The organism is Cupriavidus pauculus, assembly GCF_008693385.1.
Classification (GTDB): Bacteria; Pseudomonadota; Gammaproteobacteria; order Burkholderiales; family Burkholderiaceae; genus Cupriavidus; species Cupriavidus pauculus_D.
In genome coordinates this window covers 1,412,210-1,638,963 of the sequence record NZ_CP044067.1, presented here as the reverse complement: position 1 = coordinate 1,638,963, position 226,754 = coordinate 1,412,210, and the positions used below count along the sequence as shown (strand labels likewise).

Genomic DNA, 226,754 nt, shown 5'->3' with positions numbered 1-226,754 from the left:
ATCTCCCACCACGCCCGGCCGCTGCTCGGCGCCGGTATCCTGTGTCTGTCCATGCTGTTGAGCGCCTGCGGAGGCGATGACAACAACGCGCCGGCAAACGGTGGCAACGGCAACAATGGCGGCAATCCCGGCGGCGGCACACAGCCGCCCGCGGCCTGCGCGACCGCCCATTGCGCGCCCGCTCCCTGATGTCGAGCCTGCATCCACGAAAAAACGAACAGACACCGAACCGGCATGACCTTCAATCCTTCCAAGCGCAAGTTCCTGCGTAACACCCTGGGCTCCGCCGCTGCCGCGGCCACGCTCGCATCGTTCCCGCCCAGCATTCGCCGCGCACTGGCCATCGAGGCCAACAACGCCACCGGCACGATCCAGGACGTACAGCACGTGGTGCTGCTGATGCTCGAGAACCGCGCGTTCGACAGCTACTTCGGCACGTTCCGCGGCGTGCGCGGCTACGGCGACCGCTTCGGCATTCCGCTCGCCAACGGCAAGAACATCCTCTACCAGACCGACAACACGGGCACGATCATCACGCCGTATCGCCTCGACGCGACACAGGGCAATGCCCAGCGCGCGGGCGGCACCCCGCATACGTGGCCCGATGCGCAGGCCGCATGGGACCATGGCCGCATGAACCGCTGGCCGGTGGCGAAGAACCGCCTGTCGATGTCCTACTACGAGACCGCCGAGATTCCGTTCCAGCGCGCGCTGGCCGATGCGTTCACGCTGTGCGACGCGTATCACTGCTCGATGCACACGGGGACGATCCCGAACCGTCTGTTCTACTGGACCGGCACCAATGGCCCGAGCGGCGACAATGTCGCGGCCATGGTCAACGAGTTCAATGGCGGCAACGACGTGGGTCCATCGACGCAGGGCTGGACGTGGAAGACGTACGCCGATCGCCTCGTCGATGCGGGCGTGAGCTGGAAGGTCTACCAGAGCCTTGCCGACAACTACGGCTGCAACGAGATGATGAGCTTCCGCCATTGGCGCGCGGCCATGGAATCGATGCCCGCGGCGCGCCGTCCAGTGGCGCTGCCCGCCGTGTCCCCGGCCTACGACCCCGCGATCGACGACGCGCTGAGCCCGCTCGCGCGCGGCTTTGGCAACACGATGCCCGACGGCTTTCTGCAGGCCCTGCGCGACGATGTGCAGAACGGCTCGCTACCCTCGGTGTCCTGGATCATCGCGCCCTCCACGTACAGCGAGCACCCGGGTCCGTCGAGCCCCGCGCAAGGCGGCTGGTACGTGCAGCAGGTGCTCGACGCGCTGACGGCGAACCCCGAGGTGTGGAGCAAGACCGTGCTGCTCATCAACTATGACGAGAACGACGGCTTCTTCGATCATTTGCCGCCGCCTTCCGCGCCGTCGCGCAATGCCGACGGCACGCTTGCGGGCGGCAGCACGTTGTCCGACGCGGACATGGCGTTCGAGTACTTCAACTACACGCCGGCCACGGCCAACCAGCTGACGATGGACGGCAAGCCGTTCGGCCCGGGCCCGCGCGTGCCGATGTGGGTCGTGTCGCCATGGAGCCGCGGAGGCTGGGTCAACTCCCAGACGTTCGACCATACCTCCACGCTGCTTTTCCTGGAGAAGCGCTTCGGCGTGAAGGAACCGCAGATCGGTGCATACCGCCGCGCCGTGTGCGGAGACCTGACGTCGGCGTTCAACTTCGTGAACCCGAACAGCGAGAAGCTGCCAACGCTATCCGGCCGCACGACGAAGGTCGCCGTGGACAACCTCGCGCTGTCGCAAAAAGCATTGCCAGCCATTCCGGTGCCGACGGCGGGCGTCGCCCCGACGCAGGAAAAGGGCACGCGACCCTCGCGCGCGCTGCCGTACGAACTGCACACGACGTCGCGCGTGGATGCGGCCGGCACCGTGACGCTGATGTTCGCAAACAGCAGCACGGGCAACGCGGCCGCGGTCTTCCACGTCTATGACAAGCTGCACCTCGACGCGATTCCGCGCCGTTATGTCGTGGAAGCCGGCAAGACCTTCGAAGGCGTTTGGAACGTGGGCGCCGACGGTGGCCGGTACGACCTGTGGGTGCTAGGCCCGAACGGCTATCACCGCGAGTTCGTCGGCAACACCGCCGAGCAGGCCGCGGCAGGCGGCACCGAGATCCAGGTGTGCTACGAGTTGTGCGATCCGCCCGCGCTGCAGGTCAAGCTGTATAACCGCGGCACGCAGCCGGCCACGTTCACGGCGACGGCGCAGGCGTATCGCACCGACGGACCGTCGGCCCAGACAGTGCTCCCGGGCCGCGTGGGCGAACTGCGCTGGACACTGGGCGACACGGGCAACTGGTACGACTTTGCGATCGTCTGCGACGCATTGCCGTCGTTCCGCCGCCGTATCGCCGGCCGCATCGAAAACGGCAAGGATTCGGTGAGCGATCCGGCCATGGGTCAGATGTAAGTTCCACATGCGGTGTCGCGCCCCGATCATGGCGAGCAAAGCTATCGTGGCAGCGGCCGGCTGGCGGCCCGCAAGGCGCTCATCACAGGCGGCGACTCCGGCCTCGGCCGCGCCACGGCGATCGCGTTCGCGCGCGAGGGCGCCGATGTCGCCATCAATTACCTTCCGGCCGAAGAGGCCGACGCCCGGGAAGTCGCGCAGTACATCCAGCAGGCCGGCCGCAAGGCCGTGCTGCTCCCCGGCGATATTCGCGACGAGCAGTTCTGCCGCCAATTGGTAGCGAACGCGGTGCGCGAGCTCGGCGGACTCGATGTCCTCGTCAACAACGCCGGGCGGCAGCAGACTCACGACTCGATTCTCGATATCACGACGGAGCAGTTCGACTGGACGTTCAAGACGAACGTCTATGCGATGTTCTGGATTACAAAGGCGGCCATCCCGCATATGCCCGCGGGCGCCGCGATCATCAACACGAGTTCCGTGAACGCGACCGATCCCTCGGAGAATCTGCTCGATTACGCCGCGACAAAGGCGACCATCACCAACTTCACCAAGGGGTTGGCCAAGCAGATGGCGAGCAAGGGCATTCGCGTCAATGCCGTGGCACCGGGACCGTTCTGGACACCCCTTCAGGTGTCGGGCGGACAGACCATGGAAAAGCTGAAGGCGTTCGGTAGCGATACGCCCATGCAACGTCCGGGCCAGCCCGCCGAAATCGCGCCGCTGTTCGTCACGCTTGCCGCGCCGGAGGCAAGTTACGTGACGGGGCAGGTGTTTGGCGCATCGGGCGGCAAGGGCAATCCGTGACACTTTCATCGTACGGCGGCATGGGCACGGACGTTGCAGCAGTACCGTCTCCACCCGCTTGATCACCCCCAAGGAGACTGCAATGGACGCGAATCAGACACTCACCTCGAACCAGGGCGCCAATATCGTCGGCTCCGGCGTTGGCGAGGGGCCAGGCCCGGAAGTGATGGCCGCATCGAGCCTCGAGGACACCAAGGTGTACGCCTCCGACGGCGAACATGTCGGCGAGATCAAGGAAATCATGATCGACGTGCCGCGTGGCCGCGTGGCGTACGCCGTGCTGACCACGGGCGGGTTTCTCGGCATCGGCGATACGCTGCACGCCATTCCGTGGTCGGCGCTCGTGATGGACACGGACGCCAAGTGCTTCCGGCTCGGGCTGACCGCAGCGCGCATCAAGGATGCGCCGGGCTTCAACAAGGACAGCTGGCCCAGCATGGCCGACCCGCAATGGGCCACGACGGTCCATCAGTACTACGAGCGCGATCCGTACTGGATCTCCGGCGCGGCGGGGGGACTGCCCCCGGTGTGAACGCCGTGACGAAGAACGAGGGCCGCGTGCAATTTGTACATCGGATGCCGGCCTCGGATGCAATGGCTGTCGCGACAGCGAGGAGCAGATCATGCGGAAGGGATGGATCGCCAGACACATCGCGGCGAGGGTAGCGATGACGGTAGCCATGACGGCAGCGGTGACGGCGGCGATGGCGACGCTGTCGGTGCTGCCGCCCATCGCATCGACCGCCAACGCGGCGCCGCTGACCAACGTCCCCGGTACCGCGTCAGCCAGCGATACCGACGCCCTGTTCCTGCGCCGCGCGGGAACGGCCGGCGCGATGGAGATTGAGGCCAGCCGCATCGCCGAGGTCAGGGCGTCGAGTCCCGAGGTCAAGGCGTTCGCGAAGAAGATGATCGAGGACCATCAGGCCGTCGACGCGCAACTGAAGCATATCGCGGGCAAGCTCGGCATCCAGGTGCCCGAGTCACCGCTGGAAGCGCAGGAGCGCGACGTGCGCGCGCTGGAACAGCTGAACGGGGCCGCGTTCGACGCCGCGTATATCCGCAAGATTGGCGTCGATGCGCATCAGGATGCCGTGAAACTGTTCAGGGATGCCGCGGACAAGGCCAACCACTCGGAGGTCAAGGCCATGGCGCTCCGGACGTTGCCGTCGCTACGGCACCATCTGGAGATGGCCAACGCGTTGAACGACAAGCTCGGCAAGTAGCCCGCTAGCGCGGACCTTACTTTGCATCCATCTCCGCGAACAGCAGCTTGGCCACGCGCGTGGCCTCGCTGCCCGCGGGAATGCCGCAGTACATCGCGGACTGCAGGAACACTTCCCCGATCTCTTCACGCGTGAGGCCGTTGTTCAGTGCCGCGCGAATATGCGTCTTGAGTTCGCCCGTGCGACCCTGCGCCGCGAGGATGGACAACACGCCGATGCTGCGCGAGCGACGGTCCAGGCCCGGGCGGCTCCAGATGTCGCCCCACAGGTTCTTGATGGCGAACTCGCGAATGGGTTCGCTGAAGGCATCCGTGTTGCGCGTGGAGTTGACGACGTACTCCTCGCCCAGCACTTCGCGGCGAACCTGCTCGCCCTTGTCAAACAGTTCCTTGCTCATGGTGGCTCCTGTGCGTTGGGGATGCGCAGAGTCTGCGGCCCGAGGGGCGAGAAGCAAAGATGCCTGCATAGTTCTCACGATCACGGTTTGTGATCGGGCGGCAACGTCCTGCAGTCGCGCCGACGTCCTGCCCGCCGTGAGAACTTATCGTGATCGCGAGAACAGAATTAGCATCTTTCGCTAACGGTCATCCCAACCCTAGACTTGCCTCACTCGCAGTTCTCGCAAGGTCAGGGGCATGGCTCATTCTTCGTCGGACTTTCATGCGCTCGTCGCGTCGCTCGTGGGCTCGCCCGCCGAGATCGGCTCGTATATCGGGGGCGACATGGTCACGGGCAGCGGCACCACGCTGACGCTCGTCGATCCCGCCAGCGAGCAGGCGCTGCTGCAGTTCGCCGATACCGACGCCTCGATCGTGGACGCCGCGCTGCGCAGCTGCCAGACCGGCCAGAAGCAGTGGGCGTCATTCTCCGCGCAACGGCGCGGTGAAGTGCTCGCGCAACTCGGCCAGCTCGTGCGTCGCGACGCCGAGCCGCTCGCGCGCCTCGAAGCGATCACGAGCGGCAAGACCATCAAGGCGGCCCGTGCACAAGTGGCCGCCGTCGCGGAAATCTTCCGCTACTACGCGGGCTGGACCGACAAGTTCCTCGGCAATGTCATTCCCGTGCCCGGCGGCCAGCTCAACTACACGCTGCGCGAGCCGATCGGCGTGGTGCTGGCCATCACGCCGTGGAACTCGCCGATCTATCTCGCCGCATGGAACGTGGCGCCCGCGCTGGCCATGGGCAATGCCGTGCTGCTCAAGCCATCCGAACTCACACCGCTGACCGCACTCGCCCTGGCGCGTCTGGCCCGCGAGGCCGGCCTGCCCGCGGGCACCCTCAATGTGGCCAACGGTCTGGGCAAGACCATCGGTGACGCGGCCATCGGCAATCCGATCACGAAAAAGGTCGTGTTCGTCGGCTCCACGCAGACCGGGCGCGCCGTGAATGCGGCCGCCGCGCAGCGGCCGATCTCGTGCCTGCTGGAGCTCGGCGGCAAGTCGGCCAATATCGTGTTCGACGACGCGGATCTCGATGCGGCGTGCCGCGCGGCCGTGACGGCCGCCTGTGCGAATACCGGGCAGAACTGCGCGGCCGGCTCGCGGCTGCTCGTGCATCGTGCCGTCTACGATCGCTTTGTCGAAGCGGTGGGGCGCGCCGTTGCCGAATACCGGATCGGCCATCCGCTCGACGAGGCGGCCGATGGCGGGCCGATCAACAACCGCGCACAGTTCGAACGGATCCAGCGCATGGTGGCCATGGGCCTCGACGAAGGCGCGCGACTCGTCACCGGTGGCGTAACGGTGCCGGATGGCCCGGGTTTCTTTGTGAAGCCCACGGTGCTGAGCCACGTGAACAACACGATGCGCATCGCCCGCGAGGAGGTGTTCGGACCCGTGGTCGTCGCGATTCCATTCGACACCGAGGCCGAGGCCATCGAGATCGCCAACGACAGCGAGTTCGCACTGGCCGGCGCGGTATGGACGCGCGATATCGCCCGCGCGCACCGCGTGGCGGCGCAGGTCAATGCGGGCCTGCTGTGGATCAACATGTATCGCGATATGCACGTCGCCACGCCGTTCGGCGGTAACGACAGCAGTGGTTACGGCCGCTCGAGCGGCGCCGAATGCCTGTTCGAGTACACGAAAACCAAGAGCGTGTGGTTGCCGATCGCCGAAGGCAGTTGAACTGCCGCTCCTTATTCACGCTTTACCTTCTTAATCAGGTCTGACGATGGAAAACACCAAAACCGTAGGCGTCATCGGTCTCGGCAATATGGGCCGGGGCATGGCCCTCTCGCTGCAACGCGCGGGCTATGCCGTGCTCGGCCTCGACAAGTCCGCGCAGGCCGTGGCCGCGGCACGCGAGGCAGGTATCCCGATCGGCGCCGATCTCGCCCAGCTGGCGCGTGAGTGCGCGACCATCGTGCTGTCGCTGCCGACGTCCGCCATCGTGCGCGCGTTGCTCGAAGGCGAGGGCGGTCTGCTGGCGCTGGCGAAGCCCGGCCTGCTGCTGATCGACACGACTACCGCCGACCCGCAGGTCACACGCGAACTCACGGTGGCGCTGAAGGAAAAGGGCATCCGCTTCGTCGATGCGCCGGTAAGCGGCGGTCCGAGCGGCGCGCTCAAGGGCGAGCTGACGATGTTCATCGGTGGTGCCGACGCAGACGTCGCGCATGCACAGCCCGTGCTGTCGGCAATGGGCACCAAGCGCTTCCATATCGGCGACGTCAGCGCGGGACACGTCGCCAAGCTGATCAACAATCTGCTGACCGCGTCGCATCTGGTCACGGCGAGCGAAGCGTTCCGCCTGGCCAACGCGGCGGGCATTTCCACGGAGCAGCTGATCGAGGCCGTGAACGCGGGCTCGGGCCGCAGTGGCGTGACGCTGTTCAACTATCCGAACCGGATTCTCAACAATACTTACAGTTCCGGCTTTACGATGCAGCTGATGCGCAAGGACGTGAACCTCGCGGTGTCGCTTGGCGAAGCGCTCGGGCTCGACCTGCCGACCGTCGATGTGATCGGCGACATCTGGAAGTCGAGCGCCGCCTCCCTGGCCGATGGCGAGGACTTCAACCGCATCGTGAACTTTGAACGCGCCAGCTCGCCTGCCCGCGCCTGATACGTAACGCTCCTGTTCCATGCCGTATGCACACAGAGGTGAAATCACCCGGGCATACGGCAGTCATTCCCAACGATCTCTCCCGTCCAACCGCCGCCGGGCCCTGCCAACCGGCGAAATTTGAAGGTATGCAACCACCGTCCCACTGATCATCCTGGAGTGCAAGATGTCTTTCCCGCGGATTCTCGTTTCCTGTGTTGGCGTCTCCCTCGCGCTGCTGTCCGGCGCGGCGCTGGCGGAATTTCCCGATCGGCCCATCCGCCTCGTGGTGCCGTTTCCCCCCGGCGGCAGTGTGGACTCCGTGGCGCGCGTGGTCTCCATGCAGCTGAGCGAGCGTCTCAGGCAGCAGGTGGTCATCGACTACAAGCCCGGCGCGGCGACGATCGTCGGCGCGGAACAGGTGGCCCGCGCGGCGCCCGACGGCTACACGCTGCTGCTCGGCACATCGACGACGTTCGTGGTGAACCCGATCATCTACAGCAAGCTCAACTACAACCCCGAGTCGAGCTTCGATCCGGTGGGCATGGTGGGCAGCGCGTCGCTCGTGCTGCTGGCCAACAGCGGCGTGGCGGCGCAGAGCCTGCCGCAACTGCTCACGGACATCAAGGCCAAGCCGGGTACGTATTCCTACGGTTCGCACGGCACGGGCTCCACCGTCAACTTCGCGGGCGAAATGCTGTGGAATGCGGCAGGCGTCAAGGTGCTGCACGTGCCGTACAAGGGCAGCGCGCCGGCGATGACCGACGTGATGGGCGGACAGATTCCGTTGAGCTTCGATGCGGTGCCTGCCTCGGTGGCCGCGCTCAAGAGCGGCAAGGTGCGCGCGCTCGCCGTCACAGGCACCAGGCGCAACCCGATGCTGCCGAACGTGCCGACGGTCGCCGAAAGCGGATTCCCCGGCTTCCGCATGGATTCGTGGTTTGCCGTCGTGGCGCCGAAGGGCTTGCCGGCACCGGTGAAGCAGAAGCTCGTCGCGGAACTCGCGGGGGTGATGGCCGAACCCACGGTGCAGGAAAAGCTCGTGAACCTCGGCTTCGACCCCGAGTACGGTGCGCCGGCGAAGTACACGGAGTCCGTGCGCGCCGACACGAAAAAGCTGGCACCAGTGGCCAAGGCCAACAACATGATGCAGGATTGATCGTTTTCCACGCGAGCCAGAACCATGACACGTACCGCAGCGCTGCAGTCCGCGATCCAGTACCTCGATGAAGGCCAGCTGTTCACCGACCTCGCGCGCCGCGTGGCGATCCGCTCCGAGAGCGATCTCGGCGCGGACCCGGCCACGCTGGGCGAATATTTCGACGCCGAGATGGTGCCGTGGCTGCGGCGCCTCGGGTTCGAGGTCAGTGTCTCGCCGAATCCGGTGAAGACCGGCGGCCCGTTCCTCGTGGCGCGGCGCGTTGAAGATGCCACGGCGCCGACCGTGCTGACCTATGGCCACGGCGACGTCGTCAACGGGCAGGAGGCGAGCTGGCGGAAGGGGCAGGGCCCGTGGTCGCTCACCGTCGATGGCGACCGCTGGTATGGACGCGGCACGGCCGACAACAAGGGCCAGCATACGATCAACCTCTCGGCACTCGAGCACGTGCTTGCCGCGCGGGGCGGAAAGCTCGGCTACAACGTGATCGTGCTGATGGAGATGGGCGAGGAAGCGGGGTCGCCGGGGCTGCGCGAGTTCTGCGAGGCCAATGCCGAACAGTTGCGCGCGGACCTGTTCATCGGCTGCGACGGTCCGCGTGTCGCGGCGAACCGGCCCACGCTGTTTCTCGGCTCGCGCGGCATGGTCAATTTCACGCTGTCGATGCGCGCGCGCGAACGCGCCTACCACTCGGGCAACTGGGGCGGCGTCATCTCGAATCCGGCCACCGTGATCGCCAACGCGCTGGCCACGATCGTCGATGCGCAGGGCCGCATGCTCGTGGACGACCTGATGCCGCCCGAGATCCCGCCCGCCGTGCGCGCGGCACTGGCCGATATCGAACTCGGCGGCGGCAAGGACGATCCGCCGTTCACGCCCGAATGGGGCGAGCCTGGATTGTCGGCGGCGGAACGGCTCGTCGCATGGAATACGATCGAGGTGCTTGCGCTGGGCGCGGGTTCGCCGCAGCGTCCCGTCAACGCCATCCCGCCCACGGCCGTGGCGCATTGCCAGTTGCGCTTCGTCGTCGGCACGCGCTGGCAGGAGCTGGAATCGATCCTGCGCACGCACCTCGATGCACTCGGCTTCAACGAGGTGGAGGTCGGCATCACCATGAGCGGTGCCGCCACGCGGCTCGATGTCGAGCATCCGTGGGTGCGGTGGGCATCGGACTCGATCGTGGAAAGCACCGGCAGTGCGCCGGCCGTGCTGCCGAACCTCGCGGGCACGTTGCCCAACGACGTGTTCGCCGACGTACTGCGGCTGCCGACGATCTGGGTACCGCACTCGTATCCGGCGTGCGCGCAGCACGGTCCCGACGAGCATATGCTGACCGATGTCACGCGCGAGGGCCTGCGGATCATGGCCGGTCTCTACTGGGATCTGGGCGAGCGGGACGCGCTGCCCGCGATGGCAGCCTGACGTTGGGGTTTGACGGGGCGGGCTTGATGGGGCGAGTTTGACAGCAAGATCGCTTGCGGTGTTCACTACGTGGCAGTGATCACTAACGCCTGTCTCCCGTCATGACTCTGGATCAACTCAGGGCGTTCGCCGCCGTCGTCGAACATGGCAGCATTCGCGCCGCCGCGCGCTCGCTCGATCTCGCCCAGAGCGGCCTGACGCAGCAGATCAAGCGGCTGGAGACGTCGCTGGGCGTGAGCCTGTTTGCGCGCGGCAATCGCGGCATCGTACTGACGGGTCCCGGAGAAACGCTGCTCGCGCGCTCGCGCATCATCCTCGGGGAGTGCGAGCGTACCGAGCAGGAATTCCAGAGCTTCCAGGGCAACCTCGTCGGTTCGATGAACGTGGGCGTCTCGTCGGAGGCGTTCGCGCGAATCGTGCCGCCCGTGCTGCGCGCGTTCCGGCAGCGCTTTCCGTTGTTTTCCGTACATCTGGCCAGCGGTCCGGCAAGTTCGCTGCTGAGCGGCATCCGGGAAGGCCGCATCGATTTCGCGCTGACGCTCGTCTCGCGCCGCACCGATGTGACGGACCTCACGAGCACACGGCTCGGGAAATCGGAACCCGCGATCGTCTGCCGCGTTGGGCACCCGCTCGAACGCGCGCGCAGCATCAGGTCGCTGGCCGAATGCGAGTGGGTCAATACACGTCCGCCGGGTCAGGCCGGGCTCCCGTCGAACCGGCTCGTCGACCTGTTCCACCACGCGGGACTCGAGACGCCGAACATCGTGGTCACGGTGGAGTCGCTGTACGACACCCTCAATCTGGTATCGCGGACAGACCTGCTGTTTCTTGCGCCGCGCATCGCGCTGGAGCAGGAGGGGTTCCAGGACGCGCTGCGCGAGATCCGGATCGCCGAGACCATTCCCCCGGCCGACCTCTGCCTCGTGCAGCGCACCGCGGTGCCGCTCCCTCCGATCACCGGCGAGTTCGCGAAGATGCTGATCTCGTATAGCCGGATGTTGCGGAAGGGCGCGAAGTAGCCTGGCTGCGGCCTACTGCGCCTTCCCCGTCGTCATCGACTCCAGCACGCCGTCACGGCGCACCAGCCCGTGATACAGCGCTGCGGCGAAGTGCAACAGCAATACCGCGAACAGCGCGAAGGCACCGATCGTATGGGCCTGACGCAGCACGGCATACAGATGCGGGTCGTGCGGCAGGATCGGGGGTAGCTCCGTCTGTCCGAACAGCACGATCGGGAAGCTGCCCGCCGACTGCATCCCCCAGCCTACCAGCGGCATGGCGATCATCAGCGCGTACAACGCGAGGTGCGAGGCATGCGCGGCCACGCGCTGCAGCGCCGGGAGCGAAGCCGGCAGCGGTGGCGGCCGGTGCGTCAGGCGGTTGATGACCCGCAGCACGGCCAGGCAGAAGATCGCGATGCCGATTGGCCGGTGCACGGTCAGCAATGCGGTATAGCGGTCCGACACCGTCGATACCATGCCGATGCCGATAAACAGCATCGCCACGATCAGCACGGCCATCACCCAATGCAGCGCGCGCGAAACGAACGAGAAGCCCTGGACGTCGTTGCTCATGATTTACCTCCGGCCTTCACTTCGGATTCGGTGACCGCGCTGGGCGGCTTGGCGCCGCGCTCTTCCTCGCGCAGCAGGAACGAGCGGGCATAGGCGGCCGACCGCGCGCTCGGGATCGCATCGGCCGAGGTGGAGATGCCGGCCGGCAGCACGGTCGGATCGAACGTGATATCGGTACAGCTGGCACCGGGAGTGTCCTCGCTCGCCAGCTTGTCGAGCGTGACCGTCCCGATATCGACATGCTTGCGGTCGTCGGGCCAGGGCAGGTCGGGCCGGACGGGATCGTCGGGCTGGCCGATCGTCACGATCACCTTCCACTTGAGCGGCTGCGCCGCGTCCTTGATCAGCGCATCGAAGAGGTAGTTCTTGTCCGGCTGCTGCGGACCGAGCGGGGCGAACGCCTGTTCGGGCGCGAGCGACCAGCGCACCGGTACCGACGCGCCCTCGCGGCTGACGAACAGGAACGTGTTGAGCGCGTTGTAGGTGGTATTCGCAAACCCGGACGATGCCTGGCGCTTGCCGACGATGCCCACCGCCTTCAGGAAGTCCGGATGCGCGGCAACGAATGCCTTCATCTTCTCCGGATCGGGCTTGCCGGTCTTGGGATCGGGCACGCCGGTCAGCATCTGCGCATAGAACGCGTCGACATCGGCAAACGGGAAGACCGGGATATCGATCATCGCCATGCGCCATTCCTCGGCGCCCGTGGGATTGATCTGCAGGGCGAGACTGCGGATCAGGCCGGGGGCATCGGGCACGTAGGGCATGCCGCCCGCGAACGCAAAGCGGCCCACCACCGGATACTTGCCCGGCGCCATCAGCCTGGCGCGGCTGTATTGCGTGCCGGCACCGGTGCTCTCGAACCAGCCGACGGCGCAGACGCCCTTCGCATGGTTGCGGCGGAACCCGATGTGCTTGCCGTTGGCGGCTTCAAAGCCGTCGACGACCCGATGCGGGGACAGCCGCTCGGGGGTCAGCCATCCACCCGTATAGGCGAATGCGCCGGCCAGGCACAACGTTGCCAGCCCGATCACGCCGAAGCGGATCGCCAGCGCGGCGGGGCCGAGTCTGGGTGGAAGCCCGGAGGGATTCCGCTTGTCTTGGTCCATGGTCACTCCTGCTGTATGGACAGCACCTGATTTTGTGGGGGTGGCGACGGAACATTCGCCACCATGGCAAGGTATGCCACGGGGCGCGCGGAAACCATCCGACGATGGCTTGTCGCATCCAACGTTCTGGCTTGATCCGCCTATACGTTTGTATAGGACAAGAATGTGAGGTTGGATGCAAAAATCGCGCGAGCCGGTACGATGCCGGCCCGCTGGGTCAGACCAGTGCCGCCCCGCCATCGACATGCAGGGTGGTGCCGTTCATGAAGCCGTTGGTCATCAGGAAGACCACGCCGGCGGCGGCTTCTTCGGCGGTGCCGAGGCGATGCAGCGGGAGTTGCTGCTTCAGGGCATCGACATAGGCGTCGCGGCCTGTACCGAGGGTGCGGGCCAGCAGCGGCGTGTCGATCGGGCCCGGAGACAGCGTGTTGACGCGCACTGGCGCGAGCTCCAGGGCCAGGCCCCGTGCGAAGGCTTCCATCGCGGCGGACGCGGCGGCAAGGACGGCCGTGCCGTACGCGCTGGGGCGGTCCGCGAGGACCCCCGAGATAAACGTCACCGAGCCGTTCTGGTCGAGGCGGTCGCCCAGCGCGCGGATGGCGTGGACCGATGCCCAGATACGTTCGTCGAAGGCGCCCCGCAGATGGCCCACCTCGGCTTCGCGAATCTTTCCGCCCACGAACGTGCCGGCCAGCAGCACGAGGTGGTCCACGTGCGTAATGTCAGCAAGCGCTTGCTCTATCTCCGCACCCGACTTCACGTCGAGCGCGCGCCAGCCTTCGAAACCGTGTTCTTCCGCCAGTTGCCGCGCGGCGGCCGCGTCGCGTCCGATGATGATCACGCTGGCGCCGAGCGCCTTGGCCTGCAGGGCCGCTGACAGGCCAATGCCGGACGTGCCGCCGAAGATCACCGCACGCTTGCCATCGAGGCGCTGCGGTACGTTCTGGGCCTGCGAAGTGTTGACGTTGTTCATCGCTGTTCTCCTCTGTTTCCGGTTGGACGCCGGTGCGGCGTCGTTGGAAAGCATCGTAGATTGCAGCGTCTTGCTTGAAAATGTGGTTCACATTCGCTTTAATAGTGCCGTCATGGAACAAATTGGCATCGAACGTCTGACCGGACTGCTAGCCTTCGCCCGCGCGGCGTCGCTCGGCAGCTATACGGCCGCCGCACGCTCGCTCGCGGTATCGCCATCCGCGGTAAGCAAGAGCATCCAGCGTCTGGAGCAGAATTTCGGTCTGCGCCTGTTCAACCGCACGACCCGGTCGCTCACGCTGACCGCGGAAGGCCGCGATCTGCTCGAGCGCGCGCAGCGTCTGCTGCGCGACGCGGAAGAGATCGAGCAGGCCGTGGTGGCCGCGCGCGCCGAACCTTCCGGCACGATCAAGATCGCCGCGGCGCTGCCCATCGGCGTGAATATCCTCGCGCCCGCGCTGCCGGCCTTTCGCGCGCGATACCCGAAAGTCGCGGTGGACCTCCGGCTTGGCGACCAGTATGTCGACCTCGTCGAGGAAAGCATCGACGTCGCGGTTCGCGTGGGCGACCCGGGCGACTCGCGACTGATCTCCCGGCACCTGGCCCCGCACCGCATCGGCCTCTTCGCCTCCCCGGACTATCTCGCGCGACGCGGCACGCCTGCCGGCCCCGAAGATCTCATGCATCACGAGTGCGTGAATTTCCGCTACCAGCGCACCGGGCAGGAAGCGGCGTGGCCCTTCCGCATGGCCGACCGCATCGCGGACTTCCGGCCGAACGCCGGCCTGGTCATGGACGTCAGCGATGCCGTGGTCGCGGCGCTGGCCGCGGGGGGCGGCATCGGCCTCTCGGCCACGTACGTCGCGGCCAGTCACGTCAGGCGCGGCGAGCTCGTGCCCGTGCTGCACGCGTTCACGCAGGACCGGTTTCCGATTACCGCGCTATGGCCCGAAAGCCGACGCGGCAATCCGAACGTCAAGGCATTCGTGGCGTTCCTGTCCGAAGCCTTTCCTTCGCCCACGCCTTGGGATGAGATCGTGGCGGCCGCCGCGCGCGGTGACTGACCTTTACTCGTCGAACGTGCCCTGATACTCGGGTGCGGCGTCCGACCGCGTGTTCAGCTCGAACATCACGCCGCCCGGTTCGCGGCAGAAGAAGCGGGAGCCGCGGCCGTTGTTGAAGATGTCGGTCTCCAGCTGGACGCCCTCGCTCCGGAATCTTGCATAGAGTTCCTGCACGGCTTCGAGCGTGGGCAGTTCGAAGCCCGCGTGGAAATTGCGCGGCCACTCGGGGCGAAAATCGCTGACATGTTCGATGACCACGTCGAAGCCCTGTCGCTTGATGATGTAGGACTCTTCCCAGCGGCCCGCGATGCGGAAGCCGAGATAGCGTTCGAAGAACCGGGCCGTCGCGGCCGTGTCGGCGGAAGGAAAGCTCAGGTGGTTGAGCTTCATGGTGTGCATGATGTCGGTCATCGTGATGGCTCTTGGCAAGTGTGCGCTAGGTACGGCGCGGCGGCGGGATGCCGTCGCTGCACGATGACGTCAGAATATAAGCAATTGCTCATATTTCGTACTCGCATGGGCAGGCGGATCCGGCCGGGCCGAAATCGCTCACCTGTCACGCGTTTCCAGCGCGTTCGCGGATGCGCCGGCTGTCGGCTGCTCACATTTTCGAGCGAGCCAGATAGCCGAAGACGGCGGCGCGCAGCCGAGCCTCCAGATTCTCGATATCGCGTTCGCCGCGTTCGCCCGCGGCATCGACCATGCCGCGGATCATGGCGAGCAGGTCGCCCGCCGCGACGTCCGGTTGGGGATGTGCCGGCGCCGCGCGCCGGACGATGCTCAGCACCAGCTGCTCGATCTTCGCCTTGGACACCTCGCCCTGAATCGCGGGGCGTCCTTCTTCGATATCGAGCAGCCGCGCGAGACGTGGCCGTTGAAGCTGCTGCCGCGCGCACGCGCGAATCAGGTACTCGAGCGCGGCCTTGCCGCTGCGCATGCCGAGCGCGGCGGCCATGTCGTCATGGAACGCGCGCGACTCGCGCCGGATCAGCGCGACCGTCAGCGCATCCTTGCCCGGGAAATACTGATAGAGCGAACCGATGCTGACACCGGCGCGCTGTGCCACCGCATTCGTGTTGAAGCCTTCGAAGCCATGCAGCTCCAGGACCTGCGCGGCCGCTTCCACGATGGCCGCGACCGTTTCCTCGGCACGCACCTGCGTGGGTGCCTTGCGCGGCCGCAGCGTCTGCTTCGATGCCCGCTGTCCCATGGGTCAGTCGTTCTCGAAGTCGTTCCCGAGGATGGGCCGCAACTGCGTGAAATCGTTCGGGTAGTACGGCGGCACGGCGTCGGGATTCTTCTTGCGCGCGAGATCGACGAAGCGCCGGTCGGCTTCGAAAACGAGCATCACTTCGTGCTTGCGGATGCCGAGCGCCTGCGCGCGCTCGAGATCGCGGATGCTCTTCGCGCGATAGGCGATGGTTCGCATCAGCAGATCGTAGAGGACCTTGGGCCGCCGCGCGATCGCTTCCTGCACCGCCTCGTCTTCCTTCTTCAGCAGACGCGTCCACAGCTTCGAGGTCTTGAGCCCCTCCGTGTGTTCGGCCATGGAAGCGAGCTGCGTCTTCTGCAGCGATGCATCGAACGCCACGCCCGTTTCCGTCAGGTAATGCTGGAGCTCCACCACGTCGAGGTCGAGCAGCCGCGTATGCGTGGGCCGGTTCGCCGGGGTGGGGACGTAGTTGATGTCCGTCCAGTTCGACGGAAACGCGGCGAGCTTCTCGAAGGTCTCGCGCCACTCGTCATATTCCCGCCAGCGCCACGCGCGATTCTTGAAGAAACGCTCGTAGCCGCGCGTGAAATAGCCGCCGAGGTTCAGTCCATCGCTGCCGCTCTCCTTGACCAGCAGGAGCAGCTCGGCCACGTCGTCCTGCGACAGGCCTTCCACGTTGGCCATGACTTCCGCATAGACGCGGTCGTATGCGCTCTTCGGCATGCTGACGATCGGCGGCACCGGACGCGTGTCGGCCGGCCGCGCGGCCGGTCCCGGCACGGATGCGGGGGCGGCGCCGGGCGTGCGCCCCCGCGCCTTTTTCTTTCTCCGCTTCAGAAAATTCAGGAAACTCATCGACTACGGCCCTCTAACGCCTGTGCCTGCCCCGGCAATATTCTCGCCGATACTCTAACGCGTCTTGCACATGAAAAAAGCCATGCCCTTGCGAGCATGGCTTGTTTTCGTGACAAAACCGGGCGGTGAGCGGCCCACACGAGCCTCCGTCTCCCCGGTCCGGGGTCAGTCGAGCGAGATCTTCCCCGCCTTGACGATCTCGGCATAGCGCACGGTATCGCGCTCGATCAGCTTGCGAAACTCCTCGGACGTGCCGCCGACGGGCACGAAACCGAGGTCGGTCAGCTTCTTCGCGACGTCGGGGCTCGCGGTGGCCGCGGCGATCTCCTTCGCCATCCGATCGACGATCGGCTGCGGTGTGCCGGCCGGCGCCAGCAGGCCCGTCCACGAGCTCATGAGGAAGCCGGGAAAGCCTGCCTCCTCCATCGTCGGAATATTCGGCTCGCCCGGCCAGCGCTTGGCCGACGCCACCGCCAGCAAGTTGATCTTGCCGGATTTCACATGCGGCATCGGCACGAGCAGCGGGTCGAACGCGACCGACACCTCGCCGGACACCAATGCCGGCAGGATGGGCGCGCTACCGTTGTACGGCACGTGGGTCATCTTGACCTTCGATTCCATGGCCAGACGCTCGCCGGTCAGGTGCGCCGAACTGCCGATGCCGCTCGAACCGAACGTGAGCGTGTCCGGGTGCTTCCTGCCATAGGCCACCAGTTCGCCGACGGTCTTCGCCGGTACCTTCTTGCTCGCGAACAGGAACAGCGGCAATTCGGCCATCTCCGCGACGGGCACGAGGTCCGAGGGCTTGTAGCTGAGCTTCGAGTACAGCGACATGTTCGCGCTGTAGGCCGCGAGGATCGAGACGAACGTATAGCCATCGGGCGTCGAACGCGCGGCCACGCCAACGCCGAGCGTGCTGTTCGCCCCGGGCTTGTTCTCGATGATGATCGGCTGGCCAAGGCTTTGCGCCACCTTCTCGAACACCACGCGCGAAACCGTGTCGGTGGAACCGCCCGGCGTATAGGGCACGATGACCTTGATGGGCTTGGCGGGCCATGCCTCCGCGGCGTGCGCGGCCGGTGCGGCCACGATGCCGGCCGTCAGCACGGCGGTGAGGATGCCAGCCAGTTTCGAGATACGGGTGCGCAGCGCGCGCGGCGGGCGCAGCGCGTCAGTCTTGATACTCAAGTTTGTCTCCGATGTCTTTCTGTGATGCCGCTCGTTTGGGCGAGGGCGGCACCATTATGACGGCCGGTCTTGCCGTCAATGTCGGGACAAACCACGAATTCCGGACGCGGGCGCGAACGCGGTGTGCGATTGCCGGTCAATCACGCCGCGTTGTTCCGCCATGCGGTCAGCGTCAGTGCTGACGCGCGGTGCCGGGCTTGCGTTCGAAGAGGGCCGGCACCCAGGCCAGCATCTTCGCGATATCGGCGAAGGACGGCAGCAGCGGCGTGGCATGGCGCACGGCATTGCGGCGTGCGTAGTGGCGCAGCAGTTGCGCGCCGACCGGACGGTTGAAGTAAGCGGCCTCCGGGTATTGCTTGGACGACATGGTCGTATTCCCTACTGTGGTTCGAAATCAGCCTACAGTATACACTACATTGGTGCGGTGCACCAAGGTGTGACATGGGCGTGGTCGCCCATGGGGCACGGGGTCGGCGTCGGTGCCGGTATCGGCGCGGGTCAGCCGCGAGGCGGTTCGCCGTCGATGTTCATGGCCTCGACGGCCTTGGCGGCGCTGTAGACGTGGCGCGTGGCCAGCAGTGAAGCGAGGTCGGCATCCCCGGCGATGACGGCCTGGAGGATCTGGGCGTGCTCGTCCCAGTTGATGCGCGCGCGGCTCAGGTTGGCCGGCGCGAACAGCAGCGCCGTGCGTTCGCGCAGCGAGCGCATCATGTCCTGCAGCACGCTGTTGGCGGCGATGTTGCCCAGCACCTCATGGAAGCGCGAGTTCAGTTCGACGAAGCGCTCGGTCTGGCCGCTGTTGACGGCGGCATTCCCTTCTTCCAGCACCTTTTCGATCTCGGCGATCAGCGCCGGATCGCGGCGTTGTGCCGCAAGCTTGGCATTGAGACCCTCGAGCGTGGCGCGCACTTCCACCATCTCGCGCGCGATATTGGGGGAGAGACGCGCCACCGAGGCGCCGCGCCGGGGCTCGATCTTGACCAGTCCTTCGGCGGCAAGCGCGCGTAACGCTTCCCGCACCGGGATGCGGGAGACGCCGAGCTCCTGGGACAGCGTGTTCTCGACGAGCCGTTCGCCCTGCTCATACTGGCCGCCGAGAATGCGCTGGCGCAGCGTGTCGGTCACCAGCGCGAACAGCGGCGAGTGCTGCGCGCCAAGGCTGGCTACCGGAAGGTCCGGCGTCGTGGAACGGGGCAGGCCCGCGGAGGCGTCGTTCATGATCATGGAAGGCGGCGTGAATGCCGCTATTGTATACGGTCAACATCGCAGCCGCCTTCCAGATCTAGCTTGGACGGATGTCAGGCATGCTGGAACGTGAAGCCATCGGCGTAGACAAAGGGTGACTGCGCGCCCATCGCCGCGAACGTCTGCCGCGCATCGCGAATCATGTTCGGCGAGCCGCACAGGTAGATCGCATGCTCGGACAGATCCCCATGATCCTGGCACACCGCGTCCTGCACATGGCCGCGCCGTCCCTGCCAGTCGTCGCCGGCGCGCGAGAGTACCGGTACGTACTGGAAATCGTAGAGACGCTCGCCCCACGCGGCAATCTCGTGGTGCAGATACAGATCCTCCATCGACCGCGCGCCCCAGTACAGCGAGACCGGCGGACAATCGGGGTCGTCCATCAGCGACTCGAGCATGCTCTTGATCGGCGCGAGCCCCGTGCCGGTAGCGACCATCAGCAGCGGCCGGTAATCTTCCTTGCGCAGGCTGAAGTTGCCATGCGGCACTTCCACCTCGAGCCGGTCGCCGGGCTGCAGCGTCGGCAGCCGCGTGGCCGTGAAGCGGCCGCCTGCGATGCGCCGCACGTGGAAGTCCACGTCGTTGCCGCGCGGCGCCGATGCCATGGAGAAGCTGCGATGGGTGCCGTCGTCGAGCAGGATCTTCATGTACTGGCCCGGCGCGTACTGGAACGACACGTCGTCCGGCAGCGCCAGGCGCAGATGCGCGACCTCGGGGCCGAGCCAGCCTAATTCGCGCACGGTCGCCGTGACGCGCTGCGCGGGAATGTCCACGTCGCCCGCGCGCGCCACGCTGAGTACGAGGTCCGCGGTGGGCCGCGCCTGGCAGGCGAGTGCCGCGCCGGTGGCCGCCTCTTCCTCGGTCAGCGCCATCGGGAACTCCTCGTACGCGACCGCGCCTTCGACGACCTGTACGCGGCACGTGCCGCAACCGCCGAACGTGCATTCGTGCGCGAGGCACACCCCCGCGCGCAATGCGCCGTCGAGTACCGTCTCGCCGTCGTTCACGTCGAACGTGGCCTGGGTCTCGATGACATGAATGCGATAGGACATGACTGGTGGCCCTCCTGCCTGCTTACTTCTTGATGTCCGCCTGCGCGAGCACCTGCAGGTCCTCGCCCGCCAGCAGATCGCGCAATGCTTCCAGCGCGGCCACGCCGCATGCGGTGTCCTGCTCGCCGTTGCCGCCCGAGAGGCCGACGCCGCCGATCACCTCGCCGTTGACGACCACCGGAAAGCCGCCGACGAATACGGCGAACTTGCCTTCGAAGCTCCACTGAATGCCGAACGCCTCGTTGCCGGGCAGCGCGGGACCGTTGGGGGCCGTATTGAACAGATGCGTCGAGCGCTTGTGGCCGGCCGCGGTGAACGCCTTGTTCCATGCGATCTGCGGACCCGTGATGCGCGCGCCGTCCATGCGTTCGAGCAGCAGCGGATAGCCGCCGTCATCGACGATGCAGATGGACTCCAGCACGCCGATCTCCCTGGCCTTGGCGACGGCCGCCTCGACCATGACGCGGGCCTCGCGCAGTTCGAGCTTGATGCTTGCCTTCATGAATACAGACTCCTTGCAGATGGATTTAACAGCCGCGGTAGATCGTCTTGATCTGGGTATAGAACTCGATGCCGGCGCGGCCGGATTCGCGGAATGTCGCCGTGCTCGACCGCTTGAGCCCGCCGAACGGCGCGTTGACGAGGTTGCCCGTGGTCGTGCGATTGATCTTGACGGTGCCCGACTCGATATCGTTGGCGAAGTCGTGCGCATATCGCGGATTGCGCGTGGCGATCGCCGCGGACAATCCGTACTCGGTGTCGTTGGCCTTGGCCATCGCATCGGCGTAGCTGGTCGCCTCGATGATCGCGAGCACCGGCCCGAAGATCTCCTCGCGCGCGATACGCATGGACATCGTCACGTCGGTAAAGACCGTCGGGGCCACGTAGTAGCCGTGCGCGAAATCGCCATCGGTCAGCGCGTTGCCGCCCGTCAGCAGCGTGGCTTCACCCTTGCCGATCTCGATATAGCCGAGTACGGTCTCGCGCTGCTTGCGCGTGGCCAGCGGGCCGAGGTCCATGCCGGACTGCATGCCGCTGCCGATCTTGAGCGATTTGACGCGCGCCACGAGCTTCTCGATGAAAGCCTGCTTCACCGCGGCCATCACGATGATGCGGCTCGTGCCCGTGCATGCCTGGCCGGACAGCGACAGGCCACCCTTGACCGCGAGATCGACGGCCTGGTCGAGATCGGCGTCCTCCATCACGATCAGCGGGTTCTTGCCGCCAAGCTCCATCTGCGTGCGCGTGGTCATCGATACCGCGCGATGGATCTGCTCGCCCGCCGACGTCGATCCCGTGAACGACACCGCGCGAATGGCTGGCGATGCGACGATGGTCTCGCCCACTTCTCCCGCGCTGCCGGTCAGGAAGTTCAGCACGCCGCGCGGAATGCCGGCCTTGACGAACGCCTCGGCCAGCCGCAGGCCGGAGAGGGGCGCATCCGACGACGGCTTGAACACGACGGTGTTGCCCGCGATGAGCGCCGGCGCGATCTTGCGCGCGGGAATCGACACCGGGAAGTTCCACGGCGAGATGACGGTGACCACGCCCAGCGGCTCGCGCTGCGTGTAGACGACCATGTCCGGATCGTCCTGAGGGAAGGTCTCGCCCGAGTAGGTCTGGCCTTCCACCGCATAGAAGCGCAGCGTCTGCGCCGAACGCACGATCTCGTCGCGCGCCAGGTTCAGTGCCTTGCCTTCCTCGCGCGTGAGTTCCGCCGCGAAGGCATCGGCATTGGCTTCGAGCCAGGCCGCGGCATCGTTGAGGATCTTCGCGCGCTTGCCGATCGGCGTCTTGCGCCAGCCCGGGAACGCGGCGGCCGCCGCCGCGACGGCCGCCTCCGCGTCACGCGCGTCGGACGCCGCATGGCGGCTGACGATCTCGCGCGTGTCGGCCGGGTTGATGTTGTCGAACAGGCGACCGCTCACGCTGTCGCACCATTCGCCGTCGATGTAGTTGCGGTACGTGTCCGTCATCGTCGTGGCCCCGTGCATCAGGCGGCGATCGCGGCCGGCTTGGTCTCGACGTAGTCGTAGAAGAGCGCGGTCGTGTACAGCAGTCGCATCTGCGCGCCGATCTCGCAGATCTTCAGGCAGCGGGCCTGCAGTTCGGGCGTGTTGGCATGCTCGAGGACGATCTGGTAGCCGCGCTCGCCATGGATTTCGTCGGACACGATATGCAGGTCGAAGAATTCCACTTCCTCGTCCGTGAAGCCGTACTTCTCGCGCAGCGTCGGAGTCTGCTTGCGATAGATCGACGGCACCTGCGATTCCAGGCCGACGACGAGGCCGGCGACCGCGACGACCGGGTCTTCACGCATCGCCACGGCATAGCACCAGCTTTGCAGCCCGCGCGTGGTCGGCGACATGTTGTCCGGGTCCACGACGCGCTCGCGCGTGGTGCCGCAGGCTTCGGCAAAACGGACCAGCAGGTCGGTGTGGCGGTCGCCACCGATTTCCTCTTCGTACATGTTGGCCAGCAGGAAGTCCTTGGCCTCGGTCATGTGGTCCGGCGTGCGCGCGTAGATATAGGCGAGGTAGTCGGCGAACGGGCCCACGTAGTGATAGTGGTTCTCTGCCCAGCGCGCCAGATGCTCGCGCGTCAGCGTGCCGCCTGCCCATGCCTTGCTGAACGGTGCCTGGTTGGCGCTCTTGCCCTTGATCGCGTTCTCGAGGGCGGCGCGGAAGTCTTCGCGGTTCATCAGTTCTGCCATTTTGTGGGCTCCTTGACTGGGATGGAATGAAGAAGGGGAGGGGTTTGGGTGCGAGTCATGCGGCCCGGGCTTCCCGGGCTGCGGTGATCCGCTGGTAGGCAACGCCGGCGAGGGCTATGTCCTCGAGGCCGACGCCGACGGATTTGTAGATGACGATGTCGTCCGCGCTATGCCGAACGGTGTGCCGGTCCAGCAACACATCGCCGAGCTCGACGATCTTGTGATCGGGCAGCACGGACGGATCGGCCAGCACGAGGTCACCCGCTTCGCGCAGCGATTGCGGCCGCCATTCGACGACCACCGTGGCGGCGCGCGCCAATGCCGTGTCGTCGAGCTCGCGCGTATGCGGCAGGCTCGAGCCGATGGCCGCGACGAACGCGCCCCGGCGCAGCGACGCGCCGGCGAACAGCGGTGTGGTCGAGCGCGAGGCGGTCACCACGACATCGGCCTCGGCCACGCACGTTTCGGGCGTGGCGAACGTGGCCGGGATCCCGCACTGCGCGGTCAGACGTTCCGCCACGGAGGCGTCGGCATGCGGGTCGCTGATCAGGATGCGTTCCAGCGGCAGCGCCGCCGACAGCTGCAGCGCGTGCTGCACACCCTGCGTGCCCGCGCCGAACAGCGCGAGCGTTTGCGCGTCGGGGCGCGCGAGCCGCTGCGCCGCCAGTACCGTGCACGCCGCGGTGCGCAGCCGGGTGATCGCACCGGCATCGAACGATGCGAGCGGCGCGCCACTGACGGTGGAGAACAGCAGGATCACGAAAGAGAACTGACACGCGATCGTCGTATACACCTTGGCGCCCGCCACCTGCTGATCCGGAATGACCGCGCCCAGCGTGGACAACTTGACGCCGCCGGCCTCGGTGCGGATGCGCTCCTGCATGGCCGCGCGATGCTGGCCGAAGCTGCGGAACGCTTCGAGCATGGCGGCCTGCGCATCCGCCGCGCTGACATGGCGGTCGATCTGTTCGTCGGTGATATGGAGCATGAGTGGGCTGTCGTGACCGTTGGGGGCTGCAATTCGGTATACAGTCTACACATTGCCAAAGAAATTGCTAGCGGAGTTTTTGGGGCATGGCGCAGGGCGCGCGCAGTCGATAACGGTGCGGGATGCGCTGAAACCGTGCAGTGGTGCGGTTTCTGGCACTACATAGGGGTGACGGCACGGAGTTTCCCTAACCTTGCCGGTTTTCGCTTGTGTTTCGTTTGCGTCGGAATATAGTATACGAAACGGAAATTCAATCACTCATCAAACCTGCCCCCACAAGGGCCCCACATCAGGGGAGCCTCATGCAACCAACGGTAGAGATCGGCATTGCCCATTGGGTATATCTATTGGGCGTCGTGGTCATCGTGCTGACCATGATCCTGCGCGCCAACGTCGTGGTGCCGTCGATCGTCGGCACCTTCTGCGTCATCCTGGCCATTACCGGCAATCCCGTCGAAGCGCTCGGCGGCATCTTCGGCGCGAGCCTCGTGGCGGCGAAAGAGTTGTTCAACATCTTCCTGGTGATCGCGTTCATGACCGCGCTGCTCAATGCGCTCAAGACATTGCGATCGGATATCCGGATGGTCGAGCCCTTCCGCGTGATCATGAAGAACGGGCATAGCGCGTACTTCATCCTCGCGGGCATTACCTATGTGATCTCGCTGTTCTTCTGGCCGACGCCGGCGGTGCCGCTGGTCTCGGCGATTCTGCTGCCGGCGGCGATTGCCGCGGGCCTGCCGCCGCTCGCGGGGGCCATGGCCATTGCGATCGCCGGGCAGGGCATGGCGCTATCGTCGGACTACGTCATCGGCGTGGCGCCCGGTATCAGCGCCAAGGCGGCCGGTGCGGCCGTCAGCGCGGCCGTGGTCGCGGACCGCGCGCTCGTGCTGTCGATCATTACGGGCTTTATCGCGCTGGCGCTGGCGTACCTGTCCATGCGCCGTCATATCGTTCCGGCCAGCGGCGCGCTGCTCGACCGGTGGCAGGCCAAGGCAAACGGCATCGATCCGGAGGTGGAAGGCACGGGGACGTTCGACAAGGCCGAGATCGCGCGCGGCACGTCGCACGACGAGCCCCTCGTCACCGACGCCAATATCGAACGCAGTCTTGCCATGGTGGAGCAGCGCCGCATCAAGTGGTCCAAGTTCTTCGCGGTGCTGACACCGCTGGCGTTCGTGTGCGTGGTCTCGCTGATGGTGCTGCCGAAGGTGGCCAGCGGGATGCCCGACCTCAAGGGCGGTGCGGCTGCCGCGCTGGTCGGCGGCGTCGCGGCCGTGCTGATGATGCTGGCCACGCTGGCCGCCGAGGGTCCGCGCCGCATGCTCGACGTTTGCCCCGAACACATCACGGACGGCTTCGTGTTCGCGTTCAAGGCGATGGGTTCGGTGCTGCCGATCGCGGGCTTCTTCTTTGTCGGCGCGGGCGAGACCGCCGCGCAGATCCTGGGCGTGGATGCCGGCAAGGCACCGAGCCTGCTGTTCGAACTGATCCAGGCCTACCAGCACATGATTCCCGACAACCACGTGCTCGTGGCCTTCGGCGTGCTGCTGGTCGGCATGATCACGGGCATCGACGGCTCCGGCTTCGCCGGCCTGCCGCTGACGGGCACGCTGGCCGGCGCGCTCGGTCCGGTGGTCGGCTTCGACTCCGCGACGCTCGCCGCCGTGGGACAGATGGGCGCGGTATGGACCGGTGGCGGCACGCTCATCGCGTGGTCGTCGCTGATCGCCGTGGCCGGTTTTGCGCGAGTGCCGGTACTCGAGGCCGTGCGCGCACTGTTGTTGCCGGTGATCGCGGGGCTCGTCGTGTCGACGATCTGCGCGATGGTTATCTGGCACTGACCGCTACACGTTGGAACCTATATGCCGAAAGTTGTCTTTCACAAGAACGGCCAAGTCTTCACGGACGAGGTAAAGCCCGAAACGAATCTGGTCGTGCGCGCCGGTATCAAGCAGTTTCCGTATCCGAACCTGCGATACGAATGCGGCATGGGCAAGTGCTCGAAGTGCGCCTGCAAGGTGCTGGCCGGTGCCGAGCATCTGCCGCCCCCGAACTGGAAGGAGAAGAAGCAGCTCGGCGAGCGTATCGAGCAGGGCTTTCGGCTGGCCTGCCAGATCTGGCTGACGCACGACATCGAGTTGTGCCAGGAAGAGATGCCGGCATGATGTACGTCATCCTCACCAGCAAGCCGGGCCAGTTTCGCACCGAGCCCATGGAAGGCTCGCTCGACGACATCCGGCCGCTGGAAACCTATGACTACATGTTCTATGGCCGCGCCACCGCGAGCTTCGTGATCGCCGAACTTCACCAGCCGGTGAAGGTGCGCGTGATCGACGAGTCCGCCGGGCGCGAGGCGGAGACGATCAACCTGGTGCCATCGAAGTTTCTCGAACGGTTCGACACGCTGGACGCCGCGCGCGCGGCGCTCCAGGACCTTGCCAAGTTCGGGACGATGGACCTTTCGCTGAAGAAACGATGACACAGGACACGCTGGGCACCGCGCCCGCCACCGAGGCGACCCCCGCCGCAACGCCCGCCGCAACGCCCGCCGCAACGCCCGCCGCAACGCCCGCGGAACGCACGACCGTCGAGGTGACGTTCGTGACCAACGCGGGCAAGACCGTGACCGCGCCGAGCAACAGCAACCTGTTGCGCATCTCGCTGCGCGAGCAGGGCGGCATACCTTTCAAGTGCGGCGGCGGTATCTGCGGCACGTGCCGCTGCAAGATCGAGACGGGCCTCGCGAATACCGACGCGGTCAAGCCGAAGGAACGCAAGCATCTGTCGGAACAGGACCTCGCGGACGGCTACCGCATGGCCTGCCAGACGTTCGTCAACGGCGATATCGCGGTGTCATGGGGTAATTAAGCGGGAGCCGGAGCCTACGCGGCCTGCTTCGCCATCAGCGCCAGCAACTCCGCGTTGAAGCGCCCGGGGTCCTCGTAGAACGTGCCGTGGCCGATGGCTTCGTAGATCGAGAGCGTCGAATGCGGTACGAGCTTGTGCGTGTACTCGCTCATCGCCACCGCGGAGATCTGATCCTCGCGGCCGTGCGTGACGAGCATCGGCACGCGAACCGCGCGTAGCGTGTTGTCGTACGCCGCGGGCCGTCCGGCCAGCAGCTTGCGCACGGCGACGGGCGTCTTGGCGTTGAAGCGTTCCATCTGTGCGAGTTCCGCCGCGCTCGGTGGGCGCGCGAAACATGCGCGCAGGAACGCTTCGGTGCCTTTCTCCGCTTCCATCGCATCGTCGGACATCATCGGCACCATCAGCCGCGCGGAACGTCCTTGCCCGAACGGCGCGCTCGTCGACGTCGCGGCCACGTAGTTCAGGCTGCCGATTTCTCCATCGCCGAATGCGGTCAGATAATCGTTGACCACGCGGCCGCCATAGGACCACGTGACGATGGCAGGTTTTCGCGCGCCCGTTGCGCGGATCACCGATCGGACGTCTTCGGCCCAGCGTACGTTGTCGTGATAGGCCTCCTTGACGAGTGGCTTGCCGGAGTCGCCATGGCCGCGCAGGTCGAACGCGATCAGGCGCAGATGCTGGAGTTCCGGCGCGGACATCTGCTTTGCCCAGCTTTCATGACTCTGCGCGAAGCCGTGGATGAAGATGACGGGACGGCCGTTGGGGTTGCCGGTCTCGAAGACGGCAAGCTCGACGCCGTCGCTGGCGGAGGAACGAATGCGGGTCGCGCGCATGGAGGCTGGATCCGAGGTACCCGTCTGGGCGGTACTCGCTGCAGGGCGGCTCGCGCAGCCGGTGCCGGCCAGCGCGGCGGCAAACGCGGCCGCGCCGGCCCGCAGGAAGCGTCGCCGGGCGGGCAGCGGCATATCGGATACTACGTCGGAATGGGCAGAAGCGGAATGGGAAGAAGTCAAGGCGGTCTCCTCGTGGCGGCGTGTGCTGGCGGATGCGGGCCGGCAACGCAGCTCTGTTTGAACGATGGGGACAGCCTAAACGACACTTCGCCAAAGCCAAAATGGCGAATTTAGCTTCTGATGATCGACGGTGTCGATGGATCAGGCAGCCTTGCGCGTGTCCGCCGCCGCGAGGTTGCCGCCGTCGCGCGCGGGCTTGATGGCGCGGCTGCGTTCGCCGTCCACGCTCACCGGTACATCGCCCGCGATGGTCACGCGGCGCACGATACGGCGCGTGTCGCCATAGTCGTTGATCGCGTAGTGCTGCGTTGCGCGGTTGTCCCAGATGGCCACGTCGCCGGCCTGCCAGCGCCACCGCACGGTGTTCTCGAGCCGATGGACATGGCTCTGCAGGACCGAGATCAGATGCGCGGAGTCGCTGGCGGAATAGCCAAGCAGGCGCTTCACGAAATGCCCGAGCACGAGCGTGCGCTCGCCGGTTTCCGGATGGACGCGCACGACCGGATGCTCGGTCTCGTAGACGGTGCGCGTGAACACGTCGCGATAATGCTGCGCATCCGGGCCGTGTGGCAACACGCGCGAGCCCGCGTAGTCGTAGTCGTTGGTGTGCAGGGCCCAGAGCTTGTCGGCAAGCTCGCGCAGCGGCGGCGGGAGCTCCTCGTATGCCGCCGCGGTGTTGGCCCATACCGTATCGCCGCCGTAAGTGGGCACCTCCACCGCGCGCAGCACCGACACCTGCGGATAGGCGAGATCGAACGTGACATCCGTATGCCACGAGTTCGCGCGGCCACCCCCGTGCTGCGAATCCAGCTCGAGCAGATACTGCGTGCCCGCGCGCACGGGCACCGTCGGATGCGGGACGGGCGGGCCGAACAGCGAGCCGAACGCTTCCTGCGTGGCATCGTCGAGATGCCCCTGCTCGCGGAAAAACAGCACCTTGTGGCGCAGCAGTGCCGCGCGGATGGCGTCGAACGTCGCACCCGGCAGGTCGCCGTCAAGGCGCACGCCGCGGACTTCGGCGCCGATGCGTCCCGAAACGGGGCGTACGTCGAGTTCGATCTGGGTGGGGTTCTGTGTCATGGACTCGTCTCCCTGTTGTTTGGGATGGGCAATGCTCCGCACCATACGCCGCGGGGCGAGCCGCGCAGAACGAAGGAATTCGCGGTTGGATATGGACGGCCGGCGCATATCGGCATGCGTAAACGTTCGTTCGCGCGTGCCCGACGGGTCCCTATATTGGGTGACCCATCTCTTTCCCGCCCTTGTCATGTTCCAGAAATTTGTCCGGACGCTCCTGCTGCCCGCCACCCTGGCGCTGCTTGCGAGTCCGCATGCCTCCGCCGCGCCGGCGGCGGAAACCCCGCGCACCGGCGGCACGCTGACCACGATCATCCAGCCCGAACCGGTCATCCTGACGTCCGCGCTCAATTCGGCCGCCCCGACGGGTTTCTTCAGCGCCAACGTGTTCGACGGCCTTGTCGAGTACGACAACGATTTCAAGCTCAAGCCGGCCCTGGCCGAGCGCTGGGACATCTCGAAGGATTCGAAGACGCTGACGTTCCATCTGCGGCCCAACGTCAAGTGGCACGACGGCAAGCCGTTCACGTCGGCCGACGTCAAATGGACGCTCGAGAACGTCTGGAAGAAGCTGCATCCGCGCAACCAGATTCTGTTCGGCAAGGTCACGCAGGTGGATACACCGGATCCGCTCACGGTCGTCCTGCACTTCTCCGAGCCGTCGCTGGCGGTGCTGAGTTCGCTCAACAGCAATGGCGCGCAGGTACTGCCGAAGCATCTGTACGAAGGCACCGACATCCTCAACAACCCGTACAACAACAAGCCGGTGGGTACCGGCCCGTTCGTGTTCAAGGAATGGAGCAAGGGCAACTACATCGTGCTCGAGCGCAATCCGAACTACTGGGACAAGGGCAAGCCGTACCTCGACAAGATCGTATTCAAGGTCATTCCCGACGCAAGCGCGCGTGCCGCCGCGCTGGAAAAGGGCGAGGCGCAGTACGCACCGTTCAATCCGGTGCCGCTCAAGGATGCGCAGCGTCTGGCCCAGCTGCCGTCGCTGAAGCTGGAGACGCGCGGCTACGACTGGATTTCGCCGTGGCTGTTCATGGACGTGAACCTCGATCGCCCGTACTTCAAGGATGTGCGCGTGCGCCAGGCGCTCGCCCATGCGATCGATCTCAACGCGCTGAACAAGGTCGTCTGGTTCGGTTTTGGCAAGCCGGCGGTCAGCCCGGTCGTGTCGACACTCACGCAGTTCTTCAACCCGGCGGTGCCGAAGTACGCCTATGACCCGGCCAAGGCCGAGGCGCTGCTCGATGCGGCGGGGCTCAAGCGTGGCGCCGATGGCAACCGGCTCAAGATCCAGATCGACTATCTGCCGTATGGCGACGACTACAAGCGTAGCGCCGAGTACATCAAGCAGGCGCTCAAGCGGGTCGGCATCGACGTGAATGTGCGCACGCAGGACACGCCGACGTATACCAGGCGCGTCTACGGCGATCGCGACTTCGATCTCGCGGTGGTGTGGTTCGCCGGCTTCGCGGATCCGCTCGTCGGGGTGACGCGCGCCTATCGCGCCGACACCGTGGGCAAGAACATTCCGTGGTCGAATGGTTCCGGCTACCGTGGTGAGGAGGCCAACAAGCTGATCGACGAGGCACAGGGCTCGCCTAGCCAGCCCGAGCGCGTGGAACTGTTCAAGCGCTTCCAGACCGTCGTGCAGAACGACCTGCCGTCCGTGCCGCTGCTCGAACTGCGCTTCTTCACCGTGCAATCGTCGTCGCTGCGCGACACGGTCAGCGGCGTGGATCAGATCTACGCATCGCTGAAGAACGCATGGTTCGCGCAGCCGCCGGGTGCGAGCGCGACGGTGGCACGCGCCGATGCTGGCAAGTAATCGGTATTCCCTGGACAGGCTTGCGCGGCGCCTCGCGCAACTGGCTGGCGTGGTGCTCGGCATCGCGGTGGTGAACTTCTTCCTGCTGCGGCTGGCGCCCGGCGACGCGGCGCAGGTGCTTGCGGGCGAAGCGGGTGCCGCCACGCCCGAGTACCTCGCCGCGCTGCGCGCGCAGTTCGGCCTCGACCAGCCGTTGTGGGTGCAGCTGTACAAATACCTCTGGCATCTCGCGCAACTCGACCTCGGCTACTCGCATCGCCAGGGCATGCCCGTGTTCGACCTGATCGCGCAACGGCTGCCCGCCACGCTGCTGTTGATGGGCGCCAGCATCGCGTTCGCGGTGGTCGTCGGTGCGGGCCTCGGGGTGCTGGCGGCGGGCCGCGCGGGTCGGCTGCTCGATACCGCCATCTCCGCCGCCGCGCTGCTGTGCTTTGCCACACCGCTGTTCTGGATTGGGCTGATGCTCGTGCTCGTGTTCTCGGTCTGGCTGGACTGGCTGCCCGTCGGCGGCATGTTCACGGTCGAATCGGGCTACACGGGCTGGCGCTACGCGCTCGACGTCGGGCAGCATCTGGTCCTGCCCGCGATCACGCTGGGGTTGTTCTATATGGCCGTGTATGTGCGGCTGATGCGCGCCAGCATGATCGAGGTCCGGCGCCAGGACTTCGTGCGGACGGCCGTGGCCAAGGGCGCGCCGGCACCGCGCGTGCTCACGCGTCACGTCCTGCGCAATGCGCTGCTGCCGCTGATCACGATGATCGGCGTGCAGGCGAGCTCCGTGATCGGCGGCGCGGTGATCGTCGAGACGGTCTTCTCGTGGCCCGGGCTCGGACGCACGGCGTTCGACGCGCTCTATCAACGCGACTACAACCTGCTGCTGGGCATCCTGCTGTGCAGCTCGGTGGTCGTGATCGTCGTCAACTGGATCGTGGATGCGGTCTATGCGCGCGTGGATCCGCGCATCCGTTTGCCGCATTGAGTTCGGGGAGTCGTTCATGTCTTCGTCATCTCCATCGTTGCGCGGCGACGCGGCATCGCTGATCGATGTCGCGGCCGCCGATCTGGCCGAGCCGCTCGCGCCAGTGACGGCGCGCCGGCACGGTGCGCTGCGCCGGCTGCTGAGTTCCCCGAGCGCGTGGGTCGGCACCGTGCTGCTGCTCGCGGTCGTGGCCGCCGCCGTCACCGCGGGCTGGCTGTTTCCGGGCGATCCGCTCGACATGGCGACCGAGCCGCTGCTCTGGCCGGGACGCGACGCCGCGTATCCGCTGGGCTCCGACATGCTCGGGCGCGACATTCTTGCCGGCCTTTTCCACGGGGCGCGCGCATCGCTGACGATCGCCGCGGTGTCCACGGCGATTGCCGTCGTGCTCGGTGTGGCGGGTGGCATTGCCGCGGGTTACTACGGCAACGACTTCAACGGCCGCATCGATCGCGCGTTCGGTGTCGTGACCACGTTCTTCCAGACCATTCCGTCGTTCCTGTTCGCGCTGGCCATCGTCGCGGTGGCGCAACCGTCGATCGGGAAGATTGCGCTTGCCATCGGCATTACCTCATGGCCCGCGCTCGCGCGGCTGGTACGCGCGGAGGTATTGCGGCTGCGGCATGGCGACATGGTGCTCGCCAGCGAGGCGCTCGGCGCGAGCGATGCGCGCATCATCGCGCACGACATCTTGCCCAACGTGCTGACGCCGGTGCTGGTATCGGCATCGCTGATGGTCGCGACCGCGATCCTGACCGAGTCGAGCCTGGCCTTTCTCGGGCTTGGCGATCCGAATGTGGCGAGCTGGGGCAACATGGTCGGCGCGGGCCGCGAGGTGTTGCGCACCGACTGGTACGTCTGCGTGCTGCCGGGCATGGCGATCGTGATCACGGTGCTGGCCCTCAACCTGATCGGCGACGGGCTCGCGGCGGCGTTCGATCCGCGCGGCGCTCGATAGGATGCAAGACAAGGAGCACCGATCATGACGCAACTATTGCTGTCGCTACGCGGGCTGACCGTGAACTATCCGGGCGCCGAGCGCCCCGCCGTGGCATCGCTCGACCTCGACGTCGGCGAGGCCGAAACCGTTGCGCTCGTCGGCGAGTCCGGCTGTGGCAAATCGACGACCGCACTGGCCATTCTCCGGCTGTTGTCGCCATCCGCGCGCGTCGATGGGCGCATTCTGCTCGACGGCCGCGATCTGCTGGCATTGCCCGAGCGAGAGATCACCGCGGTACGCGGCAATGTCGTCTCGATGATCTTTCAGGAACCGATGACGTCGCTGAACCCGGTGCATACGGTCGGGGAGCAGGTCGTCGAAGCGCTGCGCCTGCATCGCCCCTTGCCGGCGCAGGCGGCCATCGCGCGCGCCGTGGAGCTGCTCGACCTGGTGCGTATTCCGGAGCCGCAGCGGCGCTTTCATGCCTACCCGCATCAGCTGTCGGGCGGACAGCGGCAGCGCGTGATGATCGCGATGGCCATCGCCTGCTCGCCGCGGCTGCTTGTGGCGGACGAACCGACGACGGCGCTCGACGTCACCGTGCAGGCGCAGATTCTGGCATTGCTCGATTCGCTGCGCCGCGAACTCTCGATGAGCGTGCTGCTGATTACGCACGACCTCGGTGTGGTCTCGCGCTGGGCCGATCGCGTGGCGGTGATGCACGATGGCCGCAAGGTGGAGGAGCAGCCGGCACGCGCATTGTTCGATGCACCGCGACACGACTATTCCCGCGCGCTGCTCGGCGCATCGCTGAGCGGCGTGCATGCGCGCGGCGAGGCACCGCATTATCGGCGGGCGCGTTTGCCGGAGCTGCGCGTCGATCGTCGCGCGGACGGCACGGCGGCGTCGTTCCGGCTCGTGCAGCCGGTGCCCCGTCAGCCCACGCCGCGGGCGGAAGCCGCCGCGCCGCTGATCCGCGTAGAGGGCCTCGATGTCGTCCATCGCACGGGCCGCCATGCCGCGCATGCGGTGCGCGATGTGTCGTTCTCGATCGCCGCCGGCGAAACGGTGGGGCTCGTGGGGGAATCGGGGTGCGGCAAGTCGACGCTCGCCCGCGCGATTCTCCGTCTCTCCGACCATGATGGCGGGCGAATCGTTTTCGACGGCACGGATATCGCGGCGATCTCGCGGCGCAGGCTGCGTCCGTGGCGCGGTGCGATGCAGCTCGTGTTCCAGGATCCGTACGGCTCGCTCAATCCGCGCAAGACCGTTGGCGCGTTGCTGGAGGATGCGCTACGCATCCACGGCGTGTCGGATGCCCGCGTGCGACGCGACCGTGTGCACGCGATGATCGAGCGCGTGGGTTTGCCGGCCTCGGTACTGCGGCGGTACCCGCACGAGTTCTCGGGCGGCCAGCGGCAGCGCATCGGCATTGCACGCGCATTGATCGTGCAGCCACGGCTGCTCGTATGCGACGAGCCCGTGTCCGCGCTCGATGTCTCGGTGCAGGCGCAGGTGCTGAATCTGATTGCCGACCTGCAGGCGGAATACGGCCTGGCGTGCCTGTTCATCTCGCACGACCTTGGCGTGGTTCGCTATATCGCGGACAGAGTGCTGGTCATGAAGGACGGACAGGTGGTGGAGAGCGGTGACCGCGAGCAGATCTGGACGGCGCCGGCGCATCCTTATACGCGGCAACTGCTCGACGCCATTCCATCGTTCGCCGCGCGCTGAGACGCGCGGCGGCGGCCCTTGAGCGGCCCTTAAGCGGCCCTCATGCGGCCTTGCGTCCGGAAGCGCGACCCACGGGACGCGCCAGCCCCAGATGGTCGCGCAGCGTGCGGCCTTCGTACTCGGTGCGGAACAGGCCGCGCCGCTGAAGAATGGGCACCACGCCATCGACAAAGGCCTGCACGCCATCGGGCAGCACGTCGGGCATCAGGTTGAAGCCGTCGGCCGCGCCGTTGAGGAACCAGTGTTCGATATCGTCCGCGATCTGCTCCGGCGTGCCCACGATCACGCGATGGCCGCCACCGCCCGCGAGTTCGCGGATGAGCGCGCGCACGGTCAGGCCGCGTTGCTGCGCGAACGCCACGGTTGCGCGGAAGAACGTATGGTTGCCGTTCGCGGGCAGGACGAGGTCCGCGGGCAGCGGCTGGTCCAGCGACAGGCGGTCCGCGGAGATGCCGAGCGTGCCGGCCAGGCGGTTCAGGCTGTAGGACCACGGAATCAGATCGACCAGCGCATTGCGGCGCGCGATCGCTTCCGCTTCCGTCGCGCCGATGATCGTGGTCAGGCCGGGCAGCACCTTGACCGCGTTGGGTCCACGGCCAAGCACTTCGGCGCGCTGGTTGATCTCGGCGCGATAGGCGTGGGCTTCCTCGAACGACTGCGCCGCCGAGAACACGGCCTCCGCATGCAGCGCGGCGAGCTCGCGGCCGTCGGACGATCCGCCGGCCTGGAACAGGACCGGATGTCCCTGCGGCGGGCGCGGCTGGTTGAGCGGGCCGTGCACATCGAAGAACGGGCCGTGATGCGCGATGGGCTGTAGCTTCGCGGTATCGACGAAGCGCCCGGAGGACTTGTCGCCGATGAAGGCATCGTCCTCCCAGCTATCCCATAACGCCTTGACCACACGCGTGAATTCGTCGGCGCGCGCGTAACGCTGCGCGTGATCGGGTGGTGCCAGGCGTCCGAAGTTGCGCGCGGAGCCGGCATCGGCCGTGGTCACGACGTTCCAGCCCGCACGGCCATTGCTCACGATATCGAGCGTGGCAAAGCGGCGCGCGACGTTGTACGGCTCGTTGTAGCTCGTGGACAGCGTGGCGACGAGGCCGATATGCGTCGTCGCCCCGGCCACGCAGGCGAGCAGCACGGTGGGCTCCAGCGCGGTGATCGGGCGAAAGTCGATCTGGTCCGCGATCGATGCGTTATCGGCGAGGAATATCGCGTCGAACTTGCCCGCCTCGGCAATCCGCGCGAGGCGGATGTAATGCTGGATATCGAGGAACGCGCGCGGGTCGGCATCGGGCACGCGCCATGCCGAGGGCACGAATCCCGAGTGCAGGGCGTTGAGGTTCAGGTGAAGCTGGCGCCGTGGCGCGGCCTGGGACATGAGTGTGTTCCGTGGGGTGTGTTCCGTGGGGTGTGTTCCGCGGGGATGCGTTCCGTGTTGAGACGAGCGCGCGCGTCAGAACACGCGGCCTTCGGTCAGGTGCGTGGTTTCGCCGTTGAGGTGATAGGCCCCGACGACGCGCGCCTTGTGCAGCAGCGGGTTGTGGCTGAAGATCGTACGCAGGTTGCGCCAGTGGCGATCGAAGTTGTGCGCGCGCGCCGTGAAGGACGCGCCGCCTGCTTCGAACATGCGCTCGCCCGCATGCAGCGCGAGCTTGCTGACCACCAGTTGCGTCTGCGCGGTGGCGAGCGCGCCCGCCAGCACGAGTTCTTCCGCATTCGCGGCACCATTGGCGAGCGCGTCGGCCGAGCGGTCGAGCGCGCGCGCGTTCTCGCGCACGAGGCTGTCGATCGCATGGCTGTGCGCGGCAAGGTCGCCGATCACGCCCTGGATAAAGTGGTCCTCGCGCGCGCTCGGCGCGGGGCTGTGCAGTGCGGGACGTCCATGCTCGAGCACATAGGTGCGCGCATCGTGCCACGCATTCCGCACGATGCCGGCCGCCACGGCAACCAGATGCAGCTGACGCAGCGCGCCGCAATGGCGGCCGACCAGCGTGGTGCTGTCGCGTGGTGCCACCTCGTCGGGCAGGACTTCCACGTTGTCGAACAGCAGGCTGCCGCTGGCCGTCATGCGCTGGCCCATGCCGTCCCAGTCATCGACGATGCTGAAACCGGGCCGGTTGACGGGGATCACGATCAGCACGGGCTCCCCATCGGCGCCGAGCACGTTGATGCGCGCGTAGTCCGAGAAGGCGGTGCCGGTGGCGTAGTACTTGCGGCCCGAGAGCAGATAGCGATCGCCGTCGCGGCGCAATGCCGTCTTGATTTCACCGGGGCGCGATGTGGTGCGTTCGGTGGAGGCGCCGCCGAAGATCGCGCCGTCCACGATGCGCCGGATCTGCACGTCATGGAAAGCCGAGCGCGGCGAGAGCCGCAGCACTTCGGTCTGGTCGTAGTGGATGCGCAGCGCATGCGCGACGTTCGACTCTTCCGCGGCAATCGTCGTGATGGCATCGAACAGATCGACGAGCGTGCCGCCGAGTCCGCCCCATGCCACGGGCAGACGCAGCGCGCCGAGGCCGGACTTGCGGAACAGCGCAAAGCCTTCGTACGGGAGCACGCGGCGCGCTTCACGCGCGGCGGCATCGGTGCCGATCTGCCGCGCCAGCGCCGGCAGGGCGTCGAGCGCGGTTTGCAGCGGATAGAGCGAGTCGAGCGAATCGATTTGCAGCGGGGCGTTCATGAAACCTTCCTGTCAGCGACACATGACCTGCAAGCATATGACCGGCGCCGTGCCGCTGGAACGAAGGAATCAGGATATGGATATATGCTTCGGCGCGCGTCAGTCCTTCGCCGCGAGCGAGAAGTTCGCCTGCCACACGTTCTGGCTCACGACCACGGGCGTCGGAATCAGCTTCTGCTCGTGGAACAGGTCCGCCACGCGCTGCTGGGTCGCCGCCACTTCGGCGGTGACCGGCGTGACGCCGTACGGCACGCGCTTGAGCCACGTCTCGACGATCGGCACGGACAGGCCGAGCGACGGCGCGAGGATACTGGCGGTCTCCGTCGGATGCTTCGTCACCCACAGCCCCGACGTGCGCAGCTGCTCGAGAATCGCGTTGACCGCTTTCGGATGGCCTTCCGCAAACCGGCGCGTGGCCTCGTAGAAGTTGAAGGGCGACGGCACGCCTTCATAGTCGGCAACGGTGCGGACCTTCAGCGATTGCTGCGCCAGCGCGTAGTACGGGTCCCACACGACCCAGGCATCGACCTTGCCGCTCTCGAAGGCGGCGCGCGCGTCGGCCGGCGGCAGGTAGATCGGCTGGATATCGGCGAACGACAGGCCGTTCTTCTTCAGCAGCTGCACGAGCAGGTAGTTGGAGCTCGAGCCTTTCTGCAGGGCGATGCGCTTCCCCTTGAGATCGCCGACCGTACGGAACGGCGAGCTCTCGAGCACGAACAGCGCTTCGTTGCTCTTGCCGCCGGGCTCAGCGCCTACGTAGACGAAGTCCGTTTTGGCGGCCTGCGCGAACACGGCGGGCGGCGCACCCGTATAGCCGAAGTCGATACCGTTGGCGTTCAGGGCTTCGAGCAATTGCGGACCGGCGGGGAATTCCTTCCACTCGACCTTGTAGCCGAGCGGTGCCAGTTTTTTCTCGAGCGATCCCTGTGCCTTGAGCACGGCGAGCAGGCCGGCCTTCTGGAAGCCGACGCGAACGGTCTGGTCGGCTGCGTGGGCCGGCGCGATGAAGGCGATGCTCGCGAGCAGCGCGCTTGCGCCAAGGGCGGTGGTGATCCGGCGGAGCCAGGGAGTCAGGTGGGCCATGGGTCGTTCCTGTCGAAGATGGGATGGGACTGGCAATAGTCGCCAGAATCCATACCCGACGGGAACGAACGTATTGTCATGTGCGCATGCGAAGCGGCCGCATGACGTTATGCGGCCGCTGGTGGTGGGTCGGTGTCGGCCGATGCGCCGCGATCAGTATTCGGTCACCGGCGCGTGGACCGGTGCGATCGATGCGTGCGGGGTCTGCGTGCGCTGGGCGGCCTTGTGGACCATCGTGTAGGCGTAGTCGATGCCCATGCCGTAGGCGCCCGAGTGTTCCTTGGCCAGGCCCGTCACGGCGTCGTACGTTTCCTTGTTCTTCCAGTCGCGCTGCCACTCGAGCAGCACCTGCTGCCACGTCACAGGCACCACGCCGGCCTGGATCATGCGCTGCATCGCGTAGTCGTGCGCTTCCTTGGTCGTGCCGCCCGAGGCGTCGGCCACCATGTAGATCTCGTAATCGCCTTCGAGCATCGCGCTCAGCGCGAACGTGGTGTTGCAGACTTCGGTCCACAGACCGGCCACGACGATCTTCCTGCGGCCGTTGGCGGCCAGCGCGTCACGCACCTTCTGGTCGTCCCACGAGTTCATCGAGGTGCGCTCCAGCGTTTCCTTGCCGGGGAACACGTCGAGCAGTTCGGGATACGTGTAGCCGGAGAACGAATCGGACTCGACCGTGGTGATGGTGGTCGGCACGTCGAAGATCTTTGCTGCCTTGGCCAGGCCCACGACATTGTTCTTCATGGTCTGGCGGTCCATCGACTGCACGCCGAAGGCCATCTGGGGCTGATGGTCGATGAAGATCAGCTGGCTGTTGCGCGGGGTCAGGACTTGCAGCTTGGCGTTCGACATGGTTTCTCTCCGGAAAAGGTAATTCAATAAGTTTGAGGTTGTTGTTGGGCAGTGCTAGCTGTGCTGCGCTGTCCATGGGTTGAACTATAGCGGTCGCCTTCCCGGAGAAAGTCGGCTATCGCTGTCATAGTTATTCAAAATAATTGAATAAAAATCAGGAGGCCTTCAAGGCACGGCGTGTATGGATGCGCGTGGAGACGATGGACGTGACGAGGCTGCCCACGCCGGAGACGCCCATGATCCAGGCCATCGTCCACGGCGTGCCGTCGGCGCACCAGCCTACGAGCGCCGCGCTCAGGATGCCGCTGCCGTAGTGCATCGCGCCCAGCAGCGACGAGGCCGAACCGGCCTTGTGCGGGAACGCGGCCAGCGCGCCCGCGACGGAGTTGGCGACGATAAAGCCGTTCATCGACATATAGAAGAACAGCGGCAGCACGAGACCGGGCAGCCCGCCCCAGCCGAAGCGCGCGTCGAGCGCGAGCACGATGCCCGATAGCGCGAGCATCCATGTCCCGAGATGGAACAGCCGCGCGCTGCCGATGGCGCGCAGCAGCCGCGCGTTGAGGAAGTTCGCCGCCATCATGCCGAGCACGTTGAAGCCGAACAGCAAGCCGTACATCTGCGGCGACACGTGGTAGTACTCGATATACGCGAATGGCGTGCCGATGACGAACGCATAGGCGCCCGCGTAATAGAAGCCGCCCGACAGCCCGTAGCCGATCAGCCGCGCATCCTGCGCCAGCGCGACATAGTCCTTCAGCACGTAGCGCAGCGGCGTGGTCACGCGGCGCGCCGGCGGCAGCGTCTCGGGCAGGAAGCGCAGCGCGCCGATGGTCAGCAGGCCCACGATCACGAGCGTCCAGAAGATGCCCTGCCAGTTCCAGAACGAGAGGATCTGCCCGCCGAGCAGCGGCCCCGCCAGCGGCGCGATGCCCATGATCAGGATCAGCGTGGACAGCATGCGCGCCCCGTCTTCCCGCGCATAGAGGTCGCGCACCATGGCGCGCGCGAGCACCGGGCCCACGCTGGCACCGAGTGCCTGCACGACGCGCCAGCCCATCATCTGCCACACCGTGTCGGACAGCGCGCAGCCGGCCGATCCGATCACGAAGAGCACGAGGCCCGCGACGATCGGCAGGCGGCGGCCGCGCCGGTCGGCGATCGGGCCCCACAGCAGTTGCCCGGCCGTAAAGCCGATCAGGAACGCCGACAGCGTGAGTTCGATGCTGGCCGCGCTTGCATGCAGCTCGCGTGCGATGGCGGGCAGCGCGGGCAGGTACATGTCGGTGGAAATGGACGCGAACGACATCAGCGCGCTGAGAATCAGCATCAGGCGCAGCGGATTGCTGGCTGTGACAGGCGCGACAGGCGTGACGGGTGCGGCGGCGGAGGGTGGGGCGGGTGCGACGGGTGTGGCGGTCGGTGTTGGCGGGCAGGGCTGCATTGCGCGGAGAGGGAGGGGGCGACACATCGGGGGGAATGTGTGATCTTACGGCGTTTACCGGCACGCGATTAAGCCCCTGACCGTGGATAGTCTGTTGAAGCCCGTTCATATATGGGCCAGCGTTGCGCGCGGAATACAATGACGCCCGTTTCCCATTCATCCTTACGGAGTGCTTTCAGTGATCGAACCGACCAGCGAATTCAAGGACAACCTCGCCCAGATGCCCGCCATTGACGCCATCGCGCGCATCGAGCTCGTGGACGCGGCCGGCACGGTGGTCGCCACCATCGACAATGTGCCGGGCAAGAAGGGCTCGGTCGCGGTCTATAACTATCTGCGCGAGTCGTTCGGCAAGCTCGATGCCGCGGCGGCCCAGCACGGCCTGGCGGTGTTTGGCGAGCATACGGTGGATGCGCGTAACCGTCCCGGCGCGCACCCGAACGTCGATCGGCTGCTGGCTGTCGCCGAGGGCGCGCCCGCGCTCGAGATCCGCGTGGTCGGCAACGGCTGACCGCATCGCACGCGTCAGCGCATCGCCTCGACGATGCGCGCCGCGTCGCGCGTGGGGGGCAGGCCGAACTCGCGCGCATATTCGCGGCTGAATTGCGTCGCGCTTTCGTAACCGACCGAGAGCGCGACGGTCGTGACATTGCCGGTGCCCGCCACCAGCAGCGTACGTGCCTGCAGCAGGCGAATCTTCTTCTGGTACTGAAGCGGACTCAGCGTCGTCACGGCCTTGAAGTGCCGATGGAACGCGGACGCGCTCATCGCCGCGCGCTCGGCCAATGCCTCTACCCGCAACGGCATGGCGTAGTCGCGCCGGATCCATTCGATGGCCTGGTTCACACGCGCCATCGCGCTGTCGGGTGCCGCGATATCGCGCAGCATCCATCCGCTCGGTCCCTGCAGCACCCGATACAGGATCTCCCGCTCGTAAGCGGGCGCGAGGGCCGCAATATCGTCGGGCCGGTCCATCAGCCGCAGCATCCTTACCCATGCATCCATCAGTTCCGGCGACATGGCCGCGACGGAGAAGCCTGCCTCGTGCCGCGCCGGGGAGGCGCTGCCCGTCACCAAATCGGCGAGCAACGGCGCGAGGATGCGCGGCTCGATCGTCAGACTCACCGCCAGATACGGCTCGCCGGCAGGGGCGGGGTGAACGGTACCGATCGCCGGCAACCCGATGGACATCACGAAATAGGTCGCGGGGTCGTAGCGTAGCGTGCGGTCGCCGATGGTCATGGTCTTGCTGCCTTGCAGGATCAGGTTGACCATGGGGTCGTACACGGCCGCGAGCCGATGCGCCGGAATGGCGCCCTGCACCATCGCCACGCGCGGAATGCCCGCTTCCGTCCGGCGATTCTCGGCCCTGGCGGCCAGTCTTCTGAGTTCCTGCAGTGCGGATTCCATGGCTGCTATCAGACCGCAGGTTGCGGTCCGCCGCAAGGGTTCGGCAGGCCGAATGCGCGGGTCTGGCAGGAATAGGCAGGATCGCGGCAAGATCGGGCACGTCCGGCGGACGCCTCGCCCCTATCGTTGTGGCTCCTCAACATCCCTGTCTGGAGCCACCCATGAACAACGTCGTCGTCATTACCGGAGGCAGCCGCGGCATCGGCGCCAGCACTGCCCTGCGCTGCGCGCAGCGGGGCATGGGCGTCATCGTGACGTACCGCCACCATCCCGAGGCGGCCCAGTCGGTCGTCGCGCAAGTTCGCGCGGCGGGCGGCGAAGCGGCTGCGCTGGCGCTCGATGTCGGCGACGTGTCGGCCTTCGCGGCGTTTCGCGAGCAGGTGCGCGAGGCACTGCGCCAGTCGTGGGGTGCGTCCACGCTCGCGGGTCTCGTCAACAATGCGGGTTATGGGCTCTACAACCCCATCGCCACCGTCACCGAGGCGGAATTCGATGGCCTGATGGGCGTGCACCTCAAGGGACCGTTCTTCCTGACGCAGGCGCTGCTGCCGTTGCTGGCCGATGGCGCGAGCGTCGTCAATGTGACCAGCGCCACGACGCGCGTGGCCACGGCCGGGGTGGCGCCTTACGCGGCGTTCAAGGGCGGGCTCGAAGTCCTGACGCGCTATATGGCGAAGGAATTCGGCGAGCGGCGCATTCGCGTGAATGCCGTCTCGCCGGGCGCGATTCGTACCGAACTGGGCGGGGGACTCACGCCGGACTTCGAGGCCCTGCTCGCGTCGCAGGCCGCGCTGGGCCGCGTGGGCGAGCCCGACGAGGTGGCGCGCGTGATCGCGAACCTGCTGTCCGCGGACAGTGGCTGGATCAACGCGCAATCGATCGAGGTCGCGGGCGGCTACAACATCTGAGCGCCCGCGGACCGCGGGCGGTTACTCGATCGTGATCTTGCCTTCCTTGACGAGGCCGGCGAACTTGAGCGTCTCGTCGTCGATGCGCTTCGCAAACGCTTCGGGCGTGCTGGAGAGCGGTTCGGCACCGGCGGCATGCATGCGTTGCTGGAACTCGGGCGAGTTCACGATCCTGACGATCTCCGCGTTCAGGCGCGTCACGAGTGGCTTCGGGGTGCCGGCCGGCGCGAGCACACCGAACCATGTTCCGATGTCGAAACCCTTCAGTCCCACCTCTTCCATCGTCGGCACATCGGGCAGCGCGCTCGAGCGTTTGGCCGTCGTCACCGCGAGTGCCTTGAGCTTGCCGGCCTTCACGTGCGGCAGCACCGTGGTCAGCGTATCGAAGGACATCGTGACCTGACCGCCGAGCAGGTCGGTCGTCAGCGGGCCGCTGCCCTTGTACGGCACGTGCAGCAGCGTCGTGCCCGTGGCGGCCTGGAACTGCGTGCCGATGAGGTGCTGCGCCGTGCCGTTGCCGTTGGAACCGTACGAGAACTCGGGCGATGCCTTCTTCGCCAGCGCCACGAACTCGGCCACGTTATTCGCGGGCGTCTTCGCGGGATTCACCACGAGCACGTTCGGCACCATCGCGATGGGCGTGACGGGGGCGAGGTCCTTCTGGAAGCTGTATGGCAGCTTGCGGTACACGCTGGTCGCGATCGTATGGTGGACCGCGCCCATCAGCAGCGTGTAGCCGTCGGGCTTCGCCTTGGCCACGTAGTCGGCACCGACGGTGGCCCCCGCGCCGGGACGGTTCTCGACGATCACGGGCTGGCCGAGGCTCTTCGAGAGCTGGTCGCCGAGCGCGCGCGCGAGTACGTCGGTCGTGCCGCCCGAGGGGAACGGCACGATCAGGTTGATCGGTTTCGCGGGCCAGTCCTTGTCCTGCGCGATGGCGGTGGCGGCCACGCCAAAGGCAAGCGTGACCAGCAAAGCACGCAGGACGCGCCGGGTCGTGAGAGTACGCATGATTTGTCTCCGATATCGTTATGGTGTCGCCGCAGGCGTTACTGCACCTGAGCGATGCGCAGCAGGAGATGTGGCATCGGGCGGATGCGGGCCCACCGCACCCGATGGTCCGGATGCGGGTACTACGCGGTACCGCGGAGAATCCGCGTCAGGCGGCCTTGGCGACCGCCGCCCGCTTCAGGTAGTCGCACACGGCGCGCGTGACCTGCACCGTGGTGGCCTTGCCGCCGAGATCACCGGTATGCAGCGCGGGGTTTGCGGTGACCGACTCGATGGCGGCCATCAGGCGTTGCGCGGCGGCCTGTTCGCCGAGGTGTTCCAGCAGCATGACCACGGACCAGAACGTGCCGACCGGATTGGCGAGGCCCTTGCCCATGATGTCGAACGCGGAACCATGGATCGGCTCGAACATCGACGGATAGCGGCGCTCGGGATCGATGTTGCCCGTCGGCGCGATGCCGAGGCTGCCGGCCAGCGCGGCCGCGAGGTCGCTGAGGATGTCGGCGTGCAGGTTGGTGGCGACGATGGTGTCGAGCGACTTCGGACGGTTGACCATGCGCGCGGTGGCGGCATCGACGAGTTCCTTGTCCCACGTCACGTCCGGGAATTCCTTCGCCACGTGCACGGCCACCTCATCCCACATCACCATGGCGTGGCGCTGCGCGTTGGACTTGGTGATGACCGTCAGCAGCTTGCGCGGCCGCGATTGGGCGAGGCGGAACGCAAAGCGGAGGATGCGCTCGACGCCCACGCGCGTCATCATCGAGACATCGGTCGCCGCCTCGATGGGGTGGCCCTGATGCACGCGGCCGCCCACGCCCGAGTATTCGCCTTCCGAGTTCTCGCGCACGATGACCCAGTTCAGGTCTTCCGGCGCGCAGCGCTTGAGGGGGCCGTCGATGCCGGGCAGGATGCGCGTCGGGCGCACGTTGGCGTACTGGTCGAAGCCCTGGCAGATCTTCAGGCGCAGGCCCCACAGCGTGATGTGGTCGGGAATCTGGTTGTCGCCGGCGGAGCCGAACAGAATCGCGTCCTTGCCGCGCAGCGCACCGAGGCCGTCGGCGGGCATCATCGCGCCGTGCTTGCGGTAATAATCGCCGCCCCAGTCGAAGTCCTCGAACTCGAACCGGAAGTCGGCCCCGGCCGCCACCAGCGCTTCCATGACTTCACGGCCCGCGGGCACGACTTCCTTGCCAATGCCATCGCCGGGAATGGTAGCGATCTTGTAGGTCTTCATCGGTTGTCTCCTGTTCAACGCGTGAACGCATTCTGTCGGGAGACAAGGGCACTGGATCGCCGCGAAAGTTAAGCCATCTTTAACTGTGGATTAACAATGATTTCCCTCCCCGCGCGGGGTCGACATACGCGTGTGCGGATGGGCATCCTGTCGCTGGTTGTGCTACCCAGCGAGAAGGCCATGCTATCGATCAGCAGGAACCCGCAGACCTCGGCGTTGCAGGACAGGCTTGGCCATAGCGTAGGGTCCGCGCTGGAGGCGCACCTCGATCCCGCACAAGGCGCGGCCCTTCTCGTGTTCTGCAGCCTGCTGCCCGACGATGCCACGCTCGGCGACCTGGGCGATCTGCGTCACTTCGCCGACGCCGGCGTCGCGCCGGACACGCTGGCGGCCTTCGCGCCGCTGGGTGCCCGGCTGCGCGCGTTGCCCGATGCGCAGCGCAAGGCGCCGCTGTTCGACCTCTTTCTCTCCGAAGTCCGCCTGCGCTCTGCCAGCCGGGACGGTCCCCCGACCCATTTCGAAACGGCGTGCCCGTCATGCGGGGCGCGCGTGGCATGGCCTGTGCAGGCAGGGGAGGACCTCAAGGACCGTCCGCTGCGCTGTGCTCAGTCGCATGTGTTTGCGTTGAGCGAGGGGCGATTCGTCTAGTCACGGACATGTCATCGCTGCAAGCGTTGGTAGGTCTTACGTGGCGACCGCGTATTAGTGACTGTTCACTTACTGCCACACTTTCTCACCGCACTCAATAACCGTGCGATTGTGAAACGACTTAAGCAGTCCAAAAAGGCCGGAATGGGCGTGGGCGCGCCTTTGCGGCATTAACACGCCGCATTCTGGTGCATGCCCGCGCGCGCGCGGAGCACGGGTTTTCCTCGCGGCACGACATTTGCAAACTCCCCCCGTAAATCCACGGTGGAGCGTATGCATTGGTCGCGAGGCATTTATGGGATTGTCTGCAGAACAGATTCGCATCGTGCGGCGGTTGAAGGGTGGCTACCGCCTCCGCATCATCCGATCGCCCATTACGCATCAGGAGTCCTACGCGGAACTCTATGACCCGGGCGAGCCGAGGGAGATCGAGGTAATCGGATGGTGGAGAATCCTGAAACTGATGCGGGCAGGGCAGATATGTCCCAACCATACCCCGCTGGCCACAGCGACGGAGCTGGTCCTGTGCTGATGGAGCGATTACGGCTTTAATATCAAAAATGCCATCTCGATCAGATTCGAGATAATCGGACAAAGATTTTCGGGCATTTGACGGAGGCAGAATCCCCGGGAATTGACGCGAAATGCATGCGCGTTACCCCGACAAGCCAGCCGATGAAGCGCCGGGCGAGACGTGCGCCGGTCTGGCGGCAAATATCAGGTTACATGTGCAGAAGGCGCCCCGGCGCCAGTCAGTTTGTACTACATTGCACCCTTCTGGTATCCGCGTCCCCGACATTGAAAGCCGCTGTCCACACCGATTTCTCGATCGATCCTGTGCGCGTGGAGTTCGTCGATCCCGACACCGAGCGGGATTTCCAGCGCCATCATCTGGATCACACCCGTGCGTCCCTGCGGCTGACGCTCGTGTTCTGCTCGCTGTTCTACGTCGCGTTCTCCCTCACGGATTTCGCCGCGCTCGGCTACGGCACCCATGCGCTGGTGCTCCTGGTCGGCCGTCTGCTGGTGGCGTTCACCGCGGGCGTCGGCCTCTATCTCGTGCGGGACGAGATCCACACGATCGCGCCGCATCGGCTGGCCGCGAGCGCGGCCGAGATCGTCGGCATGGCGGTATTCATGCTCGTGGTCTGGTTCCGCGCGGGCGAGTTGCCATGGCATGCGATGTCGCTGTGCATCATGCTGGTGGTCGTCTACGTATTTATCCCTAACCGGCTGATCACCTCGATCGCCATCGCTTTCGCGGCCACGCTGGCGTTCATTGCCATCGCGCTCACGCGCGGCGAACTCAAGCCTTCCGACGACGTCACGATGTCCATGCTGCTGTTGCTCGTGAACAGCTTCGGCATCGTCGCGGCGCGCCGCTATCAGCAGCTCTGGCGCGACGAGTATCGCGTGCTGATGGAACTCAAGCACCTGTCGATTCGCGACCATCTTTCCGGCTGCTTCAACCGCCGCCATCTGCACGCGACGCTGCTGCCTTCGGAAATGATGCGCGCGCGCAAGGGCCGGCAGTGGATCACGCTGATGGTCTGCGACATCGATCATTTCAAGCGCATCAACGACAGCTACGGTCACCAGAGCGGCGACGCGGTGCTCCAGCACGTGGCGGGCACACTGCAGGCGATGACGCGCGGGGAACTGGACAGCGTGGTGCGCTATGGCGGCGAGGAATTCCTGCTGGTACTGCCGCAGACCGACCTCGAGCGCGCGATGCGCGTGGCGGAGCGCCTGCGCCTGGCCGTCGAGCAAAACCCGATTCCCGACGTTTCCGGCAAGCAGATCGCGGCGACGATGAGCATCGGTGTCCTGTCGGTCAATTTCGCCACGGTCCGGCGCACAGTGTCGGAGGCCACGCTGATCGCGGCGGCCGACGCGCTGCTCTACGATGCCAAGAAGGCGGGGCGGAACAGCATCCGGTGCCTGCAGTGGACCGACGAGCTATCGCGCGTGGCCACGCATCCGGGCAGCATCCCGTTTCCGCTCTCCGGTCTGGAGGTCGAGGTCGATGATCGCGGTCGTGCCACGCTGATTCCGGGGTCGGGTACGGATGGCATGGACGCCATGGATGGCCTGGGCGCGCCGACCATCACGCGTTAGCGCTTCGCGTGCTTACCGGTAGTCGCCCAGCACCGTCGCGCGCGTGAACGCCTCGATATTGTCGAGCAGCGCATCGAGGGCCTGGCCCGCGGCCTCCACGTCGCCGCGCGCGATCGCCGAGGCCACCGCCGCGTGGAGCTTCGACATCGCCGGCAGGTCCGCGGCTTCCTTGTAATGCAGATACCAGAAGCGCCGCGAGAGTCCGTGCATCAGGCGCATGGCGCCCTCGGCAAACTCGTTGCGCGCGGCAATCAGGCATTGCTCGTTGAATTCGCGATCGGCGCGCACGAACGTAATGTCATCGCCGTTGCGTGACGACACCTCGAACTCTTCAGCCAGCCGCCGGAAATGCTCGCGCTGCTCGGCGGTCGCGCGCTTGGCCGCGCTGCGGCAGATCAGGCGCTCCACCTCGCGCCGCGTCTCCAGCAGCCGCAGTTGACGCGCCACGTCCATCGGCGCGATCAGCAGGCCGCGCTGCGGCAACACCATGATCAGATGCTCGCGTGCCAGGCGCTGGATGGCTTCGCGGATCGGCGTGCGGCCAATTCCCGTCATCTCGCTCAACTGCAACTCGGACACCGAACTGCCCGGCGCCAGCCGCAGGGTGACGATCGCTTCCTCGATCTGTTCGTATGCCTGGTCGGTCAGCTTGCCGCGCTGACCCGCGGGTTCTTCGGGTTCCGGAGTTGCCGCCGCCTTGTCGGGGCGGGACGCGGCGCGTGAGGCGGTTCTTGCGGTCATGAGCGATTGTGGGCGGGCACAGGCCGACCATTCTATCCGGTCCTTGCATCCCGGATGTTTTCTGCTAGCATGTCAGTAATATATTAGATGTACACGAAAAGTGTATCGGTTGGATTGCACCACAGGAGACGGTATGGGAGGGGAGGATCTGGTTCATTTCTGCGCCCCGGCGCGGCTGATCATGGGCACGGGCGCGCGGGAGCGGTTACCCGCGTTGCTGTATCGGCTCGGTTACCGGCGCGGCCTGGTGGTGACCGACACATTCTTCACGTCTTCCACGCCATGGGTGTGGGAACTCGTGGCCGCCGGGCACGCGCATGGCGTGACGCTGACCGTCTACGACGGTGGCGCCCCGGATCCCACCACCACCCTGTGCGACGCCGCGACGGCGGCATTGCGCGCCGATGCCGATGTCGCGGCGATCGACCACGTCATCGCGATGGGCGGCGGCAGCAACATCGATCTGGCGAAGGCGCTCTGCCTGACCCTGCCCGGCGGCGCCCCGATACGGTCGTTTATCGGCCGCATCGACAGCGCGACACCGGTCCTGCCGCTCGTCGCGATGCCGACGACCGCGGGCACGGGATCGGAAGCCACGCCCGGCGCGATCCTCGTCGACCCAGACAATGCCACCAAGGTCGCGGTGATGGACAACCGCCTGCGCCCGGCCGTCGCGCTGATCGATCCCGAGTTCACGTTCACGTGTCCGCCGCGCGTGACGGCCGACGCAGGGATCGATGCGCTGACGCATGCGATCGAATCGTATGTGACGATGGATGCCGCGCGGTTCGATCTCCGAGACGATCCGGACCCCGGCTACAGCGGCCGTAACCCGATGACGATGCTGTTCGCGCACGAGTCCATCCGCCTGTGTGCCCGGCATCTGCGCCGCAGCCTTGCCGACCACGACGTTGCGGCGATGCGCGAAGCGCGTGTCGGCATGAGCCACGCCAGTCTCTATGCCGCACTGTCGTACGGCAGCGCGGGACTCAATGCGGTACACGGCATCGCCTATGCCGTGGCCGGCCTGACGCATCTGTCGCATGGCACCACCAATGCGGTGATGCTGCCCTATGTCCTCGATGCGCTGCGCGACGTGCGGCGCGACGAACTGCTGACCATCGCCCGGCTGTTCGATATCGCCGATACCGATGCGGATACCGCCGTGGCGCGGCTGCCCGTGGTGCTGCGAGACCTCATCCACGCGCTCGGCGTGCCGGTGACGCTGGAAGCGTGCGGCATCCGTGAAGACGACCTCGACACGCTGACGCGCGATGCGCTGGCCGTGACGCGTCTCGCCAAGGCTTTTCCGGTGCCCGACGTGGCCGCGCGGTATGCGCGCATCGTGCGCAACGCCTGGGATGGCACGCTCGCTTTCGACGACGCCCCGATGCAACGCCGCGTGGCCTAGCGGCATACCGCTTTCCAAGACAAGCGCGCCGGACACAGAGCGCGCGACACCTGCAAACAGGAGACAACCATGGACATGTCCGTAGGCGCCCTCAGGCTTGAGACGAGCATCGCGGCGCGGCTGGAGCGATTGCCGATGACGCGCTATCAGCGTTCGCTGTTCGGCATCATCGCCACCGCGTGGTTCTTCGATTCGATGGACCTTGGGCTCATGACGTTCGTGCTCGGCTCCATCAAGGCCGAGTTCGGGCTCACGGCCACACAGACCGGCCTGCTGGCCAGTTCGAGTTTTCTTGGCATGTTCCTCGGTGCCGCCGTGGCGGGCCTGCTGGCCGATCGCTTCGGCCGCAAGCCCGTGTTCCAGGTCAGCATGATTTTCTGGGGCGTGGGCAGCCTGATGTGCGGGTTTGCGCAGGACGTCACCATGCTGATGCTGTATCGCGTGCTGCTCGGCTTCGGCATGGGCATGGAGTTCCCGATCGGACTGTCGATGGTGTCGGAGATCGTTCCGGCGAAGAGCCGCGGCAAGTATGTCGCCATTCTCGAGGGGTTCTGGCCCATCGGCTTTATCGCGGCAGGGGTGCTCACCTACGCGCTGTTGCCGCTCATCGGCTGGCGTGGCATCTTCATTGCGCTGTCGGTGCCGGCGATCTTCGTGTTCGTGGTGCGCCGCATCGTGCCGGAGTCTCCGCGCTGGCTCGAGGACGTGGGCCGCACGCGCGAGGCCGACGCCGTGATGGCGGGCATCGAGCAGCGCGTGCAGCGCGCATCGGGCGCACCGCTGCCGCCGGTATCGGCGAGCTACACGTCCAGGCCGGCCACGAACCGCAAGGCGCGTTTCATGGAGCTGTGGAGCGGGCCCTATGCGCGCCGCACGGTCATGCTCTGGTCGGTGTGGTTCCTCGCGCTGCTCGGCTACTACGGCCTGACGACATGGCTTGGCGCGCTGCTGCAACAAGCGGGCTATGCGGTGACCAAGTCGGTGCTCTACACCGTGTATATCTCGCTTGCCGGTATCCCGGGCTTTATCTTCTCCGCGTGGCTGCTCGAGAAGTGGGGGCGCAAGCCGACCTCCGCGCTCATGCTGCTCGGCAGCGCATTGGCGGCATTCGCCTACGGGCAGGCCGCCGTGAACAAGGTCCCCGTCGAACAGCTGATTGCCGCGGGACTGTGCATGCAGTTCTTCATGTTCGGCATGTGGTCGGTGCTGTATGCCTATACGCCCGAGCTGTATCCGACGCGCTCGCGGGCCACGGGTTCCGGCTTTGCCTCGTCGGTCGGCCGCATCGGTTCGCTCGCGGGCCCGTACCTCGTCGGCGTGCTGTTGCCGATAACGGGGCAGGGCGGCGTGTTCACGCTCGGAGCCCTGTCGTTCGCGCTGGCCGCGGTCGTGGTGCTGGCGCTCGGTGTGGAAACGCGCGGCAAGGCGCTGGAGGAGGTGTCCAGCTAGCGCTTCCATCCCTATCTGACCGCCCCTGTCGCGCAGGGGCTTTTTTACCGCTCAACCGTTTTTATATCCAACTAATATGTTAGTTGGCCTCTCTGGAGAATCGTGATGATGACCGAACGCCAGCGCCAGTTCCGGGCGCAATACAAGGCCGATATCCATCCCGCCTACAACGGACTGCTGCATGTGATCGTGATCTACGGCGTGGGCGCCGCCGCGCTGTATTTCTCGATCGGCCAGCTGCACGGCGTGACGTGGGAATGGATGCTGATATTGCCCGTCTTTCTTGCCGGCAATTTCGTCGAGTGGTTTCTGCACCGGTATGTCATGCACCGCCGCATCGACGTGTTCGCGCTGCGCGCGATCTACGAACGCCACACGCGGCAGCATCACCAGTACTTCACCGATCAGGAACCGACGATCGATACCACGCGCGAATTCCGCATCGTGTTCTTTCCGTGGCGCGTGCTGGTCACGCTCGGCGTGGGCGGCTGCGGGCTCGGCTACCTGGCCTCGGTACTGTTCAACGCCAACGCGGGCTACTTCGTGTTTATCACGATGGTCGCGCAGTACCTGATCTACGAGACGTTCCATTACTGCTGCCATGTGCACGACAACTGGTTCGTGCGCAACATGCCGTTCGTCAACACGATTCGCCGGCACCATATCGCGCACCACAACATGGGCATCATGATGAAGTACAACATGAACCTGTCGTTTCCGATCGCCGACTACATCATGGGGACGTCGGACCTGCGCCGCGGCCTCATCGGTCATCTGTTCAACGGCTACAGCGAGAAGCACGTGAAGGAGGAACTGAAGCCGATCATCCAGAAATTTCGCACCGATCATTCGCGCGTGACGCTCGACGGCCCGGTACTGGATGAAGACGAGCGGCGTGCCATGGCCTAGTTGCCCAGCAGCACTGATGCATGCCATGCATCAATGGCACGCAAATTTGCAATTCCCATGCGAAGCCGTGCCTGCGACCATGCGCGGATAACAATGCCAACATGGGAGACACCGCATGGCGCAGCATCACAACCCGAATCGTCGTCTCGTGCTACAGGCGGGCGGCGCGCTGGCCGCGCTGGCCGCCAGCCCGCTGCACGCGGCCGACGTTGCCGAGAAGGCCACGGAAGAGGGCGGACGGAAGGCGACGCAAACGGACGTCACGGCAAGGCTCGCGCGCTATATGGTCGCCGCGCGCGACACTGCCCTGCCGGACGACGTGCAGACCGCCACCAAGCACCGCATTCTCGACACGATCGGCGCGATGGTATCGGGCGCGCGCATGCGTCCCGGCGAAATGGCCCTCAAGTATGTGCGGTCGCTCGGCGGCACCGCCCAGGCTTCCGTGGTGGCGAGTTCGTTCCGTACCACGGCCGTCAATGCCGCGCTCGCCAACGCAATGTGCGCGCACGCGGACGAGACCGACGATTTCGAGCCCGTGACCAAGGCCCACCCGGGCAGCAGCGTGGTGCCCGCCGCCTTCGCCATGGGCGAGCTCGAAGGGCGCAGCGGTACCGAGATGATCCGCGCGGTCGCGCTCGGTTACGACCTGTGCTGCCGGCTGCTGATGGCGCTGGGCCCCGATCTCGTGCGCGGATCGCACCGCAGCGCCGAGGGCACGTCCTCGACGTTCGGCGCGCTCGGCGCGGCCGCGTCGCTCGCGCGCCTCGACGAGACCGGCATGCGCTACGCCATCTCCTATTCGGCGCAGCAGGTGTCGGGGCTGTGGAGCTGGGTCAAGGACAAGGACCATATCGAGAAAGCCTTCGACTTCGCGGGCATGGGCGCGCGCAATGGCGTCACCGCCGTGTCGATGGTGCAGGCGGGGCTCACTGGCGTGCCCGACGTGCTCGACGGCACGCACAACCTGTTTATCGCGCTGTCTTCGGCACCGAAGCCCGAGGCAATGGTCGAGGGCCTCGGCTCGCGCTTCTATGTCACCGAGACCGCCATCAAGACGTTCTCGGTCGGCTATCCGATCCAGTCGCCGCTGGACGCGCTGCTGACGCTGCGCAGGCAGCATGGCCTGACACCCGACAAGGTGCGCGGCATCGTGGTGAAGCTGCCGACCGACGCGGTGGGAATCGTCGGCGACAGCGCGATGCCCGACGTCAATTGCCGCCACCTCGTCGCGGTGGCGCTGGTCAAGGGCGCGGTGTCGTTCAACGACAGCCACGACGTGGCGCTGATGAAGGATCCGCGCATCGTGGCGGAGCGCGACAAGGTCACGATCGAGGGCACCCAGTCGCTGATGGATCCGGCCGCGCCGCGTGGTGCCGTGGTCGAGGTGACGCTGGCGGACGGCAGCAAGGTCAGCCACTTCACCAGGTTCCCGCCGGGCACGAAGGAGAACCCGCTCGATACCGCGGCCGTCAATGCCAAGGTGCGGGACCTGATCGCGCCCGTGCTCGGCAGGGACAAGGCGGAGAAACTGATCGCGCGCGTGAACCGCCTCGAGCAGGTGGGCAATATCCGCGACCTGCGATCGTTGATCAGCGTGTGATCAGGCTGCGATCATCGATTGGCCAGCTCGGCGGCCGGATTCCACAGCGTGGGGTCGAACGGGTTGATCTGCTGCGTCACCGTGGCGGCCTCGCGCTTCATGAGGTCGACGACGATGGGCAGGCGGTCCGCGCTCAGGCGCTCGATCAGCGTGCCGACGCCGAGCGCCGCCACGGCGCGTCCTTCCCGATCGAGAATCGGCACCGCGACGCCGGCCATGCCCTCGAGCAGGCCGGTGCGCCGCGCCGCATAGCCGCTTTCGCGGATCAGTTCCACCTCGCTGCGCAGCGACACCTCGTCGTGCACGCCGTATTCGCGCAGTCTCGGCAGATTGAATTGCAGCACCGCCTCGCGTTCGGCCTCGGGCAGGAACGCCAGAATCGCCATGGCGGCCTGGCCCACGCCGAGCGGCACGCGGCCGCCGACGCCGCCCGTGAACGTGCGGATGGCGTAGGGCCCTTCATTGCGGTCCAGGCAGATGGCGTCGAAGCCGCTGCGCACCAGCAGGAAGATCGCGTCGTTGAGCCGCGCACCAAGACGCAGCAGCACCGGACGGCATAACTGCCGCAAGCCGTTGACGTTGCCGGCCTGCGCCGCCAGCACGAAGAATTCGATGCCAAGCCGGTAGCGCTTGGTGCGCGCATCCTGCTCGACCATCCCCTCCCTGACCAGCGATTGCAGCACACGGTGCGCGGTCGCCTGGGTCAGCCCTGCCTGTTCCGCCACATCCTTGACGCGCGATGCGCTGGCCTGGTGCATGGCGAGCACGCGCATCACCGCCATGATCCGGGCCGCGCCGCCGACGCCTGTTTCCTGAGGGTCTTCCATAAGTGGCGAGTTCCTGTGAATGAAATCCGATCGTGCCGAAAAGAGACGGCGATCTCGTTCAATGAAATAAAAAAGAAAAAAATCACGTTCACCCGAATTATCCACGCAAACGGGAATATTTCCTGCTCAAATGAAGACGAACACGATCAGAAGGAAACTGCCCCCATGTCATTCCTTACGTTGAGCAATGTGAACAAGTTCTATGGCGACCTCCAGGTCGTCAAGTCGATGAACTTGTCCGTGGAACAAGGCGAGTTCGTTTCGCTGCTCGGCCCCTCGGGCTGCGGCAAGACGACCTGCCTGCAGATGATCGCGGGGTTCACGCCCGTCTCGCAGGGCCGCATCACGCTGGCCGGCCGCGACATCACGCATGCGCGGCCGAACACGCGGGGACTCGGCATCGTGTTCCAGAGCTATGCGCTGTTCCCCCACATGACCGTGGCGGAGAACGTGCGCTTTGGCCTCGAGATGCGCAAGGTGTCGCGCGCCGAGCAGGAAGCGCGCGTCAAGCGCGTGCTCTCGCTCGTGCATCTGGAGGGGCGCGAAGGGCGCTATCCGCGCGAACTGTCGGGCGGTCAGCGTCAGCGTGTGGCCCTGGCGCGCGCGCTCGTGATCGAGCCCCCCGTGCTGCTGCTCGACGAGCCGCTGTCCAACCTCGACGCCAAGCTGCGCGAAGAGATGCAGTTCGAGCTGCGCCGCATCCAGCGGACCGTCGGCACGACCACGATCATGGTGACGCACGACCAGCACGAGGCGCTCTCCGTCAGCGATCGCGTGGTGGTGATGGAGCAGGGCATGCTCGTGCAGGCGGACGCGCCGTACGCGCTCTACGAGCAGCCCTCCAATGCATTCGTTTCGTCTTTCGTCGGCAAGAGCAATCTGCTCCCCGGACGAGTCAGCGCCGATGCCGGCGGCATCGTGCTCGACGCGCTCCCCGGGCTGCCGCTGGCCGCGCCCGCCGTGACACAGGCGGCGGGCACGGCCATCTTGTTCAGTCTCCGTCCGGAGAAAATCCGCCTGACGCCGGCCGGTGCGGGCCGTGTCGATGGCCGGGTGACCGAGCGGTTCTTCCTTGGCAGCCATTGGCTCTACCGGCTGGAAACGCCGATTGGCGAACTCGTGGCGATGTCGAACAACGACGGCGCCGCGGCGGTGGCCGATGGGGCGACCGCCGGCGTGGCCTGGGACGACGCCAGCGTGCGCGTGTTGCCGGCGTCGTCCGCGGCAACGGCTGACACGGCCATGGCGGTGGCGGCATGAGCACGACCGTTCCCGCTGCCGATACCACCGCGCCGGGCCAGTCGGGCGCACCCGATGCACCGGGCCCGGGGCACGTGACGCCGTGGCTGATGACGGCGCCGGGCGTGGTCCTGTTCCTCGTGATGCTGGTCACGCCGCTCGTGCTCACGGCCGTGCTGGCCTTCGGCGTGTTCGACCATACCCTCGGCACGATGGTCGATGGCGTGACGATGTCGAACTTCGTGGCCATCGTCACGGACCCGTATTACTACGCGATTCTGTGGCGCACGTTCTGGGTCGCGCTCGTGGTCACCGTGCTCAGCGTGGCGATCGGCGTGCCGGAGGCCTATATCCTGAGCCGCATGCGCAATCCATGGCGCTCGATCCTGCTGGTCGTGGTGCTCGCCCCGCTGCTGGTATCGGTCGTCGTGCGTGCGTTCGGGTGGAGCATCCTGCTGGGCAACGGCGGGCTCGTGAACCAGTTCCTGCAGGCGCTGGGCTTCGAGGAAGTGAAGCTGCTCTATACGAACACCGCCATCATCATCGGCCTCGTGCACGTGATGCTGCCGTTCATGATCATTCCCGTGTGGACCACGCTGCAGAAGATCGATCCCAGCGCCGCCGATGCCGCGCTCTCGCTCAACGCTTCGTTCTTCACGACGCTGCGCCGCATCGTGCTGCCGCAGATGACGCCCGGCATCCTGTCCGGCAGCCTGATCGTGTTCGGCCTGAGCGCGAGCTCGTTCGCCATTCCCGGCCTGCTCGGCGGCCGCCGTCTCAAGATGGTCGCCACACTCGTCTACGACGAATACCTCAACACCCTGAACTGGCCGCTCGGCGCGGCGCTGGCCATCGTGCTGCTGCTCGCCAACCTGTTGATCATGCTCAGCTACAACCGCTTGCTCGAACAGCGCTATCGCAGGCGTCTGGGATAAGGGGGAGAACGCGATGAACAAGAACGGACCGCTCGCCCTGATCTTCAACGCGCTTGTCGTGACCTTCACGCTGGCGCCCCTCGTCGTCGTCTGCCTCGTGGCGTTCACGCCCGAGGAAACGCTGACGCTGCCCACCACGTCGTTCTCGCTGCGCTGGTTCCACACGCTGTTCGAGCACGACGAGTTCCTCCACTCGTTCTGGATCAGCCTGGGCCTGGCCGCGTGCAGCGCCACGCTGTGTTGCCTGATCGCCGTGCCCGCCGGCATCGCCATCACGCGATACGCGTTTCCCGGCCGCAATGCGATCAACGCGCTGCTGCTGTCGCCGCTGCTGATTCCCCACCTCGTGCTCGGTGTGGCGCTGATGCGCATGTTCTCGCTGGTCGGCGGTGCGGGCAGCCTCGGCTGGCTGCTGCTGGCCCACGCGATGGTCATCACACCGTACGTGATGCGGCAGGTCGTGTCCGCGCTTGCCGGCTTCGACGCCAGTGCCGAGCAGGCCGCCGTGTCGCTGGGCGCGAGCCGCGCCACCGTCTTCCGGCGCATTACGCTGCCGATGATCTTGCCCGGCGTCACAGGTGGCTGGATGCTCGCGTTCATCAACAGCTTCGACGAAGTGACGATGTCGGTGTTTGTCACGTCCCCGTCCACGGTGACGCTGCCGGTGCGCATGTATATGTACGCCACCGAGTCCGTCGATCCGATGATGGCGGCCGTGTCGGCGCTGATGATCGCGATCACTGCCGCGGCCATGCTGATGATCGACCGCGTGTACGGCCTCGACCGCATCCTCGTGGGGCGCTCGTGATGACTGGACAACTGCAAAGGCTGCAGGAACTGCAGCGCTCGGTGCTCGTGTTCGAACTCGATGGGGAGCGCTGCGAGGCGCTGGCCGGCGATACCGTGCTGACGGCGATCCTGACCCAGCGCCATCGGCTGCGCGACAACGAATTCACGGCCACGCCACGCGCGGGCTTCTGCATGATGGGCGCCTGCCACGACTGCATCGTCTGGACCGCGCGCGGCGAACGCGTGCGCGCCTGCACCACGATGCTGCAGGCCGGCATGCGGCTGGTAACGATGCCGGCGTCCGCCGGCGCGGCCACCCCGAACGCTGCCGCGGAGGCCGCATGAGCCGACGGACAGCCACCGCCACGACTCCCGCGACGGTCATCGTCGGCGCGGGCCCGGCCGGCGTACGCGCAGCACAGACGCTGGTCCGCCATGGCGTGCGGCCGCTGGTCATCGACGAGGCGCCACGCTGGGGCGGCCAGATCTACCGCCAGCAGCCGCCGGGTTTCGAGCGGCCCGCCACGCAGCTCTACGGCTTCGAGGCCGGCCGCGCGCGCGCCATCCACGATACGTTCGAGGACCTGCTGCCGCATGTCGATTACCTGCCCGGCCAGCTCGTATGGAACGCGGGCGCGCGGCATCTCGATCTATGGAGCGCCAGCGCCAACCGCTATATGCAGGTGGCATGGCAGGACATCATCCTCGCGACGGGCGCGACCGACCGCATCCTGCCGGTTCCCGGCTGGACCACGCCTGGCGTCTATGCGCTCGGCGGCGCGCAGATCGCGCTCAAGTTCCAGGGCTGCGCGATCGGCAGCGACGTGGTGTTCGCGGGTAGCGGGCCGCTGCTTTACCTCGTGGCCTATCAATACCGCAAGGCCGGCGCGCGCGTGCGCGCGGTGCTCGACTATGCGACGCCGGGCGAGCAACTGCGCGCGGTGCCCGCGATGACGCGTCTGCCCGCGGTGCTGGCCAAGGGGCTGTATTACGTGGCGTGGCTGCGTGCGCATGGCGTGCCCATCCATCAGGGCGCGCGGCTCGTGGGCGTGGACGGCGATACGCAGGTGCAGGCCGTGCGATGGCAGCCCCGTGGCACCGGCGATGTCCGCACGATCGCCTGCGATGCGCTGGGATTCGGCTATGGCCTGCGTCCCGAGCATCAGCTTGCCGATCTGCTCGGTTGCCGCTTCGTGTTCGACGCGCAGCAGCGCGCGCACCTCGTGGAACAGGATCGTGGCGTGACCAGCGTGGCCGGCGTCTATGTGGCCGGCGATGGCGCGCGCATCCTCGGTGCCGATGGCGCCGAGCGTGCCGGCGAGCGTGCGGCATTGCGGCTGCTGGCAACGCGCGCCGTGTATCGCGACGACGCACGGCTGGCGGCGCTCGATGCCGAGCTTGCGCGCATCGAAACATTCCGCACGGGCATCGAGCATGCGTTTCCGTTTCCGCGCGACTGGGCGGAGCAGGTGACCGACGACACGCTGGTCTGCCGCTGCGAGGCCGTGACCGCGGGCGATATCCGCGAGACCGTCGCCACGCTCGGTGCGGACGAGATGAATCGCGTCAAGGCGTTGTGCCGGCTCGGCATGGGCCGCTGCCAGGGCCGCATGTGCGGCGCGGCGGGTGCGGAGATCGTCGCGCATGCCTGCGGCAAGCCCATCGACCGTATCGGCCGGTTGCGCGGACAGGCGCCCGTGAAGCCCGTGCCGATCTCCGCGTTCGCGGCGGACGAGATGGCACAGGGTGCGCAGGCGGAGGTGTCCCATGGCTGAGCGCAGTCTGTCGAATGCCGATGTGCTGAAGACCGATGTGCTGATCATCGGCGGCGGCATCGTCGGAACCTCCGCGGCCATTGCGCTGCGGCGGCGCGGCATGTCCGTGGTCCTGCTCGAGCGCGATCTGTGCGGCGCGCGGTCGAGCGGCATCAATTTCGGTGGCGTGCGGCGCCAGGGCCGTGCGTTCGGGCAGCTGCCGCTCGCGCAGCGCGCGCATCGCATCTGGCAGGATCTGCCGGCATTGCTCGGGACCGATGGCGAGTACGTGCGCAGCGGCCATCTGAAGTTCGCGCGCACCGCCGAGGACTTCGGCAAGCTGGAACGGTATCGCGATGGTGCCGCGGCCTATGGTCTCGACCTCGAACTCATCGGCGGCGCACAGCTGCGACGACGCTTTCCGTGGGTCGGCGAAGGGCTGGCCGGCGCCTCGCTGAGCCCCGAGGACGGACAGGCCAATCCGCGACTCGTGGCGCCGGCGTTCGCCCGCGCGGCGCGCGCGGCGGGTGCGGTGATCCGTGAGCGCGAAGAGGTTATCGATGTTGGGATCGATGTCGGGGTCGATGCCGGCCGCACGACGGCGGGCTTCCATGCGCGAACCGCATCGGGCCTGACCGTGCATGCCGCCTACCTGCTCAACTGCGCGGGCGCATGGGCCGCGCCGCTGGCCGCGCGCTTCGGCGACGTCGTGCCGCTTACGCAGGGACATCCCGCGATGGCGGTGACGGAACCGATGCCCTATTTTCTGCCGCTGAGCCTCGGCATCGAGGGCGGGGACATCTATTGCCGGCAGGTCGCACGCGGCAACGTCGTGTTCGGCGGCGGTCGCGTGGAGCCGGACGAAGCGGGTGTCGATGCGATCCGGTCGACGACCGCCGCGCTGTTCCGCCAGATGCGCAGCCTTGCCGCGCTGGTGCCGCGGCTCGATCATGCACAGATCATTCGCACATGGAGCGGCATCGAGGGTTACCTGCCCGACCGGCAGCCCGTGCTTTGCGCGAGCCCGGGTACGCCGGGGCTGTTCCATGGGTTCGGCTTCTCGGGGGCGGGCTTCGAGATCGGCCCCGCGGCCGGCGAGGTCCTGGCGGAACTCGTCGTCGATGGCCATACGCCGACACCGATCGAGACCTTCGACCTGCGCCGCTTCGCACCGGTCACACCGCATCAAGCACAACAACATCACCACGCCGCCAAGGCGACCACGACTTAAAGGAGCTCACTGATGAAACACTTCCTCACCGGTTTGGGCGCGATCGCCGCCCTGTGTTGCGGCATGGCCGGTGCACAGGCCGCCACGCGCACGCTGTATGTGGGCATGAACGGCGGCGCGATGGAGAAGACCTACTCGGAGCACGTGTTCAAGGCCTTCGAGCGCGCGAACGACGTGAAGATCGTCGTCGTGCCCGGCACTTCGTCCGATATCCTGGCCAAGGCGCTTGCCGCGCGCGCCAAGCCGCAGCTGCACCTGATGTTCCTCGACGACGGCCTGATGTACCGCGCCATCCGCATGGGCCTGTGCGAGAAGCAGCCGGCTTCCGCCAACAGCAAGAAGCTCTATCCGCAGGCGCATATCGAGAACGACATGGCCACGGGCGTGACGATGAGCATGACCGGCATCGGCTACAACACCAAGATCTTCAAGGAAAAGGGCTGGGCGCCGCCGACGAGCTGGCAGGACCTCGGTGACCCGAAGTACAAGGGCAAGGTCGTGTTCCAGTCGCTGCCGTCGTCGACGTTCGGCCTGCACGGGTTCCTGATGCTCAACCGCATTCGCGGTGGCAACGAGGCCAACGTGGAGCCGGGCTTCAAGGCGTGGCCGACGACGGTGGGGCCGAACGTGCTCGAGTACGTGTCGAACTCCGCGAAGCTCTCGGAGATGGTGCAGTCGGGCGAGGCCGCCGTGTTCCCGTTCACGCCGAGCATGACCACCATCTTCCAGTCGCGCGGGCTGCCCGTCGCGTATGCGCCGCCGAAGGAAGGCGCCGTGGTGCTGATGGTCGCGCAATGCGTCATCGCCAACAATACCGAGCAGGATCTGTCGCAGAAGCTCGCTGCGTACCTGCTCAGCGTGGATGCGCAGAAGGCCGCGCTCGAAGGCGGTTCGTACAACCCGACCAACACCGACGTGACCGCGTCCGGCAAGGCGGGGCAGGAACTCGCGACGATGAAGGAATACCTGAAGACCGCGGTCACCGTGGACTGGACGCAGATCAACCAGAACCGGTCGAACTGGGATCGCCAGTGGAACCGTCAGGTGGAGCGCTGATTCGCGATGCCTGAACGCCTGCTCGTAGTGGTCAAGTCCGGTGGCGCGGCGGCGATGCCCGAGTGGCGCGCCGCGTTCGCGGCGGCGTTGCCGGAAGCCGAGGTCCGCATGTGGGGCGAGCCCGGCGTCGATCCGGCGGCGGTGACGCACGCGCTGGTATGGGAGCCCGACGCGGGCGTGCTGGCGACGTTTCCGAACCTGCGCCTCGTGATCAGCACGGGCGCGGGCGTGGACCATGTGCTCGCCGATGCCGACTATCCGCGCCACGTACCGCTCGCGCGCATGATCCTGCCGGAGACGCGCGAGGGCATGGCCGAGTTCGTCGGCATGGCCGCGCTGATGCTGATGCGCGACATGCGGACGATCGCCCGCCAGCAGACCGAGCGGCACTGGCGCATTCCGCCAGAGATGCCGCTCGCGCGCCGCACGCGTGTCGGCGTGCTGGGGCTTGGCGCGCTGGGTCTCCACGCGGCACGCTATCTGGCGACGCTCGGTTTCCAGACGTCGGGCTGGTCGCGCTCGGCGAAGACGATCGAGGGCGTCGCGACCTCGCACGGCATGACGGCGCTGCCGGCCTTTCTGGCGGGCTGCGACATCCTCGTCAATCTGCTGCCGCAGACGCCGGACACGGTGGGGCTGCTCGATCGGGCGCGGCTGTCGATGCTCCCGCGCGGAGCGAGCCTGCTCAACGTCGGCCGCGCCGCGCATGTGGTGACCGCGGACCTGCTCGCGCTGCTCGATGCGGGGCACGTGTCCACGGCGATGCTCGATGTGTTCGACGCCGAGCCGTTGCCGAAGGATTCGCCGCTATGGGATCACCCGCGCGTCATCGTGACGCCGCACTGCGCGTCCACGCCCTCGCGCACCGATCGCGCGCACCGTGCGGCCGCGCTGATCCGGCTCGCCGAAGCCGGCGAACCGGTTCCCGACCTGTACGAGGCCGCGCGCGGTTACTGAACGCCGGGGCGGCGCCGCAGCGCCGAGAATCGTCGTCCACCTAACGGACAACGGACACCAGTTGCGCGCGCCGCTTCGTCACGACCCGATCCCACACCACGCCCGCGCATAACAGCAGCGCCACCGCGCAGATATCGCCGAACAGCGCGACGGATTTCGCGGGAAAGCCGCCGCCGAGCGAGTAGGTCATTCCTTCGATACCGATCGAGATGACCGAACCCACCACGAAGCAGAACAGGCTGCGCTTGCCGATCTGCGCCACGGGGCGCAGCGTCAGCGCCAGCTGATGGAACCAGCCGCGCGCACCCAGTACGTAGACGAGCCAGGCCACGCCGAGAAAGCTTGCGAGACGGATGGCCGCGAGCGAGGACTTCTTCTCGCCGAACGCGAGCTCCTGACGCAGCCACTCGGGCGCGATCGCCTCGAAGAGTTCGGGCCGCATCCAGAGGTACGACACGACGATGCCGAACAGCGTCATCGCGATGGCCAGCCACGTGATCATGCGGCGCTTGCCCGCGCTGTCGGGCAGCACGGCATCGGGCCGCAGACGCGCGAGCAGGCCGAGCGCGAACAGCAGTTGCCAGGCAAAGGGGTTGAACGTCCATCCGTATTCGGCGGTGCTCGGCAACGCCTTGCCCAGCCACGGCGCCATCGCCCACAACACGATGCTGATCACGAGGAAGCCATACGGCGATCGTCTGGCGAACCCGATCGACGCGGGCACCGCGAGCATGAACAGCATGTACATCGGCAGGATATCGGCGACGTACGGCTGCCGCGCGAGCGTGGCCACTTCGATCAGCGTGGAGAACGGACTGGCGAGAAACGCGGCGATCTCGGTTGCATCGAGCGCGGGCGGCGGCACCGCAAGCCGCGTCAGGATCAGGCCGCACGCGAGCATCAGCAGCGCGGTGACGATGAACGCGCGATAGATCTCCCATCCCCGCCGCAGAAAGCGCCGCTGGGCGGTGCGCGGATCCTTGCGGTCCGCAATGGCCTGAAACGCCGCGGCGGCCGAGTAACCGGACAGGAAGACGAACGCCTCGGCCGCATCGCAGGCCGCGAAATTGCGCAGCGTATATTGGCCGAGCACGCTGCCGTCGACGTGGTCTACGACGATGAACAGCAGCGCCAGGCCACGGATGAAGTCGATCTCGACATGGCGATGAGTTGCGGGAGGCATGGCATGGACCGGCAGAACGAACGTTGCCGTTCGACCCGCACATGGGGATCGGGTTCCGAGTATGTTGTCGTCGCTACGCAACCGCCGACCGGCCCGAAAAAAACCCCAGGCAGTGCGGGACGGGCCTGGGGTTGTAGTGCTGCCTTGCCACGGGCCTGTCGGCCCAGACGTCCTATTTTTGCAATGGACGTGCCAGCCACGTCACCTGATGGCGAACGGCATGGCGCGAGGACGAAAAACCTTCCGGATCAATGACTTGTGCTGACTGGAGGGCCGGGCGGTGCGGTGCGTCGGACCCTCGGATGGCGTTACGTGTTACGTAACGTCGCGCCCGCCCCCGGTTCCGTTGCCTGCCAGTCATGTGTGCGCACCGACTCGCTCATGCGTCCGCGCCGGACTCCTCGACGAGCCACTGGCGGAAGGTACGGGCGGCCACCGGTTCCGCGCGGTCCCGCGGCCACACCGCGTAGTAGCCGCCCCCCAGCGATGCGCTCGCCTCGCAGGCGCGCACGAGCAGGCCCGCTTCGATGCAGCGGTCGATCATATGGCGCCAGCCGAGCACGATGCCCTGCCCTTCGATCGCCATCTGCACGAGCACGGGATAGGTATTGACGACGACCTCGCGCTCGAACCGGGTTTCGCGCAGGCCATTGCGCGCAAACCACGCGGGCCACGACATCCACTGCCGCTGGGCGTCTTCCAGCACCAGCAGCGATTCGTTCGGCAGGTCGGCGACCGACAGCGTGCGGCCGTTCAGGTAATGCGGCGCGCAGACCGGAAAGACTTCCTCGTCATAGAGCCTGCGCGAGGCCACGCCGCTCGGCGCGCCTTCGCGCAGGTAATAGAGGCCGATATCGAAGTCGGTGCCGGCGAGCGAGGCCAGGCTGTCGTTGACGACGAGGCGGATGCGGAAATCGGGATGACGGGAGCGGAAGGCCGCGAGACGCGGCGTGAGCCACAACACGGCCACGCCGGAGGAGCACGCGACCGTGAGCTCGACCTGCCCCTTGCGCTTCATCACATCCTCGGTCGCTTCCGCGCAGTCCACGAGCAGGCGTTGCACCTGCTCGGCGTACTGCTGACCGCTGACGGTCAGGCGCAGCGCGCGCGTCTCGCGAATGAACAGCTTCTTCCCGAGAAAGCGCTCGAGTTGGGCGACCTGCCGGCTGATTGCACTCTGCGTCAGGTGCAGCTCGGCTGCTGCGCGGGTGAAGCTGCCGTGCCGCATCGCCGATTCGAAGGCGACCAGGCAGGGCAGCGGCGGTAGCGGGGAAATTCGCATGGGGAATGGCGTGTCGTGAAGCGGGGTGGCATCAATGGTAAACGCAACCACGGCGCCCCCTCCGGCAAGACTCGCCATCTCGCAAGGCCCATGCCATGGGCCGTGCACCCCGCTCCCGGGTCAGCCGCGATGGATTCGGCCGGCTTGCATCACCATCTCGATACGCGCTTCGGGTCCCGCCAGCACGCGGATGTCCTTGAGCGGATCGCCATCGACCACGAGCACGTCGGCCAGCGCACCGGCCGCGATCGTGCCGAGTTCGCCCTCGCGCTGCAGGATATCGGCCGCGATGGAGGTCGCGGAGCGCACCGCTTCCGCGTTGCCGAGCAGCTCCGCGCGGATCAGGAATTCCTCGGACTGGTACTGATGCATCTCGCCCAGGAGGTCGGAGCCGAAGCCCATCGGCACGCCCGCTTCCGCGTAGATCGCAAGCGAGGCGCGGCCCGCTTCCCGGACGGTCTCGATCTTGGCCACCGAGTCCGCGGGCAGGCCCAGGCGGGCACCGTCGCGCGCGAGCGCGTCATAGGTGATCAGCGTCGGCACCACGAATGCGCCATGCTCGCGCATGACGCGCGCGGCGGACATATCGACGAGGTTACCGTGTTCGATCGTCCGTGCGCCGCAGCGTACCGCGCGCGTGATGGCGCGGCCCGTGTACGCATGCGCCATCACGTACGTCTGCGCGGCTTCCGCCTCGGCCACGATCGCGCGGATCTCGTCCTCGCTGTATTGCGTGTTGCCGATGGGATCGGTCGGCGACGCCACGCCGCCGGAGGCCATGATCTTGATCTGCGTGGCGCCTTTCTGGATTTCCTCGCGCACCGCCAGGCGCACCGCATCCACGCCATCGGCGACGCGCGCGATGGCGCCCGCGCGGAACGCGCACGAGCAAGGCTCGAGCACGTCGCTGCGCGGACGGAAGTCGCCGTGGCCGCCGGTCTGCGACAGCGCCTTGCCCGACGGGAAGATGCGCGGACCCGGCACGAGGCCAGTGGCCACGGCCTGGGAGAGGCCCCAGTCCGCGCCGCCGGCATCGCGCACGGTCGTGAAGCCGCGCTCGAGCATGCCACGCATGATCGGCATCGCGCGGAAGGCCACCAGCACGTTAGGCTGCACGGCGTTGATGCCGAGGTTGGCCAGCGATGCCAGCACGTGTACGTGCAGGTCGATGAGGCCCGGCATCACGGTCTTGCCGGTCACGTCGATCGCCTTTGCATTGGGCGCATGGATCGGCGTGCCCGAGACTTCGACGATACGTTCGCCGTCGATCAGGACATCGTGGCGGTTCCGCAGGTTGCCGCGGACCGGGTCGAGGACGTTGCCGCCCTTCAGAAGCACTTGAGTCATATTCACTTGCGCAGATAAGCGGGTTCGCGCACGAGGCGCGTGCCGCAGAAGCTGATGGCCGCGGCAATCATCACGTAGATCGCGGGCGCCATGGTGCTGCCGGTGCTGGCGATCAGCCAGGTGATGAAGAACGAGGCAAAGCCGCCGAAGATCGTCACAGCGAGGTTATAGGCGACGGACAGGCCCGTGGACAGCACCTTGGCCGGGAACAGTTCCGAGAATGCCGCCAGGATCGGACCCGTGTACGTGGCGATGAGCACGCCGAACACGATCTGGAATACCAGCAGCGACGCGAGGCCCGGCGTGTGGTTGATGTACACGAACATCGGCCACGCCAGCGCGAAGATCAGCGCGGCGGCACCCGACAGCAGGCCGCGGCGGCCGCGACGGTCGGCGATCATGCCGACGATCGGCGAGAACACCATGATCGCGAGGCCACCGGCCATGCCCGCGACGAAGCCCGTGGATTGCGGCACGTGCAGGACCTTGACGGCATACGTCGGCATGTAGAACAGCAGCACGTACGTGCAGACGGTCCAGAGGATCACCATCGAGAAGCTGGCCGCGGTCTGGCGCGGGTAATCGCGCAGCACTTCCTTCAGCGGCGAATCGGTCTTGTCGGTCGCGGCCTGGAACGTCGGCGTCTCGTCGAGGTGATGACGAATGTAGTAACCGACCGGCCCGATGATCATGCCGATGAGGAACGGCAGGCGCCAGCCCCAGCTGTTCAGCGCTTCGGGACTCAGCGACGCGGTGACGAACGTGCCCACGGCCGCGCCGAGCAGCACGGCCACACCGATGCTCGCCTGGATCCAGCTCGAGTAATAGGCACGCTGGTTCTCCGGCGCGTATTCGGTGAGGAACGCGGTGGCGCCCCCCATCTCGCCGCCGGCGGAGAAGCCCTGCATGAGGCGCGCGATGACGATCAGCATGGGCGCGAACAGCCCGATCTGGTCATAGGTCGGCGCAATGCCGATCAGCGTGGTGCCGGCCGCCATCAGCAGGATGGTCAGCGACAGCGCGGCCTTGCGGCCCACGCGGTCCGCGTAGATGCCGAGCAGGATACCGCCCACGGGCCGCATGAAGAAGCCGACGCCGAACGTGGCCACGGCAAGCAGCAGCGACGTCAGTTCGTTGCCGGTCGGAAAGAACAGCTTGGCGATGATGACCGCGAAGAAGCTGTACACGGTGAAGTCGAACCATTCGAGGCCGTTGCCGATGACGGTGGCAACGATCGCGCGGCGGCGCTGGCTCGCTCCGATATGAGGGGGCGCGCTCGCTGAAGGGGGCGCGCGACGGGCAGGGGCGCTGGCTTGCATGGGGGTTTCTCTCTCCGTTCGTCAGTCTTGACTAGGCTCCAGCCGATGTTAGGTGCCCGTCGAAGACGCGACAAACGCTCGCTGCGCATGCATGCATGACGCCAGCGCATGCGTATCAGGGTCTACCCGGATACGACGTTATTGCATTTGTACGTGAAATTATGCAAAGTGGCAGGTATGAATCTGCCACCCGTCTCGCCTGCACCGCGCTCCGCCCCTACCGCCACCTTCGAGGTGCACGGCCGCACGTACCGCCATATCGACATCGGTGCGCGCCTCGGCCCGGCCTTGCAGCGTCTGCCCGTCGTGCTGCGTCTGCTGGCGGAGAACGTGGCGCGCAACATGGACGGCAACGAGCGCGAGGAGGCCATCGCCGCCATCGCCGGATGGCTGGAGACCGGCACCAGCGAGGCCGAGATCGAGTTCCAGCCCGGGCGCGTGCTCATGCATGACACCACGAGCACGCCGGCGCTCGTGGACATCGCCGCCATGCGCGATGCGTTGGCGGAAGCAGGCGCCGACCCGTCCTCGCTGCGTCCCACGCTGCCCGTCGATGTGTCGGTCGATCATTCGCTCGCCGTCGAGGCATTTGCACGCGGCGACGCCGCGGCGGAGAACCTGCGCATCGAATGCCGGCGCAATGCCGAGCGCTACGGCTTTCTGCGCTGGGCATCGCGCGCGCTGCATGGCGTGCGGATCCATCCGCCCGGTACAGGCATCATGCATACGATCAACCTCGAGCAGCTGGCGACCGTGGTCACCGCCATCGAGCGCGATGGCGAAACGTGGGCCGTGCCCGATACGCTGATCGGCACCGACAGCCATACGCCGATGATCAATGGCATTGGCGTGCTGGGATGGGGCGTGGGCGGACTCGAGGCGCAGACCGTGATGTTCGGCCTGCCCGTGATGCAGCGGATTCCGGATGTGATCGGCGTACGCCTCACGCATGCGCTGCCACCGGGCACGCTGGCCACGGATCTTGCGCTGACGGTCACGCAGCGGCTGCGGGCCATCGGCGTCTCGGGCGAGTTCGTGGAATTCTTCGGGCCCGGCGTGTCCACGCTGAGCGCCGGCGATCGCGCGGTGGTCGCGAACATGGCGCCCGAGTATGGCGCGACCACGGGCTTTTTTCCCGTCGACGCGCGCACGCTCGATTACCTGCGTACCACCGGGCGCGATAGCGGACATATCGCGCTGGTGCAGGCGTATGCGCGGCGTACCGGGCTGTGGTTCGACGCGGACGCGGCTCCCCGGTACACGCGCACGATCGACATCGATCTGTCGACGGTCGGCATGCACGTCGCCGGGCCGCGGCGGCCGCAGGACCTGCTGGCCTTTGGCGACACCGCGCGCGCGCTCGCGGCCTTTCCGCCCGACCGTCCCTCCGGCGATGCAATGCCGCCCCACCCGGTCGCGATCGCGGCCATCACGAGTTGCACCAACACATCCGATCCCGCATTGCTGATGGCGGCGGGGATCGTCGCGCGCAAGGCCCGCGCGCGCGGGCTCACGGTCGCACCATGGATCAAGACATCGCTCGCGCCAGGGTCGCCCGCCGCGTCGCGCTATCTCGAACGCAGCGGACTGCGGGACGATCTGGCGGCGGTGGGATTCGATATCGTCGGCTTCGGCTGCACCACGTGCATCGGCAACGCGGGACCGCTCACGCCCGCGATGCGCGATGCCATTGCGCAAGGGTCGGCACGGCCCGTGGCCATGCTGTCCGGCAACCGCAACTTCCCGGGCCGTATCCATCCCGACCTCGATCTGGCGTTCATCATGTCGCCACCGCTCGTCATTGCGTTCGCGCTCGCCGGCGATGCGGCGCGCGACCTGCGGCTTGAACCGGTACAGACGGCCGCCGACGGCACGCCGGTATTCCTCGCGGACCTGTGGCCCACGCGCGAAGAGATTGCGGCCGCGCTTGCGGCCGGCGCCAATGCCGCCGACTACGCCACGGCGTTTGCGGAGGCATCGCGCAACCCGGCGTGGGCCGCATTGCCCGCGACCGACGCACCGCGCTACCCGTGGCGGGAGGCTTCCACCACGCTGCGGCGTCCGCCATTCGCCGCTACCGACGCACAGTGGGGCTCGCAGCTCGGCGATTACACGGCCTGGCCGCTGCTCGTGCTCGGCGACGACGTCACCACCGACCATATCTCGCCGGCCAGCGCCATCCCGAAGGATAGCTTCGTCGCGGACTTCCTCGTGAGCCGCGGCGACGATCGCGACGACCTCAACGTCTTCGCATCGCGCCGCGGCAACTGGGAAGTGATGATGCGCGCCGCGTTCTACAACCGCACGCTTGTCAACCTGTTGCAGCCCGATGCGCCCACCGCACATACCGTGCACGTACCCAGCGCAGCGGTGATGCCGATCTTCGAAGCGGCGCAGCGCTACCGGCAGGACGGCGATGCCGTGGTGCTGGTGGCGGGCGCGCGTTACGGCACGGGCTCCTCGCGCGACTGGGCTGCCAAGGGCCAGCGGCTGCTCGGCGTTCGCGCGGTGCTCGCGACGAGCTTCGAGCGTATCCACCGCTCCAACCTCATCGGCATGGGTATCCTGCCGCTGCGGATGCCCGATGGCATCGACCCGCACACGCTGGCCATCCGGCCCGGCGACCGCCTGCATGTGCGGGCCGAGCCGGACATGCTCGTGCCGCGCGGTACCATACCGGTCCGCATCGAGCGTGCGGGAGGCGGCGCGGAAACGTTCCATGCCATCGCGGCCGTGGAGACACGCCGCGAGGTCGAACTGCTGCGCCATGGCGGCGTGATCCCGTCGATCCTGCAAAAGACGCTCGCGCAACATGCCTCTTCGGCCTCGTTACCATTGCCATGAGCCAGCCATGAGCCAGGACCGGTCGATCGCCAGCCATGTCGTCAATCAGATCGTTGCGCTGATCCACGCCGAACGTCTGCCTGCGGGCACGCATCTGCCCGCGCAAATGCTCGCGGACCGGCTGCGTATCTCTCGCTCCCCCGTCAATGAGGCATTGGCGCTGCTGCACGAGAAGGGCGTCGTCACGCGCGAAAAGCATCGCGGCTTCTTCGTCGCGCAGCCGGTGGCGTCGCTCGAGGCCACCGCGCCGGACGCCGTCACCGCCGCCTACTTCCAGGTGGCCGAGGATCTGCTGCGCGGCGAATTGCCGATGGAAGTCGCGGAGCAGACCCTGCGCGCGCGCTACGGCCTGACGGCCGCGCAACTGAACGCCGTGCTCACGCGCATCGCGCAGGAAGGCTGGGGCGAACGCAAGCCCGGATATGGCTGGCAGTTCTCGACGATGCTGACCACGCCGGATTCGCTGCTGCAGTCCTACCGCATGCGGCTCGCCCTCGAACCCGCCGCGCTGCTGGAACCGGGCTACGCGCTGGACCCACGCACGCTCGAACGGCTGCGCGCGGCCGAGCAGCATCTGCTCGATGGCGGCATCGAGACCGACACCGCGGACCAGCTGCACGATCGCGGCGTGCGCTTTCACGAAGCGCTGGTGGAGGCCTCGGGCAACGCGTTCTTCATCGACGCCATCCGGCGCGTCAATCGCGTGCGCCGGCTGCTCTCTTACCGCTCGATGCGCGACCGCGCGCGCTATGCCGCGCATGCGCGGCAGCATCTGCATATCCTCTCGCTGCTGGAACACGGGCGCAACGCGGAAGCATCGGACGCGATGCGCGAGCACCTCGAACATACGCTCTCGGCACTCGCGCGCATTCGGGACGTGCTGTCACCTTAGCGACGCCTCCGCCCGCAGCAGCGCCAGGAAATTCGCGATCGTCTCGTTCTGGCCGCCACGGCGCCAGACCGCGCCCACGGGGCCGAACGAGCCGACGTCGGCGATGGGCAGCGTGGTGACGAGGCCGAGGCCGGTCAGGTGCCGGGCGATAGCGGCCGAGCAGACGCCGATATAGGTGCTGCCGCGCAGGACGGACTCGAGCACGACGACGGAGCCCGTCTCGACGCTGGGTTTGATGCCCGCCCCGCCACGTTCGAGCAACGTGGTGTCGAGCCGCACGCGCATCAGCGTCTCGCGGGGCGGCATCACCCATGCGTACTGGTACAGCTCGCTCCACGATACCGTTGTCGCCTGGGCGAGCGGGTGATCCGGGCTGACGACGATGGCGATGTCGTCGGCAAAGAGCACCTCGTGTTCGAGGTGGGGCCCATACGCGCGCGCATCGATGGAGCCCACGATGAGGTCGTATTCGCGCTCCTCGAGCCTGCCCAGCAATACGTTGAACGTCCCCTCGGTGACCTGGAACGCCACGTCGGCGTGCCGTGCCTGAAAGGCGAGGATCGCCCGCGGGATCAGATGCGCCACGCCCGCCGTCACGCTGCCGATATGCAGCCGCGCCACATCGCCCTTGGCCAGCGACACCAGTTCGTCGCTGGTGCGGCTGACCTCGCCGAGCACGCGCAGCGCGAGCTTCCGCACTGCCTCCCCGGCCGCCGTCAGCGTCATGCGCTTGCCGCGTAGCACGAGCCTGGCGCCGACCAGATCTTCCATCTCGCTGAGCCAGTGCGAGACGGCGGACTGCGTCATATGCAGCCGCTCCGCGGCCAGCGTCAGCGTGCCCGCTTCATTGAGTACCAGGAACGATTCGAGGTGGCGCATGCGCAGGCGCCGGGCCCACGCCACGGTGTCGGGCGACTGATCCATGAGTATTTGCTCATACATGGTTCGGAACATTTCACTGGCCGTTCCGTGGCGGCCACGCCAATATTGTCGCGCCTGCGGCCACAGCGCAATCGAAAATCAGACCGACCACGAGGGAAACGACATGAGAAAAATCTCCATTCTGGGGAAACTGCTGGCGACGGTGCTCGCTATGGGTGCATCGGCGGCCGGATGGGCCTGCGGAGAACCCGGTAACACGCGGCCGATCCGGCTCGTGGTGTCGCAGCAGGCCGGTGGCAGCACCGATACGCTCGCGCGCATGTGGGCAGAGAACGTCGGGCGCGACATCGGCACGCCCGTGGTGGTGGAGAACCGCGCGGGCGCGGGCGGCGTCATCGCGGCCAAGTACGTGCTGTCCCAGCCTGCCGATGGCTGCACGCTGTTCCTCGCCGGCGTGTCGCAGATGGTGCTGAACAAATTCGCCTACGCGCCGCTGAGCTATTCCCCCGAGAAGGACTTCGCGCCCGTGGCCGTGCTGACCACCGTGCCGTTCGTACTCGTCGCCAACCCCCAGACCGGTTACCGCACGCTCGCGGACCTGATCGCCGCCGCCAAGGCGAATCCGGGCGCGATCAACTTCGCCTCCTCTGGCGCGGGCAATTCCACGCACGTCGTCGTGGAGTTGTTCCAGAAGAACCAGAACATCCGCCTGACGCATATCCCGTACAAGGGTGAGCCGGATGGCATCGTGGCCACCGTCGGTGGACAGACACAGATCATGGCGCCGGTGCTGGGCTCGGCGATGCCGCAGATCCGCGCGGGCAAGCTCGTGCCGCTCGTGCAGTTTGCGCCGAAGCGCACGCCCGATCTGCCCGATGTGCCCACCGCCGCCGAACTGGGCCTCGTCGGCTTCGACGATCTCGGCTGGATGGGCGTGGCGGCAAAGGCGGGCACCTCCGCCGAGGTGCTGACGCGCCTGCATGCCGCCACGCAACGCTTTCTCGCGGACAAGACCGCGCTCGACAAGCTCAAGGCCATGCAGGTGGTCGCGATGCCGGGTGCGCGCGAACGTCTGATGCAACTGACCGCGCGCGATACCGCCAAGCTGCAGGACGCCATCGCGAACATCGACTTCAAGGCCAATTGAGGCCAACCGGGAACGGACGACCGATCATGTACGACACTGGAATGGTGGTATGCCCGCAGCCGGAAGCGGCCGAATCGGGCATCGAGATCCTCAAGGCCGGCGGCAATGCCGTCGACGCGGCCGTCGCCTGCGCGCTGGCGCAGACCGTGGTCGATCCCCTGATGTGCGGTATCGCGGGCTTCGGCACCGGCGTGGTGTACAAGCCCGAGGGCGGCGTGCACGAATACTTCGACTTCCATGCGACGGCGCCGGGCAGCGCGCGGGCCGACATGTGGGCGGACATGCTGGAAGGCGAGGCCCGCGACGGCTTCGGCTTCTTCATCAAGGACCGCGTCAACGATATCGGCTACCAGTCCATCGCCACGCCGGGCACGCTGCGCGGGCTGGAGGCGATGCATGCCGCCCACGGCCGCCTGCCGTGGGCGGAAGTGGTCGCCCCGGCGATCGCATGGGCGCGCGACGGCTACTTTGTGCGGCCGGGCATGTATTCGTTCTGGAACGACGATGCCACGCTGGGCCGCGCGAGCAATCGGGAGCGGCTGGCTTATAGTGCATCGGGCCGGGCGCTGTACTGCAAGGAGGATGGTCTGCCGAAGACCATCGGCATGCCTGTGGTCAACCGGGACTTTGCCGGCGTGCTGGAAGAGATTGCGCGTGGCGGTGCCGATACGTTCTATCGCGGCGCCATCGCCGAGGCTATCGATGCCGACATGCGCGCGCACGGCGGCCTGCTCACGCGCAAGGACCTCGAGGACTATCGCGTCATTCGCCAGAAGCCGCTGGTCGGCCGCTATCGCGACCGCGTCGTTACCACGAACCAGCCGCCCGGTGGCGGCGCGATGCTGCTGGAGATGCTCCATGCGCTGGAGCGCTTCGACTTCGGCGCCATCGCGCACAACTCGCCCGAGTACATGCGCATCGTCTGCGAGGTCATGAAGCAGGCGACCGTGGACAAGGACCTGCATATCGGCGATCCGGCGTTCGTGGACGTGCCGCTCGCGGACCTGCTGTCCGATGCGCGCGCGGACCGCACGGCCGCCGCGGTGCGCGCGGGCGAGCGAGTTGCCGTCACGCGCGTGAACCCGGGCCACGTGGTGCCGCGCGATACCACGCATCTGTCGGTGGTCGATCGCGATGGCAACTGCGTGTCGCTGACGCATTCGCTCGCCATGCCCTCCGGCGCGATTACCGACGGGCTGGGCTTCCTCTACAACGGCTGCATGGGCGTCTTCGATCCGCGGCCAGGTCGCGCGGGCAGCATCGCCCCGGGCAAACGGCGATTCACGTCGTCATGCCCGACCATCGTGTTCCGCGACGGCAAGCCCGAGATCGTGCTCGGCGCGCCCGGCGGCACGCAGATCGCGATGGGCGTGCTGCAGGCGATCATGAACGTGGTGGACTTCGGCATGCCGATGCAGCAGGCCGTCTCGGCACCGCGCTTCTCGTCGACGAGCAATGCGATCGATATCAGCAATCGCATTCCGCGCGCCGTCGCGCGGGAGCTCGAGCAGATCGGTTACGAGGTCATTCGCAACCCGTACAACTACACCATCGCGTGGGTGCATGCGATCCGTATCGCGGGCGCCATGCTCGAGGGCGGCGCCGATCCGGGCCGCGACGGCGTGGCGTATTCGACGGCCGAGTTTGGCTGACGGACGCGCCTGACGCAGGCATCAGCATCTGACGTCCCAGTCCTGTCCGCGCGCGGCCCCGGCCCGCGCGCGGTTTGCAATTTCGCGCGCCATACACTATGAATCACACCATCCACGGTGCAGTTGACGCGATGAGTCGCTGGGGGGCCGTCCGGTGGTTGACGAATCGATCGAGGTTCGCAAGGTCGTAGCACCGGCGGGTGCCGCTGGTGTCGATGAGCGCGCCGGCCGCGTCGAGCTCTACACGCGCGAGCCGATGGTCAACTGGCTTGGCCCGCTGCAGCTCGCACGCACGGCGTTGCGCACGGCCGTGGCAACGACGCTGGGCGCCTTTGCGGACCCTCGCGAGGTGCAGGCCGCGCTTATGCCGCTTGCCAGCAATCCGCCGCTCGAGGTGCCAGCAGGCGGCGCGGGCACGGACGATGGCGTATGGATCGACTATCTGGCCGATACCGGCGACGGCTGGGATTCCACGTACTCGATGGCGCTGTGCGTGAGCCAGCCGGTCACGCTCGACCAGGCGCCACCGCGCACGCTCCCCGCCGGCCGCGTATTGCTGCTCGGTGGCGATCAGGTCTATCCGACGCCCGCGCGCAATGGCTACCGGACACGCTTCCTCGACCCTTTTCGCGCCGCATCGCCCGCGCCCGTCTCCGATGCGGCGACGAGCGATCCCGAGGCACCCATCGCAATCCCGGACGCGCCGTGGATGCTGGCCACACCGGGCAATCATGACTGGTACGACGGCCTGCGCGGGTTTGCGCAGCTGTTCTGCAATGGCAAGCCCGTGGGCCGATGGGTCACCAAGCAGCGCACGAGCTACTACGCGCTCAAGGTGCGGCCCGGCTGGTGGGTGTGGGGGCTCGATCTGCAACTGGAGTCGGCCATCGATCGACCGCAGCGCGATTACTTCAACGCGATGCACAAGGCGCTGCTGCCCGGCGATCGCGTCGTGGTGTGCACGCCCGAGCCGAGCTGGGTGGATGAAGCCGAGCGTGTCGAACGCGAAGGACGCAAGGCGCTGCCGTCGATCGAAACGCTGACGCCGCGCTTCCGGAGCCTGCGCGAAATCGAGGTCCTGCTCGGCGAGCATCTCGTGCTCGTGCTGGCCGGCGATTCGCATCACTATGCCCGCTTTGCGCCGCGCGCGGGCTCGGGCGCCCCGCAGCGCATTACGTGCGGCGGCGGTGGCGCGTTCGTGCACGGCACGCATGCGCTGCCCGATCCGCCCAAGCCGATTACCGTGGCCGGCATCAAGCAGCATTACACGCTGGCGGCGATCTATCCGGACAAGCCGACCTCCGAGCGGCTGCGCGACCATGCGTGGCGTCTTCCCACGCGCAACCTGTCGTTCTGCGGTGTGCTCGCCGTGCTGTATCTGCTGTGGATCTGGATGGTGCAGAGCGCGAGCAAGGTGCCGAGCCCGATGCGAGGCGGCCGCAGCGTGATGGAGGTGCTGGCCGACCTGCCGCCGTCTCTCGGCAATGCGTGCGAGACCTGGCGGCAGCTGTTCTGGGCCGTCGCCCATAGCCCTTCGTCGGTGGTGTACATGCTGGCGATCGTCGGCGGATGCGGCGCGCTGTCGGCGTCGGGCGTCAAGCGGGCGACAGGTTTCGCGTTCTTCGCCGGCGCCGTCCACGGTCTGCTGCATTTCGGGCTTGCCGTGGGCCTGCTCTGGCTGATGGGACGCGTCAACCTGCATCACCTCGGACTCGACGCGGACGACCTGAGGCAGGTCGGCGTCTTCGTCATCGAGACGCTGGTACTCGGCAGCACGCTCGGGGGCCTGCTGTTCGGCGTGTGGATGGTGCTGACCAACCGCGCCTGGGGATTGCATGCCGAGGAAGTGTTCTCGTCGCAGCGTATCGAAGACTACAAGTGTTTTCTGCGCATGCACTTCGAGGACGACAGGCTGACCATATACCCGCTCAAGCTCGAGCGCGTCTGCCGGGGATGGACACTGGGCCGCGGCGCGAAGGTCCTGACGCACGTCAAGCGAACATGGCGGCTGCGCGTGCAGCCCGGCGATCACGGCCCGCGCTTCGCCCCCGCGCATGGCGAGCCCGTGCCGGCCAGGAGCCTGCATCTGATCGAGCCGCCGATCGAGATTCCCCGCACGCCATCCAACCGGGCGCCATCATGAATGCATGCGACTACGACGCAATCGTCATCGGCAGCGGGTTCGGCGGCGCGGTATCGGCCTGCCGGCTCGCACAGGCCGGACGCAAGGTGCTGGTGCTGGAGCGAGGACGCGAGTGGTCGCCCGGTACCTACCCACGCGGCCTGGATGCGCCGTGGCTGTGGGACCAGTCGCTGCCGCATCGCTTCAATGGATGGGCGGACCTGCGCACGTTCCGCGACGTATGGGTCATCGCGGGCGCGGGCGTCGGCGGCGGCTCGCTGATCTACGCAAACGTGTCGGTCGAGGCGAAGCCCGAAGTCTTCCTGCAGGGATGGCCGCCCGAGATCACGTACGGGGCCCTGGGGCCCTACTACGAGGAGGTGGGCCGCATGCTCGACGTGCAGACCGTTCCCGTGGGGCAGGAAAGCGCGCGCGAGCTGTTGATGCGCGAGGCAGCGGAGCGCTGCGGCTGGGGCGATCGCTTCCGCAAGCTGCCGGTCGCGGTGAGCTTCTCGCCGACGTGGTCGCCGAATCTTCCCGATGCGCGCGACGATCGCCATTCGGTGCCGTTCGTCAACGCGCATGGCAAGACGCAGGGGACGTGCGTGCATTGCGGCAACTGCGATATTGGCTGCCAGGTCGGCGCGAAGAACACGCTCGACCTCAACTATCTTGCCGTCGCCAGAACGTATGGCGCGGAAATCTGGCCGCTGCACCTCGTACACAGGCTCGAACCGCTTGCGCGCGGGTGGCGTGTGCAGTTCGAGCAGCTGGATGTGGAGACGCATGCGCGGATACCCGGTAGCGTCACGGGCTCGAACGTGCTGATCGCCGCGGGGTCCATCGGCAGCACCGAGCTGTTGCTGCGCTGCCGTGACGAGCATCGCACGCTGCCGGAATTGTCGCCGAGGCTGGGCCATGGCTGGGCGCACAACGGGGATTTCGTTACGCCGGCGTTCTACCCCAATCGGCGGGTCTCTCCCTCGCACGGGATCACCATCTCCTGCGTGATCGATCTGCTCGATCGCGCGGGGCCCGGCGAACAGTCGCTGTTCGTCGAGGACGGCGGCGTGCCCGATGTCGCGGGAAACGTCATACGCGACCGTCTGCGCAGGCATCCGCGCGGCAAGCTGCGCCGGTTCTGGCGCGAGCTGGGCGAGATGATTTCCGATGGCGATCCGCTCGAGACGATGATGCCGTGGTTCGGCCAGGCGCTGGAGCCCGGCGACGGACAGCTGCTATTGCGTCGCAAATGGTATGCGCCGTGGCGGCGCGGGCTGAACCTGTCGTGGTCGTATCGCGGTTCGGAGCCGGTCATCGAGGGCATGATCGCCGCGCACCGGATGCTGTCGGAGGCAACCGGCGGCAAGCCGCTGGTGCCGCCGACATGGACCGTGCTGCGCAACCTCGTGACGCCGCATCCGCTGGGCGGCTGCAATATGGGGATGTCGCCCGCGGAGGGCGTCGTCGATGCGCGCGGACGCGTGTTCGGCTATGACGGGCTATACGTGATGGATGGCGCGATCGTGCCGCGCGCGCTCGGCCTCAATCCTTCGCGCACGATTGCCGCGCTCGCCGAGCGCAACGTGGCGCTGATGCTGGATTGACGTCAGGCCGACTACAAAGGTGTACTACAGCACGCGCCCGAACCACCATAGCGACAGCATGCCCGCGATGGTCGCGAGCAGGGCGCCGAATGCCGCGAAGAACGCGGTGACTTCGGTCTGGTCGCGCTTGCCCAGCGACAGCTTCGCGTGCAGCGCCTCGTACACCTTGGTCAGCTTGCTCGCATCCTCCAGCCGGAAGTACTGTCCATCGGTGGCATCGGCCACCTGCTTCAGCGCCTGCTCGTCGAGCTTGACGCGCGAGGAGAGGCCATCGACCTTCAGCACCACGCCGTCGGTGGTGCCGACGCCCACGGTGTAGATGCGCACGCCATTCTCGGCCGCGAGTTGCGCGGCCTGCAGCGCGGCGGGTCCCGCATTGCTCTCGCCGTCGGAGAACAGCACGATGGCGCCCGCCGCATAGGAGCCGGGCTGCGCGGTTTCGGAAGGCGGCGCGCCATTGTTGTCCGCCGCGTTGTTGCCCGATCGCGGCTTGCGAACCGGAATCGCGTCATCGTCGTCGCTGAGCATGCGCGCTGCGTCGTTGTTCAGTTGCGGCAGCAATGCCGTGAGTGCGATAAGCAGCCCATTGCCGAGCGCGGTGCCGCCCTGCGGCTGCAGCTTGTCGATGGCCGTCGTGACTTCGTCCTTCCTGCGGCTGGGCGCCTGCGCGAGCGCGGCGGTGCCCGCCATGGCGACCACACCCGTGCTCACGCGCGCGGGCTGCGCATCCACGAGAACCTTGGCCGCCTGCTGCGCGGCGCGGATGCGGCTTGGCTTGATGTCCTGCGCGCGCATGCTGCCCGACAGGTCGATGACGAGGATGACGGTTTCGATGCGCGAGGGCAGCGTCATGATGGCCTGCGGCCGCGCGATGGCCACGACGAGCGAGGTCAGCGCGAGCAGCGCCAGCACGGGTGGCACATGGCGCCGCCATCCCGCGCCGGACCTGGCCACGACACCGATCGTCTTCAGCGCGGGATAGGCAATGGCCGTCCGTCGCCGGCGCCGGTCGAGCCACGCGTAGCCGGCCGCGAGCAGGACCACGAGCGCAAGCAGCCATAGCAGGCTGGGCCACAGGAAGCTGAGTACCGGAAGGCGGTCCATCGCATCCATTACACGGCTCCCTTGACCAGCGACTCGGCGGCGGCGCGGCTCGCGCTCTGCCGGTGCTGCTGCTGGCGCGCGAAATGCAGCAGTGCGAGGTCGAGCCGCGCGTACGTGGAGAGCGTCAGGCAGGCGACGCCCGCGCGGGCAAATCCCTGTCGCAGTTCCGCTTCGCGCGCTTCGGCCGCCTCCGCAAAGCGCTTGCGAAAGGCCGGGTCGTGCGTGTCGACGAACATCTGCTCGCCGGTCTCGGCGTCCTGCAACACCACGAGGCCGAGATCGGGCATTGCCGTCTCGAGCGGATCGACGAGCCGCACGGCCACCACCTCGTGGCGGCGCGCAAGCGTGCCGAGGGCCGCCTGCCAGCCGGGCGTGCTGATGAAATCGGACACGACGAACATCACCGAGCGCCGGGTGGCGACACCGCGCGCGCGATCGAGCAGATCGCGCAGTTGCGTGTCGCCTGGCGACGCGGCCGGGGTCGCGTGCATGCGGTCGATCATATGGAGCAGATGACGGCGCCCCGCGCGGGCGGGGATCACCGATGCGGCGGCCGGATTGCGCCCGTCCTTTGTGCCGCCTTTCGCGCCCGACCCGCCATAGAGCACCGCACCGACGCGGTTGCCGTAGCGCGTCAGCAGCAGTCCCATCACGGTCGTGAAATCGCTGAGCAGGTCGCGCTTGCTGACCTCGCCCGAACCGAAGCCGACGGACCCGCTCAGATCGAGCAGGAACCAGACGGACACCTCCCGGTCTTCCTGGAACTCGCGCACGTGCGGCACCTGCAGGCGCGCGGTCACGTTCCAGTCGATATGGCGCACGTCGTCGCCGGGCTGGTACTCGCGCAGATCGGCGAGGTCGAGGCCGAAGCCGCGGAACAGCGTCCGGTAGTCGCCCTGCAGCAGTCCGTCGAGCCGCCGCACGACGGTCCATTCGAGCCGCCGCACGAGCGCATCGGTATGGCCCGAACCGAGTCCGGCGCGCTCGGTCGCCTGCGGTACCGGCGGATCGATCGGGGGCGCGGTGTCGGCACCGCGCTGGCGCTTACCGCGCAGCCGCCCGAACATGGGATTCCAGCGGACGTTCGGGGACGGGCAGCACCTGCAGGATGCGCGCGATCAGCTGGTCCGCGGTCACGCCGTCGGACATGGCTTCGTACGACAGCGCAAGGCGGTGCCGCAGCACGTCGGGCACGAGGTCGATCACATCCTCGGGCAATGCGTAGTGCCGCGCGCGCAGGTAGGCCAGCGCGCGCGCGCCTTCGATAAGGCCGATGGTCGCGCGCGGGCTCGCGCCGAAAGTCACGTAGCGGTCCATGTCCTCCAGCCCGTAGGCGCTGGGCTTGCGCGTGGCCGCGACCACGCGCACCGCATACTGGATCAGTCCCGGGTCCACGTAGACGCGGCGGCACTCTTCCTGCAGATCGGCGAGCAACTCGGGCGTGGCGATCGCGCCGACGTTGATGCGCGGCCCCGTCACGCGATTGACGATGACCACCTCCTCTTCCTCGCTCGGGTAGCCGACCAGCACCTTCATCATGAAGCGGTCCACCTGCGCTTCGGGCAGCGGATACGTGCCTTCCGTCTCGATCGGGTTCTGCGTGGCCATCACGAGGAACGGCGAGGGCACGCGATGCGTCTCCCCGGCGATGGTGACCTGCTTCTCCTGCATGACCTCGAGCAGCGCGCTCTGGACCTTGGCCGGCGCGCGGTTGATTTCATCGGCCAGCAGCAGGTTGGCGAACACCGGGCCGCGCACGGTCGAGAACTCGCCCGTGCCCTGGTTGTACATGCGCGTGCCGATCAGATCGGCCGGCAGCAGGTCCGGCGTGAACTGGATGCGCTTGAACGTGCCGCTCATCGTGCGCGCGAGCGTATTCACCGTGAGCGTCTTCGCGAGCCCCGGCACCCCTTCCACGAGCAGGTGGCCGCCCGCGAGCATGGCCACGAGCACGCGCTCCAGAAAGTGGTCCTGACCGACCACGACGCGTTTCACCTCGAACAGCAGGCGCTCCATCATGTTGGCGCTGTCCGCAGCACCACGGGCTTGATCGTTCATAGGCCTCCGCGTCTTGGGAAAGGAGATCAGAAAGGAGAAGATCCAAGGGAACCGCCCGCACTCTCGATCGTGATGGCAAAACCGATGCCGATAAAGGTGCCGCTCTGACTGGGGTTGAGGATGGCGGTGACGATACCGACGACCTCGCCGTTCATGTTGACCAGCGGGCCGCCGGAATTGCCGGGATTCGCCGCCGCGTCGAACTGAATGAGCTTGTCGAGCTTGACCTTGCTGTCCGGCGAGATGAACTCGCGATCGAGCCCCGACACCACGCCGGCCGAGACGGAAGGGCCGATGCCGAACGGAAAGCCGACCGCGACCACTTCCGAGCCCGGCGCGAGATCGCGGCTGGAGCCGAGCGTGGCGGCGGGCAGGTCGTCGGGAATCGACATCGGCTTGACGATGGCGAGGTCTTTTTCGGGAATCGCCTGCACGACTGTGGCCTCGGCCACATAACCGTCGTGAAAGCGCACCTCCAGGCGCCTTGCGCCCGCCACGACGTGATAGTTGGTGATGACGGTGCCGCTCTCGGTCACGACCACGCCCGACCCGATGTGGCTCGGCTCGTCGTCGCCGGCGGGCGCGCCCTTGGGGCCCGTCGCATCCTTGCGGCGGTCCGTGGATTTGTCCTTGCCGCCGGTGGGATCCTTCGTCGCATCCCTTGCGGGATCCTTCGCGAGTTCATCGGGACGCGAGAGTCCGGCCGGGGGCGGCTTCGCGGACTTGCCCGCGCGATCCTGCGCCGGATCCTTCTTCTCGGCCTTGCGTTTTTTCGGATCGTCCTTGGGCGCGTTCTTGGGGGAGCCGTTGGGCGCATTGGGCGCGGAGGCCGCGGCCAGCGTTTTCTCGGAGGGGGAATAGCCGCGAATCTCGACCACCGACTCGCGCACCGCCTCGGCCGCGCGGGCCGTGCGCGACGGCAGACTCTTCGTCGTCAGCGTGTGCAGGACGGCCGCGTCGATGTCCGCCTGCGTGAGCACGCGCGGCTTGGGCTGCACGAGCCAGACGGTCCCCACACCGGCTGCAAACACCAGTGCGATCGCCACCGAGATCCATCCGTAGATCGTCACCCGCTTCATTGCAGCCTCCGACGTCCCGTACCGCTTTCAAAAATACAGTAACATCCTCTTGTCCACGCGCCAAGGAGCAGGGCATGCAGTTTATCTGGCCGCAAATGCTCTGGTTGCTGCTCGCGCTCCCGTTGCTGGCAGCCGCCTACGTCTATCTGCTCGCGCGGCGGAAAAAGATCGCGCTCCTTTATGCCAGTCTAGCGCTACCGCGCGCTGCATTAGGTCCCCGCCAACGTCTGCGGCGGCACATACCACCCTTGCTTTTTCTGTTTGCACTGACCGCCGCGATTCTTGCGTGCGCGCGGCCCAGCGCAACCGTGACATTGCCCGCTGACGTGCTCACGCTGGTATTGGCCGTCGATACCTCGCGCAGCATGGAGGCGACCGATGTCGCGCCTTCGCGTATCGTCGCCGCGCAGCAGGCCGCGCGCGATCTCATCGTCGGATTGCCCGCCAGCGTGCGGCTGGGCATCGTGACCTTTGCCACGACGGCCACCGTCGTGCAGCCGCCGACGAACAACCGCCAGGACATGCTCGATGCGCTGGACCGGTTCCAGCTACAGCGTGGGACCGCGACCGGCAGCGGTTTGATCCAGGCGTTGGCCGTGCTGTTTCCGGACGATGGAATCGACCTCGAAAACATCCTGTTCAACGGCGCATGGGAGCGCGGCAGCCGCCCCGGCTCGCTCGACGAGGCCGCGGCCGCCGATGCGGCACGCAAGCGCCAGCAGCAGCGGCCGCCGGCGGAACCGGGTTCGTACCGCCACGGCGCGGTCATCCTGCTCAGCGACGGGCGGCGCACGACGGGCCCCGATCCGATCGAGGCCGCGCGCATGGCCGCGCAGCGCGGCGTCCGCGTCTACACCGTGGGCTTCGGTTCGCCGCAGGGTGTGACGGGCGGCGACAACAGCCTGTCCTACTTCATGCAGCTGGACGAACCCGCGCTGCGCGCGGTGGCGACGATGACGGGCGGCGAATATTTCCAGGCGGGCTCGGCGTCCGATCTCAGCAAGGTGTACCGGCAGCTCACGGCGCGCTTCGCGCTCGAGCGCAAGGAGACCGAGGTCAGCGCGCTGTTCGCGGCGGCATCGGTGTTGCTGCTGGTGATCGCCGGTACGCTATCGATACTCTGGTTCCGCCGCTGACCGCTACCGGTAGTGTTCGGCGCTCATGTTCGGCGCTCATGTTCCGCACTGGTGTTCCTTGTTCCTTCGATTTGTTACGTGACACGGAACACACATTCCCCGGCGTTTCGCCGCATCGTCTCCTCCCGCATGGCGCGACTGTGTGCGCTACCGCACGATAAGTCGCGATAAATCAACGAGTTATTTCCCCGAGGCCCCTCCGTGGGCCGTACCCCTCCAACGTGTGGCACCCGTGGGCATGCTAGTTGCGCAAGGGTTCCCTGTCAGATTCGCCGCACGAGGGCGCGCTCGCACGCTCCCCGGCAGGCAAGCGGCGGACTGAAGGGGAGTGTGCAGGGCCGGCAGCGTCGACGAAAAAGGCGTACCGGTGCAGCACGCAGGTTAAGGGCCGCGCGGACGCAGAGACGGCCACTGCAGGGAACAGGGAACATCATGGTATCGGGAGATCCGCGATACGACAGCGTGCCTGTCGTATCGTCAGAGCTGGCTGCGCGCATGGCAGACATGTTCTGCGTCGCGCTCGGGGCAATGGCCGCCTACCGTGGACTCGGATCGATGGCGGGCTGGAGCGCGTGGCCCAGTGCGTTCGCGGGCATGGTGACGTGCCTGGGCGCGCTGATGATGCCTGCTTTCGGCGTCTATCAATCGTGGCGCGGCCGCTCGATGACGGAACTCGTGTTCCGTCTCACACTGGGCTGGTCCTCCGCGCTGCTCGCGGGCTACGCCCTCGCACTGCTGTTCCACCGCGCGAACGACGAGCCGGCGGCCTGGTACGTGGGCTGGTACGGCCTGTCGTGGGTGTCCATGGTGGTGTTGCGCATGGTGGCCTACGGCATCATGCGCGCGCTGCGCAGCCGGGGCTTCGACACGCGTTACGTGGCGATCGTCGGCTGCAATGAACACGGCAGGAGCCTGATCGAACGGCTGCAGACCCACGCCAATGCGGGGTGGGTACCGGTCTGCGTGTTCGATGCGCGCGCCGTGTCCGGCGCCGCGGCGTCGGGCCTGCCCGTGTACAACTCGCTGCCGGCGTTCGCGCGGCGCGTGCGGCAGCAGCGCGTCAAGGAGCTGTGGCTCGCGCTGCCGATGCACGAGGAACGCGCGATCGGCGACGTGCTGCGCGAGTTCGAGCACGACTTCGTCAACATCCGCTTTCTGCCCAACGTCCGCAACCTCGTGCCGAAGTCCGCGCAGGTGTCGGAGCTGCTCGGCGCGCCCGCGATCAACCTCGTCGCATCGCCGGGTTCGGGCGAAGCGGTGTTCTTCAAGGCCGTGTTCGACCGCCTGTTCTCGGCCGCCGCGCTAATCTGCCTGAGCCCGCTGATGCTGCTGATCGCGCTCGCGATCAAGGCCACCTCGCCGGGACCGGTGTTCTTCCGCCAGACGCGCAAGGGCATCGATGGGCGCGAGTTCCAGATCTACAAGTTCCGCTCGATGGTCGTGCACGCCGAAGCGGCCGGCACGGTCACGCAGGCGCGGCGCAACGATGCGCGCATCACGCCGCTGGGCAGGTTCCTGCGCCGTACGAGCCTCGACGAACTGCCGCAGTTCATCAACGTCATGCGCGGCGAGATGTCGGTGGTGGGGCCGCGTCCCCATGCCGTGCAGCATGACGATCAATACAAGTCGCTGCTCAAGGGTTACATGCTGCGCTACCGCGTCAAGCCCGGCATCACGGGCTGGGCCCAGGTCAACGGCTGCCGCGGCGAGACCGAGCAGGTGCAGAAGATGGCGGACCGCCTGTACTTCGATCTCTATTACATGCAGCACTGGTCGCTATGGCTCGACATGCGCATCGTCTGGATGACGTTGTGCAAGGGTTTCACGGGAGCCAACGCCTACTGAATCCGTACCGGACCCGGCAGGGCGGCACACCAACGAACAACGCGGCAAGGACCGGCGGCAATGGCCGGCCATTGATCCGCAAGACACGCGAATTCGAGGGGAAATCCAATTGAACGCTTCCGCCAAGTTGTCGCGGCGGGCCGGCATCGTGCTGGCCGCCGCGCTGATCTCCGCTTGCGCGCAGATACCGGGCATGCAGGTATCCGGCGACGCGCGCGACCGCGCCATCGACCCGAACGCGCCCGATGCGACGCCGGAGATCACCCAGATCACGCCCACGCTCGTGCGGCAGCAGGGCGAGCAGGCGGCCGCGCAACGCACGGAGATCCTGCAGCACTACGCGGCGCTCGCGGCCACGCCGTCCGCCTATCGCGTGGGGCCCAACGACGTGCTGTCCATCACCATCTGGGATCATCCGGAGCTCATTGCGCCGAACCTTACCTACACGGTGGGACCGTCGGGCATCACGTTGCCGACGCAGGCCGGTTCGGCACCGCCGCTGTCCGGGTACATGGTCAGCGCGAGCGGCGAGATCCAGTTGCCCTACGCGGGTCTGGTGCAGGTCGCGGGCAAGACCGAGATCGAGATCCAGTCCATCGTCACGCAGCGCCTGACGCCGTTCATCAAGCGGCCGCAGGTGACCGTGCGCGTGGGCGCCTATCTGAGCCAGCGTGTATACCTGGCGGGCGAAGTCAGACAGGCCGGCATGGTGCCGATTACGGGTGTGCCGATGACGCTGCCGGCCGCGCTCGCGGCTGCGGGCGGGGCCGCGGAAACCGGCGACGAGAGCCGCATCGTGCTGAGCCGCGCGGGCCGCAGCTACACGCTGAGCCTGCCGGAGATGGTCGCCAACGATATCAATCCGGGATCGGTCCTGCTGCGTAACGACGATATCGTGCGTGTGCTGCCGCGCGAGAACTTCAAGGTCACGGTGGCGGGGGAGGTGCTACAGCCGCGCAGCGTACCGATGCGCAACGATGGCCGCCTTACGCTGAGCGAGGCGCTCGGCGAGTCCGGCGGCGTGCGCGGGGATACCGCCGCGCCGAACGCCATCTACATCATGCGCGCGGGCAACCGCGCGGAGTCCCCGCAGATCTTCAGGCTCGACAGCAAGTCACCATTCGCGCTCGCGCTTGCCGAGCGATTCGACCTCCAGGCGCGCGACGTCGTGTACGTCGATACCACGGGGCTCGTGCGCTGGAACCGCCTGATCAGCCTGCTGCTGCCGTCGGTCAACTCGGTGTACACGGGCACGCGCATCGGAGGTGTCCGATGATCGAGCGCGTCCTCGTGGTCTGCATCGGCAATATCTGCCGGAGCCCGATGGCCGAAGCGCTGTTGCGCACCCAGCTCGGCGCGCTTTCGATTCGCTCGGCGGGCATCTCGGCGCTGGTCGGCCATCCGGCCGATGGCATCGCCATCGATCTGCTCGGGCAACGCGGCATCGATCTCCACCATCATCGCGCCCACGCGCTCACGGCCCGCATGTGTTCCGAGGCCGATCTCATTCTCGTCATGGACCGCGCGCAGCGCCGCACGGTCGAGACGATGAGCGTGGCCACGCGCGGCAAGGTGTTCCGCCTGGGCGAGCACGGAGACTTCGATATCGCCGACCCATATCGCAAGAGCCGCGCGGTGTTTGCCGCGTGCCTGGATGACATCGCGCGGGGCGTCGACGACTGGGTGCGGCGCATTCGCACGCTGGACTGAACGGCACCCGGCATGACCTCCAGCCTCCCTTCGCGCACCGCCACGCTCTCTCAGCCCATGAAGCCAGACCTTCCCATGACGCTGCCGCAGATGACCTCGAACGAGGTGGATCTGGGCGCCTACCTCGACACCATTCTCGAATCCCGCCGCCTCGTGGCGGCCATTGCCGCGGCGTTCATCGTCCTGGGCGTGCTGTATGCCGTGCTGGCGCCGCCGGTCTATCGCGCGGACATCATGCTGCAGGTGGAGGACAGCACCGACGGGGCGGCCGGCGGCAACCTCGTGGCCAACGTCTCGAGCCTGTTTCAGGTGAAGTCCGTCACGGCGGGCGAGATCGAGATCCTGCGTTCGCGCCTCGTGGTGGCGACCGCAGTGGACAAGCTCCGCCTCTATATCGACGCGGATCCGGTTCGCTTTCCGCTGATCGGCGACTGGATCGCGCGCCGGCAGCGCGGCCTGTCCACGCCCGGCCTCATGGGCATGGGCGGCTATGCGTGGGGGGCGGAGCGCATTGCGGTGGAACGTTTCGACGTGCCGCGCGCGCTCGAGGAGCTGCCGTTCCGTGTGGTTGCGCTCGGCAATGGCCGCTACCGGCTCGACGGCAAGGCGCTCGATGGCGCGACAGGGCCGCGCGAGGGCGCCGTGGGCCAGACGCTGATCGTACCGACGCCCGACGGTGCCGTGGCGCTGCATGTCACGGCGATGGAGGCGCGGGCTGGGGCGGAGTTCGAGGTCGTGCGCCATTCGCGCAACGGCATCGTCGAAAGCATCCAGAAGCAGCTCGATATTCAGGAGAAGGGCAAGCAGCAGTCGGGCGTGATCGGCGTGCGGCTGGAGGGGACCGATCCGGACCTGACCGCGCGCACGATGAACGAGATCGGCGCCGAGTATGTGCGGCAGAACGTCGATCGCAAGTCGGCGGAAGCGGCCAAGTCGCTCGAATTCCTCGATGGCGAACTGCCCAAGCTGAAGGCGACGCTCGAACGCGCGGAGGCGCGCTTCAACGACTATCGCCGCGCGCATGGCGTGATCGATGTCAGCGACGAGGCGCGGCTGACGCTGCAGTATGCGGTCGATGCCCAGACGCAGCTGCTGGGGCTCGAGCAGAAGCGATCGGACCTGAACAGCCGCTTTGCCGCGAACCATCCGAGCATCGGCACGATCGACGAACAGATCGGTGCGCTGCGCCGGGTGCTCGGCGACGTGGACAAGCGCATTCGCAAGCTGCCTGCCGTGGAGCAGGAAGTCGTGCGTCTTCGCCGCGACGTGCAGGTCAACAACGAGCTGTATCTGGCCCTGCTGCAGAGCGCGCAGCAGCTGAGCCTGCTCAAGGCCGGCAAGGTGGGCAGCGTGCGCGTGGTGGACGAGGCCGTGCAGCCGGAACTGCCCGTCAAGCCCGTGGCGTGGCTCGTGGTGGCGGTGTCCGCGGTGGTGGGGCTTTTCGTGGGCATGATCGCGGCGATCGTGCGCGACCGCATGTTCGGCGGCATCACGGACGTGGACGAGATCGAGCGCTATGTGGGCATGAGCGTCTACGCGACGATTCCCTCGGCGCAGCCGCAGCGCGAGCTGACGCGCCAGGTAAGCGCGAAGGCCGCCGGCACGCACCTCCTGGCGATCACGCATCCGCACGAGCCCGCGGTGGAGAGCCTGCGCAGCCTGCGCACGGCGCTGCAGTTCGCGATGATCGATGCGCCCAACAATATCGTGTTCGTCACGGGACCGACGCCCGGCGTGGGCAAGTCGTTCATCTCCGCCAATTTCTCCGCGCTGATCGCAAGCGCGGGCAAGCGCGTGCTGCTGATCGACGGCGATCTGCGGCGCGGCTATCTGAATCAGTACTTCGGCCGCACGCGAGAGCGCGGTGTCTCGGATGTGCTCGCCGGCACGTGCAAGCTCGCCTCGGCGATCCACCGCACCCCCATCGATAACCTCGACTTCCTGTCCACGGGCGCGCTGCCGCCGAACCCGTCGGAGTTGCTCCATTCGCCCGCGATGGCCGCGCTGCTTGCCGAGGTATCGGCGCAATACGACGTCGTGCTGCTCGACGGTCCGCCGGCACTGGCCGTGTCCGATGCGGTCATCCTCGCGCCGCTCGCGGGCATCACGTTCGTCGTCGCGCGCGCGGGCCGCACGCGCGCCGGAGAGCTGGCGGAGATCCAGCGCCGCCTCGAGCAGAACGGCGTGAACGTCAAGGGCGTGCTGCTCAATTACCTGAACCCGCGTTCGGGCCGCCAGAGCTATGGCGGCAAGTACGGCAGCTATCGCTACGTGGCCTACGAATATGCGCCCGCCAAGCACTGACGCCCGCTATTCCCACGGCTCGTTCCGCAGGGTGCATGACCTCGGGCGGCAGTCGCGCAACCGCGAGTTGCTGCGCCTTGGCATGATCGGCTGGATCGTCGCGGGAGTCGTGCTGGCCGCGCTGAACCAGTGGATCCTGCCACGCAAGTACTTCTTCGACAGCGGCAATATCGCGTCGCGTTTCGGCCAGACGCAGGGATTCGAGATCGGCGATTCCTACGACAACACCGCGCGGCTATACGACCTGACGGGGCTGGCACAGAGTCAGATGGTCACCGCGCTGCTCACGGTCGCGATCTACGGCGTGTTCCTGCTGCGTTGCTATCCGGCGCCCGAGCGTGTCGATCGGCGGGCGCTGCTGAACCTGATCGTGTTCGGCTTCGCGTGCGTGACGGGTGCGATCTATCTGGGCCAGTACAGCAAGGAATCGATCGTGCTGCTCTGCGTGATCGCCTTCTTCTCGCTCTCCAGGGGACGCCGCCAGTGGCTGCTGGCATGGGTGCCGCTCGTCGTGATCTACGCGACATGGTTCCGCACGTACTGGTTCCTCGTGCTCGCGATGTATTGCTACTACGCGCTGGCATTCCGCGTCGCGCGCAATATGCCGATGCTCGTCGCGAGCGTGATGCTTGCGTTCCTGCTGCTGGCGGTGGCCTTCCACACGGTGCTCGGCGTGGACCTCGCGTTCTACCGCTACACGGTCAACGAGACGCGGCTCTACGACGCCAATGCGAACACGATGATCCTGCCGCTGCTGCCGACCGGCAACGTCGCGCTCGAGTGGGCCAACGCGGTCCTCCAGTTCCTGCTGATGTTCATGCCGGTGCCGCTGCTCGACGGCAACCCCGTGTACGCGGCGTTCTTCCTGGTCTCGATGGTGCTCGGCCGGCGCCTGTGGACCGTGCTGCGCGATGCGATGGCGGTACACGCGCTGGCCCAGCCCGCGCGCGAGACGCGTTGCGTCGCGCTGCTGCTCGCGTTCGTGACCATCCAGAGCATCTTCGAGCCCGACTACGGCTCCTATATCAAGCACCTGACGCCGATGCTGCCGATCTTCCTGTACGTGTTCGGCTGGCATCAGCGCATCTTTCTGGAAAGGCGAGGCCCCTGATGCCGACGATCGTTCATGTGACCGAAGCGCTGGGCGGCGGCGTGCTCCACTGCATCGAGCTGCTGGCCAACGAGCAGATACGCGCGGGGCACCGTGTGATCGTCGTGCATTCGATCCGCGAGGAGACGCCGCCGGTGTCGGTGCTCGACACGGGGTTTCATCGCGACGTGCAGCGCATCGTGCTCGACATGCGGACGGAGCCGGGATGGTCCGATCTCGGCGCGGTGCTGAAGCTGGCCGTGCTGCTGCGCCGGCATGGCGCCGACGCGGTGCATCTGCATTCGTCGAAGGCTGGCGCGCTCGGCCGAGTGGCGGCGCTGCTGTCGGGACTGATCGGCCGTACGTGCTACTCGCCGCACGGTTTTGCATTCCTGCGGCGCGATATCTCCGCGCGCAAGCGCGGGCTGTTCTTGCGTATCGAACAGGCGCTCGGGTTGCTGGGCGCGCGTGTCACGGCGTGCTCGGCGAGCGAGGCGCGCTACGCGCGACTTGCGGTGCGCAGCCGCCGGACGTGCCTGCTCGAGAATGCGATCGACCTCGACACGGCGGCGCGCTTGGGCGGGCGCGAGGGCGGTGGACGCGTGCGCGTGGTGACCAGCGGCCGCGTCACGTATGCGAAGGCGCCGTGGCGCTTCGGCCTGATGGCGCGCGCGCTGGCGGATCCGGACGCGACGTGTTTCGACTGGCTTGGCGACGGCGATGACGACGTGCGCCGGCGCTGGCTCGCGGGAACGCCGGTACGGATCACGGGCTGGCTCGAGCGCGATGCGCTGCTGCGGGAGCTGGCTACCTCCGACATCTTCGTCATGACCTCGCTGTGGGAGGGCATGCCGATCGCGCTGATCGAAGCGCAGGCCATGGGCATCCCGGCCGTCGTGAGCCGCGTGTCGGGCAACCGTGACATCGTGCGGCACGGTGTCACGGGGTTTGTCGCGGGCTCCGACGAGGAACTGATCGCCTACACCTGGCAGCTCGTGCGCGATGCATCCTTGCGCGCACGGATGGGGGAGGCGGCTCGCCGCGCCGCGCATGCGCGTTTCGGCAAGGAAGCCTTCGCGCGGCGGTCGCTCGATATCTACTTCGGCGAAAAGACGACGATGCCCTCGCTGCATCCCAAGCCGCGGCCGGAGCTGCCATGAAGCCGATGCGAGGCGTCTCGAGCGCGGCGGTCTACGCGGCCGCCAACGTCGTCAACGGGTTGCTGCCGTTCCTGCTGATGGCCGTGCTGACGCGCGTGCTGCCCGTGGCCGACTACGGGCGGATCGCAATGTTCGGGATGCTGATCAGCGTGTGTTCGGCATTGACCGGCGCGGGCGTGCAGGGCGCCATCAACGCACGCTACGACGCGCGGGCGACGGAAGCGTTTCGCGGCTGGGTCGTGGCGGGGGCGATCGTGGTGGCGGCCAGCACGCTGCTGCTCGCGTTGCCGGTCACGATGGCAAGTGACGCGATCGCCCGATTCACGGGCCTCGACGCGCACTGGGTCTGGCTTGCCGTGCCGGCGGCCGGCGCGATGACGGTCGCGCAAGTCTGCGTGGGCGTATGGATGATGCAGCGGCGCGCGTGGCGCTTCGCCGCATTTCAAATCGGCAGTGCGGGCGCCGGCATCGCGTTGTCGCTGGCGCTCGTGCTCTGGGTCACGCACGACGCGTCCGGGCGCATCTGGGGGCAGGCGATCGGCGCGTGGATTACCGGCGCATTCGCGCTCGGGTGCCTGTGGCGCGGCGGCTGGCTGGCCTGCGCCTGGTCGTGCCCGCGTGCGCGCGAGGCAGTGCGTGAGGCGGTGCGCGAGGTCGCGGCTTTCTCGGTCCCGTTGATTCCGCATTTTCTGGGTGGCTTTCTGCTCGTGGGTGCCGAACGGTGGATCGCCACGCAGACGCTTGGCCTCGATGCGGCGGGCATCTACATGGTGGCCGCGCAGATCGGCGTCGGGTTCGGCCTGGTCGCGGACGGCGTCAACAAGGCGCTGACGCCATGGGCCTATGCGCGCCTGCGCGGCAAGGCGCCGGGCGACCACGCGGTGCTCGTGCATGCGTACTGGCGGCTGATTGCACTGGCGGCGGCGGGCGCCGTCGTGCTGCTGGCGCTGTCGCCATGGCTCGTCGCGCTGATGGCGGGACCCGCGTATCGCGAGGCCGCGCGCGTGCTGCCCTGGATTGCGCTCGGGTATGGCTGCCATGCGGTGTATCTGCTGCTGACGCACAGCCTGTATCTCACGCGGCGGACGCGGTTGCTGGGCCTGGCCACGCCGATCGCCGGTGGCGCCGGCCTGCTGGTCGGGACATGGCTGGCGCCGCGCGTCGGCATTGCGGGCATCGGCATGGGCTTCGCCTTCGGCATGGCGTGCCGGTGCGGATTCACGTGGTACCTCGCGCAGCGGGCCTGTCCGCTGCCGTGGTTTGGCGGTGCGGCGATCGTCGCGCCGGATATCCCCGGCATTCCCGAGATCCCCGATTCGCGTCCGTGAGGCGCGTCTGGAGCAACCCATGCTAGTCATCTGCTGCACGCCGCTACATACGCTGATCGCCCGCGCGATGCTCGATGCGCGAGGCACGCGCGATTTCCGGCTTATCTACTACACGTGCGTCGACAACGCGAAGCAGCGCCGCTACTACGACCGGCTGGCGCAACGGGCGGTGGCCGCCGCGTATGTGGTCGTCGACAGCAGGTTTCCGACGAACTTCGCGCGCTTCCGGCATGCGCTGCGGGCGGTGCGCGCGGAGGCCGAGCACGAGATCGGGCTGGCGAGCATCGACAACTTCTACTCCCAGTACACGATCAAGAAGCACGGGTTCGGCTCGATCGTGACATATGACGACGGGACGTCCAACGTCGATCGCGGCAGCGCGTACTTTCGCGCGGCGCGGCGGTCGCCGTTGCATGCGGTGCTGATTCGCTATCTGCGCGGGGAGGTCGATCTGCACTGGATTCGCGCGCGCAGCCAGGCGCATTACACGCTGTACCCCGAGTTCGACAACATCGTGCACAACGCGCTGCTGCAGCCCGTGCTGCTGCGGACCGATCGACCGGCGGTGTCTTCGCTCGCGCGGCATCCTGGGGAACGGCGCATCTTTCTTGGCCAGCCGCTGACAGATCCGGGGATGGTGGGGATCGCGGACATCTACGCGGATGTCGTGGCGTCGCTGCAGATCGACGAGTATCTGCCGCATCCGCGCGAGGGGCGGCCCAGTGGCGCGTTCGAGCTCGTGGATACGCCGCTGATCGCCGAGGAGTATCTGCTCGGTCAGCTGGATCTGTACGAGTCGGTGACCGTGTTCACGGTGCGGAGTGCCGCGCTGATGAACATCGATCATCCGCGCTTGCGCAAGGTCGTGCTCACGCATCCGGACGGCAATCCGGCGACGGACGCGCTCTACGAAAAATTCGCCACGCGCGGCTGCGAACTGCTGAGCGCCCCGGGCGTGATCGGGCTGGGCCTGCTGGCGGGAGGTGCGGCATGAAACCGCTGTTCCTGCTCCCGGACCTTGGTGGCGGCGGCGCGGAAGCTGTCACGCTGAACCTCGTCGGCCAGTTGGCCACCGAAGGCTGCGACGCGCGCGTGCGGCTATTGCGCGATGCGCCGGTCAAGGCCAGCCTGCCACCGAACCTGACCGTCAATGGCCGCGAAGTCCGCGCGAGCGCTTCAGGCGGCGGCCGGCGGGAAGCGCGCGGTCTCTTCGCCGCCGCACGCGCGAGCGACGTCATCGTTGGCGCGCTCGAACTCCGCACCTATCTCGTCGCCGTGGCCCTCGGTGCGGTATGCCGGCGCCCCGTCGTCCTGTGGCTGCACAAGGACCTCGACACGTTCCTCGCGCGCAAGCGCGCCTCCATCCGCTGGCTGTATCTCACGCTATTGCGCGCCGCCGTTGCCCGCTGCGACCGGCTCGTTGCGGTCAGCGATGGCGTGGCGGAGGGGATGTGGCGAATCGCGCCGGCCCATGCGGACAAGATCTGCCGCCTCTACAACGCACTGCGCATCGATGCCATCGATGCGGCCATCGCTACCGCGACAGCAAAGCCCGCATGGTGGCCGGAGGACCGCTACGTACTCGCCGTGGGCCGCCTCACGTGGCAGAAAGGGTTCGACGTGCTGATCGACGCGTTCGCGCGCGTGGTGCGGCAGGACGCAGCCGTGCAGCTCGTTATCCTCGGCGAGGGCGAGTTGCGCGATACGCTGCAACAGCGAGTCCGCGCACTGGGCCTGGAAGGCCGCGTCCAGCTGCCGGGATACCACCCGCCGTACCAGGCGATGACCCACGCCAGCGTATTCGCCATGTCGTCGCGCTTCGAGGGCCTGTCGATGGTGCTGCTCGAAGCGCTGTACTGCGGCGCGCGCGTGGTGGCCACCGACTGTCCGTCCGGGCCGTCGGAAGTGGTGGGCCGTGGACGCTTCGGCACGCTGGTCCCGCCCGGAAACGCCGAGGCACTCGCGAACGCCATCGTGGCCGCGCTAACCAGGCCGGTCGGTGGGGAGGAAGCCGAGCGACAGCGCGAACATGTACGCGGTTTCGCGCCCGCGCGCATCGTTCCGACATGGCATCGCCTGTTGCGCGACGTCGCCGCGGGGCGCAGACCCTCGCGCGCCAACATGCCGGAGCGCTCGGCATGATCCGCGCCGCCACAGGGCTCACCACGGCCCTCACCTCAGGTTTCCAGAAATGGCCGTCCGGCAGTGCCGCGGACGCGCCAGCCATTGTCCCCGGATCGGCCACGACGATGCCGACCGGTTCTATCCAGGGGTATTCGCCAGCAGCGCTGGTGCCAACCTTTCGAAAGCGAGCCAAATGAAAACGAAGCTGAGTCAATCCCTGGCATTCGGTGCCATCGCCTGTGCAGCCACGATGCTCGTCGCCTGCGGCGGCGGCGGCGGTTCGGACAGCGGCGGTGGCGGTGGCACCGGCCCGACGCCGGCATCCGTCTCCGGCAAGGCTGTCGACTTTTACCTGTCTGGCGCGACGGTCACGTTCCTCGACTGCGGCAACCAGACCGTGACGACCAATGCGAGCGGCGACTTCACGTTTCCGCCGAATTGCTCAAAGAGCGCGCTCAAGGTGGCGGGCGGTACCGACATCGGCACCAGGCTGCCGTTCTCGGGCGTGCTGCAATCGCCGGCCGTTGACTACAAGGCCGGCGTCACCCCGGTGGCATCGCCGCTGACGACACTCGTCGCGCAGCTCGGGCCCGCGCAGGCGGCGGTGCTCGCCAACAAGCTGGGACTTGGCGGGAAGGACCTGCTGAACCTCGACCCGATGCGGGACGCCGGCGCGCTCAAGGCCGCGGTGGTCGTGCAGCAGCTGGTGAACCAGATCAGCCGCTCGCTCGCGGGCCTGGCGGCGGGCGCCGGCGGCTCGCTGAGCGCGGAAGCCGCCGCCGCTGCAGCGGCCAATGCCGTTGCCAATGTTGTCGGTAACGCGAGTGGCGTGGTGGACTTCACCGATCCGGCCACCTTGACGGCCACCGTGACGGCCGCCGTCAAGGCGTCCGTGCAGAACGCGAAGAGCAGCCTGCCGGCAAGCCTGCAGTCCAACATCGGCGCGGTATCGGACAACCTCGCGGCTCTGGCCGGCCCGCTGATCGGCGCACAGGTGTCGGCGATCAACACCGCGCTCGGCACCATCACGCTTGGCGCGGACCCCACGGCCACGCTCGATGCCATCACGCAGTCGGGCGGCCTGAGCAAGGTCGTCGCCAGCGAATCGTCGCAACTCGTCAACAAGCTGGTCAGCGCCATCGCCCCCGCGGCATTCGGCGACGCGTCGATGAGCACCAGGCTCGCCGCCCTGGGCGCCGCGGTGGCAACGGGCAGCGCGCAGGACGTGCTGAATGCCGCGAACGATCTCGGCGGCGCGGTGAACGGCGGCCTGATCAGTGACGTGGTGGCGGCCGTCACGCTGTCCGACTACGTGCAGCTGGGCAATGTGTCGCTGAACGGCGGCGCACCGATGCCGCTCGCCGACAACATGTCCGTCTCGGGCGGCCGCCTCGACGACGTGGCGATGATCATCACGAAGCAGGGCGCGCCGTTCGGCAGCGGCGCATCGGAAGTTCGTGCCGGCATGCGCTACGCGTTCAACGGCAACACGGTCGAGGTGGTGATCGAGCGCATCGTGCTGGGTTTCACCGGCAACGCGCTGAGTTCGGTGTCGATCCCGCCGGGCGCAGGCATGTCGTTCCGCATCACGGGCAGCGTGAACGCGTCCGGCGCATTCAGCAATGGCGACAACGACAGCCTGTTCGCCAATGTCGGCACCGGTGCGATGCGCCTGCCGTTCAACACAGTGTTCCGCAAGGTCCAGGGTACCGGCCTGCTCACGTCCGCGCAGATCCTGGCGCTCACGCCTTCCGCCAACAGCACCGTCAATGCGACCTTCGCGGTGGCGGGGACGAGCGGCAACGATGTCAAGGCCGGCATCGGCTCGGGTGCGCAAGCCGTGCGTTTGCCGACCGCGTCGGTAGGCACCGGCGCGAAGACCGTGGGCGGCGATGGCGTGAAGTTCGCGATCGCGATCCAGCCCTGAACCGCCACGTGCGAGGTATGCGCCGGCCGCGTGGAGGCGGCCGGCACGCCGAGCCCTTGCCCCATATCCCGACTCCGGAGTCAACGATGATCAATACCCGGCCGCGCGTGCCCCAGGCCGCGGCGCTAGCCGTGGCGGCCCTGCAATGGATGACGGTAGCCGGCGTCGCCCATGCGGCGTCCGAAGACGAATTCATGGTCGCGGAGCCGATTGCCGGCGACCTGCATCGCCTGAAGATCGAGGCGAGCTACGACTTCGTCAACCGGTTCGTCGATGTGTTCGACGTCCGCGCGAAGCAGGGCGCGGCCTATGACAATGCCGGCGACTATCGGGGGGGACACGTATCCGCCGGCTTCAACTTCACGCAGCAGTGGTCGGCATTCGGCACCTACTGGCGGCGCAATATCGACTACGGGCCCGATACCAACGGTATCGACAGCTGGCAGGTGGGCGTGCAGTACACACCGGAGATCGATCCGCAGGCGCGGCATCGGCTGATGTTCCGCTTGTCGGCGTGGGGAGACCGCGCGGGCTCGCTGGCCAAATCGACGCCGACGCAGGTGCGTGGCACCACGTTCAACGGTCTGCGGGTCGATGATCCGAACGACGTGCAGGGGCAGGCCGATATCGCCTACTCGTACCGGCTCGGCAACTACAACACGCTGACCGGATTCGTCAGCGGTGGCATCAGCCGCGTTTCGGTGGGCGATATCACCACGCGGCTGAACCGCGGTGGCTGCAACTTCAACGTGCGGATCGGTTCGAACAATATCGCCAACGGCAGCCTCGCCTCCCCATGCGTGGTCGGCGGTGCGACGATCAATTCGGCCAGCCTGTCGCTCGATGCCTCGCAGTTCGGGCTGGACGTCGGCAAGGACGTCAACTACACGGCGGGCTTTATCAACGTGGGGGCCTCATGGCGCTGGCGCTACCAGGGGTTCGGCGCGCAGGTGGGCTACCAGTTCCAGTACCTGATGCGCGGCGATCTTGACGACCGCATGTCGCGCTTCGGGGTATCGCCCATCCGCTCGAACCACACGTTCGGCGTCGAGCTCAGCTACAACGTCTACAAGGGCGTGGACGTCTTTATCCGCGGACAGGCTTTCCTCAACAACTTCGTCGGCACGGTGCCGTTCCTGTACAACGCGGCCACCGCGTCGCGGCTGGACCGTACGTACGGCTATGCCTCGATCGGCGTGCGCCTGCTGGCGTTCTAACGGCGCCTAAAGGCTTCGCGCCGGGCCGCGCGCTCGGCCGCGAAGCGTTCGCCCAGGGTGGCATCGAGGTCCTTGCGGGCCACGGGCTCGCCGCAATGCGGGCATACGGTCGCGAGCCCGACGTCGTGCCCGCATTTGCGGTGGACGAACCGCGTCGCGACTTCCTCGCCGTGCTTGCACCACATTTCCCCGAATGCGCGCAGCGCGTAGATCACGGGGTAGAAGGCCCAGCCCTTGTCCGTCAGCCGGTACTCGTGGCGCAGCGGTTTCTCGCTGTACGGATGGCGCTCGACCATGCCATCCGCCTCCAGTGCCTTGAGCCGGGAGGTCAGCATCTGTGGCGTGGCTTCCGTCTGGATCTGGATCTCCTCGAAGCGCGTGGCGCCCATATAGAGCTCGCGCAGCACGAGGATGGTCCAGCGATCGCCGACCACCTCGGTCGAGCGCGCCACCGGGCATACGGTGGTGGCGGGGGTTGCTTCGTTTGCGACGGCCATGGTCGCCTCCACTAGTCACTATCTATTTCATAGTAACACAGATCGGCCCACTCGCCGGTGGCTCCGGAAAGGGCAGTAATCGCCCGCTATCCCGCGTATTTCTTGACACTATGATTTTCATAGTTATACTTCGACTCACCGGCGCGCCCCAGCGTCCGAATGGAGTCCAACATGTCCAATCCTGTCTATCCCGCGAAAAGAACCGGCCTGCTGCTGGTGGATCCGTACAACGATTTCCTGTCCCACGGCGGCAAGCTGTTTCCGATGCTGCGCGACGTCGCCGACGACGTGAAGCTGCTCGACAACCTGCGCGCGACCGTGACCGCCGCGCGCGCGTCGGACCTTCAGGTGTTCTACGTGCCCCACCGCCGCTGGCAGCCGGGCGATTACGAGAACTGGGATCACCCGAACCCCACGCAACGCCTGATCCAGGAGCGGCACACATTCGCCAAGGGAGAGTTCGGCGGCGAATGGCATCCGGACTTCGTTCCACAGGCCGGCGACATCGTGATTCACGAGCACTGGGGACAGAGCGGCTTTGCGAACACCGACCTCGACTTTCAGCTCAAGCAGCAGGGCATCACGCATGTGATCGTCATCGGCCTGCTGGCCAATACCTGCATCGAATCGACCGCGCGCTTCGCGATGGAACTCGGCTATCACGTGACGCTCGTCCGCGACGCCACCGCCGCGTTCACCCGGGAGATGATGCACGCCGCGCACCATTTGAACGGTCCCACGTTCGCCCATGAAATCCTCACGACGGCAGAAGTCGTTGCAGCGCTGCCCGTCGCCACCGAACGGAGCCCAGCATGACACTCACCGGCAATCTGTTGATCGGCGCGCAGGAAGTCGGCGCCACCACGGGCACCATGCGGGCGCTCAACCCCGCAACCAACGAGACGTTCGGTCCCGACTTCGCGCTCGGCGGCGCCGCCGAAGTCGATCGCGCGGCGCAGCTGGCCGACGAGGCGTTCGACAGCTACAACGCGACGAGCCTCGACGTGCGCGCCGCGTTTCTCGACCGCATCGCCGATGGGCTCGATGCCAATGCGTCCGCGCTGGCCGAGCGGCTCGCGCTGGAAACCGGCCTGCCCGCCGCGCAATTCCTGATGGAGGCGGCCAAGAGCGCGACGCAATTCCGCCAGTTCGCCACCGTCGTGCGCCAGGGACGCTTCCGTCAGGCGGCGATCGACCCCGCGCAGCCGGACCGCCAGCCGCGCCCGCGTATGGATCACCGCATGCAGAAGATCGCGGTGGGTCCCGTCGCGATCTTCGGCGCGAGCAATTTCCCGATCTCGTACTCGGTCGCGGGCGGCGACGTGGCCTCCGCGCTGGCCGCGGGCGCACCCGTCATCGTCAAGGCGCACAACGCGCATCCGGGTGGCTCGGAGATTCAGGCGCGCGTGATTCAGCAGGCCGTGCGCGATGCGGGCCTGCACGAGGGGGTCTTCTCGATGGTGCGTGGAGAAGGCAACGCCATCGGCGAAGCGCTCGTCGATCATCCGCTGATCAGGGGTGTGACGTTTACCGGCTCCGAGGCGGGAGGCATGGCGTTGTATCGTCGCGCGCAGCAGCGTCCCGATCCGATTCCCGTGTTCACCGAGATGACGAGCGTGAACCCGACCTTTATCCTGCCGGCCGCGCAGGCCGAGCGCGGCGCGGCGATCGGCGACGGGTTTGCCGAACGCATGCTCGTCAATGTGGGCCAGGCATGCCTGAAGCCCGCGATTCTGCTGGCCATCGACGGTGCGGGTTACGACGCGCTGAAGCAGGCGATGATCGAGCGCGTGAGCGCCATGCATGCGCGGACGATGCTGACGCCGGGCATCCACCTCGCCTATCGCAAGAATGTCGAGGCACAGCGCGCGGCTGGCGCGGAGCAGATAGCCGCGGGTGCGGGTCCCACGGGCGAATGGGACGGCCAGTCGCTGCTGTTCGAAGTCGACGGCGCACGGCTGCTCGACACGCCCGCCCTGCTCGAAGAAGTGTTCGGTCCCTCGGCGCTGCTGGTCCGCGTGCGCGACGACGCGCAACTGATCGCGATCGCGCGCCGCTTCCGTGGCCAGCTGTCCGCGACGATGCATATCGAGCGCGCCGACCACGCGCTGGCCGCTCGCCTGCTGCCGATCCTCGAACGCCGCACGGGCCGCATCGTGATCAACGCGTTCGCGCATCCGCAGGAGGTGTCGTACGCGACCACGCACGGCGGTCCGTTCCCGGCCACGTCCGATAGCCGCTTCACCTCGGTGGGCATGGGCGCGATCGAGCGTTTCCTGCGCCCGGTCACGTATCAGGGCTTCCCCGACGCGTTGCTGCCGGAAGCGCTGCAGCACGACAACCCACGTGGTATCTGGCGCCTGAACGATGGCGAATTGTCGAAGGCCTGACCTGACTCTGGAGTTGACGATGCAGTTTCTCGTATTGGTATCCCGCACCACGCCCGCGCCGCAGGACCCGCCGACCGCCACCGAGCGCGAAGCGGAATCCGAGCTCATCCGCCATCTCTATCTGGAGGGCATCGTCCGCCAGATCTGGCTGCGCGGTGACGGTGGCGCGGCCATCCTCGCGGAGAGCGGCGATGCGCAAAGCCTCGTCGAGGCGTTCTCGGCCCTGCCGCTCGTGAAGTCGGGCTTTCTGCAGGCGCCGCAGGTCATCGCCCTCAAGCCGTACTCGGGCTTCGGCCCGCGCACCGGGGGCTGACGGCGTTACCCGGTCACGGCATCGCCGACGCGGCCATCGGCGTCGTCCGCGTCGTCCGCGTCGTCCACCTGAGCGGGCGCATATTCCACGCGATTGCGCCCGCGCTCCTTGCTGCGATACAGCGCCTGGTCCGCGCGCGAGATCGTGCCATGGATCGTGTCGCCGTCCTGCACGCATGCCACGCCGAGGCTGGCCGTCATCTGTCCGGTGACCGAGAAGTGGCGCGAGGCGATGGCATCGCGCAGGTTCTCGGCAAACCGAACCGCATCGTCAAGGTCGGTGTCCGCGCAGATCAGCAGGAACTCCTCCCCGCCCCAGCGGCCCACGGTGTCCGTGACGCGCTTGACGTCGAGAATGCAGCGCGCGATTTCCACGAGCACGCGGTCGCCCACCTGATGGCCGTAAGTGTCGTTGACCGACTTGAACCGATCGACGTCGAGCAGGATGATCGAGAACGGCATGCCATCGTGCCGCGTGTAGGCCAGCGCGCTGTTCAGTACCTCGTCCAGATGACGGCGGTTGAAGACGCCCGTGAGCTGATCGGTCTTGGAGACGACCTCCAGCTGCCGGTTCTTCTCGACGAGCTCGGCCTGCGTCGCCTGCAGCCGGCGCAACACGCGGTTGAAGCCGTCGATCACACTGTCGAATTCCGTGCGGCCCAGCCGCGACAGCTCGTCGAGCCGGTCGCCCTGGCTCGATGCCAGGCGGAACAGCGCGGTGCGCAGATGCTCGAGCGGGCCGAAGACCATGCGCAGGCCGAACGTCAGCAGCAGCACCAGCACCACGTCGATCGCCACCACCTCGGTCAGCCCTTGCACCATGGCCGCGCGCAATGTCTGCCGCAGGTTGTCGCGCGTAAAGCGGATGATCGCCTTGCCGATCGGCTGCCTGCGACGGTCGGGGTCGATATCGTCGGGCGGAAAGATCGTGACTTCGCTGAGCACATCGTGTTCGCGCGTGGTCGCGCAGGCCGAAGCATGCGAGGCAGGCCGATGCACCTCGGCGTAGATTTCGTGGCCGTCCGGAGAGTAGATGCACGCGCCGGTGACCTCGGGATGGATCAGCGTGGCCTCGAGCGTCGTGCGGAGGATATCGACGTTGAGCGCCCAGGCGGGCCCGGCCAGGCTTTGCCGCAGGCCGTCGGACACCTCCATGCGGGTCCGCTCGAACCGCTGCTCCAGATCCTGCCTCAGCTGCCATTGCCGATGCGCGGCGAATGCCCCCAGCGTTGTAGTCGTGGCAACGATAAACAGGACGATCATCCTGTTCCGGATCGAACGAACCGGAGGCATCAGAGGCATGGAAGCGCGATCTCGGGAGTCAGGTCAGCATTCTATTCATCCACGGCCTTGTCGAACAACTGCCGGAAGCGCGCCAGCTCCGGATGGGACTCCTCGTATTTCTTGCTAAAGCCGATATGAACGGTTTCGTTCTTGATCGTCAGCACGCGGCGGGACTTGTATCGCATGCGTTCCGGGATGCCCTGTGCCTCGAGCGTGATCAGCGCTTCGTTGATGACCACGCTCGGGTTGACCACGCAGTCGATCTCCTGGACCAGCATCTTCTTGACGAGATCGTGGAATTCATGACCCTCGACGAGCTCGATCTTTCCGCTGGCCACCATCTGGAAGAACGGTTTGCCCGGGGCAAGGTAGCCGCGCTGGTTGCCGAACCGCAGTCCGGCGAAGTCGTCCGGATAGGTCCGGAACGTCCGGCCTTCGATGGAGTCGCGGTTGCAGTGGACGGCGACTTCCTCGGTGTAGAAGGCCTTGGAGTGGTTGAGAAAGGGTCGGTCGGCGGGGCGGTAGTAGACGCCGAGGATGCCGGCCGAGTTGCCATTGCGCGCTTCCTCGACCGTGCGGGCCCACGACGCGAAGCGGATCTGCACCTTGTACTCGGGCATGCGCCGGAGCACGCGCTTGAGGTTCTCGATATAGGCGCCCTTGGGCACACCGTTTTCCTCGAACGACAGCGGCCGCTGTCCGGCTTCGGAATACAGCACGATGGTGGTCTGGGCGGCGGCCGGCGCGGCCATGGCCAGGCACACGCTGGCGGCGAGCAGGAGCGGGCGGAAGCGAAGAATATCCATGACGGTGCGGCGCAGAAGGCGTTGACGTGCTCTGCTGCGCACACCCGCTACCCGGGTCCCTCGCAGTCAGCCCCTACGGGGGATTAACGGCAGGGCGCCCGAAGGAATTGAGTGCACCGAGGGTTTTACCTGAAGCCGGACGCTAGACACCCGTCATCGCTTTCTGCACCAGCAATCCCGACAAGACGAACATCGTCACCCCGATGGCCGCATCGAGGACCCGCCAGGCCAGCGGGCGGGCAAACCAGGGCGCGAGCCAGCGTGCACCGAAGCCGAGCATGCCGAACCAGCAGAGGCTGGCCGCGCTCGCGCCGGCCACAAACCAGATGCGCAGCGCGGACGCCTGCTGTGCGCCGATGCTGCCCACCAGCACGACGGTGTCGAGATACACATGAGGGTTCAGCAGTGTGAACGCCGCTGCCTGCGCGAGCGCCGCGCGCCGGCTGAAGCCGCCGCCATGCGCCACCGCGTCCATCCGCGCCGCGTGCCGCGCGCGCTGCAATGCACGAACGCCGTACACCGCCAGGAACACCGCGCCGGCAATGGCCAGCCAGTGGGCGAGTGCCGGCCGTTCGCCCAGCGCCTGCGCCATGCCGAGCACCCCGGCGCCGATCAGCAACGCATCGGCCGCCGCGCAGAACGCCACGACGAGGCCCACGTGCTCGCGCCGCAGGCCCTGCCGCAGCACGAATGCGTTCTGTGCGCCGATTGCCACGATCAGCCCGAAGCTCAGGGCCACGCCTTGAGCGAATACGCCAAGCGAGGTAGAGGGGAAAGAGAGTGCAAGGGAGTCCATGCACGCAGCTTGCCTGCCTTCCGGAATGAAGACAAACTATCTTGTCTTCACCGACATTAGCTGGACTTAACGACATGCTGGATTACTCCGCCTTATCCGCGCTGGCTGCGGTGATCCGCGAAGGCAGCTTCGAGCGTGCCGCGCGCGCGCTGAACGTGACACCCTCGGCGATCTCCCAGCGCATTCGCCTGCTGGAGGAGCGTGTCGGCTGCGCACTGGTCGTGCGCGACCAGCCGTGTCGCGCGACCGAAACGGGCCGCCGCCTGTGCCAGCACGTCGACCGCGTGCGGTTGCTCGAGCAGGAACTGCAGGGCACGCTGCCCGCGCTCGCACCCGAAGGGGTGGCGCGCGTCACCCTGCCGATTGCCGTGAACGCGGACAGCCTGGCGAGCTGGGTAGCCCCGGCCATCGCCCGGTTTGCCGCCGCGCATCCGGTGCTGATGGAGGTGGCCGTGGACGATCAGGACTACACGTCGGCGTGGCTGCGCAGCGGGGCGGTGATGGCCGCCGTGACGGGCACCGCGAAGCCGGTCACCGGCTGCAATAGCCAGCCGCTCGGCGCGATGCGCTACGTCGCGGCCGCGAGTCCGGATTTCGTCGCGCGGTATTTTGCGGACGGCGTCGGTGCCGGCACGCTGGCCCTCGCGCCCAGCCTCGTCTTCAACGTCAAGGACGAGCTGCAGTCGCGCTGGGTCCGGCGGTTGTGCCATCGCGATGTCGAACTGCCGCGGCACACATTGCCTTCGACGCATGCGTTCGTGGTTGCCGCGGCCGAGGGCATGGGATGGGGATTGCATCCGCGCACGCTGATTGCCGGACAGCTGGCGGCCGGCACGCTCGTGGAGTTGCTGCCGGATGCGCCGCTGGACGTGCCGCTTTACTGGCAACACGCGCGTGCCGCGTCCGCGCTGCTCGATGGATTGAGCAGGGAGGTCATGGCCGCCGCGCGGACCATGCTGCACGCGCCTTAGCCGTGCAACGCGCCCTGCGGGGCCCGCCGTGTAGGACGCTGCCGCGTTGGCGGGCGTCGGGGGAATTTCCGGCCCGGGCGGGACTCAGACCCTGCATGACCGAGTTGCCATCGCCCCGGAACGACAGGCGCCCCTCGCCCGCGCCGCCACCATCGCCATCGCGCGGCGTCGCGCGCTGGGTGGTGCCCGCGACGATCGTCGCCATCGCATGGGCCGCATGGCCATGGGTCGGGCCGGCAATCGACCGTGCCATCTACGCGGCGCGGCTCGCCAGCCTGCCCGCGCCGACGGCGCTGCCCGTGCCGGTGCAAGGCGTCACGCGACAGGCGTTGCGCGACACCTGGGGTGGGGCGAGATCGGGCGGCCGGCGGCACGAAGGGATCGATATCTTCGCCACGCGCGGGCGGCCGGTGCTGTCGGCGACGGAGGGCATCGTCACGCGCACCGGGACCAACACGCTCGGCGGCAACGTTGTCTGGGTCATGGGCCCCGGACGCCAGATGCACTACTACGCGCACCTCGAACGGCACGCGGATGTCGGTCCCGGCGATCGTGTGCAGGCGGGGACCACGCTGGGCTATGTCGGGGACACCGGCAACGCGCGGGGCACGCCCACGCATCTGCACTACGGCATCTATGCCGCCGGGGGCGCGATCAACCCCTATCCATTGCTGAAGACCGCCCCCTGAGTCGCCCCCTGAGTCGCCCCCTGAGTCGCCATTATTCGGGCTGGATATTGGCCTCCCGCACCACCTTGCCCCACTTCGCGAGATCGGATTTGATGACGGCCGCGTACTGCTGCGGCGTGCCACCCTGTACCTCGATGCCCGCCGCCTCCAGCTTCGCGCGGACTTCCGGCAGCTTCAGCGCGGCATTGATCTCGGCATTGAGCTTGTTGACGATGTCCTTCGGCGTGCCGGCCGGCGCCAGGAAGCCGCCGTTGGTATTGGCGTCATACCCCTTCAGCCCCTGCTCCTCGGCCGTCGGCACATTGGGCAATACCTTCGCGCGTGTCTTCGTCGAGACCGCCACCGCGCGCACGTTGCCCGATTTCACCTGCTCCGCGATCGCGCTGATCGTGTCGATATAGAGCACGGTACGGCCCGCGATCAGGTCCGGATGCGCGGCCGACGAGCCCTTGTACGGCACCAGCAGCACGGGCGCGCCGCTGCTCATGCGGAACATCTCGGCCGCCATTTCCTGCGCGCTGCCACGGCCCGACGTCGCGACCTTGGCCTCGGCCGGATTCGCCTTCATCCAGCTGACGAGCTCGGGCAGCGTCTTCACCGGCAGCTTCGGATAGACCGCGAACACGAGCGGAATCTCGTGCGTGTAGACGATCGGCTCGAAGCTCTTTTCAGGATCCCAGCCCAGGTTCCTGAACAGGAACTTGTTGATGTTATGGCTGCCGGCGACGATGCCGATCGTGTAGCCATCGGGCCTGGCATTCGCGAGCACCGCGGTGCCGAGGTTGTTCGACGCGCCCGGACGGTTCTCGACGATAAACGGCTGGCCGAGCTTGACCGACAGTTTCTCGCCGACCACGCGCGCGATCAGGTCGATGCCGCCGCCGGCGGGCGCGGGCACGATGATGGTGACGGGACGTGTGGGGTAGTTCTGCGCCATCGCCACGCCCGACGCCACGGCGAGGGCCGCGCCGGCGGCGAGGGTCTTGAGCAGCTTGTGGAATTGCATCGTTGTCTCCTTTTGTAGTCTGTTCTGATCGAGCGAGCTTGGCCGTCTACATCAGCCGCGGCCGGAGAACGGCATATGGCTCGCCATCACCGTCATCGTCAGCACGTTGGCATCGAGCGGCAGCGATGCCATATGGCGCACCGCGTTGGCGACGTGCTTCGCGTCCATCATCGGCTCCGGCGCCGTGGTGCCGTTGGCTTGCAGCACGCCGCGCGTCATGCGTTCCGACAGCTCGGTCAGCGCGTTGCCGATATCGATCTGGCTCGCGACGATGTTGTACGCGCGGCCATCGAGGGCCAGTGCCTTGGTAATGCCCGTCACCGCATGCTTGCTCGCGGTGTACGGTGCCGTGAACGGGCGCGGCGTATGCGCGGAGATCGAGCCGTTGTTGATGATGCGCCCACCTTGTGGCGACTGGCGGCGCATGAGCCCGAACGCGGCCCGCGCGCACAGGAACACGCCCGTGACATTGGTGTTGACGACGTTGAACCACTTGTCCAGCGGCAGTTCGTCCATCGGCACCGCGGGCGCATTGACGCCGGCGTTGTTGAACACCATGTCCACACGGCCGAACTCGCGCTCGATGTCGTCGAACAGCGCCTGCACGCTGTCGGGATCGGTCACGTCGGTCGGGATGGCCACCGCATGCTGGCCACGCGCGGCGGCTTCGGCCGCGAGCGCCTGCAGCGGTTCGGGTCGGCGGCCAGCGAGCACGACGGTCCAGCCGTCATCGAGCAGTGCCAGCGCGGTCAGCCTGCCGACGCCGCTGCCGGCACCGGTCACGAGGGCGATTTTTCGGGATGCGTTCAAGGACTGTCTCCTGTTGGAAGCCGCGGCGGTCTGTCGCCGCTTGCGTTGCTGGGGGATTAGCGTCGTGTCATGGCGCGGGGCCGGCGACCGTCATCGACAACTCGCCGATGCCACCGATACTCGCGTCGAGCCTGTCGCCGTCCTGCAGCGCGCCCACGCCGGCCGGCGTGCCCGTAAAGATCAGATCGCCGGGCATCAGCGCGACCGAGCGCGACAGCATGGCGACGAGCTCCGGCACGGGAAACAGCAATCCGGACAGATCGTCCTGCTGGCGCGCGACGCCGTTGACCGCCAGGCGGATGGACCCCGCGCGAGGATGGCCGCATGTAGCCACGGGCACGACCGGCCCGCACGGCGCCGAATGATCGAACGCCTTCGACGGCTCCCACGGATCGCCCGCGCGCCTGGCCTGCTGCTGCAGGTCGCGCCGCGTCATGTCGAGCCCCACCGCGTAGCCCCAGATATGCGAGGCCGCATGCGCCGGGTCGATATCGCGTCCGCCGTCGCCGATGGCCACCACGAGTTCGACCTCGTGGCAGAACTCGGCGGTGGCCGGCGGATACGGCAACGCGCCCTGTGCGGGCACCACCGCCGTGGCCGGCTTCATGAACCATGCCGGCATGCGCGCGGGTTTGGGCTCGTCGGGGCTCCAGCGATAGTTGCGGCCGATGCAGAACACCCGTGCCACCGGAAAGCGCGCGTCGCAGCCGTCTACCGCGAGCGAGACCGGCGGGGCGGGCGGAAAGACGTAGTTCGTCATGGGAGCAATGGAATCAGGTCGTCAGGCTCATCGCCGGACGCTGCCCGGCCAGGCCCTGTGCCACGCTGTCCAGCACCATGCGCGCCATCGCGGTACGCGTTTCCCACGTTGCGCTCGCGCGATGCGCCTGCAGCGTGGTGCGGTCGGACGCGCGCAGCGCCAGCGGCACGCGCGGCTCATCGACGAACACATCGAGCCCCGCGCCCGCGATACGGCCCGCGGCAATGGCCTCGGCAAGGTCGGCTTCGTTGACCAGCCTGCCGCGCGCCACGTTGACGAGAAAGCCGCGCGGACCCAGCGCGTCGAGTACCGCGGCATCGACGATGCCCTCGGCCTTGTCGGCGGCCGCGCAGAGGATCAGCGCATCGCTGGCACGCGCGAGGTCGCGCAGATCGGCGACGAACTCGTGCGGCACGTCGTCCATGCGGCCAAGGTCGGTATAGCGGATGGGGCAGCCGAATGCGGCCGCGCGCGTGGCCACCGCACGGCCCACACGGCCCATGCCGACGATGCCGACGTTCATGCCGCTGAAGCGGCGTGCCAGCGGAATCGCGCTCGGCGACGGATGCAGTTCCCACTGGCCGTCGCGCACGAAGCGATCGCCCGCGGCGATATTGCGGCAGGCCGCGATCAGCAGGCCGATGGCCAGATCGGCCACGTCTTCGGTCAGCGCGCCGAGCGTCGCGGTAACGGGCAGGCCGCGCTCGCGGCAGTAGGCGAGGTCCACCGCATCGGTGCCGACGCCATTGACGGCGACCACCTTGAGCGATGGCAACTGTTCGAGCATGGCACGCGAGATGCCGGTGTGGCCGCCCGTGATGACGGCCTCGATCGATGCGCCGTGCGCCGTGAGCCACGCTGCCTGATCCGCGATCTCGAAGAACTTGTTGACCTCGTAGAGGCTGGCGAGCTCGTCGTTGATCGCCGGAATCAGGATGGGATTGAGTTGCAGGATCTGCGGCTTCATGTCCTCGGGCCGTGTCGCGTTGAAGGTTGACTGCCATGGTATGTAATACTTGATTGGCAAGGCAATATTGATCTATAAAATCAACATATAAAACCAAGCGACAGCGACAGGAGTACGACCGGTGGGTACCTGGATCACGATGGACGAGGCGTGCGAGCGTCTGGGCGTGCGGCCGCAGACGGTCTACGCGTATGTGAGCCGCGGCAAGCTCGAGGTCACCTCCGACCCGGCCGATACGCGGCGCAGCCTCTACCGCGCCGAGGACGTGGCGACGCTCGCGCGGCGCAAGCAGCAGGGCCGCAAGCACGAGACCCTTGCCACCAATACGCTGTTCGGCGCGGAGCCGAGCATTCCGACATCGATCTCGACGTTCGCGCGCGAACGGCTCTACTACCGCGGTCGGGATGCGGTGACGATGGCCGCGTCCGCCACGCTCGAGGAAGCGGCGCAATGGCTGTGGAATGCGCAGTCCCCCGTCGATCTGTCCTCGACGGTGCGGGTCGCCAGACCGGGCCGCGTGGCGGCCTTCACGTCGCTGGCCACGCTGGCCGCGACGGGGCACTCGACGCATGGCCGCACGACGCGCGTGCTCCATGGCGAGGGGCAAAGCCTCGTCGGGCAACTGGCCAATGCATTCGGTGCGCAGCCGGGCCAGCAGCCGCTGCATCTGCGCTTCGCGCAGGGATGGAAGCAGCCGGCGAAGGTGGCCGAGCTATTGCGGACGGCGATGGTGCTGCTCGTCGATCACGAACTGACGAGCTCCGCGTTCGCCGCGCGGATTGCCGCGTCGAACGGCGCATCGCTGCCGGCCTGCCTGCTGTCGGGGCTGACCACGTTGTCCGGGCCGCTGCATGGCGATGCCTCGGGCCGCGTGCGGGCGTTGTTCGGTGACGTGGAGCGGCGCGGCGAGGATCAGGTGATTGCCCACCATCTGTCGACGGGGCAGCCGTTCGCGGGCTTCGGCCACCATCTCTATCCCGATGGCGATCCGCGCGCGGCGGCGCTGCTGGCCCTGTTCGAGCCGCCCGAGGTCATCGCGCGCTTTATCGACAAGGCGACGCAGCTCACGGGTTTGCAGCCGAATATCGACGTCGCGCTGGCCGCGCTCGTGATGCACCATGGCTTGCCCGACGACGCGGCCTTCGGCCTGTTCGCCACCGCGCGCAGCATCGGCTTGCTGGCGCATAGCATCGAGCAGCTCGGCATCGCGCAGGTCATCCGTCCGCGCGGGCGCTATGTGGGGACGCTGCCCGAGAAGGCCTAGGTGGGTGGCGATCGATCCGGATGGCTATCGATCGCGAGTCAGGCTGACGCCCTCGTCGACCACGCCATAGACGCTGATGCCCGACTGGCCGTCGCTGGGGCGCGAGGCGCAACCCGTGAAGGCGCCGAGCGCGGCGGCAATCGCAAGAATGGCGGTGAGGATTCGCATGGTGTGCCAACGTAAGGACAAACAGGTAGGACGCCCGCGCACGCGGTAAGTTCGGGCCATGATCATGGCGTAGCATTGCGCAAGTCACATTGCCAGGAACGCCCCCGCCACAATGATCGATCTCAACGACGTCTTCTACTTTGCGAAGGTGGTCGAGCACCAGGGTATTACGGCCGCCGCCCGCGTGCTCGACGTACCCAAGTCCAGCATCAGCCGCCGCATTCTCGCGCTCGAGGCCGCGCTTGGCGCGCGCCTGATCCAGCGGACATCGCGCCGGTTCGTGATTACCGAGATCGGCACCGAGTTTCATCGCCACGCGCTGGCGATGCTGGTCGAGGCGGAAGCCGCGGAGAACGTCGTGCGCACGCGCACGGCCGAGCCGAGCGGCACGATCCGCTTCACCTGTTCGGTCGCCGTGGCGCAGCTCGTGCTCGCGACGCTGATCCCGCGCTTTATGGCCGCGCACCCGCGCGTGCGCATCGTCGAGCATGCGACAAACCGGCATGTCGACCTCGTGCACGAGGGCTTCGACATGGGGCTGCGCGCGCATATGGCGCCGCTGCCCGATTCGTCGCTGGTCCAGCGCCCGCTCGCGCAGATTCCGTGGACGCTGTTTGCGAGCCCCGCCTATCTCAAACGCAGGGGCACCCCCGGCTCGCCGGACGAACTGGCCGATCACGACGCGATCGCGCTCGGGGCGCCGCAGGATAGCTATGCGTGGAATTTGCGCGACGTCCGCCACGCGGACCAGATCCATACGGTGACGTACACGCCGAGCCTCGTCAGCGACGACATGGCCACGCTCAAGGCCGCCGCGTGCGAAGGCGTGGGCATCGTGGCGCTGCCCGGCTATGTGGGGCGCGCGGAAATGGCGTCGGGCAGGCTCGTGCGCGTGCTGCCGCAGTGGATCGCGGGGGTCGCCACGCTGACGTTGCTGATGCCTTCCCGGCGCGGCCTGCTGCCCTCCGTTCGGGCATTCGGCGAATACCTTGCCAACGAAGTGCCGTTGCTGGTGCAGTAGCCGCCGCTTCTTGTTTTGAGGTCCATCGTCTCATTGGTGGGACGATGGTTCCTGTTTTGACCCGCTGTTTTCCCATCGTCCCATTTGTAAAGTGGTTCTCAAGCCGCGACCGAACCCGGATGCGGTGCCAACCCAACGGAGAGAACCATGAACGCCCACAACAACCGCCTGACCCGTGACAACGCCGTACTGCTGCTGGTGGACCACCAGATCGGTCTCTATACCGGTGTCCGCGACATCGACACGCTCGAGTTGACGCACAACGTGGTCGGCCTTGCCAAGGCCGCGGTCGCCCTTGGCGTGCCCGTCATCGTGACCACGACCACGGAGAACCTCTGGGGTCCGATGATCCCGGAACTGAGCGAGGCGCTGCCCGGCGTGTCCGTGATCGAGCGCACGACCGTGAACGCATGGGACGAACCGCGCGTCGTCGCCGCGGTCGAGGCGACCGGCCGCAAGAAGCTGATCGTTACGGGCATTTCCACCGATGTGTGCCTGGCCTTCCCCGCGATGTCGGCGCTCGATGCCGGCTACGACAGCTTTGCCGTGATCGATGCCTCCGGCGGCTTCTCGAAGACGCAGGTGCAGATGGGCGTGGCGCGCATGCAGCAGGCGGGCGTGGTGCCGGTCTGCTATTCGAACGTGGCGGTCGAGATCCTGGCCGATAACGCCGCGCCGGAAGCGCAGGCCGTCTATGCCGCGCTCGGGATGCCGTTCGCCGGCCTCGTGTTCGGCCTCAAGCAGTACTACTCGCGCGGCTGAGCGCCGGCCTCGATCGGGAGAGAGATCATGGAATACGACATCGTCATCGTGGGCGGCGGCAGCGCGGGCGCAGTGCTGGCGCGCCGGCTCAGCGAATCCTCGCAGCGGCGCGTGCTGTTGCTCGAAGCGGGTCCCGCGTATCGGCCGTCCGGCTATCCCGATGCGCTCGCGCTGGCCGATCGGGTCGGCGGCGACGCGGCGCACGACTGGGGGTACAAGTCGGAGGCGGGCGGCATCGGGCACGCGATCCATGCGCGCCGAGGCCGTGTGCTCGGCGGCAGTTCCGCGGTGAACGCCGCAGTGGCGATGCGCGCGCGGCCCGCCGATTTCGATCGCTGGGCGCAGCGAGGCATCACGGGCTGGTCCGCCGCCGAAGTCCTGCAGAGTTTTCGCAAGCTCGAGTCCGCGCCCTACGGCGACGAGGCATGGCATGGACGCGAAGGTCCGCTGCAGGTCCGGCAGATGACGTCGAAGGCGTTGACGCCGTCGCTGCGCGGGTTTGTCGATGCGACCGCCGCGCTCGGTTTCGAACGTATCGCCGATTTCAACGCCGAGACGCAGCATGGCGTCGGTCCCTATCCGCTCAACGTCGTCGATGGCGTGCGGCAGAACACGGGTATCGCGTACCTCACGGCCGAAGTGCGCCGCCGTCCCAACCTCGAGATCCGGCCGGACGCCGAAGTCGATCGCGTGATGGTGGAGGGCGGACGCGCGTATGGCGTGCGGCTCGTCGATGGCACGCTGATCGCTGCGGGCGCGGTGATCCTGTCGGCCGGCGCCTATGGCAGCCCCGCGATACTGATGCGTTCGGGCATCGGTCCCGCCGACGAGCTGCGCGCGCTTGGCATCGCACCGATCGCCGACTTGCCGGTGGGCCGTCGCCTGATGGATCATCCGTTCTACTACAACGTCTACGCATTGCGGCGCGAGTTCAATGCGATGACACCGGCGGCCGGCGCGATCCTGTGGACGCGTTCGCACGAGGCGGCGCCAGGCGAGCTGGACCTGCATGTCTCGGCCACGCATATCTGGGACCCCGCGGCGAGCCCGACCGGTGGCGCGATCGTGCTGGCGACCGCACTGACACTGCCCGAATCCGTCGGCACGGTGCGGCTCGCGAGTGCGGATCCGCGCGTTGCGCCGCGCATCGATTTCAACTTCCTCTCCACTGCGCGCGATCGCCGCCGCCTGCTCGAAGGCGTACGATTGTCGCGGCAGATCGGCGCGACCGCACCGTTCGCGGATCTCGTCGCGCACGAGATGGAACCGGGCCGCCACGTGCAGACCGATGCGGAACTCGAAGCAGCCGTCGTTGCGGCGCTCGACACCTATCAGCATGCGACATCCACCGTGCCGATGGGGGCGGACGGCGATGCGTCGGCAGTGGTCGATACGCTCGGCGCGGTGCGTGGCATCGGCGGGCTGCGCGTGATCGACGCATCGATCCTGCCCGAGATTCCCTCGGTCGCGACCAACCTCACGACGATCATGGCGGCCGAGCATATCGCCGCGCGCGTGACCGACTGGAGCCGATCATGACATCCACGACGACATATGTGATGCCGCTGCGCGCGGAGGATGCGGCCGCGAAACCCGCGCTGCTGGAATCGTTCGCGCGCTACTGGGCCGAGCATGCTGGCGACGATCTGCGTACCACCTACGACTGCTTTGTCGCGGCCACGCCGCCCGCGACGGGCGTGACCGCTGTGGCGGTCGATGAGGGGGACGTGCGCGGATGGTGGCTGCTGCCGGCCGGCTTCGCTGGCGCCCCCGCCCGTGCCATGCTCTACCTGCACGGTGGCGGCTATGTGCTCGGCTCCGCCACCGCGTACCGGCACTTCGCGAGCCAGATCGTGGCGCGCACCGGCCGCGCGATGTTCGTGCTCGACTACCCGCTCGCGCCCGAGCAGTCGCTGCCCGTCGCGCACGACGTCGCCTTTGCCGCCGTGCGGTGGCTCGCCCGCAAGGGCGTCAGGCAACTGGCCGTCGTCGGCGACTCTGCCGGCGGCGGATTGTCGCTATCGCTGATGGCATCGCTGGTGCACGCCGCGGCAACGGAAGCATCCGATCTGCCAGTGCTGCGCGCGGGCGCGATGTTCTCGCCCTGGGCGGACCTGTCGCTCTCCGGCGCGAGCATGACCGATCCGGAGATTCACGACGTGCTGCTGACGCGCGACTATCTCGCGGACAGCGCCGGCAAGTATCTGGGCAGCGCGCCCCCCGCGCATCCGATGGCCTCGCCGCTGTTCGGCATTCCGCCGGGCATGCCGCCGCTCTACATTCAGGTGGGCACCGAAGAATTGCTGCGCGACGATGCCATCCGCTATGCGCGGCGCGCGAGCGAGCAGGGCAACGCGGTGACGCTCGAGATCTGGGAGGGCATGCATCACGTGTTTCAGTTCAACGTGAGGGAGCTTGCCAGCGCGCGCGATGCGCTCGATCGCGTGGCGGCGTTTCTGCGTGACCGTTTGTAGGCCAGCGGTTCGGCCGATGCGGGGACAGAAGTCAGGACAGCAGTGAGGACGGAAGTGAGGACGGAAGTGAGGGGTCGCCTTGCGGAAAACCCTGAAAAGTGAACGATTCGGCGCGTCGCAGGACCAGAATTCCAACGTAGAATTCGGCTGGCCGCAGCGGGGGACTCCGCAGACCGGCGCAATGTCTTTACATTCGCGATGTACGTCGATCTCCTCACTCTTTATCTCCTGGCAATCGGGACGCTGCTGGCCAGTGCCGCCATGATTTTCTGGGAGCACCGGACCAACCCCAGGCGCAGCCGCTCGCTGCGGATCCTGTCGGCCGGCTTCGCGACCCTTGCGACCGGCTGCGTGATGGTGCTCGTCCGCAAGAAGCTGCCCGGCATCAGCGGCGCCATGATCAGCAACCTGATCATGCTGTGCGGCTATCTGCTGATTCTCGGTGGCGTTGCCTCCTTGCGCGGCGCGAGCGTGCGCGGGCGCGCGGCGGTCATCCTCGTTGTCATGGCGCTGATATGGCTGATCGGCGGCGTGCGCTATCAGGATGTGGTCTGGGCCTATGTGAGCGCGTTCCCCATTGCGCTGATCAGCGGCATGACGGCGTGGGAGATGCTGCGCTGCGACGAGATGAAGACGCTGCACTCGCGGCGTATCGTGGCGGCGGTCACCGGTATCCATTCGCTGTTCTATGTCGCGCGCACGGTCATCCTGCCGTGGGTGGTGAGCGCCTACGGCCCCGCGGCGCAGTCGATGGCCAGCAAGATCACGATGTACGAGGGCGTGCTGTTCTCGGTGGTGCTGCCGATGACGTTGCTGAAGCTCATGCGTGAAGAAATGCATGGGCAACTGCTGCGCGAGTCGCAGACCGACTACCTGACGCGCCTGGGCAATCGCCGCTGGTTCTTCGAGCAGGGCGCGCGGATGCTCGAGGGTGCACGTGGGCGCGGACCCGTGGCCGTGCTGGCGTTCGACCTCGACCAGTTCAAGGCCATCAACGATATGCACGGCCATCAGACCGGCGACACGGTATTGAAGTCGTTCGCGGAGATCGCACGCGGTGTGGTGGGCGCGGACGTACTGCTCGCGCGCATCGGCGGCGAGGAGTTCGCGGCGCTGCTGACCGGCGACGACGCGCGCCGCGCGCCGGCACTGGGACAGGCCATCGCGCGGGCTTTCGCTGACGCGATTCCGAACCGCATCGACAGCGTCGGCGTGCCGGCCACGGTCAGCATCGGCCTTGCGCAGTTCGACGACGATGCGCCCGGCCTCACGGCCGCATTGGCCGCGGCGGACCGGGCGCTCTATCGCGCCAAGTCGCTGGGCGGCAACCGGCTGGAGGTCGCGGGCGTGGAGCAGGCCACGGCATAGGCGCACGTCAGGCGCACGTCAGTCGCGCGCCGCTGTGAGCTGCTGGTAGGCGAGGCGCGCGCTGGCCAGGTCTTCCAGCGCCGTGCCGACCGCCTTGAAAACGGTACGTTCGCCGGCCGACTGCCGGCCCGCGCAGGTGCCGCGCGCAAGCCCGGTCAGATCGCCCCGTATCGCGTCTGCTGTCAGGTAGCCCGCGGCGACCGCGTTGATCAGATCTCCGGACTTGGCCGGCGCTTCGTCGGTATCGACCCAGACCGATGCATTGGCAAAGCACGCGGGCTCGGCTTCGGTCATGCGCGGCGTAAAGCTGCCGATCAGGTCCAGATGACTGCCCGCCGCGAGCCATTCCGCGCGAATCAGCGGTGTCGTGGCCAGCGTCGCGCAACTGACGATATCGGCGGCGCGCACTGCGGTCTCGAGATCTTCCGCCGCGCTGGCCGGCAGGCCCTGATCGCGCAGCGCCTGTGCGCAGCGGGCCGCGCCGCCGGCATCGATATCCCAGATGGCAATGCGGTCGAGCTGACGGATACTGGCCATGGCCGGTGCCACCAGGCTGCCGACGCGGCCCGCGCCGACCACCAGCAGCGAACGCGCGTCGGGGCGCGCCAGATAGTCGGCCGCCAGCGCGGCCGCCGCGGCGGTGCGGCGCGACGTGATCTCGTTGCCGTCGAACATGGCCAGCGGCGCGCCCGTCCGCGCGTCGTACAGCATGTAGGTCGAGTGCAGGCCCGGCAGGCCATGCGCGGCATTGCCCTCGTAGATATTGACGATCTTGACGCCATAGAAGCCGACATCGTCCCAGGCGGGCATCAGCAGCGAGATACCGGCGCCGGGCTGGCCGGATTCGCCAATGTTATGGGTATGCCGCAACGGAACCGTGGCGCCGGCGGCAAACGCGTCGCGCAACGCGCGGATCAGTAGCGGGAACGGCAACAGCGCTCTCAGCAGCGCGGCTTCGGGTTGCAGCACGACGACTCCTTTTCTCTTGGGCGATGGAATTGGGGCAATGCTAGCCGGAGCACCGGGGCGCATACAAGCAGGCCCACCCGAAGTCAGAAGCGATAGTTCACCGTGAACTCCACGCGGCGGCCCGTGCCCTGCAGCCATTGCGTGGGGTTGTAGTAGGCGGTGGTCACGTACTGTCGGTCGAAGATGTTGTAGCCGCGCAGTGACAGCGTGATACCGCGGCGCGGGCGCCATTGCAGCAAGGCGTCGGTGGTCGTGTACGCGGGCATCTCGAGTGTGTTCGCGCGGTCGGCAAAGCGGCGGCCGACGTAGCGGATGCCGGAGCCGAAGGTCCATCCCGGCAGGAAGCGCCATGTCAGCCAGACGTTGGCGAGCCGTTCGGGGACATCCGTCGGGACATTGCCGGCGCGCGACACGGCCGCGCCGCCCACCGATTCGGCGAAGTCGTCATAGCGTGCCTGCAGCACGGCGGCGTTCGCATCGAGGCGCCAGCCGGGCAGGAACTCGACGCCGACCGTCGCTTCCAGCCCTTTCGTGGACTGTTCTCCGACCTGAACGCTGAGCGAGGGATCGATGACGTCGCGCGTGACGAGGTTCTTCTTGACGATGCGATACGCGGCCAGCGTCCATTCGCCCTTGTTGGCGAGGAAGTTCTGCTTGACCCCGGCCTCCACCTGATGGCCCGTGGAAAGGCTGAAGTTGCTGTTGGCCGGCGACAGCATCAACAGCGCGCTGACCGGATCCGCGGCCTCCGAGTACTGCGCGTAGACGGCAAGGTTTTCGGTGAGGTTGTAGACCGTGCCCGCGCGCCAGCCCACGTGCGAGAAGCTCTTGTCGTAGGCCTGCCGGTTCGTGACGAGGTCGTGGCGGCGAATATCGGCATGGTCGTACCGCAGACCCGCGAGGACCGACCAGCGCGGTGTGATCTCGAGCCGGTCTTCGGCGAAAAACGCGTACTGCGTGGCATCGTTGTCGTAGCGCGGGCTCGTGCCGGCCACGTTGATAAAGGTGCCGCGATCGAACACGTAGGGGTCCACCGTCGAGCTGCCCGAGTACGGCGAGTTGTTCGTGTGACGGAACGCGGCGCGATTGACGTCGTACCCGAAGGAGACACTGTTCTTCATGCCGAACGGCGCATGCCGGAGCACGATGCTGGAGGTATTGCCGACCTGCCACTGGTCATGGAGGATTTCGACGTAGTCCGAGCGGCCGATCATGCCGCTCGCGGGCAGATAGTTGTAGTACTCCGCATTGCGCCAGTGGCGCTTGCTGTCGATGTAGTAGAGCCGCGATTGCACGGTGACGTTCGCGTTGGGCGTCCATTTGGCCGCGAGCTCGGTCCATGCGTCGTCGTACTTGATCTGGCTGTCGGCCACGTTGTAGTTCTTGCGGCGCAGGCCCGGATCCTGCGCGCCGTTCACGAGCGGCACCCCGAAATATCGTTCGGGCTCCTGCCATCCCTTCGCATAGCTGAGCTTCACGCTCAGGTCCGACGTCGGGTCCCATTGCAGCGCGCCCGATAGCGACAGATCGCGCGAACTGCCGAAGTCCACCCATCCGTCGGAGCGATTACCGCTGGCGTCGAGCCGATATGACCACGTCTCGCCGATCGCGCCGCCGCTGCCGAAGGCGAGGCGTTGCGTGGCGTTGCTGCCGACCGTGGCCTGCACCTCGTTCTCGATGGCGCCGCGCGTGGGCTGCTTCGGTACGATATTGACGACACCGCCGATCGCGCCTTCGCCGAAGATGACCGATGCCGGCCCGCGCAGTACCTCGATCCGCTCGACGGACCAGGTGTCGAACGGGAACGTCACGCCGATGCCGCCGTATTGGCGCACGCCGTCGTAGAGCCGCATGACCGACGCCGCATCGGTAAAGCCGCGCGACGACAGCGAGGCGCCGCCATTGCCCGGATGCCCGAGGCTCGAGATTCCCGCCGCGCGGCTCACCGCATCGACGATCGATGCATCGCCACGCTCCTCGATCTGCTCGCGCGTGATCACCTCCACGCTGGCCGGCGTTTCCATCGGCGTCAGCCCGAGACTGGAGCCCACCGCGGCGCGCTCCTGCAGCACGGTCTGCGCGGCGTCCGCGCGCACGGTCACCGGCGCGAGCGCGCGGTCTTCCGCTGGCCGGGATTCCTGTGCCAGGGCAGGCAGGCACGACATCGCGACGGCGGATGCGATGGCGGGCTTTCGGAGGTGAGTCATCGGCAGGCGAGGCACAGGCGGGCGCGGCGAGGCAGGGGAAAGGAGCCCGCATTGTATGAATGCACGGACATGTGGAAAATGCGACACGAAGCCGCAGCGCGGAGGCCGGGCCTTATATGGTTCGCGCATAACCGCATGACAATTCGCAGCTTTGCGGCCATCCGTGACGTGCCTAGAATGGTCCGCCTCTTCGACGAGCCTTCCACTTCCTCCGACATGCCGAATGCTTCCATCCGCGCGATCGACGCGGCAACACTCAAATCGTGGGTCCACGACGATCAGGAGATCGCGCTGTTCGATGTGCGCGAGCACGGGCAGTATGGCGAAGGCCATCCGCTGTTCGCGGTGCCGCTGCCGTTCAGCCGGCTCGAGGCCGATGTCGGCCGTCTTGCCCCGCGTACGGACGTGCGCGTCGTGCTCGTCGATGACGGCGACGGTGTGGCCGGCGCCGCGGCGCGCGCGCTGGCGGCGCTCGGCTATACGGACGTGTTCGTCCTCGCCGGCGGCGTGCTCGCGTGGCAGGCCGCGGGATTTGCCCTCTTCAAGGGCGTCAACGTGCCGTCGAAAGTCTTTGGCGAACTCGTCGAGCATCATTTCCAGACGCCGCGCATTACCGCTGACCAATTGGCGGCCGGGTTGGCGGCCGGACTGGCGGCCGGATCGGCCGCGACGCAGGGCAGCGCTCGCGCGCCAGTCGTGCTCGACGGCCGCCCGGTCAGCGAATTCAGCAAGATGAACATTCCCGGTGCCATTTGTTGTCCGAATGGCGAGCTTGCCTACCGGATCCGTGACATCGTGCCCGATACGGAAACGCCGGTGGTCATCAACTGCGCGGGGCGCACGCGCAGCATCATCGGTGCGCAGTCGCTGATCGACGCGGGCGTGGAGAATCCCGTCTACGCGCTCGAGAACGGCACGCAGGGCTGGTATCTGAACGACCATGTGCTCGAGCATGGCGGCACCGCGCGTTATCCGGAAACGCTGTCGCCCCAATCGGTGCGGCGCGCGCGCTCGGGCGCGCAGGCGCTTTCGTCGCGCTTCGCGGTGCCGCATATCGGCGCTGGCGAGGCGGCGGCGTGGCTGGCCGATGCCAGCCGGACCACTTTTCTCTGCGATATCCGTACCGGGCAGGAGTATGCGGCCGGCACGATTGCTGGCGCGCAGCATGCGCCCGGCGGCCAGCTCGTCCAGGCGACCGACCAGTACGTCGGCGTGCGACGCGCGCGGCTGATCGTCTTCGATGCCGATGGGGTCCGTGCCCCGATCATCGCTCACTGGCTGCGGCAGATGGGCCACGACGCCGTCGTGCTGCAGGGCGGCCTCGAGGCCGGGCGCGCGGCGCATCTGTCCGCGCGATCGGGGCCGCTTGCGACGCCGCACGATGCGCGTTCCATCTCGGCGTCCGAACTGCAGGGCAGCCTGGCCGCGGGGGCCGCGCACGTGATCGATCTGCGAGAAAGCATGGCCTTTCGCGCGGGTCATATCCCGGGCAGCGCGTGGTCGATTCGTCCACGTCTGTCGGACGATCTCGCCGGCGTGGCGAAGCAGGTGTCCATCGTCGTCATCGACGACCGCAAGAGCGCGGCCGCCGCCAGGCTGGCGATCGGTGACCTCGATACGCTCGGCTATCGGGACGTACGCGTGCTGGCGGGCGGCGTGGGCGCATGGGCGGAAGCCGGGCAGCCCTTGCACGCAGGCGCGCAGTCGCTGCCCGATGCGCACTGCATCGACTATCTGTTCTTCGTGCATGACCGTCACGACGGCAACAAGGATGCGGCACGTGCCTATCTGGCATGGGAGACTGGCCTGATCGCGCAACTGGACGCGCAGGAGCTCGCGACGTTCCGGCTGCCCGCGCACGCCGCGGCATCGTAGGAGACGCGCGACGTTTTTCGCGCATATGGATGCGCGAAACGATTCGTTCTGATCCGGCAGGTCGCTCACTAAGCTAGTTGGTTCCACATCCCGTGCCAACTGCTTCGAACCGACCATGCCGCGCCGCGCCCTGCTGACCGCTCTCCGTACCATCGCCGCCCTCGCGGTACTGGCTTCCGCGTTGCCGTGCGCCGCGCAGACCGCCGGCGCGAGCGATGCCGCTTTCGGTGCCAATGCCAGGCCTGTGCGCATCGTGGTGCCGGTTTCCGCTGGCGGCAGTGCCGACAAGCTTGCGCGCATTCTCGCGGTGAAGCTCGCGGAGCGCTGGCACCAGACCGTGATTGTCGAGAACGTTGCCGGCGGCAGCGGCACGATCGGTGCGGCACAGGTCGCGCGCGCGGCCCCCGATGGCCGCACGCTTCTTCTCGGTGGAGAGGGTGTGACGCTGAACGCTTCGCTGTTCAAGCGCCTGCCGTACGATACGAACCACGCGTTTCGCGGCGTGATCAAGGCGGTGGTGAGTCCGCAGATCCTCGTCGTGAGGCCCGATCTCGGTGTGCGCACGTTTCAGGACTACGTCGCGTACACGCGTCGCAAGCCCGGCGAACTCGCACTGGGACTACCCGGCAATGGCGGGATTGCGCACGTTGCGCACGAGATGCTCGCGCGGCAGCTCGACGTGCGCGTCAACTACATTCCCTATCCCGGCGGCGGTCCCGCGACGCTCGACCTGCTTGGGGGACATATCGATGCCACGCTGATCACGCTCGCGGCCGTCACCGACTACGTGCGCACGGGCAAGCTCACGGCGCTGGCCGTGACGACGCCATATCGCTCGAAGGCATTGCCACAGGTGCCGACCATGGCGGAGGCCGGCGTGAAGGACTTTGCCGTCGAGAGCTGGCAGGGGCTGCTCGCCCCCGCGGCCACGCCCGCCGATGTGGTGGAACGCATCTATCGCGACGCCGCGGCCGTGCTGGCCGAGCCCGCCACCCATGCACAGCTCGAAGAGGCCGGCTTCAACGTCGTGGCATCGAACCCGCGCGAGCTCGATGCGACGCTGACGCGCGATTTGCCGCGCTATGCCGCCGTCATCGCGTCGGCCGGTCTTACGCTCAACTGAACACCCTCATCGCTTGTCATTCCACCGCCATCTCATGTCCGCCACTACCGTCCCTGTCACCGCTATTTCCACTCGTACTCGCCACCGTGCCCCCATGCGTACGCGCGCCGCCATCGCGGCGCTCGTCCTGCTGGCGACCGGTGTCTCGACGGCCCGGGCCGATGCAACGCTGGACAAGATTCGCCAGCGCGGCAAGGTGGCCATCGGCGTGCTCGTCAACGGCGGCCCGTTCGGTTCGATCGACCCCGCCACGCAGCAGCTGGTTGGCTGGAACCCCGAACTGGCCCGCGATCTGGCGAAGCGGCTCGGCGTCGAAGCGGAGCTGGTACAGGTCAATCCATCCAATCGCGTGCAGTTCCTGCAGCAGGGCAAGGTCGATCTGCTGATCGCGTCGATGGAGTACAACGCGGACCGCGGCGAGATTCTCTCGTATGCGCCCACGCCGTTCTACCGCGTAGGCGGCACGGCCGCGGTGCTCAAGACCAGCGGCATTCATCAATGGGACGATCTGCGCGGCAAGACGGTGTGCGCGTCGCAAGGCAGCAGCTTCGTGAAGCCGCTGCAGGAGCAATACGGCGCACAGGTACGCGGCTTCAAGACGGCATCGGAGTCGCTGCTCGCGTTGCGTGGCGGGCAGTGCGTGGCCGCCGTGCACGATGCCACGCTGATCCATCCGCTGTTGCGCACCAACGCCGAATGGGCAGGCTATGCCGCGCCGATTCCAACGGAGATCCTGCCGGCGCCGTCGGTCGTCTGGGCACGCAAGGGCGAAAGCGACACCGTCGCCGCCGTCGACAAGGTCGTGCAGACGTGGCACCGCACGGGCTGGCTCATCGAAACGGAGAAGCGTCTTGGCATCACGCCGCCGCAGCCGCTCCTGCCCGAGCTCCAGAAGCAGCTACGCCAGCCTGCCTGATGGAGACCGTCGGCGCGCTGGTCACCGCGTCGGTCGCCGCGCTCAAGGCGATTGGGCTGAACTATGGCTTTCTGCTCGATGCGGGGGAGCGCGCCGCGTTCGCGCGCGGCCTGCGCGTGACGCTCGAGCTGTGCGCACTCACGATTCCCGCAAGCCTTGCCGCGGGGGCCCTGCTGGCGGCGATGCTGACCTCGGGCCAGCGGCTGCTGGCGGCACCCGCGCGCGCATTCGTCGAGATCACGCGCAACACGCCGACACTGGTGCAGCTGTACTGCGGCTTTCTGGTGCTCAACATGCTCATCACGCAGCAGCTTGCCCAGCATGGCAGCGGCAATCCGCTGACACCGTTCTTCTGGGTCGTGCTCGTTGTGTCGCTGCACAAGGCCGTGTTCCATGCGGAGGCGCTGCGCGCGGGCATCGAGGCCGTACCGCGCGTGACGCTGGAAGCGGCACGATCGCTCGGATTCTCGCGGCGGCAGATGCTGGCGCGCGTGGAGCTGCCGCTTGCGGTGCGCTTCGCGCTGCCAGCGCTCGTCAACAATCTGGTGGACCTCGTCAAGATGACCGCGCTGGCCTCCGCGATCGCGGTGGGCGACGTGACCTATGAATCGATCATGATCTGGACGCAGCGCGACAACGTTCTCGAGCTGCTGTTGCTCATCCTCGCCTGGTTCGGCCTGCTGACGTGGCTTGTCAGCGTGGCCGGCCGATGGCTCGAGCGCCGCCTGCGCATGCCCGGTTATGGCCAGTAGCTCCATCGAGGTCGCGTTGACGCATCTGGCAACCTGGTCACCCGTCTTGCTGCGCGGCATGGCCGCGAACATCGGCATCAGCGTGCTGGCCATGGCGATCGGCACGCTGGCGGGTCTTCTCATCGGTGCCTTGTCGCTGTCCGCGCTGCACCCCGCGCGCGTGGCCGCGCGCTGGTGGGTACAGGCATTTCGCAATGCGCCGGTGCTCGTGCTCGTCTACTTCACGACCTACGTCTTTCCGTTCGAATGGCAGGTCGGGCCGTGGACCGTTCCGTTCCCCGACTGGGTCAAGGTCGTGTTCGGGCTCGCGCTGCCGGCGAGCGCGAATGTTGCAGAGATCTTCCGCGGCGCGATCCAGTCGATTCCGAGCGCGCAGTGGGAAGCTGCCCATTCGCTCGCGTTCCGGCGTGGGCAGATCTATCGGCTGATCGTCCTGCCACAGTGCGTGCGCCGCATGCTTCCGCCGTGGATGAACCTGTACGCGAGCATCACCATGAGCACGTCGTTCGCATCGCTCGTCGGCGTGCACGACGTGGTGGATGCCGCGCAGGTCGCCAGCAATACCGTCGCGCGCACGGACTTCACGATCCTCGTCTACTTCAGCCTGCTGATGCTGTTCCTGCTGTATTGCTACCCGATTTCGCGCGCCACGCGCGCACTGGAGCGCCGCCATGCCAGATACTGATACCGCCGTCGCGCTGCGCGACGTGCACCTCGCGTTCGACGGGACCGAAGTGCTGAAGGGGATCGACGTCGATGTGCGGCGTGGCGAAGCCGTGACGATCATCGGTCCATCGGGCTCCGGCAAGAGCACGATCCTCCGATGCATGACGGGATTGCTGCGTCCGCAGCGCGGCAGCATTCGCGTGGGCGGTACCGCCGTGGACGCGCTGCGGACCGAAGCGGAACTGATCGCGCTGCGCAAGCGCGTGGGCTTCGTGTTCCAGCAGTACAACCTGTTTCCACATCTGACCGTGCTCGAGAACCTCGTGATCGCGCCGATGCGCGTGATCGGACGCGAGCGTGCGGAGACGGAGCACGATGCGCACACGCTGCTCGGCAAGGTCGGCCTGGCGGGCAAGGCGGGTGCCTATCCCGGCGAATTGTCGGGCGGCCAGCAGCAGCGCGTGGCGATCGCGCGCGCGCTGGCGATGCGGCCGGAACTGATCCTGTTCGACGAGGTCACCTCGGCACTGGATCCGGAAACCGTGGGCGAGGTGCTGACCGTGATTCGCGAACTGGTCGAGGACGGCCTGACCTGCGTACTCGTCACGCATGAAATGCGATTCGCCGCGGAGATCAGTCATCGCATCTACTTCACCGAGGCCGGCCGCATCGTCGAGCACGGACCGCCCGAGCAGATTTTCGGGCAGCCCGTTCACGACCGGACGCGCGCGTTCCTGCGCCGCGCGCTCGGCGCGGTGCCGCGGCTGCCGGCGTCGTTCAACGCGGCCTTTGTACCGCTCTCCCCAACACTGCAACCCGCGGAGGATCACGCATGAACGAAGCCCACCATCTGGGCCACCACACGCGCCTGCTGCATGCCGGCGCGGCGCGCCTTCACGACGGCATCGGACCGGTGAATGTACCGGTGGTACGCACGAGCACCGTGCGTTTCGACAGCGTGGAGACGCTGGCCGACCGGCAGCATCGCCGCGCCGCGCACGAGCGTGTGCCGACCTATGGCCGTCACGGAATGGATACGCACGCAGCGCTCGAAGACGCGCTGTGCGCGCTCGAAGGCGGACGGCGCGCCTTCCTGACGCCTTCGGGGCTGTCGGCAATCTCGCTGGTACTGCTCGCGCTGCTGGGGCCTGGAGATCATGCGCTGGTGTCGGACAGCGTCTATGCACCGCTGCGCCGGGTGGATCTCGATCTGTTGCGGCGGCTCGGCATCACGCTCGAGTATTTCTCGCCGGCCCATGACGATCTGGCATCGCGCATCCGACCCGAAACAAGGCTGCTGTACCTCGAGTCGCCGGGCTCGCTGCTGTTCGACGTGCTCGATCTTCCCGCGCTGACGGCCATCGCGCGCGAACGTGGCGTGCCGGTCGCGATCGACAATACCTGGAGCGGCGGCTGGTTCCTGCAGCCGCTGAAGCTCGGCGCCAATATCTCGGTGCAGGCGTCGACCAAATACATCGCTGGCCATTCCGACGTGATGCAGGGCGCGGTCATCGTCGACAACGACGATCTCGCCAGACGTATCGGCACGACGCACGAGGCGCTCGGCCTGACGATCGGCGCCGACGACGCCTACCTCGCACTGCGCGGTCTGCGGACGCTGCCGGTACGGCTTGCGCAGCATCAGGCCAACGCGACGGCAATTGCGCAATGGCTACATCGGCATCCACACGTGAGCCGCACGTTCTATCCCGCGCTGCCCGACGATCCCGGCCACGCGTTGTGGCAACGCGATTTCTCGGGCGCCAGCGGTCTCGTGTCCTTTGCGTTGCGCGGCGTGGATGCCGCCGCGGCGGGGCGGTTCGTCAATGCCTTGCGGCTGTTTGCGATCGGCGCATCGTGGGGCGGCTACGAGAGCCTCGCGCTGATCGCGCCACCCGAGCGGCTGCGGGCCTATCGGTCGTGGCAGGATCCCGCGCCGGTCATCCGCCTCCACGTGGGGTTGGAAGACGTGCGGGACCTGATTGCGGATCTCGAACAGGCCTTCCGTCAGGCCTTGCACTGACGGAAGGCGTCATTCATCGCGCCGCGTTCACGAGCCGGAAGCCGATATCGCCCTCGCGCTCGAGCTGTGCCACGAGGCCGATTTCCCAGTCGAGATACTCGCGGAAGCCCGCATGGCGCTGGACCTCGGTCGGCTGGTGATACGGGCTGAACCAGTAGTCGGCGTCGCCCGTGAGCACACGTGCCGCACCGCTTTCCGTGGGCAGTCCCGCCGCAATCCACGCCTGCGTGCCGCCGGTCAGTGCGCGCACGTCGCGCTTTGTGCGGGCCGACAGTTCGGCGGCAACGACGCGCGCGAGCACCCCGTCGGACGACGTCAGCAGAATGGCCTGTTCGGCGGGCAGATCGGCGACCAGCGCTTCCAGCTGATCCGGCACCGCGAACCACGCCCCCTGCGCATGGCGCTTCTCGTAGGGTGCGCGGCGTTCGACGTCGAACAGCCGCGCGTGTCTGGCTTCAAGTTGCTGGTGTGCCTGCTGCGCGGAGATCGTACCGGCCGGCGCGCGCGAGGCCAGTACCCGAACCGGTTCCGGTCCCGTTACGAGGTCGGCATTCGCCGCTGGCGTGAACACGAAGACCTCATGCGCGCCGAGTTGCGCGAGCCATGCGGCCGTGGTCAGTGCGCGCACGCCGTCGAAGTCCGCGAGCACGACGCGTGCGTGGCGCGTGCCCACATACTCGTCGGTGGCCTGCACGAGCTGGCCGCCCGGTGCCCAGCGCCAGTCCGGCAGGTGGCCGGATTCATACTCCGCGCGCGTACGAATATCGAATCGATAGATGCTACGCCCGTCCGCGCCGGCCACGGAATCTGCCTCGAACGCGGCCAGCGTGGCCGCGTCGATGCGGCGCACACCGGCCGCGGCGGCGACGCGTTCGGCACGCTCGCGGGCTTGGGCGAGACGCTCCGGGGAGGGTTCAGGCAGCGGGGTGGCGCGGCCATGCGCGAGCGCGCGGCCTTCGAGCAGCCACGCCATCGTGCCGTCCTTGAGCGAGACGACAGGATTTGGAATGCCCGCATCGATCAGCGTCTGCGCGCCGACGATGCTGCGCGTGCGGCCGGCGCAGTTGACGACGACGAGCGTTTCCGGACGCGGGGCGAGCTCCCCGATACGATAGACGAGCTCGGCACCGGGCACGCTGTGCGCGAACGGCAGGCTGAAGTCCGCGAACTCTTCCGTCGTACGGCTATCGACCACGACGATATCGTCGCCGCGCTCGATGCGCGCATGCAGGTCCCGCGCGTCGATCCACGGGGTGTGCTTGCGATGTTCGATGATTTCGCCGAACGCCTTGCCTGGCACGTTGCTGCCGGTAAAGCGCTCGTGGCCCGCAGCAACCCAGCCGGCCACGCCGCCTTCCAGCACGGCGACGTTGTGCCAGCCCAGCCGCACGAGCTTGGCCGCCGCGTCATGCGCGAGCTGGTCGCGGTTCTCGCCGCCATCGGTCAGCACGATGCGCGTGTCGCGGCGCGGCACGAGCCGGTCGATCAGCAACTCCAGCCGCCACAGCGGCGCGGATGCCGCCAGCAGCAGGTGGCCGTGTGCGAAGACGCCGGCCTCGCGCACGTCGAGCAGCGCAATCTCCTGGCCGTCCTGAAGTGAAGCCTTGAGCGTCGCGGCGTCGATCAGCGGTGCCGCAAGGCGGCGCGGCGGCCCGAACGTGCGGAAGCTGCCACCCTGCGGGCTGTCGAACACCACTCGATGATGAAGGCGGTCCAGCGCGAGCCCGTAGAAGTGAAGATGCAGACCGCGATCCTCGCCGATCAGTTCGATCGTATGCACGTCGTCGGGCAGCAATCTGACCGACGTGCCGGCCACGACGTCGCTGTTGGCATGTTCGTGAAGAACGTCGCGCGCGGGGTCGTCGGTCTTCTCGCGCCTGAAGAATACATTGCGCTCGCGGCCCGCAATGCCGGCGATGATGGCCCACGTCGTATGGTCGTGCGGCGGCTGCGACTTGCCGGGCAGGCCAGCGGAGACATACAGCGCATACTGGCCGTCGGGATCCTCCGCAAGGCGATAGACCTGCGCCGGATGTTCCGCCGTCACGCGGAAATGATCGTCCGGAAACAGGTCGCGCTGAAGGCCCAGATGCTCGAGTGCCGCGGCCACAGGCCTGAGGTGGTCGTGCGTCAGTGGGGCATCGGTATCGAGGTGTTGTCTGGCCGCCGCGATAAATGCCGCAACGGCGGCCTGGCGACGGGTATAGACATCGCCGGTGACGGCGGGATCGGTCGTGGAATCGGTGCTGGCGGGAATGGGAAGCGCGCTCATGCTGTTCAGTGGCGGACGGAAGATGGGGAGATTGACGGAGCAAATTCCCACTCTATGAGTCCATCGCGGATAGCGGAACGAACAATTGCGCAGACTCTTATGCCTAACGCACCTTCACGCCGTCTCGCGCGCGTCGCATCTCCACAGCCACAGTAGCGGCGGCACCATCGCGACCAGTGCCGCGCCATCGGCGACCACGTGCGACCATACGCCCGCCTGCAGCGAGAGCGCGATATCCTGCGGCGCCCAGATCAGCAGGCCGGCGAGCAGGGCGCCCCATGCGGTGCGTTGGCGGCTGCGGTAGCCGATATGTACGAGCGCAAGCATCCAGACGGACGCACATTGCAGCGTGGCGCCAAACAGGCCCATCCACCATGCCTGTTGCGCGCGGGCGGCGGCGGGGGCGGGGCCGTTCCAGAAGTAGGCCTCGATGCCACGGTGGTAGCTGTCCAGCGTCGTGTCGTCGGCGAGCCATGCATAGGCGATGCCACCGAGCAGGTGCGCGATGGCGACGGCATAGAGCCACCATGCCATCCGGTCGCGGGCCGTGCTCGGCCCCGTGTCCCGCCGCGCCGCGGGTAGCGCGTAGGCTGGGCACACACCATCGTCGCATGCCGGCATATCGCGATAGCCGAGCCATCGCGAGAACCTATACCGGTTGCGCGCAAAGCCGCGATACAGCACCGCCAGTCCGGGGCGCAGGAACGGCACGCGCAGCGGCCAGACAAGCCAGCGAAAACCCACGAGCGAGTAGGCCGCGAAGATGCAGTCGATGCCGACGAGCAGCCGGCCATCCGCCGTGCGGCCGTGCACCTCGCGGTCCAGCGCGGCCATGTCCACGCCCAGCGGCGTGCAGTCGAAGTCCGGTTGCGCGATATCGACGAACGCGAGCCGTCCGTCGCGATCCCATTCGCCGAGCCGGCGCATCTCCGCCGCGCAGAATGGGCAATGGCCGTCGTAGAACAACTCCAGGTGCGGGGCTGACATGACCGATTTCTCCCGTTTCTTTAATTTCTGTCGTTACAGAAATTAAAGAATGCTTTGCCGGGAAAGTCAAGCGCGCGGCGCGGCGGTGAATTGCGCGAGTACCCAATCCCGCAGCAGGCCAGTCGCCGGGCGAGCCGCCGCGCGCTTGCTGTACACGAGGTCGTACCGAAAGCTCTCCAGCGTCAGGTCGAACGGCTGCACAAGCACACCCGCGGCAAGTTCGTCGGCGACGAGCGTCAGGCTCAGCAGGCCGATTCCCTGTCCGGCCACCGTGGCCTGCACCGCATGGACCTCCTCGGTGAACGCGAGCCCGCCGCTCGCTTCCACGCTCGTCATGCCCGCTGCCGCAAGCCAGTCCTGCCAGACGATCGCGCGTGGGTCGCCTTGTACTGCGGCGCCCCATTCGAAATGGATCAGCGTGGCGCGCCGCAGGTCTTTCTCGCTCGCAATCCGCAGGTCCGGCCGGCATACGGGCGCGAAGCGGTCGCCAAACAGCGGCTCGACGATTCGCCCCGGATACTGGCCCGACCCATAACGGATCGACGCATCGGCATCGCGATCGAGATCGATGACCGCGTTCGTGGCATCGAGCCGCAGCGTCCACTCCGGATGCGCCTTGCGGAAGGCGCCCGCACGCGCGGCAAGACATCGCGCGGTAAAGGCCACCGTGGAGGTGAGTGTGGCCACGCGCGCGTCGCTTGTCTGGCGTACCGATGCGATCGCGCGCTCGAACCCGTCGAGCCCGTCGCGAATGGCGGGAAACAACGCCTTGCCCCCATCGGTCAGGCGCACCTGGCGCGTCTGCCGTTCGAACAGCTTGATATCGAGCCATTCCTCGAGCTGGCGGATCTGATGGCTGACGGCGGTCGGCGTGACGCTGAGTTCTTCGGCGGCGTGCTTGAAGCTGTTGCGTCGCGCGGCTGCCTCGAATGCGCGGAGCGCGCTCAGTGGCGGAAGCTTTCTCATGATGAAGTTCTACTCATCCATGACCTGAGATTTGACCATTTGTCCGGACACCCGGTGATGCCGATACTGGCTGCACGAGCTCGCACCGAAGGATGAGCTCAGTTCAACAAACGGCAACCATATCATGGAGCTTCTCATGCAACGCCAGCAAGTCCACACCCAGCCCGATCCATACGCGCCGTACCTGCTGTCGCAGGCGATTCGCGTGGGTGGATTCGTGTTCGTCTCGGGGCAGGCCGCGGTCGGCGACGATGGCAAGATCGACGGGCCCGGCGATTTCGATCGTCAGGCCGATCGCGCTTTTCGCAACCTGCAGCGCGCGCTCGAAGCGGGCGGCTCGGGGCTCGACCGCGTGGTCAAGGTCACGATCTTCCTGACCTCGATGTCGCATTTCGGCAAGATCGTCGCGTTGCGCCGCAAGTGGTTCTCGCAGCCGTATCCGGCCGACACGATCGTCGAGATCTCGGCGCTGTATTCGCCCGACGCGATGATCGAGATCGAAGCGATCGCCGTGGCCGACGGAGCCGCATCATGAGCGCCGGCCGCACCTTGTTCGATGCGGGCCAGCTGGGCACGCTGCCATTGGCCAATCGCATTGCCGTGGCCCCCATGACGCGCATCAGCGCGACCGAATCGGGCGTGCCGACCGATACGATGCGCCGCTACTACGCGGGCTACGCACGCGGCGGCTTCGGGCTGCTCGTCACGGAAGGCATCTACACCGACCGCGCATGGTCGCAGGGCTATGCGGGACAGCCGGGGCTGACTGATGGCGAGCAGGCGTCAGGCTGGCGCATGGTGACGGACGCCGCGCATGCGGAGGGTGGCCGGATCGTCGCGCAACTGATGCATGCGGGCGCGCTGGCGCAGGGCAACCGCTTCCGCGCCGACACGATCGGCCCGTCGGCGGTCACGCCGCGCGGTCAGCAGATGACGGTCTACGCGGGCAACGGGCCCTACGCGACACCGCGCGCAATGACGGAAGCCGATATCGATGCCGTGATCGATGGCTTTGTACGAGCCGCGCGGCTCGCACGCGATGTCGCGGGATTCGACGGGGTGGAAATCCACGGCGCCAATGGCTACCTGATCGACCAGTTCCTGACGGCCCATACCAATCTGCGCGACGACGCATGGGGCGGCACGATCGATCGGCGCGCGCGCCTGGCCGTGCAGATCGTGCGTGCCGTGCGCGAGGCCGTGGGCCGCGACTTCACGGTGGGTATTCGCATCTCGCAGGGCAAGGTCAACGACTTCACGCACAAGTGGCCCGAAGGCGTGGCCGGCGCGCATGCCGTCTTCCGGCAACTCGCCGAAGCGGGCATCGACTATCTGCACGTGACGGCGTTCGAAGCGTGGCAGCCTGCGTTCGCGGATGATGCGCGCAGCCTCGTGCAGCTGGCGCGGGAGGCGGTGCGCGACGTAGCGCCCGGTGTGGCGATCGTGGCCAATGGCGGCCTGCACGACCCCGCGCGCGCGGCGGAAGCGCTCGCGCAAGGCGCGGACATCGTGGCGCTGGGGCGCGGCGCGCTGGCCAATCACGACTGGCCGCGCCGCGTGCGCGAGGGCATCGCGCCGCGGGAGTTCGATCCCGCGCTGCTGAGTCCGCTCGGCGATATCAAGCCGGCGGAACTCGCGGCACGGGCGTGACGGCGCTCAGACCTGCTGCTGGCCGCCATCGACGAACAGTTCCACGCCGTTGACGAAGCTGGCGTCGTCGGAGGCAAGGAACACGGCGGCGGCGGCAATCTCGTCGGGCTCGCCTACGCGGCCGAGCGGGATCTGCGAAGCCAGGTAATCGACGAGGCCCTGCTGCTGGGCCGTATCGGGACCGGCCAGTCCGACGAGACCCGGCGTGCGCGTCGCGCCCGGGCTCAGCGTGTTCACACGGACATTGCGGTCCTTGAGGTCGAGGATCCAGCTACGCACGAACGCGCGCACGGCGGCCTTCGATGCCGAATAGACGCTGAACGCGGGCGTGCCGGCGCTGCCTGCGGTCGAGCCCGTGAGAATCACCGACGCGCCCTTGGCCAGCAGCGGCAGTGCCTTCTGCACCGTGAACAGCACGCCCTTCACGTTGCGGTTGAACGTGTCGTCGTACTGTTCCTCGGTGATGCTGCCCAGCGGCAGCATCGAGCCGCCACCCGCGTTGGCGAACAGCACGTCCAGCTGGCCACGCTCGCCCTGGATCTGTTCGTAAAGCTGATCGAGCTGTTCGAGCTTCGACGAATCGACGCGCACGCCGGTGGCATTGCCGATGGCGGCAACCGCCGCATCGAGTTCCGCCTGACGGCGGCCCGTCACGTAGACGAACGCGCCTTCCTTCGCAAAGCGCTTTGCGGTCGCGAGACCGATGCCGCTCGTACCGCCGGTGACCAGTGCGACCTTGCCTTCGAGTTTGCCTGCCATGATGTTTCTCCTTGAACGTTTGGGATCCGGGATCCGATGGAGAAACTGTATCGACGAACGAGAAGCAAAGAAATAGCAGTGATGACAAACTATCATTTCAAAAATGAAATGATCAGGCCGGGTGGGCTTTCCGGGTCAGCGCCCACATCACCCCCCATGCCGCCGCCACGACGGCGCCCGCGACGGTCAGCGCATGGCCGACGCCCGCACGATCGACGAGCTGCCCGCCGGCCCACGCGCCGATGGCAATCGAGAGCTGGAAGTTCGTCACGAAGAGCGCCATGCCCGCCTCATGACCGGCGTCGCCCGACGCTTTTGCCATCCAGACCTGCAACGCCACGGGCATCGCGCCATACGCGATGCCCCATACCGTCATGAGCGCCAGCACGGCCGCCGGCTGCGGGGCGGCGAATGCCAGTAGCACGACCGGCACCGCAATGGCGCCGATGGCCGCCATCAGCGTGCCCTGGGTGTGGCGGCCCGCATAGGCACCCGCGATAAAGTTGCCCGCCATCCCGACCAGCGTGTAGCCGAAGAGCAGGGTGGAGATCGCGGTGCCGCCAAAGCCGGCCTCATGCGAGAGGAACGGCGTGATGTAGGTGTAGGCGGCAAACTGTCCGACCAGCGCGATCATCATGACGAGCAAGCCGATACGGCTTTGCGTGCCGAGCAGAAACGTTCTCAGCGACGACAGCGAGACCCGTTGCACGACGCGCAGCGGTGGCAGGCAGGCCATCGTGGCCGCCAGCGCGGCGAGCGACAGGGCTGCCGTGAGCCAGAATGCCGCGCGCCAGTGCCATAGTTCGCCGATCAGCGCGCCCGCCGCACCGCCGACGAGCATGCCCGCGGACACGCCCGCAAAGATGATGGAGGTGGCGCGTGGCGCGGACCCGGCATCGACGAGACGTGCGCCAAGGCCGGACCCGATGGCCCAGAAGCCGCCGAGCCCCACGCCGAACAGGACGCGCGCGAGCACGAGCACCGTGAACGAAGGCGCGAGCGCGGCAATCAGGTTCGACAGGACCAGCAGCGTGCCGAGCATCCAGAGCAGCCAGCGGCGATCGAGCCGCCCCGCCAGCACCGTGATGGCGGGCGCGGACAGTGCGGCGAGCAGCCCGGGCGCGGAGACCATCCAGCCCGCGGCACCCTCGCTGACGGACAGGCCATGCGCGATGTAGCGCAGCAGCCCGACAGGCATGAACTCGGTCGTGCAGAACACGGCTGCCGTGAACGCGACGGCGAACACGGCAGGCCAGTGCTGCCGATGTGGAACGGCGGCGTCGGACCCGATGGCCGAAGGCGTCGGGAAGGTTGCATCCGACATGATGACTCCTCTGCTTGCGCGATAAAAACGATGCGACGAATCTATGCACGCAGGCGTTGCATATCAACGGGCCGGATGGCACAACACTTCGGAACATAATTCCGCAATGGCGGCGCAAGGGCGCGCGCACCGCGTGCTATAGTCCGCGCCATCTCGCCCCACCCCCGTCGCCGCCATGGACAAGCTCGGTTCCGTCGATGCATTCGTCAAAGCCGCCGAGATTCGCAATTTCAGTGAGGTGGGGCGCCAGCTCGGCATCTCGGCGTCGGCCGTCGGCAAGGCCATCTCGCGGCTGGAGCAGCGGCTCGGTGTGCGGCTGTTCCATCGCAGCACGCGCAGCATCACGCTGACACCGGAAGGGCAGCTGTTCCTGAGCCGATGCCAGCGCATCGTCGAAGAACTGGAGGCGGCGGAGGCCGAGCTGTCGGCCGCGTCATCGCCGAAGGGCCAGCTGCGCGTGAGCCTGCCGCTGGTGGGCGCGTTGCTGCTCCCCGTCCTGAGTTCGTTTATCCGCGAGTACCCCGACATTCGGCTCGAACTCGATTTCTCCGATCGCATGGTCAACATCATCGACGAGGGATTCGACGTCGTGCTGCGCACCGGTGACGCCGCGGACTCGCGGCTGGTCACGCGTGCGCTGGGCTACTACACGCCGCAGATCGTCGCGGCGCCCGCCTATCTGTCGCGCCGTGGCGTGCCCGCATCGCCCGACGATCTGCTGCGCCATGCCTGCCTGCTGCATCGCTATCCGTCGACGGGCAAGGTCGATCGATGGCTGCTGCGCGAGGGCGACAACGTCCGGGAGATGGATCTGCCCGCGCTGCTGACCGTCAACACCGTGGAACCGCTGATCGAGATGGCGGAGCAGGGTCACGGGCTCGCCTATATCCCCAACTTCCTCGTCAGGCGACAGCTCGAGGATGGTCGCCTCGTGACGGTGCTGTCGGACTATGCGACCGATCGCAAGGTGTTCCGCGCGGTATGGCCGTCGGGACGGCACATGTCGCCGAAAATCCGCGTCTTCGTCGATTACATGGCCAGGCATCTGTTCCCCGACGAAGGCAGCCGCACCGAGATCGTGCCGGCGAAGGCATCAGCGTAACGAAACCTCGCGTCCTTCGCGCGTGGACGTCGTCACCGCATCGAGCAGTTCATGCAGCCGCACGGCATCGTGGAAGGTCGGCGCCTCGTGCGTCCCGTCGCGAACGTCCTGGGCATACGCAAGATAGAGTTCCGCAAGCTCCAGCACGGCGGATGGCAGCTCCGAAGGCGGTAGCCGGTCGTAGCTGACCGGGATTTCCAGCGGCTGCATCGGCTGATCGTCGCCGCGCGCGCCTTCGATGCGATAGTCGTCGCCCACGCCGCCGAATGCCGACGCGTTGGTCACGCGAAGATCGCCCTCGTCACCGGTGATGTCGATGCGCACGCCACGGCCGCTGCGCTTGCCCGCTTCCAGATGCACCGACAACACGGCGCCGTCCGCCATGCGGCCGATCATCGCAAGCTGATCCGGTGCCGAAGATGGGAATACCTCGCCGGTCTGGCGAATCGTCACCGCTTTCATCTGATTCAACGCGAGCGCCGACACGCGTTGCGGCCATCCGGTCGCGGTGAACAGCATGTCGAGGAAGTGTCCCGCGTAGATCGCGACCGCACTCGAGAAGTTCTCCACCGGTACGGTCCAGCGTAACGCCGCGGAGCGCGTCGCGCCGAACGAATCCATGCTGACGTGGATGCGCACCGAGCGAATGCGTCCCACGTGGCCCGTCTGCAGCAGATCGCGCAGGTAACGATTGTGCGGCGCCAGCCGGCGCTGCAGACCGACGATGTGGCGGACGCCCGCCGCATCGGCCAGCCGCGCGAGTTCGCGCGAAGTTTCCGTCGTCGTGGTCAGCGGCCATTCGCAGTACACGTGCTTGCCCGCGGCAATGACCTTGCGCACGGTCTCCGCGTGCTGGGGCGCCGTGTTCAGCACGACGACCAGATCGACCTCCGGATGATCGACCAGTTCGTCGAGCGTCGCCATGACTTGCTGAATGCCGTGCGCATCCGCCGCCGCTCGCGCGGCTTCGGGACGCGTGCTCCAGAGTGCGCGCAACTGGTACTGCGGCAGTAGCTTCAGTACCCGGACATGGCCATGGATGGCCCAGTTGCCAATACCCACGAGGCCGACGCGGATCGGCATTGCGGTACCCCGTTCATTGCTGGATGCGGACATGCGGCATCACCGTCGAGATTGAGATTGCCGGAAATATAGGCCGCTGCGGCGCTTTCGGCATCGCGATTTCCGTCGCAACACTTCGGCCAAAGATTCCTTAATCGGCGCGGAAGATCGTGGCAGCCTCATCCAACCTCATCATTCAGGAAGGCTCATCCATGTCTGTCACGTCTAGCGCGATGCCCACGCATCGCATTCCTCCTCCCATCTACCTGCTGGCGCTCGGCGCGTTTGCCATCGGTACGGAAGGCTTCATGATCTCGCCGCTGCTGCCACGCCTTGCCGCGGATCTCGGTGTCGGCATCGAACAGGCCGGCCAGCTTGTCACGGCATTCGCGCTAGCGTACGGCATCAGTTCGCCGATACTGACGGCCGCCACCGGCGGCCTCAACCGGCGCGCGCTGCTGCGCGCGAGCATGATCGTGTTCGCGTTGTCCAACGTGCTGGCGTGCCTTGCGCCCGGTTACTGGTGGCTGATGGCCGCACGCGTGCTGCTGGCGCTGTCGGCCGGGCTGTTCGTGCCGGGCGCCAATGCACTCGCGGGAGCGATCGTGCCGCCCGAGCGCCGGGGGCAGGCGATTGCCGTCGTCAATGCGGGCATTACGGTCGCGCTGGCATTCGGTGTGCCGCTTGGCGCCGTGATCGGTCAAGCGCAGGGATGGCGCATGACCTTCGCCGCCGTGGCGGGACTGGCTGCCATCGCCGCGCTCGGTGTGCATCTGGGCGTGCCGCGCGAGATCGGCGCGGGGCTCGCCACCGCCACGCTGCGCGAGCGGCTATCGGTGGCCGCGCGCCCCGCGGTGCTTGCCACGTTGCTTGCCACCACGATGTGGGCGACCGGCGCGTACACGGTCTATACCTATCTGGCCCCGTTGGTCACGCAACTGACCACGTTACACGAAGGTCAGATCGGCATCCTCATGTTTGCGTGGGGAATATCGGCGGCGCTTGGCGTATTCATCGGCGGCGGACTCGCCGACCGCCTGGGCCCGCTGCGCGTCATCGTGCCATCGGTCACGATCATCGGAATCGCATTCCTGTCGCTCGCGGCGGATGCCCGATTGCTGTCGGCCTCGCAGGCGACGATCCCCGTGATTGCAGCGCTTCTGGTCTGGGCGGTCTGTCACTGGGCGTTCTATCCGGCCCAGCAGGCGCGCCTCATGAGCCTGTCCGGTGTTGGCGCGGCCTCCATCGCCCTCTCGCTCAACGCGTCGTTCATGTACATCGGCTTCTCGATCGGCGCGAGTGTCGGCGCCATCACGCTCGCGCACGTCTCCGTGGGTGCGCTTGGCGTGGCAGGGGGGCTGTTCGAGTTCGCGTCGGTCGCGGTGACGCTGCTCATGCTGGTCTGGCGGATACGTCCGGCTGCCGGCGATTGCGGACTGTCCTGTCCGAAGTGAACCAACGCGCAGCCCGTTTTTCCGGCGGGCTTCGTGCCCTAGATTGTCCTCACGCAAGACACGCGCTCAACCCAATTGCAGGAGGTACACCATGTCCAGTCTCTTCACCCCCGTCCGCGTCGGCCCCTACGAGATCTCGCATCGCGTCGTGCTGGCGCCGCTGACGCGCATGCGTGCCGAGGACGGCGCGGTGCCCGGGCCGCTGATGGCCGAATATTATGCGCAACGCACGTCGCCAGGCGCGCTGCTGATTGGCGAGGCCACCATCGCGGCGCCGAACGGCAACGGCTACCTCGGCGCGCCGGGGCTCTACGACGACAGCCAGATCGCCGGATGGAAGCTGGTCACGGACGCGGTACACGCGAAGGGCGGCACGATCTTCCTGCAGCTCTACCACGCCGGCCGCCAGTCGAATGCCGAAGTCCAGCCCGCCGGCAGCCAGCCGGTCGGCCCGTCGGCCATCCCGCACGGCGGCGTGGCCTATACGCGGTCCGGCTGGGTGCCCAATACCCCGAACCGCGCGCTGGAGACCGACGAGGTCGCGGCGCTCGTGGAAAGCTTTCGTGAGGCCGCCCGGCGCGGGGTCGAGGCGGGCTTCGACGGCGTCGAGCTTCATGCCGCCAACGGCTATCTGTTCGACCAGTTCCTGCAGGATGGCAGCAACAAGCGCACGGACCGCTATGGCGGCTCGTTCGAGAACCGCGCCCGCTTCCTGCTCGATGCGACGCGCGCGGTGATCTCGGTATGGGGCAGCGACAAGGTGGCCGTCCGGCTCGGGCCGAGCGGCTCGTGGGGCGATATGTCGGACAGCGATCCGGAAGGCCTGTTCACGTATGTCGCCGCCGAGCTCGACAAGCTCGGGCTCGCCTACCTGCATCTGATCGAGCCGCGCATCGCCGGCAACATCGAGGACGAGGCGCGCGACCAGACGCCCGTGGCCGCGGCGCTGATGCGCAGGTTCTTCCACGGCACGATCATCGCGGCAGGCGGCTTCACCGGCAAGAGCGCGGAGGCCATCGTGGCCAGCGGCGATGCGGACCTCGTGGCGTTCGGCCGTCACTTCATCGCGAATCCGGACCTGCCCGAAAGGCTGCGCCGCAACTTGCCACTGAACCCGTACGACCGGGCGACCTTCTTCGGCGGTACCGAGGTGGGGTACACCGACTACCCGTTCCTGGCCGAACGCATGGCCGCCTAGGCAGGCGCCGCGCCCGGGGTCTGGCGTCGTTCAGGGCCGCACGCCAAGCTTCTCCAGCCGATACACGAACTGCCTTACCGTCAGGCCCAGCATCTGCGCCGCGCGCGACTTGTTGCCGCCGCAGTCGATGAGCGCCTGTTGCAGCGTCTGCGCCGAGTGGGAGTGCGCGGGCGTGTAGGGGCGCACGAGCGACGGGACGCGGTCGTCGGCCGCCGGCGCGTCGTGCCGCGCGACGCGCGACGGGACAGCCGCGGGAGCGCTCGACGCACGGTCCGTTGCATCGGGCTTCGGCAGGATGCGCTCGACCTCCGCCTCATCGACGATCGCGCCCTGCGCAAGCAGCACGAGCCGTTCGATCAGGTTCGAGAGTTCGCGGATGTTGCCGGGCCAGTCGTGGTTCTGCAGCCGGTTGATCGCGGCCTGCGTGAGGTTGACGTTGCGCTGGTGCGTCTGGTTGATGTGGTTGAGGAAATGGAGCACCAGCGCGGGGATATCCTCGCGCCGGTCGGCCAGCGCCGGCAGCCGGATGGGAATCACGTTGAGCCGGTAGTAGAGGTCCTGCCGGAACGCGCCGCGCGCGGCCTCCTGCTCGAGGTCGCGATTGGTGGCGGCGACGAGCCGCACGTCGATCGCAATCTCGCGCTTGCCGCCCAGCCGCGTGATCGTGCCTTCCTGCAGCGTGCGCAACAGCTTGGTCTGCATGGATAGCGGCAACTCGCCGATCTCGTCGAGGAAGATCGTGCCCGTGTTGGCCTGCTCGAACCAGCCCGCGCGCGCGGCATTGGCGCCCGTGAACGCACCGCGCTCGTAGCCGAAGAGTTCCGACTCGAACAGCGTCTCGGGAATCGCCGCGCAATTGATCTTGATAAAGGGCCGCTCGCGCCGCGGGCTGGCCAGGTGCAACGCGCGCGCGAACAGCTCCTTGCCCGTGCCGGACGCCCCCATCAGCAGCACGCTGGCCGTGGCGTCGGACACGCGTTCCAATTCCGAGATCGCCTGCAGCACCGAGGGCGCCGTACCGACGATCCCGTAGCGCGCGGCTTCGGTCTGGAGCGCGCGGGACAGCATCTCGTTGCGTTGCTCGAGCACCTTCGTGCGCGCGCGCAGCGTCGCCTGCAACTGCAGCAGCTGCCCGGCCAGCGTCGCGAGAATGCGCAGGATCGTCAGGTCGTCGCTGAGCGCGCGATTGCGGATGCGGATGCGATGGCAGGCCAGCACACCGACGGTCTTCTGCTCGATCTTGATCGGCATGGCGATGAACGACACCATGCCCTCGGGCAGATGCGCGCGCTGCACCGCGCGAAACAGGAAGCGCGGCTCCTGGTCGATGTCCTGCACGATGGTCAGCTGTCCCGCCGCCAGCACGCGGCCCGTGATCCCTTCACCGACCTTGTAGACGCCGAGCGCCGTCTCCTTGCGCGTGAGGCCGTACGCAAATCGAATGCTTGCGGTGTCGGTCTCCTCGTCGAGCAGCACCACGCGTCCGCGGTTCAGGCCCAGCAGCTCCGACATCAGATGCAGCATCTCGCGCAGGGTCACGTCCGGCGACAGGCTGCGCCCCACCAATGCCATGACCTGCTCCAGCAGCAGCATCTCCTGCTGGCGCCAGTAGCCGAGTCCGGCTTCGGGGTCCGATTCCGGGATGGGGGCCTGTTCCTTCACGGGTTTGCTCCTCGTTCGCGTCGCGATGAGTATCGCCTATTGGTCGACAAAATGTCGACATTGTCGACATTTTGTTGGGCGGCAGATGCCGGTTCGTGCCGTTTGATTTTTCAATAAAGCGTCTGAAAATCAATAGCTTGCGTGCGTTTCGACGCGTTGGCACGGCGATTGCGATAAAGGCTGTGCAGGCACGTTTGCCTGTCCTGAATCCAACACAAACGGAGCACGCCTTGACCACCGAGACCGTCACCACCTACCTGCGACCGATCGATCGCGAAGGCCTTCTGAAGTTTGCCGCCTCCGGCCGCGAGAACCCCGAGCGCCGCGGCATCAACAAGGTCCACACCGTCATGAAGGGCCAGTTCCGCTCCTGGAGCTTCACCGGCGATCACAACCCCGTGGTCGTCGACGAGCCGCCGCACCTGTTCGGCGAGAACACCGTGCCGGCACCGGGCGAGATCGCGCTGTCGGCACTGGGCGGCTGCCTGTGCGTCGGCATCACGGCCGTGGCCACGTATCGCGAAGTCCGCCTGTCGCGCCTCGAAGTGTTCCTGGAAGCCGATATCGGCAACTCGGCCGCATGGGGCGCCGGCGGTGCCGAGCGCCAGCCGAAGGACATGGGGTTCCAGGCCATTCGCGTGAAGGTGCTGATCGAGGGCGACGCCACGCGCGAACAGCTCGACGACATCGTGCAGCACGCCAACTTCCACTCGCCGGTGGCCAACACCATGCGCAATCCGGTGGTGTTCTCGATCGGCCTGGCCGACTGACGACCGATTTCGCGCGACACCGCGCACCGCAGGTCAAGAACCACGGGAGAACCGCCATGACCACCGTTGTAGCCAGTGCACCGATATTCGAGCCATCGTGGACAGACGCCATGGTGATGCAGCGCGTGACGTCGATCGCCGACGGACCGCTGGCCGATGCCGCCTATCGCATCGATCACGAGGGGCACTATCCGCGCGAGATCATGGCCGACCTCGGCAAGGCCGGCGCATTCGCCGCGCATCTGTCCGGCAGCGGCGGCCGCTATGGCCTCGCGCTCGATGCGATGCGCGCGATCAGCCGGCGCTGCGGTTCCACCGGTTTTCTGGCGTGGTGCCATGACGTCTGCGGCCTCTATATGGAGGCCTCGGGCAACCCGGCACTGCAACGGCTGCTGGCCACGCACGCAACGGGCGAGACGCTCGGCGGTACGGCATTGTCCAATCCCATGAAGGCATTCGCGGGCATCGAGAAGATGCTGCTGCGCGCCACGCGTGTCGCGGGGGGCTATCGCGTGAGCGGCGCACTGCCATGGGTCAGCCATATCGCGCCGGGACAGTACTGCGGGGCCATCGCCACCGTGTATCGCGATGACGGCACGCCGTCGCACGACATCATGTTCATGCTCCATTGCACGGGCGCGGTCACGCTGCGCCAGTGTCCCGAGTTCTCCGGAATGGAAGGCACGAGCACATGGGGCGTGCGCGTGGACGATCTGTTCGTCGGCGAAGACCTGCTGATCGCGGATCCCGCGCAGCCGTTTATCGCGCGCATCCGGGCCGCGTTCATCCTGCTGCAGATCGGGATGGCGACGGGCATCGTCCAGGGCAGTATCGATGCGATGCAGGAAGTGGAGCCGTTGCTCGGTCACGTGAACCGCTTTCTCGGCGACCGGCCCGACGAGATGCAGGGCGAGCTCGACGAGCTCGAGCAGCGCGTGGCCCGGCTCGCGGCGAATCCGTTCGACGGCAGCAAGGACTATCTGCTCGACGTGCTGGATGCGCGCGCGCAGGGCGCCGAGCTTGCGCTGCGCGCTTCGCAGTCCGCGCTGCTGCATCAGGGCGCGCGTGGCTACCTCGTGAGCTCGGCCGCGCAACGGCGCATCCGCGAAGCGCACTTCGCGGCGATCGTCACGCCGGCCATCAAGCATCTGCGCTGGGAAATGGCGCGCCTGTCGCGCGAGGAGGTGCCGGCATGAGCGCGATGTCGAATCCATGGCGCCAGTTCATCTGTCGCGCATGCGGGCTTATCTATGACGAGGAGAAGGGCGACGCCGACAGCGGCATCGCGCCGGGCACGCGCTTCGAGGACATTCCCGAAGACTGGGAGTGCCCGCTGTGCGGCGTGGTCAAGGCGGACTTCGAGCCTTACGTCGTCGTCATGATGCCGGCGCCGTCATCGGCGGCGCCGTCGGCATCCGCGGCGCCCCTGGCCGCGCGCGGTCGTGGAGTCGCGAATCGTGGAGTCGCGAATCGTGGCGTTGTGATCGTCGGCGCGGGCATCGCGGGCTGGAGTGCGGCGGAGGCCATCCGGCGCCTCGATCGCGATGTGCCCATCACGATGGTGACGTCCTGCATGGGCGATCGTTATCACAAGCCCGAGCTGTCCATCGCGCTGAGCCGCGGCATGGTCCCCGCATCGCTTGTGCGCGAGACGGCCACCGATGCGGCACGCCGGCTGGGTGTGCGCTTGCTTACCGAAACCTTCGTCGTCGGCCTGACGCCGGCGACGCACCAGCTGCGCACCACGCGCGGCACGCTGCACTACACGCATCTGGTCATGGCGATGGGCGCGCGCCCCGCGATGCCCGCGGCGCTGCCGCCGGCGCTGTGCTGGCGCGTCAACGACCTTGCCGGATGGAGTCGCCTGCAGGCACGCATCGGCGATGGCCGGCGCCGCATCGCCATCGTCGGCGCAGGCATGATCGGCTGCGAACTCGCGGAGGACTTCGCGCGCGCGGGCCACGACGTCACGCTCATCGACGTGCAGCCGCTGCCGCTGGGCAACATGCTGCCGGAAGCCGCCGCGCTGCGGCTGCGCGCGGGCCTCGCGCAGACCGGCGTGAAGTTTGCGGGCACTCGCGTGGTCGCCGGCCTTACGCAATCGGCCGACGGCGGCAAGCGCCTGACGCTGGACGACGGCGCGACGATCGACGCCGACGAGGTGGTCGTGGCCATCGGTCTCGTCACCGATAGCCGCGTGGCACGTGGCGCGGGACTTGCTTTCGACAAGGGCATCGTTGTCGACGCGCAAACGCTCGAGACGAGCGCGCGCGATGTCTATGCATTGGGCGATTGCATCAGCCTGAACGGCGCGCCGTGCCGCTTCATCGAGCCGATCGCACAGCAGGCGTCGGCCATCGCGCATGCGGTGACGGGCCACGGCGATGCACGCTACGAACATCGCCAGCCCGTGGTGCGGCTCAAGACGCGGTCCGTACCCATCGTGGTGCATGGCACGCCCATGCGCGACGGTGAGTGGCGCGTGCTCGACGACACGGCCGATTTTCTTCATATGCAGCAGTGGCGCGACGGCGTGGCCATCGCGACGCTGCAGGCGGGTACCGCCAGACAGGCCATCGCGGCCTGAGCATTCCCGAGTATTTCCCAAAACGACCTATCAACGATTCAGGGGTGCCCGAGATGAACGAACCGACCAAGCGAGGCGATCAGAGCCTGTACCGACCCTACGACGCGGACACGTCGCTGTCCGGCTGCCAGTGCGGCCGGCATCATTCGCAGGAGGCCCACGATCGCGCGAGCGACGCCGAATCGCTCTCGAACGACTTCGTCGAAGCGGCGGCCGTGCGGGCGCTGTTCCCCGAGGATGCGACGCGCCGCAACCTGCTCAAGGCCGTCGGCGCCAGTGCCGTCATGGCCGCGGTGGGTTCGCTGCTGCCGATGGACGACCTGCGCGCCGCCGCGCTGGAGAAGCCGGGCACGCTCGAAAAGAAGTCGCTGAAGGTCGGCTTTATTCCGATCAATTGCGCCACACCGCTGATCATGGCCTCGCCGATGGGCATGTACGAGGCGCAGGGCCTCGACGTCACGCTGGTCAAGACCGCCGGCTGGGCGCTCGTGCGCGACCAGATGCTCAATCGCGAACTCGATGCGTCGCACTTCCTCGCGCCGATGCCGCTGGCCATCTCGATGGGCCTCGGGTCGTCCGCGCAGCCGATGCGCGTAGCCACGATCCAGAACATCAACGGCCAGGCCATCACGCTCGCGCTCAAGCACAAGGACAATCGCGACCCGCGCAACTGGAAGGGCTTCAAGTTCGCGATTCCGTTCGAATACTCGATGCACAACTTCCTGCTGCGCTATTACCTCGCGGAGCATGGGCTCGACCCGGACCGCGACGTGCAGCTACGCGTGACGCCGCCGGCGGAGATGATCGCCAACCTGCGTGCCGGCAACATCGACGGCTTCCTCGGGCCGGATCCGTTCAACCAGCGCGCCGTGTACGACCAGATCGGCTTTATCCACATCCTGTCGAAGGATATCTGGAACGGCCACCCGTGCTGCGCGTTCGGCACGTCGCAGGCCTTTATCGAACAGAACCCGAACACGTTCGCGGCGCTCTACCGCGCGGTGCTCAATGCGGCCGCCATGGCGCGCAAGCAGGAGAACCGCGCCGAGATCGCCAAGGCCATCGCGCCGGCCAATTATCTGAACCAACCGGAGACCGTGATCCTGCAGGCGCTGAGCGGCCGCTTTGCCGACGGGCTCGGCAAGGTGCGGAACGAACCCGACCGCGCGGACTTCGATCCGATGCCCTGGTACTCGATGGCCACGTGGATGCTCACGCAGATGAAGCGCTGGGGCTATATCAAGGGCGACGTCAACTATCAGCAGATCGCGCAGCAGGTGTTCCTGCTGACCGACGCGCAGAAGCAGATGGCGGCGCTCGGCATGACGGAAGGCGCCAGCGCGGGCAAGAACGGCAATCGTCCGATCACGGTCATGGGCAAGGTATATGACGCCAGCGCGCCGCAGCGCTACGTCGATAGCTTCGAGATCAAGCGCGCCTGAGGCAGGAGGAGCCATGACGACGCAAATCAAGATCCGCGCCGCGATCCTGTCGCTGGTGATGTTGATGCTGCTGCTCGGCATCTGGCAGGTCACGACGCAGCCCCGCAGCGCGGCCGCGCCGCACGCCGCGCAGAGTGGCGCCGATGCGGACGCGGCCGAATATGCCGCGCTGATGGGGCAGGCGCCGCCGGCCGGTGCCGCGCAAGGCGCGGGCGAGAAGCGCGCGACGGGTTTCCCGACCCCCGCGCAGTTCGCCACGGTAGCGCTGGGGCATCTCAAGAGCCCGTTCTACGACCGCGGCCCCAACGACAAGGGCGTCGGCATCCAGCTCGCGCACTCGCTCGTGCGCGTGGGCCTCGGCTATCTGCTCGCGATGATCGTCGCCATTCCGCTCGGCTTCGTCATCGGCATGTCGCCGCTGCTCTACCGCGCGATCGATCCGTTCGTGCAGGTGCTCAAGCCGATCTCGCCGCTCGCGTGGATGCCCATCGCGCTGTACACGATCCAGGACTCGACGGTGTCCGGGATCTTCGTGATCTTTATCTGCTCCATCTGGCCGATGCTGATCAATACGGCATTCGGGGTGGCGGGCGTGCGCAAGGACTGGCTCAACGTCGCGCGCACGCTCGAAGTCTCGCCGCTGCGCAAGGCGTTCTGCGTGGTGCTGCCCGCGGCCGCGCCGACCATCATCACGGGCATGCGGATCTCCATGGGCATTGCCTGGCTGGTGATCGTCGCGGCGGAGATGCTGATCGGCGGCAGCGGCATCGGCTACTTCCTCTGGAACGAATGGAACAACCTCTCGCTCTCCAACGTGATTTTCGCGGTGCTCGTGATCGGCGTGGTGGGGATGGTGCTGGACATGCTGTTTGCACGGCTTCAACTGAAGGTGAGTTATGCGGAATAAGAACGCGGTGTTTCTCTCGGTTCAGGGGCTGAGCAAGCGCTATCGCCCCGACCTGCCGCCGGTGTTCGAGAACGTCGGCTTCGAGATCGAGCGCGGCGAGTTCGTCTGCGTGATCGGCCATTCGGGCTGCGGCAAGAGCACGATCCTCAATGTGCTGGCGGGCCTGGAGGAGGCAAGCGGCGGCTACGTGATCATGGACGGCAAGGAAGTGTCCGGCCCGAGCCTCGACCGCGGTGTCGTCTTCCAGGGGCACGCGCTGATGCCGTGGCTGACGGTGGAGCAGAACATCGCGTTCGCGGTGCGCTCGCGGCATCCGGACTGGTCGCGCCGGCAGATCGCCGAGCACGGCGCGCGCTTTATCGAAATGGTGGGCCTGACGGCCGCCGCGAAGAAGAAGCCGTCGGAGCTGTCGGGCGGCATGAAGCAGCGCGTCGGCATTGCGCGCGCGTTCTCGGTGGAGCCGAAGATGCTGCTGCTGGACGAGCCGTTCGGCGCGCTCGACGCGCTCACGCGCGGCGTGATTCAGGACGAGCTGCTCCGGATCTGCGCGGCCACGCATCAGACCGTGTTCATGATTACGCACGACGTGGACGAGGCGATTCTCCTGGCGGACAAGATCTTCCTGATGAGCAACGGGCCCAAGGCACGCATTGCCGAGATCGTCGTCAACACGCTGCCGCGCGAGCGCACGCGGGAGACGATCCATCACGATCCGCAGTTCTATCGCATCCGCAATCACCTCGTCGATTTTCTCGTTCGTCGTTCCACGACGATCCAGCAGCGCTCGGGCGATGTCGCCGAGCTGCCTGTCACGCGTATCGTCCGACCCGGCCTCGAGGCGGGCGACGACACCGCGATCGTTCTTACCGCTTGACCACAACCTGCCAGGAGGCAACATGATTTCCAGCCGTGAAGAAGTGACCCAGATGATCGTTTCCGCCAAGGTCCGCAAGGGCATCAAGTGGGCGGACGTGGCCGAACTGACCGGCATGTCGAAGGAATGGACGACGGCGGGCTGCCTCGGCCAGATGACGTTCGACAAGCCGCAGGCCGAGGCCATCGGCAAGCTGTTCGAACTGTCGGACGAGGCCGTGGCGTGGCTGCAGGTGGTGCCCTACAAAGGCTCGCTGCCGACCGCCGTGCCGACGGATCCGCTGATCTATCGCTGGTACGAACTGGTCAACGTGTACGGCACGACGATCAAGGAACTGATCCATGAAGAGTTCGGCGACGGCATCATGAGCGCGATCGACTTCTCGATGGACATCCAGCGCACGCACGATCCGAAGGGCGATCGCGTGAACGTCGTGCTGTCGGGCAAGTTCCTGCCCTACAAGACGTACTAAGCTGTCCGCATGTCCGCGCTTATCGAACCCTTCTTCGATCCCGTTTCGGCCACGTTCACGTACGTCGTGCGCGCGGAGGGCGACGCGCGCTGCGCGATCATCGACCCCGTGCTCGGACTGGACGTGCGGCATGGCCGCGTGGTCACGGAGCCGGCCGATCGCGTGGCGGACTATGTGCGCGCGCACGGGCTGGAGGTGCAGTGGCTGCTGGAGACGCACGTGCATGCCGACCACGTGTCGGCATCGGCGTACCTGAAGGCGCGACTGGGCGGGCGCATCGGTATCAGCGAACATATCGTGCAGGTGCAGCGCGTGTTCGGCGAGACGTTCAATCTCGCCGGCTCGGCCGGGGATACCTGCTTCGATCACCTGTTCGGTGACGACGAGCCGTTCACCATCGGCTCGCTGCACGCCACGACGATGCACGTGCCGGGCCATACGCCGGCCGACATGGCCTATCGCATCGACGGCGACGCGGTGTTCGTGGGCGATACGCTGTTCCACCCCGACGTGGGCACCGCCCGCTGCGATTTTCCCGGAGGCGACGCCACCACGCTGTACCGCTCGATCCGGCGACTGTTGTCGCTGCCGCCGGAGACGCGGCTGTTTCTTTGCCACGACTACCCGCCACCCGATCGTCCGGAAGTGCGCTGGGAAACCGACGTCCAGACGCAGCGCCGCGCCAATGTCCATGTTCGCGACGACATGACCATGGATGACTTCGTCGCCATGCGCACCGCGCGCGACGCCACGCTGGCGTTGCCGAATCTGTACTTCCCCTCGGTGCAGATCAATATCCGCGCCGGGCGCATGCCCGAAGCGGAGGATAATGGCACTTCCTATCTGAAGGTGCCGCTTGCCGCGCACCATGCGTGAGGGTTCGATGAACGCGAAGGATCACTGGGAGCATGTCTACGGCACGAAGCCGGCGGCGGGCGTGAGCTGGTTCCAGCCGCACGCGCACCGGTCGGTGGATCTGATCCGTAAGACGGGCGCGGGTGAGACCGCGGCCATCATCGACGTCGGCGGCGGCGCATCCACGCTGGTCGACGATCTGCTGGCCGATGGCTACGCCGACCTGACCGTGCTGGACCTGTCGGAGGCCGCACTGGCCGTGGCGCGCGGCCGTCTCGGCGCGGCAGCCGCGCGCGTGACGTGGCTCGCCGCCGATATCACGACGGCGCAATTGCCGCGCCACCGGTACGACGTGTGGCACGATCGCGCCGTGTTTCACTTCCTGACGACCGACGAAGCCCGGGCGGCCTACGTGCGCGCGGTGCTGAACGCGGTGCGCCCCGGTGGGAGCGTCATCGTCGCGACCTTTGCGGAAGACGGCCCCGAGCAGTGCAGCGGCCTGCCGGTACGGCGCTACAGTGGCGACGCATTGCATGCGGAGTTCGGCACGCCGTTCACGCTGCTGGGGCAGGAGCGCGAAGCCCACGAGACACCGTTCGGAACCGTGCAGCAGTTCGTCTATTGCCTGTGCCGCAAGGATACGGACGACTGACGGGCACCCGTCAACGGGTCACCAGTCGCGCGAGTTCGCGGATACCGGCGTCGATGCGCTCGACCGGAATCGACGAGAAGCCGAACCGGATGTGATGGCCGCCATCGCGCGAGTCGAGGAAGAACGGTTCGCCGGGCTCGACGAGAATGCCGTGCGCGCGTGCGATATCGAGCAGTTCCGCCGTGCGTACCCCATCCGTGAAGTGGCCCCATAGCGCCGAGCCGCCGGACGGGGCCGTAAACGCGAGCGAGGGAATGTAGCGCTTGAGCGCTTCCGTCAGTGCATTGGCCCGCATCGCCAGCGCATCGCGCATGCGGAACATCAGCCGGTCATAGTGGCCATGCTCGATGAACAACGCCGCCGCAAGCTGGTTGTTGGCCGGGGGGTGGCGGATCATCATGCGCCGCAGCAGCCGAAGCTCGGTGATGACCTCCGCGGGCGCGACGATATATCCGATGCGCAGGCCCGGCGACAGCGTTTTCGACAGGCTGCCGACATAGATCACGCGCTCGTCGCGATCGAGTGCCTTGATGGCCGGCAACGGTTGCCCCTGATACTGCGTCTCCGCATCGTAGTCGTCTTCGATGAGCACGCCATCGGCGCGGCGGGCCCACTCGAGCAGCGCCAGCCGCCGCTCGTTGTTCAGCGTGACGCCGGTCGGGCATTGGTGACTCGGCGTGCAGTACAGGTACCGGCAATCGCGCAGGCGCGCCTCGTCGGGCACGAGCCCCCGCGCATCGACGTCGAGGCCCACAAGCGTGGCGCCGCGCCGTCGCAGGATATTGCGCGCGTCCATGTAACCGGGATCTTCCACGCCCACGCGTGTGCCCGGTGAGATCAGCAGTTCGGCCAGCAGATAGAGCCCCTGTTGCGCCCCGACCGTCAGCAGGATCTCCTCGCGCCGCGCGGCGATGCCCCGGCGGGGCAATACGCGGCGAATCAGCTGGTCCACCAGCGAATGATCGTCATGGTCGATCGCATCGGGCGCCCAGCCGCGAATCGCGCCGACGTCCAGCGCGTGCCGGCTGCATTCGCGCCAGTGCGCGACCGGGAACAGCGTCGGATCGAACTGGCCGTAGATGAACGGATAGCGGTAGCGCTGCCAGTCTCGCGGCTTGTCCAGCCATCGGCTGTCCGCGACACGGCCGCTCAGACGCTGGCCCCATTGCACTTGCGTGGTGCCAGACTGCACCAGGTCGGCGTGAGCGTCCTCGATCACGCCGACCTGCGCCGCCGGCGTCTGCGCGACATTGCGCGGGCTGACGAAGTACCCGCAGCGCGGCCGGTTTTCGATAAAGCCGTCTTCCGTCAGCCGCTCGTAGACGAGCACGACGGTGTTGCGCGAAATCTCCAGCATCTCGGCCAGTTCGCGGCTGGACGGCAGGCGCGTGCCGCCAACGAGCCGCCCGTCGAGCACCGCCTTGACGATATGCGTACGCAGCTGACTCTGCAGCGTGGAGCCTTCGCGTTCGGGTGGAGGCAGCAACTGGTGCCACATGAGTTGGTGCACGGTGGTGGGGCGCATGGCGTGTCCGGCTGGTACGATCGAAAGTCCTCTCTGGCATTAACCATGCCAGTCCAGCGTGCGCGACACTGGTCTCAAGCTTGAACCACCCATGAGGCCAACGTGTCCACGCATGTCAACTGCCTGGCGCCGCGCTCCCTATGCAGGGAGCACGCGCAATGATCGTCTTTGTCACCGGCGCTTCGGCCGGCTTTGGCGAGGCCATCGCCGAACGTCTTTGCCGTGAAGGCCATACCGTCGTGGCCACCGCGCGGCGTGCCGACAAGCTCGCCGCGCTTGCCGCGCGATGCGGCGGCAATCTGCATCCGCTCGAGCTCGACGTGCGATACCGCTCCGAAGTGCAGGCCGCGATGACATACGTGACCGACACCATCGGGCCGATCGATGCACTCGTCAACAACGCCGGCCTCGCGCTCGGTGTCGAACCCGCGTACACCGCCAGTCTCGAAGACTGGGAGACGATGATCGACACCAATATCAAGGGACTGCTGTTCTGCACGCACGCCGTGCTCCCGCAAATGGTGGCGCGCCGCGGCGGCCATATCGTCAACCTCGGGTCGATCGCGGGGACGTACCCGTATCCCGGCGGCAATGTCTATGGCGGGACCAAGGCCTTCGTGCATCAGTTCAGCCTGAACCTGCGCGCGGATCTCGTTCACCACAATGTGCGGGTCAGCTGCATCGAGCCCGGCCTGTGCGGCGGCACCGAATTCTCGGTCACACGCTTCCACGGCGATGCATCGCGCGCCGCCGGCGTCTACGACGGCACGCAGCCGCTGCGCGCGGAGGACATCGCCGAGACCGTGCACTGGCTGCTGACGCTGCCCCCGCACGTCAACGTGAATGCCATCGAGCTGATGCCCGCGTGCCAGGCGTTCTCCAACTTTGCGATCAGCCGCGAGCCCGTGCGCGATTGACATGGATACGCCCACCTTCGCCGCGCTCGCGGCGATCAGCGCCCTGGCGGGACTCGCAAAGGGCCTGACGGGGTTCGGCGCCGCGCTGATCATGGCGCCGTTGTTCGCGCTCGTCGTATCGCCCGCGCAGGCCGCGGTGTTCATCGTGCTGCTGCACGGACTCACCGCATGGCAGGGCATCCGCCGTCATGTCGAGCTCGTGGAGTGGTGGCGCGTGTCGGTGCTCGCGGCCATCGCGCTGCTGTGTCATCAGCTGTCGCTCGATCTCGTCACGCAGTTCGATCCCCATCTGCTGCGTCGTGGTGTGGGGGCGCTCGTGCTCGTGATGGGCGTGCTCGCATGGATCGGTGTGCAGATACGCCATCGCGGCGGCCATGTCCCCACGACGCTGGCTGGCGCGACCAGCGGACTGTTCACCGCCATCGGCGGGCTGGGCGGCCCACCGGTCGTGTACTACTTCAGCGGACGCGGGGGCTCCGCCCCCGCGGTGCGCGCGAACCTGCTCGCGTATTTCATGCTGCTGTTCTCCGGGGCATCGCTGGGGTTGCTGGTGCATGGCCAGCTGAACTGGAGCGCATTGCGCAGCAGTTTGCTCCTGGTGCCCTTCTTCTGTGCGGGGGCGATCGCGGGCGAGGCACTGTTTGCGCGCCTGCCGTCCGCGCGATTCGCGCGCGTGGTGCAGCTTGCACTGATCGCGATCGGCATCTTCACGCTGGCCAGTTGAACGGCGTCGCGCACCGCACGGGCTGGCACCATCGATCGTCCGGCGTTGGCGCTACGTCCGCAAACGGTGGCTCTCTTATCTTGTTTTCATCGCCATTCCGAGATCCCCAGGAGAATTTCATGACAGGCCTCGCCCCCATCGTTTCCCGCTTGCGTCGCGCGCTGCTGCCCGCGGCGTGCTTTGCCGCCGCCGGCCTCATCGCTGGCGCGGCGGTCGCGGCCGACGCACCGAAGCCTGGCGGTACGCTCGTCATCGGCAGCACGCAGACGCCGCGCCATCTGAATGGGGCCGTGCAGTCGGGCCTCGCCACCGCGCTACCCTCCACCCAACTGTTCGCGAGCCCGCTGCGCTTCGACGACCAGTGGCGTCCGCAGCCTTACCTCGCGCAATCCTGGAAGGTGTCGGAGGACGGCAAGTCCCTGACGCTGAACCTGCGCCGTGATGCGGTCTTCCACGACGGCAAGCCCATCACGTCGGAGGACGTCGCGTTCTCGATCATGACGATCAAGGCCAAGCATCCGTTCCAGAGCATGCTGGCACCGGTGGAGAAGGTCGAGACGCCGGACCGCTACACGGCCATCATCCGCATGAGCCAGCCGCACCCGGCGATCGTGCTCGCGATGTCGCCCGCGCTGTGCCCGATCATGCCGAAGCATGTCTACGGCGACGGTCGCGATGTCTCGACGCATCCGGCCAACGCGAACGGCGTGGTCGGCTCGGGGCCGTTCAAGCTGGTCGAGTTCGTACCCGGCCAGCGCATCGTGATGCAGAAGTTCGACAAGTTCTTTATCCAGGGCCGCCCCTATCTGGACAAGGTCGTCGTGACGATCAATCCCGACGCGCAGAGCCTTGCGCTGGGCATGGAGCGCGGCGATATCCAGATGATGGCGTTCGCCTCGGTGTCCACGGACCTCAAGCGCATGCAATCCAATCCGAATCTGGTGCTCACGCGCAAGGGCTATGAAGGCATCGGCGGGCTGAACTGGCTGGCGTTCAACCTCGAGAAGAAACCACTCGACGATGTACGCGTCCGTCGCGCCATTGCGAGCGCCATCGACAAGAACTTTATCGTCAAGGCGCTGCATAACGGCTTCTCGACGGTGTCGGACGGCCCGATCGTGCGCAGCAGTCCGTTCTACACCGACGATCTGCACCGCTATCCGTTCGACCTCAAGCGTGCCGAAGCATTGCTCGACGAGGCCGGCCTCAAGCGCGGGGCGAACGGCGAGCGCCTGACGCTGACGATCGATTATCTGCCGGGCTCCGACGAGCAGCAGAAGAACGTGGCCGAGTATGTGCGCGCGCAGCTCAAGAAGCTGGGCATCACGGTGCAGGTGCGCGCCTCGGCGGACTTCGCCTCATGGGCCAAGCGCGTGGCCGCGCACGACTTCGACATGACGATGGACAGCGTCTTCAACTGGGGCGATCCGGTCATCGGCGTGGCGCGCACGTACATGTCCAGCAACATCAAGCCGATCATCTGGACCAACACGCAGTCGTACCGCAACCCGAAGGTCGACGAGGTGCTCGACACCGCCGCCAGCACGCTGGACGCCACGCGCCGCAAGGCCTACTACGCGACATTCCAGAAGCTCGTCACGGATGACCTGCCCATCGTCTATATCAACGAGATTCCGTACTACACGGTGGCGAACAAGAAGCTCGGCAATGTGCCCGCCTCGATCTGGGGTCCGGCCTCGCCGCTGGACGAGGTTTACTTCAAGTAGGGCGGGATCATGAACGCGTTGCTCAAGTTTGGCCGCAAGGGCTGCCATGCCGTGCTGCTCGTGCTCGCGGTGGTGGTGCTCAACTTCCTGCTCATCCGCATGGCGCCCGGTGACCCCGTCGAAACCATCGCCGGGACGATGGGCGGCATGAGCGATCAGCTGCGCGCGCAGCTGATCGCCGAGTACGGACTCGATCAGCCGTTGTGGAGGCAGCTCGCGGTCTACGTGGGCCGCATCGCGCACGGCGACCTCGGCATGTCGTACTTCTTCAACCTGCCGGTGACGGACCTGATTCTCGACCGCCTGCCGGCGACGCTGCTGCTCGTGGTGGCGTCGGTGGTCGTGGCCTTCGTCCTGGGCACGACACTCGGCGTGCTGGCCGCGCGCAAGCCCCACGGCCTGCTGTCGCAGGCGATCACGGTGCTGTCGATGATGGGGCATGCCGCGCCCGTGTTCTGGAGCGGCATGATGCTCGTGATCGTGTTCGCGTCGGTCTGGCCGATCCTGCCCGTCTCCGACATGCGCTCGATGGCCGCCGACAGCACGGGACTGGCGGGCGTGCTCGACGTGGCGTGGCATATGGTGTTGCCGACGGTCACGCTGAGCCTCGTCTATCTCGCGCAATACAGCCGTCTGTCGCGCGCGAGCGTGCTCGACGTGCTCGGTGCCGACTATATCCGCACCGCGCGCGCCAAGGGCGTTTCCGAGACCGCCGTGCTCTACGTGCATGCGCTGCGCAACGCGCTGCTCCCGGTGGTGACCGTGCTGGGCCTGCAGTTCGGCAACGTCATCGCGGGCGCCATCCTCGTGGAGACCGTCTTCAACTGGCCGGGCCTCGGGCGGCTTGCCTTCGATTCCATCCTGCGCCGCGACTATCCGACGGTGCTCGGCATCCTGCTCGGTTCGGCGGTGATGGTCGTACTGATGAACCAGGTCACCGATTTCGTGTACCGGCTGATCGATCCCAGGATCCGTACCGCATGAACCCCTCTCCGAATCTCTCGCCTAACCCCGTGGCCGCGCCGGCCATGTCCGCGGCGCCGGCGACAACCGGCGCGCCGCCCAAGGCGGCTTCGCCGCTCGGCGACGCCGCGCGCATGTTCGTACGCAGCCATGCCGCAGTGGCTGGCACGGTGCTATTGCTGATCATCGTGCTCGTCGCGATCTTCGGTCCGATGGTCGTCGATGCGGACCCCTTCGAGATGGTTGCCGCACCGCAGAGCCCCGTCGGCACGCCGGAGGCATGGCTCGGCACGGACCAGCTCGGGCGCGACGTGCTCGTAGGCCTGATCTTCGGGGGCCGCGCGAGCCTTGCGGTTGGCGCGGTTGCCGCGCTGCTGTCCGTGATGATCGGGCTCGGTGCCGGTGCGATGGCCGGCTACTACGGCGGCGTGGTCGATGAAGCGCTGACGCGCGTGATGGAGTTCTTCCAGGTGCTGCCCGCGTTGCTGTTCGCGATGGTGCTGGTCACGTTGTTCTCGCCGAGCCTGACGACGATCTCGGTGGCCATCGGCCTCACGACGTGGACGGCCACCGCGCGGCTGACGCGCGCCGAGTTCATGCGCTTTCGCGATCTGGACTTCGTGCGCGCGGAGCGTTCGATCGGCGCGGGCAACGCCCGCATCATCTGGCGCGTGATCCTCCCCAACGCGCTGCCGCCGCTCGTGGTGGCGGCCACGATGGCGATTGGCGCCGCGATCCTGTTCGAGGCGGGGCTGTCGTTCCTGGGGCTCAGCGATCCCAACCGCATGAGCTGGGGCCTGATGATCGGCTCCGCGCGCCCCTACCTGCTGAGTTGCTGGTGGGCCGTGGCCTTTCCGGGCCTGGCGATCTTCCTGACCGTTCTCGCCATCAGCCTGATCGGCGACGGCCTCAACGACGCCTTGAACCCCAAGCTGAGGGAACGCTGATCATGCGCGATACCACCGCACAACAGAAGGCAAAGGTGCTCGACGTGGAGGATCTGCGGCTCGAGTTCCGCACTTCGCGCGGCGCCGCCACCGTGCTCAACGGCGTGAGCTTCCATGTGAACGCGGGCGAGACGCTCTGCATCGTGGGCGAATCGGGCTGCGGCAAGAGCATGACGTCGCTGGCCGTGCTGGGCCTGATTCCGTCGCCGCCCGGACGCATTACGGGCGGCGCGATCCGTCTGGATGGCGAGGATTTGCTGCGCGCCACGCCCGCGCGAATGCGCGAGATCCGTGGCAACCGTATCGCCATGATTTTCCAGGAGCCCATGACCTCGCTGAATCCGGTCATGACCGTGGGCCGCCAGCTCGTGGAGACGCTGCGGCTGCATCTGGACCTGACGCGCGAAGCGGCGCGAGGCCGCGCGATCGACCTGCTGCGCGCGGTGGGGATTCCCGCGCCCGAGACGCGCATCGACGATTTCCCGCATCAGATGTCGGGCGGCATGAAGCAGCGCGTGATGATCGCCATGGCGCTCGCCTGCGAACCGAAGGTGCTGATCGCCGACGAGCCGACCACGGCGCTCGACGTGACCGTGCAGGCGCAGATCTTCGACCTGTTGCGCGAGCGGCAGGCGCGTGAAGGTACCGCGATCGTATTGATTACGCACGACATGGGCGCGGTGTCCGAGATGGCCGACCGCGTCGCCGTGATGTATGCAGGCCGCGTGGTGGAAGAGGGCACGACGAACGATGTGCTGCGGCAGCCCGCGCACCCTTACACGCGCGGCCTCATTGCCTGCCTTCCGGAGCTGGAAGGCGAGGCGCGGCGCACGCGCCCGCCGCTGCCGGAGATTCCCGGCATGGTGCCCTCGATCTGGGAACTGGGTGGCGGCTGCGCGTTCCGTTCGCGTTGCGCGCTCGCCAGCGCGCGCTGCGCGGCGGAAGTGCCGGCGCTCGCCACCGTCAGCGGCACGCAGCGCGCCGCATGCTGGGCGCTGACGGAACAGCCGGCGCGTGTCGCCGAGGAGGTCACGGTATGAAACTGCTCGAAGTCGATGATCTGAAGGTCCATTTCCGTGGCCGCGGGGGCAGCATGTTCAAGCCCGCACCCGTGATACGCGCCGTGGATGGCGTCTCGTTCTCCGTCGAGCGCGGCAAGACGCTCGCGCTCGTAGGCGAGTCGGGTTCCGGCAAGTCCACCACCGCGCTCGCGGTGGCCCGCCTCGCGCAGGCCACGGCAGGCACGGTCCGTCTTGGCGGGCGCGACCTGACGCTGATGTCCGGCGACACGCTGCGCCATGCGCGCCGCCGCGTCCAGATGGTGTTCCAGGATCCGTACTCCGCGCTCAATCCGCGCCAGCGCGCCGGCGATGCCGTGCGTGCGCCGCTCGATCTCATGGACGTGGGGGAGGCCTCGCAGCGCGATGCGCGCGTTGCCGAGCTGTTCGAGGCGGTCGGCCTGCGCCCCGAGCAGCGGCATCTGTTCCCGCATCAGTTCTCCGGCGGGCAGCGCCAGCGCATCAATATTGCCCGCGCGCTTGCGAGCGAGCCGGACCTCGTGATCTGCGACGAGCCCGTTTCCGCGCTCGATATCGCGGTGCGCGCGCAGACGCTGAACCTGCTGCGGCGCCTGCAACAGCAGCGCGGTATCTCGTATCTGTTCATCTCCCACGACATGTCCGTGGTCGAGTATCTGTGCGACGAGGTGGCGGTGCTGTACCTCGGGCAGATCGTGGAGCGCGCGCCGCGCGAAGCATTCTTCGCGCAGCCGCTGCATCCGTACAGCGTGGCGCTGAGCTCCGCGGTGCCGACCGTGCGCGGGGGCCGTGCCCGCGCGGCACAGCGTATCCGGCTCGAAGGCGATCCGCCGAGCCCGCTCAACCCGCCGCCGGGGTGCCGGTTTGCCACGCGTTGCCCGGTGGCCGAGGCACGTTGCCACACCGAGCCGCCCGCGCTGCGCGAAATCGCCGGCGGCCGCGCGGTGCGCTGCCATCTGGTGACCACGCGCGACGGTGCGTCCGTCGCACCGCTGCCGATGCCTGTCATCTGAACCCGTTTATTGTCCACGCCTCATGTCCACGCCCACCACGCCTTCGACCACGGTCTTCGTTGCCCGCAAGATCCTCACCATGAACGCCAACCAGCCCACGGCCACACACGTCGCCGTGCGCGACGGCCGCATCCTCGCGGTCGGCGATGCCGCCGCCATGGCGGCATGGGGACCCTGCGACCTGGACACGCGCTTTGCGGACAAGGTGCTGATGCCCGGCCTCGTCGAAGGCCATTCGCATGCGATGGAAGGCGGCCTCTGGCAGTTCCCGTATGTCGGCTTCCATGACCGGCGCAGCCCCGATGGCAAGCTCTGGAAAGGGCTCGACAGCTTCGACGCCGTGGTGGCGCGGCTGGTGGAGGCCGATGCCGAGATGACGCGGCAGGGCGTGTCCATCGAGACGCCGCTGCTGGCGTGGGGCTTCGACCCGATCTTTTTCGGCGAGTCTCGCATCACGGTCAACGAGCTCGATCGCGTGTCGATGACGCGCCCGATCGTGATCACGCATGCGAGCATGCACCTGATGAACGTCAATACGGCGACGCTGCAGGCGGCCGAGATCGATCGCCATACGGACATCGAAGGTATCGCGCGCTTCGCCGATGGCGAGCCCAACGGCGAACTTCAGGAGTTCGCGGCGATGTTCCCCGTCAACCGGCTGATCGGCAATCTGTTCCGCAAGGTCGGCATGTCGGAACTCGGCCTGCGGATGTTCGCGCAGTCGGCGTTGCTGGCGGGCGTGACCACCGCGACGGATCTCGTCAACGAACTCGCCGACGAGAGCATCGAGACGATGCAGCGCGTGTGTGGCGACGAAGCGTATCCGCTGCGCCTCGTGCCGGCATTCCGCCCCAGCGAATCGGTGTTCGGGGAGTCGGGCGTGGCGCGCGTTCGCACGGCCATCGCCGCGAATCATGACAAGCTTCACGCAGGCATGGTCAAGCTCGTGATCGACGGGTCGATTCAGGGCTTTACCGCGCGCGTACGCTGGCCGGGCTATTTCAACGGCGCGCCGAATGGCATCTGGGTACTGTCGCCGCAGACGGTCCACGATGCCGTGATGGCCTTCCACGAGGCCGGGTTCCAGCTGCATATCCACACGAACGGTGACGAAGCCACCGACGTGGCCCTCGACGCCGTGGAGGCCGCGCTGACCGCGCATCCGCGTCCCGACCATCGCCACACGCTGCAGCACTGCCAGATGGCCGACGAAGCGCAGTTCCAGCGCATGGCGCGGCTCGGTATGTGCGTCAACCTGTTCGCGAACCATATCTTCTACTGGGGCGACGCGCACCTGAACCTCACGATGGGGCCGGACCGCGCGCATCGCATGGATGCATGCGGCACCGCCGCGCGTGTCGGCGTGCCGTTCGCGATCCATTCGGACGCGCCGATCACGCCGCTGGGCCCGCTATTCACGGCGTGGTGCGCGGTCAATCGCCGTACGTCCTCCGGAGTCGTGCTCGGCGAGTCCGAACGCATCACGGTGCCGCAGGCGCTGCATGCGATCACGATGGGCGCGGCCTTCACGCTGAAGCTCGATCACGAGATCGGCTCGATCGCCGTGCGCAAGCGCGCGGACTTCTGCGTGCTCGAGGCCGATCCGCTCGACGTGCCGGCCAGCGAACTCAAGGATATCGAGGTCTGGGGTACCGTCGTGGGCGGCCGTGTGTTTGCGGCGCCGCGCGCATGACCACCGCCGTGCGCCTCGCGCGCGGCCGCGCGCGCATTCCGCTGACGGTCATCGGCGGGTTCCTCGGCGCGGGCAAGACCACGCTGCTCAACCGCATGCTCGCGCAGATGGACGGCGTGCGCATGGCACTGCTCGTCAACGACTTCGGCGCCGTCAATATCGACGCCGCGCTCGTGCAGAGCCGTTCCGCCGACACGATCAGCCTGACCAATGGCTGCGTCTGCTGCCAGATCGGCGACGCGCTCGTCGATACGCTGGCCGCGCTGATCGAGGCGCCGCAGCCGCCCGAGTGGATCGTGATCGAGGCCAGCGGCGTGTCCGATCCCTGGCGGCTCGCGCAGGCCGGGCTGGTGGACCCCGCGCTTACGCTCGACGGCGTGGTCGTGATGGCGGATGCGCACGCGATCCGGTCGCATGCCGAGGACCCGCGCATGACCGATGTCGTCACGGGGCAACTCGCCGCGGCCGACGTCGTCGTGCTCAACAAGATGGACGGCCGCCAGCCCGATCCGGAGCTCGATGCCTGGATTGCCGGGCACGCCGGCAAGGCGCCGATCTTCCACGCGACGAACGCCGAGGTACCGCTGACGCTCCTGACGGGCATCGCGTCGGCGTCGATGGGCAACCCCTGCGCGCGGCATGGCGCTGGCTGCGCGTGCGACGCACCGGATCACGGCGGGCTGTTCGAGAGTATGCAGCTCGACGTGGCCGATGCGGTCTTCGATGCCGACGCCGTGCGTGCGTTGCTGCGGAACATGCCCGGCGGCGTGCTACGCCTCAAGGGCCTCGTACAGACCAATGATCTTGGCCGCTGCGAGGTCCAGTTCGCGGGCAAGCACGGCAGCGTGCGCCGGCGCGCCGGACCGCCGCCGGCCGATACGCGCGATACGCGCGATACACGCGTTGCACAGGACGCCCTTATCGCCATCGGCCTGCGTGGCACCTTGCCGCGGCACGCGCTTGCGGCGGCGTGGCAAGCGTGCCGCGTCGATGTCATCGGCGCTGGCCCGAACGATCGTCATGCACTGGCCCTACCTGAGATGGCGGCCGCGGGCGTACCTTGACGAACATCATCCACCGAGTTTACTGATTCCGCACCATGTCCCAATCCGTCACTGTCGAAGTCCTGCAAGCCTTCTCCGATGCGTGGAACCGCCACGATATCGACGCGCTCATGACGTTCATGACCGACGACTGCGTTTTCGAAACCGTTGCCGGCGACGAAGCGTTCGGCACGCGCCACGTGGGCCACGATGCCGTGCGCGCGGCGTTCGCCGCGGCATGGCTGAATTTTCCCGATGCGCAGTGGAACAACGGCCGCCATCTCGTGGCCGGCGACCGCGGCGTGTCCGAGTGGACGTTCTTCGGTACCGATCGCGAAGGGCGTGTCCTGGAAGCCGATGGCGTGGACATGTTCACGTTCCGCGACGGCAAGATCCACGTCAAGTGCGTCTATCGCAAGCAACGCCCGTTGCGTGCCGCCTGACCGCCGGAGCGCACCATGACGATCATCCAGCTTGACGGGCACACGCTCGACGATATCGAGTCAGGCCGCGGGGCACCCCGCACACCGGCTCCCGCGCGCAAGCCGAGCCAGCCGTACGATCCGCGCTACGACCCGCTCGTGTCGCCGGGCGTGGGGCAGGATCGCGCGTACGCGCCCACGTACTGGGTCGCTTCGGCGGGCGAGGCCCCGCCCGACGACGGTCCCGTGTCGCACGACTTCGATGCGGACGTGGTCGTCATCGGCTCGGGCTTCACGGGTCTGGCGACGGCGCTGTTCCTCGCGCGCGAGCACGGCATCAAGGCGACCGTGCTGGAGGCGAATCAGGCCGCCTGGGGCTGTACGAGTCGCAATGGCGGGCAGGGACAGAACGCGAGCGGCCGGCTGTATCGCTCGCAGTGGATCCAGCGCTGGGGCATCGATACCGCGAAGCGGCTCGATGCGGAGATCCGCAACGGATTCGAGACGTTCCGCGGCCTCGTCGCGCAGGTCGATTGCGACGCGCAGGACGGCGGCCATCTCTATACCGCGCATCGTCCAAAGAAGCTGGCTTTCCTCGAGAACGAGGGGCGCGTGATGCGCGAGGTGTTCGGGTACGACACGCGCATGCTGTCGCAGGCGGAACTGCGCGAGCGCTACTGCGACGACCGCGATGCGTGCGGCGCGCTGCTCGAACCCGATGGCGTCGGCGTGCATCCGCTCAAGCTCGCCTACGGCTATCTGCGGATGGCGCGCGCGCTCGGTGCGCGCGTGCATCCGGCGAGCCCGGTCGTCGGCTGGGAGTCGCGCAACGGCAGCCACTATCTGCGCACGCCAGGCGGCACGGTCCGCGCGCGCGCCGTGGCGATCGCCACCGGTGCTTACACCGCGCCCGGCCTGACGCCGCTGCTGCGCGGCCGTTGCTTCCCGGTGCTGTCGAACTCGATCGTCACGCGGCCGCTGACCGACGCCGAGATCGAAGCGACGGGATTCCGGTCGACGACCTTCATCACCGATACGCGCACGCTGCGCTTCTACTACCGCCTGCTGCCCGACCGGCGCCTGCAGATCGGCAGCCGCAGCGCGATTACCGGCGCCGACGCGCCGGCGGAGAAGCACTACCAGCTGCTGGTGGATGCCATCGCGCGCAAGTTTCCGCCACTGCGCGGCATCCAGATCGACTACTCGTGGTGGGGCTGGGTGGACGTCAGCCACGACATGATGCCCCGCATCGTGCAGCCGGATCCGTCGCAATCGGTGTTCTACGCGTTGGGCTATGGCGGCAACGGTGTCTCGTTTTCCGCCCACGCGGGGCGCCGTATGGCCGACCGCATCGCCGGCCGCGCGGACAGCGCGTTCACGCTGCCGATCTACGATTCCCCGCTGCCCCTGCACTGGGCCACGCCATTCCGGCGGCTCGGTCAGGCCATGCTGTACCGGTGGTACTACCTGCGCGACGAGATCCTTTGAGACGTCGTCATGCCAGTTGCGGCGGCCGCACGGTCATTGCCTGGGCGAGCGCCGCGACGAATGCATCGGCGGCATCCTTGTCCAGCGCGGCCGTCGTCACGCGGAAGCCGGGCGCGGCCTCGAGCGTGAAGTCGGCGCCGGTGCGAATGCGCCAGCCGCTGCTGATGAGGCTTTGCGCGACAAGCGCTTCGTTCTCGCAAGGCACCCAGATATTGAAGCCCGCGGTGCCGACCGTTTCGATGCCGATGCCGCGCAGCGCCTTCTGCATATACGCATACCGCTCGCGATACACGGGGCCCGCCTCGCGCACGAGCGATAGCACCGCCGGTTGCTGCAGGAGGCCGCCCACGAGCCGCTGCAGCAGCGAACTGACCCATCCCATCGCATAAGCCTGCGCGCGCGCGATGCGCGCGACCGTCAGCGCATCGCCGGCCGCGACGGCCACACGCATGTCGGGCCCCAGAAACTTGGAGACCGAACGCGTCACGAGCCAATGCTCGGCGTTCGCCGAGACGAAGTTACGGTAGGGCGCGAGTTCGAGCAGGCTCGAGTGGTCGTCGTCGAGGAACAGGGTCTGCCTGGCCTTCGCGACGATGGGCGCCAATTGCTTCGCGCGCTCGGCGGAGGTACAGATGCCGGTCGGATTCTGCGCGCGCGTGCTCAGGACCACGGCCTTGCAGCCGGCCTGGATCGCGGCCTGCAACGCTTCGGGCCGCACGCCCTGCGCATCCATGGCCATCGGCACCGGCTTGAGGCCGATGGACCGCACCAGCCCGATGGTCGTGGCATAGGCGGGATCTTCGAGCGCCACCGCATCGCCGGGTGACAGGCAGTTCCGAAGTACCGTGTCCAGCACGGCCATCGTCCCGCTACCGACGAACAGCGAGTCCGCGGGCACGCCATCGCCGCCGAACGATTCGCGCGCCCATTCCATCAACGGCACCGCCTCGTCCGCCTCGCCATAGAGCAGCGGATCGGTCGAGACCTTCTGCAACTGCGCGCGCACCATCAGCGCGCTGGGCAGCAATGTGCGATCCGGGTTGCCGCCATTGGCCGCGATCACCCCGTCGTACGACGGCGTCCACCCCGTTGCCGCGTGCGGCGCCACCGGGCCGCCGACCACCGAGCCGTTGCGCCCGGAACTGAAGATCAGCCCCGCGTTCTGGAGCATGCGGTATGCCGCGGCCACGGTGTTCTTGTTGACCTGCCACAGCTCGGCAGCCTCGCGCACGGTCGGCAAGGCATCGCCCGCGCGCAGCTCGCCGCGAACGATCCGGTCTTCCAGGCTGCTGAAAATCTCTGCCGCTTTCATCGTGAGTGGTTTGTCCCGTCAGGGACATCCAAAAAAATCATACGAAAAATTATAGCGTCTGGGACAAAACTGCACTGTCGTTGTGCACTTTCGCCGCGCCAGGACGGGACATAGGGAAATCCCTAGGCTTGCGTTTCCTCCATACCGGTTTATTGTACTAGGACAAAATAACGTGTACAAACCGTCGAGCCATCTTTTCCACTGCAAGGGGAACACCTTGAAACCCACAGACGACACCGGTATCGCCGCGTTATACGCATTCGAAGCCGAGGCGGCGCGCCACCGGCGCATGCTGACCACGCTGTTCTGCGCGTTCGCGCTCTACTACTTCGGCCTCCTGATCATGGCCGCGTACTTCCAGCCGCTGTGCGCCATCCGCGTCATCGGCCGCGTCAACGTGGGCATGCTGCTCGCGGTCTCGCAGTATCTGTTCGGCGGCATCGTCGCGTGGATCTATGTCGTGCGCATGCGGGCCACCGACGACGTCATGCATTCCCTTCCCCTCTGAGGCGACGAACGTGAAATCCCCCCTGAAACATCCACGCGCGATGTCGCGTCCGCTGGCGCTGTGCGCCGCCGCACTGGCCATTTTCGCGCCCGCCGCCCAAGCCGCGGGCGCGGGCGTGGTCGCCCCGCAGTATCGCTGGCTCGCCTTTGCCGTCTTCGCGGCGATGATCTCTCTGACATTGCTGGTCACCTACATTTCCGCGCGGCGCGGCCAGTCCGCGGCGGAGTTCTACACGGCCGGCGGCGGCATCAGCGGAATGAAGAACGGATTCGCGATCGCCGGCGACTATCTGTCCGCGGCCGCATTCCTCGGCGTGTCCGGCCTGATCGCCATCTACGGGTTCGACGGCATTCTCTACCTCACCGGCTTCTTTATCGCGTTCATACCGATCCTGCTGCTCGTCGCGGAGCCGTGCCGAAACCTCGGCCGCTACACCTTCGGCGACGTGCTGGCCTCCCGCAACGGCTTTCGCGCCTCGAAGCTGGTGGCCGCGCTGTCCAGCGTGATCGTGTCCATCTTCTACCTGATTCCGCAGATCGTCGGCGGCGCGGTGCTTGTGCGCGCGCTCATCGGCATCGACTACGAGGTCTCCGTCATTGCCACCGGTTCGCTGATGATGGTCTACGTGGTGTTCGGCGGCATGCGGGCCACCACATGGGTGCAGATCATCAAGGCCGTGCTGCTGATCACGACATGCTTCGTGCTCGTGGTGCTGTCGTGGTCGCCGTTCGGCTTTTCGGTGAATGCATTGTTCGATGGCCTCGCGCACAGCCCCGACATGCAGGCGCACGTCGCGAGGCTCGCCGGTGCGGGCATGGACGTGCAGCGCTTCTTCGAACCTGGCCTCTTCCTCAAGAACCCCGTCGAGCAGATCTCGCTCGGCCTCGCGCTGATTCTCGGCACGGCCGGCATGCCCCATATCCTGATGCGTTTCTTCACGGTGCCGGATGCCCGCGCGGCGCGTTCGTCCGTGCTCTGGGGCATGCTGCTGATCGGCGGATGCCATCTGCTGATCATCGCCATCGGCTTTGCCGCGGCCTTTCACGTCGGCGCCGAGCAGATCACCGCGCTCGACAAGGGGGGCAACCTCGCCGCGCCGCTGCTCGCGCAGATGATCGCGGGCGGCGCCAATACGGCCATCGGCAGTCTGGCCATGGCCGTCGTGGCGGCGGTGGCGTTCGCGACGATCGTCGCGGTGGTGGCCGGTCTGACGCTCGCGGCATCGTCCGCGCTGGCGCACGACGTGTATGTCGGCGCCATCAAGGGCGGCACCGCCACGCCGCGCGAGCAACTGATCGCGGCCAAGTCCGCCGCGGTCGGCGTGGGCGTGCTCAGCATCTGCATCGGGCTGCTGGCCAAGGGCCAGAACGTCGCGCAGCTCGTCGGCCTCGCACTGGCCGTGGCCGCTTCGGCCAACCTGCCGGCACTGCTCCTGACGTTGTACTGGAAACGCTGCAACACCACGGGCGTCGTCTGCGGCGTGCTGGGCGGCACGGTCTGCGCGATCGGGCTCGTGCTCGTTTCGCCGATCATGCAGTACCCGAGTTTCCTTGGCCTGTCGGAGCCGTTGTTCGGCTTCCGCAATCCTGGCCTCGTCTCGATTCCGGTCGGCTTCCTGCTCGTGATCGTCGGCAGCCTCGTCAGCGCCAAACGCACCGATGCGCAGTTGTGGCAGCAGTTGCGTCTGCGGCGCTATACCGGGCGCGGGCGTGCGGAGGCGACGTCGCATTGATGTACCCGAACTGAAAAAAGGGCCGCCTTGCGAGCGGCCCTTCTTGTTTGCGCCGGGCAATAATCAGGCCGTTGCCGATGCGTCCTTGCTCGCGTCGCTGGCGACCTTGTCCTGATAGGCCTTCGCGGTGGCGAGCCGCTGCGCCGTGATCGGTGCCGCGCGTTGCGTGACCGTTTCCAGGATGGGTGCCGGCGCCGTCTTCGGCGAACCGGCATTGAACGGCGGCTTCGGGTCGTAGTTCATGTACAGCTGCAGCTCCTGCGCCACGGTCTCGCCGCGCAGCAGCGACACCATGATCAGCGACCCGTCGATGCCGGATGTCACGCCGCCCGCGCTCACATACTTGCCGTCGATGACGACGCGGTCGTCGCTGGGAATCGCGCCAAAGAACGGCAGCGTTGCCATCGCGGTCCAGTGCGTGGTCGCGCGCTTGCCTTGCAGCAGGCCCGCCGCGCCGCAAAGCAGCGCGCCGGTGCAGACGGAGTACACATAGCGCGCGCCGGCGGCCTGGCGGCGGATAAAGCCGATCACCGCCTCGTCGGCCATCAGCGCTTCCTGGCCATGGCCGCCGGGCACGAGCAGCACGTCCAGCTGCGGGGCCTCGTCGAAGGTCGTGTCGGCCACCAGCTGCATGCCGGCCATATCGCGCACGGGTTGCTTGTCCTTCCAGATGGTGAAGAAGGTCGAGCTGGGCACGCGCGCGAGCGCCTCGAACGGGCCGGTAAAGTCGCACTGGTCCATCTTCGGGAAGATGAGGCCGCCGATCTTCAGGGGAATGTCGGTGGGAATTGGGGTCATGGTGCCTCCTGTAAGCAGAAATCGGTAACGTCCTAGTTCAAACAATGTTTGAACTAGGACAATCGCACGATAGGACGATCCCGGACCCCTGTCAACCACCTACGCCACGGCCAGCCGCACCGCCGTGCCCGCCGCGACGCCGGCCACCACGTCGCCGATCATGTCGGCGGTCGCCGCGGACAGCGTCCAGCCCAGATGCCCGTGGCCGGTGTTGTAGAACACGTTCGCGGCGCGCCCGCGTCCCACACGCGGCATCATGTCCGGCATCATCGGCCGCAGTCCGGCCCACGGCACCACGCTGCGCGTGCTCACGCCGGGGAAGCACTGATGGACCCAATCGACGAGCGGACGGATGCGATCCGCGCGGATATCGCGGTTGATGCCGTTGAATTCGGCCGTGCCCGCCACGCGAAACCGGTCGGTGCCCAGCCGGCTGGTCACGAGCTTGGTCTCGTCGTCGAGCAGGCTGACGGTCGGCGCAGCGGACTGGCTCGCGGCATCGTTGAGATTGACCGTGATGGAATACCCCTTCACCGGATAGATGTTCACGCGATCGCCGAGCTGGCGCGCAAAGTCGCGGCTGGCCACGCCCGCGCAGACCACCACCGCGTCGAACTCGCGCGTGGCGGGCAGACCGTCGCACACGGACGTGACGCGGGCCGATGTCCCATCGGTGTTCACCGCCGTTACCTGCTGGTCATAGAGCGTGGTCACGCCATGCCGCGCCGCCGCGGCGGCAATCCCCGTCGTGAACTTGTGGATATCGCCAGTGGAATCGCTTTCTGTGTAATAGCCGCCGTAATACGTGCCGGCCAGCGTCGGCTCGATCGCGCGCATTTCCTCGGGCGTCACGGCGCGGCGCTCGAGCCCGCCCTCCGCCAGCGTCGCCGACACGCGTCCCGCATGGTCGAAGCCAGCCTTGTTGCGGTAAATATGCAGGATGCCGCGGCGCTTCAGGTCGAAGTCGATGTTTTCGGCTTCTGCCCACGCAAACAGATGGGCGCGCGCGGCGATGGCCAGCCGGGCCGTCTCCACGGTGTTCGCGCGGTAGCGGGGCATCGATGCGATGAACTCGGCAAACCAGCTCAGCTTGTGCCACGACGGGCGCGGATTCACGAGCAGCGGCGCGTCGTTGCGCAGCATCCATTTGAGGCCCTTGAACAGCGTGGACCAGTGCGTCCAGGTTTCCGCGTTGGACGCCGATAGCTGCCCGCCGTTGGCGAACGATGTCTCCATCGCCGCATAGCGGTGACGTTCGAACATCGTGACGGAGAGGCCGCGCCGGGCGAGGGCGTAAGCGGTTGTGGCGCCGGTAATGCCGCCGCCAATCACTGCGATGGTTTTCATGGAAAGGTCTTCCGGACGTCAGGGAAATGGCAGTCCGTGCGCAGGATTGCGCAATGCGGACGCCCCCTCTGTCCTTGACCTGAGAGATTCGCGGATGCGCCGCCTCCCAACGGCCGCCCAACAGGGCAGGGCGGGGCGGGGCGCATCGCTTGCTCCTTCGGTACCGCCGGCGGACGTACGCGCCGTGGTTCTTCAGAGTGCAATGGTGACACCGGTCCGTGGTACCTGAGAGATTCCGGGGCGGTTGCTCCTTCGGCGCCGCGCCCTCGCTGCTGCGTGGGGGCGCGGACTCTCCCGATGTCGCGGGCTACTATGCCTATCAACCCGTCAGGCTGTCAAGCACCGCCGTTGCCGGCGTGCCCCTCAGGCGGCGGCCGTCAGCAACACCGGCACGGACTTCGACGTCGGCGTGCCGCAACCGTCGCCGGTGCTCTCCAGCGGCACCAGCGGGTTGGTCTCCGGATAGTAGGTGCCGATGCAGCCGGCCGGGATGTCGTAGGGCACGAGGCGGAAATCCTGGACATGCCGCGTCACGCCGTCTGCCCACACGCTCGTGATATCGACGTGCTGCCCCGCCTTGAAGCCCAGGCGATCCATATCGGACGGGTTGATGAACACGACGCGGCGCAGGCCGAACACGCCGCGATAACGGTCGTTCAGGCCATAGATCGTCGTGTTGTACTGGTCGTGCGAGCGCGTGGTCATCATCACGAGCAGCTTGTCCCCGTGCTCGGCCCGCGCCTGGCGGATCGGCGTGTCCTTGACGATCGGATGCACGAGGAACTCGGCCTTGCCCGACGGCGTATCCCAGATGCGGTCCCGTGCCGGCGGCGTCAGATGAAAGCCGCCCGGCACGGCGATGCGCGCGTTGTAGTCCTCGAAACCTGGCAGCACCTTCTCGATGGCATTGCGAATGCGCGCGTAGTCCTGTGCGTACCAGAGCCAGTCGATCTTGCGATTGCCGAGCGTCGCGGCGGCCATGTTGGCGATGATCGCGGTCTCCGACATCAGGTCCGGGGACGCGGGCTTGTTCATGCCGTACGACACGTGCACCATGCAGACCGAGTCTTCCACGGTGACGCCCTGCGGCACGCCATTCTGCATATCGATCTCCGTGCGGCCCAGCGTGGGCAGGATCAGCGCGTCGCGGCCGTGGATCAGGTGGCTGCGATTGAGCTTGGTCGCGATATGCACGGTCAGGTCGCACTGGCGCAGCGCCTGCTGCGTGCGCGGCGTGTCCGGCGTGGCCGCCGCAAAGTTGCCGCCCAGGCCGACAAAGACCTTCACCTTGCCTTCGAGCATCGCCGAGATCGTGTTGACCACGTCATAGCCGTGCTTGCGCGGCGGCTCGAAGTTGAACGCCTTCTCCAGCCGATCGAGAAACGCCTCGGTCGGTTGCTCCTCGATGCCGACCGTGCGGTTGCCCTGCACGTTCGAGTGGCCGCGCACCGGCAGCAGGCCCGCACCCGGGCGGCCGATATTGCCGCGCATCATCATCAGGTTCGTGAGGATCTGGATCGTCGGCACCGAGTTCTTGTGCTGCGTCAGGCCCATGCCCCAGCAGGCAATCACGTTCTTGCCGCGCGCATAGACGCCGGTCAGCGCGTCGATTTCCGCGAACGTCGTGCCCGACTGCTCGACGATGTCGGCCCAGTTCTCGGCGCGCAGGTCGGCGACGAACGCATCGTAGCCATGCGTATGACGGCGCACGAAGTCCTCGTCGATCAGCGATGGCTCGCCGCGTTCGCGCGCCGCATCGTCCATTTCGATCAGGCGCTTGGCCATGCCCTTGATCAGCGCGAAATCGCCGCCGAGCTGCGGCTGCACGAACATCGACGCGATCTTCGTGCTGCTGCCCGTGATCATCTCCGAAGCATGCTGCGGGCTCGTAAAGCGTTCCATGCCGCGCTCGCGCAGCGGGTTGATCGACACAATCATCGTGCCGCGGCGCGCGCATTCGCGTAGTTCGCCGAGCATGCGCGGATGGTTGGTCGCCGCGTTATGGCCAAAGATCAGGATCGTGTCCGCATGTTCGAAGTCGTCGAGCACCACGGTCGCCTTGCCTACACCGACGGTCACGGGCATGCCGCGGCTCGTGGCCTCGTGGCACATATTCGAGCAGTCGGGAAAATTGTTGGTGCCGTAGGCACGCACGAACAACTGGTACAGGAACGCGGCTTCGTTGCTTGCGCGACCGGACGTATAGAACGCCGCCGCGTCCGGCGTGTCGAGCGCGCGCAGATGGCGCGCGATCAGGGCGAACGCTTCGTCCCAGTCGATCGCGACGTAGCGGTCCGCCAAGGCGTCGTAGACCATCGGATGCGTCAGGCGGCCGTGCTGCTCCAGTTCGTAATCGGTCTGCGTGAGCAGCGACGTGACGGAATGTTCCGCGAAGAACTCGGGCGTGACGCGCTTGCTGGTGGCTTCCGCCGCCACCGCCTTCACGCCGTTCTCGCAGAACTCGAAGGTCGAGCCATGTTCGCGATCGGGCCATGCGCAGCCGGGACAGTCGAAGCCGTCTGGCTGGTTCTGCCGGAACAACGTCACGTACTTGCCGCCGGCCACCTTCTCTTTCACGAGATTGATGGCCACGTACTTGAGAGCGCCCCATCCGGCTGCGGGGTGGGTGTAGGGGGCGATGTAACCGTCTTCGGGGGTCGGCTTGCTGCTCATGACTTTGTTTCCTTCAGGTCTTCAGGGGGCGTGAATCGCAGTGGTTCCAAGATTAGGTCTTGCGTCGCGATGCAAACGGATACAACCCATTCGACGATCCGGGGGCACAGTGCCGGCGCAAGCTGTATTGCATGACGTGGCGATGGACTGTGTCCCTCGGCGTAGCGCATTCGCACTACAGTGCATGCGGACGATGCTTGTATCTCGTCGCTTGTTCCTCATATAAGAGAAGAGCAAGTCGTTTTTCACCTCGGCGCATTGGCTGCACTGGTGCCCGGAGTCCCGCCGGGGTGAGGCGTTTCGGCGGTTGCTGCACGCAGCGGCTCCGGGCACTTTTTTTACGGATCAATGCAGGCCTTGCGAGCGATCGGAAGTCGCCATCGATGCGGTGGCAAGCTGGCCGAGCGTCTGCATCGCGCGATCGGTTTCGCTCGTCCATTCCCCGCTGAAGTTCAGCCGCAGGAAATTGGCGAACCGATGGTCGCTGCTGAACAGGCGGCCCGGCGCGATGGAGATGCCGCACGCGAGCGCGCTGCGGTACAGGGCCAGCGTGTCGATGCCCTGCGGCAGTTCGATCCACATCAGGTATCCGCCCTCCGGTGCATGCGCGCGCGTTCCCGCGGGGAAGCAGCGACGGATCGCCGCCATCGCGATGCTGGCGTTCTGGACGATGCGCCGGCGCAACCGGCGAAGGTGATGGTCGTATCCGTCGTGCTGCAGATACTCGGCAATCGCGAGCTGCACGCTCGGCGGCGTCGTGATCGCGCTCAGGAACTTGAGCTTCTCCACCTGCTGGCGGAAGCGGCCCGGCAATGCCCAGCCGATGCGGTGGCGATGCGTGAGGCAACGCGAGAACGAGCCGCAATGCAGGACCAGTCCGCGCGTGTCGTACGTCTTCAGTGACGTGGGATGGTGCGCGCCGACGTGCAGTTCGCTGTATTCGTCGTTCTCGACGATGGGAATGTCCCTGCCCGTCAGCAACTCGACGATCTCGCGCTTCTTGTCTTCGGGCATCTGGCGGCCCACGGGATTCGGGAAGTTGGCGGTGATCACGCAGGCGGCCACGGTCTGCGTATCGATGGCCTCGCGCAGCAGGGCCATGTCGATGCTGCCCGACGCATCGCTCGGAATCTCGATCGCGCGCATGCCCAGGTGGGTAATGGTCTCGAGCATGCCGTAATAGCAGGGCGACTCGACGACCACCGCATCGCCGGGACGCGCCACCGACTGCAGGCACAGGCGCACGGCTTCCGTCGCGCCGCATGTCACGATGAACTCGTTGGGATCCGCCGGCTGGCCGCGCTCGACGTAACGGCGCGCGAGCTGGCGGATCAGTGCCGGATGCCCGGGCGGCAGTCCGTCGAGCATCGCGCTGTCGCCGCAGCGCCGCGCCTGCACACCCACGTATTGCGCGATGCGTTGCGAAGGCAGCAGCGCGGTATCGGGATACGGGGAGCCGAGCGGCATCGCGTTGTCCTGCTGGATCGCGCGCAGCGTGCCGAGTACGAGCGAGGTGACGTCGATGTCGTCATCGATCGCGGGCGCCGATCGTGCGGCCGTGTCATGCATCGCGATCAGGCGCTCGGTCGATACCGGCGACGACGTTGCCGAGAAATCCAAACGCGGCCGCACGAAGAATCCCGACTGCGGCCGGCTTTCGATCACGCCGCGGCTTTCGAGCAGCAGATACGCGCGCACCACGGTGTTGATGCTGATGCGATGCTGCTGGCTTGCCTGCCGCACCGATGGAATGCGCTCGCCGGCGCGGAAGATGCCCTGATCGATCGACCGCTCGATGGCATCGGCAATACGGTGATAGAGCATCGACGAGATATCGGCACCAGCCTGGCTGGGCATGACGTCGTGGACGGGTTCGAGCGTGGTCGCGATCATCGGGGGACTCCGGGTGGCCGCATGCGGCGTTGGCACATGGCGACACAGTAAGGAGCCGAGCCCGACAAATTCCGCTCAGAACAATGACAGATCCGTCATTAACATTGACTTATTGAGCAGACAAAAGCGCAAAGCGCCCGATACCGGGCGCTTTTTCGTGAAAGGGCTTAGGCGAATTCGAAACCGCTAGTACCTTGGTCTCACCGACGCCTTACCTTCGTCCACGACGTCGTTCCCGTTCTATCTCCGCAGCAGCTTCAGCAGCGCGCGCGCACCGTCGGCCGACGATCCCGGATTCTGGCCCGTGACCAGCAGTCCATCGGTCAGTACATGGGAGACCCAGTCCGGTCCGCTCGAATATTTGCCGCCGTTGGCCTTCAGCGCATCCTCAACGAGGAACGGCACCACGTTCGTCAGTTGCACCGCCTCTTCCTCGCTGTTGGAGAAGCCTGTGACCGACTTGCCGTTCACCAGTGGCTTGCCGTCGGGACCCTTCACATAGCGCAGCGCGCCTGGCGCGTGACAGACGAGCGCCAGCGGAATCTTTGCCGCGTAGGTGCGCTCGAGCAGGCCGATCGAATCCTGATCGTTGACGAGGTCCCACATCGGCCCGTGTCCGCCCGGATAGAACACTGCGTCGAACCTGTCGTTCGCGACGTCCTTGAGCTTGTGCGTCTGCGCGAGCTGCGCGCGTGCCTCGCTGTCGGCCTCGAAGCGCCGCGTGTCGTCGGTCTGGAACCCCGGTTCATTGCTTTTTGGGTCGAGCGGCGGCTGGCCACCCTTCGGCGAAGCAAGGACGATCTCCGCGCCGGCTTCCTTGAATACGTAGAAGGGCGCGGCCAGTTCCTCGAGCCAGAAGCCCGTCTTCTTGCCCGTATTGCCAAGCGTGTCATGCGAGGTCAGCACTATCAGGACTTTCATCTCGTCACCTCATATCGGTATGGTTCGCCGCAGTCCGGGGGGAAGGGCTCAATCGTTGTAGGCGACCCTGCGGATATGTCCATCAACATTACATTTAGGTCAGAAACGGCACGGTCATGGAGCCCGCCCATAAAATGTTCGCGTCGCAACGCTTTCGAACGGAGACGCTCCATGAAATGTCCGGTCTGCCCCGATGCCGTGCTCACGATGACGGATCGCCAGGGCATTGAAATCGATTACTGCCCGCAATGCCGCGGTGTCTGGCTCGATCGCGGGGAACTGGACAAGCTGGTCGAACGCGCGACCGACGGGAGGGCGCCGCGCGCGGCCCGCGAGCGTCACGAGTCGTCGGACTATCGTTATCCGCAACAGGGCTCGCGCGACCATGACTACGGCCATGGTGGCCATGGCAAGCGCCGCAAATCCTGGCTCGAAGAGATTTTCGATTAAGCTACCGGCTTTCCGCATTGTTCTCACCAATTTCCCCGACCCCTTGCGCCGCGTCTTTCTGATCTTCCTGCTGCTCGTCCTGCCGTTCCAGTTCGCCTGGTCTGCGGCGGTACCGTATTGCCAGCATGAACAGCAGCCCGCGCGGTCGTGGCATCTGGGGCATCACGAACACGAGCACGAAGCCAAGAAGAAGCAGGACGCGAAGGCGCTCGTCGACGCCGACTGCGACTATTGCCACGTGGCGTCGACACCGCTTGCGTCCATCGCCCCGTCGGGCGTGACGCTTCACGAACGGGTGCCGACGTCGATGCCGTCGATCGACCGCAAGATCCGCTCGCATGTGCCCGAGGCACCCGAACGTCCCAACTGGTCCCGTCTCGCCTGACCCGGCGAGACGTCTCCTGTCTATCTGATTTCCAGCCAGCCGTCCCGCCGGATTCTCCTGCTATTTATTCAGGTGCAATTCGATGCGAACCTTTTTGTTGCCGCTCGGGCTGGCGGCCGCTATCTCCAGCTCATTCGCTTTATCTTTCGCCGCGTACGCGCAGGTACTCCCTGTGGCGCCGGGGTATGCCAACGCCGTCACCGAACCCGCGGGTCCGCTGACGCTCGATGCTGCGCTCGGCTTTGCAGCAGGCGGTAACTTCACGCTGTCCGCGGCGGGCCGCGAGGTCGATGCGAGCGAAGGCGCCGTCATCCAGGCGCGCGTGATCCCGAACCCCGAGATCGCGACGCTGATGGAAGACACGCGCCGCTCGTCGCGCACGTCGACCGCGCAGATCAATATGCCGATCGAACTCGGTGGCAAGCGTTCGGCGCGCATCAGCGCCGCCGAGCGCGGGCGGGAGGCCGCGCAGGCATCGCTGGGCAGCATTCGCGCGGACCTCCGTGCCGCGGTGATCGAGCGATTTTTCTCGGTCCTGATCGCGCAGGAGCGCGTCAAGCTTGCGCAGGGCTCGCTCGAGATTGCCGCGCGCGGGACGGACGTGACCGCCAAGCGCGTGGCCGCGGGCAAGATATCGCCGGTCGAGGAGACCAAGGCGCGCGTGGAGCAGGCCAACGTCGAGCTCGAACTGAACGAGGCCACGGCCGAATTGCGGAGCGCGCGGCAGGCACTGACCGCGCTGTGGGGCAACGATGCCCCGCAATTCTCGGACGCGCAGGGCGACCTCGACGCGCTGCCGTCGCGTCCCGCGCCCGATGCGCTGCGCGCCGCGCTCGACGAATCGCCGGACATCTTGGCCAGCCGCGTCGAGATCGAGCGCCGCCAGGCGCTGATCGGCGTCGAGCGCAGCCGCCAGTATCCGGACCTGACCGTCAGCATCGGCGCCAAGCGCGACAACGATGCGAATCGCAATATGGCCGTGATCGGCGTATCCATTCCGCTGCCGCTGTTCGACCGCAATCAGGGCAACCTGTACGAGGCGATCCGGCGCGCGGACAAGGCGCAGGACGAATATCTCGCCGCGCGCATCCGGCTTGGCAACGATCTGATGGTGGCGTCCAACGTGCTGTCGGTTTCGCGCGCGTCGGCGCAGACGCTGAAAGGCACCGTGCTGCCCGCGGCCGAGCAGGCCTACCGCGCCGCGACCATCGGCTTCGAGTCGGGCAAGTTCAATTACCTCGACGTGCTCGATGCCCAGCGCACGCTGTTCCAGGCGCGGATTCGCTACCTCGGCGTGCTGTCACGCACGTACCAGTCCGCCACCACGATCGACCGCATTCTCGGCCGCTGAACGCGACCGCGCTACAGACATGAACATGACGAACAAGCAAACGAGAACGATCATCGCCATTCTTGTGGTGGGAGTACTGGCCACGGCCGCGGTGCTGCTGATCGGCCGCGGCGGCGGCGAGGATGGTCATGACGAGGACCATGCCCACGAAGCGCGCGCGCAGGCGCACGATGAGGAGAAGCCGGCCGCGAAACCCGCTGAAGACACGGTGCGCCTGACACGCGAGCAGATCCAGCAGGCCGGCATCACCGTCGCCGAGGCCAGGGCCGGCAGCGTGCAGGGCGCATTGTCGTTCCCCGGCGAAATCCGCTTCAACGAAGACCGCACCGCGCACGTCGTGCCGCGTCTGGCCGGCGTCGTGGAAGCCGTACCCGCCGACCTCGGACAGATGGTGCGCAAGGGGCAGGTGCTCGCGGTGATTGCCAGCACCGCGCTGTCCGACCAGCGCAGCGAGCTGCTGGCCGCGCAAAGGCGGCTCGAACTCGCCCGCACGACCTATACGCGCGAGAAGTCGCTATGGGAGCAGAAGATCTCCGCCGAGCAGGACTACCTGGCCGCGCGCAATGCGCTGCAGGAAGCGGAGATCGGCGTGCAGAACGCGCGGCAGAAGCTTACCGCGATCGGTGCCGACACCGGCAGTGGCGGCGCGCTCAACCGGTTCGAGTTGCGCGCGCCGTTCGACGGCATGATCGTGGAGAAGCATCTGACGCTCGGCGAGGCCGTGGCGGCCGATGCGGCCATCTTCACGATCTCCGACCTGCGTTCCGTGTGGGCGGAATTCGTCGTGGCCGCGCGCGATCTCGGCAGCGTCCGCGTGGGCGAGCGGGCCACGATCCGGTCGACGGCGTCGGACAGCAAGGCGGAGGGCACGGTGTCGTATGTGGGCGCGTTGCTCGGCGAGCAGACGCGTACCGCCAAGGCGCGCGTGACGCTGACGAATCCGGACATGGCATGGCGTCCGGGGCTGTTCGTCACGGTGAACGTGCTTGGCGCGGCCCAGCAGGTACCGGTATCGGTGTTACCCGAAGCCGTTCAGCAGGTGGAGGGCCGCACCGTGGTGTTCGTCGAGACGCCGGACGGTTTCCGCGCGCAGCCGGTCACCGTGGGCCGCACCAGCGACAGCGTGTCCGAGATCGTCTCCGGGCTCGAGCCGGGCCGCCGCTATGCCGCCGCCAACAGCTTCGTGCTGAAGGCGGAGCTCGGCAAGGCCGGCACCGAGCATAGCCACTGAAGCGGGAGGCGCGCATGTTCGAACGTCTGATTCGCTTCGCCATCGAGCAGCGATGGCTGGTCCTGCTGGCCGTGCTCGGCATGGCACTCCTGGGCGGGTACAACTACACACGGCTGCCGATCGACGCGGTGCCCGATATCACCAATGTCCAGGTGCAGATCAACACGCATGCGCCGGGGTATTCGCCGCTGGAGACCGAGCAGCGCATCACGTATCCGCTGGAGACCGTGATGGCGGGCCTGCCTGGCCTCGTGCAGACGCGCTCGCTGTCGCGTTACGGGCTGTCGCAGGTCACGGTGATCTTCAAGGACGGCACCGACATCTACTTTGCGCGGCAACTCGTCAACCAGCGTATTCAGGAGGCGCGGTCGTCGCTGCCCGACGGCATTACGCCGGCCATGGGACCTATCTCGACCGGCCTCGGCGAAATCTACCTGTGGACGGTGGAGGCGGAAGAGGGCGCGCGCAAGCCTGACGGCAGCGCGTACAACACGGCCGATCTGCGCGAGATCCAGGACTGGGTCGTGCGGCCGCAGTTGCGGAATGTGACCGGCGTGGCGGACGTCAATGCCATCGGCGGTTTCGATCGCCAGTATCTCGTCGCACCGAGTCTGGAACGCATGGCGTCGTACGGCCTGACGCTGGCCGATATCGTGGGGGCGCTCGACAAGAACAACGACAACGTGGGCGCGGGCTATATCGAGCGGCGGGGCGAGCAGTACCTCGTGCGCGTGCCGGGGCAGGTGAAGTCGATCGACGATATCGGTCAGGTCATCGTGGGCACCGCCCAGGGCCAGCCGATCCGCGTGCGCGACGTGGCGGCCGTGGAGTCCGGGCGCGAACTGCGCACGGGTGCCGCCACCGAGAATGGCCGGGAGGTCGTGCTCGGTACCGTGTTCATGCTGATCGGCGAGAACAGCCGCGCCGTTTCGCAGGCCGTGGCCGCGCGCGTGGAGGCCATCAACCGCACGCTGCCGGAGGGCGTGAAGGTCGTGACCGTCTACGACCGCACGAAGCTCGTGGACAAGGCCATCGCCACGGTCAAGAAAAACCTGCTCGAGGGGGCGGTGCTCGTCATCGCGATCCTGTTTCTGTTCCTCGGCAATATCCGCGCAGCGTTGATCACGGCGCTGATCATCCCGCTCGCCATGCTGTTCACGTTCACGGGCATGGTGCAGTACCGCATCAGCGCGAACCTGATGAGCCTTGGCGCGCTCGACTTCGGCATCATCATTGACGGCGCGGTGGTCATCGTCGAGAACTGCGTACGCAGGCTCGCCCATGCGCAGGCCGCGCTGGGGCGTCCGCTGACGCGGCGGGAGCGGTTCGACGAGGTCTTTGCGGCCGCGAAGGAGGCGCGGCGCCCGCTGCTGTTCGGTCAGCTCATCATCATGATCGTGTACCTGCCCGTGTTCGCGCTGACGGGCGTCGAAGGCAAGATGTTCCATCCGATGGCGTTCACGGTGGTGATCGCGCTGATCGGCGCGATGATCCTGTCGGTCACGTTCGTGCCGGCGGCGGTGGCGCTGTTTATCGGCGAGCGTGTGGCGGAGAAGGAGAATCGCCTGATGGGCTGGGCGCGCGCGCGCTATGCGCCGCTGCTCGACCGCACGCTCGTCAATACGCCCGTGGTGTTCGCGCTGGCCGCGATGATCGTGGTCGTCTGTACCGCGGTGGCCTCGCGGCTCGGCAGCGAGTTCGTGCCGAACCTCAACGAAGGCGATATCGCGATCCAGGCCCTGCGCATTCCCGGCACGAGCCTCTCGCAGTCGATAGCCATGCAGGCACAGATCGAGCGTACGCTCACGGCAAAGTTTCCGGAGATCGAACGGGTCTTCGCGCGCACGGGCACGGCGGAGATCGCGTCGGACCCCATGCCGCCCAATATCTCCGACGGCTACATCATGCTGAAGCCGCGCGACCAGTGGCCCGAGCCGCGCAAGACGCATGCGGAACTCGTCGCGGCGATCCAGCAGGAAGCCGACAAGATTCCAGGCAACCTCTACGAGTTCTCGCAGCCGATCCAGCTTCGCTTCAACGAACTGATCTCGGGCGTGCGCTCGGACGTCGCGGTCAAGATCTTCGGCGACGACAATGCGGTGCTGGAAGCGACGGCCAATCGCGTGGCCGGCGTGCTGCAGGGCATTCGCGGTGCGAACGAGGTCAAGGTGGAACAGACGACGGGCCTCCCGATGCTGACCGTCGATATCGACCGGCAGAAGGCCGCGCGGCACGGCCTCAATATGAGCGATGTGCAGGACGCGGTGGCCATCGCGATCGGCGGGCGCGAGGCCGGCACGTTCTTCGCGGGCGACCGGCGCTTCGATATCGTGGTGCGCCTGCCCGACGCGGTGCGCGACGACGTGGCGTCCCTGCGGCGATTGCCGATACCGTTGCCGAAGGGCTCGGCCGCCGATGCGCGCACGACGTTCATCCCGCTGAGCGAGGTCGCCACGATCGAGGTGGCACCCGGTCCTAACCAGGTATCGCGCGAGGACGGCAAGCGCCGCATCGTGGTCAGCGCGAACGTGCGTGGGCGCGATATCGGCTCGTTCGTCACGGAGGCCGAGGCCGCGCTGCAGCGTCAGGTCAAGGTGCCGGCCGGCTACTGGACCGCGTGGGGCGGCACGTTCGAGCAACTGCAATCCGCTACCGCGCGCCTCAAGGTCGTGGTGCCCGTGGCGCTGCTGCTCGTGCTCGTGCTGTTGTTCGCGATGTTCGGCAACCTGCGCGACGGGCTGCTCGTCTTCACGGGCATTCCGTTTGCGCTGACCGGCGGCATCCTCGCGTTGTGGCTGCGCGGCATCCCGCTGTCGATCACGGCGGCGGTCGGCTTTATCGCGCTATGCGGGGTCGCGGTGCTCAACGGCCTGGTGATGCTGTCGTTTATCCGTACGCTGCGGGAGGCGGGGCATCCGCTCGAGGCGGCGGTCCGCGAGGGGGCGCTGACGCGGCTGCGGCCGGTGCTGATGACGGCGCTGGTCGCGTCGCTGGGCTTCGTGCCGATGGCGATTGCCACGGGCACCGGTGCGGAAGTACAACGGCCGCTTGCCACCGTGGTGATCGGCGGCATCCTGTCCTCGACCGTGCTGACGCTGCTGGTGCTGCCCGCGTTGTACCGGTGGGCGCACCGGAAAGAGGCCTGAAAGGGCGCGCCCCGCACCGTGCGGGGCGCAGTCTCTACATAAGATGTCGTATAACTAAGGCATTCAGGTGGCCTTGACTGCCTGCCGCGCCAGCAGCTTCCACTGGCCGCCTTGCTTCTGCCACACCTGCAGCACCTTGAGCAGCACGGTGCCGGGCTTGCCGCTGTCCAGCGTCTCGCCCGACAGTGTGTGGCGGATCACCGCCACGTCGCCGGAGACATTCACGGTCTGGTCGGTGATCGCGATGCTCACGAAGTCCGATTTCTTGTCGAGCAGGTCGCCGATAAAGCTTGTCTTGGTGTCGAGGCGTCCGCCCGAGTGGCCATAGCTCAGCGAATCGGCCACGAGGCTGGACAGCGTGGCCCGGTCGGGATCGACCATCGCGACGCGCAGCTTTTCGGCATTGGCGGTGACGGCCTGTGCGTCCGCGGACTGGGCATGGACGGGGGCGCTGATGGCGATGAACAGCACGGCGGCGCGCAGGCCATGGGTCATGGCGGCGGTGAATGTGGACATCGGGTGTCTCCGGTTTTATTCGAATTGTCTTCGGTTGGGTTCCTAATCCGACACCGGACCGCTAGCGCCAGACTAGTTGTAAGTCATCGTATCACAAGGATCGTGGCGGGGCAGATGCTCCTCAACCCTTGTCTCCTGTGCGCCACCGCGCCCCCCTGGCCCCCGCGCCCCGCCGTATCCTCCCTCTCACCCCACTTCCGACCGTCCCCCTCTCGCGAGGGGGTTATGTCCGGGCGAATCCGCCGTTAGGGTGCAAACAAAAGAATGTCTGGCGACATTTTGCAGATTTGACGTTTGCATTATTTACGCCGGATGGATATTGCAGGAACGGGCTCATCAGCGGTGCAACGCGTCACTAGGAGGGCGCGTCATTCAACCGGGAAGAGAGAGGGGGTAGAGCCGTGGCATTCCGCAATCTGTCAATCAAGACGAAGCTGCTGGCGGGCTTTGGTGTGCTGGCACTGGTCGTGCTGGTGGTGTCCGGTTTGTCGCTGCATGCCCTCAACCGGGCAATCGATGGTTTCAACGACTACATCAACGGACTCAACGCACGCGCCAACATGGCGATCGAGGTGCGCACGGCGGTGGATCGCCGCGCCATCGCGGCCCGCAATCTCGTGCTCGTGACCACCCCCGCCGATCTCGAACTCGAACGCACCGAGGTGCTGCGTGCCCATGACGACGTCGCGAAGAATCTCGCCAAACTGAAAGACATGATCGCGCGTGGCAATGCAAGCCAGGGCGCGCGCGATCTCGTGGCGGAAGTCGATCGCGTGGAATCGAAGTACGGTCCCGTGGCGACCGCGATCGTCGGCCTCGCGCTGGACAAGCAGCAGAGCGCCGCCATCGCGAAAATGAACGCCGAATGCCGGCCGCTGCTGGCGGCGCTGGTCAAGGCGACCGATGCCTATCTGAGCTTTACGCACGAACGCCAGCGCGAGATGGTGCAGCGACTGCAGGACGATTACGTGACGCAGCGCAATCTGCTGATCATCGCCTCCATCGCCGCGGTGGCATTCGGCCTGATCGGCGGCCTGCTGCTGACGCGCGCGATTACGGGTCCGATCCAGCGCGCGGTGGAGCTCGCGCGCACCGTGGCGCGCGGCGAGCTTGGCACGCGTATCGACGTCACCTCCGACGACGAGACCGGCCGTCTGCTCGGCGCGCTGCGCGACATGAACGATCGCCTGACGGAAACCGTGGCGCGCGTGCGCGACTCGAGCGCGAACATCAGTATCGCCACGGCGGAGATCGCCAACGGCAACATGGACCTGTCGAGCCGCACCGAGCAGCAGGCCGCATCGCTCGAGGAAACCGCGGCCAGCATGGAGCAGCTGACGGCCACGGTGCGTCACAACACCGAGAACGCGCGCCAGGCCAGCGAACTCGCGCGCACCGCGACCGATGTCGCGCAGCGCGGCAGCCAGACCGTCGGCCGCGTGGTGCACACGATGGAAGGCATCAGCGCCAGCTCGGTGAAGATCGCCGAGATCACGGGCATTATCGAAAGCATTGCGTTCCAGACCAACATCCTTGCCCTCAACGCGGCCGTGGAAGCGGCGCGCGCGGGAGAGCAGGGCCGCGGCTTCGCGGTCGTGGCCAGCGAGGTACGGAGCCTTGCGCAGCGTTCGTCGAACGCGGCCAAGGAGATCAAGGAACTGATCGAAACGTCGGTGGAGCAAGTGACGACGGGTTCGACGCTTGCGAGCGAAGCGGGTCAGACCATGAGCGCGGTCACCGAGGCCGTGGGCCGCGTGACGGCCATCGTGCAGGAGATTACGTCGGCATCGGCGGAGCAGGGGCGCGGTATCGAGCAGGTGAACCAGGCGATCGTGCAGATCGATCAGGTGACGCAGCAGAACGCCACGCTCGTGCATGAGGCGGCCACGGCATCGCGCTCGCTGGAAGAGCAGGGGCGCGAGCTCGACGAGGCGGTCTCGTTCTTCCGGCTGCCGAATGCTCTGGCTTCCGCATCGCGGCTGATCGAAGCGCCGCAGACGGGCGGCGCGTGGCAGCCCCGCCGGGCCCTTACGGCCTGACTGGCAGGCGCCGCTGGGTAGCGGGCACCCTAGGTAGCCGCCATCCTAGGTAGCCGGCATCCTAGGTAGCCGGCACCCAGTTCCCGTGGAAACCGTAGGGCACGCGGTGCGATAGCTGCACCGCGGCCACGGGGCCCGCGGCAACATCGTCGGCGTCATACACCACGAGGTCGCTACGATGCTGCTGGCCACGATAGACCGTGGCCAGCAGCCAGCCATCCCCTTCCTCCGCATCGGCCGCGCGCGGCACGAACACCGGTTCCGACAATGCGTCCCCGAGCGGCAGCGTGTGCACGCGCCGCTTGCCCGTGATGTGATCGACATGCACGAGCGTGTCGTAGGTCGAGCGCAGCGAATCCGCATGCATGCGCGATGCGAAGTAGCCGTGCCGATACGGCAGCGTCGCATACCGGTCGTCGATACGCGGAAACTCGCTGCCGAGATCGTCGAGCCACGTACGCTGGAACTGGTCGCTGTCGCTCGCCATGTCGAATGTCCATCGGCATAGCTTCGCGCGTGTGCCCGGACCCGTGGCACCGGGGTTGAACATGCCGGGGTTGTCGTACTGCAGCACGTCCGCATGGATCAGGTCGCCGTCCTCCCAGGCGTTCATCGTGTGGAACACGTAGCAGGACTCGCCGCGGAACCAGCGCAGCTTCGACGTATCCCCGTCGCGCGGCAGGATGCCGATATGCGCGCCACGGTCGGGCTCCCACAGGTACATCGACTCTCCGCGCATCGCGCGTTCCATGCTGCCGACGATCGGCAGGATCGGAAACAGCGCGTAGCGCGGCGTCACCAGGAAGTCGTGGACCATGCTCGAGAACGGCGCGTCGAACGACGCGGTATGCGCAATGCGGCCGTCGCCATCGACGATGCCGAATGCCATGCCGTTGGAAAGGGGCCCCGAAGCAGAGTACGCGAAGTAGATCATCTCTCCGGTGACGGGATCGATCTTCGGGTGGGCGGTCATCGCGCCGCGCAGCTTGCCCCCGTAGCGGTACTCGCCACGCGTAGCCAGCGTGCGCGGGTCCAGTTCGATCGGCGGATCCGCTTCCTCGAGGGCGAGCAGCCGCCCGCCATGCCAGACGACATTCGTATTGGCCAGACTCGACGATTCCTGCCGCACGGACGGATCGGTCGTCGCCGGATTGCCCCAGCTCCCGAACAGTGCCTGTCCCGCCGCGCGCTCGAGTTCGAACTTGCGCGTGCGCACCCAGCGGTTGCGGTATCGCGCCCGGCCGTTCTCGAGTTCGAACGCGTGGACCATGCCGTCGCCGGTGAACCAGTGGTAGTCATTGTCCCGGGGCGCGAACTGTGGGTTGGGGCCGTTGCGGTACAGGGTGCCATGCAGCGCACGCGGCAGCTCGCCGGCGATGGGCAGGTCGTGTGCGTCGCACTCCATCGACAGGGGCGCGAAATTGCCCGACAGGTAGAAATGGGGAGGAAAAGGCTGGCTCATGCGGCACCTCGTGGGCGGGTCGTTCGAGAGCGGTAGCGGCATCTTGACAGGTTACGACGCGCGCAGCCATGGCGTGGTGAGCTTTAACCCTGCCGAGAGCGTGGACTTCATCATTGTTCATGTTGTGGGACAATCGCCGGCGGCGTCCCCATGGGCGTCGAAGCCTGGAGTACCGAATGAAATCGATCGACTGGAAGGACTGGGAAATCTTCTGCCGCGTGGTGGAAGGCGGTGGGTTCACCCAAGGGGCGGAGCTTGCCGAGGTCCCCAAGTCATCGGCGAGTGCCGCGGTGGCCCGGCTGGAAGGGCAGCTCGGCATCCGGTTGTTCGAACGCACCACGCGCCGCGTGCGCGTGACGCAGCGCGGGCAGCAACTGTACGAACGCGTGGCGCCGCTCTTTGGCGAACTGCGCGAGATCAGCGCGGAAGCCGCCTCCGTCAGCGCGGAAGTCAGCGGTACGCTGCGCATCGCCACGCCCTATGAAGTGGGCTCCCAACATCTGTCTCCCTCGCTGTCGCGGCTGCTCAAGCTGCATCCGTCGCTGCGCGTGCAGCTCGACGTCAGCTGGGACCAGCCCGACCTGATCCGACACGGCTACGACCTCGCGTTCGTGATGACCGATACCGGTCTCAACGACAGCTCGTTCGCAAGCAAGCGCGTGGTGCTGATCGAGCGCGCGTTCTACGCGGCGCCGGCGCTGATCCGCGAGCGTGGGCTGCCGCGCGTGCCGCAGGACCTCGAAGGCTGGCCGACGCTGGGCAGCATCGACGATGGCCGTTGGGAGTTTCTGCGCGACGGCGTGGAAATGCACACGATGGAAGTGGAGCCGCGTATCTGCACGCACAACGCGGAAGTACGGCTCAAGGGTGCGATCGACGGGCTCGGCGTGGCACGCCTCTCGCCGCGCTTCGTGCACGAGCAGCTGGGCCATGGCCAGCTGGTGCGCGTATTGCCCAACTACATGTCGTCGCCGCTCAAGGTGTACGTGCTGATGCCCGCACGGAAGCTGATGCCGGCGAGCGTGCGCGCGTTCCTGGACGTGCTGGAAGAAACGCTGGGCGTGCCCGATGGCCGCAAGCCGATCCCGCGTACGCTGCTGGGGGCCGCGCCCAAGTGGGCGACGTTGACCGCGGACAGCATCGGCCTGCCCGAAGGGCTTTCCGATGTCGGCATCGCGGTGCCGGGTGGCATCGATGGCGCGGTGATGCCCACCCCGGGCGATGCATCGCCCATCGTCACGCTCGACGATGGGGTGTGAGGCTCAGTAGGGCTGATCGCCGGTCCGCAGTTCGATACTGAGCGTCTCGGAGATCTCGATCATCTCCTCGTCGTCCTCGCTGCGCGTGATCCATCCCGCGTAGGCATCGCCACCGGTGTCCCAGTTCCACAGCGTGTAGCCCGCCACGCGCAGCTGGTTGAAGGCGATCTCCATCAGCTCGGGCACGCTGGTGCTCTCGAGGAAGTCTTCGTCCTCGGTGTCTTCCACGCCCCAGTCGATTTCGAGATCGATGCGCTCGCATAGCTGATTCATGCTGCCGATAAACGATTCGGCATCCTTCCAATCGACATAGAAGCCCGACTCCCAGTCGATGATGTCCTTGAGGACCCAGAGCAGTTCCTCGCCATCGGCATCGTCTTCCTCGGAATCCTCGAGCGACTCGTCGAACAGCGCCTGCTGGCGCTCGGTCTGCGCGGTGTCGCCAAGGTTGATCAACCCGATGAGTCGGCTGACCGCATCGGCTGCGTCGTCTTCCAGTTCAATCGTCATCGTTCGGTCTCCTTGTCTTGCGGCGTTCAGTGATTTGCAGGGACGCGATCATGCCTCAGGCACCCGGTCGAACGCAACCATCATGCCTGTGGCCGCTCATCGGGCCGCGATGCCTGCTATCGCCCGCTGCCCCCGCGGCGTCACCCGCAACGCGCGCGACGTGGCGGTCGCCTCGATCCACCCTTGCGCCAGCATGCGCTGCAGCATGGCGGCGCCCAGTGCCCCGCCCAGATGCGGCTTACGCTCGCTCCAGTCGGGGCAGGTACAGGCAAACTGCCGCCGCTTGCGCCGCGCGTCGCCCAGATCGATCCCAAGCCCGCCCATCGCATCGGTGCCATCCGCGGTGAGATCGACGGCCGTGCCCTCCACGACGATCCAGCCCGACTGCCTCATACGATCGAAAACCCCCACCGCAAGTTCACCGGCCATATGGTCATAGCAAGTCCGCGCCTGCCGCAACGCCGGCGGCGCGGTCCGCGACACGGGCACCGCCCGCATCCGCGGCGGCTGGCTGGCCAAAGACGCCGAAGCCAACGCCTCGATCGCCACACCGATCTCGGGCGTGGACAACCGGTAATAACGATTCCGCCCCCGCGACTCGACCGCCAGCAAGCCTCCTTCCGACAGCCGATTCAAATGCCCGCTGGTGGAAGACGCCGACAACCCCGCAATCAACGCCAGCTCCCCGGCGGGCCGGGCGCTGCCATCCATGAGCGCCCAGAGCATGGCGGCCCGGCCAGGGTCGGCGAGAAGGCCTGCAAGATGGCTGATGCCGGGGGCGTATTCCATTGTTTGATGGGTGGTGAAGGGTGGATGTTGGGGAGTATAGATGGGTGTTTGGCCAAATCAAGGTACGACCCGTTTCCCCACTCCGGCGGGATAGTGTCTCCATAGCCAACACCCGAAAATCGCTCTCGGCGTCGCGATAGCGATGCTCAATAAGAACAGACTGGAGGGGTCAAATGAAGGGAAGCGACAACGCCGCACTCGCGACGGCGAAGCGTGTCTGCCTGGGCGGCATCCTGTGCGTATCGCTGCTACCCACCGCCCATGCGCACGGCGGCGGCCTGAATGCCGAGGGTTGCCACACGAATCGCAAGACGGGGGAGTACCACTGCCATCGGGGAAGCACGAGCACGAGCACGCGATCCGCGCAATTGCTGGATTCCAACGTGCCACGCGCCAACGCATCGAAGCCCGACGTACGACCGTCTGGCGGCCCCACCTGCTACACGGGTCCTCGTGGTGGGACGTACACGATTACTGCGAGTGGGCGGAAAAACTATGGAGGGTGCTAGCGCACTAGAGGTCTGTTGCTTGCCCCCGTGTCTGGCAGGCGAAAGTTCGGCACCACAATGTAGCCGCCTTCAGCATCTCCATAGGCACGCGACCTGCCTTCCAGATGCAACTGCGCCGTCAACGCGCAAAGCGCGGCATCGAGGTCGTCGATCGAGCGCAGGCTGGAGGTGTCAATGCCTGACCTTTCCAATATGTCTCTGCGTTGAGCCCTTTTCTTCTTTGCGGAAGCGGTGTCCGTTCCAAGAAGCGCGCACGTGATCGCATGCGGAAAGGTCTCGAACATGTGCGGCTTGTCCGTATAAGCCTCAACCATCAGCGGGTAGTGAGGGGCGAACAGATCAAAGACTCGACGACCGTTCAGCATCCAGCCATAGAACCCGTCGCGACCAAGTTGCGCCTTCTCTTCCGTTGGCGTAGAGAAGCAAAAGATTCGCTGTTTCATCATCTCTTTCTCCGCCTTCCTGCCAGCCGTTCCAACGCTCCACTGACAGGGAGCGTCGATGCCAACCAGCCGGACGTCATGCTCGATGCAGACGCTGAGCAGATCTGCCGCATCCTTGCTTCTCGGCGCGCAAACAATTTCACGCTCGCGCAAGATCACGAGATGGAATCCCTTGTTGAGATCGCCGACGTCAATACCAGCCACTAAGTTCGCCACAGGTCATCTCGCAAGATATCAAGTATGTCTCTTGAAGCTATCGAAAAAGCCGCAGAAACAACAAAGTCCGCCGGGCGGCGGACTTTGCTTGCTGATGGTAACGCGGCGCGCTCGCCTGAACAACCCCATGAGTATGCGTATAGAGGATCTGCCATGGGAGCGCCTCAACTCAACGGCGTCCAGACCGCCAACCTCCGTTCTCCGTGAACAACCTCCGCGGCCCCGTGTCGTTTGCCAATGCGTCGCAGCTCCCGCTTGAGTTCGCGGAATCTACGGAACGCTCCGATCTCGACAGGGCGCTCGCGCCGATGACCACCGTGCATGCGATAGGCATCTAGCCCGGCAGGAGTGTTCAATGACATGAACCGATGATGACTCTCGGAGACGAGATAGGTCGAGTACATATCGGGAGAGAACCACCGCATCATTTCCAGGATGCGGTTGTAGCTGAGGTGCAGGCGCGTGATGGCCTCGGCAGGGTTTGAAGGGGAGCGTTGAACGGGGCTCTGAGTAAGGTTTCGCCGTGGCCGATCTTCCTCCAGAAGAGGACCCGCTTTCCAGATCGGTTCGAGATGGGCGACGCGGTTTCTCAGGCTATTACAGTAGTCGATTCTTGCGAAAAGGCGGTCGCGATTCTTGCGCGCTACCCAGTAGGCGCTGTTCCTGTAACGGTGGCCGGGAAGAACTTCGACCAAGATGCTTGGCCAATCGATCAGTGCGCCTGCGGTGTCATGGCCCGCGTCCAGCAGATGTGACCAGAACCCGAAGGTTAGCTTGGATACGACATCATCGGGCCACGGCATTGGTGTGCGTGCGACGAGTTGCCAGCGGCCCGAGACCCGGGCGCGTTGGTGTGTCATCTTCTTGACCGCTTCTTCGGAAGCTTTGGTCAGCCTGAGGTGGAGGTACCAATCCCGCGACGTGGCGGAACCATTCGTGCCATAGCGGCGGCTGAGCGCGCCGTGGAATTGATTCCTCATTACGACCTCAGTAATAGCCAGTGCACGCGATACGCACTGTGATATCGATTCGTTCCAACAGTAGAGACCGAACGCTTCACGATCCGTCAGAGCAGTGAAGAACGACCGATAGCTACTCAGCCGTGCTCGTGAGAGGGCGCGCACCGCGCCTGCGACATGTTGTTGCTTGAGAGTGCTCATTGCGTTAGACTTTGCCTGTACGCGCGTGGGGCAAATCTTGGCTGTGCTCTTCCGATAGGGTGTCCAACAGCCGCCAACATCCACGACGCCAATGAAGCGAAAGGCCACCTTGTGTGGCCTTTCGTTTTTTGCGCTTTCGTTTTTTGCGCTTTCGTTTTCTTCAGTGCATTTGTTCTTAGCACCATCGCTCCGTCGCACGATGCCTGTCTCTATTCGGCGGCGGGCGTCATCGCGCATGTGGCCGAAGCTTACGACGGCTTGGCTACCTTGCATCTAGTCGTTTCATGGAATGTGTTTCTCGACTTGCCCTTGCCGAGTAAGGGGCTTACGACAACGCGTGCGGTGAAGGCGTGCCGGGCATTTGCTGCATTGAGTCCCGTTGGATCTGGTCCGGCTTGCTTATCGCGGCATTGGGAGTTGCCGTACTGATGGTGAGTGCGGTCTCTCATCTCAGCTATAGGAGGCGGGCTCGAAGCCACCTTTTTTCGTGCGATGAAGAGGTGGAAGATGGACGGGATCAGGCCGCTTGAGGACGTCTTGTCCTATGGGTGCGAGCTATCTATGTGCGGTTGATCCTGTGGCTTGTTTGCCACATAAAATGGTCAAGAGAGGTGACTTTGACTAATTTATGTGGAGAAAGCGACGGCGTTAGGTCTCGTTAATACACATAAATTGGACAAATGTAGGTTGATTGCCTAAGATATGTGGCATCATGAAAGCAAGTCTGCCCCCATTCCCCTCCGTCGTTCGCCAACTGAAAGATCTCGGCGAGCGACTCAGGCTCGCCCGGCTTCGCCGGCAACTGACGACGGAGTTATTTGCAGAACGGATGGGGATCTCCCGCGAGACGCTACGTCGGCTCGAGCTCGGTGATCCGACCATCGCCATGGGGACCTACATGCGCGCCCTGCGCGTGCTGGGTCTGGATAGCGATATCGATGCGGTTGCGCGCGATGACACGCTCGGCCGGAAGCTGCAAGACCTTGCGCTGCCGCAGCCGAAGACTCGGCGTCGTCAAACTTCGTAGCGTGCCGAAGAAGGGCAGACATGGCCAAAGCGCCTAACCGAATGACCTATGAGGTGCACCTCGACGCGCCAGAGCTCGGGGTGAACCAGCTCGTTGGCAGGCTTCACCGTCATGGGATTCGCACCGATGCCGCGCCTTCGTTCGAATACGACGGGGATTGGCTTAAGAGCGAATCACGTTTCGCACTCGATCCAAGACTCGAACTTTGGCGGGGCGAGCAGCATCCCCCCGCGGATGCTGCGGCTTTTGGCGTATTCATGGACTCGGCGCCTGACCGCTGGGGCCGCGTTCTGATGGAGCGCCGCGAGGCCGCGGCCGCCGAGCGCGAGGGCCGCAAGATGCGGACCCTCCAGGAGATGGACTTCCTGCTTGGCGTGTTCGATCACACGCGTATGGGAGGTCTTCGCTTTTGCGGAAGTGACGGCGTCTTTCTGGACAATCATCAGAATGCTGCGCCTCCGGTCACTGACCTGAAAGAGCTCGCCTATATCTGCCGCCGCATCGAGGAGCCCGGCGTCGAGAAGCTGCCTGAGTACCAACGCTGGCTTGCGATGCTTATCGCGCCTGGTACGTCGCTTGGCGGCGCCCGGCCGAAGGCCAACTTCACGGACGACAAGCGTTTGTGGATCGCCAAGTTTCCGGCAAAAGACGACCGTTATGACGTCGGCGGCTGGGAATACCTGATGCACGTTCTGTCGAAGAAGGCGGGCATCGTTGTCCCCGATGCCCGGCTCGAACACCTGACGGACAACTATGGCACCTTCTGTTCGTCCCGGTTCGACCGTACGAACGCCGGGCGGCGCATGTATGCGTCGGCGATGACCCTGCTCGAGCGGCGCGATGGGCAGGACGGTGCGAGCTATCTGGACCTCGTAGAGTTTATTTCCGACCAGGGTGCGGCGGGTCACGTTGCTGAAGATCTGGCGCAACTCTTTCGACGCGTCCTCTTCAACATACTGGTCGGCAACCGAGACGACCATTTGCGCAACCATGGGTTTATTCGCGAGCCGACTGGCTGGCGCCTCTCCCCTGCGTTCGACGTCAATCCGAATACCTCGAAACAGGAACACGCGTTGGCCATCGACAGCAAGAACGCGTCGCCAGACACAACGGTGGCCATGCAACAGGCCGAGCTTTATCGACTCGGTCATCGGGACGCTCAGCGGGTGCTCGACGAAGTGCGCGCCGCGATCGCAGGCTGGCGCATCGAAGCAGAGAAGCTGAGGCTTTCCTCTCTCGAAATCCAGCGTATGGCGACCGTCATCCAGGCGTAGCACGAAATCGCGGATTCTCCCCAGAATAGCCAACCTTCGCCAGCCCCGCCCCTCATCCAGAAGTATGAGAAGCGCAAGAAATATCAGATCGAGAAATCGCGCCTCGTTATAACTTTACTTTCCGCAAGGCCGTCCTATTCTGCCGCTCATGTCGAGGGGGAGGGCCTATGCCATCGCTACGTGTATTCACGCCCACGGAGTGGGCGAGGGCCTTTCCGGATCCCAGCATCGACTTCTTCCACAAGTTCCTGATGCAGGGCGACTCATGGTTCTCCATCGGCGCATTGCCGCCGGCCGCGCTGACGACGAATATGCCGAGCAATATGTCGTTCACGTCGTCGGCCTGTGCGGTGAACTTCGCGCAGCCCGGTGCGGAGCTCGCACAGCTGGTGAACGTCGCGCCGACCTCGAAGTGGGTGTTCAACCCCGCGTTCGAAGCCGCGCTGCATGGCCGGCTTTGCGAGCGGTGGGATGCGCTCCTGTTATCGGCCGGTGGCAACGACCTGATCGCCGCGCTCAACACGCCACCGCAGGACGAGAGCGGGCAACCGGTGCCGCTCGCCATGCGTCTGCTGCGGCTCGCCAGCGAATGGGGACCACAGTCAGATCCTTCACGCTTTGTTTCGGACGAAGGCTGGTCCACGTTCGAGGCCCACCTCGACGCCGTGTTCGACGTGCTCGTCGGCTGGCGCGATGCCAGCGACAGCAAATCGCGATTCGTGCCCATCGTCATTCACAGCTATTGCCGCGCCCAGCCGCGCCTTGCCGGCACCGGCGGGGTGCCGGGCCACTGGCTGGCCGGGCCATGGCTTGCGCGCGCGCTGCAGACCTACGACATTCCCGACGCCGACGGCACCTGGCACGCACTCTCCGCGCATCTGATCGACCGCCTCTTTACGTTGCTGACGAAAATCTGCGGGCGCTTTCCGCACGTGTTCCTCGCCGATATGCGCGGCGCGCTGCGCGATGCATCGGCCGATGCCACCGGCGTGGACGGCGACTGGGTCAACGAGATTCATCCGACAGACGGCGGTTACCAGGTGCTCGCGCGCGTCTACTGCGCGGTGGTCGAGCAGGCCTTGCTGACGGTGCAGGCGCCACCGCTCGTCCTGCCCGCATCGCCGCGTATGGCGGCGCGGCGTCCCCGCCGCGTCCCCGCGACATCGCCGTCGCCGGTGACCCGCGGCGCCTCCACCTGAGGGAGCGATCATGACTGCCGAGTACACCCAGAAGCCGCTTTGCAGTACCCCGAGGCGTTTCCCGGTCACGCCCATGTCGGAGGCGGCCAGAAACGACACCGACCGGCGCGCGGCAATATTGACCAGCGGCACCAAATGGGCCAACGGCACCATCCTGCATTACTGCTTCTTCGGTGGCGATTCCCGCTATGCCGTGCCGAAGGAGCAGGCCGACGTCATCCGCGCCGCGTTCGATAGCTGGAAGGCAACCGGTATCGGGCTGGAGTTCCGGGAAGTGGATCAACTCGGCGACGCGGAGGTCCGCATCGGATTCTCTCTGGCCGACGGCGTGTCGCAATCGGCCGTCGGGCGGGACGTCCTGCGCATGCGGCGTGACGAGCCGACCACGGTCTATGGATGGGACCTGACCACGCCCTACGGCAACGGTACCGCGCTGCATGAACTCGGCCACGTCCTTGGCATGGAGCACGAGCACCAGAATCCGTTCACGGGCATCCAGTGGAACGAGGACAAGGTCTATGCGTCGCTCGGACGGCCGCCCAACAGCTGGTCGCGGGAGAAGACGTTCTTCAACATCCTGCGCAAGCTCGATCCCCACGACGTGCAGGGCTCGAGCTGGGACCCGGACTCGATCATGGAGTACGAGTTCGAGGCCGGACTGATTGCAGTCCCCGCCAAGTACCAGACCGGCCTCGTGCCGTCCGGCACGCTGTCCGGCCCCGACAAGACCTGGGTGCAGCAGTGGTACCCGGCCGGTGCGTCCCCCGACCGGGTGCTGGAACCGTTCGACTCGGCCACGGTGCACCTCGGCGCGGGACAGCAGGCGGACTTCGTGATCCGGCCGACGGAGTCGCGCAAGTACACCATCAGCACCAAGGGCGCGTCCGACGCGCTGCTGGTGCTGTTCGAGCAGGCGGATGGCGAGCCGCGCTATCTGACGGCCGACGACGACAGTGGCGAAGAGCGCAATGCCAGCATCACGCACAAGTTGTTCAAGGGCCGGTCGTACGTGCTGCGCATGCGGGTCAACTACCCGGGCGACTCGTCGGCGGTCGCGGTGTTGATGATCTAGGCGCGTCCATCCACCTCAATCGGCCTTGATATTCGCCTGCTCCACCACCTTCTTCCACTTGACCGACTCCGCGCGCATAAAACTGTCGAAAGCATCGGGCCCCATCTTCGTGTAAGTCAGTCCCTGCGCTTCGAGCATCGTCCTGACCGTCGGCGACTGCATGGTCTTGTCGACCTGCGCGGCCAGCTTCTCCCGAATGGGCAGGGGCGTGCCGCCGGGCGCTAGCACCCCGGTCCAGTTGCGCACCTCGACACCGGGGAGGCCCGCTTCGGTGAGCGTCGGCGTATTCGGCAGCGCCTGCGCGCGCGCCTTGCCCAGCGTGGCAATGGGCACGAGCTGCCCGCCCTTGATAAATGGCAGCGCGGGCGCCAGCGTCGCGAATGACATGGCGACCTGGCCGCCCACGACATCGCTGAGTGCCGGCACATTGCCCTTGTACGGGACATGCGTCATGGACACGTGCGCGGTGGACTGGAACAGTTCCCCCGCCAGTTGGCTCGTGGTGCCCGTGCCGCCCGAGGCGAAGGTCATCTCGTTCGGCCGCGTCTTCGCGAGGGCCACGACCTGTGTCAGCGTTGTCGCCGGCACCTTCGGGTTCACGACCAGCACGGTTTCCGCATCGGCCACGAACGCCACGGCGGAGAAGTCCTTCGTCGCGTTGTACGGGATGTTGCGATAGATGAGCGGGTTCACGACCTGCGTGCCGATGGTCCCCATCACGAGCGTGTGCCCGTCGGCGGGGCTCTTGGCCACGATATCGGCTCCGATATTGCCGCCCGCGCCGGGGCGGTTCTCGACCACGACCGGCTGGCCGAAGGCGCTGGACATGTCCGTCGCGATCAATCGCGCGAGCGCGTCCGAGTACCCACCGGCGGGGAACGGCACGACGATGCGCATGGGCTTCGACGGAAACTTGCCAGCGGCTTGGGGAGCAGCTTGGGGGGAAGCGTCAGGGGCAGCAACGGCATGGCCGAGGGCGGCAAGGGAGAGTGCCGCGGCCACCAGCATGCGGGGGAACAGTGTCATGATCCGTTTCTCCTCAGAAGGACATCTCGGTAAGCGGCACCACGCGCACGCCCTGGCGCTCGAGTTCGGCGCGCACCAGCGTTGCCAGCGCCACCGCGGTCGGTTCGTCCCCGTGCGTGCAGAACGAGCGGATGGCCGACGGCAGCCGCTTGCCGGAGGCCGTGACGATGGCCTGCTCCTCGATAAACGACAGGACCTGCCGCGCGGCCACCTTTGCATCCTTGATAACGGCATTGGCTTCCGTGCGCGGGGTCATCAACCCCGAGTCCGTATAGGTACGATCGACGTAAGCCTCCTCCGCGACCTTGAGTTCGTTGGCGTGCCCCGCCCTGACCATCTCCGAGCACGCGTTGGCGACGAAGATCAGTTCGCGGTCCGCCGCGCGGATGCCGCGCGCGATCGCATTGGCGATCTCGAAGTCGTGGTGCGCCATATTGTTGAGCGCGCCATGCGGCTTGACGTGCGTGACACGCGTGCCTTGCGCGGCGGCAATCGCCTGGAGCGCACCGATCTGGTACGTGATCATGTACTCGAGGTCCTGCGCGTTCATGGCGATCTGCCGGCGGCCAAAGCCCCAGAGATCGTTGAAGCCCGGGTGCGCGCCGATGGACGCGCCGCATTCCAGCGCCAGACGAACCGTCCTGGTCATCACGGTGGCATCGCCCGCATGGAAGCCGCATGCAATGTTCGCGGACCGGATCACCTTCATCAGTTCCGCGTCATTGCCGATCGTGTACTTGCCGAAGCTCTCGCCCATGTCGGCGTTCAGGTTGATCTCGTGCTGCATCCCGTTTGCTCCTGTCGTGGGGGTATGACATTGAATGTAGAATCGGCCGGAAACTGTGTCCAATGCATTTATGGAGCGTTCATCGATGCATGTTGTGCATAAGCAGGAGCGGGAGGGGCTACCGTGGTCGATCTGAAGGCATTGCGCTGCTTCGTGGTCGTGGCGGAACTGCTGAGCGTGTCGAAGGCGGCGCCGTTGCTGCATATCAGCCAGTCGGCGCTGTCGCGGCAGATCCAGGGCCTGGAGGAGGCGCTCGGCATCCAGCTGTTCGACCGCGTGGGCAAGCGCCTGGTCCTGACCGCGGAGGGCGAGGACCTGTTCCCGCGCGCGGCGAGCCTCGTCGATCAAGCACTCGAACTGTCGTCGCGCGTGCAGTCGATGGTCAGGGGAGAGGTGGGGTTACTCAGGATCGGGGCGACGCCGCAGACGATCGAGGGGCTGCTGTCGGGCGTACTCGTTTCCATGCGGAAGAAGTATCCCTCGATCGAAACATCGCTGGTCGAAGGACCGAACGACTATCTGCTCGAACAACTGCAACTGGGCACGGCGCACGTGGCCATCGCGGCCCTGCCGGAGCGCCATGACTTCGAGTACAAGGAGCTTTTCATGGGGCGGCTGTTCGCCGTCGTGCCCGCGCAGCACAAGTTTCCGTCGGGAGATACGGCGGACATCCGGACGCTAGCTACGCATCCGGTGCTGCTGCTGCGCAGGGGTTTCATGACGCGTAGCCTGTTCGACCGCGCGTGCCTCGCGGCCGCCGTGAGGCCGCATGCGCTGCTGGAGAGCGATAGCACGCAGACGATCCTGTCCCTCGCGGACGCCGGACATGGCGTGGCCATCGTGTCCTCGACCGCGATCAATCACCGGGCGCCGACCGACAAGAGCCGGATCGTGTCGCTGACGCTGGATGGCAAACCGCTCGGTCAGATGATCTGCGCGGTATGGAATCCCCGGCGGTCGCGCTCCTCGATCCTGAATCCGTTTCTGCGGGAGCTCGACCAGCACGTGGCGTCGTCGCCGGTGTACCGGCAGCCGCGCGGCAGGCGAAAGTAAGCAACCAGCGAGCGCACCTCAGAGACTGCGGCGCAGGTGTGCCGTCTGCCGGGCCATGACGGCCTCCGCGGATTCGCCGACCAGATCGCGATAGACCCGCGGCGCGGTGGCCCCTTCGGTGCTGACGAGCAGAATGCGCGCCTCGGCGCCGAGTCCGACGTCCGCAAACAGGTCGCGATTCGCGCATAGCACTTCCAGCCCCGCGAAGCCCGCCGCGCCGGATTCCCCGGAGACCATGGGCACATCGCGCTCGCCGCCCTTCGCCAGCCGGATCATCGCCGCGATGGCGTCGTCATCGGAGATGGTCATGAAGTAATCGACGCTCTCCGCAAGAAATTTCCACGCAAGGGGCGACGTCTCGCCGCACGCCAGCCCGGCCATGACCGAGTCGACCGAGCCCGTGGCTACGGCCGGATAGCCGATCCTCGCGCTCTGGTAGAGGCAGTCGGCCTGCTGCGGCTCGACGACGATAAACGTCGGGCGATCTTCGCCATAACGCTCCCAGAGATAGCTGATGATGCCGGCGGCCAGTCCGCCGACACCGCCTTGCAGGATGACATGCGTAAAGGGTGCGGGTGCCTGCCGTACCGCTTCCGCGGCGATCGCACCGTAGCCCTGCATGACGTCACGGGGAATGTCTTCGTAGCCATCGTACGACGTGTCGGACACCACCTCCCAGCCGTGCTCGGCGGCAAGGCCTGCGGCTTCTTCCACGGACGCGTCGTAGTTGCCGCCAATGCGCACGATCTTCGCGCCGTATGCGGCGATCGCTTCCTCGCGTTCGAGACTCACATTGGCGTGCAGTACGATCACGCACGCGCAGCCGATAGTCTTCGCCGCAGCGGCCAGGGCGCGGCCATGGTTGCCGTCCGTCGCGCTGATGAAGGTGAAATCTTTCACGAGGTCGGCGTACGCGCCCCGGATCAGCTGGGTGGGGTCGATATCCATCTCCGGCCAGCGGCGCAGGATCAGCCGAAGCAGCGCCACGGGCGCGCCCAGCGCCTTGAAGCTCCCGAGCGGCGAACGGACCGATTCGTCCTTCATATGGATCTGTGCCACGCCCAGACGGCTGGCCTGATCGGGCAGGGCATAAAGCGGCGTCGCGGCGTCGGCCAGTTGGTCCCATGCCGATAGCCAGCGCAGGCTCTCGTCGGCGGCGGCCATGTTCATGATCTGGCGCAACGCGGTGGGGTACGGCTTCAATGAAGCATGGGGATTGGCGATAAGCATGGTCGAAAGTATCCGGCGGCAGAGCGAATTGGCGTGGAGCTACCGTACGGATGGTAGTGCCGTCACCGCGCACGACCGAATCGTTTTATCGGCGGGAAACGGGACAAACGTGCAAAATCGCAGGGTCGAGACTTCTTCCTCATTGCGCCATGGTTCTGGATTCCTATGACATCAAGCTGCTGAGCCTGCTCCAGGCAAACAGCAAGCTGTCGCAGCGGCAATTGTCGGAAGCGGTCAATCTGTCCCCGTCGGCCGTGAATCGAAGAATCGCCGCGCTCGAGGCGGAGGGCGTCATCACGGCGACGGTCGCGGTCGTCGACCCGACGGCCGTCGGGCGTCCCATCACGATACTGGTGGAGGTCAAGGTCGAGAGCGAACGGCTCGACCTGCTCGACGAGGTCAGGCATCGCTTCGTCGCGTGTCCGCAGGTGCAGCAGGTCTACTACGTGACGGGCGACTTCGATTTTCTGCTGATCATGAACGTGAGGGACATGACCGAGTACGAGGGGCTGACCCGGGAGCTGTTCTTCAGCGCGGGGAACATCAGGCAGTTCAAGACGTACGTGTCCATGCAGCGGTCCAAGGTCAGCCTCGCGGTGCCGCTGGCCTGATGTTTCCAGCGCGCCGAGCATCGCGAAGCATATCGACGGTGCGCTGGATTCAAAATAGAATTCCCGGAAACGCATCATTGCAAAAATGAAATGAGCAAGTTTCCGGATTTCGAGGGCATCGCGATGTTCGCCAAGGTGGCGGAAGAAGGCTCGTTCGCCGCGGCCGCGCGGTTGATGGGCGTGTCCGTGCCAACCGTCTCGCGCGCGGTCGGCAGGCTCGAGGAGCGGCTCGGGGGACGTTTGCTCAACCGTACGTCGCGGCAGCTATCGCTGACCGAATTCGGCCAGAACGTGGCCAGCAGGGCCGGCGAGATCTATCGGCAGGCCGAGGAACTGGAAAGCGAGGCCATGGAGCTTTCCGTGAGCCCGCGCGGTCAGGTGCGCCTGGCCGTGCCGATGGCCTTTGGCCTGCGCTGGGTCGCGCCGCTGTTGCCGAAGCTGATCGAGCGGTATCCGGAGCTGTCGGTCGACCTGCACCTCTCCGATGCCACCGTCGATCTGATTGCCGACGGTTTCGATGCGGCGTTACGAATCGCCGTGCTGCCCGATTCGTCGATGGTCGCGCGGCAGCTCTGTTCGGTGACGCAATACCTCGTTGCATCCCCGGCGTATCTGGCGCGGCACGGACGGCCGCAGCACCCGCGCGATCTGGCGGGCCGCGCGTGCCTGAGCTACGCGTACCGGGCCCGCACGCAGGAATGGAAGTTCACCCACGACGACGGCACGCAGGAGAGCGTCGTCCCGCGCGGTCCGCTGCGCGTGACCAACTCGGAAGCGATGATCCCCGTGCTGCTGGAGGGGCTCGCCATCTCCGAGTTGCCGGAGTTTATCGCCAGCGAGTACCTCGCCGACGGACGCCTGGAACGCATCCTGCCGGGGTGGAACATGGCGCGGGGCGGACTGTACTTCGTCACGCCGTCCGCCCGCGCCAGACCGGCAAAGATCCGCGCGCTGTCGGATTTCTTCGCCGAGCATCTGTCCACACCGGTCTGGCAATGGCCTTGATGGGTCAGGACCACTTGTTCGGCGTACGCCCGTTCCGTTCGATGGCGCTCTGGAGTTCGGCCAGATCCTGCTTCATGAGCCCGCCTTCGTACTTGCGGCTTGCGGTCTGCGCATCGGTCAGCAGCGTGTCGAAGTTTCCGGAGAGCACCCTCGGGTAGTCGCCGTCCGGGTCCAGATAGTCGAACAGGCCGAGCTTCTCGGGCTCCTGCGTACCGCGATTGGCGTAGAGGTCATACGTGGCACTGATCGACTTGGAATTCCGGGAGATCAGCGCATCGCTGCCCATGATGAAGCGGGTCGGATACTCCCTGATCAGCGCGGCCATGTCCTCGATGCGCGTCTTGCGCGCAGCCTCGTCGGCGGCCTTGCGCACGGGGTCCGTTTCCTTCGAAACGGGAGAGTAGTTTTCCGCCACGACGTCCCAGGACATGTCGATGCTGTAGTTATCGTGCTTCCTCAGCAGCTCGCGCAACTGCGCGACGTGGTTCTCCCCAGGCGGGGCGAACTTGCCGATGCCGCCCATGTGGGCATGCACGATCTTCGTGTTCGGATGGCGCGCGACCAGTTCATCGATCTCCTTGAAGTACTCGCCCTTTCCCGGAGACTTGGTCTTGATGCACGTTTCCGCGTCGCTGGAGTCGCAATGCAGCACCACCGGCATGCCGGAGCGGGCAGCGAATTTCAGGATGTCGTTGATGGGGGCCTCGGGACCGAAGCCGGCCTTGTAGTCGAGGTTCTGCTTCCCGACGAATTCCTTGTGCATCGTGATCTCGCCGATGATGTGGAACGTGTCGGGATATTCGCTCTTCAGCCTGAGCATCGACTGCACCGAGTTGGCGTCGCCGAGGTTGATCCCGGTGATCGCGGGAAAGATCCGGGGCGCCAGTTGCTCGTGGGGAGGCAGATCCTTGTCCGCTGCCCGGATTTCCGCATAGGCCTTGCCCACCTGCCAATCGACGCTGGTGTTGTAGTGCTGCTTCCCTTCCGTCGTGATGGCATCGTATGCCTCACCCGTCATGGGCTCGCCGTCGCGGTACTTGTCGTCCATGTAGTACGTCTTGCTCTTGTCCAGATGCGCGGAGCCGTCGGTGCCGCAGCAGCCAGCGTTCACCGCTTCGCCCTGGATGATCACGGACGGAATCGGAGCCCAGACGAATTTGTCCACGCCTGCCTGATCGAACAATGCAATCTGCGTGCGAACGTTCTCCGACAGGGTGCGCGTGACATCGGCGATCTGGGTCGCCGCGTAGCCCGGGCCGGGCGAGTGATTGTGGATGTCGTGACGCATGGTTTGCGAGCCGACCTCGGCAAACTGGCGCGGCGCCGCAGGCGTGGATCGTTCCGGTCCCTGCAGATGCCCCTTGATAGCCTTGAGCCGGCGCGTCGCCGTTGCCCCGGCTTCTGATTGTCCCGCTGCGTCGCTGCGTTTGTCGACGCGCGCGGAGAGTCCATCGTTGCGCTCGCTCGCAAGGCTGCGCGATTTGCCCGGGGTGGGGGGGGTAGTGGTCGGCCTCTTGGCCAACGGAAGAGGATCATGCCATTCCGTCTGCGTGCCAGCGTTTGCGTACGTCTTCATGGTGGTGGTCCTTATGGTTGAACATGCGCGGTGTCCGCGCTCGTATGGACCTTAGTGCAGCGGTCGCGCCGGTCACGCGCGAACAGCGAACAAGCCGAGCCAGGAACGAAATCGCGCGGCTCGTCCGTATCTTCAACATTCCATTGAAAATCATTCCATCCACCGGCCACTAATCATTTGGTATCGGGCCACCCATACTCCGTTCACACCTTCTGATTCATCTCAACCGGAGTAACAGCCATGACCCAGCAAACGCTTCCCCTCGCCGGCAAGACCGCCCTCGTCACCGGTGGATCCCGTTCGATCGGGGCCGCCATCGCCCGTCGTCTTGCGGCGGATGGCGCGACCGTGGCGCTGACCTACAGCGCTTCCCCCGACAAGGCCGCCACGGTAGTGCGCGAGATCGAGGCCGCGGGTGGCCGGGCCCTCGCGATCGCGGCCGATGCGGGCGACCCGGCGGCCGTGCGTGCCGCGGTGAGCGCGACCGTTGCCGCGTTCGGCGGCATCGATATCCTCGTCAACAATGCGGGCCTTGGCCTCGGCGGCGCCATCGAGGACATTCCGTTCGAGACCTACGAGCGGATGATCGCCGTCAACGTGACGGGTGTATTCGTCGCGACGCAGGAAGCCGTGCGGCATATGAAGGCCGGCGGCCGCGTGATCCATATCGGTTCGTCGATGACACGCTATGCCGCATTCGCGACCGCATCGCTCTACACGCTGACCAAGGGCGCCATCACGGGCTTCAACCGCAGCCTCGTGCGCGACCTCGGCCCGAAGGGCATCACCGTGAATACCGTGCATCCCGGCCCGATCGACACCGACATGAACCCGGATGGCGGACCCGTGAGCCAGATCCTCACCCCGGGCATCGCCATCGGCCGCTACGGGCAGTCGCATGAAGTCGCCGGTGTCGTGGCCTTCCTCGCCGGTCCCGACGCAAGCTTCGTGACGGGCGCCGACATCGTGGCCGATGGCGGTCTTACCGCGTGAGCAAATGAAACCAGAGAAGCTTCATATCGCCGTCACCTCTCCGTCATACCGCTGTCCCGATTGCTGACGACAATCGGCGGCGTCACATGGGCGGGTGCGGGAATCCCGAGCCGGGCCTCGTGTGGTGGCGGGCCTGCTGATAGTGGCTGCATCGCGTCAGGGTCCGTGTTCTCATTCCTCTAACACGACGAGATCCTGAATGCTTCGAGCCATCCAGTTGTATCGACGTTTCATTCGCGCATCGCTGCTGCTTCCTCTTCTTGTTGCGCCGGTCGCAGCGCAGGCGAGCACTTACTGGAGCGGCGTTACCCGCGCGCTCCCCACCTCGCCGCTGGGCAATACCGTGGCACTGTCGTGCCACAACTGCTACGGCAGCAGCACGGCGGCGACCAGCGCGCAGGTGGCGACTGCGCTGTCGCGTGGGTTCGACCTGATCGAGTTCGATCTGACCTCGCATGCCGACGGCCAGGTCTACGTCGAGCACGCCGATAGCGAAAGCGCCGTCGGCAGCTTCGTCGATGCGCTGTCGAATACCAATCTGCAGCAAAGCGACCGCCTGCTGTTTCTCGAGATCAAGGAAAAGTACGCGACGGCCGCCGCCAGCGACGCGATGATGCTCGCCGTGCTGCGCGCCATCCGCGATTGGGGCTATGCCAAGGCCGGCCGCCCGGTATTCCTGCGGGCGTTCATGGATGGCCGCCACAATCACCTCGTCCGTGCCAAGGCCCTGCTCGCGCAGTCGGAATTCGCGGGCATTCGCGATTACGTGCGATTCCATACGCTGATCGAGAGCGATATCCGCAACAACATCCGTACGACCAGGAGCCTCGGGTTCCATGGCGTGGAGCTCGAGTACCGCATGACCAGCCTGTTCGGCGCGCTGATGCAGGCGAAGATGCTGGGCCTGGGCGTCGGCGTCTACACCACGCCGGCGAGCATGGGCGAGCTGTATCTGTCGGCCCTGCGCGAGGATGTCGACTTCATCACGAGCGACTACGACCGCGGCGCGGCGCCGCTGGCCACCTCGGCACGCGCGCTGATCGCCGAGCCGACCTCGCTCGTGCATATGAACGCCGCGCAGCAGACCGCATGGCCGCTCACGTACGCACGTACCAACGGCACGCGTTATGCAATCAATCAGAGTGCGTCCACGCCGACGCTGGAACAGCTGTCCGTGGCATCGGACGAAGATCGCGTGGGCGGCAGCATGGTGTTCGCGGGCGCGCAGTCGGCCACGACGTGGCAGGCCGACAACGACACGAACGGCGGCATTATGGTCAGCGCGGTGGTCAATTTCGACGACCTGACGTCTGGCGCCACCGCGGCCATCGTCGCCAAGAGCGATTCGGGCGGCTTCGCGCTGGAGCAGGCCGGCACGCTACTGCGCTTCGGCGTGTACGTGAACGGTGGCTACCAGTACGCCACCGCGCCGCTGTCGCTGTTCAACGGCACCGATTCGTACTTTATCGTCGGCGCCTATGACGGCAACGGCGCGGTGCGCCTGTGGGTGAACAACGTCGAGCGGACCCCGTCGGTGTCGGTCACGGGCGGTGTCGGCCTCAATACGAGTCCGATCGTGATTGGCGCGGATCCGCAAGGCGCAACCGATCGCCGCTACTTCTTCCAGGGCAAGATCCAGCAGGTGATGGTGCAGCGCTGGCGCGATCACTGATCGCGTCGACCGCGACGGGCTGGCGTGTCACTTGACGCCAGCCTGCATGAACGACTGCATGAACTGCCGCTGGAACAGCAGGAACGCCAGCACGAGGGGGCCGACACAGAGCAGCGTGCCAGCCGACAGCACGCCCCAGTCGACCCCGGTTTCCGGCGCGGCGAACAGCGCCATGCCGACGGTCACGGGACGGCTGGCCTCGGTCTGCGTGGCGACGAGCGGCCACAGGAAGTTGTTCCAGTGATAGCTGATGGATACCAGCGCATAGGCAAGATAGGTCGGCCGCGCGAGCGGCACATACACCTTGAGCAGGATGCCGAGGCGGCTCAGGCCTTCGATGCACGCGGCATCCTCGAGCTCCTGCGGCACCGTCATGAACGTCTGCCGCAGCAGGAAGATGCCGAACGCGCTGGCAATGTAGGGTAGTGCCACGCCAAGATAGGCATCCACCTGACCGAGCCGCGCGATCGTGAGGTAGTTCTCGGCGATCAGCACCTCGGGCATCACCATCAACTGCAGCAGCACGAGTCCGAAGACGATGCCACGCCCGGCGAACCGCATGCGCGCCAGCGCGAACGCCGCCAGCGTGCAGACGGCCAGCTGCAGCACGAGCAGCAGCGTGACGATGGCCATCGTGTTCAGCAGATAGCGCGCGAACGGCGCCACGTGCCACGCCTGCGGAAAGTTATCGAGCCCCCAGCGCGTATCGAAGCTCAGCCGCATGGCCTCGCCCCCGGGATGAAACGCCCCCCAGCACAGCAGCAACAGGGGCGAGATCCACAACAGGCCGGCCGCGAGCGCGGCCGCGGGTATCAATGCATGGCGAAGAGCGTTCATCGGTAGTGCACGCGATTGCGGGACAGCCAGAATTGAATGGCGGAGCAGAGCGCAAGCAGGGCCAGCAGTACGACCGTCAATGCGCCGGCATAGCTCGCGTCCTGGAACTTGAACGCGATCTCGTAGAGGTAATACAGCAGCAGCGTGCTCGCGTTGTTGGGGCCGCCACGCGTCAGCACGAAGATATGGTCGACGAGCTTGAACGCGTTGATCAGCGCGTTGACCACGACGAACAGCGTGGTCGGCGCCAGCAACGGCAGCACCACGCGCCGGAGCCGATACCATGCGGAGGGGGACTCGAGCCGCGCGGCGTCGAGCAACTCCGTCGAGATCGATTGCAGCGCGGCGAGATAGAAGATCATGAAGAAGCCCGCCTCCTTCCAGATGGTGACCACCATCAGCGCGGGCAACGCGGTATCGGTATCGCCGAGCCAGTTGCGGCCGGTCACGCCGACGCCCGAGAGCAGCCGGTTCAGCAGGCCGATGTCGGGTGCGTAGAAGAACAGCCAGACGTTGGCGGCGGCCACCATCGGCAGGACAGTCGGCGTGAAGAAGGCGAGCCGCAGCAGTCCGCGGCCCGCATAGCGTTGATTGACCCAGAGCGCCATGGCGAGCGCCAGCACGACGGAGACCGGAACCGTCACCAGCGCATACCAGAGATTGTTGCGCAGCGCCTGCCGGAAGACGGGGTCATCGAGCAGCGCGGCAAACTGCTCGGCGCCCGTGAACGACGCCGGCAGCCCCGGCGCCTGCGTATGCAGGCTGTGCCAGAGGCTGCCCGCGATGGGCCAGTAAGTGAACGCGGCAAGCAGGACCAGCGCAGGCAGCAGCATGAGCCACGCCTGCGCGGCTTGACGGGAATGGCCCATGCAATCAGCGCTGGTAAGGCTTCAGCACGCGCTCGGCCTGCGCCTGCGCACCGGTCAGCGCCGCGCGCGGCTCCTGCTGGCCCGTGATGGCCGACTGCAGCGCATCTTCGAGCATCTTGCGCACGCGGCCCGACTGGTGCGTCGAGAGTTCGGCGGTGGCGACCGACAGCTGGTCACGCGCGACGAGAGTCTGCGGCACCTTCGCGGCGTACTCCTTGAGCGTCGGCGTGTCGTAGCTCGCGGCGCTTACGCCCATGTAGCCCGTGGCCACGCTCCATTGCGCCGAACGCTCGGGCGCGGTCAGGAACTTGACCAGACGGAACGCGGCACGCTGTTCGGCATCGCTGCCGCTCTTGAACAGGTAGAAGTTGCCGCCGCCGGTGGGCGAGCCCGGCTCGGTGTTGCCGGGCAGCGGCGCCACGCCGACGTCGAACTTGGCTTCCTTGAGCACGGCCGTCAGGTTGCCGGTGGAGTGCCACATCATCGCGGTCTTGCCCTCGACGAAGTTCTGGCGCAGCGTGCCCCATTCGATCAGACCCTTCGGGCTCAGGCCGTCCTTCGACAGCGAGGTCCAGAACTCGAGCGCCTGCACGGCCTTCGGGCTGTCGAACATCGTGCGCGTGCCGGCCGGGTTCATCAGCGTCTGGCTGTTCTGCTTGGTCAGCGCGCCGAACATCCAGTAGGCGTAGCCCGTGGAGGGGATCATCACGCCCCAGCGACTGGTGTTGGCACCGTCGCGCTGCACGAGCCTGGCGGCGGCTTCACGCATCTCGGTCCATGTGCGCGGCGGCTTGTTCGGGTCCAGCCCGGCCTGGCGGAACGCATCCTTGTTGTAGAACATGACGATGGTCGAGCGCTGGAACGGAATGCCCCAGGTCTTGCCGTCGGCGCGGCCGTTGTCCATCAGGCCCGGGTAGAAGCTTTGCAGCCACTGCTTGTCGTCGGGCGAGGTGGCAAAGTCGTCGAACGGGCGAATGACGCCCATGTCCTTCAGTTCATGCAGGTCGATCGAGAACAGCACGGACGTCTGCACCGGCGTGCCGGCCTTGAGCGCGGCCAGTGCCTTGGTGCGCGCGTCGTCGTAGTTGCCCGCATAGATGGCGTTGACCTTGACGTCGGGGTTCGACTGCTCGAACTCGCCGACGAGCTTGTCCACGACCTGCGTGAGCGGGCCGCCGACGGACACGGGGTAGTACATCGTGACTTGCGTCTGCGCGGCGGAAGCGGCAAGCGGGGTCAGACCGGTGAGGCCCGCGAACGCGCCGAGCGCAAGCGCCAGGCATCGGGTTTTGAACGACATGATGGCTCCTTGAGGACGATGGGGGAAAGACAGGGCAGGTCGGCAGATCAGGATGGTGTTGCCGCGACGGGGTCGATGGGGAAGCGATGCTCGTGCTCGGCGGACCATTGCAACGCGAGCCCGCTGCCCGGCACCACCGCAACGCGGCCCGGATGCCGCACGAGCAGCGGCTGGCCATGCAGTTTCACTTCCATCAGCGTGTCGGCACCGTGATATTCGGCGCGCATGACGACAGCATCATGTCCATCGCCGGGTTCTCCGGGTTCGCCGACATCGATATGTTCGGGACGCACGCCGAGCCACGCGCCGCTGCCCGGCATGCGAATCAGGTTCATCGGCGGCTGTCCGATAAAGCGCGCCACCACGGGCGTCGCGGGTTTGTCGTAAAGCTCGGCCGGTGTGCCGACCTGCGCGATCTGGCCCTGATGCATGAGCACGATGCGGTCGGCCATGCTCATCGCTTCCACCTGGTCGTGCGTCACATAGACCACGGTCAGGCCGAGCTGCTGCTGCAGCTTGCGAAGCTCGGCGCGCATCTCCGCGCGCAACTGGGCATCGAGATTGGACAGCGGCTCGTCCATCAGGCACATCGGATGCTGCGACACGATGGCGCGCGCCAGCGCCACGCGCTGCTTCTGTCCGCCGGACAGCGCGCCAGGCTTGCGGGCGAGCAGCGCGCTCAGGCCCAGCAGGTCCGCCGCATGGCGTAGCCGCTTGTCCTGCTCGTCGCGTGCCACCTTGCGCGCGCGCAGGCCGAACACGATGTTGTCCGCGACGCTCAGGTGCGGAAACAGTGCGTAAGACTGGAACACCATGCTGAGCAGGCGCTGCGCCGGATCGAGCGCGGTGACATTGCGGCCGTCGAGGTGGATGCTGCCGTCGGTCGGGCGGTCGAGCCCGGCAATCAGCCGCAGCAGCGTGGTCTTGCCGCAGCCCGAGGCGCCGAGCAGCGCGATGAATTCGCCGCGTTCGATATCGAGGTCGATGCCGCGCAGGACGTCGTGATCGCCAAAGCGCTGGCGCAGCCGTTCGAGTCGCAGGTATGCCATGGAATGTCGTTCAGGGGGAGCGGGCGGGTTAGCAGAGATGCAGCGCGACATCCGCGCGTTCGCACAGCAATGGCAGCGCGGCCATCGCGTCGGTCGCCTCGTGGTCGGTAAAGAGGTGATCGACGTCGTGAAGCGTTCCGACGCGGCACGGAGCGTGATGCAGGTACTTGCTGCTGTCGAGCAGCAGCATGCGCACGTGGCTGTTCGATAGCAGGACGCGGCTCAGCTCGGCTTCCTCGGGCTGGAACTCGTAGAAGGTGCCGTCTTCGTCGAAGCCCGCCGCGCTGCACACCGCGACGTGCGCGCGAAAACGGCGCAGGAAGTCGAGCGACGCGCTGCCCATGACGTCGAGATCGCCGGCGCGCAGCCGCCCGCCGGCCACCCATGTCTCGATGCGCGGCTTGTCCGCGAGCGCGTGCACGGCACCGAGGTTGTTGGTCACCACGCGCAGCGGCAGATCGGCCGGCAACGCGCGCGCGAAGTCCGCGACCGTGGTGCCGTAGCCGAGGAATACCGTCGCGTCGGCCTCGAGCATGCCCACGGCGGACATCCCGATGCGGCGCTTGCGTTCGACGTGGTTCGCGCTGCGTTGCAGGTAGCTAAGGTTGTGCTGGCTCGCGGACAGGCTCAGGCCGCCGTGGGTCCGGCGCGCGAGCCCCTGCACGCTCAGCTCGTTGATATCGCGGCGAATCGTCTGGGTGCTGACGCCAAAACGGCTCGCAAGCTGCTCGGTGCTCAGGTAGCCAGCATCGTTGAGCCAGCCGAAGATCTCGCGCTGGCGCGGGGTTAAGCTCATGGCTCATTCGATCATGTCGTGTGTTCGAATGAAAATGTAAGCGGGCAATATGTCACTTCCATGACTTTCCCGTGGACGATTGGGTAGGTAATCTGGACGAATGGATCGATTGCGGCGCATCGGGCGCGCGATACTGCATCCATCGCATCCAACGAGGCTCGAGATGTCATCGCCAACTTCTTCTCCGACGGGCACCCTTCATGCCCTGCATAACCAGTGGCCGCAGGCCACGTCCGTCGATGACTTCCGCGCCAATCTCGCGGCCGTGCACGCGCGCATCGCGGCGGCCTGCCAGCGCGTGGGGCGCGACCCCGCGGGCGTGCGGCTGCTGCCCGTCAGCAAGACCAAGCCGGAGGCGACGCTGCGGCTCGCGTACGCGGCCGGCTGCCATATGCTCGGCGAGAACAAGCCGCAGGAAGCCCACGGCAAATGGGAGGCCATGCGCGACCTGACGGATCTGCGGTGGTCGGTCATTGGCCATCTGCAGACCAACAAGGCAAAGCTCGTGGCGCAGTTCGCGAGCGAATTCCAGGCGCTGGACAGCCTGCGCGTGGCCGAGGCCCTCGACCGGCGGTTACAGGCGGAGGGCCGCGCGCTCGATGTGTTCGTGCAGGTCAACACCTCGGACGAGGACAGCAAGTATGGGCTGGCGCCCGATGACGTTGCCGCATTCCTGCGCGAATTGCCGGCATTCTCCGCGCTGCGCGTGAAGGGGCTCATGACGCTGGCGATGTTCTCGGCCGAGGCCGATCGCGTGCGGACATGCTTCGTGCAGTTGCGCGAACTGCGCGACCGGCTGCGTAACGACGCCCCGGCGGGCATTGTCCTCGACGAACTGTCGATGGGCATGTCCGGCGACTTCGAGATCGCGATCGAGGAGGGCGCCACGGTCGTGCGCGTGGGGCAAGCCATTTTCGGCGCGCGCGCGACGCCGGACCATCACTACTGGCCAGCCACCGCACCGGTACAGGCATGACGGCATAATGCGGGGTGGCGCGGGGTTCTGCCCCGCGCCACCCTCCATCCTGCCCGACGTACCGATCATGACGCTTCATATCCGCACCCCGCTCCTGCATTCCCTGCCGATGTCCGCGCGACTCGGCAAGACCGTATGGCTCAAGCTGGAAGCCCTCCAGCCGAGCGGGTCGTTCAAGCTCCGGGGGGTGGGGCACGCATGCCTGACCCATGCCGATCGTGGCGCGCGGCGCTTCGTGTCGTCGTCAGGCGGCAATGCGGGCGTCGCCGTGGCCTACTGCGGCCGCATGCTGCGTATTCCCGTGACCGTGGTGGTGCCCGAAACCACGTCGGCGCGCGCGCTCGAACTACTACGCCTCGAAGGCGCAGAGGTCATCGTCCATGGCCAATCGTGGGCCGAAGCAAACGCGCTCGCGCAGTCGATGCTCGACGAACACACTGCCTTTATCCATCCGTTCGACGACCCGCTGCTGTGGACCGGTCACGCGTCGCTGGTCGATGAGGTCGCCGAGGCCGGCGTCCGGCCCGATGCCGTGGTGCTGTCGGTCGGCGGCGGTGGTTTGCTGAGCGGCGTTGCCGAAGGCATGCACCGGCAGGGCTGGGACGACGTGCCCATCGTCGCGGCGGAGACGCACGGCACGGCATCCCTCGCCCGTTCGCTGGAGGCCGAAGCGGTTGTGGAGCTGCCCGCGGTGACGGGCATCGCCACGTCGCTGGCCGCCAAGCGGCCGGCGACGGAAGCCGTGGCCTGGAGCCGCCGGCGGCCGATCGCGAGCGTGGAAGTCTCGGACCGCGAGGCCGTCGTCGCGGCGTTGCAACTGCTGACCGACCATCGCCTGCTGGTGGAGCCGGCATGCGGTGCCGCCCTTGCCGCCGTGGAGAAACATCCCGCCGCGCTGGCGGACGCGAAGGAGATCCTGATCGTCGTCTGCGGCGGCGTGGTGGCCACGCTCGCGCAACTGCAGGAGTGGGAGGGCACGCTCACCTGAGCTCCCGGCGCATATATGCGCGAAACGATGAAGCCGCGACAGCGGCGGCACATGTGGTTATCTGATTCGATTCGTTGTGGCGGGTGGGTTTCCTTCATAGGATGGACGCCCCAATCATCCCTGCCATCGACCCATGAAAACATCGTTTCGCAGCTGGCTGATCGCCGGCGCTGCCTTTGCTTTACCGTTTGCCGTCGCCGGTAGCGTGGCGGCCGCCGAGCCGTTGCCGAAGGAAGTGCGCATTGCCTATAGCGGCGGCGCGCAGCTGATCGTCAATGCCAAGGTCGATGGCTCGCTGGAGAAGGCATTCGGTGTGCCCGTCAAATGGGTGCAGTTCGGCACCGGCGCGGACGTGCTGAATCTGTTCGCGAGCAACAGTATCGATATCGCGAACTTCGGCTCGAGCCCTACGGTCTCCGCCATCGTGCGCAAGCTCCCGATCGAACTGGTCGGCGTCTCCGCGGATATCGCGACCTATGAACGGCTGGTCGCGCGCAAGAGCAAGAACATCCAGTCGCTGAACGACCTCGCGGGCCATACGGTGGGCTACCCCGCCAACTCCACGGCACAGTACGCGCTCGACACAGCCATCCAGCTCAACAAGATCGACCGCTCGAAAATCCGCTTCGTGCCGCTCAAGCCGGACGAACTGGTTGCCGCATGGCGGCGCGGCGACGTCGATGCCGGCTATGTATGGGCCCCGTTCAACTCCACGCTGGAGGCGAACGGTGGACAGCCGATCTTCTACACGAAGGATCTGAAGAAGGACGGCTACCTGATCTTCAATGGCATCTCCATCAGCAAGGCGTTCGGCGAGAAGCATCCGGAGCTCGTGGCCAGGCTGCTGCTCGTGCTCGAACAGCAGGTGGCGAACTACCGCAAGAATCCGCAGGCCGTGGCCGAGGCCATCGCGAAGGAGCTGGGTTCCACGCCGGCCGCCGTGACGGACTCGATCAATGGCAACGAGTATCCGACGATTGCCGATCAGCTCAAGCCGCAGTGGTTCGGTGACGGCACCAGCCCCGATAGCAGCACGCTGGCCGGCGCGGTGCGCAAGACCGCCGATTTTCTCGGCAGCATCGACCAGATTCGCAAGCAGGACATTCCGGCCTCGTTTGCGACGTCCATCAACCCCCGGTATCTGAAGCTCGCGCAGCAGATCAAGGCGGACAAGTAAGGCAGTGGTGCTGGATCGCCGGTATTTCAGTCTGTCAGTCAGCACGGCGGCGGTAATTGCCGTGCTGGCGCTGTGGCAGATCGCGGGCAGCCGTGGATGGGTCGATGCACTGTTCCTTCCGCCGCCGACCGAGCTTGCCGTTTCGTTCTCTCACCTGTGGCGGGACGGCTATGGGCAGATTCCGATGTGGAAGCACGTCGGCATCAGCCTGGCGCGCGCAATGTCCGCATTCGTCGCATCGATCGTCATCGGCGTGCCGCTGGGACTGCTGATGGGACGCAGCGCCGCGCTTGCCGCGGCATTGAACCCTTTCGTGCAGTTTTTGCGGCCGTTACCGAAGATCGCGCTGATTCCGCTGACGATCGTATGGCTAGGGATCGATGAAGCCTCGAAGTTCTTTCTGATCTTCATCGCCACGTTTCTCAATGTGCTGGTCGGTTCCGCGGCGGCCGTGCGGGGCGTGTCGGAGGGGTATATCCGCGTGGCGCAGACCCTCGGCCTGAACCGGCGGCAGGTGTTCTGGCGCGTGGTGTTTCCGCATTGCGCCGGGGATCTGTTCACCACTGTTCGCCTGTCGATCGGCATCGGCTGGACCGCGCTCGTGGCGGCCGAACTGGTGGCATCGAGCGCGGGCGTGGGCTGGATGATCGTCAACGCCGGCTCCTATTTGCGGACCGATGTGGTGATGATCGGCATCCTGATCCTCGGTATCGTCGGTTATGCACTCGACGTGGCGCTGGTCGCGCTGCAGAAATGGATCGTTCCCTGGGCGGGCAAGGCATGACACATATCGTTCTGGACGACGTGACCTTCGCGTTCGACGCGGGGGCGCGGACGGTCTCGCCGCCCGTGCTCGATCACGTGAACCTTTCGATCGGCGAAGGCGAGTTTGTCGTACTGCTCGGCCCCTCGGGCTGTGGCAAGTCCACGATCCTCAATCTGATTGCCGGTTTCGAGCGACCGCTTGCCGGGCGCGTGGTCAGCAATGGCCGTACCGTCGAGGCGCCATCCCCGGAGCGCGGCATGGTGTTCCAGCAGCCGATGCTGTATCCGTGGCTCGATGTCTGGGGCAATGTCACGTTCGGCGCGCGTATGCGTGGCACGAAGGCCGCGGCGTACACCCCGCAGGCCGAACTCCTGCTCTGGCAGATGGGGCTGTTGCCCTACCGCCATGCGTCGCCGTGGGAACTGTCGGGCGGCATGCGCCAGCGCGTCGCACTCGCGCGCGCGTGGATCATGCAGCCCGACATCCTGCTGATGGACGAACCATTCGGTGCGCTCGATGCGCAGACACGCGCGTTGATGCAGGAACTGCTGCTGCAGACCTGGGCGCAACGCCGCACGACCATCCTGTTCGTGACGCACGACGTCGATGAAGCGCTGCTGCTGGGAACGCGCATCCTTGTCATGTCCGCGCGTCCCGGCCGCATCCGCGAGGAGATCCGCGTGCCATTCCAGTATCCGCGCGACGCGGAGGCACTGGCCACGAACCCGGCGTACGGCACCATCCGCGCCCATGCGCTGCACCTGGTGAGAGAGGAAGCGCGCAGGCATATGGAGGCGATGCAACCGGGTACCGCGCCGTTGTCGGCCTATCCGCCCGCGGATCTCATACGGCGGGTTTCATAGCGCGGGGCGCAGGTTGCGGACCGGGCTCACCGATTCGAGCAGGGATGCCAGATGCAGGAGGGTGGACTCCGCGAGCCACTTGCCGACGATCTGCACATTGATCGGCAGGCCCTCGCTGCTCGTGCCGAACCGCATCGACAGGCCCGGCAGTCCGGTCACATTGAGCGGGACGGTGGCACCCTGCAGATAGGTGGCATCGACGGTCTGGCCGTTGATCGTGAATGACGACTGGCCGTGCTTGTGTGCGGGGATGGGCAGGACGGGCGTGATCAACGCGTCGTAGCGCGAGAAGTAATCGGCGTAGCCGTCGCGCAGACGTTCGGCGGCCTGTTCGGCTTCGATGTAGTCCTGCATCGACGTATCGGGCAGCGCGAGCATGGTCTTGGCCATCATGTAGAGCTCGTCGTCGCGGCGGCCTGCCGTTGCGGCCTGGAACGCGGGCTTCATTTCCATGACATGGAGGCGATTGAACACGTCCAGCGCGAAGTCCTGCTCGAGCGCGGGGATGCGCACGGGCTCGACGAAGACACCGGTATCCCTGAGCGCGTCCGCGGCGGCGCGCACCGTGGCGGCCACTTCGGGATCGATGGGACCGAAGCCCGGTTCGACGAGCCAGCCCACGCGCAGCTGACGATAGGGCGAACGGCCAATACCGGCATCGAACGGGGCGGTGCTCGTTGCGAAGGCGTCGAGGCCGTCGGGGCCGGCCAGCTGCGAGAAGGCCAGGGCCAGGTCGCGAATCGACCGGGCCATCGGGCCGACGTGCCAGAAGCGGCGGGGTGCGCGCGGCCAGATACCGGTCATCGGCACGCGACCGTGCGTGGCCTTGAGCGAGACGATGCCCGTCTGCGCGGCCGGACCTCGCACGGAGATCGCGAGATCGGTGCCGAGGCCGATCGGCGACATGCCGGCTGCAATCGCCGCGGATTCCCCGCCGCTGGAGCCGCCCGGCGTGCGATCCAGATTCCACGGGTTGTTCGATCGGCCCGAGAGCAGGTTGTCGCTTTCGATCCAGTACGAGAACTCGGGCAGGTTGGTCTTCGCGAGCAGGATGCCGCCCGCGCCTTTCATGCGCGCGACGCTCGTCGCATCGGCGTCCGGCATGCGCCCCTTGAAGATCGGCGAGCCGCGCTGGGTCGGCACGCCCGCGGTGTCGATCGAATCCTTTGCCGTGAATGGCACGCCGTGCAGAGGGCCGAGCGCTTCGCCGGCGAGCACCGCCGCTTCGGCTGCCCTGGCGGCCTGCATGGCGTCATCCGCGATCGTGACGATCGCATTGATCTTCGGATCGACCTCGGCGATACGGTCGAGATGGGCCTGCACGACCTCGACGGGAGAGACCGCCTTGGTGCGAATGAGTTCGGCCAGCTTGGTGGCGTCGTGATGGATGAGTTCGGATGTCATTGGAGTGGCCTCGTCGATGGGGGGGATCAGGGCAAACGCGGCGGTCCCGGGATGACAAGCTTGTCTACCTAACGTTTGTTAGGGTGAAAGATAGACGCTATGATTCCGCTCGTCAACACCTTTCGTCCGAGGGTCACTTTTCGTCCGAGGGCCACTTCCGTGCGCGTATCGGCGCGAAGAACTGGATGACGTAATCAGTCAGGGCAAGCCATGCCCTAGGCCGTGAGCCGCAGCCCGAACCACCAGAGATCGACCCGCGCGAACCAGTGGCCGTCGTGTTTGCCGAAGCCGATGCGGGCCATGCGGTTGGCGGGGTTCAGGGGCAGGTAGGTGAGCTTCATCGCTTGCAAAACCGGGGGCACATGACAAAAGGCCCCCGATCTTACAGGCGAAGCGCCCGGGCGTTGCCGCGCGCGTTACCGCTGGTCCGCGGGAATGGCGTCCAGCAACGCCTGCCCGATCGCGACGTGGCCTTGGGCCTTCAGTGCTTCGCCGGTGCTCACCTTGTCGCGCACATCGCGGTTCTGGCTCAACTTGAACTTGCCCACGAGCTGTTCGATTTCCACCTCGATGCCCACGATGGCCTTGAGCATCGTGTCGAGAAAATCGGCCGGCGCCTCGCCCATCTTCCATGGCTTTGGCTGGGTGGCTTCGTGCGTGCGCGTGAGCCTGGCGACGACACCGCGCACGTAGCGCTCGTCGTCGCGAATCGTGATCTTGCCGTGGGCGTGCACCACGCGGTAGTTCCATGTCGGCACGGCCTTGTGGGTCTCCTGCTTGCTCGGATACCAGTTCGGCGAGATATAGGCATCTTCCGCGCGGAACACGACGAGTACGTCATCGCCGCTTTTCACGTCCTGCCAGACCGGGTTGTTGCGCGCGACATGGGCATGGAGGATGCCGTGCCTGCCAGCGGCCGCATCGAGCTCGAAAGGCAGGTGATTGGCGTCGAGGCCGGCCTTGCCATGGGTCATGAGGATCGCGAACGGGAACTCACGCATCAGCCGATGGAGGTCTTCGACGTTGGTGGCTTCGAAATGGGCAGGGACGTACATGTTCGGTTCCGCGTGGGGCGTTGTTGGGAGGGGCTAACCGCATGCAGGCATGATGGCCCTTCTTCATGCCACCGTGAAGGGCCATTTTCGATTGAATTCACTGGACCAGTATTCCAGGCCGCCGTTCCTATGCCACCGTTTCTATGGCGCCGTTTCTATGCCACCGTACGGCGCGCGCTGCTGTTGCGCGCCCTGGCCGCCGTGGCGATCACCGCACCGAGCCGGTTCACGGCTTCTTCTGTTTGCGCGTCGGGGTAGCCACCCAGGCCCAGGATCAGGCCGGGCCGGCGACGGCCTGGCGTGTACAGCGGCGAGACGGGCCGGACGGCCACGCCCGATTCCATGGCCTTTGCCGCGACCGCCACATCGTCGATCCCGTCGGCAAGCCAGAGGACGACGTGCATGCCCTGGTCGCCGGGCTGCAGCCATGCGCGTTTTGCCGGAATACGCGCTTCGATCGTCGAGATCAGGTGCTGGCGACGCTCCGCGTAGACCAGCCGCACGCGCCGGATATGCCGATCCAGATGGCCTTCCGCGATGTACGCCGCAAGGGTGTGCTGGTCGGCGCTCGGCGGATGCCGGTCCATGAGGCCGCGTGCGCCGCAGAATGCCGGGACGAGATGTTCCGGCACGATCGCATAACCGAGCCGAAGCGACGGAAACAGGATCTTGCTGAACGTGCCGAGGTAGATCGTGCGATCGGGCGCCAGGCCTTGCAGCGAAGGGAACGGATGCCCGACGTATCGCAACTCGCTGTCGTAGTCGTCTTCGACGATCCATGCGCCGTTCTCCCTGGCCCACGTGACGAGTGCTGTGCGCCGGGCCATGCTGAGCGGCATGCCGAGGGGATACTGATGCGATGGCGTCACGAACGCCACGCGCGCGTGTGGCGCGGCGCGAATGCCCGCGTCCACGTCGATTCCCGATTCATCGACGGGTACGCGCATCATGCGCTCGCCCGCGCCGGTCGCTTCCAGTATCCCTGTGATGCCGCGATAGGCGGGATCCTCGACCCATGCAAGGTCCGCAGGCTCCAGAAGTATCTGGCAGGCGAGGTAGAGTCCCTGCTGGGTGCCCGCGGTGACGATGACTTGCTCGGGTGCGCAATGCACGGAGCGCGACTTGCGCACGTAATCGGCAATGGCCGCGCGCAATGCGGGCACGCCCTGCGGATCGTCGTAGCCGGACGGCGCCGCCGCGCGCAGTCCACGCGTGCGATTGCCGAGTTTGCGCCAGGTGTCGTCAGGGGAAGTGGGACCGATCGGGACCGACACGGCGAACGGAACGGGCGGTAGTGGCGTGAACTGGCGGGCCGCCTCCGCGAATGCGGCCGCGCGGGGCGGCAGCTTGGGCGCGGCGGCGGGTTTCCTCGCCCGCCTTTGCGCGGTCGATACCGGCACCGCAGACAGGCTGCTCGACACGCGCGTGCTCGATCCCGCCTGCGCTTCAAGAAAACCCTCCGCGATCAGTTGCTCGAATGCATTGGTCACCAATCCACGCGAGATCCCGATCGTGCCAGCGAGATACCGCGTGGAGGGAAGCGATTCGCCGGGCTTCAGTTCCCCCGCGCGAATGGCCTCCCTGAGCACCAGCGTCAGCTGCCGACCCAGCTCGCCCTTCGTGCGATCGAGCTTGCCCATAAAGGGCAGTTCCGTACCTTGACGGCGTCTTGGCATGAATACCGGCTCACTGATTGGTTTCGATAAGGGTCACATACGATAAACCAGTCGGTCGGCGGCCGCGTAGTTGGATTCACGCAACGCCCCGCTGCCGGGGGTTGCGAGCCACGTGCGGCTCATATCAAAATCCCCCTCCAGCAGTTGATTCTGCCGATGCAACGAGCGACCTTGCATCGGCCACCGCTCCGAAGGAGAGCTCCCTATGCGTTGTACCGCTTCCATCATCTACTGACACCCGATTCCTGCGTCCCGGCCGGATCGTGTGGATTCCCGATTCGGCCCGGCGCGGCAGCGGCTCGTTTGTGAGCTCGCGTTCCGCAAGCCCCGGCCCATCGCAGCCGGGGTTTTTTGTTTTCAGGAACGCGACATGAGTGTCACGATGGAAACCCGCGCCCCCGATCCGGGCAGGGAAGCCCACACGCCGTTCGATGCGGCGATGGCGGAACGGCAGCGTCGTCTGGCCGACGCCGCCACACAGCTCAAGCTCGAATTGCACGGTATCGATGCCGTCATCGATCAGGTCATCGACGCGGTGCGCGCATGGTATGTGCTGCCGCAGGTCATCACGCGCCCGGTCATCGTTTGCCTCTGGGGGCTGACGGGGACCGGCAAGACGCAACTCACGCGCCGGCTCGCGCAATTGCTCGGCTTCTACGATCGCTTCGTGGAAGTGCAGATGGATGGCTTCAGCAACGGCTCGGGCAGCCGGGGCACGACGGTGTCGGGCATGCTCGGCAACTCCGGCATCAAGGAAGGCGAGCCCGGCATCCTCGTGCTCGACGAGTTCCAGCGCTTTCGCACCGTGGATGACAAGGGCAAGGATCTGACCGCATTGCGCTATCAGGACGTGTGGGCGCTGCTGTCGGATGGCCGTCTGCCGCCCGCGGTAGGGTCGTTGCAGGAGATCGAGCGCAAGCTGGCCGATATGCGCCATACCGAGGAGCGCGCCGCCCGCGAGCACGACGACGATGAACCGGACAGTGACAAGCGTCGTCGTGCCGCGCCGCTGCGGTATCGCCTCGACCCGTGGGATGCGCAGGATATCCGGCAGATGCTCAAGCTCAAGGAGCCGCTGCTGGAGATCATGGAGTGGCCCGCCGCGCGCGTGCATGCATTGCTGCAGGAATTCCAGCGCTCGCAACAGTCCTGGGAGACCGACTACAGCCGGCTGCTGATCTTCGTAAGCGGCAATCTGGACGAAATGTATGCGCACGTCGCGCAGCGTGTGGAAGACTGCGATACCGATGCGGATATCTTCCACGACATGACGTCACGGCTCACGCTCATCGACGTCAAGCGCGCGTTGTCGCAGCGTTTCCGGCCGGAACAGATCGCCCGGCTGGGGAACCATCACGTGATCTACCCTTCGTTCAACCGGGCCACCTACGAACTGCTGGTCCGCGACGCGGTGCAGCGCTATGTCGGTGGAATTGCCGACAGTATCGGCCTGCGCTTTCTCGTCGGCGACGATGTGCTGGCGGAGGTCTACGACAACGCGGTATTCCCGACGCAGGGCACGCGTCCGCTGTTTTCGTCGGTGCATGCGATTCTGAGTGCGAGTCTCGTCGATGCCGCGCTGTGGGCGATTGGCGAAGGGGTGTCGCCGCAATCGGTCCTGCGGGTCACGCTGTCGGAGGATCGGCGGCATCTGGCGATCACGGCTTCGGCGCGCGGCACACCGCTGCGCCGCGAATTCGCGATCCCGCTGGAGTTGCGTCGCATCAAGCAGCGCGCGAACCGCGACTTCCGCGCATTGCTCGCGGTGCACGAAGCCGGCCACGGGCTCGTCTATAGCCTGCTGTTCGGCCGTGTGCCACTGGAGATCAAGATCAATATCGCCTCGTTCGAAGGCGGCTACAACAGCTTTAGCCGGTTGCAGGCGGTCACGCGGCAGAACAGCCTGGACCGGATCTGCACCATCCTCGCGGGGCGTGCCGCGGAGTCGCTGGTGTTCGGCGAGATGGCGTGCACGACGGGGGCCGAGCACGACTACCGCCAGGCGACGGAGGCCGCATCGCGATATCTGCGTTATCACGGGTTCGGCGAACGGATCAGCCGCACCGATGTCACGAGCAATCCCGACGATCACGTGAACACCGACGTAGAGCCGTCGAACGTTGCCATGGAGGAACTCCTGCGCGAGCAATACACGCGCGCGACCGACCTGCTCCGGCGGCATCGCGCGGTATTCAAGGCCGTGGCCAATCAACTCATGCAGGACGGACAGGTCCTGCCGGACGCAATGGTCCGGCTGCTCGCCGCGCATGGTATCGAGGCGGTGGCATCGGCGGCCGCGCAGGATGGCGAGGGCAGCGCGGTGCTGGAATCGTTCGCGGAGCGCCTCGAACGATTCAAGGAATAAGGCATGCGTCGCTCAATACGCAAACTCCGCCACGACATTCGCCACCGTCCGAAGCGATTGCCCGAGCATATCCTTGTCCACCGAGCCGAGGGCGAGCCGCAGCGCGTGCGGGACATGCCTCGATGTCGCGTACGGATGGGCCGTGGAGACCAGCACATGCGCCTGCATCAACGCCTTGCTTATGACGTCGGCGCGGACGTCTTCCGGTAACGGCAGCCATACGAAATACGAGGCCGGATGGCGGATGGGTTTCAGGTGACCCAGCACGTCGCCGACGATCTGTTGCCGTTGTCTGGCGTCGCGACGCTTCTCGGCCTCCAGCGCTGTCACCGTGCCGTCTTCGATCCATCCGCACGCGATGGCGGTCATGAGGGCGGGTGTGTGCCAGGTGGTCGCGCGGATCGTGCGCTCGATCTTCGCCATCGCCGCGGGCGGTGCGTGAACGCTACCGACCCGTAGCCCGGTGGCGACACTCTTCGACAGGCCCGACACGTGGACCGTGATGTCCGGCGCCAGCGCGGCGAGGGGTGGCGGCGCGCGTTCTTCAAGGAATGCATAGGCGCCATCTTCGATCAGCGTGAGTCCGTGGCGCCTCGCGAGGGCGACGAGTTCCCGCCGGCGTTGCGCACCCATGACCCATCCCAGCGGGTTGTGCAGCGTGGGCATCGTATAGAACGCGCGCACACGCCGCCGTTTGCACAACTGTGCCAATGCATCGAGGTCCGGGCCGCGCCCGGCCGCCGGGACGGGTACCAGTTCCAGATGACAGGCTTCCGCCGCGAGCTTGAAGCCGGGATAGGTGATGGCATCCGCGGCGATCACATCCCCGGGCTCGAACAGCGCCATGGCGCTGACGGTCAATCCGTGCTGCGCGCCGCTGACCAGCACCGTGTCGGCGGCTGAGGCCGACACGCCGCGGGTGCCCAAATGACGTGCCATGATCGCTCGCTCGTGCGCGCGTCCTCCATGCGGCTGGTAGCGAAGCATCGCTTCGATATCGCCGGATCCGGCAATCTGGCGCAGCGCCGCGCGCAGCAGATCCGACTGCCCCGGCACGGACGGATTGTTGAAGCCGAGGTCGATCGTGTCGGTGCTCCACGCAAGCAGATCCACGCCGTGGCCGACCGGCAGGACCTCCTTCACGAAGGTGCCGCGTCCCGTCTCGCCACTCACGAGCCCCATGGCCTCCAGCTCCGCGTAGACGCGTGTCGCCGTTACCAGCGCAAGCCCTTCCCGTCTTGCCAGGTCACGGTGCGTCGGCAATTGTGCGCCCGGACGCAGCCGTCCCTCGCGGATATCGGCGGCGTATCGGTCCACGAGGGTCTTGTAGCGGAGCTTGGGCATCGGCGCCTCCCGGCATGCAGGTATCGCCCGTATTGTATCCATGACAATAATTTGTTTGTCATGGAACTACGCCATACGATGCGGACAACCATTACTAGGGCTTGTCCGCGCCATGGATCTCAACGTCACCACCATCCTCGTCACATTTCTCGGTGTTTTCCTGATCTGCTTCATGAAAGGCGCGTTCGGTGGGGGCTTCGCCATCATCGGCATCCCGCTGCTGTCGCTCGTGATGGATCCGGTCACGGCAGGCGGACTGCTGGCGCCGCTGTTCATCGCCATGGACCTCTACGGCCTGCGTTACTGGAAGCCGTCTACGTGGTCGAAGCCCGACCTGCTGCGGCTCGTGCCGGGGCTCGTCATCGGTATCGGCATCGGGTATGCGCTGTTCCAGGTGTTGGATCATCGCGCGATCTCCATCGTGATGGCCGCGGTAACGCTGATCTTCGTGGGCTTGTGGCTCGTGCGCGGCGGAGAGGTCGTGACGCGCCCGCGGTCTTCGTCCAAGGCGGTCGCGGCCGGCCTCACGTCGGGCATCACCACGATGGTCGCGCACTCGGGCGGGCCGCCGCTGGCGATGTACCTGCTGCCGCTCGGGCTGAGCAAGCAGGTCTATGCGGGAACGACGAGCCTGTTCTTTACCGTGGGCAACCTGCTCAAGGCCATTCCATGGCTGGCACTGGCCAGGCCGGCGGGTGCCACCTGGACGCTGATGGCCATCAGCCTGCTCGCGGTGCCGTCAGGCGTCTGGCTCGGATGGCGCCTGCACGACCGGCTGGATCAGCGGCAGATGTACAGGGTGTGCTATGGGCTGCTGGTGGTGACCGCGATGAAGCTGCTCTGGGATGGGGTCGCAGGATAGTATCCGAGGCCCGTTCGCGAATAGCCGCGCAGCATGGCACGGAGATTGCGATACTACGGGGATGAAGACCTTCCACTGCACGCACTGCCAGAGTCTCGTCTTCTTCGAGAGCTTCGTTTGCAACCGCTGTCACGCGCTGCTCGGCTATGTGCCCCGCGACGGGGAGATCTGCGCGTTCGAGGGCGGCGATGCGGAAGGGTGGAAAAAACTACCGGACGCGTCCGGACAACGCTTCAAACGATGCGCCAATTTCGCGCAGGAAGCCGTCTGCAACTGGATGGTGCCCGCCGACGACCCAAACCCGTTCTGCGAATCCTGCCGGCTGACGCGCGTCATTCCCTCGCTTGCCAAGCCGGACAACCGGCTCTACTGGTATCGGCTGGAGCAGGCCAAGCGCCGCCTGCTGTATTCGCTGTTCGCGTTGCGCCTGCCCACGCGGTTCAACGCGGACGGGGGCGCGCTGACGTTCCAGTTTCTGGAGGACCTGTCCGTCACCGAGCCCATCATGACGGGCCACCACAACGGCAGCATCGTCGTCAACGTCAAGGAAGCGAACGACGTCGAGCGTGAAACCACGCGCGCGTGGGCAGGGGAGTCGTATCGGACGCTGCTCGGGCACCTGCGGCACGAGTCCGGTCACTTCTACTTCCAGCAGCTCGTGGCCCGCACCCGCCGTATCGGGCCCTTTCGCAAGCTGTTCGGCGACGAACGGGCCGACTATGCGGCCGCGCAGAAGCACTATTACGAAGCCGGGCCGCCCGCCGACCACGCCGACCGGTTCATCAGCGCCTACGCCGCGATGCATCCGTTCGAGGATTGGGCAGAGACGTGGGCGCACTACCTGCATATGGTCGATACGCTGGATACCGCGAACTGGTGCGGACTGACGTTGCAGCCGCCGGCACGGCAGGATCCCGGAACGACCGATCGCACGCCCGTGGGTCGCTCGGACTTCCAGGGCCTGATGGCCCGGTGGCAGCCGCTGACGTATGCCATGAACAGCCTCAATCGCAGCCTGGGGGTGCCCGATGCCTACCCGTTCTCGCTATCGCCGGCCGCGGTGGACAAACTGCACTTCGTCCACCGCGTGATTGCCGCAACCGGGCGGCGGCACGCCGTCTAGTCGTTGCTGTGGATGGCATTGCGCGCCTGCCGCCATTCGACGAACAGTGCGTAGTCGGGATCGGCCCTGACGGCGTCAGCCTTCTCGGGGCTGGTTGCCCTGCGGCCATTGCTGTAGGCATCCCATGCAATCGCTTCGATGCGCTCTAGCGCGGCGTCCTCGGCGCGGAACGCGGGATCGTAGAAGCGCGCGCGGAAGCGTCTGCCAAACTCTTCGCGCGTCAGATACTCGTCGTTCTCCGCGCCGTTGCGGCTGTCCGGTGCTGCGTCGTCAATGTACGTCTTGATCATCCCGTGGAGCATGCAGTCACCTGTTCCTTTCTTATTGCGGTGGTTGGCCGTTCGATGCGCTGAGCCCGCCGTCCACTGGCAGGTTCACGCCCGTGATGAAGCGCGCGTCCTCGCTGGCGAGGAATGCGATGACATCGGCGATGTCCTCGGGTTCCGCCGTGCGGCCCAGCGCGATCCGCTCGCGGAATTTGTCGAGCAGCTTCTCGTCCTTGAACATATCCACCGTGAGGTCGGTTCGCGTGAGCGTCGGGCACACCGAGTTGATGCGCACGCCGTCGCGGCCGTAGTCCAGTGCCAGCGAGCGCGTGAGGTTGACCACGCCGCCTTTGGCGGTGTTGTAGAAGGCCATGTTCCAGTCCGCGCCGAGTCCCGATACTGACGCGGTATTGACGATGCAGCCCTTGGTCTTCATCAGGTGCGGCAGCGCGGCGCGCGCGCCGTGAAACACGCCGTCGAGGTCGATCGAGATCACCTTGTGCCAGGCGTCCACGCTGTCCTCGGTCGCGCGGCCTTCGGACGCGACGCCTGCGTTGTTGACCATCACATCGAGCCTGCCGTACTTGTCCACCGCCGCGCGCACGAGCCCTTCCACCTGATCGTAGTCGCTGACATCGGCCACGCGCACCAGATGCTTGTCGTTCGGCAGCGTGGCCGCGACCTTCTCCAGCTTTTCCCGGGTGCGGCCCGCAAGGACGACGCGCGCGCCTTCCACGGCGAATCTTCGCGCGGTGGCGGCACCGATGCCGGAGCCGGCCCCGGTCACGATGACTACCCTGTTCTCGAATCGCTTCATGATGTTTGCTCCGATAAGTTCAGAAGGCCTACGCGCAATTTCCATACCGTGATGGCATGGCAGCGATGGATGCCGCTGTGGCGCGGGCTTCACCGCGCCTGTCGCGTGTGCGTGCCGGAGAAAAAGCCGGGCAAAAATGCAGCAATCGGCCACATGTACGCGTAATCCCGAACGGTACGCATTTTGCTCAGGAGTCAGGCCGCAGCGGCAAACGGCGTATTTGCCGAGGTTTTTCCCAAGCTATTGCAACTTCCCCACGGAGATTCAACATGGACAAGTCAAAAATTCCCGTCGAACAACGGCCCGCACTCGCACTGCTGCTCGATGACCATCGCGCGGTCAAGAAGCTGTTCAAGGAGTTCGAGGGCGCGAAGAAGGACGCCGACAAGCAGGCCATCGCCACGGAAACCTGCCACCAGCTGACCGTGCATGCGCAGATCGAGGAAGAGATCTTCTACCCCGCGCTGCGCGGCGTATCGGACAAGATCGACGACATGCTCGACGAGGCC

The 226,754-nt window shown here is 66.5% G+C and carries 207 protein-coding genes and 1 riboswitch (2 of these 208 running past the window's edge); of the genes, 124 read left to right on the top strand and 83 right to left on the bottom strand.

All coding sequences use genetic code 11. The features are described 5' to 3' along the window. The 5 genes from FOB72_RS25635 to FOB72_RS25615 form a co-directional block, all read left to right on the top strand. Window positions 1-189 carry the 3' portion of a hypothetical protein gene (locus tag FOB72_RS25635; RefSeq protein ID WP_150375526.1) on the top strand. Its footprint begins 18 nt before the window's first position, so the window shows 189 of its 207 coding nt (coding positions 19-207); its start codon lies beyond the left edge, outside the window; the stop codon is at window positions 187-189. Window positions 190-234: 45 nt separating this feature from the next. Beyond that, window positions 235-2,430, top strand: a complete 2,196-nt coding sequence (locus FOB72_RS25630) for a phosphocholine-specific phospholipase C (protein WP_150375524.1) — start codon at window positions 235-237, stop codon at window positions 2,428-2,430. 12 nt (window positions 2,431-2,442) lie between these two features. Continuing rightward, a complete protein-coding gene (locus FOB72_RS25625; RefSeq protein WP_150375522.1) occupies window positions 2,443-3,237 on the top strand; it encodes an SDR family oxidoreductase in 795 nt (264 codons plus the stop codon). Window positions 3,238-3,319: 82 nt separating this feature from the next. Continuing rightward, complete coding sequence (locus FOB72_RS25620; RefSeq protein ID WP_150375520.1) at window positions 3,320-3,769, top strand: PRC-barrel domain-containing protein; 450 nt, start codon at window positions 3,320-3,322, stop codon at window positions 3,767-3,769. Between the two features lie 91 nt (window positions 3,770-3,860). Further along, window positions 3,861-4,463, top strand: a complete 603-nt coding sequence (locus FOB72_RS25615) for a DUF4142 domain-containing protein (RefSeq protein ID WP_223851569.1) — start codon at window positions 3,861-3,863, stop codon at window positions 4,461-4,463. A gap of 16 nt (window positions 4,464-4,479) precedes the next feature. Here the strand turns inward: FOB72_RS25615 and FOB72_RS25610 are convergent, their stop codons facing one another. Next, on the bottom strand, window positions 4,480-4,860 hold the full coding sequence (locus tag FOB72_RS25610; RefSeq protein ID WP_150375518.1) for a carboxymuconolactone decarboxylase family protein: 381 nt from the start codon (window positions 4,858-4,860) through the stop codon (window positions 4,480-4,482). A 238-nt stretch (window positions 4,861-5,098) separates the two neighbouring features. On the opposite strand from FOB72_RS25610, the gene FOB72_RS25605 reads away from it, so the two are divergent. The 5 genes from FOB72_RS25605 (at window position 5,099) to FOB72_RS25585 (ending at window position 11,108) form a co-directional block, all read left to right on the top strand. Beyond that, window positions 5,099-6,589: an aldehyde dehydrogenase family protein gene (locus FOB72_RS25605; protein WP_150375516.1), complete on the top strand. Its 1,491-nt coding sequence runs from the start codon at window positions 5,099-5,101 to the stop codon at window positions 6,587-6,589. Between the two features lie 46 nt (window positions 6,590-6,635). After that, the gene (locus tag FOB72_RS25600) at window positions 6,636-7,529 is read left to right on the top strand and encodes an NAD(P)-dependent oxidoreductase (RefSeq protein ID WP_150375514.1); all 894 of its coding nucleotides are present in this window, start codon (window positions 6,636-6,638) and stop codon (window positions 7,527-7,529) included. 166 nt (window positions 7,530-7,695) lie between these two features. Further along, window positions 7,696-8,667, top strand: a complete 972-nt coding sequence (locus FOB72_RS25595; RefSeq protein ID WP_150375512.1) for a Bug family tripartite tricarboxylate transporter substrate binding protein — start codon at window positions 7,696-7,698, stop codon at window positions 8,665-8,667. Between the two features lie 24 nt (window positions 8,668-8,691). Then, window positions 8,692-10,089: a M20 family metallopeptidase gene (locus tag FOB72_RS25590; protein WP_150375510.1), complete on the top strand. Its 1,398-nt coding sequence runs from the start codon at window positions 8,692-8,694 to the stop codon at window positions 10,087-10,089. A gap of 101 nt (window positions 10,090-10,190) precedes the next feature. Further along, window positions 10,191-11,108 carry a LysR substrate-binding domain-containing protein gene (locus FOB72_RS25585; protein ID WP_150375508.1) on the top strand — a complete coding sequence of 306 codons (918 nt, stop codon included), beginning with the start codon at window positions 10,191-10,193 and terminating at the stop codon, window positions 11,106-11,108. A 12-nt stretch (window positions 11,109-11,120) separates the two neighbouring features. On the opposite strand, the gene FOB72_RS25580 is transcribed toward FOB72_RS25585, so the two are convergent. The 3 genes from FOB72_RS25580 to FOB72_RS25570 all read right to left on the bottom strand — a co-directional run bounded on the left by FOB72_RS25580 (window position 11,121) and on the right by FOB72_RS25570 (window position 13,745). Continuing rightward, window positions 11,121-11,663 carry a cytochrome b gene (locus FOB72_RS25580; RefSeq protein WP_150375506.1) on the bottom strand — a complete coding sequence of 181 codons (543 nt, stop codon included), beginning with the start codon at window positions 11,661-11,663 and terminating at the stop codon, window positions 11,121-11,123. After that, window positions 11,660-12,772 (bottom strand): catalase family peroxidase, encoded by a 1,113-nt coding sequence (locus FOB72_RS25575; protein WP_150375504.1) that lies wholly within the window; start codon window positions 12,770-12,772, stop codon window positions 11,660-11,662. Before FOB72_RS25575 ends, FOB72_RS25580 begins: the two co-directional genes overlap by 4 nt. A gap of 217 nt (window positions 12,773-12,989) precedes the next feature. Next, entirely contained in the window at window positions 12,990-13,745 is a 756-nt protein-coding gene (locus tag FOB72_RS25570; protein ID WP_150375502.1) for an SDR family oxidoreductase, read from the bottom strand. Window positions 13,746-13,857: 112 nt separating this feature from the next. Between FOB72_RS25570 and FOB72_RS25565 the strand changes: the two genes are divergently transcribed. Then, on the top strand, window positions 13,858-14,808 hold the full coding sequence (locus FOB72_RS25565; RefSeq protein WP_150375500.1) for a LysR family transcriptional regulator: 951 nt from the start codon (window positions 13,858-13,860) through the stop codon (window positions 14,806-14,808). A 3-nt stretch (window positions 14,809-14,811) separates the two neighbouring features. On the opposite strand, the gene FOB72_RS25560 is transcribed toward FOB72_RS25565, so the two are convergent. From FOB72_RS25560 to FOB72_RS25510, 11 genes are all read right to left on the bottom strand, one after another. Then, entirely contained in the window at window positions 14,812-15,219 is a 408-nt protein-coding gene (locus tag FOB72_RS25560) for a VOC family protein (RefSeq protein WP_191002270.1), read from the bottom strand. Window positions 15,220-15,409: 190 nt separating this feature from the next. Continuing rightward, window positions 15,410-16,018 (bottom strand): TetR/AcrR family transcriptional regulator, encoded by a 609-nt coding sequence (locus FOB72_RS25555; RefSeq protein ID WP_150375498.1) that lies wholly within the window; start codon window positions 16,016-16,018, stop codon window positions 15,410-15,412. Between the two features lie 3 nt (window positions 16,019-16,021). Continuing rightward, a complete protein-coding gene (locus FOB72_RS25550; protein ID WP_150375496.1) occupies window positions 16,022-16,876 on the bottom strand; it encodes a hypothetical protein in 855 nt (284 codons plus the stop codon). Between the two features lie 165 nt (window positions 16,877-17,041). Continuing rightward, on the bottom strand, window positions 17,042-18,004 hold the full coding sequence (locus FOB72_RS25545) for a Bug family tripartite tricarboxylate transporter substrate binding protein (RefSeq protein WP_223851799.1): 963 nt from the start codon (window positions 18,002-18,004) through the stop codon (window positions 17,042-17,044). 232 nt (window positions 18,005-18,236) lie between these two features. Beyond that, the gene (locus tag FOB72_RS25540; RefSeq protein ID WP_150375494.1) at window positions 18,237-18,431 is read right to left on the bottom strand and encodes a hypothetical protein; all 195 of its coding nucleotides are present in this window, start codon (window positions 18,429-18,431) and stop codon (window positions 18,237-18,239) included. A gap of 131 nt (window positions 18,432-18,562) precedes the next feature. Then, a complete protein-coding gene (locus tag FOB72_RS25535) occupies window positions 18,563-19,282 on the bottom strand; it encodes a GntR family transcriptional regulator (protein ID WP_150375492.1) in 720 nt (239 codons plus the stop codon). Window positions 19,283-19,362: 80 nt separating this feature from the next. Continuing rightward, the gene (locus FOB72_RS25530) at window positions 19,363-20,361 is read right to left on the bottom strand and encodes a 2Fe-2S iron-sulfur cluster-binding protein (RefSeq protein WP_150375490.1); all 999 of its coding nucleotides are present in this window, start codon (window positions 20,359-20,361) and stop codon (window positions 19,363-19,365) included. Window positions 20,362-20,383: 22 nt separating this feature from the next. Continuing rightward, complete coding sequence (locus tag FOB72_RS25525) at window positions 20,384-20,863, bottom strand: GlcG/HbpS family heme-binding protein (protein ID WP_150375488.1); 480 nt, start codon at window positions 20,861-20,863, stop codon at window positions 20,384-20,386. A 25-nt stretch (window positions 20,864-20,888) separates the two neighbouring features. Then, on the bottom strand, window positions 20,889-22,337 hold the full coding sequence (locus FOB72_RS25520; RefSeq protein ID WP_150377409.1) for an aldehyde dehydrogenase family protein: 1,449 nt from the start codon (window positions 22,335-22,337) through the stop codon (window positions 20,889-20,891). 17 nt (window positions 22,338-22,354) lie between these two features. Then, the gene (locus FOB72_RS25515; RefSeq protein ID WP_150375486.1) at window positions 22,355-23,074 is read right to left on the bottom strand and encodes a TenA family transcriptional regulator; all 720 of its coding nucleotides are present in this window, start codon (window positions 23,072-23,074) and stop codon (window positions 22,355-22,357) included. Between the two features lie 55 nt (window positions 23,075-23,129). After that, on the bottom strand, window positions 23,130-24,062 hold the full coding sequence (locus FOB72_RS25510; RefSeq protein ID WP_150375484.1) for an ornithine cyclodeaminase family protein: 933 nt from the start codon (window positions 24,060-24,062) through the stop codon (window positions 23,130-23,132). A gap of 302 nt (window positions 24,063-24,364) precedes the next feature. Between FOB72_RS25510 and FOB72_RS25505 the strand changes: the two genes are divergently transcribed. The 4 genes from FOB72_RS25505 (at window position 24,365) to FOB72_RS25490 (ending at window position 26,930) form a co-directional block, all read left to right on the top strand. Further along, window positions 24,365-25,903 carry a hypothetical protein gene (locus tag FOB72_RS25505; RefSeq protein ID WP_150375482.1) on the top strand — a complete coding sequence of 513 codons (1,539 nt, stop codon included), beginning with the start codon at window positions 24,365-24,367 and terminating at the stop codon, window positions 25,901-25,903. Window positions 25,904-25,924: 21 nt separating this feature from the next. Further along, complete coding sequence (locus FOB72_RS25500; protein ID WP_150375480.1) at window positions 25,925-26,227, top strand: 2Fe-2S iron-sulfur cluster-binding protein; 303 nt, start codon at window positions 25,925-25,927, stop codon at window positions 26,225-26,227. Next, the gene (locus FOB72_RS25495) at window positions 26,227-26,541 is read left to right on the top strand and encodes a ferredoxin (RefSeq protein ID WP_150377407.1); all 315 of its coding nucleotides are present in this window, start codon (window positions 26,227-26,229) and stop codon (window positions 26,539-26,541) included. The genes FOB72_RS25500 and FOB72_RS25495 overlap by 1 nt, the downstream gene beginning before the upstream one ends. A gap of 113 nt (window positions 26,542-26,654) precedes the next feature. Then, entirely contained in the window at window positions 26,655-26,930 is a 276-nt protein-coding gene (locus FOB72_RS25490; RefSeq protein WP_223851798.1) for a 2Fe-2S iron-sulfur cluster-binding protein, read from the top strand. A 14-nt stretch (window positions 26,931-26,944) separates the two neighbouring features. Here the strand turns inward: FOB72_RS25490 and FOB72_RS25485 are convergent, their stop codons facing one another. Then, window positions 26,945-27,946: an alpha/beta fold hydrolase gene (locus FOB72_RS25485; protein ID WP_150375476.1), complete on the bottom strand. Its 1,002-nt coding sequence runs from the start codon at window positions 27,944-27,946 to the stop codon at window positions 26,945-26,947. A gap of 141 nt (window positions 27,947-28,087) precedes the next feature. Then, a complete protein-coding gene (locus FOB72_RS25480) occupies window positions 28,088-29,026 on the bottom strand; it encodes a TauD/TfdA dioxygenase family protein (protein WP_150375474.1) in 939 nt (312 codons plus the stop codon). A 187-nt stretch (window positions 29,027-29,213) separates the two neighbouring features. On the opposite strand from FOB72_RS25480, the gene FOB72_RS25475 reads away from it, so the two are divergent. The 4 genes from FOB72_RS25475 to FOB72_RS25460 are packed head-to-tail and all read left to right on the top strand — an operon-like array spanning window position 29,214 to window position 34,513. Then, a complete protein-coding gene (locus tag FOB72_RS25475) occupies window positions 29,214-30,860 on the top strand; it encodes an ABC transporter substrate-binding protein (RefSeq protein ID WP_150375472.1) in 1,647 nt (548 codons plus the stop codon). Then, on the top strand, window positions 30,847-31,839 hold the full coding sequence (locus FOB72_RS25470) for an ABC transporter permease (protein WP_150375470.1): 993 nt from the start codon (window positions 30,847-30,849) through the stop codon (window positions 31,837-31,839). The genes FOB72_RS25475 and FOB72_RS25470 overlap by 14 nt, the downstream gene beginning before the upstream one ends. 16 nt (window positions 31,840-31,855) lie before the next feature. Beyond that, window positions 31,856-32,797, top strand: coding sequence for an ABC transporter permease (locus FOB72_RS25465; protein WP_150375468.1), 942 nt, complete (start codon window positions 31,856-31,858; stop codon window positions 32,795-32,797). 24 nt (window positions 32,798-32,821) lie between these two features. Then, window positions 32,822-34,513, top strand: coding sequence for an ABC transporter ATP-binding protein (locus FOB72_RS25460; RefSeq protein WP_150375466.1), 1,692 nt, complete (start codon window positions 32,822-32,824; stop codon window positions 34,511-34,513). 40 nt (window positions 34,514-34,553) lie between these two features. Here the strand turns inward: FOB72_RS25460 and FOB72_RS25455 are convergent, their stop codons facing one another. The 5 genes from FOB72_RS25455 to FOB72_RS25435 all read right to left on the bottom strand — a co-directional run bounded on the left by FOB72_RS25455 (window position 34,554) and on the right by FOB72_RS25435 (window position 40,461). Further along, window positions 34,554-35,894 carry an LLM class flavin-dependent oxidoreductase gene (locus FOB72_RS25455; protein WP_150375464.1) on the bottom strand — a complete coding sequence of 447 codons (1,341 nt, stop codon included), beginning with the start codon at window positions 35,892-35,894 and terminating at the stop codon, window positions 34,554-34,556. A 75-nt stretch (window positions 35,895-35,969) separates the two neighbouring features. Beyond that, complete coding sequence (locus FOB72_RS25450; RefSeq protein ID WP_150375462.1) at window positions 35,970-37,196, bottom strand: acyl-CoA dehydrogenase family protein; 1,227 nt, start codon at window positions 37,194-37,196, stop codon at window positions 35,970-35,972. A 99-nt stretch (window positions 37,197-37,295) separates the two neighbouring features. After that, the gene (locus FOB72_RS25445; protein ID WP_150375460.1) at window positions 37,296-38,279 is read right to left on the bottom strand and encodes a sulfonate ABC transporter substrate-binding protein; all 984 of its coding nucleotides are present in this window, start codon (window positions 38,277-38,279) and stop codon (window positions 37,296-37,298) included. A 153-nt stretch (window positions 38,280-38,432) separates the two neighbouring features. Then, window positions 38,433-39,131 carry a hydrolase gene (locus tag FOB72_RS25440; RefSeq protein ID WP_150374063.1) on the bottom strand — a complete coding sequence of 233 codons (699 nt, stop codon included), beginning with the start codon at window positions 39,129-39,131 and terminating at the stop codon, window positions 38,433-38,435. Between the two features lie 154 nt (window positions 39,132-39,285). Further along, entirely contained in the window at window positions 39,286-40,461 is a 1,176-nt protein-coding gene (locus tag FOB72_RS25435) for a Bcr/CflA family multidrug efflux MFS transporter (RefSeq protein WP_223851568.1), read from the bottom strand. A gap of 292 nt (window positions 40,462-40,753) precedes the next feature. Here FOB72_RS25435 and FOB72_RS25430 point away from each other — a divergent pair, with 292 nt between their 5' ends. Further along, window positions 40,754-41,086, top strand: coding sequence for a DUF2322 family protein (locus FOB72_RS25430; RefSeq protein WP_150375456.1), 333 nt, complete (start codon window positions 40,754-40,756; stop codon window positions 41,084-41,086). Window positions 41,087-41,100: 14 nt separating this feature from the next. Here the strand turns inward: FOB72_RS25430 and FOB72_RS25425 are convergent, their stop codons facing one another. After that, a complete protein-coding gene (locus FOB72_RS25425) occupies window positions 41,101-41,985 on the bottom strand; it encodes an AraC family transcriptional regulator (RefSeq protein WP_191002269.1) in 885 nt (294 codons plus the stop codon). A 161-nt stretch (window positions 41,986-42,146) separates the two neighbouring features. Here FOB72_RS25425 and FOB72_RS25420 point away from each other — a divergent pair, with 161 nt between their 5' ends. Next, a complete protein-coding gene (locus tag FOB72_RS25420; RefSeq protein ID WP_150375454.1) occupies window positions 42,147-42,893 on the top strand; it encodes an SDR family NAD(P)-dependent oxidoreductase in 747 nt (248 codons plus the stop codon). A 21-nt stretch (window positions 42,894-42,914) separates the two neighbouring features. Here the strand turns inward: FOB72_RS25420 and FOB72_RS25415 are convergent, their stop codons facing one another. Together FOB72_RS25415 and FOB72_RS25410 are read right to left on the bottom strand one after the other, a co-directional pair. Continuing rightward, a complete protein-coding gene (locus FOB72_RS25415; RefSeq protein WP_150375452.1) occupies window positions 42,915-43,904 on the bottom strand; it encodes a Bug family tripartite tricarboxylate transporter substrate binding protein in 990 nt (329 codons plus the stop codon). 148 nt (window positions 43,905-44,052) lie between these two features. After that, window positions 44,053-45,141 (bottom strand): tartrate dehydrogenase, encoded by a 1,089-nt coding sequence (locus FOB72_RS25410; protein ID WP_150375450.1) that lies wholly within the window; start codon window positions 45,139-45,141, stop codon window positions 44,053-44,055. A gap of 180 nt (window positions 45,142-45,321) precedes the next feature. Between FOB72_RS25410 and FOB72_RS25405 the strand changes: the two genes are divergently transcribed. Beyond that, complete coding sequence (locus FOB72_RS25405; protein ID WP_150375448.1) at window positions 45,322-45,789, top strand: hypothetical protein; 468 nt, start codon at window positions 45,322-45,324, stop codon at window positions 45,787-45,789. A 798-nt stretch (window positions 45,790-46,587) separates the two neighbouring features. Then, entirely contained in the window at window positions 46,588-47,907 is a 1,320-nt protein-coding gene (locus tag FOB72_RS25400) for a GGDEF domain-containing protein (RefSeq protein ID WP_223851567.1), read from the top strand. A 12-nt stretch (window positions 47,908-47,919) separates the two neighbouring features. Here FOB72_RS25400 and FOB72_RS25395 read toward each other — a convergent pair whose 3' ends face one another. Then, complete coding sequence (locus tag FOB72_RS25395; protein WP_150375444.1) at window positions 47,920-48,648, bottom strand: GntR family transcriptional regulator; 729 nt, start codon at window positions 48,646-48,648, stop codon at window positions 47,920-47,922. Window positions 48,649-48,781: 133 nt separating this feature from the next. Between FOB72_RS25395 and FOB72_RS25390 the strand changes: the two genes are divergently transcribed. The 4 genes from FOB72_RS25390 (at window position 48,782) to FOB72_RS25375 (ending at window position 54,020) form a co-directional block, all read left to right on the top strand. Beyond that, the gene (locus FOB72_RS25390; protein ID WP_150375442.1) at window positions 48,782-50,059 is read left to right on the top strand and encodes an iron-containing alcohol dehydrogenase; all 1,278 of its coding nucleotides are present in this window, start codon (window positions 48,782-48,784) and stop codon (window positions 50,057-50,059) included. Between the two features lie 69 nt (window positions 50,060-50,128). Beyond that, a complete protein-coding gene (locus FOB72_RS25385) occupies window positions 50,129-51,508 on the top strand; it encodes an MFS transporter (protein WP_150375440.1) in 1,380 nt (459 codons plus the stop codon). A gap of 105 nt (window positions 51,509-51,613) precedes the next feature. Next, window positions 51,614-52,417: a sterol desaturase family protein gene (locus FOB72_RS25380; RefSeq protein WP_150375438.1), complete on the top strand. Its 804-nt coding sequence runs from the start codon at window positions 51,614-51,616 to the stop codon at window positions 52,415-52,417. A 115-nt stretch (window positions 52,418-52,532) separates the two neighbouring features. Beyond that, window positions 52,533-54,020 carry an MmgE/PrpD family protein gene (locus FOB72_RS25375; protein ID WP_150375436.1) on the top strand — a complete coding sequence of 496 codons (1,488 nt, stop codon included), beginning with the start codon at window positions 52,533-52,535 and terminating at the stop codon, window positions 54,018-54,020. A gap of 11 nt (window positions 54,021-54,031) precedes the next feature. Here FOB72_RS25375 and FOB72_RS25370 read toward each other — a convergent pair whose 3' ends face one another. Further along, window positions 54,032-54,847 (bottom strand): IclR family transcriptional regulator, encoded by an 816-nt coding sequence (locus FOB72_RS25370; protein WP_150375434.1) that lies wholly within the window; start codon window positions 54,845-54,847, stop codon window positions 54,032-54,034. 165 nt (window positions 54,848-55,012) lie between these two features. On the opposite strand from FOB72_RS25370, the gene FOB72_RS25365 reads away from it, so the two are divergent. The 8 genes from FOB72_RS25365 to FOB72_RS25330 are packed head-to-tail and all read left to right on the top strand — an operon-like array spanning window position 55,013 to window position 62,808. Next, a complete protein-coding gene (locus FOB72_RS25365) occupies window positions 55,013-56,107 on the top strand; it encodes an ABC transporter ATP-binding protein (RefSeq protein ID WP_150375432.1) in 1,095 nt (364 codons plus the stop codon). Continuing rightward, window positions 56,104-57,021 carry an ABC transporter permease gene (locus tag FOB72_RS25360; protein WP_191002268.1) on the top strand — a complete coding sequence of 306 codons (918 nt, stop codon included), beginning with the start codon at window positions 56,104-56,106 and terminating at the stop codon, window positions 57,019-57,021. The genes FOB72_RS25365 and FOB72_RS25360 overlap by 4 nt, the downstream gene beginning before the upstream one ends. A gap of 13 nt (window positions 57,022-57,034) precedes the next feature. Beyond that, on the top strand, window positions 57,035-57,829 hold the full coding sequence (locus FOB72_RS25355; protein ID WP_150375430.1) for an ABC transporter permease: 795 nt from the start codon (window positions 57,035-57,037) through the stop codon (window positions 57,827-57,829). Next, window positions 57,829-58,155 (top strand): (2Fe-2S)-binding protein, encoded by a 327-nt coding sequence (locus FOB72_RS25350; RefSeq protein WP_150375428.1) that lies wholly within the window; start codon window positions 57,829-57,831, stop codon window positions 58,153-58,155. The genes FOB72_RS25355 and FOB72_RS25350 overlap by 1 nt, the downstream gene beginning before the upstream one ends. Beyond that, the gene (locus FOB72_RS25345; RefSeq protein WP_150375426.1) at window positions 58,152-59,585 is read left to right on the top strand and encodes an NAD(P)/FAD-dependent oxidoreductase; all 1,434 of its coding nucleotides are present in this window, start codon (window positions 58,152-58,154) and stop codon (window positions 59,583-59,585) included. The genes FOB72_RS25350 and FOB72_RS25345 overlap by 4 nt, the downstream gene beginning before the upstream one ends. Continuing rightward, window positions 59,578-60,795 (top strand): NAD(P)/FAD-dependent oxidoreductase, encoded by a 1,218-nt coding sequence (locus FOB72_RS25340; RefSeq protein WP_150375424.1) that lies wholly within the window; start codon window positions 59,578-59,580, stop codon window positions 60,793-60,795. Before FOB72_RS25345 ends, FOB72_RS25340 begins: the two co-directional genes overlap by 8 nt. Window positions 60,796-60,807: 12 nt before the next feature. Then, window positions 60,808-61,851, top strand: coding sequence for an extracellular solute-binding protein (locus FOB72_RS25335; protein WP_150375422.1), 1,044 nt, complete (start codon window positions 60,808-60,810; stop codon window positions 61,849-61,851). 6 nt (window positions 61,852-61,857) lie between these two features. Beyond that, complete coding sequence (locus FOB72_RS25330) at window positions 61,858-62,808, top strand: 2-hydroxyacid dehydrogenase (protein ID WP_191002267.1); 951 nt, start codon at window positions 61,858-61,860, stop codon at window positions 62,806-62,808. A gap of 40 nt (window positions 62,809-62,848) precedes the next feature. On the opposite strand, the gene FOB72_RS25325 is transcribed toward FOB72_RS25330, so the two are convergent. The 4 genes from FOB72_RS25325 to FOB72_RS25310 form a co-directional block, all read right to left on the bottom strand. Continuing rightward, on the bottom strand, window positions 62,849-63,991 hold the full coding sequence (locus tag FOB72_RS25325; RefSeq protein WP_150375420.1) for an OpgC domain-containing protein: 1,143 nt from the start codon (window positions 63,989-63,991) through the stop codon (window positions 62,849-62,851). A gap of 379 nt (window positions 63,992-64,370) precedes the next feature. Continuing rightward, window positions 64,371-65,273 carry a LysR substrate-binding domain-containing protein gene (locus FOB72_RS25320; protein WP_150375418.1) on the bottom strand — a complete coding sequence of 301 codons (903 nt, stop codon included), beginning with the start codon at window positions 65,271-65,273 and terminating at the stop codon, window positions 64,371-64,373. Window positions 65,274-65,393: 120 nt separating this feature from the next. Next, window positions 65,394-66,620 carry a metal-dependent hydrolase family protein gene (locus FOB72_RS25315; RefSeq protein WP_150375416.1) on the bottom strand — a complete coding sequence of 409 codons (1,227 nt, stop codon included), beginning with the start codon at window positions 66,618-66,620 and terminating at the stop codon, window positions 65,394-65,396. 2 nt (window positions 66,621-66,622) lie between these two features. Continuing rightward, a complete protein-coding gene (locus FOB72_RS25310) occupies window positions 66,623-67,939 on the bottom strand; it encodes an MFS transporter (protein WP_150375414.1) in 1,317 nt (438 codons plus the stop codon). Window positions 67,940-68,116: 177 nt separating this feature from the next. Between FOB72_RS25310 and acnA the strand changes: the two genes are divergently transcribed. Together acnA and FOB72_RS25300 are read left to right on the top strand one after the other, a co-directional pair. Beyond that, window positions 68,117-70,783, top strand: coding sequence for an aconitate hydratase AcnA (acnA, locus tag FOB72_RS25305; RefSeq protein ID WP_150375412.1), 2,667 nt, complete (start codon window positions 68,117-68,119; stop codon window positions 70,781-70,783). Between the two features lie 7 nt (window positions 70,784-70,790). Beyond that, window positions 70,791-71,675 carry a GntR family transcriptional regulator gene (locus FOB72_RS25300; RefSeq protein ID WP_150375410.1) on the top strand — a complete coding sequence of 295 codons (885 nt, stop codon included), beginning with the start codon at window positions 70,791-70,793 and terminating at the stop codon, window positions 71,673-71,675. Here FOB72_RS25300 and FOB72_RS25295 read toward each other — a convergent pair. Further along, window positions 71,667-72,599: a LysR family transcriptional regulator gene (locus FOB72_RS25295; RefSeq protein WP_223851566.1), complete on the bottom strand. Its 933-nt coding sequence runs from the start codon at window positions 72,597-72,599 to the stop codon at window positions 71,667-71,669. The two genes, FOB72_RS25300 and FOB72_RS25295, sit on opposite strands and share 9 nt — an antisense overlap. 121 nt (window positions 72,600-72,720) lie before the next feature. On the opposite strand from FOB72_RS25295, the gene FOB72_RS25290 reads away from it, so the two are divergent. From FOB72_RS25290 to FOB72_RS25275, 4 genes are all read left to right on the top strand, one after another. After that, window positions 72,721-73,704, top strand: a complete 984-nt coding sequence (locus FOB72_RS25290) for a Bug family tripartite tricarboxylate transporter substrate binding protein (protein WP_150375408.1) — start codon at window positions 72,721-72,723, stop codon at window positions 73,702-73,704. Between the two features lie 26 nt (window positions 73,705-73,730). After that, a complete protein-coding gene (gene ggt, locus FOB72_RS25285) occupies window positions 73,731-75,356 on the top strand; it encodes a gamma-glutamyltransferase (RefSeq protein ID WP_223851565.1) in 1,626 nt (541 codons plus the stop codon). 154 nt (window positions 75,357-75,510) lie between these two features. Next, entirely contained in the window at window positions 75,511-77,499 is a 1,989-nt protein-coding gene (locus tag FOB72_RS25280; protein ID WP_223851564.1) for a preprotein translocase subunit YajC, read from the top strand. Then, window positions 77,496-79,085 (top strand): GMC oxidoreductase, encoded by a 1,590-nt coding sequence (locus FOB72_RS25275; protein WP_150375406.1) that lies wholly within the window; start codon window positions 77,496-77,498, stop codon window positions 79,083-79,085. Before FOB72_RS25280 ends, FOB72_RS25275 begins: the two co-directional genes overlap by 4 nt. Window positions 79,086-79,109: 24 nt before the next feature. On the opposite strand, the gene FOB72_RS25270 is transcribed toward FOB72_RS25275, so the two are convergent. The 4 genes from FOB72_RS25270 to FOB72_RS25255 are packed head-to-tail and all read right to left on the bottom strand — an operon-like array spanning window position 79,110 to window position 83,326. Beyond that, complete coding sequence (locus tag FOB72_RS25270) at window positions 79,110-80,198, bottom strand: VWA domain-containing protein (protein ID WP_150375404.1); 1,089 nt, start codon at window positions 80,196-80,198, stop codon at window positions 79,110-79,112. Then, window positions 80,198-81,256: a DUF58 domain-containing protein gene (locus FOB72_RS25265; protein WP_150375402.1), complete on the bottom strand. Its 1,059-nt coding sequence runs from the start codon at window positions 81,254-81,256 to the stop codon at window positions 80,198-80,200. Before FOB72_RS25265 ends, FOB72_RS25270 begins: the two co-directional genes overlap by 1 nt. Continuing rightward, a complete protein-coding gene (locus FOB72_RS25260) occupies window positions 81,234-82,247 on the bottom strand; it encodes an AAA family ATPase (RefSeq protein ID WP_150375400.1) in 1,014 nt (337 codons plus the stop codon). The genes FOB72_RS25265 and FOB72_RS25260 overlap by 23 nt, the downstream gene beginning before the upstream one ends. A gap of 26 nt (window positions 82,248-82,273) precedes the next feature. Beyond that, window positions 82,274-83,326: a trypsin-like peptidase domain-containing protein gene (locus tag FOB72_RS25255; protein WP_150375398.1), complete on the bottom strand. Its 1,053-nt coding sequence runs from the start codon at window positions 83,324-83,326 to the stop codon at window positions 82,274-82,276. Window positions 83,327-83,400: 74 nt separating this feature from the next. On the opposite strand from FOB72_RS25255, the gene FOB72_RS25250 reads away from it, so the two are divergent. From FOB72_RS25250 to FOB72_RS25195, 12 genes are all read left to right on the top strand, one after another. Then, complete coding sequence (locus FOB72_RS25250; RefSeq protein ID WP_150375396.1) at window positions 83,401-84,462, top strand: VWA domain-containing protein; 1,062 nt, start codon at window positions 83,401-83,403, stop codon at window positions 84,460-84,462. Between the two features lie 495 nt (window positions 84,463-84,957). Further along, window positions 84,958-86,307 carry an undecaprenyl-phosphate glucose phosphotransferase gene (locus FOB72_RS25245; protein ID WP_223851563.1) on the top strand — a complete coding sequence of 450 codons (1,350 nt, stop codon included), beginning with the start codon at window positions 84,958-84,960 and terminating at the stop codon, window positions 86,305-86,307. Window positions 86,308-86,416: 109 nt separating this feature from the next. Then, window positions 86,417-87,583 carry a polysaccharide biosynthesis/export family protein gene (locus FOB72_RS25240; protein ID WP_223851562.1) on the top strand — a complete coding sequence of 389 codons (1,167 nt, stop codon included), beginning with the start codon at window positions 86,417-86,419 and terminating at the stop codon, window positions 87,581-87,583. Beyond that, window positions 87,580-88,017, top strand: coding sequence for a low molecular weight protein-tyrosine-phosphatase (locus FOB72_RS25235; RefSeq protein WP_150375392.1), 438 nt, complete (start codon window positions 87,580-87,582; stop codon window positions 88,015-88,017). Before FOB72_RS25240 ends, FOB72_RS25235 begins: the two co-directional genes overlap by 4 nt. A 57-nt stretch (window positions 88,018-88,074) precedes the next feature. Beyond that, window positions 88,075-90,321: a polysaccharide biosynthesis tyrosine autokinase gene (locus tag FOB72_RS25230; RefSeq protein ID WP_150377394.1), complete on the top strand. Its 2,247-nt coding sequence runs from the start codon at window positions 88,075-88,077 to the stop codon at window positions 90,319-90,321. Then, entirely contained in the window at window positions 90,302-91,432 is a 1,131-nt protein-coding gene (locus FOB72_RS25225; protein ID WP_150375390.1) for a hypothetical protein, read from the top strand. The genes FOB72_RS25230 and FOB72_RS25225 overlap by 20 nt, the downstream gene beginning before the upstream one ends. Beyond that, window positions 91,432-92,571, top strand: a complete 1,140-nt coding sequence (locus tag FOB72_RS32300; protein WP_191002406.1) for a glycosyltransferase — start codon at window positions 91,432-91,434, stop codon at window positions 92,569-92,571. The genes FOB72_RS25225 and FOB72_RS32300 overlap by 1 nt, the downstream gene beginning before the upstream one ends. Continuing rightward, window positions 92,568-93,899 carry a lipopolysaccharide biosynthesis protein gene (locus FOB72_RS25215; protein WP_150375388.1) on the top strand — a complete coding sequence of 444 codons (1,332 nt, stop codon included), beginning with the start codon at window positions 92,568-92,570 and terminating at the stop codon, window positions 93,897-93,899. The genes FOB72_RS32300 and FOB72_RS25215 overlap by 4 nt, the downstream gene beginning before the upstream one ends. A gap of 19 nt (window positions 93,900-93,918) precedes the next feature. After that, window positions 93,919-94,893, top strand: coding sequence for a glycosyltransferase family 52 (locus FOB72_RS25210; RefSeq protein WP_150375386.1), 975 nt, complete (start codon window positions 93,919-93,921; stop codon window positions 94,891-94,893). Further along, on the top strand, window positions 94,890-96,041 hold the full coding sequence (locus FOB72_RS25205) for a glycosyltransferase (protein ID WP_150375384.1): 1,152 nt from the start codon (window positions 94,890-94,892) through the stop codon (window positions 96,039-96,041). Before FOB72_RS25210 ends, FOB72_RS25205 begins: the two co-directional genes overlap by 4 nt. Window positions 96,042-96,216: 175 nt before the next feature. After that, window positions 96,217-97,950 carry a hypothetical protein gene (locus FOB72_RS25200; RefSeq protein WP_150375382.1) on the top strand — a complete coding sequence of 578 codons (1,734 nt, stop codon included), beginning with the start codon at window positions 96,217-96,219 and terminating at the stop codon, window positions 97,948-97,950. An 86-nt stretch (window positions 97,951-98,036) separates the two neighbouring features. Then, window positions 98,037-99,167 (top strand): hypothetical protein, encoded by a 1,131-nt coding sequence (locus tag FOB72_RS25195; RefSeq protein ID WP_223851795.1) that lies wholly within the window; start codon window positions 98,037-98,039, stop codon window positions 99,165-99,167. Here FOB72_RS25195 and FOB72_RS25190 read toward each other — a convergent pair. Beyond that, window positions 99,164-99,664: a winged helix-turn-helix transcriptional regulator gene (locus tag FOB72_RS25190; protein WP_150375380.1), complete on the bottom strand. Its 501-nt coding sequence runs from the start codon at window positions 99,662-99,664 to the stop codon at window positions 99,164-99,166. The genes FOB72_RS25195 and FOB72_RS25190 overlap by 4 nt on opposite strands. A gap of 171 nt (window positions 99,665-99,835) precedes the next feature. Between FOB72_RS25190 and FOB72_RS25185 the strand changes: the two genes are divergently transcribed. From FOB72_RS25185 to FOB72_RS25175, 3 genes are read left to right on the top strand one after another with little or no spacing between them, the layout of a single operon-like run. After that, window positions 99,836-100,480, top strand: coding sequence for an isochorismatase family cysteine hydrolase (locus FOB72_RS25185; protein ID WP_150375378.1), 645 nt, complete (start codon window positions 99,836-99,838; stop codon window positions 100,478-100,480). Further along, complete coding sequence (locus FOB72_RS25180; protein ID WP_150375377.1) at window positions 100,477-102,054, top strand: aldehyde dehydrogenase (NADP(+)); 1,578 nt, start codon at window positions 100,477-100,479, stop codon at window positions 102,052-102,054. The genes FOB72_RS25185 and FOB72_RS25180 overlap by 4 nt, the downstream gene beginning before the upstream one ends. Before the next feature lie 19 nt (window positions 102,055-102,073). Further along, a complete protein-coding gene (locus FOB72_RS25175; RefSeq protein WP_150375375.1) occupies window positions 102,074-102,367 on the top strand; it encodes a hypothetical protein in 294 nt (97 codons plus the stop codon). Window positions 102,368-102,372: 5 nt separating this feature from the next. Here FOB72_RS25175 and FOB72_RS25170 read toward each other — a convergent pair whose 3' ends face one another. From FOB72_RS25170 to FOB72_RS25160, 3 genes are all read right to left on the bottom strand, one after another. After that, a complete protein-coding gene (locus FOB72_RS25170; protein ID WP_191002405.1) occupies window positions 102,373-103,629 on the bottom strand; it encodes a GGDEF domain-containing protein in 1,257 nt (418 codons plus the stop codon). Between the two features lie 71 nt (window positions 103,630-103,700). After that, window positions 103,701-104,456, bottom strand: a complete 756-nt coding sequence (locus FOB72_RS25165; RefSeq protein WP_150375373.1) for a substrate-binding periplasmic protein — start codon at window positions 104,454-104,456, stop codon at window positions 103,701-103,703. A gap of 142 nt (window positions 104,457-104,598) precedes the next feature. Continuing rightward, window positions 104,599-105,252, bottom strand: coding sequence for a LysE/ArgO family amino acid transporter (locus tag FOB72_RS25160; RefSeq protein ID WP_150375372.1), 654 nt, complete (start codon window positions 105,250-105,252; stop codon window positions 104,599-104,601). 74 nt (window positions 105,253-105,326) lie between these two features. On the opposite strand from FOB72_RS25160, the gene FOB72_RS25155 reads away from it, so the two are divergent. Next, entirely contained in the window at window positions 105,327-106,223 is an 897-nt protein-coding gene (locus FOB72_RS25155; protein WP_150375371.1) for a LysR family transcriptional regulator ArgP, read from the top strand. Window positions 106,224-106,318: 95 nt separating this feature from the next. After that, complete coding sequence (locus FOB72_RS25150; protein ID WP_150375370.1) at window positions 106,319-106,912, top strand: M23 family metallopeptidase; 594 nt, start codon at window positions 106,319-106,321, stop codon at window positions 106,910-106,912. A 31-nt stretch (window positions 106,913-106,943) separates the two neighbouring features. Here FOB72_RS25150 and FOB72_RS25145 read toward each other — a convergent pair whose 3' ends face one another. The 4 genes from FOB72_RS25145 to FOB72_RS25130 all read right to left on the bottom strand — a co-directional run bounded on the left by FOB72_RS25145 (window position 106,944) and on the right by FOB72_RS25130 (window position 110,455). Beyond that, window positions 106,944-107,918 (bottom strand): Bug family tripartite tricarboxylate transporter substrate binding protein, encoded by a 975-nt coding sequence (locus FOB72_RS25145; protein ID WP_150375369.1) that lies wholly within the window; start codon window positions 107,916-107,918, stop codon window positions 106,944-106,946. Between the two features lie 51 nt (window positions 107,919-107,969). Next, window positions 107,970-108,728: an SDR family oxidoreductase gene (locus FOB72_RS25140; protein ID WP_150375368.1), complete on the bottom strand. Its 759-nt coding sequence runs from the start codon at window positions 108,726-108,728 to the stop codon at window positions 107,970-107,972. A 67-nt stretch (window positions 108,729-108,795) separates the two neighbouring features. Then, window positions 108,796-109,488, bottom strand: coding sequence for a fumarylacetoacetate hydrolase family protein (locus FOB72_RS25135; protein ID WP_150375367.1), 693 nt, complete (start codon window positions 109,486-109,488; stop codon window positions 108,796-108,798). A 13-nt stretch (window positions 109,489-109,501) separates the two neighbouring features. After that, window positions 109,502-110,455, bottom strand: a complete 954-nt coding sequence (locus tag FOB72_RS25130) for a 2-hydroxyacid dehydrogenase (RefSeq protein WP_150375366.1) — start codon at window positions 110,453-110,455, stop codon at window positions 109,502-109,504. 139 nt (window positions 110,456-110,594) lie between these two features. On the opposite strand from FOB72_RS25130, the gene FOB72_RS25125 reads away from it, so the two are divergent. Continuing rightward, the gene (locus tag FOB72_RS25125; protein ID WP_191002426.1) at window positions 110,595-111,719 is read left to right on the top strand and encodes a citrate/2-methylcitrate synthase; all 1,125 of its coding nucleotides are present in this window, start codon (window positions 110,595-110,597) and stop codon (window positions 111,717-111,719) included. A gap of 24 nt (window positions 111,720-111,743) precedes the next feature. Here the strand turns inward: FOB72_RS25125 and FOB72_RS32295 are convergent, their stop codons facing one another. After that, entirely contained in the window at window positions 111,744-111,887 is a 144-nt protein-coding gene (locus FOB72_RS32295; RefSeq protein WP_191002404.1) for a hypothetical protein, read from the bottom strand. Between the two features lie 112 nt (window positions 111,888-111,999). On the opposite strand from FOB72_RS32295, the gene FOB72_RS25120 reads away from it, so the two are divergent. The 5 genes from FOB72_RS25120 (at window position 112,000) to FOB72_RS25100 (ending at window position 117,512) form a co-directional block, all read left to right on the top strand. Then, complete coding sequence (locus FOB72_RS25120; RefSeq protein ID WP_150375364.1) at window positions 112,000-112,908, top strand: LysR substrate-binding domain-containing protein; 909 nt, start codon at window positions 112,000-112,002, stop codon at window positions 112,906-112,908. A gap of 147 nt (window positions 112,909-113,055) precedes the next feature. After that, entirely contained in the window at window positions 113,056-113,670 is a 615-nt protein-coding gene (locus FOB72_RS25115; protein WP_150375363.1) for an isochorismatase family protein, read from the top strand. A gap of 27 nt (window positions 113,671-113,697) precedes the next feature. Further along, on the top strand, window positions 113,698-115,209 hold the full coding sequence (locus tag FOB72_RS25110) for a GMC family oxidoreductase (RefSeq protein WP_150375362.1): 1,512 nt from the start codon (window positions 113,698-113,700) through the stop codon (window positions 115,207-115,209). Next, window positions 115,206-116,144, top strand: a complete 939-nt coding sequence (locus tag FOB72_RS25105; RefSeq protein WP_150375361.1) for an alpha/beta hydrolase — start codon at window positions 115,206-115,208, stop codon at window positions 116,142-116,144. Before FOB72_RS25110 ends, FOB72_RS25105 begins: the two co-directional genes overlap by 4 nt. Window positions 116,145-116,342: 198 nt before the next feature. Beyond that, window positions 116,343-117,512, top strand: coding sequence for a GGDEF domain-containing protein (locus tag FOB72_RS25100; protein WP_150375360.1), 1,170 nt, complete (start codon window positions 116,343-116,345; stop codon window positions 117,510-117,512). Between the two features lie 18 nt (window positions 117,513-117,530). Here FOB72_RS25100 and FOB72_RS25095 read toward each other — a convergent pair whose 3' ends face one another. Continuing rightward, window positions 117,531-118,481: an ornithine cyclodeaminase family protein gene (locus tag FOB72_RS25095; RefSeq protein WP_150375359.1), complete on the bottom strand. Its 951-nt coding sequence runs from the start codon at window positions 118,479-118,481 to the stop codon at window positions 117,531-117,533. An 83-nt stretch (window positions 118,482-118,564) separates the two neighbouring features. Beyond that, complete coding sequence (locus tag FOB72_RS25090; RefSeq protein WP_150375358.1) at window positions 118,565-120,688, bottom strand: TonB-dependent receptor; 2,124 nt, start codon at window positions 120,686-120,688, stop codon at window positions 118,565-118,567. A gap of 177 nt (window positions 120,689-120,865) precedes the next feature. Between FOB72_RS25090 and FOB72_RS25085 the strand changes: the two genes are divergently transcribed. From FOB72_RS25085 to metC, 7 genes are all read left to right on the top strand, one after another. Beyond that, the gene (locus FOB72_RS25085; protein ID WP_411859883.1) at window positions 120,866-122,563 is read left to right on the top strand and encodes a rhodanese-like domain-containing protein; all 1,698 of its coding nucleotides are present in this window, start codon (window positions 120,866-120,868) and stop codon (window positions 122,561-122,563) included. A 115-nt stretch (window positions 122,564-122,678) separates the two neighbouring features. Next, window positions 122,679-123,686, top strand: a complete 1,008-nt coding sequence (locus FOB72_RS25080; RefSeq protein WP_150375357.1) for a tripartite tricarboxylate transporter substrate binding protein — start codon at window positions 122,679-122,681, stop codon at window positions 123,684-123,686. A 94-nt stretch (window positions 123,687-123,780) separates the two neighbouring features. Beyond that, window positions 123,781-124,602, top strand: coding sequence for a transporter substrate-binding domain-containing protein (locus FOB72_RS25075; protein WP_150375356.1), 822 nt, complete (start codon window positions 123,781-123,783; stop codon window positions 124,600-124,602). After that, window positions 124,602-125,354, top strand: a complete 753-nt coding sequence (locus tag FOB72_RS25070; RefSeq protein ID WP_150375355.1) for an amino acid ABC transporter permease — start codon at window positions 124,602-124,604, stop codon at window positions 125,352-125,354. The genes FOB72_RS25075 and FOB72_RS25070 overlap by 1 nt, the downstream gene beginning before the upstream one ends. Beyond that, window positions 125,293-126,039, top strand: coding sequence for an amino acid ABC transporter permease (locus FOB72_RS25065; protein WP_411859881.1), 747 nt, complete (start codon window positions 125,293-125,295; stop codon window positions 126,037-126,039). The genes FOB72_RS25070 and FOB72_RS25065 overlap by 62 nt, the downstream gene beginning before the upstream one ends. Next, the gene (locus FOB72_RS25060; RefSeq protein ID WP_150375353.1) at window positions 126,026-126,856 is read left to right on the top strand and encodes an amino acid ABC transporter ATP-binding protein; all 831 of its coding nucleotides are present in this window, start codon (window positions 126,026-126,028) and stop codon (window positions 126,854-126,856) included. The genes FOB72_RS25065 and FOB72_RS25060 overlap by 14 nt, the downstream gene beginning before the upstream one ends. Next, window positions 126,853-128,043, top strand: coding sequence for a cystathionine beta-lyase (metC, locus tag FOB72_RS25055; protein ID WP_150375352.1), 1,191 nt, complete (start codon window positions 126,853-126,855; stop codon window positions 128,041-128,043). Before FOB72_RS25060 ends, metC begins: the two co-directional genes overlap by 4 nt. Window positions 128,044-128,056: 13 nt before the next feature. Here the strand turns inward: metC and FOB72_RS25050 are convergent, their stop codons facing one another. From FOB72_RS25050 to FOB72_RS25040, 3 genes are all read right to left on the bottom strand, one after another. After that, window positions 128,057-130,315, bottom strand: coding sequence for a rhodanese-like domain-containing protein (locus FOB72_RS25050; protein ID WP_150375351.1), 2,259 nt, complete (start codon window positions 130,313-130,315; stop codon window positions 128,057-128,059). 114 nt (window positions 130,316-130,429) lie between these two features. Further along, window positions 130,430-131,302, bottom strand: a complete 873-nt coding sequence (locus FOB72_RS25045; protein WP_150375350.1) for a thiol-disulfide oxidoreductase DCC family protein — start codon at window positions 131,300-131,302, stop codon at window positions 130,430-130,432. Window positions 131,303-131,368: 66 nt separating this feature from the next. Further along, entirely contained in the window at window positions 131,369-132,268 is a 900-nt protein-coding gene (locus tag FOB72_RS25040; protein ID WP_150375349.1) for a LysR substrate-binding domain-containing protein, read from the bottom strand. 136 nt (window positions 132,269-132,404) lie between these two features. Between FOB72_RS25040 and FOB72_RS25035 the strand changes: the two genes are divergently transcribed. Together FOB72_RS25035 and FOB72_RS25030 are read left to right on the top strand one after the other, a co-directional pair. Further along, complete coding sequence (locus tag FOB72_RS25035; protein ID WP_150375348.1) at window positions 132,405-132,803, top strand: RidA family protein; 399 nt, start codon at window positions 132,405-132,407, stop codon at window positions 132,801-132,803. Continuing rightward, on the top strand, window positions 132,800-133,918 hold the full coding sequence (locus FOB72_RS25030; RefSeq protein WP_150375347.1) for a tRNA-dihydrouridine synthase: 1,119 nt from the start codon (window positions 132,800-132,802) through the stop codon (window positions 133,916-133,918). Before FOB72_RS25035 ends, FOB72_RS25030 begins: the two co-directional genes overlap by 4 nt. 6 nt (window positions 133,919-133,924) lie before the next feature. Here FOB72_RS25030 and FOB72_RS25025 read toward each other — a convergent pair whose 3' ends face one another. Together FOB72_RS25025 and FOB72_RS25020 are read right to left on the bottom strand one after the other, a co-directional pair. After that, window positions 133,925-134,677, bottom strand: a complete 753-nt coding sequence (locus FOB72_RS25025; RefSeq protein ID WP_150375346.1) for an SDR family NAD(P)-dependent oxidoreductase — start codon at window positions 134,675-134,677, stop codon at window positions 133,925-133,927. A 112-nt stretch (window positions 134,678-134,789) separates the two neighbouring features. After that, window positions 134,790-136,001 carry an MFS transporter gene (locus FOB72_RS25020; protein ID WP_150375345.1) on the bottom strand — a complete coding sequence of 404 codons (1,212 nt, stop codon included), beginning with the start codon at window positions 135,999-136,001 and terminating at the stop codon, window positions 134,790-134,792. A 175-nt stretch (window positions 136,002-136,176) separates the two neighbouring features. On the opposite strand from FOB72_RS25020, the gene FOB72_RS25015 reads away from it, so the two are divergent. Then, a complete protein-coding gene (locus tag FOB72_RS25015; protein ID WP_150375344.1) occupies window positions 136,177-137,103 on the top strand; it encodes a LysR family transcriptional regulator in 927 nt (308 codons plus the stop codon). On the opposite strand, the gene FOB72_RS25010 is transcribed toward FOB72_RS25015, so the two are convergent. Next, entirely contained in the window at window positions 137,095-138,219 is a 1,125-nt protein-coding gene (locus FOB72_RS25010) for a Gfo/Idh/MocA family protein (protein WP_223851794.1), read from the bottom strand. The two genes, FOB72_RS25015 and FOB72_RS25010, sit on opposite strands and share 9 nt — an antisense overlap. A 158-nt stretch (window positions 138,220-138,377) precedes the next feature. Here FOB72_RS25010 and FOB72_RS25005 point away from each other — a divergent pair, with 158 nt between their 5' ends. Together FOB72_RS25005 and FOB72_RS25000 are read left to right on the top strand one after the other, a co-directional pair. Next, window positions 138,378-139,619: an MFS transporter gene (locus FOB72_RS25005; RefSeq protein ID WP_150375343.1), complete on the top strand. Its 1,242-nt coding sequence runs from the start codon at window positions 138,378-138,380 to the stop codon at window positions 139,617-139,619. 91 nt (window positions 139,620-139,710) lie between these two features. After that, window positions 139,711-140,817, top strand: coding sequence for an alkene reductase (locus FOB72_RS25000; RefSeq protein WP_150375342.1), 1,107 nt, complete (start codon window positions 139,711-139,713; stop codon window positions 140,815-140,817). Between the two features lie 30 nt (window positions 140,818-140,847). On the opposite strand, the gene FOB72_RS24995 is transcribed toward FOB72_RS25000, so the two are convergent. Then, entirely contained in the window at window positions 140,848-142,410 is a 1,563-nt protein-coding gene (locus FOB72_RS24995) for a sigma 54-interacting transcriptional regulator (protein ID WP_411859882.1), read from the bottom strand. A 299-nt stretch (window positions 142,411-142,709) separates the two neighbouring features. Here FOB72_RS24995 and FOB72_RS24990 point away from each other — a divergent pair, with 299 nt between their 5' ends. Genes FOB72_RS24990 through FOB72_RS24950 form a run of 9 tightly spaced genes read left to right on the top strand, consistent with a single transcriptional unit; the run spans window position 142,710 to window position 151,038 of the window. Further along, window positions 142,710-143,249, top strand: coding sequence for an OsmC family protein (locus tag FOB72_RS24990; protein WP_150375341.1), 540 nt, complete (start codon window positions 142,710-142,712; stop codon window positions 143,247-143,249). Window positions 143,250-143,305: 56 nt separating this feature from the next. Further along, a complete protein-coding gene (locus FOB72_RS24985) occupies window positions 143,306-144,445 on the top strand; it encodes an acyl-CoA dehydrogenase family protein (RefSeq protein ID WP_150375340.1) in 1,140 nt (379 codons plus the stop codon). Further along, window positions 144,442-145,836 (top strand): FAD-dependent oxidoreductase, encoded by a 1,395-nt coding sequence (locus FOB72_RS24980; RefSeq protein WP_150375339.1) that lies wholly within the window; start codon window positions 144,442-144,444, stop codon window positions 145,834-145,836. Before FOB72_RS24985 ends, FOB72_RS24980 begins: the two co-directional genes overlap by 4 nt. A 53-nt stretch (window positions 145,837-145,889) precedes the next feature. Then, the gene (locus FOB72_RS24975; protein WP_150375338.1) at window positions 145,890-147,278 is read left to right on the top strand and encodes a CmpA/NrtA family ABC transporter substrate-binding protein; all 1,389 of its coding nucleotides are present in this window, start codon (window positions 145,890-145,892) and stop codon (window positions 147,276-147,278) included. A gap of 13 nt (window positions 147,279-147,291) precedes the next feature. Beyond that, a complete protein-coding gene (gene ntrB, locus FOB72_RS24970) occupies window positions 147,292-148,185 on the top strand; it encodes a nitrate ABC transporter permease (protein WP_150375337.1) in 894 nt (297 codons plus the stop codon). Further along, window positions 148,175-149,059, top strand: a complete 885-nt coding sequence (locus FOB72_RS24965; RefSeq protein ID WP_150375336.1) for an ABC transporter ATP-binding protein — start codon at window positions 148,175-148,177, stop codon at window positions 149,057-149,059. The genes ntrB and FOB72_RS24965 overlap by 11 nt, the downstream gene beginning before the upstream one ends. Before the next feature lie 22 nt (window positions 149,060-149,081). Further along, the gene (gene cynS / locus FOB72_RS24960; protein WP_150375335.1) at window positions 149,082-149,531 is read left to right on the top strand and encodes a cyanase; all 450 of its coding nucleotides are present in this window, start codon (window positions 149,082-149,084) and stop codon (window positions 149,529-149,531) included. Window positions 149,532-149,540: 9 nt separating this feature from the next. Beyond that, window positions 149,541-150,407 (top strand): MBL fold metallo-hydrolase, encoded by an 867-nt coding sequence (locus FOB72_RS24955; RefSeq protein ID WP_150375334.1) that lies wholly within the window; start codon window positions 149,541-149,543, stop codon window positions 150,405-150,407. A 7-nt stretch (window positions 150,408-150,414) separates the two neighbouring features. After that, entirely contained in the window at window positions 150,415-151,038 is a 624-nt protein-coding gene (locus FOB72_RS24950) for a class I SAM-dependent methyltransferase (RefSeq protein ID WP_150375333.1), read from the top strand. A 10-nt stretch (window positions 151,039-151,048) separates the two neighbouring features. Here the strand turns inward: FOB72_RS24950 and FOB72_RS24945 are convergent, their stop codons facing one another. After that, window positions 151,049-152,563, bottom strand: coding sequence for a PLP-dependent aminotransferase family protein (locus FOB72_RS24945; protein ID WP_150375332.1), 1,515 nt, complete (start codon window positions 152,561-152,563; stop codon window positions 151,049-151,051). Window positions 152,564-152,721: 158 nt separating this feature from the next. Between FOB72_RS24945 and FOB72_RS24940 the strand changes: the two genes are divergently transcribed. The 11 genes from FOB72_RS24940 (at window position 152,722) to FOB72_RS24890 (ending at window position 164,537) form a co-directional block, all read left to right on the top strand. After that, a complete protein-coding gene (locus tag FOB72_RS24940; RefSeq protein WP_150375331.1) occupies window positions 152,722-153,480 on the top strand; it encodes an SDR family NAD(P)-dependent oxidoreductase in 759 nt (252 codons plus the stop codon). A gap of 1 nt (window position 153,481) precedes the next feature. Beyond that, on the top strand, window positions 153,482-154,204 hold the full coding sequence (locus FOB72_RS24935) for a sulfite exporter TauE/SafE family protein (protein ID WP_150375330.1): 723 nt from the start codon (window positions 153,482-153,484) through the stop codon (window positions 154,202-154,204). A gap of 119 nt (window positions 154,205-154,323) precedes the next feature. Next, window positions 154,324-155,931 (top strand): ABC transporter substrate-binding protein, encoded by a 1,608-nt coding sequence (locus tag FOB72_RS24930; protein ID WP_150375329.1) that lies wholly within the window; start codon window positions 154,324-154,326, stop codon window positions 155,929-155,931. A gap of 9 nt (window positions 155,932-155,940) precedes the next feature. After that, window positions 155,941-156,915, top strand: coding sequence for an ABC transporter permease (locus FOB72_RS24925; protein ID WP_150375328.1), 975 nt, complete (start codon window positions 155,941-155,943; stop codon window positions 156,913-156,915). Between the two features lie 44 nt (window positions 156,916-156,959). After that, window positions 156,960-157,841, top strand: coding sequence for an ABC transporter permease (locus FOB72_RS24920; protein ID WP_342052434.1), 882 nt, complete (start codon window positions 156,960-156,962; stop codon window positions 157,839-157,841). 2 nt (window positions 157,842-157,843) lie between these two features. After that, window positions 157,844-158,881, top strand: coding sequence for an ABC transporter ATP-binding protein (locus FOB72_RS24915; RefSeq protein ID WP_150375326.1), 1,038 nt, complete (start codon window positions 157,844-157,846; stop codon window positions 158,879-158,881). Further along, on the top strand, window positions 158,878-159,891 hold the full coding sequence (locus FOB72_RS24910) for an ABC transporter ATP-binding protein (protein ID WP_150375325.1): 1,014 nt from the start codon (window positions 158,878-158,880) through the stop codon (window positions 159,889-159,891). Before FOB72_RS24915 ends, FOB72_RS24910 begins: the two co-directional genes overlap by 4 nt. A gap of 22 nt (window positions 159,892-159,913) precedes the next feature. Then, a complete protein-coding gene (locus FOB72_RS24905; RefSeq protein ID WP_150375324.1) occupies window positions 159,914-161,584 on the top strand; it encodes an amidohydrolase in 1,671 nt (556 codons plus the stop codon). Further along, on the top strand, window positions 161,581-162,648 hold the full coding sequence (locus FOB72_RS24900) for a CobW family GTP-binding protein (protein ID WP_150375323.1): 1,068 nt from the start codon (window positions 161,581-161,583) through the stop codon (window positions 162,646-162,648). The genes FOB72_RS24905 and FOB72_RS24900 overlap by 4 nt, the downstream gene beginning before the upstream one ends. 35 nt (window positions 162,649-162,683) lie before the next feature. Next, on the top strand, window positions 162,684-163,070 hold the full coding sequence (locus tag FOB72_RS24895) for a nuclear transport factor 2 family protein (protein WP_150375322.1): 387 nt from the start codon (window positions 162,684-162,686) through the stop codon (window positions 163,068-163,070). A 15-nt stretch (window positions 163,071-163,085) separates the two neighbouring features. Further along, the gene (locus tag FOB72_RS24890; protein ID WP_150375321.1) at window positions 163,086-164,537 is read left to right on the top strand and encodes an NAD(P)/FAD-dependent oxidoreductase; all 1,452 of its coding nucleotides are present in this window, start codon (window positions 163,086-163,088) and stop codon (window positions 164,535-164,537) included. A 7-nt stretch (window positions 164,538-164,544) separates the two neighbouring features. Here the strand turns inward: FOB72_RS24890 and FOB72_RS24885 are convergent, their stop codons facing one another. Further along, window positions 164,545-165,849, bottom strand: a complete 1,305-nt coding sequence (locus FOB72_RS24885) for an aminotransferase class I/II-fold pyridoxal phosphate-dependent enzyme (RefSeq protein WP_150375320.1) — start codon at window positions 165,847-165,849, stop codon at window positions 164,545-164,547. Window positions 165,850-166,066: 217 nt separating this feature from the next. On the opposite strand from FOB72_RS24885, the gene FOB72_RS24880 reads away from it, so the two are divergent. Both FOB72_RS24880 and FOB72_RS24875 read left to right on the top strand, forming a co-directional pair. Continuing rightward, entirely contained in the window at window positions 166,067-166,357 is a 291-nt protein-coding gene (locus FOB72_RS24880) for a DUF485 domain-containing protein (protein WP_150375319.1), read from the top strand. A 10-nt stretch (window positions 166,358-166,367) separates the two neighbouring features. Continuing rightward, on the top strand, window positions 166,368-168,089 hold the full coding sequence (locus tag FOB72_RS24875; RefSeq protein WP_411859880.1) for a cation acetate symporter: 1,722 nt from the start codon (window positions 166,368-166,370) through the stop codon (window positions 168,087-168,089). A 63-nt stretch (window positions 168,090-168,152) separates the two neighbouring features. On the opposite strand, the gene FOB72_RS24870 is transcribed toward FOB72_RS24875, so the two are convergent. From FOB72_RS24870 to FOB72_RS24850, 5 genes are all read right to left on the bottom strand, one after another. Further along, window positions 168,153-168,887, bottom strand: coding sequence for a DJ-1/PfpI family protein (locus tag FOB72_RS24870; protein WP_150375318.1), 735 nt, complete (start codon window positions 168,885-168,887; stop codon window positions 168,153-168,155). A 99-nt stretch (window positions 168,888-168,986) separates the two neighbouring features. Next, complete coding sequence (locus tag FOB72_RS24865; RefSeq protein ID WP_150375317.1) at window positions 168,987-170,234, bottom strand: D-amino acid dehydrogenase; 1,248 nt, start codon at window positions 170,232-170,234, stop codon at window positions 168,987-168,989. Between the two features lie 202 nt (window positions 170,235-170,436). Then, window positions 170,437-170,541: riboswitch (glycine riboswitch) on the bottom strand. A gap of 56 nt (window positions 170,542-170,597) precedes the next feature. Further along, window positions 170,598-172,907, bottom strand: a complete 2,310-nt coding sequence (locus FOB72_RS24860) for an FdhF/YdeP family oxidoreductase (protein WP_150375316.1) — start codon at window positions 172,905-172,907, stop codon at window positions 170,598-170,600. Between the two features lie 345 nt (window positions 172,908-173,252). Then, entirely contained in the window at window positions 173,253-174,800 is a 1,548-nt protein-coding gene (locus FOB72_RS24855; RefSeq protein WP_317889565.1) for a PLP-dependent aminotransferase family protein, read from the bottom strand. Window positions 174,801-175,040: 240 nt separating this feature from the next. Then, complete coding sequence (locus FOB72_RS24850; RefSeq protein WP_150375315.1) at window positions 175,041-175,721, bottom strand: type 1 glutamine amidotransferase domain-containing protein; 681 nt, start codon at window positions 175,719-175,721, stop codon at window positions 175,041-175,043. 171 nt (window positions 175,722-175,892) lie between these two features. On the opposite strand from FOB72_RS24850, the gene FOB72_RS24845 reads away from it, so the two are divergent. The 5 genes from FOB72_RS24845 (at window position 175,893) to FOB72_RS24825 (ending at window position 182,284) form a co-directional block, all read left to right on the top strand. Then, window positions 175,893-176,171, top strand: coding sequence for a zf-TFIIB domain-containing protein (locus tag FOB72_RS24845; RefSeq protein ID WP_150375314.1), 279 nt, complete (start codon window positions 175,893-175,895; stop codon window positions 176,169-176,171). Between the two features lie 43 nt (window positions 176,172-176,214). After that, window positions 176,215-176,556 carry a cation efflux protein, CzcI family gene (gene czcI, locus FOB72_RS32900; RefSeq protein WP_150375313.1) on the top strand — a complete coding sequence of 114 codons (342 nt, stop codon included), beginning with the start codon at window positions 176,215-176,217 and terminating at the stop codon, window positions 176,554-176,556. A gap of 82 nt (window positions 176,557-176,638) precedes the next feature. Continuing rightward, complete coding sequence (locus tag FOB72_RS24835) at window positions 176,639-177,907, top strand: TolC family protein (protein ID WP_150375312.1); 1,269 nt, start codon at window positions 176,639-176,641, stop codon at window positions 177,905-177,907. 19 nt (window positions 177,908-177,926) lie between these two features. Next, the gene (locus FOB72_RS24830) at window positions 177,927-179,138 is read left to right on the top strand and encodes an efflux RND transporter periplasmic adaptor subunit (protein ID WP_150375311.1); all 1,212 of its coding nucleotides are present in this window, start codon (window positions 177,927-177,929) and stop codon (window positions 179,136-179,138) included. A 14-nt stretch (window positions 179,139-179,152) separates the two neighbouring features. After that, the gene (locus FOB72_RS24825; protein ID WP_150375310.1) at window positions 179,153-182,284 is read left to right on the top strand and encodes a CusA/CzcA family heavy metal efflux RND transporter; all 3,132 of its coding nucleotides are present in this window, start codon (window positions 179,153-179,155) and stop codon (window positions 182,282-182,284) included. A gap of 63 nt (window positions 182,285-182,347) precedes the next feature. Here FOB72_RS24825 and FOB72_RS24820 read toward each other — a convergent pair whose 3' ends face one another. After that, complete coding sequence (locus FOB72_RS24820; RefSeq protein WP_223851793.1) at window positions 182,348-182,800, bottom strand: nuclear transport factor 2 family protein; 453 nt, start codon at window positions 182,798-182,800, stop codon at window positions 182,348-182,350. Window positions 182,801-183,201: 401 nt separating this feature from the next. Between FOB72_RS24820 and FOB72_RS24815 the strand changes: the two genes are divergently transcribed. Continuing rightward, window positions 183,202-184,839, top strand: a complete 1,638-nt coding sequence (locus tag FOB72_RS24815) for a methyl-accepting chemotaxis protein (RefSeq protein WP_150375309.1) — start codon at window positions 183,202-183,204, stop codon at window positions 184,837-184,839. Between the two features lie 61 nt (window positions 184,840-184,900). On the opposite strand, the gene FOB72_RS24810 is transcribed toward FOB72_RS24815, so the two are convergent. Continuing rightward, window positions 184,901-186,301, bottom strand: coding sequence for a carotenoid oxygenase family protein (locus FOB72_RS24810; RefSeq protein ID WP_150375308.1), 1,401 nt, complete (start codon window positions 186,299-186,301; stop codon window positions 184,901-184,903). A 176-nt stretch (window positions 186,302-186,477) separates the two neighbouring features. On the opposite strand from FOB72_RS24810, the gene FOB72_RS24805 reads away from it, so the two are divergent. Then, window positions 186,478-187,560, top strand: coding sequence for a LysR family transcriptional regulator (locus FOB72_RS24805; protein WP_150375307.1), 1,083 nt, complete (start codon window positions 186,478-186,480; stop codon window positions 187,558-187,560). 3 nt (window positions 187,561-187,563) lie between these two features. Here FOB72_RS24805 and FOB72_RS24800 read toward each other — a convergent pair whose 3' ends face one another. Together FOB72_RS24800 and FOB72_RS24795 are read right to left on the bottom strand one after the other, a co-directional pair. Next, on the bottom strand, window positions 187,564-188,070 hold the full coding sequence (locus FOB72_RS24800; RefSeq protein ID WP_150375306.1) for a hypothetical protein: 507 nt from the start codon (window positions 188,068-188,070) through the stop codon (window positions 187,564-187,566). Between the two features lie 96 nt (window positions 188,071-188,166). Beyond that, a complete protein-coding gene (locus tag FOB72_RS24795; protein ID WP_150375305.1) occupies window positions 188,167-188,859 on the bottom strand; it encodes an ArsR/SmtB family transcription factor in 693 nt (230 codons plus the stop codon). Between the two features lie 173 nt (window positions 188,860-189,032). Between FOB72_RS24795 and FOB72_RS33005 the strand changes: the two genes are divergently transcribed. Next, window positions 189,033-189,368, top strand: a complete 336-nt coding sequence (locus FOB72_RS33005; RefSeq protein WP_150375304.1) for a YHYH domain-containing protein — start codon at window positions 189,033-189,035, stop codon at window positions 189,366-189,368. On the opposite strand, the gene FOB72_RS24785 is transcribed toward FOB72_RS33005, so the two are convergent. Together FOB72_RS24785 and FOB72_RS24780 are read right to left on the bottom strand one after the other, a co-directional pair. Then, window positions 189,365-190,015, bottom strand: coding sequence for a DUF429 domain-containing protein (locus FOB72_RS24785; RefSeq protein WP_223851792.1), 651 nt, complete (start codon window positions 190,013-190,015; stop codon window positions 189,365-189,367). The two genes, FOB72_RS33005 and FOB72_RS24785, sit on opposite strands and share 4 nt — an antisense overlap. A 176-nt stretch (window positions 190,016-190,191) precedes the next feature. Next, the gene (locus tag FOB72_RS24780; RefSeq protein WP_150375302.1) at window positions 190,192-191,460 is read right to left on the bottom strand and encodes an Abi family protein; all 1,269 of its coding nucleotides are present in this window, start codon (window positions 191,458-191,460) and stop codon (window positions 190,192-190,194) included. 439 nt (window positions 191,461-191,899) lie between these two features. On the opposite strand from FOB72_RS24780, the gene FOB72_RS24775 reads away from it, so the two are divergent. The 4 genes from FOB72_RS24775 to FOB72_RS24760 all read left to right on the top strand — a co-directional run bounded on the left by FOB72_RS24775 (window position 191,900) and on the right by FOB72_RS24760 (window position 195,759). Next, on the top strand, window positions 191,900-192,214 hold the full coding sequence (locus FOB72_RS24775) for a helix-turn-helix domain-containing protein (protein ID WP_150375301.1): 315 nt from the start codon (window positions 191,900-191,902) through the stop codon (window positions 192,212-192,214). Window positions 192,215-192,234: 20 nt separating this feature from the next. Beyond that, on the top strand, window positions 192,235-193,488 hold the full coding sequence (locus FOB72_RS24770; RefSeq protein ID WP_150375300.1) for a type II toxin-antitoxin system HipA family toxin: 1,254 nt from the start codon (window positions 192,235-192,237) through the stop codon (window positions 193,486-193,488). Between the two features lie 167 nt (window positions 193,489-193,655). Next, window positions 193,656-194,687 (top strand): hypothetical protein, encoded by a 1,032-nt coding sequence (locus FOB72_RS24765; protein WP_150375299.1) that lies wholly within the window; start codon window positions 193,656-193,658, stop codon window positions 194,685-194,687. Between the two features lie 10 nt (window positions 194,688-194,697). Beyond that, on the top strand, window positions 194,698-195,759 hold the full coding sequence (locus FOB72_RS24760) for a hypothetical protein (protein WP_150375298.1): 1,062 nt from the start codon (window positions 194,698-194,700) through the stop codon (window positions 195,757-195,759). A gap of 15 nt (window positions 195,760-195,774) precedes the next feature. On the opposite strand, the gene FOB72_RS24755 is transcribed toward FOB72_RS24760, so the two are convergent. After that, complete coding sequence (locus tag FOB72_RS24755) at window positions 195,775-196,785, bottom strand: Bug family tripartite tricarboxylate transporter substrate binding protein (protein WP_150375297.1); 1,011 nt, start codon at window positions 196,783-196,785, stop codon at window positions 195,775-195,777. A gap of 13 nt (window positions 196,786-196,798) precedes the next feature. Next, window positions 196,799-197,572 carry a LamB/YcsF family protein gene (locus tag FOB72_RS24750; RefSeq protein ID WP_150375296.1) on the bottom strand — a complete coding sequence of 258 codons (774 nt, stop codon included), beginning with the start codon at window positions 197,570-197,572 and terminating at the stop codon, window positions 196,799-196,801. A gap of 123 nt (window positions 197,573-197,695) precedes the next feature. On the opposite strand from FOB72_RS24750, the gene FOB72_RS24745 reads away from it, so the two are divergent. Further along, entirely contained in the window at window positions 197,696-198,625 is a 930-nt protein-coding gene (locus FOB72_RS24745; protein ID WP_150375295.1) for a LysR family transcriptional regulator, read from the top strand. Window positions 198,626-198,643: 18 nt separating this feature from the next. On the opposite strand, the gene FOB72_RS24740 is transcribed toward FOB72_RS24745, so the two are convergent. Then, a complete protein-coding gene (locus tag FOB72_RS24740; RefSeq protein WP_150375294.1) occupies window positions 198,644-199,855 on the bottom strand; it encodes a diaminopropionate ammonia-lyase in 1,212 nt (403 codons plus the stop codon). Window positions 199,856-200,004: 149 nt separating this feature from the next. Here FOB72_RS24740 and FOB72_RS24735 point away from each other — a divergent pair, with 149 nt between their 5' ends. Next, on the top strand, window positions 200,005-200,466 hold the full coding sequence (locus tag FOB72_RS24735; RefSeq protein ID WP_150375293.1) for an Lrp/AsnC family transcriptional regulator: 462 nt from the start codon (window positions 200,005-200,007) through the stop codon (window positions 200,464-200,466). Between the two features lie 90 nt (window positions 200,467-200,556). After that, window positions 200,557-201,471, top strand: a complete 915-nt coding sequence (locus tag FOB72_RS24730; RefSeq protein WP_150375292.1) for a LysR family transcriptional regulator — start codon at window positions 200,557-200,559, stop codon at window positions 201,469-201,471. A gap of 4 nt (window positions 201,472-201,475) precedes the next feature. Here the strand turns inward: FOB72_RS24730 and FOB72_RS24725 are convergent, their stop codons facing one another. Then, window positions 201,476-203,047, bottom strand: a complete 1,572-nt coding sequence (locus FOB72_RS24725; RefSeq protein ID WP_150375291.1) for an amidohydrolase family protein — start codon at window positions 203,045-203,047, stop codon at window positions 201,476-201,478. Between the two features lie 240 nt (window positions 203,048-203,287). On the opposite strand from FOB72_RS24725, the gene FOB72_RS24720 reads away from it, so the two are divergent. Beyond that, window positions 203,288-204,040, top strand: coding sequence for a 3-oxoacyl-ACP reductase family protein (locus FOB72_RS24720; RefSeq protein ID WP_150375290.1), 753 nt, complete (start codon window positions 203,288-203,290; stop codon window positions 204,038-204,040). A 199-nt stretch (window positions 204,041-204,239) separates the two neighbouring features. Continuing rightward, a complete protein-coding gene (locus FOB72_RS24715; protein WP_150375289.1) occupies window positions 204,240-205,712 on the top strand; it encodes a LamG-like jellyroll fold domain-containing protein in 1,473 nt (490 codons plus the stop codon). Window positions 205,713-205,739: 27 nt separating this feature from the next. Here FOB72_RS24715 and FOB72_RS24710 read toward each other — a convergent pair whose 3' ends face one another. Genes FOB72_RS24710 through FOB72_RS24690 form a run of 5 tightly spaced genes read right to left on the bottom strand, consistent with a single transcriptional unit; the run spans window position 205,740 to window position 210,563 of the window. Continuing rightward, entirely contained in the window at window positions 205,740-206,549 is an 810-nt protein-coding gene (locus FOB72_RS24710) for a carbohydrate ABC transporter permease (RefSeq protein WP_150375288.1), read from the bottom strand. Further along, complete coding sequence (locus FOB72_RS24705; protein ID WP_150375287.1) at window positions 206,546-207,418, bottom strand: carbohydrate ABC transporter permease; 873 nt, start codon at window positions 207,416-207,418, stop codon at window positions 206,546-206,548. Before FOB72_RS24705 ends, FOB72_RS24710 begins: the two co-directional genes overlap by 4 nt. A 4-nt stretch (window positions 207,419-207,422) precedes the next feature. Further along, the gene (locus FOB72_RS24700; protein WP_150375286.1) at window positions 207,423-208,718 is read right to left on the bottom strand and encodes an ABC transporter substrate-binding protein; all 1,296 of its coding nucleotides are present in this window, start codon (window positions 208,716-208,718) and stop codon (window positions 207,423-207,425) included. 47 nt (window positions 208,719-208,765) lie between these two features. Then, complete coding sequence (locus tag FOB72_RS24695) at window positions 208,766-209,767, bottom strand: ABC transporter ATP-binding protein (protein WP_150375285.1); 1,002 nt, start codon at window positions 209,765-209,767, stop codon at window positions 208,766-208,768. Between the two features lie 28 nt (window positions 209,768-209,795). Beyond that, window positions 209,796-210,563 (bottom strand): DeoR/GlpR family DNA-binding transcription regulator, encoded by a 768-nt coding sequence (locus FOB72_RS24690; RefSeq protein WP_150375284.1) that lies wholly within the window; start codon window positions 210,561-210,563, stop codon window positions 209,796-209,798. A 163-nt stretch (window positions 210,564-210,726) separates the two neighbouring features. Between FOB72_RS24690 and FOB72_RS24685 the strand changes: the two genes are divergently transcribed. The 5 genes from FOB72_RS24685 (at window position 210,727) to FOB72_RS24665 (ending at window position 215,333) form a co-directional block, all read left to right on the top strand. After that, on the top strand, window positions 210,727-211,539 hold the full coding sequence (locus tag FOB72_RS24685; RefSeq protein WP_150375283.1) for a YggS family pyridoxal phosphate-dependent enzyme: 813 nt from the start codon (window positions 210,727-210,729) through the stop codon (window positions 211,537-211,539). A gap of 67 nt (window positions 211,540-211,606) precedes the next feature. Further along, complete coding sequence (locus tag FOB72_RS24680; RefSeq protein WP_150375282.1) at window positions 211,607-212,527, top strand: pyridoxal-phosphate dependent enzyme; 921 nt, start codon at window positions 211,607-211,609, stop codon at window positions 212,525-212,527. A gap of 133 nt (window positions 212,528-212,660) precedes the next feature. Continuing rightward, entirely contained in the window at window positions 212,661-213,704 is a 1,044-nt protein-coding gene (locus tag FOB72_RS24675; protein ID WP_150375281.1) for a glycine betaine ABC transporter substrate-binding protein, read from the top strand. A gap of 4 nt (window positions 213,705-213,708) precedes the next feature. Then, complete coding sequence (locus FOB72_RS24670) at window positions 213,709-214,488, top strand: ABC transporter permease (RefSeq protein ID WP_223851791.1); 780 nt, start codon at window positions 213,709-213,711, stop codon at window positions 214,486-214,488. After that, the gene (locus tag FOB72_RS24665; protein ID WP_150375280.1) at window positions 214,485-215,333 is read left to right on the top strand and encodes an ABC transporter ATP-binding protein; all 849 of its coding nucleotides are present in this window, start codon (window positions 214,485-214,487) and stop codon (window positions 215,331-215,333) included. The genes FOB72_RS24670 and FOB72_RS24665 overlap by 4 nt, the downstream gene beginning before the upstream one ends. Here the strand turns inward: FOB72_RS24665 and FOB72_RS24660 are convergent. From FOB72_RS24660 to FOB72_RS24650, 4 genes are all read right to left on the bottom strand, one after another. After that, window positions 215,328-216,737 (bottom strand): amidase, encoded by a 1,410-nt coding sequence (locus FOB72_RS24660; protein ID WP_150375279.1) that lies wholly within the window; start codon window positions 216,735-216,737, stop codon window positions 215,328-215,330. The two genes, FOB72_RS24665 and FOB72_RS24660, sit on opposite strands and share 6 nt — an antisense overlap. Window positions 216,738-216,952: 215 nt before the next feature. Further along, window positions 216,953-217,078, bottom strand: a complete 126-nt coding sequence (locus FOB72_RS32830; RefSeq protein ID WP_263364840.1) for a hypothetical protein — start codon at window positions 217,076-217,078, stop codon at window positions 216,953-216,955. A gap of 75 nt (window positions 217,079-217,153) precedes the next feature. After that, on the bottom strand, window positions 217,154-217,792 hold the full coding sequence (locus tag FOB72_RS24655; RefSeq protein WP_150375278.1) for an FMN-binding negative transcriptional regulator: 639 nt from the start codon (window positions 217,790-217,792) through the stop codon (window positions 217,154-217,156). Between the two features lie 155 nt (window positions 217,793-217,947). Continuing rightward, complete coding sequence (locus FOB72_RS24650) at window positions 217,948-219,468, bottom strand: PLP-dependent aminotransferase family protein (RefSeq protein WP_150375277.1); 1,521 nt, start codon at window positions 219,466-219,468, stop codon at window positions 217,948-217,950. A gap of 370 nt (window positions 219,469-219,838) precedes the next feature. On the opposite strand from FOB72_RS24650, the gene FOB72_RS24645 reads away from it, so the two are divergent. Next, entirely contained in the window at window positions 219,839-221,833 is a 1,995-nt protein-coding gene (locus FOB72_RS24645; RefSeq protein WP_150375276.1) for an AAA family ATPase, read from the top strand. A gap of 12 nt (window positions 221,834-221,845) precedes the next feature. Here FOB72_RS24645 and FOB72_RS24640 read toward each other — a convergent pair whose 3' ends face one another. Beyond that, window positions 221,846-223,177 carry a PLP-dependent aminotransferase family protein gene (locus tag FOB72_RS24640; protein WP_150375275.1) on the bottom strand — a complete coding sequence of 444 codons (1,332 nt, stop codon included), beginning with the start codon at window positions 223,175-223,177 and terminating at the stop codon, window positions 221,846-221,848. 112 nt (window positions 223,178-223,289) lie between these two features. Between FOB72_RS24640 and FOB72_RS24635 the strand changes: the two genes are divergently transcribed. Beyond that, window positions 223,290-224,039 carry a sulfite exporter TauE/SafE family protein gene (locus FOB72_RS24635; RefSeq protein WP_150375274.1) on the top strand — a complete coding sequence of 250 codons (750 nt, stop codon included), beginning with the start codon at window positions 223,290-223,292 and terminating at the stop codon, window positions 224,037-224,039. Between the two features lie 61 nt (window positions 224,040-224,100). Continuing rightward, window positions 224,101-225,162 carry a putative zinc-binding metallopeptidase gene (locus FOB72_RS24630; RefSeq protein ID WP_150375273.1) on the top strand — a complete coding sequence of 354 codons (1,062 nt, stop codon included), beginning with the start codon at window positions 224,101-224,103 and terminating at the stop codon, window positions 225,160-225,162. On the opposite strand, the gene FOB72_RS24625 is transcribed toward FOB72_RS24630, so the two are convergent. Together FOB72_RS24625 and FOB72_RS24620 are read right to left on the bottom strand one after the other, a co-directional pair. Then, window positions 225,159-225,464: a hypothetical protein gene (locus FOB72_RS24625; protein WP_191002402.1), complete on the bottom strand. Its 306-nt coding sequence runs from the start codon at window positions 225,462-225,464 to the stop codon at window positions 225,159-225,161. The genes FOB72_RS24630 and FOB72_RS24625 overlap by 4 nt on opposite strands. A gap of 19 nt (window positions 225,465-225,483) precedes the next feature. Next, window positions 225,484-226,245, bottom strand: a complete 762-nt coding sequence (locus FOB72_RS24620; protein WP_150375272.1) for an SDR family NAD(P)-dependent oxidoreductase — start codon at window positions 226,243-226,245, stop codon at window positions 225,484-225,486. A 269-nt stretch (window positions 226,246-226,514) separates the two neighbouring features. On the opposite strand from FOB72_RS24620, the gene FOB72_RS24615 reads away from it, so the two are divergent. After that, a protein-coding gene (locus FOB72_RS24615; protein WP_150375271.1) for a hemerythrin domain-containing protein crosses the window boundary here: on the top strand, window positions 226,515-226,754 show its 5' portion. 225 nt of this gene lie beyond the right edge of the window; only the first 240 of its 465 coding nucleotides appear in the window; it begins with the start codon at window positions 226,515-226,517; its stop codon lies beyond the right edge, outside the window.

Excerpts from the sequence above, each read along its gene's own strand:
- FOB72_RS25630 (WP_150375524.1), top strand. The coding sequence starts at position 235 with ATGACCTTCAATCCTTCCAAGCGCAAGTTCCTGCGTAACACCCTGGGC.
- FOB72_RS25620 (WP_150375520.1), top strand. The coding sequence starts at position 3,320 with ATGGACGCGAATCAGACACTCACCTCGAACCAGGGCGCCAATATCGTC.
- FOB72_RS25615 (WP_223851569.1), top strand. The coding sequence starts at position 3,861 with ATGCGGAAGGGATGGATCGCCAGACACATCGCGGCGAGGGTAGCGATG.
- FOB72_RS25610 (WP_150375518.1), bottom strand. The coding sequence starts at position 4,860 with ATGAGCAAGGAACTGTTTGACAAGGGCGAGCAGGTTCGCCGCGAAGTG.
- FOB72_RS25605 (WP_150375516.1), top strand. The coding sequence starts at position 5,099 with ATGGCTCATTCTTCGTCGGACTTTCATGCGCTCGTCGCGTCGCTCGTG.
- FOB72_RS25600 (WP_150375514.1), top strand. The coding sequence starts at position 6,636 with ATGGAAAACACCAAAACCGTAGGCGTCATCGGTCTCGGCAATATGGGC.
- FOB72_RS25595 (WP_150375512.1), top strand. The coding sequence starts at position 7,696 with ATGTCTTTCCCGCGGATTCTCGTTTCCTGTGTTGGCGTCTCCCTCGCG.
- FOB72_RS25590 (WP_150375510.1), top strand. The coding sequence starts at position 8,692 with ATGACACGTACCGCAGCGCTGCAGTCCGCGATCCAGTACCTCGATGAA.
- FOB72_RS25585 (WP_150375508.1), top strand. The coding sequence starts at position 10,191 with ATGACTCTGGATCAACTCAGGGCGTTCGCCGCCGTCGTCGAACATGGC.
- FOB72_RS25580 (WP_150375506.1), bottom strand. The coding sequence starts at position 11,663 with ATGAGCAACGACGTCCAGGGCTTCTCGTTCGTTTCGCGCGCGCTGCAT.
- FOB72_RS25575 (WP_150375504.1), bottom strand. The coding sequence starts at position 12,772 with ATGGACCAAGACAAGCGGAATCCCTCCGGGCTTCCACCCAGACTCGGC.
- FOB72_RS25570 (WP_150375502.1), bottom strand. The coding sequence starts at position 13,745 with ATGAACAACGTCAACACTTCGCAGGCCCAGAACGTACCGCAGCGCCTC.
- FOB72_RS25565 (WP_150375500.1), top strand. The coding sequence starts at position 13,858 with ATGGAACAAATTGGCATCGAACGTCTGACCGGACTGCTAGCCTTCGCC.
- FOB72_RS25560 (WP_191002270.1), bottom strand. The coding sequence starts at position 15,219 with ATGACCGACATCATGCACACCATGAAGCTCAACCACCTGAGCTTTCCT.
- FOB72_RS25555 (WP_150375498.1), bottom strand. The coding sequence starts at position 16,018 with ATGGGACAGCGGGCATCGAAGCAGACGCTGCGGCCGCGCAAGGCACCC.
- FOB72_RS25550 (WP_150375496.1), bottom strand. The coding sequence starts at position 16,876 with ATGAGTTTCCTGAATTTTCTGAAGCGGAGAAAGAAAAAGGCGCGGGGG.
- FOB72_RS25540 (WP_150375494.1), bottom strand. The coding sequence starts at position 18,431 with ATGTCGTCCAAGCAATACCCGGAGGCCGCTTACTTCAACCGTCCGGTC.
- FOB72_RS25535 (WP_150375492.1), bottom strand. The coding sequence starts at position 19,282 with ATGAACGACGCCTCCGCGGGCCTGCCCCGTTCCACGACGCCGGACCTT.
- FOB72_RS25530 (WP_150375490.1), bottom strand. The coding sequence starts at position 20,361 with ATGTCCTATCGCATTCATGTCATCGAGACCCAGGCCACGTTCGACGTG.
- FOB72_RS25525 (WP_150375488.1), bottom strand. The coding sequence starts at position 20,863 with ATGAAGGCAAGCATCAAGCTCGAACTGCGCGAGGCCCGCGTCATGGTC.
- FOB72_RS25520 (WP_150377409.1), bottom strand. The coding sequence starts at position 22,337 with ATGACGGACACGTACCGCAACTACATCGACGGCGAATGGTGCGACAGC.
- FOB72_RS25515 (WP_150375486.1), bottom strand. The coding sequence starts at position 23,074 with ATGGCAGAACTGATGAACCGCGAAGACTTCCGCGCCGCCCTCGAGAAC.
- FOB72_RS25510 (WP_150375484.1), bottom strand. The coding sequence starts at position 24,062 with ATGCTCCATATCACCGACGAACAGATCGACCGCCATGTCAGCGCGGCG.
- FOB72_RS25505 (WP_150375482.1), top strand. The coding sequence starts at position 24,365 with ATGCAACCAACGGTAGAGATCGGCATTGCCCATTGGGTATATCTATTG.
- FOB72_RS25500 (WP_150375480.1), top strand. The coding sequence starts at position 25,925 with ATGCCGAAAGTTGTCTTTCACAAGAACGGCCAAGTCTTCACGGACGAG.
- FOB72_RS25495 (WP_150377407.1), top strand. The coding sequence starts at position 26,227 with ATGTACGTCATCCTCACCAGCAAGCCGGGCCAGTTTCGCACCGAGCCC.
- FOB72_RS25480 (WP_150375474.1), bottom strand. The coding sequence starts at position 29,026 with ATGACACAGAACCCCACCCAGATCGAACTCGACGTACGCCCCGTTTCG.
- FOB72_RS25475 (WP_150375472.1), top strand. The coding sequence starts at position 29,214 with ATGTTCCAGAAATTTGTCCGGACGCTCCTGCTGCCCGCCACCCTGGCG.
- FOB72_RS25470 (WP_150375470.1), top strand. The coding sequence starts at position 30,847 with ATGCTGGCAAGTAATCGGTATTCCCTGGACAGGCTTGCGCGGCGCCTC.
- FOB72_RS25465 (WP_150375468.1), top strand. The coding sequence starts at position 31,856 with ATGTCTTCGTCATCTCCATCGTTGCGCGGCGACGCGGCATCGCTGATC.
- FOB72_RS25460 (WP_150375466.1), top strand. The coding sequence starts at position 32,822 with ATGACGCAACTATTGCTGTCGCTACGCGGGCTGACCGTGAACTATCCG.
- FOB72_RS25455 (WP_150375464.1), bottom strand. The coding sequence starts at position 35,894 with ATGTCCCAGGCCGCGCCACGGCGCCAGCTTCACCTGAACCTCAACGCC.
- FOB72_RS25450 (WP_150375462.1), bottom strand. The coding sequence starts at position 37,196 with ATGAACGCCCCGCTGCAAATCGATTCGCTCGACTCGCTCTATCCGCTG.
- FOB72_RS25445 (WP_150375460.1), bottom strand. The coding sequence starts at position 38,279 with ATGGCCCACCTGACTCCCTGGCTCCGCCGGATCACCACCGCCCTTGGC.
- FOB72_RS25440 (WP_150374063.1), bottom strand. The coding sequence starts at position 39,131 with ATGTCGAACGCCAAGCTGCAAGTCCTGACCCCGCGCAACAGCCAGCTG.
- FOB72_RS25435 (WP_223851568.1), bottom strand. The coding sequence starts at position 40,461 with ATGCTGATTCTCAGCGCGCTGATGTCGTTCGCGTCCATTTCCACCGAC.
- FOB72_RS25425 (WP_191002269.1), bottom strand. The coding sequence starts at position 41,985 with ATGGAATCCGCACTGCAGGAACTCAGAAGACTGGCCGCCAGGGCCGAG.
- FOB72_RS25420 (WP_150375454.1), top strand. The coding sequence starts at position 42,147 with ATGAACAACGTCGTCGTCATTACCGGAGGCAGCCGCGGCATCGGCGCC.
- FOB72_RS25415 (WP_150375452.1), bottom strand. The coding sequence starts at position 43,904 with ATGCGTACTCTCACGACCCGGCGCGTCCTGCGTGCTTTGCTGGTCACG.
- FOB72_RS25410 (WP_150375450.1), bottom strand. The coding sequence starts at position 45,141 with ATGAAGACCTACAAGATCGCTACCATTCCCGGCGATGGCATTGGCAAG.
- FOB72_RS25405 (WP_150375448.1), top strand. The coding sequence starts at position 45,322 with ATGCTATCGATCAGCAGGAACCCGCAGACCTCGGCGTTGCAGGACAGG.
- FOB72_RS25395 (WP_150375444.1), bottom strand. The coding sequence starts at position 48,648 with ATGACCGCAAGAACCGCCTCACGCGCCGCGTCCCGCCCCGACAAGGCG.
- FOB72_RS25390 (WP_150375442.1), top strand. The coding sequence starts at position 48,782 with ATGGGAGGGGAGGATCTGGTTCATTTCTGCGCCCCGGCGCGGCTGATC.
- FOB72_RS25385 (WP_150375440.1), top strand. The coding sequence starts at position 50,129 with ATGGACATGTCCGTAGGCGCCCTCAGGCTTGAGACGAGCATCGCGGCG.
- FOB72_RS25380 (WP_150375438.1), top strand. The coding sequence starts at position 51,614 with ATGATGACCGAACGCCAGCGCCAGTTCCGGGCGCAATACAAGGCCGAT.
- FOB72_RS25375 (WP_150375436.1), top strand. The coding sequence starts at position 52,533 with ATGGCGCAGCATCACAACCCGAATCGTCGTCTCGTGCTACAGGCGGGC.
- FOB72_RS25370 (WP_150375434.1), bottom strand. The coding sequence starts at position 54,847 with ATGGAAGACCCTCAGGAAACAGGCGTCGGCGGCGCGGCCCGGATCATG.
- FOB72_RS25365 (WP_150375432.1), top strand. The coding sequence starts at position 55,013 with ATGTCATTCCTTACGTTGAGCAATGTGAACAAGTTCTATGGCGACCTC.
- FOB72_RS25360 (WP_191002268.1), top strand. The coding sequence starts at position 56,104 with ATGAGCACGACCGTTCCCGCTGCCGATACCACCGCGCCGGGCCAGTCG.
- FOB72_RS25355 (WP_150375430.1), top strand. The coding sequence starts at position 57,035 with ATGAACAAGAACGGACCGCTCGCCCTGATCTTCAACGCGCTTGTCGTG.
- FOB72_RS25350 (WP_150375428.1), top strand. The coding sequence starts at position 57,829 with ATGACTGGACAACTGCAAAGGCTGCAGGAACTGCAGCGCTCGGTGCTC.
- FOB72_RS25345 (WP_150375426.1), top strand. The coding sequence starts at position 58,152 with ATGAGCCGACGGACAGCCACCGCCACGACTCCCGCGACGGTCATCGTC.
- FOB72_RS25340 (WP_150375424.1), top strand. The coding sequence starts at position 59,578 with ATGGCTGAGCGCAGTCTGTCGAATGCCGATGTGCTGAAGACCGATGTG.
- FOB72_RS25335 (WP_150375422.1), top strand. The coding sequence starts at position 60,808 with ATGAAACACTTCCTCACCGGTTTGGGCGCGATCGCCGCCCTGTGTTGC.
- FOB72_RS25330 (WP_191002267.1), top strand. The coding sequence starts at position 61,858 with ATGCCTGAACGCCTGCTCGTAGTGGTCAAGTCCGGTGGCGCGGCGGCG.
- FOB72_RS25325 (WP_150375420.1), bottom strand. The coding sequence starts at position 63,991 with ATGCCTCCCGCAACTCATCGCCATGTCGAGATCGACTTCATCCGTGGC.
- FOB72_RS25320 (WP_150375418.1), bottom strand. The coding sequence starts at position 65,273 with ATGCGAATTTCCCCGCTACCGCCGCTGCCCTGCCTGGTCGCCTTCGAA.
- FOB72_RS25315 (WP_150375416.1), bottom strand. The coding sequence starts at position 66,620 with ATGACTCAAGTGCTTCTGAAGGGCGGCAACGTCCTCGACCCGGTCCGC.
- FOB72_RS25310 (WP_150375414.1), bottom strand. The coding sequence starts at position 67,939 with ATGCAAGCCAGCGCCCCTGCCCGTCGCGCGCCCCCTTCAGCGAGCGCG.
- acnA (WP_150375412.1), top strand. The coding sequence starts at position 68,117 with ATGAATCTGCCACCCGTCTCGCCTGCACCGCGCTCCGCCCCTACCGCC.
- FOB72_RS25300 (WP_150375410.1), top strand. The coding sequence starts at position 70,791 with ATGAGCCAGGACCGGTCGATCGCCAGCCATGTCGTCAATCAGATCGTT.
- FOB72_RS25295 (WP_223851566.1), bottom strand. The coding sequence starts at position 72,599 with ATGGATCAGTCGCCCGACACCGTGGCGTGGGCCCGGCGCCTGCGCATG.
- FOB72_RS25290 (WP_150375408.1), top strand. The coding sequence starts at position 72,721 with ATGAGAAAAATCTCCATTCTGGGGAAACTGCTGGCGACGGTGCTCGCT.
- ggt (WP_223851565.1), top strand. The coding sequence starts at position 73,731 with ATGTACGACACTGGAATGGTGGTATGCCCGCAGCCGGAAGCGGCCGAA.
- FOB72_RS25275 (WP_150375406.1), top strand. The coding sequence starts at position 77,496 with ATGAATGCATGCGACTACGACGCAATCGTCATCGGCAGCGGGTTCGGC.
- FOB72_RS25270 (WP_150375404.1), bottom strand. The coding sequence starts at position 80,198 with ATGGATGCGATGGACCGCCTTCCGGTACTCAGCTTCCTGTGGCCCAGC.
- FOB72_RS25265 (WP_150375402.1), bottom strand. The coding sequence starts at position 81,256 with ATGTTCGGGCGGCTGCGCGGTAAGCGCCAGCGCGGTGCCGACACCGCG.
- FOB72_RS25260 (WP_150375400.1), bottom strand. The coding sequence starts at position 82,247 with ATGAACGATCAAGCCCGTGGTGCTGCGGACAGCGCCAACATGATGGAG.
- FOB72_RS25255 (WP_150375398.1), bottom strand. The coding sequence starts at position 83,326 with ATGAAGCGGGTGACGATCTACGGATGGATCTCGGTGGCGATCGCACTG.
- FOB72_RS25250 (WP_150375396.1), top strand. The coding sequence starts at position 83,401 with ATGCAGTTTATCTGGCCGCAAATGCTCTGGTTGCTGCTCGCGCTCCCG.
- FOB72_RS25245 (WP_223851563.1), top strand. The coding sequence starts at position 84,958 with ATGGCAGACATGTTCTGCGTCGCGCTCGGGGCAATGGCCGCCTACCGT.
- FOB72_RS25235 (WP_150375392.1), top strand. The coding sequence starts at position 87,580 with ATGATCGAGCGCGTCCTCGTGGTCTGCATCGGCAATATCTGCCGGAGC.
- FOB72_RS25230 (WP_150377394.1), top strand. The coding sequence starts at position 88,075 with ATGAAGCCAGACCTTCCCATGACGCTGCCGCAGATGACCTCGAACGAG.
- FOB72_RS25225 (WP_150375390.1), top strand. The coding sequence starts at position 90,302 with ATGCGCCCGCCAAGCACTGACGCCCGCTATTCCCACGGCTCGTTCCGC.
- FOB72_RS32300 (WP_191002406.1), top strand. The coding sequence starts at position 91,432 with ATGCCGACGATCGTTCATGTGACCGAAGCGCTGGGCGGCGGCGTGCTC.
- FOB72_RS25215 (WP_150375388.1), top strand. The coding sequence starts at position 92,568 with ATGAAGCCGATGCGAGGCGTCTCGAGCGCGGCGGTCTACGCGGCCGCC.
- FOB72_RS25210 (WP_150375386.1), top strand. The coding sequence starts at position 93,919 with ATGCTAGTCATCTGCTGCACGCCGCTACATACGCTGATCGCCCGCGCG.
- FOB72_RS25205 (WP_150375384.1), top strand. The coding sequence starts at position 94,890 with ATGAAACCGCTGTTCCTGCTCCCGGACCTTGGTGGCGGCGGCGCGGAA.
- FOB72_RS25200 (WP_150375382.1), top strand. The coding sequence starts at position 96,217 with ATGAAAACGAAGCTGAGTCAATCCCTGGCATTCGGTGCCATCGCCTGT.
- FOB72_RS25195 (WP_223851795.1), top strand. The coding sequence starts at position 98,037 with ATGATCAATACCCGGCCGCGCGTGCCCCAGGCCGCGGCGCTAGCCGTG.
- FOB72_RS25190 (WP_150375380.1), bottom strand. The coding sequence starts at position 99,664 with ATGGCCGTCGCAAACGAAGCAACCCCCGCCACCACCGTATGCCCGGTG.
- FOB72_RS25185 (WP_150375378.1), top strand. The coding sequence starts at position 99,836 with ATGTCCAATCCTGTCTATCCCGCGAAAAGAACCGGCCTGCTGCTGGTG.
- FOB72_RS25180 (WP_150375377.1), top strand. The coding sequence starts at position 100,477 with ATGACACTCACCGGCAATCTGTTGATCGGCGCGCAGGAAGTCGGCGCC.
- FOB72_RS25175 (WP_150375375.1), top strand. The coding sequence starts at position 102,074 with ATGCAGTTTCTCGTATTGGTATCCCGCACCACGCCCGCGCCGCAGGAC.
- FOB72_RS25170 (WP_191002405.1), bottom strand. The coding sequence starts at position 103,629 with ATGATCGTCCTGTTTATCGTTGCCACGACTACAACGCTGGGGGCATTC.
- FOB72_RS25165 (WP_150375373.1), bottom strand. The coding sequence starts at position 104,456 with ATGGATATTCTTCGCTTCCGCCCGCTCCTGCTCGCCGCCAGCGTGTGC.
- FOB72_RS25160 (WP_150375372.1), bottom strand. The coding sequence starts at position 105,252 with ATGGACTCCCTTGCACTCTCTTTCCCCTCTACCTCGCTTGGCGTATTC.
- FOB72_RS25155 (WP_150375371.1), top strand. The coding sequence starts at position 105,327 with ATGCTGGATTACTCCGCCTTATCCGCGCTGGCTGCGGTGATCCGCGAA.
- FOB72_RS25150 (WP_150375370.1), top strand. The coding sequence starts at position 106,319 with ATGACCGAGTTGCCATCGCCCCGGAACGACAGGCGCCCCTCGCCCGCG.
- FOB72_RS25145 (WP_150375369.1), bottom strand. The coding sequence starts at position 107,918 with ATGCAATTCCACAAGCTGCTCAAGACCCTCGCCGCCGGCGCGGCCCTC.
- FOB72_RS25135 (WP_150375367.1), bottom strand. The coding sequence starts at position 109,488 with ATGACGAACTACGTCTTTCCGCCCGCCCCGCCGGTCTCGCTCGCGGTA.
- FOB72_RS25130 (WP_150375366.1), bottom strand. The coding sequence starts at position 110,455 with ATGAAGCCGCAGATCCTGCAACTCAATCCCATCCTGATTCCGGCGATC.
- FOB72_RS25125 (WP_191002426.1), top strand. The coding sequence starts at position 110,595 with ATGGACGAGGCGTGCGAGCGTCTGGGCGTGCGGCCGCAGACGGTCTAC.
- FOB72_RS32295 (WP_191002404.1), bottom strand. The coding sequence starts at position 111,887 with ATGCGAATCCTCACCGCCATTCTTGCGATTGCCGCCGCGCTCGGCGCC.
- FOB72_RS25120 (WP_150375364.1), top strand. The coding sequence starts at position 112,000 with ATGATCGATCTCAACGACGTCTTCTACTTTGCGAAGGTGGTCGAGCAC.
- FOB72_RS25115 (WP_150375363.1), top strand. The coding sequence starts at position 113,056 with ATGAACGCCCACAACAACCGCCTGACCCGTGACAACGCCGTACTGCTG.
- FOB72_RS25110 (WP_150375362.1), top strand. The coding sequence starts at position 113,698 with ATGGAATACGACATCGTCATCGTGGGCGGCGGCAGCGCGGGCGCAGTG.
- FOB72_RS25105 (WP_150375361.1), top strand. The coding sequence starts at position 115,206 with ATGACATCCACGACGACATATGTGATGCCGCTGCGCGCGGAGGATGCG.
- FOB72_RS25100 (WP_150375360.1), top strand. The coding sequence starts at position 116,343 with ATGTACGTCGATCTCCTCACTCTTTATCTCCTGGCAATCGGGACGCTG.
- FOB72_RS25090 (WP_150375358.1), bottom strand. The coding sequence starts at position 120,688 with ATGACTCACCTCCGAAAGCCCGCCATCGCATCCGCCGTCGCGATGTCG.
- FOB72_RS25085 (WP_411859883.1), top strand. The coding sequence starts at position 120,866 with ATGGTCCGCCTCTTCGACGAGCCTTCCACTTCCTCCGACATGCCGAAT.
- FOB72_RS25080 (WP_150375357.1), top strand. The coding sequence starts at position 122,679 with ATGCCGCGCCGCGCCCTGCTGACCGCTCTCCGTACCATCGCCGCCCTC.
- FOB72_RS25075 (WP_150375356.1), top strand. The coding sequence starts at position 123,781 with ATGCGTACGCGCGCCGCCATCGCGGCGCTCGTCCTGCTGGCGACCGGT.
- FOB72_RS25070 (WP_150375355.1), top strand. The coding sequence starts at position 124,602 with ATGGAGACCGTCGGCGCGCTGGTCACCGCGTCGGTCGCCGCGCTCAAG.
- FOB72_RS25060 (WP_150375353.1), top strand. The coding sequence starts at position 126,026 with ATGCCAGATACTGATACCGCCGTCGCGCTGCGCGACGTGCACCTCGCG.
- metC (WP_150375352.1), top strand. The coding sequence starts at position 126,853 with ATGAACGAAGCCCACCATCTGGGCCACCACACGCGCCTGCTGCATGCC.
- FOB72_RS25050 (WP_150375351.1), bottom strand. The coding sequence starts at position 130,315 with ATGAGCGCGCTTCCCATTCCCGCCAGCACCGATTCCACGACCGATCCC.
- FOB72_RS25045 (WP_150375350.1), bottom strand. The coding sequence starts at position 131,302 with ATGTCAGCCCCGCACCTGGAGTTGTTCTACGACGGCCATTGCCCATTC.
- FOB72_RS25040 (WP_150375349.1), bottom strand. The coding sequence starts at position 132,268 with ATGAGAAAGCTTCCGCCACTGAGCGCGCTCCGCGCATTCGAGGCAGCC.
- FOB72_RS25035 (WP_150375348.1), top strand. The coding sequence starts at position 132,405 with ATGCAACGCCAGCAAGTCCACACCCAGCCCGATCCATACGCGCCGTAC.
- FOB72_RS25030 (WP_150375347.1), top strand. The coding sequence starts at position 132,800 with ATGAGCGCCGGCCGCACCTTGTTCGATGCGGGCCAGCTGGGCACGCTG.
- FOB72_RS25025 (WP_150375346.1), bottom strand. The coding sequence starts at position 134,677 with ATGGCAGGCAAACTCGAAGGCAAGGTCGCACTGGTCACCGGCGGTACG.
- FOB72_RS25020 (WP_150375345.1), bottom strand. The coding sequence starts at position 136,001 with ATGTCGGATGCAACCTTCCCGACGCCTTCGGCCATCGGGTCCGACGCC.
- FOB72_RS25015 (WP_150375344.1), top strand. The coding sequence starts at position 136,177 with ATGGACAAGCTCGGTTCCGTCGATGCATTCGTCAAAGCCGCCGAGATT.
- FOB72_RS25010 (WP_223851794.1), bottom strand. The coding sequence starts at position 138,219 with ATGTCCGCATCCAGCAATGAACGGGGTACCGCAATGCCGATCCGCGTC.
- FOB72_RS25005 (WP_150375343.1), top strand. The coding sequence starts at position 138,378 with ATGTCTGTCACGTCTAGCGCGATGCCCACGCATCGCATTCCTCCTCCC.
- FOB72_RS25000 (WP_150375342.1), top strand. The coding sequence starts at position 139,711 with ATGTCCAGTCTCTTCACCCCCGTCCGCGTCGGCCCCTACGAGATCTCG.
- FOB72_RS24995 (WP_411859882.1), bottom strand. The coding sequence starts at position 142,410 with ATGCTGCTGCTGGAGCAGGTCATGGCATTGGTGGGGCGCAGCCTGTCG.
- FOB72_RS24985 (WP_150375340.1), top strand. The coding sequence starts at position 143,306 with ATGACCACCGTTGTAGCCAGTGCACCGATATTCGAGCCATCGTGGACA.
- FOB72_RS24980 (WP_150375339.1), top strand. The coding sequence starts at position 144,442 with ATGAGCGCGATGTCGAATCCATGGCGCCAGTTCATCTGTCGCGCATGC.
- FOB72_RS24975 (WP_150375338.1), top strand. The coding sequence starts at position 145,890 with ATGAACGAACCGACCAAGCGAGGCGATCAGAGCCTGTACCGACCCTAC.
- ntrB (WP_150375337.1), top strand. The coding sequence starts at position 147,292 with ATGACGACGCAAATCAAGATCCGCGCCGCGATCCTGTCGCTGGTGATG.
- FOB72_RS24965 (WP_150375336.1), top strand. The coding sequence starts at position 148,175 with ATGCGGAATAAGAACGCGGTGTTTCTCTCGGTTCAGGGGCTGAGCAAG.
- cynS (WP_150375335.1), top strand. The coding sequence starts at position 149,082 with ATGATTTCCAGCCGTGAAGAAGTGACCCAGATGATCGTTTCCGCCAAG.
- FOB72_RS24955 (WP_150375334.1), top strand. The coding sequence starts at position 149,541 with ATGTCCGCGCTTATCGAACCCTTCTTCGATCCCGTTTCGGCCACGTTC.
- FOB72_RS24950 (WP_150375333.1), top strand. The coding sequence starts at position 150,415 with ATGAACGCGAAGGATCACTGGGAGCATGTCTACGGCACGAAGCCGGCG.
- FOB72_RS24945 (WP_150375332.1), bottom strand. The coding sequence starts at position 152,563 with ATGCGCCCCACCACCGTGCACCAACTCATGTGGCACCAGTTGCTGCCT.
- FOB72_RS24940 (WP_150375331.1), top strand. The coding sequence starts at position 152,722 with ATGATCGTCTTTGTCACCGGCGCTTCGGCCGGCTTTGGCGAGGCCATC.
- FOB72_RS24935 (WP_150375330.1), top strand. The coding sequence starts at position 153,482 with ATGGATACGCCCACCTTCGCCGCGCTCGCGGCGATCAGCGCCCTGGCG.
- FOB72_RS24930 (WP_150375329.1), top strand. The coding sequence starts at position 154,324 with ATGACAGGCCTCGCCCCCATCGTTTCCCGCTTGCGTCGCGCGCTGCTG.
- FOB72_RS24925 (WP_150375328.1), top strand. The coding sequence starts at position 155,941 with ATGAACGCGTTGCTCAAGTTTGGCCGCAAGGGCTGCCATGCCGTGCTG.
- FOB72_RS24920 (WP_342052434.1), top strand. The coding sequence starts at position 156,960 with ATGTCCGCGGCGCCGGCGACAACCGGCGCGCCGCCCAAGGCGGCTTCG.
- FOB72_RS24915 (WP_150375326.1), top strand. The coding sequence starts at position 157,844 with ATGCGCGATACCACCGCACAACAGAAGGCAAAGGTGCTCGACGTGGAG.
- FOB72_RS24910 (WP_150375325.1), top strand. The coding sequence starts at position 158,878 with ATGAAACTGCTCGAAGTCGATGATCTGAAGGTCCATTTCCGTGGCCGC.
- FOB72_RS24905 (WP_150375324.1), top strand. The coding sequence starts at position 159,914 with ATGTCCACGCCCACCACGCCTTCGACCACGGTCTTCGTTGCCCGCAAG.
- FOB72_RS24900 (WP_150375323.1), top strand. The coding sequence starts at position 161,581 with ATGACCACCGCCGTGCGCCTCGCGCGCGGCCGCGCGCGCATTCCGCTG.
- FOB72_RS24895 (WP_150375322.1), top strand. The coding sequence starts at position 162,684 with ATGTCCCAATCCGTCACTGTCGAAGTCCTGCAAGCCTTCTCCGATGCG.
- FOB72_RS24890 (WP_150375321.1), top strand. The coding sequence starts at position 163,086 with ATGACGATCATCCAGCTTGACGGGCACACGCTCGACGATATCGAGTCA.
- FOB72_RS24885 (WP_150375320.1), bottom strand. The coding sequence starts at position 165,849 with ATGAAAGCGGCAGAGATTTTCAGCAGCCTGGAAGACCGGATCGTTCGC.
- FOB72_RS24870 (WP_150375318.1), bottom strand. The coding sequence starts at position 168,887 with ATGACCCCAATTCCCACCGACATTCCCCTGAAGATCGGCGGCCTCATC.
- FOB72_RS24865 (WP_150375317.1), bottom strand. The coding sequence starts at position 170,234 with ATGAAAACCATCGCAGTGATTGGCGGCGGCATTACCGGCGCCACAACC.
- FOB72_RS24860 (WP_150375316.1), bottom strand. The coding sequence starts at position 172,907 with ATGAGCAGCAAGCCGACCCCCGAAGACGGTTACATCGCCCCCTACACC.
- FOB72_RS24855 (WP_317889565.1), bottom strand. The coding sequence starts at position 174,800 with ATGATCGCGACCACGCTCGAACCCGTCCACGACGTCATGCCCAGCCAG.
- FOB72_RS24850 (WP_150375315.1), bottom strand. The coding sequence starts at position 175,721 with ATGAAAGTCCTGATAGTGCTGACCTCGCATGACACGCTTGGCAATACG.
- FOB72_RS24845 (WP_150375314.1), top strand. The coding sequence starts at position 175,893 with ATGAAATGTCCGGTCTGCCCCGATGCCGTGCTCACGATGACGGATCGC.
- FOB72_RS24835 (WP_150375312.1), top strand. The coding sequence starts at position 176,639 with ATGCGAACCTTTTTGTTGCCGCTCGGGCTGGCGGCCGCTATCTCCAGC.
- FOB72_RS24830 (WP_150375311.1), top strand. The coding sequence starts at position 177,927 with ATGAACATGACGAACAAGCAAACGAGAACGATCATCGCCATTCTTGTG.
- FOB72_RS24825 (WP_150375310.1), top strand. The coding sequence starts at position 179,153 with ATGTTCGAACGTCTGATTCGCTTCGCCATCGAGCAGCGATGGCTGGTC.
- FOB72_RS24820 (WP_223851793.1), bottom strand. The coding sequence starts at position 182,800 with ATGTCCACATTCACCGCCGCCATGACCCATGGCCTGCGCGCCGCCGTG.
- FOB72_RS24810 (WP_150375308.1), bottom strand. The coding sequence starts at position 186,301 with ATGAGCCAGCCTTTTCCTCCCCATTTCTACCTGTCGGGCAATTTCGCG.
- FOB72_RS24805 (WP_150375307.1), top strand. The coding sequence starts at position 186,478 with ATGAAATCGATCGACTGGAAGGACTGGGAAATCTTCTGCCGCGTGGTG.
- FOB72_RS24800 (WP_150375306.1), bottom strand. The coding sequence starts at position 188,070 with ATGACGATTGAACTGGAAGACGACGCAGCCGATGCGGTCAGCCGACTC.
- FOB72_RS24795 (WP_150375305.1), bottom strand. The coding sequence starts at position 188,859 with ATGGAATACGCCCCCGGCATCAGCCATCTTGCAGGCCTTCTCGCCGAC.
- FOB72_RS33005 (WP_150375304.1), top strand. The coding sequence starts at position 189,033 with ATGAAGGGAAGCGACAACGCCGCACTCGCGACGGCGAAGCGTGTCTGC.
- FOB72_RS24780 (WP_150375302.1), bottom strand. The coding sequence starts at position 191,460 with ATGCAAGGTAGCCAAGCCGTCGTAAGCTTCGGCCACATGCGCGATGAC.
- FOB72_RS24775 (WP_150375301.1), top strand. The coding sequence starts at position 191,900 with ATGAAAGCAAGTCTGCCCCCATTCCCCTCCGTCGTTCGCCAACTGAAA.
- FOB72_RS24770 (WP_150375300.1), top strand. The coding sequence starts at position 192,235 with ATGGCCAAAGCGCCTAACCGAATGACCTATGAGGTGCACCTCGACGCG.
- FOB72_RS24765 (WP_150375299.1), top strand. The coding sequence starts at position 193,656 with ATGCCATCGCTACGTGTATTCACGCCCACGGAGTGGGCGAGGGCCTTT.
- FOB72_RS24760 (WP_150375298.1), top strand. The coding sequence starts at position 194,698 with ATGACTGCCGAGTACACCCAGAAGCCGCTTTGCAGTACCCCGAGGCGT.
- FOB72_RS24755 (WP_150375297.1), bottom strand. The coding sequence starts at position 196,785 with ATGACACTGTTCCCCCGCATGCTGGTGGCCGCGGCACTCTCCCTTGCC.
- FOB72_RS24750 (WP_150375296.1), bottom strand. The coding sequence starts at position 197,572 with ATGCAGCACGAGATCAACCTGAACGCCGACATGGGCGAGAGCTTCGGC.
- FOB72_RS24740 (WP_150375294.1), bottom strand. The coding sequence starts at position 199,855 with ATGCTTATCGCCAATCCCCATGCTTCATTGAAGCCGTACCCCACCGCG.
- FOB72_RS24735 (WP_150375293.1), top strand. The coding sequence starts at position 200,005 with ATGGTTCTGGATTCCTATGACATCAAGCTGCTGAGCCTGCTCCAGGCA.
- FOB72_RS24730 (WP_150375292.1), top strand. The coding sequence starts at position 200,557 with ATGAGCAAGTTTCCGGATTTCGAGGGCATCGCGATGTTCGCCAAGGTG.
- FOB72_RS24725 (WP_150375291.1), bottom strand. The coding sequence starts at position 203,047 with ATGAAGACGTACGCAAACGCTGGCACGCAGACGGAATGGCATGATCCT.
- FOB72_RS24720 (WP_150375290.1), top strand. The coding sequence starts at position 203,288 with ATGACCCAGCAAACGCTTCCCCTCGCCGGCAAGACCGCCCTCGTCACC.
- FOB72_RS24715 (WP_150375289.1), top strand. The coding sequence starts at position 204,240 with ATGCTTCGAGCCATCCAGTTGTATCGACGTTTCATTCGCGCATCGCTG.
- FOB72_RS24710 (WP_150375288.1), bottom strand. The coding sequence starts at position 206,549 with ATGAACGCTCTTCGCCATGCATTGATACCCGCGGCCGCGCTCGCGGCC.
- FOB72_RS24705 (WP_150375287.1), bottom strand. The coding sequence starts at position 207,418 with ATGGGCCATTCCCGTCAAGCCGCGCAGGCGTGGCTCATGCTGCTGCCT.
- FOB72_RS24700 (WP_150375286.1), bottom strand. The coding sequence starts at position 208,718 with ATGTCGTTCAAAACCCGATGCCTGGCGCTTGCGCTCGGCGCGTTCGCG.
- FOB72_RS24695 (WP_150375285.1), bottom strand. The coding sequence starts at position 209,767 with ATGGCATACCTGCGACTCGAACGGCTGCGCCAGCGCTTTGGCGATCAC.
- FOB72_RS24690 (WP_150375284.1), bottom strand. The coding sequence starts at position 210,563 with ATGAGCTTAACCCCGCGCCAGCGCGAGATCTTCGGCTGGCTCAACGAT.
- FOB72_RS24685 (WP_150375283.1), top strand. The coding sequence starts at position 210,727 with ATGTCATCGCCAACTTCTTCTCCGACGGGCACCCTTCATGCCCTGCAT.
- FOB72_RS24680 (WP_150375282.1), top strand. The coding sequence starts at position 211,607 with ATGACGCTTCATATCCGCACCCCGCTCCTGCATTCCCTGCCGATGTCC.
- FOB72_RS24675 (WP_150375281.1), top strand. The coding sequence starts at position 212,661 with ATGAAAACATCGTTTCGCAGCTGGCTGATCGCCGGCGCTGCCTTTGCT.
- FOB72_RS24665 (WP_150375280.1), top strand. The coding sequence starts at position 214,485 with ATGACACATATCGTTCTGGACGACGTGACCTTCGCGTTCGACGCGGGG.
- FOB72_RS24660 (WP_150375279.1), bottom strand. The coding sequence starts at position 216,737 with ATGACATCCGAACTCATCCATCACGACGCCACCAAGCTGGCCGAACTC.
- FOB72_RS32830 (WP_263364840.1), bottom strand. The coding sequence starts at position 217,078 with ATGAAGCTCACCTACCTGCCCCTGAACCCCGCCAACCGCATGGCCCGC.
- FOB72_RS24655 (WP_150375278.1), bottom strand. The coding sequence starts at position 217,792 with ATGTACGTCCCTGCCCATTTCGAAGCCACCAACGTCGAAGACCTCCAT.
- FOB72_RS24650 (WP_150375277.1), bottom strand. The coding sequence starts at position 219,468 with ATGCCAAGACGCCGTCAAGGTACGGAACTGCCCTTTATGGGCAAGCTC.
- FOB72_RS24645 (WP_150375276.1), top strand. The coding sequence starts at position 219,839 with ATGAGTGTCACGATGGAAACCCGCGCCCCCGATCCGGGCAGGGAAGCC.
- FOB72_RS24640 (WP_150375275.1), bottom strand. The coding sequence starts at position 223,177 with ATGCCCAAGCTCCGCTACAAGACCCTCGTGGACCGATACGCCGCCGAT.
- FOB72_RS24635 (WP_150375274.1), top strand. The coding sequence starts at position 223,290 with ATGGATCTCAACGTCACCACCATCCTCGTCACATTTCTCGGTGTTTTC.
- FOB72_RS24630 (WP_150375273.1), top strand. The coding sequence starts at position 224,101 with ATGAAGACCTTCCACTGCACGCACTGCCAGAGTCTCGTCTTCTTCGAG.
- FOB72_RS24625 (WP_191002402.1), bottom strand. The coding sequence starts at position 225,464 with ATGCTCCACGGGATGATCAAGACGTACATTGACGACGCAGCACCGGAC.
- FOB72_RS24620 (WP_150375272.1), bottom strand. The coding sequence starts at position 226,245 with ATGAAGCGATTCGAGAACAGGGTAGTCATCGTGACCGGGGCCGGCTCC.